The organism is Streptomyces solitudinis (genome assembly GCF_036323765.1).
Lineage (GTDB): Bacteria > Actinomycetota > Actinomycetes > Streptomycetales > Streptomycetaceae > Streptomyces.
This window is the reverse complement of the sequence record NZ_JAZDCW010000002.1, coordinates 229615-460300: the sequence shown is the minus strand read 5'-3', so window position 1 is coordinate 460300 and position 230686 is coordinate 229615. Positions and strand designations below refer to the sequence as shown.

At 73.9% G+C, this 230686-nt stretch carries 197 protein-coding genes and 3 tRNA genes (2 of these 200 running past the window's edge); 143 read left to right on the top strand and 57 right to left on the bottom strand.

All coding sequences use genetic code 11. The annotated features are described in order from the left end of the window. Window positions 1-391, top strand: the 3' end of a protein-coding gene (locus V1J52_RS05715; RefSeq protein ID WP_330138484.1) for a dipeptidase. It extends 1019 nt beyond the left edge of the window; the window shows 391 of its 1410 coding nt (coding positions 1020-1410); its start codon lies off the left edge, out of view; the stop codon is at window positions 389-391. A 52-nt stretch (window positions 392-443) separates the two neighbouring features. Further along, window positions 444-1376 (top strand): NAD(+) diphosphatase, encoded by a 933-nt coding sequence (gene nudC / locus V1J52_RS05710; RefSeq protein ID WP_330138483.1) that lies wholly within the window; start codon window positions 444-446, stop codon window positions 1374-1376. Window positions 1377-1458: 82 nt separating this feature from the next. On the opposite strand, the gene V1J52_RS05705 is transcribed toward nudC, so the two are convergent. Then, window positions 1459-1716 (bottom strand): glutaredoxin domain-containing protein, encoded by a 258-nt coding sequence (locus V1J52_RS05705; RefSeq protein WP_330138482.1) that lies wholly within the window; start codon window positions 1714-1716, stop codon window positions 1459-1461. A gap of 210 nt (window positions 1717-1926) precedes the next feature. Here V1J52_RS05705 and V1J52_RS05700 point away from each other — a divergent pair, with 210 nt between their 5' ends. The 4 genes from V1J52_RS05700 to V1J52_RS05685 all read left to right on the top strand — a co-directional run bounded on the left by V1J52_RS05700 (window position 1927) and on the right by V1J52_RS05685 (window position 5412). Further along, window positions 1927-4122 (top strand): ATP-dependent DNA helicase UvrD2, encoded by a 2196-nt coding sequence (locus tag V1J52_RS05700; protein ID WP_330138481.1) that lies wholly within the window; start codon window positions 1927-1929, stop codon window positions 4120-4122. A gap of 214 nt (window positions 4123-4336) precedes the next feature. Then, window positions 4337-4624, top strand: a complete 288-nt coding sequence (locus V1J52_RS05695) for a hypothetical protein (RefSeq protein WP_330138480.1) — start codon at window positions 4337-4339, stop codon at window positions 4622-4624. 123 nt (window positions 4625-4747) lie between these two features. Beyond that, entirely contained in the window at window positions 4748-5107 is a 360-nt protein-coding gene (locus V1J52_RS05690; protein WP_330138479.1) for a WhiB family transcriptional regulator, read from the top strand. Beyond that, window positions 5104-5412: a putative WhiB-interacting protein gene (locus tag V1J52_RS05685; protein WP_330138478.1), complete on the top strand. Its 309-nt coding sequence runs from the start codon at window positions 5104-5106 to the stop codon at window positions 5410-5412. The genes V1J52_RS05690 and V1J52_RS05685 overlap by 4 nt, the downstream gene beginning before the upstream one ends. A 104-nt stretch (window positions 5413-5516) precedes the next feature. On the opposite strand, the gene V1J52_RS05680 is transcribed toward V1J52_RS05685, so the two are convergent. Further along, window positions 5517-6884: an ABC1 kinase family protein gene (locus tag V1J52_RS05680; RefSeq protein ID WP_330138477.1), complete on the bottom strand. Its 1368-nt coding sequence runs from the start codon at window positions 6882-6884 to the stop codon at window positions 5517-5519. A gap of 32 nt (window positions 6885-6916) precedes the next feature. After that, complete coding sequence (locus tag V1J52_RS05675; RefSeq protein WP_330138476.1) at window positions 6917-8059, bottom strand: ThiF family adenylyltransferase; 1143 nt, start codon at window positions 8057-8059, stop codon at window positions 6917-6919. A gap of 197 nt (window positions 8060-8256) precedes the next feature. Between V1J52_RS05675 and V1J52_RS05670 the strand changes: the two genes are divergently transcribed. Continuing rightward, a complete protein-coding gene (locus tag V1J52_RS05670; RefSeq protein WP_443075719.1) occupies window positions 8257-8844 on the top strand; it encodes a M48 metallopeptidase family protein in 588 nt (195 codons plus the stop codon). A 34-nt stretch (window positions 8845-8878) separates the two neighbouring features. Here V1J52_RS05670 and V1J52_RS05665 read toward each other — a convergent pair whose 3' ends face one another. Next, entirely contained in the window at window positions 8879-9406 is a 528-nt protein-coding gene (locus V1J52_RS05665; RefSeq protein WP_330138475.1) for an NUDIX hydrolase, read from the bottom strand. Next, complete coding sequence (locus V1J52_RS05660) at window positions 9403-10851, bottom strand: zinc-dependent metalloprotease (RefSeq protein ID WP_330138474.1); 1449 nt, start codon at window positions 10849-10851, stop codon at window positions 9403-9405. Before V1J52_RS05660 ends, V1J52_RS05665 begins: the two co-directional genes overlap by 4 nt. 168 nt (window positions 10852-11019) lie before the next feature. On the opposite strand from V1J52_RS05660, the gene V1J52_RS05655 reads away from it, so the two are divergent. The 4 genes from V1J52_RS05655 (at window position 11020) to V1J52_RS05640 (ending at window position 14227) form a co-directional block, all read left to right on the top strand. Then, entirely contained in the window at window positions 11020-12138 is a 1119-nt protein-coding gene (locus tag V1J52_RS05655; protein ID WP_330138473.1) for an NAD-dependent epimerase/dehydratase family protein, read from the top strand. Window positions 12139-12259: 121 nt separating this feature from the next. Beyond that, window positions 12260-12730 carry a molybdenum cofactor biosynthesis protein MoaE gene (locus V1J52_RS05650; RefSeq protein WP_330138472.1) on the top strand — a complete coding sequence of 157 codons (471 nt, stop codon included), beginning with the start codon at window positions 12260-12262 and terminating at the stop codon, window positions 12728-12730. A gap of 131 nt (window positions 12731-12861) precedes the next feature. Further along, window positions 12862-13119: a hypothetical protein gene (locus V1J52_RS05645; RefSeq protein ID WP_330138471.1), complete on the top strand. Its 258-nt coding sequence runs from the start codon at window positions 12862-12864 to the stop codon at window positions 13117-13119. Window positions 13120-13129: 10 nt separating this feature from the next. Continuing rightward, window positions 13130-14227, top strand: a complete 1098-nt coding sequence (locus V1J52_RS05640) for a YlbL family protein (protein WP_330138470.1) — start codon at window positions 13130-13132, stop codon at window positions 14225-14227. A gap of 120 nt (window positions 14228-14347) precedes the next feature. Here V1J52_RS05640 and V1J52_RS05635 read toward each other — a convergent pair whose 3' ends face one another. Next, window positions 14348-14911: a PPA1309 family protein gene (locus V1J52_RS05635; RefSeq protein ID WP_330138469.1), complete on the bottom strand. Its 564-nt coding sequence runs from the start codon at window positions 14909-14911 to the stop codon at window positions 14348-14350. Window positions 14912-15042: 131 nt separating this feature from the next. Here V1J52_RS05635 and V1J52_RS05630 point away from each other — a divergent pair, with 131 nt between their 5' ends. The 4 genes from V1J52_RS05630 to V1J52_RS05615 all read left to right on the top strand — a co-directional run bounded on the left by V1J52_RS05630 (window position 15043) and on the right by V1J52_RS05615 (window position 20285). After that, complete coding sequence (locus V1J52_RS05630; protein WP_330138840.1) at window positions 15043-17937, top strand: UPF0182 family membrane protein; 2895 nt, start codon at window positions 15043-15045, stop codon at window positions 17935-17937. Window positions 17938-17979: 42 nt separating this feature from the next. Further along, window positions 17980-18053: transfer RNA gene (locus V1J52_RS05625), tRNA-Met, on the top strand. Window positions 18054-18263: 210 nt separating this feature from the next. Then, the gene (locus V1J52_RS05620) at window positions 18264-20147 is read left to right on the top strand and encodes a tetratricopeptide repeat protein (RefSeq protein ID WP_330138468.1); all 1884 of its coding nucleotides are present in this window, start codon (window positions 18264-18266) and stop codon (window positions 20145-20147) included. 64 nt (window positions 20148-20211) lie between these two features. Continuing rightward, window positions 20212-20285 (top strand) — tRNA-Met (locus tag V1J52_RS05615). Window positions 20286-20463: 178 nt separating this feature from the next. Here the strand turns inward: V1J52_RS05615 and V1J52_RS05610 are convergent. Continuing rightward, window positions 20464-20880, bottom strand: a complete 417-nt coding sequence (locus tag V1J52_RS05610; protein WP_330138467.1) for a Fur family transcriptional regulator — start codon at window positions 20878-20880, stop codon at window positions 20464-20466. Window positions 20881-21036: 156 nt separating this feature from the next. On the opposite strand from V1J52_RS05610, the gene V1J52_RS05605 reads away from it, so the two are divergent. Beyond that, window positions 21037-22503: a catalase gene (locus tag V1J52_RS05605; RefSeq protein ID WP_330138465.1), complete on the top strand. Its 1467-nt coding sequence runs from the start codon at window positions 21037-21039 to the stop codon at window positions 22501-22503. Between the two features lie 173 nt (window positions 22504-22676). Here the strand turns inward: V1J52_RS05605 and V1J52_RS05600 are convergent, their stop codons facing one another. Together V1J52_RS05600 and hisN are read right to left on the bottom strand one after the other, a co-directional pair. After that, window positions 22677-23099, bottom strand: a complete 423-nt coding sequence (locus V1J52_RS05600) for a CBS domain-containing protein (RefSeq protein WP_330138464.1) — start codon at window positions 23097-23099, stop codon at window positions 22677-22679. 177 nt (window positions 23100-23276) lie between these two features. Next, entirely contained in the window at window positions 23277-24074 is a 798-nt protein-coding gene (hisN, locus tag V1J52_RS05595; RefSeq protein WP_330138463.1) for a histidinol-phosphatase, read from the bottom strand. A 197-nt stretch (window positions 24075-24271) separates the two neighbouring features. On the opposite strand from hisN, the gene V1J52_RS05590 reads away from it, so the two are divergent. Beyond that, the gene (locus V1J52_RS05590; protein WP_330138462.1) at window positions 24272-24925 is read left to right on the top strand and encodes a TetR/AcrR family transcriptional regulator; all 654 of its coding nucleotides are present in this window, start codon (window positions 24272-24274) and stop codon (window positions 24923-24925) included. Between the two features lie 61 nt (window positions 24926-24986). Here the strand turns inward: V1J52_RS05590 and rsgA are convergent, their stop codons facing one another. The 3 genes from rsgA to V1J52_RS05575 form a co-directional block, all read right to left on the bottom strand. Further along, window positions 24987-25979: a ribosome small subunit-dependent GTPase A gene (gene rsgA, locus V1J52_RS05585; RefSeq protein WP_330138461.1), complete on the bottom strand. Its 993-nt coding sequence runs from the start codon at window positions 25977-25979 to the stop codon at window positions 24987-24989. A 10-nt stretch (window positions 25980-25989) separates the two neighbouring features. Continuing rightward, the gene (aroA, locus tag V1J52_RS05580) at window positions 25990-27303 is read right to left on the bottom strand and encodes a 3-phosphoshikimate 1-carboxyvinyltransferase (protein WP_330138460.1); all 1314 of its coding nucleotides are present in this window, start codon (window positions 27301-27303) and stop codon (window positions 25990-25992) included. A gap of 156 nt (window positions 27304-27459) precedes the next feature. Beyond that, the gene (locus V1J52_RS05575) at window positions 27460-28173 is read right to left on the bottom strand and encodes a M50 family metallopeptidase (protein ID WP_330138459.1); all 714 of its coding nucleotides are present in this window, start codon (window positions 28171-28173) and stop codon (window positions 27460-27462) included. A gap of 174 nt (window positions 28174-28347) precedes the next feature. On the opposite strand from V1J52_RS05575, the gene V1J52_RS05570 reads away from it, so the two are divergent. From V1J52_RS05570 to V1J52_RS05540, 7 genes are all read left to right on the top strand, one after another. Next, window positions 28348-29166 (top strand): SOS response-associated peptidase, encoded by an 819-nt coding sequence (locus V1J52_RS05570; RefSeq protein ID WP_330138458.1) that lies wholly within the window; start codon window positions 28348-28350, stop codon window positions 29164-29166. A gap of 20 nt (window positions 29167-29186) precedes the next feature. Next, window positions 29187-29867, top strand: a complete 681-nt coding sequence (locus V1J52_RS05565; protein ID WP_330138457.1) for an alpha/beta hydrolase family protein — start codon at window positions 29187-29189, stop codon at window positions 29865-29867. A 256-nt stretch (window positions 29868-30123) separates the two neighbouring features. Further along, window positions 30124-30807 (top strand): sigma-70 family RNA polymerase sigma factor, encoded by a 684-nt coding sequence (locus tag V1J52_RS05560; protein ID WP_443075738.1) that lies wholly within the window; start codon window positions 30124-30126, stop codon window positions 30805-30807. After that, window positions 30804-31187: a mycothiol system anti-sigma-R factor gene (gene rsrA / locus V1J52_RS05555; protein WP_330138456.1), complete on the top strand. Its 384-nt coding sequence runs from the start codon at window positions 30804-30806 to the stop codon at window positions 31185-31187. The genes V1J52_RS05560 and rsrA overlap by 4 nt, the downstream gene beginning before the upstream one ends. A gap of 251 nt (window positions 31188-31438) precedes the next feature. Then, entirely contained in the window at window positions 31439-32452 is a 1014-nt protein-coding gene (locus V1J52_RS05550) for a tetratricopeptide repeat protein (protein WP_330138455.1), read from the top strand. A gap of 76 nt (window positions 32453-32528) precedes the next feature. Then, a complete protein-coding gene (def, locus tag V1J52_RS05545; protein WP_330138454.1) occupies window positions 32529-33179 on the top strand; it encodes a peptide deformylase in 651 nt (216 codons plus the stop codon). A 153-nt stretch (window positions 33180-33332) separates the two neighbouring features. Beyond that, complete coding sequence (locus tag V1J52_RS05540; protein WP_330138453.1) at window positions 33333-34070, top strand: D-Ala-D-Ala carboxypeptidase family metallohydrolase; 738 nt, start codon at window positions 33333-33335, stop codon at window positions 34068-34070. Here V1J52_RS05540 and V1J52_RS05535 read toward each other — a convergent pair. From V1J52_RS05535 to V1J52_RS05520, 4 genes are all read right to left on the bottom strand, one after another. Further along, window positions 33970-34614 (bottom strand): GNAT family N-acetyltransferase, encoded by a 645-nt coding sequence (locus V1J52_RS05535; RefSeq protein ID WP_330138452.1) that lies wholly within the window; start codon window positions 34612-34614, stop codon window positions 33970-33972. The two genes, V1J52_RS05540 and V1J52_RS05535, sit on opposite strands and share 101 nt — an antisense overlap. A 92-nt stretch (window positions 34615-34706) precedes the next feature. Continuing rightward, window positions 34707-34913, bottom strand: coding sequence for a YbdD/YjiX family protein (locus V1J52_RS05530; RefSeq protein ID WP_330138451.1), 207 nt, complete (start codon window positions 34911-34913; stop codon window positions 34707-34709). After that, the gene (locus V1J52_RS05525) at window positions 34910-37120 is read right to left on the bottom strand and encodes a carbon starvation CstA family protein (RefSeq protein ID WP_330138450.1); all 2211 of its coding nucleotides are present in this window, start codon (window positions 37118-37120) and stop codon (window positions 34910-34912) included. The genes V1J52_RS05530 and V1J52_RS05525 overlap by 4 nt, the downstream gene beginning before the upstream one ends. Window positions 37121-37521: 401 nt before the next feature. Next, window positions 37522-38280 (bottom strand): GntR family transcriptional regulator, encoded by a 759-nt coding sequence (locus tag V1J52_RS05520; protein ID WP_330138838.1) that lies wholly within the window; start codon window positions 38278-38280, stop codon window positions 37522-37524. 366 nt (window positions 38281-38646) lie between these two features. Here V1J52_RS05520 and V1J52_RS05515 point away from each other — a divergent pair, with 366 nt between their 5' ends. The 5 genes from V1J52_RS05515 (at window position 38647) to V1J52_RS05495 (ending at window position 45530) form a co-directional block, all read left to right on the top strand. Then, complete coding sequence (locus tag V1J52_RS05515; protein WP_330138449.1) at window positions 38647-39942, top strand: extracellular solute-binding protein; 1296 nt, start codon at window positions 38647-38649, stop codon at window positions 39940-39942. A gap of 94 nt (window positions 39943-40036) precedes the next feature. Continuing rightward, window positions 40037-41035: a carbohydrate ABC transporter permease gene (locus tag V1J52_RS05510; RefSeq protein ID WP_330138448.1), complete on the top strand. Its 999-nt coding sequence runs from the start codon at window positions 40037-40039 to the stop codon at window positions 41033-41035. 131 nt (window positions 41036-41166) lie between these two features. Then, window positions 41167-41946 carry a carbohydrate ABC transporter permease gene (locus V1J52_RS05505; RefSeq protein ID WP_330138837.1) on the top strand — a complete coding sequence of 260 codons (780 nt, stop codon included), beginning with the start codon at window positions 41167-41169 and terminating at the stop codon, window positions 41944-41946. 4 nt (window positions 41947-41950) lie between these two features. Then, window positions 41951-43495 carry a glycoside hydrolase family 3 protein gene (locus tag V1J52_RS05500; protein ID WP_330138447.1) on the top strand — a complete coding sequence of 515 codons (1545 nt, stop codon included), beginning with the start codon at window positions 41951-41953 and terminating at the stop codon, window positions 43493-43495. 538 nt (window positions 43496-44033) lie between these two features. Beyond that, the gene (locus V1J52_RS05495; RefSeq protein WP_330138446.1) at window positions 44034-45530 is read left to right on the top strand and encodes a histidine kinase N-terminal domain-containing protein; all 1497 of its coding nucleotides are present in this window, start codon (window positions 44034-44036) and stop codon (window positions 45528-45530) included. A 119-nt stretch (window positions 45531-45649) separates the two neighbouring features. On the opposite strand, the gene V1J52_RS05490 is transcribed toward V1J52_RS05495, so the two are convergent. Next, entirely contained in the window at window positions 45650-45907 is a 258-nt protein-coding gene (locus V1J52_RS05490; protein ID WP_191211014.1) for a WhiB family transcriptional regulator, read from the bottom strand. Between the two features lie 318 nt (window positions 45908-46225). Then, window positions 46226-47194 carry a diacylglycerol/lipid kinase family protein gene (locus tag V1J52_RS05485; protein WP_330138445.1) on the bottom strand — a complete coding sequence of 323 codons (969 nt, stop codon included), beginning with the start codon at window positions 47192-47194 and terminating at the stop codon, window positions 46226-46228. 92 nt (window positions 47195-47286) lie between these two features. Here V1J52_RS05485 and V1J52_RS05480 point away from each other — a divergent pair, with 92 nt between their 5' ends. Continuing rightward, window positions 47287-47745, top strand: coding sequence for a hypothetical protein (locus V1J52_RS05480; RefSeq protein WP_330138444.1), 459 nt, complete (start codon window positions 47287-47289; stop codon window positions 47743-47745). 21 nt (window positions 47746-47766) lie between these two features. On the opposite strand, the gene V1J52_RS05475 is transcribed toward V1J52_RS05480, so the two are convergent. The 5 genes from V1J52_RS05475 to V1J52_RS05455 all read right to left on the bottom strand — a co-directional run bounded on the left by V1J52_RS05475 (window position 47767) and on the right by V1J52_RS05455 (window position 51516). Then, complete coding sequence (locus V1J52_RS05475) at window positions 47767-48903, bottom strand: RNA polymerase sigma factor SigF (RefSeq protein ID WP_443075737.1); 1137 nt, start codon at window positions 48901-48903, stop codon at window positions 47767-47769. Beyond that, the gene (locus V1J52_RS05470) at window positions 48792-49199 is read right to left on the bottom strand and encodes an ATP-binding protein (protein ID WP_330138443.1); all 408 of its coding nucleotides are present in this window, start codon (window positions 49197-49199) and stop codon (window positions 48792-48794) included. Before V1J52_RS05470 ends, V1J52_RS05475 begins: the two co-directional genes overlap by 112 nt. Before the next feature lie 236 nt (window positions 49200-49435). Next, window positions 49436-49948, bottom strand: a complete 513-nt coding sequence (locus tag V1J52_RS05465) for a GNAT family N-acetyltransferase (protein WP_330138442.1) — start codon at window positions 49946-49948, stop codon at window positions 49436-49438. Between the two features lie 10 nt (window positions 49949-49958). Continuing rightward, window positions 49959-50828: a 1-aminocyclopropane-1-carboxylate deaminase/D-cysteine desulfhydrase gene (locus V1J52_RS05460; RefSeq protein WP_330138835.1), complete on the bottom strand. Its 870-nt coding sequence runs from the start codon at window positions 50826-50828 to the stop codon at window positions 49959-49961. 97 nt (window positions 50829-50925) lie between these two features. Next, window positions 50926-51516, bottom strand: a complete 591-nt coding sequence (locus V1J52_RS05455) for an N-acetylmuramoyl-L-alanine amidase (protein ID WP_330138441.1) — start codon at window positions 51514-51516, stop codon at window positions 50926-50928. 138 nt (window positions 51517-51654) lie between these two features. Here V1J52_RS05455 and V1J52_RS05450 point away from each other — a divergent pair, with 138 nt between their 5' ends. Then, window positions 51655-52821 (top strand): methyltransferase, encoded by a 1167-nt coding sequence (locus tag V1J52_RS05450; protein ID WP_330138440.1) that lies wholly within the window; start codon window positions 51655-51657, stop codon window positions 52819-52821. On the opposite strand, the gene V1J52_RS05445 is transcribed toward V1J52_RS05450, so the two are convergent. Then, a complete protein-coding gene (locus tag V1J52_RS05445) occupies window positions 52787-53272 on the bottom strand; it encodes an NUDIX domain-containing protein (RefSeq protein ID WP_330138439.1) in 486 nt (161 codons plus the stop codon). The two genes, V1J52_RS05450 and V1J52_RS05445, sit on opposite strands and share 35 nt — an antisense overlap. A gap of 133 nt (window positions 53273-53405) precedes the next feature. Next, on the bottom strand, window positions 53406-54122 hold the full coding sequence (gene snpA, locus V1J52_RS05440; protein ID WP_330138438.1) for a snapalysin: 717 nt from the start codon (window positions 54120-54122) through the stop codon (window positions 53406-53408). Window positions 54123-54352: 230 nt separating this feature from the next. On the opposite strand from snpA, the gene V1J52_RS05435 reads away from it, so the two are divergent. Together V1J52_RS05435 and V1J52_RS05430 are read left to right on the top strand one after the other, a co-directional pair. Further along, on the top strand, window positions 54353-55303 hold the full coding sequence (locus tag V1J52_RS05435) for a LysR family transcriptional regulator (protein ID WP_330138834.1): 951 nt from the start codon (window positions 54353-54355) through the stop codon (window positions 55301-55303). Between the two features lie 142 nt (window positions 55304-55445). After that, window positions 55446-56666, top strand: a complete 1221-nt coding sequence (locus V1J52_RS05430; RefSeq protein WP_330138437.1) for a S8 family peptidase — start codon at window positions 55446-55448, stop codon at window positions 56664-56666. 217 nt (window positions 56667-56883) lie between these two features. Here the strand turns inward: V1J52_RS05430 and sodN are convergent, their stop codons facing one another. Continuing rightward, entirely contained in the window at window positions 56884-57279 is a 396-nt protein-coding gene (sodN, locus tag V1J52_RS05425) for a superoxide dismutase, Ni (protein ID WP_330138436.1), read from the bottom strand. Window positions 57280-57424: 145 nt separating this feature from the next. Here sodN and sodX point away from each other — a divergent pair, with 145 nt between their 5' ends. Next, window positions 57425-57805 carry a nickel-type superoxide dismutase maturation protease gene (gene sodX, locus V1J52_RS05420; protein WP_330138435.1) on the top strand — a complete coding sequence of 127 codons (381 nt, stop codon included), beginning with the start codon at window positions 57425-57427 and terminating at the stop codon, window positions 57803-57805. Here sodX and V1J52_RS05415 read toward each other — a convergent pair. Beyond that, window positions 57727-58338, bottom strand: a complete 612-nt coding sequence (locus V1J52_RS05415) for a CGNR zinc finger domain-containing protein (RefSeq protein ID WP_330138434.1) — start codon at window positions 58336-58338, stop codon at window positions 57727-57729. The genes sodX and V1J52_RS05415 overlap by 79 nt on opposite strands. 91 nt (window positions 58339-58429) lie before the next feature. Between V1J52_RS05415 and V1J52_RS05410 the strand changes: the two genes are divergently transcribed. Next, window positions 58430-59203, top strand: a complete 774-nt coding sequence (locus tag V1J52_RS05410; RefSeq protein ID WP_330138433.1) for a class I SAM-dependent methyltransferase — start codon at window positions 58430-58432, stop codon at window positions 59201-59203. 73 nt (window positions 59204-59276) lie between these two features. Here the strand turns inward: V1J52_RS05410 and V1J52_RS05405 are convergent, their stop codons facing one another. Then, complete coding sequence (locus V1J52_RS05405) at window positions 59277-60473, bottom strand: NAD(P)-dependent malic enzyme (protein WP_330138432.1); 1197 nt, start codon at window positions 60471-60473, stop codon at window positions 59277-59279. Window positions 60474-61022: 549 nt separating this feature from the next. Here V1J52_RS05405 and V1J52_RS05400 point away from each other — a divergent pair. The 4 genes from V1J52_RS05400 (at window position 61023) to V1J52_RS05385 (ending at window position 64928) form a co-directional block, all read left to right on the top strand. Continuing rightward, window positions 61023-61976, top strand: a complete 954-nt coding sequence (locus V1J52_RS05400) for an ABC transporter substrate-binding protein (RefSeq protein ID WP_330138431.1) — start codon at window positions 61023-61025, stop codon at window positions 61974-61976. Between the two features lie 45 nt (window positions 61977-62021). Next, the gene (locus tag V1J52_RS05395; RefSeq protein ID WP_443075718.1) at window positions 62022-63059 is read left to right on the top strand and encodes an amino acid ABC transporter permease; all 1038 of its coding nucleotides are present in this window, start codon (window positions 62022-62024) and stop codon (window positions 63057-63059) included. Beyond that, on the top strand, window positions 63056-63832 hold the full coding sequence (locus V1J52_RS05390; RefSeq protein ID WP_330138430.1) for an amino acid ABC transporter ATP-binding protein: 777 nt from the start codon (window positions 63056-63058) through the stop codon (window positions 63830-63832). The genes V1J52_RS05395 and V1J52_RS05390 overlap by 4 nt, the downstream gene beginning before the upstream one ends. A 133-nt stretch (window positions 63833-63965) precedes the next feature. After that, window positions 63966-64928 carry a zinc-binding dehydrogenase gene (locus V1J52_RS05385; protein ID WP_330138429.1) on the top strand — a complete coding sequence of 321 codons (963 nt, stop codon included), beginning with the start codon at window positions 63966-63968 and terminating at the stop codon, window positions 64926-64928. Between the two features lie 102 nt (window positions 64929-65030). Here the strand turns inward: V1J52_RS05385 and V1J52_RS05380 are convergent, their stop codons facing one another. The 3 genes from V1J52_RS05380 to V1J52_RS05370 all read right to left on the bottom strand — a co-directional run bounded on the left by V1J52_RS05380 (window position 65031) and on the right by V1J52_RS05370 (window position 67277). Further along, on the bottom strand, window positions 65031-66026 hold the full coding sequence (locus V1J52_RS05380) for a PadR family transcriptional regulator (RefSeq protein WP_330138428.1): 996 nt from the start codon (window positions 66024-66026) through the stop codon (window positions 65031-65033). A gap of 1 nt (window position 66027) precedes the next feature. Continuing rightward, window positions 66028-66915: a DUF4097 family beta strand repeat-containing protein gene (locus V1J52_RS05375; protein WP_330138427.1), complete on the bottom strand. Its 888-nt coding sequence runs from the start codon at window positions 66913-66915 to the stop codon at window positions 66028-66030. Between the two features lie 182 nt (window positions 66916-67097). Then, window positions 67098-67277: a DUF6104 family protein gene (locus V1J52_RS05370; protein WP_330138426.1), complete on the bottom strand. Its 180-nt coding sequence runs from the start codon at window positions 67275-67277 to the stop codon at window positions 67098-67100. 125 nt (window positions 67278-67402) lie between these two features. On the opposite strand from V1J52_RS05370, the gene V1J52_RS05365 reads away from it, so the two are divergent. From V1J52_RS05365 to fxsT, 7 genes are all read left to right on the top strand, one after another. Continuing rightward, window positions 67403-67876, top strand: coding sequence for a CU044_2847 family protein (locus tag V1J52_RS05365; protein ID WP_330138425.1), 474 nt, complete (start codon window positions 67403-67405; stop codon window positions 67874-67876). After that, window positions 67873-69945 carry a VMAP-C domain-containing protein gene (locus tag V1J52_RS05360; RefSeq protein ID WP_330138424.1) on the top strand — a complete coding sequence of 691 codons (2073 nt, stop codon included), beginning with the start codon at window positions 67873-67875 and terminating at the stop codon, window positions 69943-69945. Before V1J52_RS05365 ends, V1J52_RS05360 begins: the two co-directional genes overlap by 4 nt. Window positions 69946-70054: 109 nt before the next feature. Beyond that, a complete protein-coding gene (locus tag V1J52_RS05355) occupies window positions 70055-71200 on the top strand; it encodes an AAA family ATPase (RefSeq protein WP_330138423.1) in 1146 nt (381 codons plus the stop codon). 6 nt (window positions 71201-71206) lie between these two features. Beyond that, window positions 71207-74479 carry an SAV_2336 N-terminal domain-related protein gene (locus tag V1J52_RS05350; protein WP_330138422.1) on the top strand — a complete coding sequence of 1091 codons (3273 nt, stop codon included), beginning with the start codon at window positions 71207-71209 and terminating at the stop codon, window positions 74477-74479. Between the two features lie 214 nt (window positions 74480-74693). After that, window positions 74694-74903 carry a hypothetical protein gene (locus tag V1J52_RS05345; RefSeq protein WP_330138421.1) on the top strand — a complete coding sequence of 70 codons (210 nt, stop codon included), beginning with the start codon at window positions 74694-74696 and terminating at the stop codon, window positions 74901-74903. 60 nt (window positions 74904-74963) lie between these two features. Continuing rightward, the gene (locus tag V1J52_RS05340) at window positions 74964-76298 is read left to right on the top strand and encodes an aKG-HExxH-type peptide beta-hydroxylase (protein ID WP_330138420.1); all 1335 of its coding nucleotides are present in this window, start codon (window positions 74964-74966) and stop codon (window positions 76296-76298) included. Between the two features lie 90 nt (window positions 76299-76388). Continuing rightward, entirely contained in the window at window positions 76389-79409 is a 3021-nt protein-coding gene (gene fxsT / locus V1J52_RS05335; protein ID WP_330138419.1) for an FxSxx-COOH system tetratricopeptide repeat protein, read from the top strand. A 109-nt stretch (window positions 79410-79518) separates the two neighbouring features. On the opposite strand, the gene V1J52_RS05330 is transcribed toward fxsT, so the two are convergent. The 3 genes from V1J52_RS05330 to V1J52_RS05320 form a co-directional block, all read right to left on the bottom strand. Beyond that, window positions 79519-83406 carry a multifunctional oxoglutarate decarboxylase/oxoglutarate dehydrogenase thiamine pyrophosphate-binding subunit/dihydrolipoyllysine-residue succinyltransferase subunit gene (locus V1J52_RS05330; protein ID WP_330138418.1) on the bottom strand — a complete coding sequence of 1296 codons (3888 nt, stop codon included), beginning with the start codon at window positions 83404-83406 and terminating at the stop codon, window positions 79519-79521. A gap of 293 nt (window positions 83407-83699) precedes the next feature. Beyond that, window positions 83700-84776: a HAMP domain-containing sensor histidine kinase gene (locus tag V1J52_RS05325; protein WP_330138417.1), complete on the bottom strand. Its 1077-nt coding sequence runs from the start codon at window positions 84774-84776 to the stop codon at window positions 83700-83702. A gap of 9 nt (window positions 84777-84785) precedes the next feature. Continuing rightward, window positions 84786-85553, bottom strand: a complete 768-nt coding sequence (locus V1J52_RS05320) for a response regulator transcription factor (RefSeq protein ID WP_330138416.1) — start codon at window positions 85551-85553, stop codon at window positions 84786-84788. 408 nt (window positions 85554-85961) lie between these two features. Here V1J52_RS05320 and V1J52_RS05315 point away from each other — a divergent pair, with 408 nt between their 5' ends. The 3 genes from V1J52_RS05315 (at window position 85962) to V1J52_RS05305 (ending at window position 90035) form a co-directional block, all read left to right on the top strand. Further along, complete coding sequence (locus V1J52_RS05315; RefSeq protein ID WP_330138415.1) at window positions 85962-86732, top strand: rhomboid-like protein; 771 nt, start codon at window positions 85962-85964, stop codon at window positions 86730-86732. Between the two features lie 218 nt (window positions 86733-86950). Beyond that, window positions 86951-89419, top strand: a complete 2469-nt coding sequence (lon, locus tag V1J52_RS05310) for an endopeptidase La (protein ID WP_330138414.1) — start codon at window positions 86951-86953, stop codon at window positions 89417-89419. Window positions 89420-89609: 190 nt separating this feature from the next. Next, window positions 89610-90035: a MarR family winged helix-turn-helix transcriptional regulator gene (locus tag V1J52_RS05305; RefSeq protein WP_330138832.1), complete on the top strand. Its 426-nt coding sequence runs from the start codon at window positions 89610-89612 to the stop codon at window positions 90033-90035. Window positions 90036-90119: 84 nt separating this feature from the next. On the opposite strand, the gene V1J52_RS05300 is transcribed toward V1J52_RS05305, so the two are convergent. Further along, window positions 90120-90917, bottom strand: a complete 798-nt coding sequence (locus V1J52_RS05300) for a hypothetical protein (RefSeq protein ID WP_330138413.1) — start codon at window positions 90915-90917, stop codon at window positions 90120-90122. Window positions 90918-91266: 349 nt separating this feature from the next. Between V1J52_RS05300 and V1J52_RS05295 the strand changes: the two genes are divergently transcribed. The 5 genes from V1J52_RS05295 (at window position 91267) to V1J52_RS05275 (ending at window position 96957) form a co-directional block, all read left to right on the top strand. Beyond that, window positions 91267-94032, top strand: a complete 2766-nt coding sequence (locus tag V1J52_RS05295) for a sensor histidine kinase (protein WP_330138412.1) — start codon at window positions 91267-91269, stop codon at window positions 94030-94032. Beyond that, complete coding sequence (locus V1J52_RS05290) at window positions 94029-94508, top strand: roadblock/LC7 domain-containing protein (RefSeq protein ID WP_330138411.1); 480 nt, start codon at window positions 94029-94031, stop codon at window positions 94506-94508. The genes V1J52_RS05295 and V1J52_RS05290 overlap by 4 nt, the downstream gene beginning before the upstream one ends. Then, window positions 94505-94930: a DUF742 domain-containing protein gene (locus V1J52_RS05285; protein ID WP_330138410.1), complete on the top strand. Its 426-nt coding sequence runs from the start codon at window positions 94505-94507 to the stop codon at window positions 94928-94930. The genes V1J52_RS05290 and V1J52_RS05285 overlap by 4 nt, the downstream gene beginning before the upstream one ends. Before the next feature lie 106 nt (window positions 94931-95036). Continuing rightward, window positions 95037-95660, top strand: a complete 624-nt coding sequence (locus V1J52_RS05280) for a GTP-binding protein (protein ID WP_330138409.1) — start codon at window positions 95037-95039, stop codon at window positions 95658-95660. A gap of 64 nt (window positions 95661-95724) precedes the next feature. Next, entirely contained in the window at window positions 95725-96957 is a 1233-nt protein-coding gene (locus V1J52_RS05275; protein ID WP_330138408.1) for a styrene monooxygenase/indole monooxygenase family protein, read from the top strand. On the opposite strand, the gene V1J52_RS05270 is transcribed toward V1J52_RS05275, so the two are convergent. The 4 genes from V1J52_RS05270 to V1J52_RS05255 form a co-directional block, all read right to left on the bottom strand. Then, complete coding sequence (locus tag V1J52_RS05270; protein ID WP_330138407.1) at window positions 96947-98254, bottom strand: C40 family peptidase; 1308 nt, start codon at window positions 98252-98254, stop codon at window positions 96947-96949. The two genes, V1J52_RS05275 and V1J52_RS05270, sit on opposite strands and share 11 nt — an antisense overlap. 147 nt (window positions 98255-98401) lie before the next feature. Then, window positions 98402-98662, bottom strand: coding sequence for a DUF8847 domain-containing protein (locus V1J52_RS05265; RefSeq protein ID WP_330138406.1), 261 nt, complete (start codon window positions 98660-98662; stop codon window positions 98402-98404). Between the two features lie 33 nt (window positions 98663-98695). Next, window positions 98696-99409, bottom strand: a complete 714-nt coding sequence (locus V1J52_RS05260; RefSeq protein WP_330138405.1) for a TetR/AcrR family transcriptional regulator — start codon at window positions 99407-99409, stop codon at window positions 98696-98698. A gap of 125 nt (window positions 99410-99534) precedes the next feature. Then, window positions 99535-100476: an AurF N-oxygenase family protein gene (locus tag V1J52_RS05255; RefSeq protein WP_330138404.1), complete on the bottom strand. Its 942-nt coding sequence runs from the start codon at window positions 100474-100476 to the stop codon at window positions 99535-99537. Window positions 100477-100676: 200 nt separating this feature from the next. On the opposite strand from V1J52_RS05255, the gene V1J52_RS05250 reads away from it, so the two are divergent. Both V1J52_RS05250 and V1J52_RS05245 read left to right on the top strand, forming a co-directional pair. Further along, the gene (locus V1J52_RS05250; RefSeq protein WP_330138403.1) at window positions 100677-101783 is read left to right on the top strand and encodes a ferritin-like domain-containing protein; all 1107 of its coding nucleotides are present in this window, start codon (window positions 100677-100679) and stop codon (window positions 101781-101783) included. Between the two features lie 99 nt (window positions 101784-101882). Then, a tRNA-Arg gene (locus V1J52_RS05245) sits at window positions 101883-101954 on the top strand. Between the two features lie 396 nt (window positions 101955-102350). On the opposite strand, the gene V1J52_RS05240 is transcribed toward V1J52_RS05245, so the two are convergent. After that, window positions 102351-104045, bottom strand: a complete 1695-nt coding sequence (locus V1J52_RS05240; RefSeq protein WP_330138402.1) for a TIGR04141 family sporadically distributed protein — start codon at window positions 104043-104045, stop codon at window positions 102351-102353. A 187-nt stretch (window positions 104046-104232) separates the two neighbouring features. Here V1J52_RS05240 and V1J52_RS05235 point away from each other — a divergent pair, with 187 nt between their 5' ends. The 6 genes from V1J52_RS05235 (at window position 104233) to V1J52_RS05210 (ending at window position 114848) form a co-directional block, all read left to right on the top strand. Then, window positions 104233-106353: an N-6 DNA methylase gene (locus V1J52_RS05235; protein WP_330138401.1), complete on the top strand. Its 2121-nt coding sequence runs from the start codon at window positions 104233-104235 to the stop codon at window positions 106351-106353. Window positions 106354-106431: 78 nt separating this feature from the next. Continuing rightward, window positions 106432-108498, top strand: a complete 2067-nt coding sequence (locus V1J52_RS05230; protein ID WP_330138400.1) for a type I restriction-modification system subunit M — start codon at window positions 106432-106434, stop codon at window positions 108496-108498. Between the two features lie 92 nt (window positions 108499-108590). Continuing rightward, entirely contained in the window at window positions 108591-109778 is a 1188-nt protein-coding gene (locus tag V1J52_RS05225) for a restriction endonuclease subunit S (protein WP_330138831.1), read from the top strand. A 7-nt stretch (window positions 109779-109785) separates the two neighbouring features. Then, window positions 109786-111030: an AAA family ATPase gene (locus V1J52_RS05220; protein ID WP_330138399.1), complete on the top strand. Its 1245-nt coding sequence runs from the start codon at window positions 109786-109788 to the stop codon at window positions 111028-111030. Further along, the gene (locus V1J52_RS05215; protein WP_330138398.1) at window positions 111027-111641 is read left to right on the top strand and encodes a DUF4276 family protein; all 615 of its coding nucleotides are present in this window, start codon (window positions 111027-111029) and stop codon (window positions 111639-111641) included. Before V1J52_RS05220 ends, V1J52_RS05215 begins: the two co-directional genes overlap by 4 nt. Before the next feature lie 6 nt (window positions 111642-111647). After that, on the top strand, window positions 111648-114848 hold the full coding sequence (locus tag V1J52_RS05210; RefSeq protein WP_330138397.1) for a type I restriction endonuclease subunit R: 3201 nt from the start codon (window positions 111648-111650) through the stop codon (window positions 114846-114848). 45 nt (window positions 114849-114893) lie between these two features. Here V1J52_RS05210 and V1J52_RS05205 read toward each other — a convergent pair whose 3' ends face one another. Then, on the bottom strand, window positions 114894-115307 hold the full coding sequence (locus tag V1J52_RS05205) for an ATP-binding protein (protein ID WP_330138396.1): 414 nt from the start codon (window positions 115305-115307) through the stop codon (window positions 114894-114896). Between the two features lie 251 nt (window positions 115308-115558). Here V1J52_RS05205 and V1J52_RS05200 point away from each other — a divergent pair, with 251 nt between their 5' ends. The 3 genes from V1J52_RS05200 to V1J52_RS05190 all read left to right on the top strand — a co-directional run bounded on the left by V1J52_RS05200 (window position 115559) and on the right by V1J52_RS05190 (window position 118381). Beyond that, on the top strand, window positions 115559-116410 hold the full coding sequence (locus V1J52_RS05200; RefSeq protein WP_330138395.1) for a helix-turn-helix domain-containing protein: 852 nt from the start codon (window positions 115559-115561) through the stop codon (window positions 116408-116410). Window positions 116411-116421: 11 nt separating this feature from the next. After that, window positions 116422-116613, top strand: coding sequence for a hypothetical protein (locus V1J52_RS05195; RefSeq protein ID WP_330138394.1), 192 nt, complete (start codon window positions 116422-116424; stop codon window positions 116611-116613). A gap of 79 nt (window positions 116614-116692) precedes the next feature. Beyond that, entirely contained in the window at window positions 116693-118381 is a 1689-nt protein-coding gene (locus V1J52_RS05190) for a serine/threonine-protein kinase (protein WP_330138393.1), read from the top strand. Here the strand turns inward: V1J52_RS05190 and V1J52_RS05185 are convergent. Beyond that, window positions 118342-120453: an AIPR family protein gene (locus V1J52_RS05185; protein ID WP_330138392.1), complete on the bottom strand. Its 2112-nt coding sequence runs from the start codon at window positions 120451-120453 to the stop codon at window positions 118342-118344. The genes V1J52_RS05190 and V1J52_RS05185 overlap by 40 nt on opposite strands. A gap of 1298 nt (window positions 120454-121751) precedes the next feature. Between V1J52_RS05185 and V1J52_RS05180 the strand changes: the two genes are divergently transcribed. The 23 genes from V1J52_RS05180 (at window position 121752) to argB (ending at window position 152771) form a co-directional block, all read left to right on the top strand. Further along, the gene (locus V1J52_RS05180; RefSeq protein WP_330138391.1) at window positions 121752-122015 is read left to right on the top strand and encodes a CopG family transcriptional regulator; all 264 of its coding nucleotides are present in this window, start codon (window positions 121752-121754) and stop codon (window positions 122013-122015) included. Continuing rightward, window positions 122012-122425 carry a PIN domain-containing protein gene (locus tag V1J52_RS05175; RefSeq protein ID WP_330138390.1) on the top strand — a complete coding sequence of 138 codons (414 nt, stop codon included), beginning with the start codon at window positions 122012-122014 and terminating at the stop codon, window positions 122423-122425. The genes V1J52_RS05180 and V1J52_RS05175 overlap by 4 nt, the downstream gene beginning before the upstream one ends. A gap of 393 nt (window positions 122426-122818) precedes the next feature. Continuing rightward, entirely contained in the window at window positions 122819-123574 is a 756-nt protein-coding gene (locus V1J52_RS05170; protein ID WP_330138830.1) for a (5-formylfuran-3-yl)methyl phosphate synthase, read from the top strand. Window positions 123575-123579: 5 nt separating this feature from the next. After that, a complete protein-coding gene (locus tag V1J52_RS05165) occupies window positions 123580-124983 on the top strand; it encodes an aldehyde dehydrogenase family protein (RefSeq protein WP_330138389.1) in 1404 nt (467 codons plus the stop codon). 2 nt (window positions 124984-124985) lie between these two features. Then, on the top strand, window positions 124986-126089 hold the full coding sequence (locus tag V1J52_RS05160) for an NAD(P)-dependent alcohol dehydrogenase (protein WP_330138388.1): 1104 nt from the start codon (window positions 124986-124988) through the stop codon (window positions 126087-126089). An 80-nt stretch (window positions 126090-126169) separates the two neighbouring features. Continuing rightward, window positions 126170-127078 carry a class I SAM-dependent methyltransferase gene (locus tag V1J52_RS05155; RefSeq protein ID WP_330138387.1) on the top strand — a complete coding sequence of 303 codons (909 nt, stop codon included), beginning with the start codon at window positions 126170-126172 and terminating at the stop codon, window positions 127076-127078. 674 nt (window positions 127079-127752) lie between these two features. Beyond that, window positions 127753-128349: a hypothetical protein gene (locus V1J52_RS05150; protein WP_330138386.1), complete on the top strand. Its 597-nt coding sequence runs from the start codon at window positions 127753-127755 to the stop codon at window positions 128347-128349. A gap of 330 nt (window positions 128350-128679) precedes the next feature. Further along, window positions 128680-128955, top strand: coding sequence for a hypothetical protein (locus tag V1J52_RS05145; protein WP_330138385.1), 276 nt, complete (start codon window positions 128680-128682; stop codon window positions 128953-128955). Between the two features lie 92 nt (window positions 128956-129047). Then, on the top strand, window positions 129048-129767 hold the full coding sequence (locus V1J52_RS05140) for an MBL fold metallo-hydrolase (RefSeq protein ID WP_330138384.1): 720 nt from the start codon (window positions 129048-129050) through the stop codon (window positions 129765-129767). A 280-nt stretch (window positions 129768-130047) separates the two neighbouring features. Next, the gene (locus V1J52_RS05135; RefSeq protein WP_330138383.1) at window positions 130048-130839 is read left to right on the top strand and encodes a 2,3-dihydro-2,3-dihydroxybenzoate dehydrogenase; all 792 of its coding nucleotides are present in this window, start codon (window positions 130048-130050) and stop codon (window positions 130837-130839) included. Window positions 130840-130855: 16 nt separating this feature from the next. Next, entirely contained in the window at window positions 130856-132052 is a 1197-nt protein-coding gene (locus V1J52_RS05130; RefSeq protein WP_330138382.1) for an isochorismate synthase, read from the top strand. Then, window positions 132049-133665, top strand: coding sequence for a (2,3-dihydroxybenzoyl)adenylate synthase (locus V1J52_RS05125; RefSeq protein ID WP_330138381.1), 1617 nt, complete (start codon window positions 132049-132051; stop codon window positions 133663-133665). Before V1J52_RS05130 ends, V1J52_RS05125 begins: the two co-directional genes overlap by 4 nt. A 5-nt stretch (window positions 133666-133670) precedes the next feature. Next, window positions 133671-134339 (top strand): isochorismatase family protein, encoded by a 669-nt coding sequence (locus V1J52_RS05120; protein ID WP_330138829.1) that lies wholly within the window; start codon window positions 133671-133673, stop codon window positions 134337-134339. Beyond that, window positions 134336-134578, top strand: coding sequence for a phosphopantetheine-binding protein (locus tag V1J52_RS05115; RefSeq protein ID WP_330138380.1), 243 nt, complete (start codon window positions 134336-134338; stop codon window positions 134576-134578). The genes V1J52_RS05120 and V1J52_RS05115 overlap by 4 nt, the downstream gene beginning before the upstream one ends. Then, window positions 134575-135423, top strand: a complete 849-nt coding sequence (locus V1J52_RS05110; protein WP_330138379.1) for a siderophore-interacting protein — start codon at window positions 134575-134577, stop codon at window positions 135421-135423. The genes V1J52_RS05115 and V1J52_RS05110 overlap by 4 nt, the downstream gene beginning before the upstream one ends. A 212-nt stretch (window positions 135424-135635) precedes the next feature. After that, window positions 135636-136649, top strand: a complete 1014-nt coding sequence (locus V1J52_RS05105) for an ABC transporter substrate-binding protein (protein ID WP_330138378.1) — start codon at window positions 135636-135638, stop codon at window positions 136647-136649. Continuing rightward, window positions 136646-137695 carry a FecCD family ABC transporter permease gene (locus V1J52_RS05100; RefSeq protein WP_443075716.1) on the top strand — a complete coding sequence of 350 codons (1050 nt, stop codon included), beginning with the start codon at window positions 136646-136648 and terminating at the stop codon, window positions 137693-137695. Before V1J52_RS05105 ends, V1J52_RS05100 begins: the two co-directional genes overlap by 4 nt. Beyond that, window positions 137692-138687, top strand: coding sequence for a FecCD family ABC transporter permease (locus tag V1J52_RS05095; RefSeq protein WP_330138377.1), 996 nt, complete (start codon window positions 137692-137694; stop codon window positions 138685-138687). The genes V1J52_RS05100 and V1J52_RS05095 overlap by 4 nt, the downstream gene beginning before the upstream one ends. Beyond that, on the top strand, window positions 138684-139469 hold the full coding sequence (locus V1J52_RS05090) for an ABC transporter ATP-binding protein (protein WP_330138376.1): 786 nt from the start codon (window positions 138684-138686) through the stop codon (window positions 139467-139469). The genes V1J52_RS05095 and V1J52_RS05090 overlap by 4 nt, the downstream gene beginning before the upstream one ends. Before the next feature lies 1 nt (window position 139470). Further along, window positions 139471-149439 carry a non-ribosomal peptide synthetase gene (locus tag V1J52_RS05085; protein ID WP_330138375.1) on the top strand — a complete coding sequence of 3323 codons (9969 nt, stop codon included), beginning with the start codon at window positions 139471-139473 and terminating at the stop codon, window positions 149437-149439. Beyond that, the gene (locus V1J52_RS05080; protein ID WP_330138374.1) at window positions 149436-150836 is read left to right on the top strand and encodes an MDR family MFS transporter; all 1401 of its coding nucleotides are present in this window, start codon (window positions 149436-149438) and stop codon (window positions 150834-150836) included. The genes V1J52_RS05085 and V1J52_RS05080 overlap by 4 nt, the downstream gene beginning before the upstream one ends. Next, window positions 150836-151843, top strand: a complete 1008-nt coding sequence (locus V1J52_RS05075; protein ID WP_330138373.1) for a 3-deoxy-7-phosphoheptulonate synthase — start codon at window positions 150836-150838, stop codon at window positions 151841-151843. The genes V1J52_RS05080 and V1J52_RS05075 overlap by 1 nt, the downstream gene beginning before the upstream one ends. Before the next feature lie 136 nt (window positions 151844-151979). After that, complete coding sequence (gene argB, locus V1J52_RS05070) at window positions 151980-152771, top strand: acetylglutamate kinase (protein WP_443075736.1); 792 nt, start codon at window positions 151980-151982, stop codon at window positions 152769-152771. Window positions 152772-152822: 51 nt separating this feature from the next. Here the strand turns inward: argB and V1J52_RS05065 are convergent, their stop codons facing one another. From V1J52_RS05065 to V1J52_RS05055, 3 genes are all read right to left on the bottom strand, one after another. Beyond that, window positions 152823-153347, bottom strand: coding sequence for a GNAT family N-acetyltransferase (locus V1J52_RS05065; protein WP_443075715.1), 525 nt, complete (start codon window positions 153345-153347; stop codon window positions 152823-152825). 69 nt (window positions 153348-153416) lie between these two features. After that, complete coding sequence (locus V1J52_RS05060; RefSeq protein WP_330138371.1) at window positions 153417-153626, bottom strand: MbtH family protein; 210 nt, start codon at window positions 153624-153626, stop codon at window positions 153417-153419. 115 nt (window positions 153627-153741) lie between these two features. Continuing rightward, on the bottom strand, window positions 153742-155094 hold the full coding sequence (locus V1J52_RS05055; protein WP_330138370.1) for a lysine N(6)-hydroxylase/L-ornithine N(5)-oxygenase family protein: 1353 nt from the start codon (window positions 155092-155094) through the stop codon (window positions 153742-153744). A 254-nt stretch (window positions 155095-155348) separates the two neighbouring features. On the opposite strand from V1J52_RS05055, the gene V1J52_RS05050 reads away from it, so the two are divergent. The 4 genes from V1J52_RS05050 to V1J52_RS05035 all read left to right on the top strand — a co-directional run bounded on the left by V1J52_RS05050 (window position 155349) and on the right by V1J52_RS05035 (window position 159244). Continuing rightward, window positions 155349-156296 carry a methionyl-tRNA formyltransferase gene (locus V1J52_RS05050; RefSeq protein ID WP_330138369.1) on the top strand — a complete coding sequence of 316 codons (948 nt, stop codon included), beginning with the start codon at window positions 155349-155351 and terminating at the stop codon, window positions 156294-156296. A gap of 269 nt (window positions 156297-156565) precedes the next feature. After that, the gene (locus V1J52_RS05045; RefSeq protein ID WP_330138368.1) at window positions 156566-157606 is read left to right on the top strand and encodes a LacI family DNA-binding transcriptional regulator; all 1041 of its coding nucleotides are present in this window, start codon (window positions 156566-156568) and stop codon (window positions 157604-157606) included. A gap of 205 nt (window positions 157607-157811) precedes the next feature. After that, entirely contained in the window at window positions 157812-158678 is an 867-nt protein-coding gene (locus V1J52_RS05040; RefSeq protein ID WP_330138367.1) for an AraC family transcriptional regulator, read from the top strand. 176 nt (window positions 158679-158854) lie between these two features. Further along, window positions 158855-159244: a DUF4280 domain-containing protein gene (locus V1J52_RS05035; RefSeq protein WP_330138366.1), complete on the top strand. Its 390-nt coding sequence runs from the start codon at window positions 158855-158857 to the stop codon at window positions 159242-159244. Window positions 159245-159253: 9 nt separating this feature from the next. Here V1J52_RS05035 and V1J52_RS05030 read toward each other — a convergent pair whose 3' ends face one another. Next, window positions 159254-160624 (bottom strand): COG1470 family protein, encoded by a 1371-nt coding sequence (locus V1J52_RS05030; protein ID WP_330138365.1) that lies wholly within the window; start codon window positions 160622-160624, stop codon window positions 159254-159256. A 311-nt stretch (window positions 160625-160935) separates the two neighbouring features. Here V1J52_RS05030 and V1J52_RS05025 point away from each other — a divergent pair, with 311 nt between their 5' ends. The 18 genes from V1J52_RS05025 (at window position 160936) to V1J52_RS04940 (ending at window position 183286) form a co-directional block, all read left to right on the top strand. Beyond that, a complete protein-coding gene (locus V1J52_RS05025; RefSeq protein WP_330138364.1) occupies window positions 160936-161559 on the top strand; it encodes a response regulator transcription factor in 624 nt (207 codons plus the stop codon). A 165-nt stretch (window positions 161560-161724) separates the two neighbouring features. Beyond that, entirely contained in the window at window positions 161725-164949 is a 3225-nt protein-coding gene (locus V1J52_RS05020; protein ID WP_330138363.1) for a hypothetical protein, read from the top strand. Between the two features lie 58 nt (window positions 164950-165007). Continuing rightward, entirely contained in the window at window positions 165008-165805 is a 798-nt protein-coding gene (locus V1J52_RS05015; RefSeq protein WP_330138362.1) for a Pvc16 family protein, read from the top strand. 125 nt (window positions 165806-165930) lie between these two features. Then, window positions 165931-168093, top strand: a complete 2163-nt coding sequence (locus V1J52_RS05010; protein WP_330138826.1) for an ATP-binding protein — start codon at window positions 165931-165933, stop codon at window positions 168091-168093. A 136-nt stretch (window positions 168094-168229) separates the two neighbouring features. Then, a complete protein-coding gene (locus V1J52_RS05005) occupies window positions 168230-169816 on the top strand; it encodes a phage tail sheath family protein (protein ID WP_330138360.1) in 1587 nt (528 codons plus the stop codon). A 239-nt stretch (window positions 169817-170055) separates the two neighbouring features. Continuing rightward, entirely contained in the window at window positions 170056-170502 is a 447-nt protein-coding gene (locus V1J52_RS05000; protein WP_330138359.1) for a phage tail protein, read from the top strand. Beyond that, window positions 170502-170987, top strand: coding sequence for a hypothetical protein (locus V1J52_RS04995; protein WP_330138358.1), 486 nt, complete (start codon window positions 170502-170504; stop codon window positions 170985-170987). The genes V1J52_RS05000 and V1J52_RS04995 overlap by 1 nt, the downstream gene beginning before the upstream one ends. Further along, window positions 170984-171139: a DUF6760 family protein gene (locus tag V1J52_RS04990; RefSeq protein WP_330138357.1), complete on the top strand. Its 156-nt coding sequence runs from the start codon at window positions 170984-170986 to the stop codon at window positions 171137-171139. The genes V1J52_RS04995 and V1J52_RS04990 overlap by 4 nt, the downstream gene beginning before the upstream one ends. 788 nt (window positions 171140-171927) lie before the next feature. Continuing rightward, on the top strand, window positions 171928-172143 hold the full coding sequence (locus V1J52_RS04985) for a hypothetical protein (protein ID WP_330138356.1): 216 nt from the start codon (window positions 171928-171930) through the stop codon (window positions 172141-172143). A 1877-nt stretch (window positions 172144-174020) separates the two neighbouring features. Then, a complete protein-coding gene (locus tag V1J52_RS04980; RefSeq protein WP_330138355.1) occupies window positions 174021-174476 on the top strand; it encodes a hypothetical protein in 456 nt (151 codons plus the stop codon). A 96-nt stretch (window positions 174477-174572) separates the two neighbouring features. Further along, window positions 174573-174995, top strand: coding sequence for a phage tail protein (locus V1J52_RS04975; protein WP_330138354.1), 423 nt, complete (start codon window positions 174573-174575; stop codon window positions 174993-174995). Window positions 174996-175126: 131 nt separating this feature from the next. Continuing rightward, the gene (locus V1J52_RS04970) at window positions 175127-175900 is read left to right on the top strand and encodes a CIS tube protein (RefSeq protein WP_330138353.1); all 774 of its coding nucleotides are present in this window, start codon (window positions 175127-175129) and stop codon (window positions 175898-175900) included. A 6-nt stretch (window positions 175901-175906) separates the two neighbouring features. Continuing rightward, window positions 175907-177694 carry a VgrG-related protein gene (locus V1J52_RS04965; protein ID WP_330138352.1) on the top strand — a complete coding sequence of 596 codons (1788 nt, stop codon included), beginning with the start codon at window positions 175907-175909 and terminating at the stop codon, window positions 177692-177694. After that, entirely contained in the window at window positions 177694-178185 is a 492-nt protein-coding gene (locus V1J52_RS04960) for a GPW/gp25 family protein (RefSeq protein ID WP_330138351.1), read from the top strand. Before V1J52_RS04965 ends, V1J52_RS04960 begins: the two co-directional genes overlap by 1 nt. Next, window positions 178185-180140, top strand: a complete 1956-nt coding sequence (locus V1J52_RS04955) for a putative baseplate assembly protein (RefSeq protein ID WP_330138350.1) — start codon at window positions 178185-178187, stop codon at window positions 180138-180140. The genes V1J52_RS04960 and V1J52_RS04955 overlap by 1 nt, the downstream gene beginning before the upstream one ends. After that, window positions 180137-180733 carry a phage tail protein gene (locus V1J52_RS04950; protein WP_330138349.1) on the top strand — a complete coding sequence of 199 codons (597 nt, stop codon included), beginning with the start codon at window positions 180137-180139 and terminating at the stop codon, window positions 180731-180733. The genes V1J52_RS04955 and V1J52_RS04950 overlap by 4 nt, the downstream gene beginning before the upstream one ends. A 666-nt stretch (window positions 180734-181399) precedes the next feature. Further along, entirely contained in the window at window positions 181400-182149 is a 750-nt protein-coding gene (locus tag V1J52_RS04945; protein ID WP_330138348.1) for an NADase-type glycan-binding domain-containing protein, read from the top strand. A gap of 195 nt (window positions 182150-182344) precedes the next feature. Next, a complete protein-coding gene (locus tag V1J52_RS04940; RefSeq protein WP_330138347.1) occupies window positions 182345-183286 on the top strand; it encodes an AfsR/SARP family transcriptional regulator in 942 nt (313 codons plus the stop codon). A gap of 68 nt (window positions 183287-183354) precedes the next feature. On the opposite strand, the gene V1J52_RS04935 is transcribed toward V1J52_RS04940, so the two are convergent. Further along, entirely contained in the window at window positions 183355-184779 is a 1425-nt protein-coding gene (locus V1J52_RS04935; RefSeq protein ID WP_330138346.1) for a helix-turn-helix domain-containing protein, read from the bottom strand. A gap of 106 nt (window positions 184780-184885) precedes the next feature. Here V1J52_RS04935 and V1J52_RS04930 point away from each other — a divergent pair, with 106 nt between their 5' ends. After that, complete coding sequence (locus tag V1J52_RS04930; protein WP_330138345.1) at window positions 184886-186604, top strand: helix-turn-helix domain-containing protein; 1719 nt, start codon at window positions 184886-184888, stop codon at window positions 186602-186604. Between the two features lie 66 nt (window positions 186605-186670). Here V1J52_RS04930 and V1J52_RS04925 read toward each other — a convergent pair whose 3' ends face one another. Both V1J52_RS04925 and V1J52_RS04920 read right to left on the bottom strand, forming a co-directional pair. Further along, a complete protein-coding gene (locus V1J52_RS04925) occupies window positions 186671-187582 on the bottom strand; it encodes a hypothetical protein (protein WP_330138344.1) in 912 nt (303 codons plus the stop codon). A gap of 4 nt (window positions 187583-187586) precedes the next feature. Then, a complete protein-coding gene (locus tag V1J52_RS04920) occupies window positions 187587-188108 on the bottom strand; it encodes a hypothetical protein (protein ID WP_330138343.1) in 522 nt (173 codons plus the stop codon). A 224-nt stretch (window positions 188109-188332) separates the two neighbouring features. Here V1J52_RS04920 and V1J52_RS04915 point away from each other — a divergent pair, with 224 nt between their 5' ends. Then, window positions 188333-188647: a response regulator transcription factor gene (locus V1J52_RS04915; protein ID WP_330138342.1), complete on the top strand. Its 315-nt coding sequence runs from the start codon at window positions 188333-188335 to the stop codon at window positions 188645-188647. 120 nt (window positions 188648-188767) lie between these two features. Here the strand turns inward: V1J52_RS04915 and V1J52_RS04910 are convergent, their stop codons facing one another. From V1J52_RS04910 to V1J52_RS04900, 3 genes are all read right to left on the bottom strand, one after another. After that, window positions 188768-189982, bottom strand: a complete 1215-nt coding sequence (locus V1J52_RS04910; RefSeq protein ID WP_330138825.1) for an ABC transporter permease — start codon at window positions 189980-189982, stop codon at window positions 188768-188770. A 161-nt stretch (window positions 189983-190143) separates the two neighbouring features. Further along, window positions 190144-190884, bottom strand: a complete 741-nt coding sequence (locus V1J52_RS04905; protein ID WP_330138341.1) for an ABC transporter ATP-binding protein — start codon at window positions 190882-190884, stop codon at window positions 190144-190146. After that, window positions 190881-192269 carry a peptidoglycan-binding protein gene (locus tag V1J52_RS04900; protein ID WP_330138340.1) on the bottom strand — a complete coding sequence of 463 codons (1389 nt, stop codon included), beginning with the start codon at window positions 192267-192269 and terminating at the stop codon, window positions 190881-190883. Before V1J52_RS04900 ends, V1J52_RS04905 begins: the two co-directional genes overlap by 4 nt. Window positions 192270-192470: 201 nt before the next feature. On the opposite strand from V1J52_RS04900, the gene V1J52_RS04895 reads away from it, so the two are divergent. Beyond that, window positions 192471-193316, top strand: a complete 846-nt coding sequence (locus V1J52_RS04895; RefSeq protein ID WP_330138339.1) for a patatin-like phospholipase family protein — start codon at window positions 192471-192473, stop codon at window positions 193314-193316. Between the two features lie 250 nt (window positions 193317-193566). Here V1J52_RS04895 and V1J52_RS04890 read toward each other — a convergent pair whose 3' ends face one another. Next, window positions 193567-193953, bottom strand: coding sequence for a hypothetical protein (locus V1J52_RS04890; protein ID WP_330138338.1), 387 nt, complete (start codon window positions 193951-193953; stop codon window positions 193567-193569). A 24-nt stretch (window positions 193954-193977) separates the two neighbouring features. Next, entirely contained in the window at window positions 193978-194400 is a 423-nt protein-coding gene (locus tag V1J52_RS04885) for a hypothetical protein (protein ID WP_330138337.1), read from the bottom strand. A 193-nt stretch (window positions 194401-194593) separates the two neighbouring features. On the opposite strand from V1J52_RS04885, the gene V1J52_RS04880 reads away from it, so the two are divergent. From V1J52_RS04880 to V1J52_RS04740, 29 genes are all read left to right on the top strand, one after another. Then, the gene (locus tag V1J52_RS04880) at window positions 194594-195025 is read left to right on the top strand and encodes an SH3 domain-containing protein (protein ID WP_330138336.1); all 432 of its coding nucleotides are present in this window, start codon (window positions 194594-194596) and stop codon (window positions 195023-195025) included. A 191-nt stretch (window positions 195026-195216) separates the two neighbouring features. Further along, a complete protein-coding gene (locus V1J52_RS04875) occupies window positions 195217-198411 on the top strand; it encodes an AfsR/SARP family transcriptional regulator (protein ID WP_330138335.1) in 3195 nt (1064 codons plus the stop codon). 128 nt (window positions 198412-198539) lie between these two features. Next, window positions 198540-199193, top strand: a complete 654-nt coding sequence (locus tag V1J52_RS04870) for a M15 family metallopeptidase (protein ID WP_330138334.1) — start codon at window positions 198540-198542, stop codon at window positions 199191-199193. Window positions 199194-199232: 39 nt separating this feature from the next. Then, window positions 199233-199859, top strand: coding sequence for an RNA polymerase sigma factor (locus V1J52_RS04865; RefSeq protein ID WP_330138333.1), 627 nt, complete (start codon window positions 199233-199235; stop codon window positions 199857-199859). A 109-nt stretch (window positions 199860-199968) separates the two neighbouring features. Continuing rightward, window positions 199969-200898: an NlpC/P60 family protein gene (locus tag V1J52_RS04860; RefSeq protein ID WP_330138332.1), complete on the top strand. Its 930-nt coding sequence runs from the start codon at window positions 199969-199971 to the stop codon at window positions 200896-200898. 122 nt (window positions 200899-201020) lie between these two features. Beyond that, entirely contained in the window at window positions 201021-201803 is a 783-nt protein-coding gene (locus V1J52_RS04855) for a M23 family metallopeptidase (RefSeq protein WP_330138331.1), read from the top strand. A 125-nt stretch (window positions 201804-201928) separates the two neighbouring features. Further along, complete coding sequence (locus V1J52_RS04850; protein WP_330138330.1) at window positions 201929-202405, top strand: response regulator; 477 nt, start codon at window positions 201929-201931, stop codon at window positions 202403-202405. Between the two features lie 49 nt (window positions 202406-202454). After that, a complete protein-coding gene (locus V1J52_RS04845) occupies window positions 202455-203285 on the top strand; it encodes a DALR anticodon-binding domain-containing protein (protein ID WP_330138329.1) in 831 nt (276 codons plus the stop codon). A 17-nt stretch (window positions 203286-203302) separates the two neighbouring features. Beyond that, complete coding sequence (gene lysA / locus V1J52_RS04840) at window positions 203303-204694, top strand: diaminopimelate decarboxylase (protein ID WP_330138328.1); 1392 nt, start codon at window positions 203303-203305, stop codon at window positions 204692-204694. Window positions 204695-204866: 172 nt separating this feature from the next. Beyond that, window positions 204867-206168, top strand: coding sequence for a homoserine dehydrogenase (locus tag V1J52_RS04835; RefSeq protein ID WP_330138327.1), 1302 nt, complete (start codon window positions 204867-204869; stop codon window positions 206166-206168). Window positions 206169-206173: 5 nt separating this feature from the next. Continuing rightward, window positions 206174-207271 (top strand): threonine synthase, encoded by a 1098-nt coding sequence (gene thrC / locus V1J52_RS04830; protein WP_330138326.1) that lies wholly within the window; start codon window positions 206174-206176, stop codon window positions 207269-207271. Window positions 207272-207550: 279 nt separating this feature from the next. After that, window positions 207551-208591, top strand: a complete 1041-nt coding sequence (thrB, locus tag V1J52_RS04825) for a homoserine kinase (protein WP_330138325.1) — start codon at window positions 207551-207553, stop codon at window positions 208589-208591. Window positions 208592-208947: 356 nt separating this feature from the next. After that, window positions 208948-210999 carry a transcription termination factor Rho gene (rho, locus tag V1J52_RS04820; RefSeq protein ID WP_330138324.1) on the top strand — a complete coding sequence of 684 codons (2052 nt, stop codon included), beginning with the start codon at window positions 208948-208950 and terminating at the stop codon, window positions 210997-210999. A 248-nt stretch (window positions 211000-211247) separates the two neighbouring features. Next, window positions 211248-211466: a 50S ribosomal protein L31 gene (gene rpmE, locus V1J52_RS04815; protein ID WP_330138323.1), complete on the top strand. Its 219-nt coding sequence runs from the start codon at window positions 211248-211250 to the stop codon at window positions 211464-211466. Between the two features lie 130 nt (window positions 211467-211596). Next, on the top strand, window positions 211597-212667 hold the full coding sequence (gene prfA, locus V1J52_RS04810; protein WP_330138322.1) for a peptide chain release factor 1: 1071 nt from the start codon (window positions 211597-211599) through the stop codon (window positions 212665-212667). 29 nt (window positions 212668-212696) lie between these two features. Beyond that, entirely contained in the window at window positions 212697-213578 is an 882-nt protein-coding gene (prmC, locus tag V1J52_RS04805) for a peptide chain release factor N(5)-glutamine methyltransferase (protein ID WP_330138321.1), read from the top strand. Continuing rightward, entirely contained in the window at window positions 213579-214226 is a 648-nt protein-coding gene (locus V1J52_RS04800) for an L-threonylcarbamoyladenylate synthase (protein WP_330138320.1), read from the top strand. After that, on the top strand, window positions 214223-214876 hold the full coding sequence (locus tag V1J52_RS04795) for an arsenate reductase/protein-tyrosine-phosphatase family protein (RefSeq protein ID WP_330138319.1): 654 nt from the start codon (window positions 214223-214225) through the stop codon (window positions 214874-214876). The genes V1J52_RS04800 and V1J52_RS04795 overlap by 4 nt, the downstream gene beginning before the upstream one ends. Window positions 214877-214968: 92 nt before the next feature. Then, window positions 214969-216330 (top strand): MraY family glycosyltransferase, encoded by a 1362-nt coding sequence (locus V1J52_RS04790; RefSeq protein WP_330138318.1) that lies wholly within the window; start codon window positions 214969-214971, stop codon window positions 216328-216330. Between the two features lie 228 nt (window positions 216331-216558). Beyond that, complete coding sequence (locus V1J52_RS04785) at window positions 216559-216990, top strand: Cg1360 family ATP-synthase-associated protein (RefSeq protein ID WP_330138317.1); 432 nt, start codon at window positions 216559-216561, stop codon at window positions 216988-216990. A 264-nt stretch (window positions 216991-217254) separates the two neighbouring features. Continuing rightward, entirely contained in the window at window positions 217255-218064 is an 810-nt protein-coding gene (gene atpB / locus V1J52_RS04780) for a F0F1 ATP synthase subunit A (protein WP_330138316.1), read from the top strand. Between the two features lie 84 nt (window positions 218065-218148). Further along, complete coding sequence (gene atpE / locus V1J52_RS04775; RefSeq protein WP_330138315.1) at window positions 218149-218382, top strand: ATP synthase F0 subunit C; 234 nt, start codon at window positions 218149-218151, stop codon at window positions 218380-218382. A 37-nt stretch (window positions 218383-218419) separates the two neighbouring features. Further along, window positions 218420-218962, top strand: a complete 543-nt coding sequence (locus tag V1J52_RS04770) for a F0F1 ATP synthase subunit B (RefSeq protein ID WP_330138314.1) — start codon at window positions 218420-218422, stop codon at window positions 218960-218962. Further along, complete coding sequence (locus V1J52_RS04765; RefSeq protein WP_330138313.1) at window positions 218959-219783, top strand: F0F1 ATP synthase subunit delta; 825 nt, start codon at window positions 218959-218961, stop codon at window positions 219781-219783. The genes V1J52_RS04770 and V1J52_RS04765 overlap by 4 nt, the downstream gene beginning before the upstream one ends. Before the next feature lie 93 nt (window positions 219784-219876). Continuing rightward, window positions 219877-221448: a F0F1 ATP synthase subunit alpha gene (atpA, locus tag V1J52_RS04760; protein ID WP_330138312.1), complete on the top strand. Its 1572-nt coding sequence runs from the start codon at window positions 219877-219879 to the stop codon at window positions 221446-221448. Between the two features lie 2 nt (window positions 221449-221450). Then, window positions 221451-222368, top strand: a complete 918-nt coding sequence (locus V1J52_RS04755; protein WP_330138311.1) for a F0F1 ATP synthase subunit gamma — start codon at window positions 221451-221453, stop codon at window positions 222366-222368. Between the two features lie 2 nt (window positions 222369-222370). After that, window positions 222371-223813: a F0F1 ATP synthase subunit beta gene (gene atpD, locus V1J52_RS04750; protein ID WP_330138310.1), complete on the top strand. Its 1443-nt coding sequence runs from the start codon at window positions 222371-222373 to the stop codon at window positions 223811-223813. Between the two features lie 91 nt (window positions 223814-223904). Next, a complete protein-coding gene (locus V1J52_RS04745; protein WP_330138309.1) occupies window positions 223905-224288 on the top strand; it encodes a F0F1 ATP synthase subunit epsilon in 384 nt (127 codons plus the stop codon). Between the two features lie 135 nt (window positions 224289-224423). Next, window positions 224424-224876, top strand: a complete 453-nt coding sequence (locus tag V1J52_RS04740; RefSeq protein WP_330138308.1) for a DUF2550 domain-containing protein — start codon at window positions 224424-224426, stop codon at window positions 224874-224876. A gap of 134 nt (window positions 224877-225010) precedes the next feature. Here the strand turns inward: V1J52_RS04740 and V1J52_RS04735 are convergent, their stop codons facing one another. After that, window positions 225011-226843, bottom strand: coding sequence for a glycosyl hydrolase family 18 protein (locus V1J52_RS04735; protein ID WP_330138307.1), 1833 nt, complete (start codon window positions 226841-226843; stop codon window positions 225011-225013). A gap of 226 nt (window positions 226844-227069) precedes the next feature. Continuing rightward, window positions 227070-228626: a glycosyl hydrolase family 18 protein gene (locus tag V1J52_RS04730; RefSeq protein ID WP_330138824.1), complete on the bottom strand. Its 1557-nt coding sequence runs from the start codon at window positions 228624-228626 to the stop codon at window positions 227070-227072. A 423-nt stretch (window positions 228627-229049) separates the two neighbouring features. Here V1J52_RS04730 and V1J52_RS04725 point away from each other — a divergent pair, with 423 nt between their 5' ends. Beyond that, window positions 229050-230228 carry a helix-turn-helix domain-containing protein gene (locus V1J52_RS04725; RefSeq protein ID WP_330138306.1) on the top strand — a complete coding sequence of 393 codons (1179 nt, stop codon included), beginning with the start codon at window positions 229050-229052 and terminating at the stop codon, window positions 230226-230228. A 241-nt stretch (window positions 230229-230469) separates the two neighbouring features. On the opposite strand, the gene V1J52_RS04720 is transcribed toward V1J52_RS04725, so the two are convergent. Next, window positions 230470-230686: the 3' end of a response regulator transcription factor gene (locus V1J52_RS04720; RefSeq protein WP_330138305.1), read on the bottom strand. It continues 446 nt past the right edge of the window; only the last 217 of its 663 coding nucleotides appear in the window; the start codon falls outside the window, past its right edge; it ends in the stop codon at window positions 230470-230472.

Sequence of the window (230686 nt, the reverse complement as noted above, 5' to 3'; positions counted from 1 at the left end):
TCAGGACCCGGCCCGCGTCCAGCAGGCCGTGCGCGCGTGGGCCGCAGACCGGCTCCCGGACGGCATCCGGCACGAGATCACCTTCTGGGGCGCGACGCGGCCGTGCCTCACGCCGCTGGACCACCCCGCGCTCCGCTCCGTCGTACGGTCGATGGAGCGCGCCTTCGGGCAGCCCGTCCGCTACACCCGGGAGGGCGGCTCCGGGCCCGCGGCGGATCTCCAGGACGTACTGGGCGCGCCGGTGCTCTTCCTCGGCATCTCCGTGCCGTCCGACGGCTGGCACGCGCCGAACGAGAAGGTCGAGGTGCCGCTGCTGAGCAGGGGAGCCGAGGCCGCCGCCTACCTGTGGGAGGACCTGGCCGAGCAGTGGGGCCCCGCCGCCCGCGGCTGACCGCCCGCAGCCGACCGCACGTGCAGACGACGAGCAGGAGCGATACGACGCCGTGACCACCTGGACCGAGCAGGACGCCGGGCGTCCGATCACCCTCACCGGCGACGGCGGCATCGACCGCGACGCGCACCACCGCCTGGACGAGGCGTGGCTGGCCGCCGCCTGGAGCCATCCGAGCACGCGCTGCTTCGTCGTCTCCGGCGGGCAGGCCCTGGTGCTCGACACCGACGACGGCCGCACCGAGCTGGTCACCACGCCGACCTTCGACGCCCCGATCACCGAGGCGCACCGCTACTTCCTGGGCACCGACGCGGAGGGCGTGCGCTACTTCGCCCTCCAGAAGGACTCCCTGCCCGGCCGCATGGACGACCTGGCCCGGCCGGCCGGACTGCGCGAGGCCGGCGCGCTCCTCGGCGAGCGGGACAGCGCCCTGCTGGTGCACGCGATCGCGCTGGAGAACTGGCAGCGCATGCACCGCTTCTGCTCCCGCTGCGGCGAGCGCACCGTCATCGCGGCCGCGGGGCACGTCCGCCGCTGCCCCGCCTGCGGGGCCGAGCACTACCCGCGGACCGACCCGGCCGTGATCATGCTGGTGACGGACGCCGACGACCGCTGCCTGCTCGGCCGCCAGGTGCACTGGCCGGAGGGCCGCTTCTCGACGCTCGCCGGTTTCGTGGAACCGGGCGAGTCACTGGAGAACGCGGTGGTCCGCGAGGTCGCGGAGGAGGCGGGCCTGGTCGTCGGCGAGGTGTCCTACGTGGGCAGCCAGCCCTGGCCGTTCCCGTCCAGCCTGATGCTCGGCTTCACGGCCCGCGCCACGGGCACCGACATCCGGGTGGACGGTGAGGAGATCGGGGAGGCCCGCTGGTTCTCCCGCGACGAGCTGCGGACCGCCTTCGAGTCGGGCCAGGTGCTGCCGCCCGGCGGCATCTCCATCGCCGCCCGGCTGATCGAGCGCTGGTACGGCGGGCCGCTCCCGGACTGAGACGCGGGCCCCGGCGCGCGCTCCCCGCGGCGGCAGCCGCCCGGCCCGCCCGGCCCGCCTGGCTGGCCGGGCGGTGAGCCGGTCAGGCGCCGAGGGCCTGCTTCACCTGGGCGAGGCTGGGGTTCGTCATGACGACCGGCTCGCCGCCGGCGGCCGGCACGATCTGGAGCGTCGGAACCGTCTGGTTCCCGCCGTTGGCCTTCTCCACGAAGGCGGCCGACTCCGGGTCGTGCTCGATGTTGACCTCGGTGTAGGCGATCCCCTCGCGGTCCATCTGGCCCTTCAGGCGGCGGCAGTAGCCGCACCAGGTGGTGCTGTACATCGTCACGGTTCCCGCCATGGGGCTCGTGCTCCTTCACGTCGTCCGCTGTGCGCGTCGTCCGCGCCGGGCTCCTCGGTTCGGAGCCCTCGACCCCCGACAACGCGGGACCGGGCGCCGGGATTCCCGGGAGACCGGCAAGACGGCCGGTACGACACGCCGGTATGACAAGAGGGTCACTCCTGTGGACGGCCGTCCCCTCCGCCCCAGCGGACCTGGCAGCATGGCGGGGTGACAGCAGCGACGCACTCCCAGCGGCCTTCGCAGCTCGCGCGTCCGCCCGAGACGGCCGACGCGGTGCTGGAAGGGCTCGACCCCGAACAGCGCGAGGTGGCGACGGCCCTGCACGGGCCCGTGTGCGTGCTGGCCGGAGCGGGCACGGGCAAGACGCGGGCCATCACCCACCGCATCGCCTACGGGGTGCGCTCCGGCGTCCTGCCGCCGGCCGGGGTGCTGGCCGTCACCTTCACCAACCGGGCGGCGGGCGAGATGCGCGGGCGGCTCCGGCAGCTCGGCGCGGAAGGCGTGCAGGCCCGCACGTTCCACTCGGCGGCGCTGCGCCAGCTCCAGTTCTTCTGGCCGCGCGCGGTCGGGGGCGAGCTGCCCCGGCTGGTGGACCGCAAGGCCGCGCTCGTCGGCGAGGCCGCGGGGCGCACCCGCGTCCGGCTGGACCGCTCCGAGCTGCGCGACGTCACCAGCGAGATCGAGTGGGCCAAGGTCACCCAGACCGTTCCCGAGGACTACCCCGGCGCCGTGGCCGCCGCCGGCCGCGTGGCCCCGCGGGACGCGGCCGAGACGGCGGGCGTCTACGCCGCCTACGAACAGCTCAAACGGGAACGCGGCCTCATCGACTTCGAGGACGTGCTGCTCCTGACGGTCGGCATCCTCCAGGAGCGCGCCGACATCGCCGAGCAGATCCGCGGCCAGTACCAGCACTTCGTCGTGGACGAGTACCAGGACGTCAGCCCGCTCCAGCAGCGCCTGCTGGACCTGTGGCTCGGCGAGCGGGACTCCCTGTGCGTCGTCGGGGACGCCGCGCAGACGATCTACTCCTTCACCGGCGCCACCTGCGACCACCTGCTCGACTTCCGCACCCGCCACCCCCGGGCGACGGTCGTGCGGCTGGTGCGCGACTACCGTTCGACGCCGCAGGTCGTCCACCTCGCCAACAAGCTGCTCACCCAGGCCACGGGGCGGGCCGCCGAGCACCGTCTCGAACTGCTCTCGCAGCGCGAGGCCGGTCCCGAACCGGGCTACGCCGAGCACCCCGACGAGCCCACCGAGGCCGAGGACACGGCCCGCCGCATCCGCCAGCTCCTGGAGTCCGGGGTCCCCGCCGGGCAGATCGCGGTGCTCTACCGGATGAACGCCCAGTCCGAGGTCTACGAGCAGGCGCTCGCCGACGCCGGGGTGCCCTACCAGCTGCGCGGCGCCGAGCGGTTCTTCGAGCGCCCCGAGGTGCGCGACGCCGGGGTGGCGCTGCGCGGAGCCGCCCACGCGGGCGGCAACGACCCGCTGCTGTCCGGGGTGGGCGGTCTGGCGGCCCAGGTCCGCACGGTGCTCGGCGCCCGGGGCTGGCCGGCCGAACCGCCGGCCGGTTCCGGAGCGGTCCGGGACCGCTGGGAGTCGCTGGCGGCCCTGGTGCGCCTGGCGGAGGACATGGCCCGCGCCCGGCCCGCCGCCACGCTGGCGGACTTCGTCACGGAGCTGGCGCAGCGGGCGAACGCCCAGCACGCCCCCACCGTCGAAGGCGTCACCCTGGCCTCGCTGCATTCCGCCAAGGGCCTGGAGTGGGACGCCGTCTTCCTGGTGGGCCTGTGCGAGGGCGTGCTGCCGATCAGCCACGCCAGGACGCCCGCCCAGGTCGAGGAGGAGCGTCGGCTGCTCTACGTCGGCGTCACCCGTGCCCGGCGTCACCTGACGCTCTCCTGGTCGCTCTCCCGCACTCCGGGGGGCCGGCCCACCCGCGTGCCCACGCGGTTCCTGGACGGCCTGCGGTCCGGTTCCGCGCCGGGCGGCGCCGGTGCCGCCCGGACCCCCCGGGGCGGCGTGGAGCGCGGCGGCCCGGCCCGTCCGGCGCGGCGCCGCACACTGGTGCGCTGCCGGGTCTGTGGCCGGGCGCTGACCGACGCGGGCGAGATCAAGCTGATGCGCTGCGAGGACTGCCCGTCCGAGCTGGACGAGGAGCTGTACGAGCGGCTGCTCGCCTGGCGCGCCGACGAGGCCCGCCGCACGGGCCAGCCCGACTACTGCGTCTTCACCGACAAGACGCTGATGGCCATCGCCGAGGCCGTGCCGGACGACGAGGCGCAGTTGCGCACCATCGCCGGCGTCACCAGCCGCAAGGTGCGCGGCTTCGGGGCGGCCGTGCTCGCCCTGTGCGCGGGCGGGGAACTGCCCGGCCCGGCGGCCGAGGAGCCGGAATGAACGGCTCCGCACAGCCCGTCTGGAAGGCCAGACGAGACCGGCGGGAACTCGCCGCAAAAATAGTTTGCGCCCGCCGCTGAAAGCCCCATAGCCTTCCGGACATGGAGAGGGCGGGGGCTTCCTTGCTCCAGCTTTTCCATGCTGTACTCATCCCTGAACACATCGGGCCCGGCTCCGGCCGGTCCCACCGAGACGCCGAGAGGAGGCGAGACCAGTGATTGGCATCTTCACCAACACCCCTGGCAACACGAACATGACCGACCGCTCGGTCGTTGCCACCTGCCTGCTCGGCTCCCGTCTCAGGGGCACCGGTGTGTCCGGAGGCCCGGTCAGTGATGAGCGACCGATCCAGGCACCCGCAGTAGCAGCGGAGGCACAGGCGCAGGCCTATGCCTTTACCGCGGCGGCAGTGGGTGCCGGCGCCGGGCGCCAGACGGAAACGAAGAAGCAGCACACGATGTGGGCCTTCCGTGGGCTCGAACCCTGGAGAGATCCAGCCTGATCGCGCGATCAGGTCGGCACCTTCCAGGGCCGCGGAACCCACACCGGGATCCGCGGCCCTTCTGTTTGCCCTGGGCAGCCCGGTCACCCGCCGGACCGACAACGACAGACGAGGAAGTCACCCGTGCAGACACAGACGCACACCCTGTCACCGCGAACCGACCTGAACCCGCCTGATCCCACGGAGGACCCGTTGACCCCCCTGACCACGCTCACCGAGCTGGACGACGCCATCGACCGGCTCGGTGTCGCCGTGCCGTGCCGCAGCTACGACCCCGAGGTCTTCTTCGCCGAGGCCCCCGCCGACGTGGAGTACGCCAAGTCGCTGTGCCAGACCTGCCCGCTGCGCGATGCCTGCCTCGCCGGCGCCAAGGACCGGCGCGAGCCCTGGGGCGTCTGGGGCGGCGAACTCTTCGTACAGGGCGTCGTCGTGCCCCGGAAGCGGCCGCGTGGCCGCCCGCGCAAGAACCCGGTCGCGGCATGAACGTCCACGGCACCATCGACCGTCCGTCGGCGCACGGACCCACGAAGCAGGCCCCGATGAGCACCTCACTCTTCACCGCACCCGACCGCAGCCGGTCCGAACGGACCGTCACGCCCCGGAACAGGACCCGAGACATGCAACTCCTGCCAGAAACACTGAGCCGAACACGAATGCAGGAGCACCTGCGGGAGGCCGAGTCCGAACGGCTCGCCCTGCGGCTCCTCGCCGCCCGACGGATGCAGCGCAAGGCCGAACGTGCCTCGCTGCGCGCCCGCCGGGCGCTCGCCATGGCCGTCATGCACTGACGCGCCCGGCGCCGCGGGGCCACCGAGCCGGTGCCCGCGGCGCCCTCACCGAATCCAGCGACCGGAGCCGGGGCCCTGCGGCCCCGGCTCCGCCGTGTTCCAGGTCAGGCGGAACTGCCGGCCACCTGGGCCGGGCTCTCCCGCTCCGTCGCTTCCTCCTCCTCGGGGAGGAAGCCGGGCAGCCAGTCGGCCAGCTCGTCGCCGAGCCGCACACGGGCACCGAGCTGGCACAGCACCCCGATCGTGCTGAGGGTGACCCGGTGGATCAGCAGGTAGGAGGGCGGCAGGTTCAGCTGCCTGCCGAGCTGGTGGGCCAAAGAGCGCGGGTCGGCGATCCGCGCGGCCTGCTCCCGCATCCAGTCGCGGGAGAACGCGAACTCCTCCACCCGCGCCGGTTCGATGATCGGCGCCAGGTAGTCGAGCACCGCGTCCGGCTCCAGCTCGATGTCCGGCTTGACGAAACCCTCCTCGCACAGCAGCCGGTAGACGCCCTCGGCCTCGTCGGCCAGCACCATGCGCAGCGCCCGGCCGATCGGCTCCGGCAGGCCCTCCGGCAGCCGGTCCACGGTGCCGAAGTCCATGACACCCAGCCGTCCGTCCGCCAGCAGCCGGAAGTTGCCCGGATGCGGATCGGCGTGCAGCAGCCCCGTCCGGGCCGTTCCGGCGAACAGGAACCGCGCGAGCCGCTGCCCCGCCGCGTCCCGTTCGGCCTGTCCGCCCTCGCGGATCACCGCGGCCAGGGGCGTACCCTCCAGCCACTCGGTGACGAGCACCCGCTCGCACTGGTGCACCACCTCCGGCACCCGCACGTCCGGATCGTCGGCGAACTCGGCGGCGTAGGCGCGCTGCGCCTCCGCCTCCAGCCCGTAGTCCAGCTCCTCGGAGACGCGCTCCCGCAGCTCGGTGATCAGCGGCTTGACGTCCATGCCCGGTATCAGCGGCCCGAGCACGCGGGCGAAGCGGCCCAGTTGGGCCAGGTCGGACAGGAGGGCGTCCCCCGCGCCGGGGTACTGCACCTTCACCGCCACCTCGCGGCCGTCGTGCCACACCGCCCGGTGCACCTGGCCTATCGAGGCCGCGGCGGCGGGCTTGTCGGAGAACTCCGCGAACAGCTCGCGCCAGTCCCCCCCGAGCTGCTCGCAGAGCACGGCGTGCACCGTCCTGGCCGGCATCGGGGGCGCGGCGTCCTGGAGCTTGGTGAGCGCCGCCCGGTAGGGGCCCGCCATCTCCTCCGGCAGCGCGGACTCGAAGACCGACAGGGCCTGCCCGAACTTCATGGCACCGCCCTTGAGGGAGCCGAGCGTGGCGAACAGCTGCTCGGCGGTGCGCTTCTGCAACTCGTCCGCGATCGCCTCGGCCGGACGGCCTCCGATGCGCTTGCCGAGGCCGAGGGCCGTCCGTCCCGCGAAACCCAGAGGGAGAGCGGCCAGCTTGGCCGTGCGGGTGACGGCCTTACGGGGAAGATCGGACATGCACCCCTCCAAGTCGCGGACAGCTCGGGCTGCTAAGACGTCGTGGCCACCTGCGGCGCGCCCCCGGCTCGGGGCCGAGGCCCGCCCTGAGGGCCGGCGGCGCCGCAGGGACACTCGCTATACGGTCGCACAGCCTCCTCCTCCTGCCGTAGTCCGGGCAGTACATAGCTGGTGCGCACTCCGGGGACCGCCGCGCCGTCCCCGTCCAGCAGGCTCAGCGCGCACGACGCCGCAGCCCCCGCGACGACCGCCGCGAGCGCCGTGTCGCAGGCGGGCACACCGGTGCGCCGGGCATGCCGCCACTGGCCGACCACCAGCGGCCACGGCGGCTCCCGCACCGCCCGTTCCAGCAGCAGGCACTCGGCGCACGCCGACACACCCGGCAGCACCAGCGGTCCGACGAATCCCGTGGCCTCCACCACTCCGGCGTACAGATGGGGCAGGCCGGCGGCGACCACCTCGCGGGCGGCCTCCGGGTCCGGCGCGTAGGCCGCGAGACCGTCGCGCGGCGCGAAGACGACGAGATCGAGGCCGCCGCCCTCGCGGCGCCCCGCTGCGCACGGCGCCCGCGACGGTGCGGCGGGCCGGGGCGCCCGCGACCAGGGAGCCGCCCGCCGCACCACCTTCCGCAGCGCCGAGGCCCGCCGCTCGCCCGCCTGGTCGGCACCGGCCCCGCCGGGCGCCGCGTCCCAGGCGGTGACGCAGCCGCCGTCCACCACGTCGACCTGGCCCACCCCGGCCGCGGAGAGCAGCCCGGCCAGGGTGCCCCCGACCCGTCCGCCGCCGCGCACCTGCACCCGGGCGCCGCGGCGGGCGGCCAGCCTGCGCAGGGCCGCGCCGGGACCGGGGTGCAGCACCGACAGGGAGGCCAGATCCGGCCGCAGCCGGTCTCCCACGTGTGCGGCGGCCGAGCGTTCCGCGGTGGCGTCGTCCAGCAGTCCGGCCGCCTCCAGCCGCTCCACCAACCGGTCGGCCGTGCGCGGCTCCAGCCCGATCGCACCGGCCGCCTCCCTGAGCTGCCCCAGACTGCGGGTGCCGTCGAGCAGGTCGAGGAAGCTGCCGGTGGCGGTGTCCACCGGGCTCAGCACGACCGCGTGCGCGGGCGTCACCCCGTACTGCACCGTCTGGCGGTCCCGCCAGCTCCTCCGCAGCACCGGCTTGATCATCGGATGCATGTGTGCCCCCTCGGTGTGTTCGGCGCGGCCTCACGAAGCCGCCCGGCCCGCTCTCGCGGACCCGACGACGTCAGCATGCTCCGATCCCCGAAACGGTGCGCCGAGTTGTCCACAGGCAGGGGCAGATCATCGTAGGAGTCAGCCGACCTGGGCATACGCCCTCGGCAGCGCACACCCGGTGCCGGTAACGTCGGGGCGTGCCCGCCGACCCACTGGACAGCGCCCCGCCCGGCGCTCCCTCCCCGCCCGAGCCCCGACCCGGCCACGGTCCCGTCGAGGTGCGCCGCAGCACGCGCCGCCGCCGCACCGTCAGCGCCTACCGGGACGCGGGGCGCACCGTCGTGCTCATCCCGGCCCGGATGTCGGCGGCCGACGAGGAGCGCTGGGTGGCCCGCATGCTCGACCGGCTCGCGGCGCAGGAGAGCCGCCGCACCCCGGTCGACGGGGAGCTGGCCCGGCGGGCCGCGCGGCTCTCCGAGCAGTACCTGGAGGGGCGGGCCAGGCCCGCCTCCGTGCGCTGGGTCACCAACCAGCACACCCGCTGGGGCTCGTGCACGCCGGCCGAGGGCAGCATCCGGCTCTCCCACCGGTTGCAGGGCATGCCCGAGTACGTGCTGGACTACGTCCTGCTGCACGAGCTGGCGCACCTGCTGGTGCCCGGGCACGGCAGCGCGTTCTGGCGGTTGCTGGAGACCTACCCGCGCACCGAGCGGGCGCGCGGGTTCCTGGAGGGCGTCGCCTCGGCCGGACGGCTGCCGCAGGCCCGCCCGCCCGGCGACGGATGAGCCCCCGGCACACCCGCCGCTTCGGCCCGCGGCGCTACAGCAGCGCGCGGGCTCGTTCGGCGAGCCGGACGACGGACGCGTCGGCCACCTCGGGCAGTTCCGCGTGCCCGAACCAGCGCAGATCGAGCGACTCCTCACTGATCGCCGCCACCGCGTCCGCCGGAGCGAGCGCGACGTACTGGACGTCCAGGTGCCAGGCGCACGGCGTCAGGTGGCGGTCCAGGCGCACCGGGCCGCCCGGGAGCAGGGTGAGGTCCGGAATACCGGATTCCTCGACGGCCTCGCGCAGGGCGGCCTCGGCGAGGCCGGTGTCCTGCGCCTCGCAGTGCCCGCCCATCTGGAGCCACCGGCGCATCTTGCGGTGCAGGGTGAGCAGCACGCGCTCCCCGCCGTCCTCGACGACGAGGGCGCTGCCCGTCAGGTGCCCGGCCGTGCAGGAGCGCCACATGGCGTCCGGGTACTCGGCCAGGTGGTCGAGGTAGGCCCGGCGCAGGGCGTCCTGCCCGCCGTCGGGCGCGGCCCAGGCGCCGAGCACCCGGGCCGCGTCGCGGTGCAGCGTCACCGGCCGCCGTCTCCCGGACCGCCGGGCGCTTCGCCTTCCGAGCCCTCCCCGCGGCCGTCCTCGCGCGGCCCGGCGTCCCCGGTGCCCCCGGCGGCGTCACCGAGTATCTTGTCCAGCTCCGAGAAGTCCAGCTGCTCGCGGTGCACGAAGCCGTCCGGGTCGTCCAGGTCGGCCGCGGTGGGCAGCATGTCGGGGTGGGACCACAGGCCGTCGCGGCCCTCGGTGCCCCGGGCGTCGGCCAGCGAGGCCCACAGCCGGGAGGCGTCGCGCAGCCGCCGGGGCCGCAGCTCCAGGCCGATCAGCGTGGCGAAGGTCTGCTCGGCCGGGCCGCCGGTCGCCCGGCGGCGGCGCAGCGTCTCGCGCAGTGCGTCGGCCGCGGGCAGGTGCGGCTGGGCGGCGGCGTGCACGACGGCGTCCACCCACCCCTCCACGAGGGCGAGCGCCGTCTCCAGCCGGGCCAGGGCCGCCTTCTGCTCCGGGGTGTCCTCCGGCTGGAACATGCCCTGCTGGAGCTTCTCCTGGAGTTCCTCGGGACGGCTCGGGTCGAGCTGCCCGACGACGTCCTCCAGCTTGGCGGTGTCCACCGTGATCCCGCGGGCGTAGCCCTCCACCGCGCCGAACAGGTGCGAGCGCAGCCACGGCACGTGGGCGAACAGCCGCTGGTGCGCGGCCTCGCGCAGCGCCAGGTAGAGCCGCACCTCCTCCTGCGGCACGCCGAGCCCGTCACCGAACGCGGTGATGTTGCGCGGCAGCAGCGCGGCCCGGCCCGTCGGCCCCAGCGGCAGCCCGACGTCCGAGGAGCCCACGACCTCGCCCGCGAGCACACCGAGGGCCTGGCCGATCTGGGTGCCGAACATCGCGCCGCCCATCGAGCGCATCATGCCGAGCAGCGGCCCGGCCATGGCCTGCATCTCCTCGGGGAGGACGTCGCCCATGGCTGCCCCGACGCGTTCCGCGACCGGGTCCACCAGCTCCTTCCACACCGGCAGCGTCGCCTCGACCCACTCGGCGCGGCTCCAGGCCACCGCCGATCCCGAACCGGAGGGCAGCGAGGTGGCGCCGTCCAGCCACAGGTCCGCCAGCCGCAGCGCCTCCTGCACCTGGGCGCGCTCCTGCGGGCCGACGCTCGCGTCCTTGGAGCCGTCGGGGGCGCCCTGCGCCACCGTCTGCCGGGCGATGTCCTTGGCCATGTCCCAGTTGACCGGGCCGCCCTCGTAGCTGAGCATCTGGCCGAGCCGCTGGAAGGCGGCGCCCAGGTCGTTCGGGTCCATCCCGCCGGGGCCGCCGCCCAGCGAGCCGAACATCGCGGCCAGCGGGTTGTCCGCCCCCGGGCCGCCCGCGCCGCCGAAACCGAACGGGTCTCCGGCTCCGCCCTTCTTCCGGCCGTCGTCGCCGTCCTCCGGCTCCTCCTGCGGAAGGCCGAATCCGAATGGGGTGTCACTCACGGGATTTCCTCGGCTCTGTCGGTCGGACTGGGTCGGACGGGTGCGTCGGTCGGGTGGCTTCCCACGGGCGGCTCCGCCTCCGGGGCGGCCGCTCCCTCCAGCCTAGACACCTGTCAGGCAGGATGGGGGCCTGCGCCCCGTACCGAAGACAACCACTGGAGCAGCCCGGTGAGTTCCCCCGAGCCGAACGTTCGCGCAGCGCGAAACGGCGCTGCCGGTCCTGTCGTGGCCGTCACCGGCGCGGCCGGCGGGGTGGGTGGCGTCGGTGCGCTGCTCACCGCCCGGCTCGCCGCCTCACCGGAGACCGGGCAGGTCATCGCCCTGGACGAGCGGCGCGGTGAGACCGACGGCGCCGTGTGGCACACCCTCGACGTGCGTGACCCGGAGCTGGCCCGCCGGCTGCGCCCGGACGGCGAGCCGGCCGACGTCGTCGTCCACCTCGCGCTCGACCTCGACCTGGAGTCGGACGCCGCCGCCCGCACGGCCTACAACGTGCGCGGCACGCAGACGGTGCTGACCGCCGCGGCAGCCGCCGGGGTGCGCCGCGTCGTGCTGTGCACCTCGGCGATGGTCTACGGGGCGCTCCAGGACAACGACGTGCCGCTCGCCGAGGACGCCGAGCTGCGGGCGACCGCGGAGGCCACCGGCGTCGGCGACCTGCTGGAGATCGAGCGGCTGGCCGAGCGGGCGCCGCGGGCCCACCCGGGCCTGGAGGTGACCGTGGTGCGTCCCGCCGTGCTGGTGGGCGGCACCGACACCGCGCTCACCCGCTACTTCGAGTCGCCGCGCCTGCTCGTCGTCGCCGGATCGCGGCCCTGCTGGCAGTTCTGCCACGTCGAGGACCTGGTGAGCGCCCTGGAGTACGCCGCCCTGGGGAAGGTGTCCGGTGAGCTGGTGGTCGCGTGCGACGGCTGGCTGGAGCAGGAGGAGGTCGAGGAACTGTCCGGCATCCGCCGCATGGAGCTGCCCTCGGCCGTCGCCCTCGGCGCCGCGTCACGGCTGCACCGCCTCGGGCTCACGCCGTCCCCGGCCGGGGACCTGGCCTACACCATGTACCCGTGGGTGGTCAGCGGCTCCCGGCTGCACGACGCGGGCTGGCGGCCGCTGTGGACGAACGAGGAGGTCCTGGCCGAGCTGCTGGACGAGGTGGCGGGCCGCCACACCGTCGCCGGACGGCGGCTGGGCCGCAAGGACGCCGCCACCACGCTGGGCGCGGCGGGGGCGACCGTCGCGCTGGTGGGCACCGCGGCCCTGGTGCGCCGGGCCAGGAGGCGGCGCGGCCGGTGACCGGCGGCCCGGGGGCGTCCCCGGCCGGCTGCCGGGAGCCCGGCGGTCCGCCGCGGGCTGTTCCGCCCGCACTGTGGAAGCCGGTTTCCGCAATCGTGCGCGTTAGGGCAGCATGAGGCACATGGCTCAGACCCAACACAACCCCGGCCACCCCGGCGAGCGGGCCGCCGCCGAGCCGATCCGGCTGCTGGACGTCCGGGACGCCCCGCTCTCCCTGGACGAGGTCTTCCGGGCAGTGGGGGACGAGGCCGCGGGCGGCACCGCCCTCTTCGTCGGCACCGTGCGCGACCACGACGGCGGCGCCGACGTCGCCCGGCTGGGCTACTCCGCGCACCCGTCCGTCCTGGCCGAGCTGCGGCGCGTCGCGGAGCGGGTCGCGGCCGACTTCCCCGTGCGCGCCCTCGCGGCCGTCCACCGCGTCGGAGACCTGGCGGTGGGCGACCTGGCCGTCGTCGTCGCCGTCTCCTGCCCGCACCGGGCCGAGGCGTTCGCCGCCTGCCGCCGCCTGATCGACGACCTCAAGCACGAGGTGCCGATCTGGAAGCACCAGACGTTCGCCGACGGCACCGAGGAGTGGGTCGGCGCCTGCTGAGCCCGTCGCCCGGCCGGCCCCCGGAGCTCCGCGCTCCGGTTGCGGGCCCCGGGGAGCCCGCCGACGGTTGAGGTCACCGAGACGATACGCACCGGCCGCCGTGCCCGGCGGCCGGTAACAGGGAGGTACGCATGGCGTCGCTGGTCTGGCTGCTCATACCCCTGGGGGCCGCGGTCACCGCGGGGCTGTGGGCCGTGTGGGCCGCACGGCAGACGGTGGAGCGCGGCGCGAGCGACGCGGCGGGCGTCGCCGGGTATGACGCGTTCCGCACCGCGATGGAGCGGTCGGCGGCCGAGCGGTACCGCACCGCGCCGCCCGCGGCTGCGGCGCCGGTCAGCGCCCCACCAACGGACCGTCCCGGGAGGCCGGCTGAGGGGGCCGTCCCGTAGGGTCGTGGCCATGTCGCGCCGACACGCCACCATCCTGGCATCCACGCTCCTCCTCATAGGGATGCTCTGTGCGGTGGCGCTGGTGCGGGTGCCCTACTCCGAACTGTCGCCGGGACCGACGGTCAACACGCTCGGTGAGTACGACGGGGACCCGGTGCTCAGCATCGAGGGGCGCGAGACGTACCCGACCTCCGGGCACCTCAACATGACCACGGTCCGCGTGACGAGCGCGGACTACCGCATGACCCTCGGCGAGGCGCTCTACAGCTGGCTGGCGGACGACGCCGCCGTCGTGCCGCACGACTCCCTCTACCCGGACGGCACCACCGCCGAGGAGGCGGAGGAGGAGAACGCCGAGGAGTTCTCCCAGTCCCAGCAGAGCGCGAAGGTCGCGGCGCTGGCGGAACTCGGCATCCCGGTGCCCACCCGGACGGTCGTCTCGGCCGTCGTCAAGGACAGCCCGGCGGAGGGCACCCTCCGCGCCGGGGACGTGATCAAGGCCGTGGACGGCACGCCGGTGCGCGAGCCCGCCGATGTCGCCCGGCTGGTCACCGAGCACGAGCCCGGCGAGGACGTCGTGTTCACGGTCGTACCGGCCAAGGCCGCGGAGGCCGCCGAGAAGGCCGGTGAGGACCCGCTCACCGCCGGCACCCGCGAGGTCACCGTCGCCACCGCGCCCGCCGAGGACGACCAGCGGGCCATCGTCGGCATCCAGGCCGGAACGGCGCACACCTTCCCGTTCGACATCGACATCAAGCTCGCCGACGTGGGCGGACCGAGCGCCGGGCTGATGTTCGCGCTCGGCATCGTCGACAAGCTGACCGACGAGGAGCTGACCGGCGGCACGTTCGTCGCGGGCACCGGCACGATCGACGGCGAGGGCGAGGTCGGACCGATCGGCGGCGTCACCATGAAGACCCGCGCGGCCGCCGCCGCGGGCGCCCGGTACTTCCTCACCCCGGAGGAGAACTGCGCGACGGCCGCGAAGGAACGGCCCGACGGCCTGACGCTGGTCGAGGTCGGCACTATGGACGACGCGCTGGAAGCCCTGCGGGACATCCGCGAGGACGACACCGAGTCCCTTCCCCTCTGCACGGCCGCGGACTGACCCCGGCGGCGGAGCGGCCCGCACCGCACCGGTACCGCCCCGCACCGGCCGCCGTCACGGACGGCGCCCCGCCCCGGCCCGTCCCGCCGTGCGGGACGCCCCGGCGCGGGGCCGCGCCGCTCAGCCGGTGAACGTCGCCGCGAGCGCCTCGGCCAGCCCCGGCACCAGATCGCTGCCCGTCAGCACCTCGCTGGCGGCGTCCTTCTCGCGCAGCCGCAGCGCCGACTCCCGCGCGCCGTCCCGCAGCACGCCGACCGTCATCCGCACCTCCTGCCGGTCCGGGTGCCGGGCCACCCACGCGGACAGCTCCTCGGGGGAGAGCCCGGTCGGCAGCGAGTCCTCGGCCGAGGGGGGCAGCATCAGCCGCTCCAGGGTCAGCGCGCAGCCGGTGACGGCGTCCGGCCAGGCGATGGTGCCGAGGAACTCGTCCAGCGGCAGCCCGGCGGGCAGCTCGTCTTGTTCGATGGGGGTCAGCGCGCCGCCGGCCGGGCCGCCGTCGTCGGCCAGCCCGAGCTGGCCGGCCAGCTCGGGCTCCTGCGTCCGCAGCTCGTCGGTGTCGACCAGCGCGAACAGCCGCACGGGCTGGTCCCAGCCGAGGCCGGCGGTGTACTCGTCGATTTCGAGGACGGCGCGGGTCAGTGGGGAGGAGGCCAGGGGCGTGCCGTCAAGGGGGAGGTTGCTCATGCCCATATCGTGCCTTCTGCGACCCCGGAAACGGGAACCGGGTAAAGCTTCGTTAAGTTGACTACGTGAGCCCTGCGGTGCGGGGCCGCCCCATCCACTGCGATTTCGAGGTGCGCACCTTGGCTTTCCAGATGCCGGACCGGGGCTCAGGAGGTCCCTCCGGGCCACGGATCAGAGTCGGCCAGCCGTCCAGACGCGCCAAGACGCTGTTGCTGACAGCGGGCGTACTGGCAGTGCTGGCCATGCTTTTCGTCATGTTCGCCGGGTTCTGGACCGACTGGCTCTGGTACCGGTCGGTGAACTTCACCACCGTCTTCACCACGACGCTGTGGACGAAGGCCGTACTGTTCGCGGTCTTCGGCCTGCTCATGGCGCTGGCCGTCGGGTTCAACGTCTGGCTGGCCCACCGGCTGCGTCCGCCGCTGAGCGCGATGTCGCTGGAGCAGCAGAGCCTCGACCGCTACCGCATGGGCATCGCGCCGTACAAGAAGTGGCTGCTGCTGGGCGTCACCGCGCTCATCGGCCTCATCGGCGGCGCCTCGGCCTCGGGGCAGTGGCGGACCTGGCTGATGTGGGTGAACGGGACGTCCTTCGGCCAGACGGACGCGCAGTTCGGCAAGGACATCTCGTTCTTCGCCTTCGACCTGCCCTTCTACCGCTTCCTGCTGAGCTTCGGCTTCGGGGCGACCGTCCTGTCGCTGATCGCCGCCGCGCTCGTGCACTACCTCTACGGCGGGCTGCGGGTGACGACGCCCGGCGCGCGCGCCACCTCCCAGGCCACCGGTCATCTCTCGGTGCTGCTGGGCGTCTTCGTCGCCCTCAAGGCCGTGGCGTACTGGCTCGACCGCTACGGGCTCGCGGTGAAGTCCAGCGACATCCGCGGGCAGGACGACTGGACGGGGCTGCGCTTCACCGACGCCAACGCCTACCTCCCGGCGAAGACGATCCTCTTCTTCATCGCCGGCATCTGCGCCCTGTTGTTCTTCACGGCCCTGTGGCGGCGCACCTGGCAGCTCCCGATGATCGGCCTGGGGCTGCTGGTCCTGTCGGCCATCCTCATCGGCGGCCTGTACCCGGCGCTCGTGGAGCGGTTCCAGGTCCAGCCGAACCAGCAGGCCAAGGAGTCGCCGTACATCGCCAAGAACATCGAGGCGACCCGGCAGGCGTACGGCATCGACGACGCGGACATCTCCTCCTTCGAGGGAGCGGCCACCGAGGACGAGGAGGTGGAGCTGACCGACGAGGAGAGCCGCGAGCTGCGGGACGCGGTGAGCGAGGCGGCGAGCATCCGCCTGCTGGACCCGAACGTGGTCTCGCCCGCCTTCCGGCAGTCCCAGCAGATCCGCGGGTACTACACGTTCCCCGACAACCTCGACGTGGACCGCTACGAGAACGCCGACGGCGAGGAGCAGGACACCGTCATCGGTCTGCGCGAGATCAACATCGGCGGCGTCCCCGAGCGCAACTGGATCAACGACCACTTCAAGTACACCCACGGCTTCGGCGTGGTCTCCGCGCTGGGCACCCAGGTGGACTACGAGGAGGGCGGCGGCACCCCGGTCTACACCGAGAGCGACCTGCCCCCGAAGGGCACGCTGGGCGAGTACCAGCCGCGCGTCTACTACGGCGAGCAGACGACGATGTACTCCATCGTCGGCGGTCCCCAGCAGGAGCTGGACTACGTGTCCAACGACGAGGAGAAGCTGTACACCTACGAGGGGAACAGCGGCGTCGCGCTGTCGGGCACCCTGAGCCGGGCCGCCTACGCCCTGGCCTTCGGCGAGCCGAAGATCCTGTACTCGGGCGCCATCGGCGAGGGTTCGCGCATCCTGTACAACCGCACGCCCAAGGAGCGGGTCGAGGCCGTCGCCCCCTGGCTGACCATCGACGGCGACCCCTACCCGGCGGTCGTCGAGGGCAAGATCCAGTGGATCGTGGACGCCTACACGACGTCCAACGGCTACCCCTACTCCTCGCGCACCACGCTCGGTGACACCACGCAGGACGCGCTGACCGACGGCCAGCGCGCGGTACTGGCCCAGCAGGACCAGGTCAACTACATCCGCAACTCGGTCAAGGCGACCGTGGACGCGTACAGCGGCGAGGTGAAGCTCTACGAGTGGGACACCAACGACCCGGTGCTCAAGACCTGGATGAAGGCGTTCCCCGACACCGTCGAGCCGCGCAGCGCGATCAGCGACGACCTGCTGGACCACCTGCGCTACCCGCAGGACCTCTTCAAGGTCCAGCGGGAGCTGCTGACGCGCTACCACGTCACCGACCCGGGGCAGTTCTACAGTGGCAGTGAGCGCTGGCAGATCCCGGTCGACCCGACGCGCGACGGCGAGGAGCCGGTCCCGCCGTACTACCTGAGCCTGCGGATGCCGGGCGAGGCGGAGAAGTCGTTCTCGCTCACCACCACGTTCAACCCGAACAACCGCGAGACGCTGGGCGCGTTCATGGCGGTGGAGTCGGACGCCATGAGCGACGACTACGGCACGATCCGCATCCTGAGCCTGCCGGCGAGCAGTTCGGTGGCCGGTCCGCAGCAGGTGCAGAGCCGGTTCAACTCCGATACGCAGATCGCCGAGTCGATCAACATCCTCGAAAGAGGTGACTCGGAGGTCGAGTACGGCAACCTGCTCACCATCCCGATGGACGACGGCATGCTCTACGTCGAGCCGCTGTACGTCCGGGGCGCCAACACCAACTACCCGCGCATGCGGAAGGTGCTGGCCGTCTACGGCGGGGAGATCGCCTACAAGGACACGCTGGAGGAGGCCCTCGACACCGTCTTCCAGGTGAACACCGAGGGTGAGCCGCCCGCCGATCAGCCGGAGGAGCCACCGGCCGACGAGCCGGAGGACCCCCCGGCCGACGAGCCGCAGGAGCCGGAGACGCCCGGGGACCTCCCGGCGCTGCGGGACGCCCTGGAGGACGCCCAGGAGGCCCTGGAGACGTTGCAGGACGCCCTGCGCCGCGCCGGGGAAGCCCAGCAGGGTGACGGGGGTGGCGGAGGAGGGTGAACGAGGCCGCTCCGCGCCGTGGTAGAGTTGTGAACACAACGGCGCGGGGTGGAGCAGCTCGGTAGCTCGCTGGGCTCATAACCCAGAGGTCGCAGGTTCAAATCCTGTCCCCGCTACTGCACGAGAAGGGCCCGGAGTCTCAGACTCCGGGCCCTTCTCGCTGTGCGTTCCTCCTCGGTTCCCCGACCGGTGTCCTCACCCGGAATCGTCACCCGGAAGAAGTACCGGAGTTTGAGGCCCCATCATGTCGGGAAGTCGACAAAGCGCCGAAGTGACCTCACGGGCTGCGGTATACCAGGTGTACCCGGGTTGCAGGTGGTGCGACGATGGACCTTATGGGGGAAATGGCAACGCTTGACGATGCAGAAGGCGTGAGGTTCTCGTACGACCGAAGAAGAGCGCCGGAGACGATCGTTCCCGGCCGCGCCGAGGTCACGCACGAGCGGTCCGCGACGAACGGGGCTCTCCGCCGCGCGGCGGCGCAGCCGGGGGAGGGGAAGGGCGACCCGGGGCGGCTGAGCGCCCTGGGCGCCTCGCTGCTGCGCCGGGGCGACGCGGAGGCGGCCGAGCCGTACCTGCGCGCCGCCGCGGGCGCGGGGGACCGGGCCGCCGCCAACAATCTGGGGGTCCTGCTGCACCAGGGCGGCCGCGCCGCCGAGGCCGCCGAGTGGTGGCGCACGGCGGCCGTGGCCGGCTCCGCCGCCGCGGCGCACGCCCTCGGCCGGTACCACCGCGAGCAGGGCGACGAGACGGCGGCTGGCTACTGGCTGCGGCAGTCCGCCGAGGCCGGACACACCCTGGGCGCCTACGCGCTGGCCGACCTGCTGGACCACCGGGGCGAGGACGGCGCCGCCCAGTGGTTCCGCGCGGCGGCCGAGGGCGGCCACCGGGAGGCGGCCTACCGCGTGGGCCTGCTGGCCCTGCGCGCCGCCCGCCCGACCTCCGCCCGGGAGGCCGAGCGCTGGTTCCGCCAGGCCGCGGCGCGCGGGCACCGGCGTGCCGCGCTGCGCCTGGCCACCTTGCTGGAGGAGCGCGGTGAGCTGCGCGAGGCCGGACGCTGGTACCTGATCGCCGCCAACGAGGGCGAGCCGCAGGCCGCCTGCGCGCTGGGCTTCCTGCTGCGCGACGCGGGCAACGACGAGGCTGCGGAGGACTGGTGGCGCCGGGCCGCGCTGGGCGGTGACGGCAACGCCGCCAACGCGCTCGGCGCGCTCCACGCGGACCGGGGCGAGCGGCAGAGCGCCGAGCGCTGGTACCGGGCGGCCCTGGACGCGGGCGACGTGAACGGCGCGTTCAACCTGGGCCTGCTCTGCGCGGGCCAGGGCCGGGACGCGCAGGCCGAGCAGTGGTACCGCAAGGCCGCCTACGCCGGGCACACCGAGGCGGCGAACGCCCTGGCCGTGCTGCTGCTCCAGCGCGGCGACGCCCAGGGAGCGGAGCCGTGGTTCTCCAAGGCGGCCGAGGGCGGCAGCGTGGACGCCGCGTTCAACCTCGGCATCCTGCACGCGGGCCGGGGGGAGGAAGCCGCCGCGTTGCAGTGGTACCGGCAGGCGGCCGAGGCCGGGCACGCGGAGGCCGCGCTCCAGGTGGGCAGCGCCCTCCTCCGTGACGGCGCGGAGGACGCCGCGGAGCGCACCCTGCGCCGGGCCGCCGAGTGCGGCAGCGTCGAGGGCGCGTTCCGGCTGGCCGCGCTCCTGGAGCGGCGCTCCGCCGGCGCCCCGCCGCAGGCGCCGGACGCGCTGGACGCGGCGGCGGACGCGGGGGAGGAGCTGTGCGGCCCCGATGGGGCGGGTGGTGACGGGCCGGGCGGGCGTCCCGAGTACGAGGACTGGTACGAGACGGCGGCACGGGCGGGGCACCGCCGCGCCCAGGTGCGGGTCGGCATGTGCGCGGTCGCCCGGGGCGAGGTGGTCGAGGCCGCCCACTGGTACCGCCAGGCGGCCGAGGCGGGCAGCGGCAACGGCGCGTTCAACCTGGGCCTGCTGCTGGCCCGGGAGGGCGCGGAGCCCGAGGCGGCGCTGTGGTGGCAGCGGGCGGCGGAGGCGGGGCACGGCCGGGCCGCGCTGCGCCTGGCGCTGCTCGCGGCCCGGCGCAACGAGCTGGCCGAGGGACGGCACTGGTGCGGGCGCGCGATGGAGCTGGGGCCCGCGGAGGTGGCCGGGCGCGCGGCCCGGCTGAAGGACGCCCTGCACGCGGAGCTGACGGCCTGAGCGGGGGCCGCCGAACCGATTTGCACTGCACGTCGCGGGGTGGTTAGAGTAGGGATCACAACGACGCGGGGTGGAGCAGCTCGGTAGCTCGCTGGGCTCATAACCCAGAGGTCGCAGGTTCAAATCCTGTCCCCGCTACTGTAGGCCGAAGGCCCGGAACCGATCAGGTTCCGGGCCTTCGGTGCGTGTGGAACCGTGTGCGGACGCAACGGCGGTCGGGCGGCGGGCGCCCGGGGCCGGGCGCGAGGAGCCCGGGGCCGGGCGCCCCTCACGGCGGGGAAGGCCGAAGCGTGGAGGGGGCGGGGCCCGCGCGCCGTCAGGACGTGGTGCAGTCCGGGCACAGGCCCCGGTAGATGACGGTGGCCTCGGAGACGGCGAAGCCGTACCGCTCGCCCTCGGGCAGCGCGTGCAGCGGGTCGCCGGAGGGGTGGACGTCGCGCATGGTGCCGCACCCCGAGCACACCAGGTGCTGGTGCGTGTGGTGGGCGTTCGGGTCGTACCGCTTCGCGCGGCCGTCCGTGTTGACCTCGATGATCTCGCCGAGCGCCACCAGTTCGCTCAGCGTGTTGTAGACCGTCGCACGGGCGATCTCGGGGAGCCGCGCCGTCGCGCGGGCATGGACCTCGTCGGCGGTGTAGTGCACGTGGTCACCGTCGAGGACCTCGGCGACGACGCGCCGCTGCGCGGTCATCCGCCAGCCGCGGTCGCGCAGGCGTTCCAGAAGGTCGCTCATTGATCCCACCCATCGTTCAGGTACGGCCAGCTTACAGCGGGCCGTCCCTGGCCGGACTGTGTACGGTTTTCATCTCTATCTTGACTTGGACAGAGTCTAATGTAGGCTCGGCTCCGGCGACAGGCCACGGGACAGGACACAGTGCAGGAGGCGTAAGTGACTGCTCAGAGCGAGACCACCGGTCCGCTGACCACGGAATCCGGGGCTCCGGTCGCGGACAACCAGAACAGCCAGACCGCGGGCGTGGGCGGCCCCGTCCTCATCCAGGACCAGCTCCTGCTGGAGAAGCTCGCGCACTTCAACCGGGAGCGCATCCCGGAGCGCGTGGTGCACGCCCGCGGCGCGGGTGCCTACGGCACCTTCACCGTGACCGGCGACATCGCGCAGTACACGCGGGCGAACTTCCTCAGCGAGATCGGCAAGGAGACCGAGGTCTTCCTGCGCTTCTCCACCGTGGCGGGCAACCTGGGCGCGGCGGACGCGGTGCGCGACCCGCGTGGCTTCGCGGTGAAGTTCTACACCGAGGAGGGCAACTACGACCTCGTCGGCAACAACACCCCGGTGTTCTTCATCAGGGACGCCATCAAGTTCCCCGACTTCATCCACACCCAGAAGCGCGACCCGTACACCGGCTCGCAGGAGGCGGACAACGTCTGGGACTTCTGGGGCCTGTCGCCCGAGTCCACCCACCAGGTGACCTGGCTGTTCGGCGACCGCGGCATCCCCGCCACGTACCGCCACATGGACGGCTTCGGCTCGCACACCTTCCAGTGGACGAACGAGGCCGGCGAGGCCTTCTGGGTCAAGTACCACTTCAAGACCGACCAGGGCATCAAGTGCCTCACCCAGGACGAGGCCGACCTGCTCGCGGGCAAGGACCCGGACAGCCACCAGCGCGACCTGCGGGAGTCCATCGAGCGCGGCGACTACCCGAGCTGGACGGTCTACGTCCAGATCATGCCCGTGGCCGAGGCGGCGAACTACCGCTTCAACCCCTTCGACCTGACGAAGGTCTGGCCGCACGGCGACTACCCGCGCATCGAGATCGGCAAGCTGGAGCTCAACCGCAACCCGCAGAACGTCTTCGCCGAGGTCGAGCAGTCGATCTTCTCCCCGCACCACTTCGTGCCGGGCATCGGCCCCTCGCCCGACAAGATGCTCCAGGGCCGCCTGTTCGCCTACGGGGACGCGCACCGCTACCGCGTCGGCATCAACGCCGACCACCTGCCGGTGAACCGTCCGCACGCCACCGAGGCCCGTTCGCACGGCCGGGACGGCCTGATGTACGACGGCCGGCACGCCGGGGCCAAGAACTACGAGCCGAACAGCTTCGGCGGCCCCGCCGAGACCGGCCGCGCGCTGTGGGAGCCGCAGCCGGTCACCGGTGTCACCGGTGACCACGAGACGCCGCTGCACGCCGAGGACGACGACTTCGTCCAGGCGGGCAACCTCTACCGGCTGATGACGGAGCCGGAGAAGGAGCGTCTGGTCGGCAACCTCGCGGGGTTCATCGCCAAGGTCTCGCGCGACGACATCGCGCAGCGGGCCATCGAGAACTTCCGCAAGGCGGACGAGGACTACGGCAAGCGGCTCGACGCCGCCGTCGCGGCCCTGCGCGGCTGAGGCAGCCGCCCCCGACCGCGGCAGACGGCCGACGGGCCGTGGTCAAGGCCCTGCGCGGGCCGTCGCCGTCTGCCGCAAAGGCCCGGAGGGGCCGGACGCCACTGGGCTCCGGCCCCTCCGGCGCGTCCGGCCACGGCGGGCCCGGCCCCCTCGGGCCCGGCCGCGGCCGGACGTCAGGCCGGTACCGCGCCCGTGCGTGCGGCGGGCACCGGGGCGGCCGCCGCCGTCCAGCAGCGCATCACGTCGCGTACGGAGACGATGCCGACGGGCTCGTCGCCGTCCAGGACGACGAGATGGCGGAAGCCGCCGCGCGTCATGGCGCAGGCGGCCTCCGCCAGCGTCCAGTGCGGGGCGGCGAAGACGACGTCGGTGGTGGTGTGGGCGTGTGCGCTCTCCCGGTCCGGGTCCTGCCCGGCGCCCAGGGAGTTCAGGATGTCGCGCTCGGTCAGTATGCCGACGCCGCTGGTCTCCGGGTCGAGGACCACGGCCGCGCCGACCCGGCGCGCCGCCATGAGGCAGGCGGCCTGGCGCAGGGTGTGGGCGGGACCGATGGTGAGGACCATCGTCGTCATGGCGTCGCGGACGAGGGTGGGCATGGTCGGGTGCCACCTCCTGGAGGAGCCGGGCCGCGGTAACGAGAACCGCTTCACAAGCTCACAAGCGAGTGGACCCTCATCGTCACACGGTCGCCGCACGCCGACAAGGGCGCGCGTGCACCGTGTCGTGTCCCGCCGACGCGCCCCGCTCCTCCGTACGCGCGGGAGCGCCCCGGCTCAGGTGCCGAGGTAGTGCAGCAGGTCCTGGTGGAGCAGACCGTTGGAGGCCGCCGCGTCCCCGCTGTGCGGCCCCTCCCGCCCGTCGAGGCCGCTGAAGGCGCCGCCCGCCTCCTGCACGATGATCGCGTTCGCCGCCATGTCCCACAGCGACAGCTCCGGCTCCGCGCACAGGTCCACCGACCCCTCGGCGACCATCATGTAGGGCCAGAAGTCGCCGTAGGCCCGGGTGCGCCACACGTTGCGGGTCAGATCCAGGAAACCGCCGAGCCGGCCGCGTTCCTCCCAGCCGGACAGGGAGGAGTACGCGAACGAGGCGTCCCGAAGCCGGGCCACCCGGGAGACCTGCATCCGGGAGGCCGAGGAGAGGCTGCGGCCGGTGTAGGCGCCGCCGCCCAGCGCCGCCCACCAGCGGCGGTTCAGCGCGGGGGCGGACACCAGGCCGACGACGGGCCGGTCCCCGCCGTCCTCGCCCCGCTCCATGAGCGCGATCAGCGTGGCCCACACGGGTACGCCGCGCACGTAGTTCTTGGTGCCGTCGATCGGGTCGATCACCCAGCGCCGCGGCCCCGAGCCCTCGGTCCCGAACTCCTCGCCGAGCACGGCGTCCCGGGGCCTGGCGCGTTGCAGCGACGTCCTGACCAGTTCCTCGGCGGCCTTGTCGGCCTCGCTGACGGGAGTCATGTCGGGCTTCGTCTCGACCTTGAGATCGAGCGCCTTGAACCGCTCCATGGTGGCCGCGTCGGCGGTGTCGGCCAGCACGTGGGCGAGGCGCAGGTCATCGTGGTAGTCCGGCATGATCGAACAGTATCCAGTGGGCAGCCGCCCGGCCACACGGCCGGGCCGTACGGGGCCTGCCGGGTACGGCCGGTGAACTGGCGGTGCACGGTGTCTTGACAGCCCGCGGCCCCCCGTCAATCCTGTGCACCGCACATCCGCCGTACACCCCGCCGCCGGGCTGCCGCCGCTCGCCGCCGGGCTCCGGGAGGAAGAGCATGCCGAGCGCCCGTGAGTCCCTGCTGAGCGCTGCGCGGGCAGCGCTCACGCACCAGCCGTGGACCACGGTGCGCATGGTGGAGGTCGCCGCGGCGGCCGGAGTGTCGCGGCAGACCCTCTACAACGAGTTCAGCTCGAAGGAGGGCCTCGGCACCGCGCTCGTCAAGCGGCAGATGGAGGCGTTCGTGACCGGGGCGGCCGACGAGGTGGCCGCGGCCCGCCGCAGCGGCGGCGACCCGGGAGTGTGCTGCGCGGCGGTGGCGGTGTGGATGCTGTGCCGCGCGCGGGAGGAACCGCTGGTGCGGGCCGCTCTCACCGGCTGCTGGAACTCCCGGCTGCCGCTGCCGGACGCTGCCGCACCCGAGGAACTGGTCGAACGGCTGCGCGACGGAACGCTGGCCGCCCTGCGTGCCGCGCCCCTGCCCGGAGCCGCCGGGGAGGGCGCGGCGGACGCCGGGCCGCCCGGCACCGGGCAGGTGGCCGGCGGACGCCGGCCGGGAGCCGGGCTGCACCGGGCCTGGGAGACGGGGCTGCGGCTCGCGCTGTCCTACGTGATCGCCCCGCCCGGAGAGCCGGAGGCCCCGGCACGGGTGGCGGACGCCGTCACCGCGCTCCTCACCCACGGGCCCGCCGGGGACGGCCGGCCCCGCTGACGGCGGCGGGCCCGCGCCGCCTCCGGCCGGACGCCGCCGCCGGGTCAGCCGTCATCAGCCGTCAGTCGTCCTCGTGGCGTTCGCGGCTGGCCAGCAGGCGGCGCAGGGAGTACAGCCGCGCCGGGTCGGCGTGGCCCGCGGCGACCCACGCGTCCAGCGCGCAGTCCGGTTCGTCGTGACCGCACGCGCGCGGGCACCCCGTGGTGCCCGGCAGCAGGTCGGGGAAGGCGTTGATGACGCGGGCCGGGTCCACGTGGTGCAGCCCGAAGGAGCGCACCCCGGGGGTGTCGATGACCCAGCCGTCCCCGTCGGGCAGCGGCAGGGCCAGGGCGGAGGTCGTCGTGTGCCGGCCCCGCCCGGTGATGGCGTTGACGTGCCCGGTGGCCCTGGCCCGGTCGGGCACCAGCGCGTTGACCAGGGTCGTCTTGCCCACCCCGGAGTGGCCGACGAACACGGTGATCCGGCCGCCCAGCAGCGCCCGCACGGCGGCCACCGGCTCGTCGTGCCGGGCCGCCACCGTACGGATGCCCAGCGGCGCGTAGGCGTCCAGCAGCGGTGCGGCCGGGGCCAGGTCCGCCTTGGTGAGGACGAGCAGCGGCTCCAGGCCCGCGTCGTACGCGGCGACCAGGCACCGGTCGATCAGCCGCGGCCGCGGCTCCGGGTCGGCCACGGCGGTGACGATGGCGAGCTGGTCGGCGTTGGCGACGACGACGCGCTCGTGCGGATCGTCGTCGTCGGCCGTGCGGCGCAGCGTGGACACGCGCTCCTCGACGCGGACGATGCGCGCCAGGGTGTCCTTCTCGCCGGTCAGGTCGCCGACGACGGCCACCCGGTCGCCGACGACCACGCCCTTGCGGCCCAGCTCCCGGGCCTTCATCGCGGTGATCGTCCGGCCCTCGACCAAGGTGGTGATGCGGCCCCGGTCCACGGTGAGCACGAACCCCGCCACCGCGTCCTCGTGCTTGGGACGGGTGCGGGTGCGCGGCCGGCTGCCCCGGCGTCCTGGGCGTACCCGGATGTCGTCCTCGTCGGTGTGCTTGCCGTAGCGGCGCATCCCGGCGCCCTCAGGCGGCCTTGCCGAGCATGGTCCGCCACAGGCCGGGGAAGTCGGGCAGCGTCTTGCCGGTGGTCGCCACGTTCTCCACCTCGACGCCCGGCACGACAAGCCCCAGCAGCGCGCCCGCGGTGGCCAGCCGGTGGTCGTCGTAGGTGTGGAAGACGCCGCCGCGCAGCGGACGCGGCCGGATGACCAGCCCGTCGGCGGTCTCGGTGACGTCGCCGCCCAGGCCGTTGATCTCCCGGGTGAGCGCGGCCAGCCGGTCCGTCTCGTGCAGCCGCAGGTGGGCCACGCCGCGCAGCACCGACTCGGAGCCGGCGAGGGCGGCGACGGCCGCGATGCCCGGCGTCAGCTCGCCCACGTCGCCCAGGTCCACGTCGATGCCGTGGACCTTGTCGCCGCCGGTGAGCGTCAGCCCGCGCTCGTCCAGCTCGCAGCTGCCGCCCATGGCGGTGAAGATGTCCCGCAGCGCGTCACCCGGCTGGGTGGTCTGCCGCGGCCAGTCCCGGATGGTGACGCGGCCGCCGGTCACCAGGGCGGCGGCCAGGAACGGCTGGGCGTTCGACAGGTCGGGCTCCACCGTCACGTCGCGGCCGAGCAGCGCGCCGGGCGCCACCCGCCACACGTTCGCCTCGCCGCCCGCCTCGGGGGTGTCCACCCGCGCGCCCGCGGCGCGCAGCATGTCCACCGTCATCCGGATGTGGGGCAGGGACGGCAGGGTGGCCCCGGTGTGCCGGACCTCCACGCCCTGGTTGAACCGGGCGCCGGACAGCAGCAGCGCGCTGACGAACTGGCTGGAGGACGACGCGTCCACCCGCACCGGGCCGCCGGTGAGCGAGCCGCCGCCGTGCACCGTCATGGGCAGCGCGCCGCGGCCGTCGTCGTCGATCCGGGCGCCGAGCGTGCGCAGCGCGTCGATGACGCCGTGCAGCGGCCGCTCGTAGGAGCGGGGATCGCCGTCGAAGCGGACGGGGCCGTCGGCGAGCGCGGCCACCGGCGGCAGGAACCGCATCACCGTCCCGGCGTTGCCCACGTCCACCGTCGCCGGGCCGTGCAGGCCCGCGGGGATGACGCGCCACGCCTCGCCGGTGCCGTCGGGGCCGACGCCCTCCTCGATGCCCACGCCCATCGTCCGCAGCGCCTCGGCCATCAGGACGGTGTCGCGGGAGCGCAGCGGACGGCGCACCCAGCCGGGCTCGGCGGCGAGCGCGGCCAGCACCAGCGCGCGGTTGGTCACCGACTTGGAGCCGGGCACGGTGACGGTCGCGTCGACGGGGCCGGACGCGGGCGGCGCCGGCCAGAGAGCAGCGGTGGCGGTCATGACGCTCACTCTAGTGCGTCCCGTGTCGCTCGGAATGTGACCGAATGGCGGAGGACCCGGTCGGTAACACACCGGAAACACGCACCCGCCCGGACGGGTGACCACGTCCGCCGGGGCGGCGTCCCGGCGTCCCCCGCAGGGGTCACGGGCCGGGGGTCACAGGCCCAGCAGCCGGCTCCCGCCGCCGACGAGCGCGACCAGCGCGACGGCGTGGAACAGCAGCAGCCAGCCCGCCGGAGGCACGTTGGTGAGCCGGTGCAGCTGGTCGGCGTCGGAGTCCGGCGCACCGCCCCCGCGCCGCTTGGCCTGGAGTTCGAACACCGGCCGCACCCCGCCCAGCAGCAGGAACCACACCGCGGCGTAGGCGAACAGCGCCTGCACCTCGGCGGCCGTCAGCCAGGAGACGAGGATGAACACCGTGCCCGTCACCACCACGGTGAGCACGCCGTAGGCGTTGCGCACCATCACCAGGAGGGCCAGCAGCAGCACCGTCGCGCCCCACAGCAGCGCCGTGATGCGCCCGGCGGACAGGAGCCACGCGCCGCCCAGGCCCAGCAGGGAGGGCGCCGTGTAGCCCGCGGCGGCGGTGAGCACCATGCCGATGCCGGTGGGACGGCCCCGGGAGACGGTCAGCCCGGAGGTGTCCGAGTGCAGGCGGATGCCTTCGAGGGTGCGTCCGGTCAGCAGCGCCATGAGCGCGTGGCCGCCCTCGTGCGCGATGGTCACCGCGCCCCGCGCCACCCGCCACGACGTGCCGAAGCCCACCACGGCCAGCGCCACCAGCCCGGTTGCGGCCACCAGCCACAGGCCGGGGCCCGGCTGGGTGCCGGTCACCCGGTCCCACATGTCCGCGAGGTCGTCGATGCCCATGGGCTCATCCTCCCTGCCGCTGCCCTCCCCGCCGTCCGCCCCGCGCGGACGCACGGCGGAACGACGTGTGAGGTGGGCCACGGCAGCCGGGCCGGGCCGCCCGCGACGGCCGCCCCACGCCCCGGGCCGGCGCACCCTCCCGCCTCGGGAGGGCGGCGTGGCAGGGTGGCACTCATGTGCGGACGGTATGCGGCGAGCCGGAGCCCCGAGGACCTGGTGGGGCTCTTCGATGTGACCCTGTGGGAGCCCGAGGAGACGCTGGCCCCGGACTGGAACGTGGCCCCGACCAAGGACGTCCACGCGGTGCTGGAGCGGCCGGTCAGAGGAGCGGACGACCAGCGGCCCGTGCGGCAGCTGCGGGCGCTGCGGTGGGGCCTGGTCCCGTCCTGGGCCAAGTCGCCCGACGTGGGCGTGAAGATGATCAACGCCCGGGCGGAGACGGTGCACGAGAAGTCCGCCTACCGCAGGCCCTTCGCCGCCCGCCGCTGCCTGCTGCCCGCCGACGGCTACTACGAGTGGGTCACGGGGAAGCAGGAGCTGGACCTGGAGCAGCGCGGCCGCCGGAAGCGGCCCCGCAAGCAGCCCTACTTCGTCACCCCGGCCGACGGCTCGGTGATGGCACTGGCCGGTCTCTACGAGTTCTGGCGGGACGGGACCCGGCCCGACGACGACCCGCGCGCCTGGTGGGCGACCTGCACCGTCATCACCACCGAGGCCGAGACGGGTCCGCTGCCGGGCGCGGACGGCGGCGAGGGCCCGCGGTCGCTCGCGGACATCCACCCGAGGATGCCGGTGGCCCTCCCGCCGGACCGCTGGGACGCCTGGCTGGACCCGGCCCGCACCGACCCGGCGGAGCTGCGGGAACTGCTGGGCGGGCTGCCCACCGGACGCCACCGGGCCTACCCGGTGCCGACCGACGTCAGCAACGTCCGCAACAACGCCCCGGAGCTGGTGCGGGAGCTGCCGGCCCCGGAGGTGGGCACGCTCTTCTAGGGCCTTGCTGTAATGGCGCCATGACCAGGAACCCCTCCGGCCCCTCCGGCCCGCCCGGTCCGTCCGTCCCGCAGGCGCGGACCGTCGCGACGCCCGCCGGGGACGCCCGGATCACCTGGCACCGCGCCCGGCGGGAGCGGCGCGTGCTGGCCCTCGGCCACGGCGCGGGCGGCGGCATCGAGGCGCGGGACCTGCGGGCCCTGGCGGCGGCGCTGCCGGAGCACGGCGTCACCGTCGCCCTCGTCGAGCAGCCCTGGCGGGTGGCAGGGAAGAAGGTGGCGCCCGCGCCGAGGACGCTGGATGCCGCGTGGCGGGCGCTGTGGCCGGAACTGGCCGCCGGGGGAGTCCCGGTGCTCGCGGGGGGCCGCAGCGCGGGGGCCCGGGTGGCGTGCCGCACCGCGGCGGAGCTGGGGGCCGCCGGGGTCGTCGCGCTGTCCTTCCCGCTGCACCCGCCGGGCCGCCCCGAACGCTCGCGGGCCGCCGAGCTGACGGAGGCGGGCGTGCCCACCCTCGTCGTCCAGGGCGGCGCCGACCCGTTCGGGCGGCCCGCGGAGTTCCCCGGGCTGCCCGCGGGCGGCGCACTGGTGGAGGTCCCGCACGCCGACCACGGCTTCGCCGTGCCCAGGCGCGCGGGACTCACGGAGGCCGACGTGGCCCGGCTCGTCACCGGGGCCGTCAGCGGGTGGCTCGACCGGGAATGAACCGGGGGACGGCCCTGTTGTGACGACTGCCGGCACCACCTGCCGACGATCAGCGCCACGACGAGAGGGAGCCGCCCCCATGGGTTCAGTCGCTTGCCCGCAGCGTCCCCGGGCCACGGACGTGGACTGGGCCACGCTCGCGCTGGCCGGTGATCCCGCGAGGATTCAGCCGGCGGTTCGCGTGGAACGCCACAGAGGTCGTCTATTCTCCGGTTCCAGCGAGTCCGTGACCGGTCTCGCGGCCGCGATGGAGGAGGTGGGTCCGGTCACCGGTACCGAGGAGGATACGCAGCGCGCACCGCAGGAGACGGACGCCGAGCGCAACGCACGCTTCGAACGCGACGCCCTCGGCTTCCTGGACCAGATGTACTCCGCGGCGCTGCGCATGACGCGCAACCCCGCCGACGCGGAGGACCTGGTGCAGGAGACGTACGCGAAGGCGTACGGGTCCTTCCACCAGTTCCGCGAGGGCACGAACCTCAAGGCGTGGCTCTACCGCATCCTGACGAACACGTTCATCAACTCCTACCGCAAGAAGCAGCGCGAACCGCAGCGCAGCGCGGCGGAGGAGATCGAGGACTGGCAGCTCGCGCGCGCCGAGTCGCACATGTCCACCGGGCTGCGCTCGGCGGAGTCGCAGGCGCTCGACCACCTGCCCGACTCCGACGTGAAGGAGGCGCTCCAGGCCATCCCCGAGGAGTTCCGCATCGCGGTGTACCTCGCGGACGTCGAGGGGTTCGCCTACAAGGAGATCGCGGACATCATGAGCACGCCCATCGGCACCGTGATGTCCCGGCTCCACCGCGGCCGGCGCCAGTTGCGCGGCATGCTGGAGGACTACGCCCGCGAGCGCGGACTCGTCCCCGCGGGGGCGGCGGCGGGCCCGGCCGGCGCCGGACGGTACGACGACGCGCACGACCGGAAGGGCTCGGACTCATGAGCTGTGGCGATCCGCACGAGACGGACTGCTCCGAGGTCCTGGACCACCTCTACGAGTACCTCGACCAGGAGATGCCCGAAGCCGACCGGGGCAAGCTGGCCGAGCACTTCGACGAGTGCTCGCCCTGTCTGGAGAAGTACGGCCTGGAACAGGCGGTGAAGAAGCTCGTCAAGCGCTGCTGCGGCCACGACGACGTCCCGGCCGACCTGCGGTCGAAGGTCATGGGCCGGATCGACCTGATCCGGGCCGGCGAGGCCGTCCCCGGCCAGGCCGTTCTGGACACCTCCGGCTACGCCCACGGGACCGCCCCGGGCGCCACGGCCGAGGACGAGGAGGGCGGCTCCGGTTCCGCCTCCGCAGCCCGCCGCACCATCCTCTGACGCCCCTCCTGCCCCGGGCGAACCCCGCCATGTCGCGCGCGCCGGGTGCCTGACGCAAGCTGGCCCTGTACCGGCCGCGTCAACCACGCAGAAGGTGCGGCCCTCGGGTAATTGAGCAGCCCTCCGAGCGGGCATGGTTGGATGCGGGAGCACAACGCCGGGAGCCCCGGGGCCACCGCTGAGCGGAGCCACCGGGACGACCGGCCGGGCACGGCACCACCATCGACAGGCGGGAATCAGGCGGGTTCATCGTGAGGATCTTCGGCAGGACACGGTACCGGCCGTCCACCGACTGGCGGCTGGCCACCGACCGCGCGTTCACCCTGATCGGCGACGGCCGCTACGAGGACGCCGGTGAGCTGCTGACCCGGGCTGCGGACCTGGAGCCGTGGCTGGCGGAGTCCTGGTTCAACCTGGCCCTGCTGCACAAGTTCCGGCACGACTGGGAGCAGGCCCGCGCCGCCGGGCTGCGCGCCGTCGCGCTGCTCGACCGGGCCGTCGGCGCCCCGGACTGGTGGAACGTCGGCATAGCCGCGACGGCGTTGCAGGACTGGCCGCTGGCGCGCCGGGCCTGGCAGGCGTACGGGCTGAAGGTGCCGACCGACTCCCTGGACGCGGGCGGGCTGGGGGAGCCGACCGGCATGGAGCTGGGCAGCGCGGCGGTGCGGCTCTCGCCCGAGGGGGAGTCCGAGGTCGTCTGGGGGCGCCGGCTGGACCCGGCCCGGATAGCCGTGCAGTCCATCCCGCTGCCCTCCTCCGGCCGCCGCTGGGGGGAGGTCGTCCTGCACGACGGCGTCCCGCACGGCGAGCGCACCCTGACCGGCGGGGGCCGCCCGTCGGCCTTCCCGGTCTTCGACGAGATAGAGCTGTGGGCGCCCTCACCGGTGCCCACCTGGGTCGTCCTGCTGGAGGCGGCCACCGAGGCGGACCGGGAGGCCCTCGAACAGCTGGCCGCAGAGGCGGGGTTCGCCGCGGAGGACTGGTCCTCGTCCGTCCGGCTGCTGTGCCGTTCCTGCTCGGAGTCGCGGATGCCCAGTGACGAGGGCGACGGCTCCGCGCCCCGGCACGATCCGCACGACCACAGCGAACCCGGCCATCCGGGGCCGCTGGGGCACATGACGGCGGGCGGCCCTGGCGAGGTGTGGACACCGGAGCGCGAATGCGGTCTGGCGGCCCCGGCCTCCCTGGTGCGCGGGCTGCTGGACGGCTGGGTCGCCGACAGTCCGGACACCCGCGAGTGGCGGGATCTGGAGGAGGTCTGCTGATCGCGCCGCGGCGCCCCTTCGCGCCCCGTACCCTGTAGGGCGGAACAGCCCGGCAGTGAGGAAGGCGTACGGCGTCATGGCCCAGCAGCAGGAGACCCGTTCGGAACCGTCCGGCGAGGAGCAGGATGGTTCCGGGTACGTGGTCGACAGCGAGGACTGCGAGGCCCGCGAGCGCGCCCACCGCGAGCGCGGCACCGCCCGTCCGATCACCACGGTCGGCAATCCGGTGCTGCACCGGGAGTGCCAGGACGTCACCGAGTTCGACGACGGCCTCGCCGCGCTGATCGACGACATGTTCGCCTCGCAGCGCGCGGCCGAGGGCGTCGGGCTCGCGGCCAACCAGATCGGCGTGGACCTGAAGGTCTTCGTCTACGACTGCCCCGACGACGACGGCGTGCGCCACGTGGGCGTGGTGTGCAACCCGGTGCTGGAGGAGCTGCCCGCGGAGCGCCGCGTCCTGGACGACAGCAACGAGGGGTGTCTGTCCGTGCCCGGCGCCTACGCCGAGCTGGCCCGCCCCGACCACGCGGTGGTCACCGGGCAGGACGCCGAGGGCAGGGCCATCAGGGTGCGCGGCACCGGTTACTTCGCCCGCTGCCTCCAGCACGAGACCGACCACCTGTACGGGCGGCTGTACATCGACCGGCTCTCCAAGCGGGAACGCAAGGACGTCCTGCGGCAGATGGCCGAGTCCACCCCGCGCTACGAGACCGTGCCCAACGACTGAGGCGGCGGCGCCTGCCCGCGGCGCGCGGCCCGCCGGGCCAGGGCCGCGGGCGGGCGTCCGGGTGCGCTGCGGGGGCTTTCGTCAAAGGACCGTCCTCTGGCATTCCCCGGGTGTTGTTGACGCGTCCAGGCGGCTCGGCCACGCTCTTGGACCATGCGTAGACGAGTGGCCAGAAGCCTCCTTGCATTTGTCATGTTCGCGGCAGCCGTGCTCACCGGCACCGTCGCCTCCGCGGGCCCGGCGTACGCCGACGCCTGCTACACCTGGAACCGCACCCTCTCCCAGGGCGCGTCCGGTTCCGACGTCAGGGAACTCCAGATCCGCGTCGCCGGTTACCCCGGGTACGGCGCCGTCCTGGCCATCGACGGCCGGTACGGTCCCGCCACGGCGGCCGCCGTCCGGCGCTTCCAGTCCGCCTACGGCCTCGCCGCCGACGGCGTCGCGGGACCCCAGACCTTCAGCAAGATCTACGCGCTGCAGGAAGCGGACTGCTCCCCGGCGCACTTCGACTTCGCGGAACTCAACCGCTGCAACTCCACCTGGGGCGGCGGCAACGTCAGCGCCGCCACGGCGCGGGAGAACGCCAAGCGCACCATGTGGAAGCTGGAGGCGCTGCGGCACGCCCTGAACGACCAGTCCATCCGCGTCACCAGCGGTTTCCGTTCCAAGGCGTGCAACAGCGCGGTCGGCGGCTCGACCAACAGCCGCCACCTCTACGGTGACGCGGCCGACCTCGGCGCCGGCCCGCACTCGCTGTGCACCCTCGCCCGGCAGGCCCGCAACCACGGGTTCAACGGCATCCTCGGCCCGGGCTACTCGGGCCACAACGACCACACCCACCTGGACCACCGGTCCAGCCGGTTCTGGTCGGCCCCGAGCTGCGGCGTCTGACACCGCCACGCGCAGGCGGGCCGGGCGGGGAACAGCCCCCGCCCGGCCCGCGGTCGCGCTGCCGCGCGGTCAGCCGGTCAGCTGGCGGGCGAACGTCCACAGCGTCACCGGGCAGCGGCTCCCAGTCCCGTTCCGGGGTCCTGACGAAGCCGAGCCGGGTGTGGAGCCGGTGCGCGGCGTGCGTGCCCGGGGCGCGGGAGAGCACCAGCGCCTCTCCCGCGCCCCGGCCCCGCCCCTCCGGACGGACGGCCAGCATCCGGAACTGGCCCTCGCCGGGCCCCGCCAGATCCGCGAACGGGCCGCCCTCGGCGACGAACGCCACCGCGCCCAGCAGCTCGCCGGTGCGGCCGTCCGCCGTCACCAGCACCTCGGTGTGCGCGGCACGCCGCCGCGCGTCGCGCAGCTCGGCCGGACAGGGGTCGGCCTCGCCGAAGTCGAGCAGCCCGTCGCCCAGGTACGCCTCGGCGGTCAGCTCCCCGATGTCGTCCAGTTCCCCGGGGCGCGCCGCCCGTACGGTCAGGTCCGTCGGGCCAGTGTGCGACACGCCGCGGGCATCCCGCCGCCGGTCTCCCCGGGTACACGGCCGGGCCGCCGCCCGGCGGGGGCGGCGGCCCGGCACGTGCCCGGTGACGCGTCTCAGCAGCAGCGGAACCCTTCGCGCGGGTCCGCCTCCCTGGCGTCCGTGCGCCACCGCTCGAACGCGCGGCGGGTGGGCACGGGGGCGCCGGGGTCGTGGGCGCGGACGTGGGCGACGTAGCGGTCGTAGGCGGCCTCACCGGTCAGCTCGCGCCAGTACCAGCGCAGCCGCGCCGCGGCTCCGGCCAGCCGTGCCGCCGCCGTCACGACCGGTCCCGCGACGTCGCCGGCTCCTCGGTTCCGGCCGCGCCCACGGCGGCCAGTTCGGCCTTCTCCTCCTTCGTCGGGAACAGCCCGGCGGGTGCGACGAGGGTGGACCGTTCGTAGGGCGCCTCGTGCAGCTTCACCGTCTCCGGTGCCCGGATGGCCTTGAAGCAGACGCGGCCCGCGTCGAGGATGACGATGATGATCAGCAGCGCGAAGAGCGCGGCGAGGACGCCGTCCACCGTCGAGTTGGTGACGATCGTGCGCATCTCGTCCATGTTGGTCGCGGGGGCGATGATCTCACCGGCCTCGATGCCGTCCTGGTAGACCGAGCGCTGCTCGAAGAAGCCGACGCGGGGGTCGCTGGAAAAGATCTTCTGCCAGCTCGCGGTGAGGGTGACGGCGACGTCCCAGATGAGCGGGACGCCTGTCACCCAGGCCCACTTCAGCCTTCCGGACTTGACCAGCAACGTGGTGCACACCGCGAGGGCGACGGCGGCGAGCAACTGGTTGGCGATGCCGAAGAGCGGGAACAGCTGGTTGATGCCGCCGAGTGGGTCGTGGACGCCCACCCACAGGAAGTAGCCCCAGCCGCCGACGACCAGGGCGCTGGTGATCCACACGCCCGGCTTCCAGCTGACCTGCCGGAACGGCTTGTAGACGTTGCCGAGGGTGTCCTGGAGCATGAACCGGCCCACGCGGGTGCCCGCGTCCACCGTGGTGAGGATGAACAGGGCTTCGAACATGATCGCGAAGTGGTACCAGAACGCCTTGAGCGCGGCACCGCCGATCACGGCGGAGAAGATCTCGGACATGCCGAGGGCGAAGGTCGGCGCACCGCCGGTGCGGGAGAGCAGGCTCTCCTCCTCGACGGCCGCCGCTGCGGCCGTCAGCTGCTCGGGCGAGATGGCGAAGCCCCATCCGGACACCGTCTCCGCCGCCGACTGGACCGTGGTGCCGATGGCGCCGCTGGGGGAGTTGACCGCGAAGAAGAGGCCCGGGTCGATGATGCAGGCGGTGATCATCGCCATGATGGCGACGAAGGACTCGGTCAGCATCGCGCCGTAGCCGACCATCCGGACCTGCGTCTCCTTCTGGATCATCTTCGGCGTCGTGCCCGAGGAGACCAGGGCGTGGAAACCGGAGAGCGCGCCGCAGGCGATGGTGATGAAGACGAAGGGGAACAGCGAACCGGCGAAGACCGGGCCGTCACCACGCGAGGCGAAGTCGGTGACTGCGGGCATCTTCAGCGTGGGCAGGGCGATCACCACACCGAGCGCCAGCAGCACGATCGTGCCCACCTTCATGAAGGTGGACAGGTAGTCGCGCGGCGCGAGGAGCATCCACACCGGCAGCACCGAGGCGAAGAAGCCGTAGACGACCATCCAGATGACGAGCGTCCCCGGCTCCAGCGTGAAGAAGTCGGCCCACGACGACTCGGCGACCCAGCCGCCGGCGACGATGGCGAGCAGCAGCAGCGAGACGCCGACCAGCGACACCTCGGTGACCCGCCCCGGCCGCAGCACCCGCAGGTAGACGCCCATGAACAGGGCGATGGGGATCGTCATGGCGATGGAGAAGACGCCCCAGGGGGAGTGGGCGAGCGCGTTGACGATCACCAGGGCCAGCACGGCGAGCAGGATGATCATGATGGCGAAGACGGCGACGAGGGCCGCCACACCGCCGAACGGGCCGATCTCGTCCCGGGCCATCTGGCCGAGGGAGCGGCCGTTGCGCCGGGTGGAGAAGAACAGCGTCACCATGTCCTGCACGGCACCGGCGAAGATGACGCCGACGATGATCCAGATCGTGCCGGGCAGGTAGCCCATCTGGGCGGCCAGCACCGGGCCGACCAGCGGACCGGCACCCGCCACCGCGGCGAAGTGGTGGCCGAAGAGCACGCGCCGGTCGGTGGGGTGGAAGTCCACCCCGTTGTCCAGCCGTTCGGCGGGGGTGGCACGCGTCTTGTCCAGGCGCAGGACCCGGTGCGCGATGAAGCGGGAGTAGAAGCGGTAACCGATCGCGTAGGACCCGAGCGCAGCGGCGACCATCCACGCGGCCGACACCTCCTCCCCGCGGGAGAGCGCGAGCACCGCCCAGCCGACGGCTCCCACGAGGGCCACCGCCGTCCACCCGGCGATGGCCTTCGGCGACGGACTGCCGCGTCCCGGGGCGCCCCGGCTGGTGGAGGGTGTTGCCGGCTCGGTCATCTGCGGCTCCGTTCCTGACCTTGATCCTTCGACAATGCGGAGGAAATCTAGGTCAGCTGTGGCGGAGCCGTCACTAGGTGCGCTCGTGGGCGGGACGATGAACGGTCGTTATGTGCGCCGAGCGGTCCCTTTGTGCCCCGGTTTCCGAGCCGGCGGGGACCGTGCGGTGACCGCCGGGTGGGGGGCCCGGCGCGGCCGGACCCGCTGGTGGCGGGGCGTGCCGGGGGCGCACGGGGGGCGCACGGAGGCGCGGAGCCTCCCTGCGTGCGCAGGCGCAGGAGCCGTACGGGGGCCTGCTCTGGACGTGCCCGCTCCGGACGTGCCCGCTCCGGACGTGCCCGCGCCGGGGCGCGCCTACTGCGGCAGCGCCTGCTGCGGCCGTGCCCCGTGCGCCGCGTCGCTCACTGCTGGGGCCGCCGCAGGCGGGCGACGAACTTGTACCGGTCCCCCCGGTAGACCGAGCACACCCACTCGACCGGCTCGCCGTCCTTGTCGAAGGAGTGCCGGGAGAGCATGAGCATCGGCAGGCCCACGTCCGTGCCCAGCAGACCGGCCTCGCGCGGGGAGGCGAGGGAGGTCTCGATGGTCTCCTCGGCCTCCGCGAGGTGGACGTCGTAGACCTCGGACAGCGCGGTGTAGAGAGAGGTGTACTTGACCAGGCTGCGCCGCAGCGCCGGGAAGCGCTTCTGCGAGAGGTGCGTCGTCTCGATGGCCATCGGCTCCCCGCTCGCCAGCCGCAGCCGTTCGATGCGCAGCGCCCGCCCGCCCGCGGGGACGTCGAGCAGTCCGGCCAGCCGGTCGTCGGCGGTGATGTAGCCGATGTCCAGGAGCTGCGAGGTCGGCTCCAGGCCCTGCGCCCGCATGTCCTCGGTGTAGGAGGTGAGCTGGAGCGCCTGCGAGACCTTGGGCTTGGCGACGAAGGTGCCCTTGCCCTGGATGCGCTCCAGCCGCCCCTCGACGACCAGTTCCTGGAGCGCCTGCCGCACCGTCGTGCGGGAGGTGTCGAACTCCGTGGCGAGCGTGCGCTCCGGCGGCACGGGCGTGCCGGGGGGCATGGTTTCGGTCATCTCCAGCAGATGCCGTTTGAGGCGGTAGTACTTGGGGATGCGGGCGGTGCGCGTCGCGCCGTTGCCCGGGGCCGCGCCCTCCGCGGTACCCATCCGTCCCGCCCCGCCGAGCCCGCCGGTCCCCTCGACGGCGGTCACCGCGGGGGACGTGGCGGCGCCCACCGCACGTCGTCCCGGCTCCTGTCGTCCTGCTGCCGTCACCGGCTTCCTCCGACTCCGTATGTAAGCGGCTCACATCGTGGCACGGCCCCGGCCGCGAGCGGCCGCCACCCGACCCAGGTGTCGTTCCGGTAACGGACCGGACTGCCCTTCTTATACACCCTTGACACCCCTATAGGTCTAGGCCAAGCTGCGGGCACTGGTCTAAACCATTAAAGACCAATCCCAGTCCCACGGGCACTACTTCGTCGTATGTCTTCGCGGTGGGCGGGAGGTTTCTGCATCCCCGAGGAGGGTGACGTGAAGCGCAAGCTCACAGCGGCCATCGGCGTCGCGGCCATGATGGGACTCGCGGCATGTGGTTCGGAGGGGGGCGGCAACGCCTCCCAGGACCCCCAGGAGCGCAGCGAGACGCTCACCGTGTGGCTGATGAACGACGCGGAGAGCACCTGGCCCGAACTGGTCAAGGACGTCAACGCCCAGTTCAAGGAGAAGTACCCCAACGTCACGGTCAAGGTCCAGTACCAGCAGTGGGGTGACAAGGCCAAGAAGCTCGACACCGCCCTCGGTGGCAGCAAATTCCCCGACGTCGTCGAACTCGGCAACACCGAGACGATGACGTACATCCTCAACGGCGCCCTCGCCGAGGTGGACGAGTCGAAGTACGAGAATACCGACACCTGGATCCAGGGCCTGCGGGACACCTGCACCTTCGAAGGCAAGCTCTACTGCGTTCCTTACTACGCGGGTGCCCGGGTCGCCATTCTCAACACCGAGATGTTCGAGAAGGCCACCGGCTCCAAGGAGCTGCCGCAGACCGAGGACGAGCTGAAGGACGCCCTGGCCAAGCTCGGTGACGAGTACGGCGACGACCCGGCGTTCTCCCCCCTCTACCTCCCCGGCAAGTACTGGTACGCGGCGATGTCCTACGTCGCGGCCTACGGCGGCCAGATCGCCGAGTACGACGAGGGCAAGGGCGAGTGGAAGGCCACGCTCAGCACCCCGGAGGCCCAGAAGGGCCTGGAGCACTTCGCCGACCTGGTCAACACGTACAACAACGCGGACAAGACCAAGGACGAGCAGGACCACGCCAACGTCATGGCGAACGAGAAGACCGCGCTCATCTACGGCAACGGCTGGGAGGCCGGCTCCGTGGTCGAGGGCGAGACCGGCAACCCGGAGCTGGAGGGCAAGATCGCCACGGCCGGCATGCCCGGCCCCAACGGCGAGGCCCTGCCGTCCTTCATCGGCGGCTCCGACCTCGCGGTGATCGAGAAGTCCGAGGTCAAGGACCTGGGCGAAGAGTGGATCTCGCTCTTCACCAGTGAGAAGTCCATGGAGGTGCTCGCCTCCAAGAACATCCTGCCGAACAACACCAAGCAGCTCGAACCGCTCAAGGACAACCCGGAGACCGCGCCCATCGCCAACGCGGTGCCGGACGCCTGGTTCACCCCGATCGCCCCGGGCTGGACGTCGATCGAGAAGGAGCTGATCCTTCCGAACATGCTGCTGGACATCATCAAGGGCACCCCGGTGGCCGAGGCCACCAAGAAGGCCGACCAGCAGATCGACGAACTGATCAACAACGAGGCCTGATCCGACGGGGCCATGCGTACCCGGGCGGGGACCAAGGACGGGTCCCCGCCCGGTGCGCCCATGTGGTGACGAGAACGAACGGAAGGCCGGTGACGTGACTGCCGCCGACACGAAATCCCCCGACCCGCCGGTGACGAGCCCCCGGCAGCCGGAGGAACACGGCATCAAGCCGACCAGGGAGCCGCTGCGCCCCAGCAAGAAGAACTCCGGCTCGGCCCTGCCGTACCTGCTCATAGGCCCGGCGATCGTCGCCATCGCCGCCGTCTTCGCCTGGCCGCTGGTCAAGACGGTGATCATGTCCTTCCAGGACATGGGACGGCGGGAGCTGTGGACGGGCGCCACGCCGCCGTGGGTGGGCTTCGAACAGTTCACCAACATCCTCACGGACCCGCAGTTCTGGGACGTCACCTGGCGGACCGTCGCCTTCATGGTGGTGTGCGTGTTCGTGACGATGGCGGCCGGACTGGGCACCGCCCTGCTGATGCAGCGGCTGTCCACCTGGGTGCGGCTGCTGCTCACCGGCGCGCTGGTGGCCGCCTGGTCCATGCCGCTGCTGGTGTCCACCTCCATCTTCCGGTGGCTGTCGGACTCCGACTACGGCGTCGTCAACAGCACGCTCAGCAAGCTCCCTGGCATCGACTTCCAGGGCCACAACTGGTTCATCGACCCCAAACAGGGGTTCATGATCATCGCTGCGGTCGTCATCTGGGGCGCGGTGCCGTTCGTCACCGTCACGCTGTACGCGGCGCTCATGCAGGTGCCCAAGGAGCTGGAGGAGGCGGCGCAGCTCGACGGCGCGGGCGCGTTCGGCGTCTTCCGCAACGTCGTCTTCCCCGTCATCAAGCCCGTCTTCCAGATGGTCGCCACGCTGTCGGTGATCTGGGACTTCAACGTCTTCGGCCAGGTCTTCCTGATGCGCGGCAACAAGCCGGAGCCGGAGTACGAGCTGCTGGGCATCTACTCCTTCCAGAAGGCGTTCGTCAGCTCCTCGTTCAGCCAGGGCACGGCGATCGCGCTGATCACCGTGCTGCTGCTCTCCGGGGTGGCCGTGTACTACCTGCGCCAGCTCCTCAAGACGGGAGAAGTCGAGTGACGACCTCCGCCCCCACCACGGCGCCGAAAGCCGTTCCCGGCGCGCCGGCCGACCCCGCCGCCCGGCCGCGGCAGGAACTGCGTCCGGACCGCAAGAAGCACCGGCTGGGCTACAACGTCCTCGGCCTGATCATGTTCCTGATCATGGCCTTCCCCGTGTACTGGCTCCTCCTCAGCTCGCTGCGGCCCAACCACGAGATCCGCAGCTACGACCAGTCGCTGCTGCCCACCTCCATCACGTTCGACAACTTCGTCCGCGCCACGGAGACGGGCTTCTTCTGGACGGCCGTCCAGAGCAGCCTGATCATCTGCGTCACCTCGGTGCTCGGGGCGATGCTCATCGGCACCATCGCCGCGCTCGCCATCGGCCGGTTCAACTTCGTCGGCCGCAAGGCATTCATGATGGTGCTGATCCTCGTGCAGCTCCTGCCGCCGACGGCCATGCTCATCCCCATCTACGTGCAGCTCAACGCCATGGGCGCGCTGAACGAGTACTGGGGCGTCATCGTCGTCTACCTGGTGTCGGTGCTGCCGTTCACCACCTGGATGATCCGCGGCTTCGTGGTGAACGTCCCCAGGGAGCTGGAGGAGTCCGCCATGGTGGACGGCTGCACCCGGATGGGTGCCTTCGCCCGGGTGATCCTGCCGCTGCTCGCACCGGGGCTCGCCGCCGCGTCGATCTTCGCGCTGATCACCGCGTGGAACGAGTACCTGTTCGCGTACATCCTCATGCAGGACAACGACAAGTACACCCTCAACGTGTGGCTGATGAACTTCACCACTGACCGGGGAACCGACTACGGGGCCTTGATGGCCGGGTCCGTGATGGTCGCCATCCCCGTGGTCATCTTCTTCATGATCGTGCAGAAGAAAATGGCGGCCGGGCTGACCTCCGGCGCGGTGAAGGGATAGCTCCATGACCATCCTCGCTCGTGAGACGGACACCCTGACCCGGGACGCCCTCGCGGTGCTCCAGCCCGGCTTCACCGGGACGAGGGCGCCGCAGTGGCTGCTGCGGCAGCTCGCGGACGGGCTGACGGCCGTCGGCCTGTTCGGGCGCAACATCACCTCGCCGGAGCAACTGGCCCAGCTCACCGCGGAGCTGCGCGCGGTGCGCCCCGACGTCCTCGTCGCCATCGACGAGGAGGGCGGCGACGTCACCCGGCTCGAAGTGCGCACCGGGTCCTCCTTCCCCGGCAACCTCGCGCTGGGCGCCGTCGACGACCCGGACCTCACCCGGGGCGTCGCCCACGAGCTGGGCCGGCGGCTCGCCGCCTGCGGGGTGAACCTGAACTGGGCTCCCTCCGCGGACGTCAACTCCAACCCCGGCAACCCCGTCATCGGCGTCCGCTCCTTCGGCGCCGAACCCGGCCTCGTGGCCCGGCACACCGCCGCCTACGTCGAGGGGATGCAGGCCGCGGGTGTGGCCGCGTGCACCAAGCACTTCCCCGGGCACGGCGACACCAGCGTCGACTCCCACCACGCCCTGCCCCGCATCGACGTGGACGCCGAGACGCTGTGGGCGCGCGAGCTCGTCCCGTTCCGCGCCGCGGTGGCCGCGGGCAGCAAGGTCGTCATGAGCGCCCACATCCTGCTGCCCGCGCTGGACCCGGAGCTGCCGGCGACGCTCAGCCCGTCCGTGCTCACCGGCCTGCTGCGCGCACCCGCCGCGCAGGGCGGACTCGGCTTCGACGGGTTGATCGTCACCGACGCGGTGGAGATGAGCGCGATCGCCGACACCCACGGCATCGAGCGCGGCACCGTCCTGGCCCTGGCCGCCGGTGCGGACGCCATCTGCGTGGGCGGCGGACTGGCCGACGAGGAGACCGTCCTGCGGCTGCGGGAGGCCCTGGTGCGGGCCGTGCGCGACGGCGACCTGCCCGAGGAGCGGCTCGCCGAGGCCGCCGCCCGGGTACGGACGCTCGCCCACTGGACGGCGCAGCAGGCGCGCGGGTCCCGGCAGCAGGGGAGCGCGCCCGCCCCGGAGATCGGCCTGGAGGCCGCTCGCCGGGCGCTGCGCGTCACCGCGGCGCAGCCCTGGCAGGCGCCCGCCGAGCCGCCCCACGTGGCGGAGTTCGCGCCGGTGTCCAACATCGCCGTGGGCGACGAGACCCCGTGGGGCCTCGGTGCGGAGCTGGACCGCCTGCTTCCCGGCACCACCACGTGTGCGTGGCGCCGGGCGGAGGCGGAGCGGGCCGGTACGGAGGCACTGGTGGCGGACGTCCTGGGCGCCGCCGGGGACCGCAAGGTCGTCGCGGTCGTCCGCGACGTCCACCGGCACCCGTGGATGGCGGACGTGCTGGACGCCCTGCTCGCCGCCCGGCCCGACACGGTCGTCGTCGAGATGGGCGTGCCGCAGGCACCGCCGGCCGGGGCGCTGCACATCGTGACGCACGGCGCGGCCCGCGTCTGCGGCCGGGCCGCCGCCGAGGTCATCGCCGGTGGTGCCACCGGCGTCTGACCCGCGTTCCCGCGCCCCGGCGGGGGTCGTCCGACCTCCCGCCGGGGCGCGGAGCCGTGCGCGTCCCAGCAGCGCGCCGCCCGTCGCGTGCACGCTTCGGCGCCCTGCGGGCGGAGCTGGAGGCGGTGGCGGCCACGGCGACGCGTGCGTGGCCGGGGTGTGAGGAGCCGGGGGCGACGGCTAGGCGGCGGTGTGCAGCCGCGCGTACGACTTCAGAACGCACTTCGGGCCGCGGCGCTCGGGCGGGACCCTCAACCCACCCGGCACCGCAGCCCGGAGCGACCGGAGACCCAGGCGCAGTCAGGGCAGAGAGCGCCGGGATCTCGCTCCACCCTCCTGTGCGGGGAGGGCGGAAGTCTGCTGTGATCGTACTGCGGTCCATTGTGGACTAGACCATTCGTCTTGTCCATCCCCCGTCCATTCCCTGAACGGACTCGGGGCCGCGCGACGGCTGCCGCTGTCGATTCTTGCGCACAACGGCCCCGGGGGACAGGGCCGGGACGCGATCCGTGCCCGTTAGGCTCGCCTGGTGCCCTCCATGAACGATCTCGTCCGCCAGCACACCGCCCTCGGGGAGTCCGACCTCGAGTGGCTGCACCTGCTGGTGTCCGAGTGGCAGCTCCTGTCGGACCTCTCCTTCGCGGACCTCGTGCTGTGGGTGCCGACCCGGGACGGCACCCGGTACGTCTCCATCGCCCAGATGCGCCCCAACACCGGTCCCACCTCCTACCAGGACGACATGGTCGGCCACCTGGTCCCGAGGGGGCGCCGGCCGCTGCTGGACGCGGCGCTCGACGAGGGCCGCATCGTCCGGGAGGGCGATCCGGAGTGGCGCGAGGAGGTGCCGGTGCGCGTCGAGTCGATCCCGGTGCGCCGCGAGGGCCGGGTCCTCGGGGTGATCGCCCGCAACACGAACCTGCTGACCGTGCGCACGCCGAGCCGCCTGGAACTCACCTACCTGCAGAGCGCATCGGACCTGGCCCAGATGATCGCCGCGGGCGCGTTCCCCTTCCCCGGGCAGCAGGTGGACATGGACGCCTCCCCCCGGGTGGGTGACGGGCTGATCCGGCTGGACGCCGAGGGGTACGTGCAGTACGCGAGCCCCAACGCCCTCTCCGCGTACCACCGGCTCGGACTCGCCGCCGACCTGGTGGGCCTGCACCTGGGACGGACGACGGCGGAACTGGCCCCGTCGCGGGGCCCGGTGGACGAGTCGCTGGCCAGGCTGGCGAGCGGCTGGGCGCCCCGGGAGGCGGAGATCGAGGGCGGTGAGTGCGTGGTGCAGCTCCGTGCGATCCCGCTCAAACCCAGGGACACCCGCATCGGTTCGCTGGTCCTGCTCCGCGACGTCACCGAGCTGCGGCGCAGGGAGCGCGAACTGATCACCAAGGACGCGACGATCCGCGAGATCCACCACCGGGTGAAGAACAACCTCCAGACGGTGGCCGCGCTGCTGCGGCTGCAGGCCCGCCGCATCGGGGCGGCCGGGGACAGCAGCGCGCGGGAGGCGCTGGAGGAGGCGGTGCGGCGGGTCGGTTCGATCGCCATCGTGCACGAGACGCTGTCGCAGAACCTGGACGAGCGGGTCGATTTCGACGAGATCGCCGACCGGGTGCTCGCGATGGTCGCGGAGATCGCCCCGGGCAAGGTGACGGGCCGCCGCACCGGACGGTTCGGCATCCTGCCCGCCGAGGTCGCCACCCCGCTGTCCATGGTCCTCACCGAGGTGCTCCAGAACGCGCTGGAACACGGTTACGGCCCGGGGGAGCAGGGCTCGGTGGAGGTCGGGGCCGTCCGCAGCGTGGCGGAGGGCGGGGGAGCGCCGCGGGGCGCGACCCGGCTGCTGGTCACCGTCCAGGACGACGGGAAGGGGCTGGCGGAGGACTTCGACGTCCGCACCTCGGGCAACCTCGGACTCCAGATCGTCCGGACGCTCGTGGAGGGCGAACTGGGCGGGGTGTTCACCATGGCGCCCGCCGCCGGGCGCGGCACCCTGGTCCGGTTCGACCTGCCGGTGCCGCCGGAAAAGCGCTGAGCCCCGGGCCGTCCGGAGGATTCCGGGCGGCCCGGGGCTCGGGCGGCGTGGTGCGTGCTAGCGGTGCGTTGCCGGCACTGCGTGCTGCGGCTCGGGGCAGCGGATGACCCTACCGGGCGTCAGGCGGTCGCCTTACGCGCGCGGTTGCGGGCGGCGCGGCGCTTCATCGCGCGACGCTCGTCCTCGCTGAGGCCACCCCAGACGCCGGAGTCCTGACCGGACTCCAGGGCCCACTGCAGGCACTGCTCCTGAACGGGGCAGCGGCGGCAGACGGCCTTGGCTTCCTCGATCTGCAGCAGCGCAGGACCGGTGTTGCCGATGGGGAAGAAGAGCTCGGGGTCTTCCTCGCGGCAAACGGCGTTGTGACGCCAGTCCATGGCTGCTCCATCTCCTACGCGTGGTGGTACGTGGCTTGTGAATGTGAACGCTTTCACGAATCCCCCGACAAGGGAAGGCTCGACCAGCAAATGTGATGCGGGTCCCAGAGACCGATGAGGAGGGGGTTCGGGCGGTATCGGGAGCCCCTCGAAGGGCTGTCCCAACCGCCACGAAGAGACTCGCAAACCTCGGCTGCGGATACAACCCCTTCCGGAAAGTTTTTTTTGATTCCTTGGTGTCGCTTGGCTCACAGCCGTACTTCTAGGGGGTGGAGCCTGGTCTAAACGTTCGAGTAGAAGGACTTTTTGGCGTTCGACTTACACAATCACACGCAGTGCACGCCGAACGCCTGTGAAGCTGACGCTCGTACGGAGTCCCAGGTGGTCACCGTCCAGCTGAAACGGCAGCGGCACCTGCGAATGCAAGGTGAAGGCCGTCACGTCGTGCAGCGACACGGCGTGCTTCCCCCGCGGCCCCCGCTCCGGCGACGACGTCAGAAGCTGGGTGCCGTAACGGGTCACCGCCGCCGACGAGAGCCGGGCGAGTCCGAGCACGTCGAGCGCCGTGTCGAAGGAGGCTTCGGGCGCCGCGTAGACCGGTTTGTTGCCAAGGAACGTCCAAGGAGCCGTGTTGCACACTATGGACGCCGCCAAACCTGTGACCGGTTCCTCGTCCGCGCGTTCCAGCGTGATCGTGCCGTGTCTGCGGTGCGGATCACCGACGAGCTGCCGCAGCACCTGGCGCAGGTACAGGGCGTGCGTCGAGCGCTTCCCCAGTTCCCGCTGCTGCTCCACCCGGCCGACGACACCCGCGTCGAAGCCGAGCCCGGCGCAGAAGGTGAACCAGCGCGGCGGGACCTCGGCGTCGTCGGTGCCCGGCGTCCCCGCGGCGAGCCCCAGGCCGACCGTGCGGCTGCTGCCCGCCTCCAGCGCGCCGAGCAGCGCCCCCGTCGCCTCCACGGCGTCGTTGGGCAGCCCGAGGGCGCGGGCGAAGACGTTCGTGGAGCCACCCGGCACCACGGCCAGCCGGGGGAGGTCCTCCGGGTCGGGGCCGCCGTGCAGCAGCCCGTTGACGACCTCGTTCACCGTCCCGTCGCCGCCGAGCGCGATCACCAGCTCCGTCTCGCCGCCCTCGGCCGCCTGCCGGGCCAGCTCCCGGGCGTGCCCGCGGTGCTCGGTGCCGACGACCTCCAGCTTGAGGTCGCTCGCCAGGGCGTGGGCCAGGACGTCACGGGTGCGCGCGCTGGTGGTGGTTGCCTTGGGGTTGACCACGAGAAGTGCGCGCATGCTGTGCAGGTTACCGACTGGACGGGGGGTCCCGGCGTCCGCCCGCGCCCTCGGCCGCCGGTGCGCGACGGGCGCCGGGCTACGCTGGCGGGGTGAGGACTGACGACACCGAGCCCATCGCCGGCGCCGGACCGGACACCGACTCCGCCGGGGCCCGCCCGGCCCGGCTCGCCGTGGCCGCCGCGCTGGTCGCCCTGGAGGGCGTCGCGCTGGCGGGGGTCGCGGTGGGGATGCTCGTGATGCTGGCGTCCGGCGCTCCGGACAGTGCCGTGCAGGCCGTCACCGGTGCGCTCACCGTGCTCGCGCTGGCCGTGCTGCCGTTTGCCACGGCGCGCGGGCTGTGGCGGCTGCGCCGCTGGAGCCGCAGCCCGGCGATCTTCACCCAGCTCCTGGCACTGCCGGTGGGGTGGCAGATGGCCTCCAGCACCGGGTTCTGGGTGCCCGGTGGGCTGGCCCTGGCGGCCGTGGCCGTCGCCGTCCTGGTCTGTCTGTTCCACGCGCGTTCCGCCGAGGCCCTCGGCGTCGGCACGGGCGGCCCGCGCGGCGCCTGAACCGCGCGGGGCGGGCGAGCCCTACTCCTCCACCAGGAGCTTGTCCCGGAGCTGGGCCAGCGTGCGGGCCAGCAGCCGGGAGACGTGCATCTGCGAGATGCCGACCTCCTGCGCGATCTGCGACTGGGTCATGTTCCCGAAGAACCGCAGCAGCAGGATCTTCTTCTCCCGCGGCGGAAGCTGCTCCAGCAGCGGCTTGAGCGACTCGCGGTACTCCACGCCCTCCAGGGCGTCGTCCTCCGCGCCGAGCGTCTCGGCGACGGCCGGCGACTCGTCGTCGGTGTCCGGGACGTCGAGGGAGAGCGTGCTGTAGGCGTTGGCGGATTCCAGGCCCTCCAGCACGTCCTCCTCGGAGATGGCCAGCCGCTCGGCCAGCTCGTGCACCGTCGGGGCGCGGCCGTGCTGCTGGGACAGCTCCGCCGTCGCGGTGGACAGCGACAGCCGCAGCTCCTGGAGCCGCCGGGGCACCCGTACCGCCCAGCCCTTGTCGCGGAAGTGCCGTTTGATCTCGCCGACGACGGTCGGGGTCGCGTAGGTGGAGAACTCCACGCCCCGCTCGGGGTCGAACCGGTCCACCGACTTGATGAGCCCGATGGTGGCGACCTGCGTCAGGTCGTCCAGCGGCTCACCCCGGTTGCGGAAGCGGCGGGCCAGGTGCTCGACCAGCGGCAGGTGCATCCGCACGAGCGCGTTGCGCAGCTCCGCGCGCTCCGGTGAGCCTTCGGGCAGGCCGCGCAGCTCGACGAAGAGCGTCCGGGCGCCCGTGCGGTCCACGGCCCCCGGCGCGCCGCCCGGCGGGCGGGCGGCGCCGTTGCCGTCTGCGGCGCCGTTCGGTCTGCCCTCGGCGGTGTGCTGTTCCGGCTGCTCGTTCATGACCTCCGTCCGGGTGCCCTGCTCCGTTCGCTGGCCTGGGTCGGCCGGATGCGGCCGTGCGTGCTGTTCCGGGATCGCCGTATCCGCCGCCATGTCATGACGGCCGACCGGCGCGTCGTGCTCCAGGTCGTTCATACCGGCCCCCTCATCCCGGGCCGGCCCGGTGGCATCGGTCACGATGCCCCGGGGCCGGCGCCGCGCTTCTTGTGCAGGCTGATGCTGACCGTGCGGTCCTCGGCGACCGCCGAGTCCACTTCGCCCGCCAGCGCCGAGAGCACCGTCCAGGCAAAGGTGTCGCGCTCGGGGGCGCGACCGTCCGTCGTGGGCGCCGAGACGGTCACTCTGAGTGAGTCACCGACCAGGGTGAAGACGCAACTGAGCACACTGCCCGGCACCGCTTGCTGGAGCAGGATCGCGCACGCCTCGTCGACGGCGATGCGAAGATCCTCGATCTCGTCGAGGGTGAAGTCCAAGCGGGCCGCGAGACCGGCGGTGGCCGTCCGCAGCACCGACAGATAGGCACCCGCCGCGGGCAGCCGGACCTCGACGAAGTCCTTCTCCCCACCTACGATCTGGGACACCCTCACCTCCAAGGTGACGCAAACTGGTTGAGCTGCCACGGCCGCCGGGCCGGTACTCTGGTGGTCAGAGGGAGCCGGGCTGGCGCGAGCAGATGGTCCGCCTGCGACGCTACCGCGATCCGTGGCATGCTGTCCCCCGGATGGAGTCGCGCCGCCCCATACCGTGAACGTCACCCATCGTAAACACATGGGTACTGTCCGTGGCTAGAGGTGTGGCGGTATCAATTCCGCGAATATTACGCTGCGTTGCTCTTCGCCCCGCTGAGACCGGTCTTCCCGGCCTCCTCCGCGAGCGCCCGCAGGGGCTCCCCGGCGAGACGGTAGACCGTCCACCCGCTCATGGGCTCGGCGCCCAGGGAGCGGTAGAAGCCGATCGAGGGCTCGTTCCAGTCCAGCACGGACCACTCGAAGCGCTCGTAGCCGCGCTCCCGGCAGATCCCCGCCAGCGCCGCCAGCAGGGCCCGGCCGTGGCCCGCGCCGCGCGCGGACGGACGCACGTACAGGTCCTCCAGGTAGACGCCGTGGGTACCGGTCCAGGTGGAGAAGTTCCGGAACCACAGGGCGAAGCCCAGCGGCTCGCCGCCGTCCTCGGCGAGCAGCGCGAACGCGGCCGGGTGGGCGCCGAAGAGCGCCTCGTGGAGCTGTTCCTCGGTGGCCCTCGCGTGGTCGGCTGCGCGCTCGTACTCCGCGAGCTCGCGGATCATGTCCCGGATGACGGGGACGTCTGCGGGGGTGGCGGCTCGGATCATGGGGGAGAGGTTAGCCGGTGACGACGGCGGCGATCGTCGTGCCCGGGGGGAAGGCGCCCTCCTCGGCGAGGACGGCCAGCCCGAACAGCAGCTTCGCCACGTACACCCGGTCCAGCGCGAGGCCGTGGCGCTGCTCGAAGGCGCGGGCGAACCGTTCGAGGGCGGGTGTGGTGCGGGCGTAACCGCCGCAGTGGAAACGCTCCTCCAGCCGCCAGGTGCCCGCCGGCCCGCCGAACGCGTCCCGCTGCAACCGCCGGACCTCGTCCGCGAGGAAGCTCCCCCGGAGTACGGGAATGCCCAGCGCGGGCGGCCCCGCGGCCGCCAGGCCCGCGAGCGTGCCGCCGGTGCCGCAGGCGACCGCCGCCAGGTCCGCCGTGCCGCGCAGTTCCCGGCCCAGCGCCGCACAGCCCCGTACCGCGTGGGCGTTGCTGCCGCCCTCGGGCACGAGGAAGAAGGGGCCGAAGCGCTCGCGCAGGCCGTCCGTGTACTCCGGCTCCGCGCGGCGCCGGTACTCGGCGCGGGAGACGAAGTGGAGCCGCATCCCGTCCGCCCGGCAGCGGGCGAGGGAGTCGTTGAGCGGCCGGTGGGCCAGTTCGTCGCCGCGCACCACACCGACGGTGCGCAGGCCCAGCAGCCGTCCCGCCGCGGCGGTGGCCCGCAGGTGGTTGGAGTAGGCGCCGCCGAAGGTGAGCAGCGTGTCGTGGCCGGCCTCGGCGGCCGCCGCGAGGTTGGGCACCAGTTTGCGCCACTTGTTGCCCGGCAGCGCCGGGTGGAGGAGGTCGTCACGCTTGAGGAGCAGCCGCAGGCCCCGCCGGGTGAAGCGTTCGTCCCCGCACTCCGTGAGCGGCGAGGGCAGCCGGGCGGCCAGCGGCCCGGGCACGGCTGGTGGGCGCGTGCCGGGTGCGGCGGGCCGCCGGTGGGGGGTGGCGGGAGGCGGGGCCGGCTGGGGTCCTGGCTGGGGTTCCACGGATCGATTCTCAGGCCAGGAGCTTCCTGACGCGCTCCCGCAGGGAGTCCATCGAGAAGCCGCGCGGATCGATCTTGTGGTGCGTCCACTCCAGGTGGCCGATCACGGACCACTCGTTCCAGCCGTGGTGGCGGCACACCGCCGCCGCGGCCCGGGCGATGGCGTCCATCTGCGCCTCGGGCCAGGGGTCGCGCCCGTCCCCCATGTTCTCGCACTCGAAGCCGTAGAAGCGGGTGTTGCCGTCGGTGTTCCTTTCGTTCGGTGAGGGGGTGCGCCGTTCCGCGATGACCGCGCGCAGCACATCGTCGTCCCCGAGGCCCGCGTGGTTGGCCCGCCCGTGGCCGACCAGGTGGACCCGGCCGTCCTTGGTGATGACGCCGTGGCACAGCGGCCCCGGCAGGCCCGCGTAGCCCCTGCGGCACAGTTCGACGGTCTTCCGGGCGCCGTTCGTCACGGTGTGGTGGATCATCACACCGTGCACCGGCCCCCAGCGCCCCACATGATTGCGATGGTGATTGCGCCAGTCGCCCACTTCCTCGACCCGGCAGCCTTCATTCCGGAGAGCGGACAGCAGGGCGCTGGCGGTGATAGGTGTCGCCATAAGGCACCCTTACCCTGGGTGGCAGATCAACTACCATTAGTGGTATTACCGTTCGATGCATTCGCGTACGGTCGTCGCGCGGTGCGCGCGGGCACACGCCCGGCGTGGGTCCGGCGCGCACCTGGATACAGTCGTCGCATGGACGTCCTCCCCCTCGGCCCCTCCGCCCCCGTGCTGCGCTGGCGCTCGGAGTCGGCGGCACCCGTGCCGGACCGGGTGGTGGAGGCCGACGACTCGATGCGCGCCGACACCGCCTTCCGGCTCGCCTGCGAGGGCACGGCCCTGCTGTGGCGCGGCGACTTCCAGGGTGCGCGGCAACTGCTCACGGCGCTCGGGCGGCGCGCCGACCGGGCCCCGCGCCGCCGTGCGCGGCCGGCCCCCGGTGCCACCGCCGCGCCCACGCCGTACCAGGCGTTCCACCGGCACCGGCAGGCCCAGGGCCGCCGGGCCCGCCTCCTCGGCATGCTCCTGGTCCCGGTGGACCCCGGGTACGTGGTGCCGCTGCGCCGGGCGCCGGACGTAGCTGCCGCCTGCACCGAGGCGTACGGGCCCTGGGAGGACGCCGGGCACGGCGGCGCGGCCGACGGCCTCGCGGTGTCGCTGCGGGAACTGCTGGGAGTGATCGGCGCCCACGAGTGGCGGCGCAAGGGCGTGCCCGTGCCCGCGCTCGGTGGCGACCGCGTCCATCCCTATTACGGCGTCTTCTCCCCGGTGCGCGGCGAGTACGTGGACCTCGTCGCCCGCGCGCCGCTGCCCGCCGACCAGACGCTCGCCGTCGACGTCGGCACGGGCACCGGCGTGCTGGCCGCCGTCCTCGCCCGGCGCGGCGTCGCCCGGGTGGTGGCCACCGACCAGGACCCGCGGGCGCTGGACTGCGCCCGCGACAACACCACCCGGCTCGGCCTCACCGGCCGCGTCGAGGTGGTGGCGGCCGACCTCTTCCCGCCCGTCCGCGCACCGCTGGTCGTGTGCAACCCGCCCTGGCTGCCCGCGAAGGTGACGTCACCGGTGGAGCACGCCGTCTACGACCCGGGCAGCCGCATGCTGCGCGGCTTCCTGGCCGGACTGCCCGGCGCGCTGGCCCCCGGCGGGGAGGGCTGGCTGCTGCTGTCCGACCTCGCCGAGCACCTCGGCCTGCGCTCCCGGGCCGAGCTGCTGGAGCTCGTGGCGCAGGCCGGGCTCACGGTGCTGGACCGGCTGGACACCCGTCCCGCGCACCCCCGCGCCAGCGACGCCGGCGACCCGCTCCACGCGGCGCGGGCGGCCGAGGTCACCTCGCTGTGGCGGCTGGCTCCCAGCCGGTGAGCAGCACGGCGTGCTCACCGGCGCGGTAGCGGGCGAGGGCCTCGGCCGCCTGCGGCAACGCGTCGTCCGGCACCGCGTCCAGCGGCGTCCAGCACACCTCGGAGTGCTTCTCCGGCTCGGCGTTGACCAGCTCCCCCGACCACGCCCGCGCCGCGAAGACGACGGTCAGATAGCCGGCGGAGGACTCGGCGCTGCGCGCCCCGTGCACCACGTGCGCCAGCCGCAGCTCGTCCTCGGCCACCACCAGCCCCGTCTCCTCGCGCAGTTCGCGCACCGCCGTCGCGGTCACGGGCTCGCCCGGGTCGTTCTTGCCCACCGGCAGGTCCCAGCGGCCGCGGGCGAACTTCGCGCGGGGGCCGCGGCGCAGCAGCACGACGCGGTCGGTCGCCGGGTCGTGGACGATGACGGCCGCGGCGAGCAGGCGCATGGACGCGGTGGCGGACGGAAGCACGGCGCTCTCCTTCGTGCCGGTGGCGGACGGGGCCAGCCTCCCATCCGCCACCGGCGCGGCGCCATGCCCGCCCACTCCCCGGTGGACGGGCACGGCGCGGGGACGTTCCGCGTGGTCCTGGCGCGTACGCCGGTCAGCGGACCTTGACGGCGGTCTCCTTCTCGAAGGCGGACAGGGCGCGGGCCCACAGCGAGTCGACCCGGCTGGCCTCGGTCCGGTTCGGGTACGCGTTCGTGCAGGACGGGCCGGGGCCGCCGCCCGACATCAGCTCGCTGCACGGCCCGCTGTAGCGGTCCGGCAGGCCGAGCACGTGCCCGGTCTCGTGGGAGGTGACGCGGGTGGAGTCGTAGACCTGGTTCTGCCGGTAGTCGAGGAAGATGTAGCCGTTGCCGCGCCCGTCGGTGTAGGCGTAGGAGCCGCGCGAGCTGTTGCCCTCGCGGTAGGTGAAGTCGGCGTTGCTCCCCTCGCGCAGCTGGACGCTGCTGACGGAGGAGTTCCATATCTGCGTCGATCTGGCGATCTGGGTGCGGAAGCTCGGGGCCCTGCTGGCGTCGTAGGTGACGGTGACGGCCTGGGCGCCGGGGCTCTGGGCGTGCTTCTCCAGCGCGGAGTCCATCACGGCCTCGAAGAAGGCGCGGGACTGCGCCTCCTGCACCGCGCCGGCGGCTCCGGCCGGTGCGCCCTGCGAGCCGCCGGAGCCGGGGGCGAACGCCGCCGTGGCGGCGCCCGGGGTGTCCTCGGCGGCGGGTGCCGCGGGAGCCGCCGAGACGGTCGTCGCGGGCACGGCGGCGAGGCTCGCCGCCAGCCCGAGGCCGAGCGTGGCCGACAGCGCTGTCCTGAGGTGCTTCATGGGGGGTGTCCCTTCTCCGGGACCCGGCCCGCTGCCGTGCTGTGGGGTGGCGGCAGGGCGGCGTCCCGATGCATCGCGGTCCCGGAGATTGTCGGGTGCATGGCGACCCGGGGGCACGATGTCAGCACGCCATAGGGCGGCCCTATGGGGCCGTCCGCCGCGCACCGCGCCCGCCCGCCGCTCTGGTGGGCCCCCGGCGCCGCGGCTATCCTCCCGGCGTGGAGCTGGAAGTGAGGCACCTGCGCGCGCTGTGTGCCATCGCCGACGCGGGCAGCGTGCGTGCGGCTGCCCGTCAACTCGGCGTGACACAGCCGTCGTTGACGACCCAGCTACGCCGCATCGAGAACACGCTCGGCGGCCGGTTGTTCGTCCGGGAACGCACCGGGAGCAGGCCCACCGCGCTCGGACGCACCGTACTGAGCCGGGCCAGGCCGCTGGTCGCCGAGCTGGGCGCGCTCGTCGCCGAGGCACGGGACGCCGCGGTGCACTGCGGCGAGCCGCGGCTGCGGATCGGCAGCACCGGCACCACCGGCACCCGGGCCGTCGTGAGCTGGCTGCGGCGGCTGCACGCCCGCTACCCGGACACCGACACCACCATCCACATCGACGCCTCCGCCAACGCACTGCTGCGCATGGTCGCCGAGGGCCAGCTCGACGCCGTCTTCGTGCACGAGGTGGACGGCTGCCCCCTGCGCGTCCCGCCGGGCGTCGAGCAGCGCGTCGTGGTCGAGCGGGAGCCGCAGTTCGTCGCCGTCCCCGTCGGCCACCCCGCCGCCCGGCGCCCCGTCCTGCGCCTGACGGACCTGGCCGGGGACCGCTGGATGGTCGATCCCAGCGCGGACGGCGAGTGGGACGGCCTGCGCCGCGTCCTGACCGCCGCCGGACTCAACCCCCGCGTCGTGCTCGGCGACTACCTGACGGCCGCGGAACTCGTCACGGCCGGAGAGGTCGTCATCCCCTGCCAGCCCACCGCGCGCCCCCGGCCAGGCATGGTCATCCGGCCGCTGCGCGGGGACCCGCTGACCGTCCGGCTGCTCCTGGCCTCCCGGCCCGGTTCCCCGCCCGGCACCGACGCGGAGGCGATCTTCGACGACCTGCGCGCCGCGTACGCCGAGATCGCCCGCGGCAGCGCCGCCTACCACGCGTGGCTGCGCCGCCACGCCAGCCCCCTGGCCGTCTGAGCGCACCGCGGCGTTCCCCGTACGGGTGAACTTCCTCAAGGGTAGGGCGTGTCGCCGACGATGAATAAGGGAACGGCCGTTGGACGCGTCAGCGACACCCGCGCCCGTCGGGCCGTGACCCCCGTCCTGAAAGAGACCGCACATGTCCCGATTCCTGACGCGGCGTCTGGCCGTGCTCCTGGCCACCCTCCTGCTACCCGCACCGCTGGCCCTGGCGGCCGAGCCCGGCGGCGGCGTCCCCGAGCCGGAGCGCCCCGCGCTCGCCCCGCTGCACCGCTCGCCCGCCGCCATCCCCGGCCAGTACCTCGTCACCCTGCGTCCCGGCCACCGCCCGGCCGAGGTGGCGAAGGCCCTCGGCGCCAAGCCCCAGTTCGTCTACGAATCCGCCCTCGTGGGCTTCGCCGCGCCCCTCACCGAGCACCAGATCACGGCGGTCCGCCGGCTGGCCGGGGTCTCCGCCGTCGAAGAGGACGCGATGGTCCAGGTCAGCGCCGCCGTACCCACGGCCGCCCCGGCGGTCCCGGCGGTCCCGGCCGCTCCGGCCGAGAGCTGGGGCCTGGACCGCATCGACCAGCGTGAACTCCCGCTCGACGGGGACTTCACGGTCCAGGGCACGGGCGAGGGCGTCAACGTCTACATCATGGACACCGGCATCGACTTCACCCACGAGGAGTTCGGCGGCCGGGCCGTGCCGGGCTTCGACGCCGTCGGAGACGGCCGTGCCGGAGCCGACTGCAACGGGCACGGCACCCACGTCGCGGGTACCGCCGGCGGCAGCACCCACGGCGTCGCCCGCGAAGCCACGCTCGTGAGCCTGCGCGTCCTCGACTGCGAGGGCAGGGGCAGCGTCGGCAGCATCCTCGCGGGCTTCGACTGGGCGGTCCGAAACGCGCAGCAGCCGGCCGTGCTGAACGCCTCACTCGGCGGCTCGCGCTCCGAAGTGCTCAACTTCGCCGCCAGCGCGGTGGCGCGCTCGGGCGTGCTGCCCGTCGCCGCCGCCGGCAACGAGTCCAGTGACGCCTGCGGCGTCTCACCGGCCAGCGCCGAACGGGCCATGACCGTCGCCGCCTCGACCCGCACCGACACCGAGGCCGACTTCAGCAACTACGGGGAGTGCGTGGACCTCTACGCACCCGGGAAGGACATCACCTCGGCCAGGCTCGGCGGCGGCTTCGTGACGCTGTCCGGCACCTCGATGGCGGCCCCGCACGTCTCCGGGACGGCCGCGCTGTACCTGGAGACGCGGGGCGGCGCCCCCGCGCGGGCCGTCGAGCGGTGGCTGACCGGCACCACCACCCGGGGCACGCTCACCGACCTCGGCCCCGGCTCCCCCAACGCCCTGCTCTACACCGGGAACCTGTAACCGGCCGGCCGCTGGAACGGCATCGTGGACCGGCGTCCCCACGCCCGCCGGGCACCGGGCGCCCACTGAGCCGCGAGGACCGGCCACACCGGCACCCGCCCGCCCCGCCGCCGGACACGGCGGCGGGGCGGGCGGGTCGCACACGACGTCCCTCGAACGCGCGGAGGCCCCTGACCGGCGGATCGGGAAGACCGCCGGCCAGGGGCCTGGGCCCGGGTCAGGCCTTCTTGGTCTCCCAGAAGATCTTGTCGATCTGGGCGATGTGGTCCAGCGCCTTCTGGCCGGTGGCCGGGTCGGTGGAGCCCTTGGCGGCCGAGAGGGCCTTCAGGGTGTCGTTGACCAGCTGGTGCAGCTCCGGGTACTTCTCGAAGTGCGGCGGCTTGAAGTAGTCGCTCCACAGCACGGAGACGTGGTGCTTGGCGAGCTCGGCGCGCTCCTCCTTGATGACGGTCGCGCGTGCCCGGTAGTGCGGGTCCTCGTTGGCCTGGTACTTCTCCTGAATGGCCTTGACGGACTCGGCTTCGATCCGGGCCTGGGCCGGGTCGTAGACACCGCAGGGAAGGTCGCAGTGGGCGCTGACCTTCACCGTCGGGGCGAACAGGCGGGAAAGCATAGAGCTGGGCCTCCTCGTGATCGTCTTCTCACGTGCGAGATTACTCCCTGCGGGAAGGCTTTTCTCGCGTGGCCCCACGGGATTAGGGCGAAAGTCCGAGTGCGGCGGCGGGGCCCTTGGACGATGGACCGGAGGGACGGCTGAGGTGCTGGGGCGGATCGGGCTGGCCGAGGTCTACAACCCGTCGATGCTGCCGACGCTCCGGCCGGGGGACCGGCTGGTGCTGCGGTACGGGGTGCCGGTGCGTCCCGGCCACGTGGTGGTGGTGCGCCACCCGTTCCAGCACGACCTGCTGATCGTCAAGCGTGTCGTCGGACGCCGGGCGGGCGGCTGGTGGGTGCGGGGCGACAATCCGCGGGTGTGCAACGACAGCCGGGAGTTCGGCGTCGTGCCCGACGAGCTGGTGGTGGCCAGGGCGGTGCTGCGGCTGCGGCCGCCCGCGCGTGCTCAGCGGTCGCCCGGCGCCGCGGCGGGCTGGGCACTGTCGGCCGTCCGGCCGCTCTCCAGGCGTTTGCGGGCCCGGTAGGCGGCGACGTTCGCACGGGTGGCGCAGCGGTCGGAGCAGTAGCGCCGTGAGCGGTTCGTCGAGGTGTCCAGGTAGGCGTTGCGGCAGGGGGCGGCCTGGCAGATGCCGAGGCGGTCGACGCCGAGGTCGGTGAGGCTGAACGCGAGGCCCATGGCGGCGATGGCGGCGTAGCCGGCGCCCGCGCTGGCGGCGTTCTCGGCCAGGTGCATGTGCCACTTCGGGCTGCCCTGTTCGTCGCGGAACTCGTGCCCGGCGATCTGCGGGCTGCACGGGTACTCCATCAGCAGCGCGTTCAGCAGGTCCACGGCCCGTACCTCGTCGCCCTCGGCGGCGGCGGAGAAGACGGCGCGCAGCCGGGTCCGTACGGCGCGCAGCCGGGTGACGTCGGTGTCCGTGGCGCGCCGGGCGGCCTGCCTGCTCGGGCCGAACAGCTCGCGCACCGCCTCCACGGAGGTGAGGGCGTCCTCGCCGCGGGCGGGCTCCTCGGTGTTGACGAGCCGCACGGCGAAGTCCGCGTAATAGGTCAGTTCCACTTGTGGTCCTTACGGCTCGGGGGATAGGGTGCCGGTCGGGAGAGGTAAGGGCCGATTGCGGTCCCAGCCTATTACGTACGGGAGGGTGACGATGACCGAGACCGCCGCGCACGTGGACTGGCGGGCCTGGCAGCGCAGCTGGGACCGGCAGCAGGAGTGGTACCTGCCCGACCGTGAGGAGCGGTTCGGCGCGATGCTGGACACCGTGGAGGCGCTGACCGGCCCCCGGCCGCGCGTCCTGGACCTGGCCTGCGGCACCGGCAGCATCTCCGACCGGGTGCTGGCCCGCTTCCCCGGCGCCGCGTGCACGGGCGTGGACCTGGACCCGGCCCTGCTCACCATCGCCCGCGGCCACTTCGCGGACGACGAGCGGGCGCGCTTCGTCACCGCCGACCTGCGCGACGCCCACTGGACGCGGCTGCTGCCGCACGACGGTTACGACGCCGTGCTCACCGCCACCGCGCTGCACTGGCTGCACACGGACGAACTAGCCGCGCTCTACCGGCAGCTGGCCGGCGTGCTGCGGCCGGGCGGGGTCTTCGCCAACGCCGACCGCATGCCCGACCCGGAAACGCCCCGCATCAACGCCGCCCTCCACGCCCACGAGAAGGCCCGCCAGGAGCGGGACAAGGCGGCCGGGGCCCAGGACTGGGCGGACTGGTGGGCGGCCGCCGCGGCGGAACCGGTGCTGGCCGAGGCCGTCGCCGAGCGGCACCGCCTCTTCGGCGACCCCGCGTCCGACCACAGCGACGGTGAGATGCAGTCCCCGGCGTGGCACGTGCGGGCGCTGCGGGAGGCCGGTTTCGCCGAGGCGCGCGTCGTGTGGGCCTCGCGCCACGACGCGATGGCCGTCGGGCTGCGCTGAGCCGCGACGGGGTGAGGAGCATCCGGCGCGGCGGTGCGGAACCGGTCCGCACCGCCGCGCCGGACGGCCACCGTCAGCGGCGGGCGACGCCCTCCAGCCGGGCGGCGGCCGCGACGGCCGCGGTGACGGCCGGCGCCACCCGCTCGTCGAACGGTGAGGGGATGACCTTGTCCGCGCTCAGCTCGTCGGCCACCACGGCGGCCAGCGCCTCGGCGGCGGCGAGCTTCATGCCCTCGGTGATGCTGGTCGCGCGCACCTGCATGGCACCGGCGAAGATGCCGGGGAAGGCCAGCACGTTGTTGATCTGGTTGGGGTAGTCGCTGCGCCCGGTGGCGACGACGGCGGCGTACCTGCGGGCGACGTCCGGGTGGATCTCGGGCGTCGGGTTGGCCATGGCGAAGATGAACGCGTCCTTCGCCATCCTGGCCACCGCGGACTCGGGGACGGTGCCGCCGCTGACGCCGATGAAGACGTCCGCGCCGTCCATCGCCACCTCCAGCGAGCCGGTGAGTCCCGTCCGGTTGGAGAAGTCCGCCAGGTCGCGCTTGACGTCGTTGAGGTCCTGCCGGTCCCGGGAGACGATGCCCTTGCGGTCGCAGACGGTGACGTCGCCGACGCCCGTCTCCAGGAGGATGCGGGCGATGGCCACACCCGCGGCGCCCGCCCCGGAGATGACCGCGCGCAGGCTCTCCAGCGGCCGCCCGGTGAGCCGGGCCGCGTTGCGCAGGGCGGCCAGGGTGACGATCGCGGTGCCGTGCTGGTCGTCGTGGAAGACCGGGATGTCCAGCCGCTCCTTGAGCCGCCGCTCGATCTCGAAGCAGCGGGGCGCGGAGATGTCCTCCAGGTTGACCCCGCCGAAGGACGGCGCGAGCCGCACGACGGTGTCCACGATCTCGTCCGGGTCCTTGGTGTCCAGCGCGATCGGCACCGCGTCGACGCCGCCGAACTGCTTGAAGAGGATGGCCTTGCCCTCCATCACCGGCAGGGACGCCTCGGGGCCGATGTCCCCGAGTCCCAGCACGGCGCTGCCGTCCGTCACGACGGCGACGACCTGCGACTTCCACGTGTAGTCGTGCACGAGTTCCGGCTGTTCCGCGATCGCGCTGCACACCTTGGCGACGCCCGGTGTGTAGGCGAGGGACAGGTCGGCGGCGTCCCGGACCGGGACGGTAGCCCGCACTGCCATCTTGCCGCCGCGGTGCAGCGCGAAAGCCGGATCGATCGCGTCTTCGGCCAGCTCGCTCTGCGGATTGACGATCTCCGCTGCCACTTTTGACCCCTTATTCCTGATATATGCCGAGGGTACCGCTGCCTGGTCGAGGCGCGGGGCGGAACCGCGTCCGCGTCCTGGCTGGTGGATGGCCACCGCCAGGGGGAGGAGCGGACGCCGGGCGCGCCGCACACGCGCCCTGGTCCCCGGGTGAGGGGTGTGACAGCCCTTTGTACCGGATGAGGGCTACCGGTACGAGTCGCTTACGGCACCGACTGGTACCCGGAGGAAGTCCGGGTGACCCGCGGGTGGGGCAAGTACGCAGATTTCACCTGATGAGCCGGTGACAGCACGGCTCGAAACGGACATGTCCGCCAGCATGGCCACCGCTTCGTGAGGAAGCTCACCCTGCGGTAAATCCTCCACGGGTGTCCGATCCTGAACGGACAATGTTCGGTCTTCGACCTCTGTTATCCGATTTTGACATCGGCCGGTCCCTACGGCCCCCTGTCCGGATGGCAAGATTTCCCCCATTACGCAGGGTCGCGCCGCTCGAAGGTGCGTGCCGCGTCCGTCGGACACCCCCTCACCTCCCTGGAGGACTCCACCATGACCGCTCGTATCACCCGCCGTCCGTCCGCGCGCCGTCGTCTCGCCGCGGCCGGAGCCATCGCGGTCACGGGTGCCCTGCTGCTCAGCGCCTGCGGTGACCAGACCGACGGTGCCAAGAGCGGCTCCGAGGGCGAGGAGAAGAAGGACGCGACGGCCTCCACCGCCCCCCTCTTCGACCAGCTCCCCAAGGACATCCAGGACAAGGGCGTCATCACCGTCGGTTCCGACATCGCCTACGCGCCGATCGAGTTCATGGACGAGAACAACGAGATCGCCGGCGTCGACCCGGACCTCGCCGAGGCCATCGGCAAGGAACTCGGCGTCGAGATGAAGTTCGAGAACGCCACCTTCGACCAGCTCGTCCTCGGCATGAACAACGGCCGCTACGACATCGTGATGTCGGCGATGACCGACACCAAGGAGCGCCAGCAGGGCGCCAGCGAGGACGCCAAGGGCGGCGCCGACTTCGTCGACTACTTCAAGGCCGGCTCGGCCATCCTGGTCGCCAAGGGCAACCCGGAGAAGATCCAGTCCCTGGACGACCTGTGCGGCAAGACCGTCGCCGCCCAGCGCGGCACGGCCAACGAGGACCTCATCAAGGAGCAGCAGAAGAAGTGCGACGAGGAGATCGACGCCTTCATCGCTGACAAGGACACGGACTCGATCACCCAGCTCCAGACCGACCGCGCCGACGCCGTCATCACCGACTACCCGGTGGCCCTGTACAACGAGCTGACCGCCGGTGACGGCGAGCTCTTCGAGGTCGTCGGCGAGCAGATCGACGCGGCCCCCTACGGCATCGCGGTCAGCAAGAAGAACACCGAGCTGCGCGACGCCGTCCAGAAGGCCGTCCAGGCGATCATCGACAACGGCGAGTACGCCAAGGTGCTGGAAGAGTGGAAGGCCGAGGCCGGCGCCATCGAGGAAGCCACCGTCAACGCCGGCCAGTGAGCCGTCCGCGGCCGTCCATCCCCACCCAGCTGAGGCAACACTTCTGTGAGCGAACCACACGACAAGCCGAGCGGGTCCGACCGGGCCGACCAGCTCAAGAAGGCTGACAACCCGGCCGGCGGCACCCCGCCGGCCCCGACCGGCGGACCCACCGCCACCGCGGTGGACGACGGCGAGCGCCCCGTCCCGCCCGGGGCCATCAGGGCCATCCCCGTGCGCCACTACGGCCGCTGGGCCGGCGCCGCCTGCGTGGTCGCGCTGCTGGCGCTGCTGGTGCTGGCCTTCGTCAACGGCCAGATCGACTGGGGCGTCGTCGGCGAGTACATGCTCGACGGCACGTTCTTCACCGGGGCTTTGAACACCCTGCTGATCACCGTGCTGTCGATGCTGCTCGGCGTCGTCCTCGGCTCGGTGCTGGCGGTGATGCGGCTGTCGAGGAACCCGGTGCTCTCCGGCGTCGCCTGGGGTTACATCTGGTTCTTCCGCGGCACCCCCGTCCTGGTGCAGCTCTTCTTGTGGTTCAACCTGGCGCTCGTCTTCGAGACGGTCGACCTGGGCCCGATCTACAAGAACGAGATGAACGACGTCATGACGCCGTTCCTCGCCGCGCTGCTGGCCCTCGGGCTCAACGAGGCCGCCTACATGGCCGAGATCACCCGGGCCGGCATCCAGTCGGTCGACCACGGCCAGACGGAGGCCGCGCAGGCGCTCGGCATGAACGGCACCAGGACGATGTGGCGCATCGTGATGCCGCAGGCCATGCGGGTGATCATCCCGCCGACCGGCAACGAGTTCATCAACATGCTCAAGACCTCGTCGCTGGCCTTCGCCATCAGCTTCCAGGAGCTGTTCCTGGCCAGCCGCAACATCGGTTCCCGGACGCTGGCGGTCATGGAGATGCTGATCGTCGTCTCCGTGTGGTACCTGGCGCTGACCACCGTCTTCAGCATCGGCCAGTACTACCTGGAGCGGCACTTCTCCAAGGGCGCCGACCGCCAGCTCCCGCCCACGCCGCTCCAGCGGATCAAGGCGCAGCTCACCTCCTTCCGCACCCCGAGCCAGGTGGGAGGCACCACCGTATGAGCAGCGAGAACGCCCAGCCGATGGTGAAGGCGGAGCAGGTCCACAAGTCATTCGGGCACGTGGAGGTGCTCAAGGGCATCGACCTGGAGGTGGCGCCGAAGGAGGTCTTCTGCCTCGTGGGGCCGTCCGGCTCGGGCAAGTCGACCTTCCTGCGGTGCATCAACCACCTGGAGAAGATCAACGCCGGCCGGCTGTACGTGGACGGGCAGCTCGTGGGCTACCGCCAGAAGGGCGACCTGCTCTACGAACTGCGCGAGCGGGAGGTCGCCGCCCAGCGCCGGGACATCGGCATGGTCTTCCAGCGGTTCAACCTCTTCCCGCACATGACGGCCGTGCAGAACGTCATGGAGGCGCCGGTCCAGGTCAAGGGCGAGCCGAAAGCCGTCGCCTACCAGCGGGCGGCCGCGCTCCTGGACCGCGTCGGGCTCGGCGACCGCATGGGGAACTACCCCGCGCAGCTCTCCGGCGGACAGCAGCAGCGCGTCGCCATCGCGCGGGCGCTGGCGATGGAGCCCAAGCTGATGCTGTTCGACGAACCCACCTCGGCGCTCGACCCGGAGCTGGTCGGCGAGGTGCTGGACGTCATGCGGGACCTGGCCGAGGACGGCATGACGATGATCGTCGTCACGCACGAGATGGGCTTCGCCCGCGAGGTGGGCGACTCGCTCGTCTTCATGGACGACGGCGTGGTCGTCGAGGCGGGCCACCCGCGCGACGTGCTGGGCAACCCGCAGCACGAGCGCACCAAGTCCTTCCTCTCCAAGGTGCTCTGAGGCACCCGGCCCACGGCGGCAGGCGGGGGCGGTACGGACGCCGGGCGTCCGTACCGCCCCCGCCCGTGTGCGCGGCGCGTGTCACAGCGGCGGGCGGTTCCGTGCGGAGGGGCGGCGGCGTAGCTTGAGGATCATGTTTGCTGCGTATGCCGCCCGTATGGACCGGGAACAGCCGCTCAACGGCCTGGAGCTGGGGGAACGCCCCGCCCCGGATGTGCCGCCCGGCTGGACGACCGTCGACGTCAAGGCCGCCTCGCTCAACCACCACGACCTGTGGACCCTGCGGGGCGTCGGGCTCGGCGAGGAGGCGCTGCCCATGATCCTGGGCTGCGACGCCGCCGGGACCGACGCCGACGGCAACGAGGTCGTCGTCTACCCGGTCATCGGGCTGACCGGGCACGGGGTGGGGCCGCGCGAGCCGCGCACCATCCTCACCGAGAAGTACCAGGGCACCTTCGCCGAGCAGGTCGCGGTGCCGCAGTGGAACGTGCTGCCCAAGCCCGAACAGCTCTCCTTCGAGGAGGCGGCCTGCCTCTCGACGGCCTGGCTGACGGCCTACCGCATGCTGTTCACGAAGGCGGCCGTGCGGCCGGGGGACAGCGTCCTCGTGCAGGGCGCGGGCGGCGGCGTGGCGACGGCGGCGATCGTCCTCGGCGCGGCGGCCGGACTGCGCGTCTTCGCCACCAGCCGGGACGAGGCCAAGCGGCGCCGGGCGGTGGAGCTGGGCGCCGAGGGCGCCTTCGAGCCCGGCGCACGTCTGCCGCACCGGGTGGACGCGGTGATCGAGACGGTCGGTGCCGCGACCTGGTCCCACTCGGTGAAGTCGCTCAAGTCCGGGGGCGCCCTGGTGATCTCCGGCACGACGAGCGGCACCAACCCGCCGTCCGCCGAGCTGAACCGCGTCTTCTTCCTGGAGCTGCGGGTGCTCGGCTCCACCATGGGCACCAAGGAGGAGCTGGCCGGGCTGCTGGACTTCTGCGCGGCCAAGGGGGTGCGGCCGGTCATCGACTCCACGCTGCCGCTGGACCGCGCCCGCGAGGGCTTCGAGAAGATGGCGTCGGGCGGCCTCTTCGGGAAGGTCGTGCTCACGGTGTGACCGGCGGCGTGCCCCGGACGGCGGCACCGGCGTACGCGGACCACGTCTGCGGGAAGGCGCCGGCCTGAGCGGCGCGGGTGGTGAGCCGCCCGCGCCCGCGCGTCAGGCCGGGGGGCGCAGGGTCGCGCCGATGTGGGCGGCGGCCGTCGACAGGTGGCGCCGCACCTCGCGCAACTGCTCGGAGCTGACCCCGTGGTCGCGGGCGGCGTCGCGGACGTCGTCCCGGAAGCGGTCCAGCAGGTGCCGCAGCGCCCGCGCGGGGTCCTCGTCGGCCCTCTCGTCCGGCTCCGCCGCCCAGTCCGGCACGCCGGGCTCCTCCCGGGCGCTGTCCCCGGCGTCCTGCGCCGCGGCCCCGGGGTCGCGGCCGGGGCCGGACGGGGACGGCCAGGGAGAGGTCCTGGCGGTCATGCGGCCGAGCGCGCCGAGTTCGCGGGACAGCTCCGAGACGCCCTCGCGGACCGCGCCCTGCCAGTCGCCGCTCTGGGCGCGCGCGGTGACCTGCTCCTGCACCTGGCGGGCGATCCTGCGGACCTCCTCCTGCGCGACGCGCTGCGCCTCCTGGCGGGCCCGGCGCGCCTCCTCCTGTGCGGCGCGGCTCTGCTGCCTGGCCCGGCGGGTCTCCGCCTTCGCCCGGCGGGCCTGCTCCTGCCACTGGCGTCCGGCCTCCCGCCAGGGGTCGTTCCCGCCGCCCGGCTCGCCCCCGGCGGTGCCGCGGGTGTGCTGCGCGGCCTCGCGCAGTTCGCGGCGCAGGTCGCTGGCGGAGCCCCGGACGTCGTCCCGGATCTCGGCGGCCAGCGCCGTGAGCGAGGCGTGGATCTCCTGCTCCAGTTCGGCGAGTTCCTCCGCGCGGTCGGCCAGTTCGGCCCGGCCGCGGCCGGTGATGGAGTACACCTTCCTGCCGCCCTCGGTGGTGTGGCTGACCAGCCCCTCGGCCTCCAGCTTGGCGAGCCTCGGGTACACCGTTCCGGCGGAGGGCGCGTACAGGCCCTCGAAGCGCTCCTCCAGCAGGCGGATCACCTCGTAGCCGTGGCGGGGGGCCTCGTCGAGGAGCTTGAGCAGGTACAGGCGCAGCCTGCCGTGGGCGAAGACGGGGGGCATGTCAGGCGTCCTTCACGAAGGTGGGGGCGTGCGCGGTGCCGGTGCGGGCCGGCGGGCGCCGCAGCAGCGCGATGCCGCCGGAGACGGTGGTGGCCTTCAGCCGCCCGTGTCCGGTACCGAGCGTTCCGGTGAGCCGGCGGGCGCCCCAGTGGCCGTCCGTCCGGAGGCCGTCGAAGGCGCTGGAGAGCGTGCCGGCGGTGGTGTGCGCCTCGACCTCGGCGTCCGGCTGCCCAGGGAGCCGGACGGCGATCTCGCCGGAGACGCTGGTCAGGCTCAGGTCGGTGGGGGTCGCGTCCCCGCCGCCGGGGCCGTCTCCGGCGAGGTCGAGGAGCAGGTCGCCGTTCACCGTGTCGGCCTTCACCGCGGCGGCGCCGTCGAGCACGGTGAGGTTCCCGGAGACGGAGTGGAAGGCCAGTTCGCCGCTCAGCCCCTGCGCCTCGACACCGCCGGAGACGGTGTGTGCGCGGACCCGGCCGCCGAGGCCGGTGAGCGTGGTCTCGCCGGTGATGCCGCGGATCTCCGTGCCGCCGGTGACGCCGGAGACGACGGTGCCCGCGCCGATCGCCCCGACCTTCACCACGGCCGTGGCCGGGACCGCGAGGGTGACGTCGGCGCTGCGCCGCCACCCGGTTCCGTCCAGCAGCTTGAGGAAGCCCTGCCAGGGGATGTCGTCGTAGGCGACGGTGAGCGTGCCGTCCTGGTGCACGACCCGCAGCGGCGGGCCCTCGATCGCCGACACCTCCAGACGGGCCCGCCCGTCCGCGGCCCGCGCGTCGGTGCCGACGACGTTGACCGCGCCGCCGACGACGCGGACCTCCAGGCGGGACACGGGCGCGTCGATGGTGAGCTGCTGCGGTGAGGTGATCCACCACTCCGACCGGCTGGACACCGTGGGCCTCCCGGGGCGATACGGCTGGACGTCACGAGACGACGCAACATATCGCGTCTCTGCTATTGACGATACATCGCGTTTGCCGGGGGTCAACCCGTCGCCCGGGCGTGAGCGGCCGCGTCAGCGCGGCCGGGCCGCCGCCGGCGGCGCGCCGCGCCGTGCGCCGGTGCGCGCGCGGCTCACTCGTCGTCCTCGTCGTCCAGCCGGGCGAGCCAGGTCGCCAGCCGCTCGACCGGCACCTCGAAGTCCGGGTTCAGATCCACGAACGTGCGCAACTGCTCGGCCAGCCACCCGAGGGTGACCTCCTCCTCGCCGCGCCGGTCCGCCAGCTCCTCGATGCCACGGTCGGTGAAGTACAACGTGCTCTCCGTCGGGGTGGGTCGTTTACCGGCAGCATAAGCCCGTGGCGGCGGGACCCCTCGCGCCCGCCGGGCGGCCCCGTTAGCCTGCTGCTCCACGATTCGGGGGGCTCGGGGGTGCACACGTGAGCGAGGGCATCACGCGGCTGCGCCTGGACGACGGGACCGTCGTCTGGGCCCGCGTCAGCGAACCGCAGGAGCTGCGCGCGGCGGGGGCGCCGCCGCCGGGCGGCGGCTACCAGGACTCCGCGCTCGGCGGCCGGACCGCCGCGCTGGCCTCCGGGCTCGCCGACACCGTGCGCGGCGTCGTGCAGTCCCTGCGGATGGGCATGACGGCCGCCGCGCCGGACGAGGTGACGGTCGAGTTCGGCCTCGAGATCGCCGCCCAGTCGGGACAGTTGGTCAGCCTCCTGGCGAACGCGCAGGGCAACGCGTCCATCAACGTGACGCTGACCTGGTCGGAACGCGGGGCCGCGGACGGCCCAGGCACCGGCGGGCCGCCGCCCCCGGGGCCGTCCGTCCCTCCCGCCCCCGCGGAGCCGCCCGCGCCCACCGGGCCACCGCAGCCGCCCGCGCCCCCGGCCCCCTCCGCTCCGTGAGCCCCCTGGACGCGCTCGTGCGCAGGGCCGTGGTACGCATCTCCGCGCCCGGTGGCGGGTATGAGGCGCCCAGCGACCGGTTCTGGGGCAGCGGCTTCTTCATCGCCCCCACCTGGGTTCTGACGTGTGCTCATGTCGTCGCGTGCGGAGGTGGCGGGGTGTGGTCCTCACCGGACGCCGTCGGCGTCTCCTGGCCCGGGGGGCGGGCCACCGGCACCGTCGAGCTGGCCCGGCCCGTGCCCGGTCCGCCCGGCGCGGGCCGCACCACCTGGCCCGCGCCCGACCTCGCCCTCGTGCACGTGCCGGAGGCCACCGACGTGGAGTGCGTGTGGCTCAGCGACCGCCCGGCCTTCGAGGGGGCCCGGGTCGTGCTGCACGGCTGGTCCCTGGAGACCGGCACCCGCGGCTACCGCCCGGCCGCCGGACAGGTCACCGGCCGGGACGGGCCGCTGCTCCTGCTGCGCGGCGAGCGGCCGGTGGCCGGCACCTCCGGCGGTCCGCTGGTGGACGCCGTGCGCGGTGAGGTCATCGGCGTGTGCAAGGCCCGCGACGCCTCGGACCCGACGGCCGGGATCGCCGTCCCCGTCACCGCGCTGCACGCCCTGCGCGACGTGGCGGGCGGCGCCTCGGTGACGGACACGGTGCTGGCCGCCCACGACCGGCACCACCTCGCGCGGCACCGGGCGCTCGGCCCGGACCCGTCGTGGACCGACGCGCAGGCCGAGCTGCGCCGCGAGCGCCCCGGCGGGCTGGAACCGGCCGCCCGCACGCACCTGCTGGGCCGCCTGGCCGCGCTCACCCCGCCGGCCACGCCGGGCGAGGTGGCCGCGCTGGTGGACGCCGCGCGGCGGCGCACCCTCCAGGGCCGCTACCGCGAGGGGCTGGAGGAGCCGGTGCCGCACACCTGGCGGGAGGGCGTCGGGCTGCTGTACGGGCGGGACGGGCCGCGCGAGCTGATGGGAGTCGTGCTGTACGCGGCCGAGGTCACCGCCCTCGTCCGGGCCCGGGGCCACGTCGCGGACACCGGGCCGCTGTGCGAACTCAGGGCCTGGATACGGCAGACGGCCGAGCCGCTGATCGACATACGCGAGGAGATACGCGACATCATCGACATCCGGCGGGAGGTCCGCGAGATCCTGGGCGGCCGGGAGCCGGCCGCCACCGGACCGGGTGCGCGGGCGCGCGCCGCCGTCCGGGTGCTCATCCGCCCGAGCGGTTACGGGGACCGCCACCCCTGGGAGATCAAGCTCGTCTTCGACGGCGACGGCCGCGGCGGGCACACCGGTGTCACCGCCTTCGACGGCGACGACACCGGCGTCCGCCGCGCCGGGCTGCGCGAGGCGCTGCACGGGCCGCTGGCCGCCGCGCTGAACCAGTGCGACGTGGGCGGGCAGCTCGCCGCCGTCGAGTTCGTCGTACCGCGCGACCTGTTCGACGAGCCCTTCGACACGTGGCAGCTCGCCCCGCGCGGCACCGCCGAGGGCGGCACCAACCCGCACGGGCTGCCGCTCGGCCAGCGCCGCGTCGTGGCCGTACGGGACCTGCTGCGCACGACCGTCGGCCCCACCCAGGAGTGGCGGCGGCGCTGGCGCGGGACGAGCAGCGGGCCCCTGGCGGCGATACCGCTGCGGGCGGGTCTCGCCGAGCACGGCCACGACGGGCCGCGCGGCGAGGGGTGGCCCGCCGCCTACGACCGGCTCTCCAACGCCGAGCCGCCGAGCGTGCCCGTCTTCTGCGGCCCGGCCGGCAGCGGGGACGGGGCCGCCGCCATGGACGCGGCCCTGGCCGCCGGGCACCCGGTGGTCATCTGGCGCAGCCGCGCCAGCGGGCACACGGACTGCGCCGAGTTCCACCGCCAGGCCGAGGAGTTCGTCGGCCAGGTGCGCACCGCCGAGCAACTGCACGGGCCCCTGCGCAGCCTGCGCATCCGCACCGGCGATCCGGAGCAGCCGGACCCGAAGGCGGCGTGGGGCCGGTCCGTCGCCCTGCTCTACGACCCGCCCGACCAGCCCGCCGAGGACACCGCCACCGTGCACGAGCCCTACCCCGCTCCCGGGACGACGTGGTGAGCGGGCGGGCCGAACTGCCCCCAGGAGGAGGAACCGTGTGCCGCGAAGGGTCACCAGGCGGGGCCGTGCGGAGTACCGTCGTCCATCCGAGGCCGTGAGGAGGCCGTCCGTGAGTGACTGGCGCATCTACCGGGGTGCGGGGCTGCCGCACGACGGCATCCGGCGGCTGCCCCCGCCGCCGCCCTGGCGCGACTTCGCCGCCGACGGCTCGGACCCGGCCACCGGGCCGGAACCGGGAGCCGGGCCGGAACCGGAGGCGGGACCCGGACCGGACACGCCCGGCGGGCCGGAGGCGGACCCGGAGGCCGGGGCGGAGGCGTCCGGCGGCGCGGCGCCCGGCGGGGCCGGGGGCACGGACCCGAGCGCGGCGCGCCGGCTCGGCGTGCGGCGCAGGCTGGTGGAGCACCACCACCCGCGCCCCGAGGAGGTCGAGGCCGTCAACGCCGCGCTCTACCTGCGCAGGCCGCTCCTGGTCACCGGCAACCCCGGCACCGGCAAGTCCACCCTGGCGCACGCCGTCGCCTACGAACTGGGCCTGGGCCGGGTGCTGCGCTGGCCCATCGTCAGCCGCACCACCCTGCTGGACGGCCTCTACCGCTACGACGCCATCGGCCGCCTCCAGGACGTCCAGCTCGACCGGGCCACCGGGGCGCCGCCGGAGGCGGCGGGCGAGGAGCCGCGCTCCATCGGCTCCTACGTCCGCCTCGGGCCGCTGGGCACCGCGCTGCTGCCCTCGGCCCGCCCCCGGGTGCTGCTCGTCGACGAGCTGGACAAGGGCGACCTGGACCTGCCCAACGACCTGCTCAACGCCCTGGAGGAGGGCGAGTTCACCATCCCCGAGCTGGAGCGCGTCGCCGACCGCGAACCGGTCGTGCGGGTGCTGACGGACGACGGCCGGCGCGCCGAGGTGGCCGGCGGCCGGGTGCGCTGCACCACGTTCCCGTTCATCGTGCTGACCTCGAACGGGGAACGGGACTTCCCGCCCGCGCTGCTGCGCCGCTGCATCCAGCTGGAGCTGGCTGCGCCGGGCGAGGAGCAGCTCGTCGCCATGGTCACCGCCCACCTCGGCGGTGAGGCGGCGCTGGCGGGGGAGGACCTGATCCAGCGCTTCCTCAGCCGCGACCCGGGCACCGTCATCGCCGCCGACCAGCTCCTGAACGCCCTCTACCTCACCCAGCACACCGCCCGCGCCGAACGCGTCACCCGGGACCGCCTCGCCGAGATCCTCATGCAACCGCTCGACCGGCCGAGGTGATCGGCCGTGTTCCCACCCCCGCACGACCGGCGGCTGCGGGAGCTGGTCGCCCGCATGCACGCCGCCGGGCTCGACCCCACCGCGGAGGAGGTCGCCGACGCGCTGTGGCTGGCCCGCTGGACGGCGCCCGCGAGGGACGGCGCGGGGGAGCCCCGGCCCGCCGGGCACGGGGACGCACCTGCGGCGGGGGAGGGCGGCGACGGCCCGCGGGGCTCCGGCGCTGCGGGAGCGGGGGGCGCGGGGCGCTCGTCCGCGCCGCCCGGGGACGGCCGGGCGGGGGACGCGGGCGACCGCCGTCCGGCTGAGGTCTCCCCGCCCGTCTCGCTCTACGCCCCCGGCGGCCCGGCGGGCGGGCAGCGGCCCCCCGCGGACGGCCCCGCGCCCGGGAGCGGGACGGGCGACGCCGGGCCCGGCGCCCGGACGCCCGGCGCCTTCCCCGTGCGGGCCCCGGCCGCCGCCGCCCTGCCCGGCCTGCTCGACCTGCAACGCGCCCTGCACCCGCTGCGCGGCTACCGGCCGCGCGCCGCGTCCGGCCGCCGCGGACTGGACGAGGACGCCACCGCCGACCTGAGCGCCCGCGCCGGGACGCTGCGCCCCGTCCTCCGCCCCGTCGAGCGCGGGGACATCGACATGCAGCTCCTCCTGGACGCCTCCCCCTCGATGGTCGTCTGGGAGCGCATGTTCGAGGAGCTGCGGCAGGTCTGCGAGCAGATCGGTGTCTTCCGCGACGTGCAGGCCCACTACCTGCACCGGGACGACGACGGCACCCCGCTCATCGGCACCGCCGCCCGCGGCGGTGCGCCGATGCGGCTGCGCGCCGCCGGGCAGTTCCGCGACCCGACGGGCCGCCGCCTCACCCTCGTCGTCAGCGACTGCGTCGGGCCGCTGTGGCGGGCGGGCACGGCGCAGCGGCTGCTGCACCGGTGGGCGGGGACCTCGCCCGTCGCCCTCGTCCAGCCGCTGCCGCCCCGGCTGTGGCACCGCACGGCCCTGCCCGCCGCCACCGGGGTGCTCACGCGCCGCCCCGCCGGGGGGCCGCTCGGCTTCCGGGCCGACGGTTACGGGCCGGGCGGGCGCCGCGGGCCGGGCGCGCGGCCCGTTCCGGTGCTGTCGCCCACGGCCCCGGCCCTCGGCACCTGGGCCCGGCTGCTGTCCGGTTCGGGTCCGGGCGCCGCGCGGGGCGCCGCCGTCTGGCTGAGCGCCGACCACCCGCCCGTCCCGGGGCCCGGCCCGCACCGCACGCCCCGCGACCCCGCGGAGCTGCTGCGGGCCTTCACCGCCGGGGCCTCGCCCGGCGCCCGGCGGCTGGCCGCGCACCTGGCCGCCGCCCCCACCGCGCTGCCGGTCATGCAGCTCGTCCAGCGCGCCCTGCTGCCCGACACCGGTCCGATGGAACTGGCCGAGGTGCTGCTCGGCGGCCTGCTGTGGCAAGTGCCGGGGCCCGCCGCGGCCGCCGCGCACGGACTCGGCGCGGGTCCGCACTACCGCTTCGCCGACGGCGTGCGGGAGATCCTGCTGGAGTCCCTGGGCCAGGACGCCGCCGCGATGGTGCTCGGCCACTGCTCGGACCTGGTCGCCCAGCACTTCGGCAAGGGCGCCCGCAACTTCCCCGCGCTGGCCGTCGCCCGGCTCACCGACGCCTCCGGCGGTCCGTCCCGCACCTGGCGGGGCGCGGGCGGGCGGGCGGTGGCGGACGTGGACGGTACGGAGACGGCGGAGGCCGCCGAGTCCCCCGAGTCGGCGCTGTTCGCCGAGGTCCCGGCCCGCGTCGTGCGCTGGTTCCAGCCCGCGCCGTCCGGCGACGACGCGTCCGGACCGGTCGGCAAGGCGGAGTCGCTGCTGCGGGAGTGGCACCAGCAGCGCGATCCGGCGCTGCTCACCGAGGCGGCCGCCTACGCCGAGGAGGCCGTCACCGAGGCGGCGGAGGCGGCCCGGGGCGCCGCCCTCGCGGCGGACCCGCACGACGGCGCCGCCGACGGGGCGCGCGCCCTCCTCGTCCTCGGCCGCGTCCTGCTCGCCCGCGCCGGTACGGCCGCCGTGCGGCGCGATCCCACCGCCCGCGCCGTGGCGCTGGACCGTGCCCTCGCCGTGCTCGCCGACGCCGCCGCGCGGGCCACCCCCGGCAGCCCGTGGCACGCCCGCGCCGCGCTGGAGCTGGCCGCCGCCCACTACGCGGACTGGCACGCCCGGGGCGGCACCCGCCGCCTCGACGCCGCCGAGGGCGTCCTGCGCGCCCTGGACCCCGGTGGCCTGGGCCCCGACGAGCGCCGCACCCGCCACCTGCGGCTGGGACGGGTGCTGCTGGCCCGCGCGTCGGCCGAAGCCGACATCCGGACGCGGTCGGGCGCCGCCGACGAGGCGGCCGACGAGCTGCGGGCCGCCTGCGAGCAGTCGGAGGCGGCCGAGGTGGCGGCGGAACTGCGGGCCGGCGCGTTGCTGGACCTCGCCGCCGCGCTGCGGCTGCGCGGCGGGCGTGCCGTGGAGGCGCTCGGGGTGCTGGACCGCGCCGACGCACTGGCCGGGGACGCCCCGGCGCTGCGCGAGCGGCTGCTGCTCACCCGGGCCCGGGTCCTGGCCGACGCGGGGCGCGCGCCGGAGACCGACGCCGCCTACGACCGCGTCGCGGACCTCGCGCCCCGCGACAGCCTCCGGCGCTGCGAGGTCCTCGCGGAGTGGGGCGCGCACCTGCTGGAGCGGGCCGGGAACCCCGCGGCGTCCCCGGAGACCGTCGGGCGTGCCGAGGGCGTGCTGCGCGAGGCGTTCGCCACCGTGCCGGGCCGCCACCCCCTCTTCGTCCGGCTGCAACTCCTGCTCGGCCGGGCCCTGCTGCTGCGGTACCGGCGCGAGGGCTTCCCGCCCGACCGCTACGAGGGCGTCCACCTGCTCGGCCAGGCCGCGCGCCGGGGGCCGGACGCGGAGCTGCGGGCGGCGGCCTGGCTGGAGCTGGGCGCGGCCCACCTGGGGGAGGGGGACGGCGGCGGACCGCAGGACGCGGCGGCCCGGGGCGCGCCGCTGGCCGAGGCGGCGTCCGCCTACCGGGCCGCGCTGGAGGAGGCCCGGCGGGCGGCCGGGGAGGGCGCCCCCTCGGTGGCGGCGGCCCGCGCGCTGCACGGCCGGGGCGCGGTGCTGGACGCGACGGGACGTTCCGCCGCCGCGCAGGACGCCTACCGGGCGGCGGCCGACGAGTGGCGCCGGCTGGTCGCCCACCTGGCCCCCGTGCCGTGGGACGAGGTCGAGGCGACCCGGCTGCGCGTCGCCGGGCAGCCGCCACAGCGGTGACGCCCCGGGCCGTCCGCCGGCGGCCGTCCGCGCACCCGTACCCGGAGCGGTCCCGGGCGCGCGGCCGGGTCCGTGCGCTCCCGGGCTGCTCCGGCCTGCCCCGGCACGCCCCGGCCGAAGCACTCCGCACGGGTTTCCCTCTGGTGCGGCACGGGAAGAACCGTGCAGCCGTTCGATCTGTCCCCGATGGGGGTGGCGGGGAGGAGAACCCAGGGTGGCCAAGGACCCGAAGGCGGTGTCGGCAGACGAAGCGGCGGGGGCCGGGCCGGTCCCGGACCTCAGCGGGATCGGGCTCTCCGCCCTGCGCGGACTGCGCGACGCCCGCCTCGCGGCGCAGGTCGACGCGGTGCTGGCCGGGCCGGACGCGCTCATCGAGACGTGGTTCACCGGCCCCGGCCCCGAGCCGCCCCCGCGGCGCCGCTGATGTCCGGCACGGATCCGGTGCCCCGGCGCCCTCGCGGCGGGGCGTGAGAGGAGGGCCGCCGTGGACACGTCCGCAGCCCGGGCCGCCACCCGCATCCCGGCGCCCGCACTGGCCCGGCTGGCGACCACCCGGCCCGTCCCGGCGGACCTCGCGCTGCTCCGGAGGGGCCTGGAGGACCGCAGGCTGGTCCTGCTGAAGGCCCTGCTCACCCGGGTCGAGCGGCGCCCCGGCGCCGTCCCCGGTACCGCCCGCCGCACCTTCGAGACCCACTGGGCGCTGCTGGCCCGCGCCGAACGGGACGACCCGCCGGCGGCCCGCGCCGCGCTGGCGTACCCGGTCGTGGGCGCCCGGCTCGCCGCCGCGCTCGGCGCCCCCGACGGGCCGCCGCTGGCCGAGGCGCTGGACGCCTTCGGCGCGGTGGCCGCCGCCGTGGCCCTGCGCACCGGCACCCGCTTCGAGGCCGGGCTGCCCGCGCCGGGCGGCGTGCTGCACCTGCCCGGCATCGGCGCGCTGGACACCGGCGCCGACCGGCTCCACCTCACCGCGGGCGCCCGGACGGCGCGGGCCGGGCCCAGCGCGCGGCGCACCCGCACCGTCCTGTGGCGCCTGCCCGAAGCGGCGCGGACGGGCGGCCCCCCGGGCGCCGGATGGGCCGGGACGGTCCCCGGCTGGCGGCCGCTGCGCCGGCTGCCGGGCACCGGAGCCCGGCTGGAGGACCTGGACCCCTACCGCGTGCCGCCCGGCGGGGTGGGCCGGGCCGCGGGCCCGCCCCGGGCGGCCGCCGGGCGCACCGGCGGCCCGCTGCGCCCGTGGGCGCCCCGCTGGCGGGCGGCGCTCGCGCTGCTGCGCGGCGCCGACCCGCGCCGGGCGGCCGAGGTCGCCGCGCTGCTCGGGGCCGTCGTCCCGCTCGACGGCGGCACCGGCCCGGCAGGGGACGCGCCGCAGGTCAGCGCCACGGTGCGGGCCGCGCCCTGCGCCGTGCTGACGACCTGGCCGCACTCGGCCGCCGACCTCGCGGCCGTCCTCGTCCACGAACTCCACCACACCAAGCTGGAGGTCGTGCACGACCTGGCCCCGCTGCACCGCGCGGCGACCGACGCCGTGCACACGGTGGCCTGGCGGGCCGACCCGCGCCCGCTGGGCGGCGTCCTCCAGGGCACCTACGCCCACCTGGCGCTCGTCGACCTGTGGCAGCGGCTCGCCCGGCGGCCGGGCGCCTCCGCCGGTTTCCGCGGGGCCGCCGGCGCCCGGCGGGACGCCTACTGGGAGCAGGTGGCCGCCGCGCTGCCGATTCTCCGCGACTGCGGGGAACTGACGGACGCCGGACGGCAGTTCACGATAGGCATGGAGGAGTACCACCGCAGACTGGGCAGGACGGCCCGTCCGGCCGGATGATCCGGCGGTGACGAAGACGTGACGTGCAGTAACATCCTTTCGCGTCACTCAGCGGGATGGCGCGGTCCGACGCAACGAGGGAGCGTGCGCATGGCCGCACAGCGGCAGGCCGCCGAGGGCGGCGCGGGAGAGCACCGCAGTGAGCACTTCGTCATCGTCTTCCCCGGCTACAACCGGCCCTGGGCGGCGTGGATCGCCCGGCGCCTGGAGGTCCGCGGGCACACCGTCACCCTGCACCGCTGGAACCCGCCGCGCGACGAACCGCTGGAGCACGCCTTCGAGGACCTCCTCCTGTCAGGCGGCCGGGTCGTGCTCGTCCTCAGCGACTGGTTCTTCCAGCTCGGGCCGCGCCGCGAGGGCGAGTGGAACGACGTGCTGCGCGGCTTCCTGCACCGCAACGCCAACCGGTTCGCCGCCGTCACCCTGACCAACCGCCCGCTGCCGCCCGCCACCGCCGCCCTCCAGCCGGTGGACCTGTGGGCCATCGGCGCGGAGGAGGCCGAGTGGCGGCTGCTGACCCGCCTCGGGCTCCCCCCGGACGGGCCGGTGCGCGAACGCGCCGGGAGCACGTCCCGCTACCCCAACGATCCGCCCGTCGTGTGGGGCGAGGTGCCGCTGCGCAACGCGCGGTTCACCGGGCGCGACGACCTGCTGCTCGACCTCCAGCAGCGGCTGGGCGACGCCCGGCCGGGCACCGCCGTGTGCGCCCTGGTCGGCATGTCCGGCATCGGCAAGACGCAGCTCGCCGCCGAGTACGCCCACCGCTTCGGCCCCGACTACGACGTGGTGTGGTGGGTGCCCGCCGACCTGCGCGGCACCCTGCGCGAACGGTACGGCGAACTCGCCCCCGAACTCGGCCTGGTCAGCGGCTCCGAACCGGGCGAGCGCATCCGCGTGCTGCGCGAGGCCCTGCGCCGCGGCGAACCGCACGGACGCTGGCTGCTCGTCTTCGACGGGTGGGACGAGCTGGAGGGCGCCGACGCGCTGCTGCCGCACGGCCCCGGCCACGTCCTGGTCACCTCCCGCAACCGCGACTGGGGCCGCACCACCGACGTCGTGGACGTCCCCGGATTCGCCCGGCACGAGTCCACCGCCTACCTGCTGCGCCGCGCCCCGCACGTCACGGCGGACGAGGCCGAGCAGGTCGCCGCCGAGTACCGGGACGTGCCGCTGTCCCTGGCGCAGGCGGCGGCCCTGCTGGGCGAGTCCCGCATGCCGGTGGCCGAGTACCTGCGCATGGTCCGCGACGGAACGGCCGGCCATCCCGGCCGCCCCGGGCTGGAGGGCTTCTCGGAGTCGTCCCTCACCTCGTGGGCCATCATGATCAACCGGCTGCGGGCCGCCCAGCCGCAGGCCGTCGAACTGCTCACCCTGGCCACCTGCTTCGCCCCGGGACGCATCCCCATCGGCCTCGTCCACGGCATCCCGCAGGCCGAACTCCCCGAGGGCCTGGCGTGGATCGCCACCGACCCGGCCGGGTGGACGCGGGCCGTGGACGCCCTGGTGACCTACTCCGTTCTCACCCGCGACTCCCGGGTCTCGGCCGCCGCGGCGGGCAAGGGCGATCCGGGCCCCGGCCACGAGACCATCCACATGCACCGGCTGGTGCACAGCATCCTCCTGCGGCTCACCGCGCCGGAGGAACGCGACTCCTACCGCCGCGTCGTGCGCCGGCTGCTCGCCGAGGCCGACCCGGGGCAGCCGCTGGAGGCCGCCCACTGGCCGCGCTACGCCGAACTGCTGCCGCACCTGGAGCCGTCGGGCGCCCTGACCAGCACCAACACGCGCGTGCAGAACACCGTGCTGAACTGCCTGCGCTACTGCCTGCGCGGCGGCGAGTTCGAACTCGGCGGCGAACTGGCCGAGCGGGTGCGCGAGCACTGGTCGGAGTTCCTCGCGCCGGACGCCAAACCCATGCTGGACCTCACCACCCAGCAGGGCAGCATCCTGCGCAGCAGCGGCCGGTTCCAGACCGCCCACGCCCTGGACCGCGCCCTGCTGGAACGGCTGCGCGAGGCCCAGCCGGGCGACGAGCACGCCCTGATGACGGCCAGCAACTGCCTCGCCCAGGACCTGCACTACCTCGGCCACTACGCCGAGGCCCACCAGATGCAGCGCGAGGTGCTGCGGAGCGCCATGCGGCTGCTGGGCCCCGACGACTACACCACCTTGTCCAACCGCCACAACGTCGCGCTCGCCCTGCGCCAGCTCGGCCGCTACGCCGACGCCTACGAGATGGACGTGGAGACGCTGCGCCGCCGCGAGGCGCTGCTGCGCGCCCGGCACGCCGCCACGCTGTTCTCCGGCACCGCGTGCGCCCGCGACCTGCGCCTCATGGGCCGCTACCGGGACGCGCTGGCCCGCCAGGAGCTGGGCATGCGGCTGCACGTGCAGGTGCTGGGCGCCCAGCACCCGCAGACGCTGGGGGCCCGCCACAACCTCGTCATGTGCGAGCGGCGCGCCGGCAGTCCCCACCAGGAGGTCGGCCGCGTCATGGCCAGCCTGCTGGAGCAGTTCCAGCAGGTCTACGGGCGCGGCCACTACCAGACGGCCGTCTTCCTCACCGACTACGGCAACTACCTGCGCGAGCACGGCGACCTCGGGCGGGCGCGCGCGCTGACCGAGGAGGCGGCGGCCGTGTTCACCACGGTGCTGGGCGCCGCCCACCCCATCACCACCGGCATGATGGCCAACACCGGGCTCGTCCTCCAGGCCGCGGGGGACCGCTCCGGCGCCATGGGACTGTTCGAGGCCGCCTACGCGGGCCTGTCCGCCACCCTCGGCCCCGACCACCCCTGGGCGCTCTGCTGCGCCCTCAACGCCGCCCGGGGCCGCTACTTCAACGACCGCTTCGAGGACGCGGCCGAGCTGAGCCGCGACACGCTGCGCCGCACCCGGCACGCCCTGGGCGAGGACCACCCGATGACGCTCACCGCCCAGACGGCGCTCGCCGCCGACCTGCGCTCCCTGCGCGAGCGGGCGGAGGCCGACAAGCAGGAGGAGGACGCGCTCCAGCGGCTCACCCGCACCCTGGGCGCCCAGCACCCGCACACCCTGTCCGCCCGCCAGCGGGTCCGTCCCTCCTGGGACTTCGAGGCCCACATGGGCTGAGGACGCCCCCGGGCACGGCCGAGGGCCGGCGCCTCCTTCGCGGGAGGCGCCGGCCCTCGGCCGTGTGCCGGAGGCGGCCGGACGCGTCACCGCGCCGGCCGCCGAGGGCTCAGAGGTCGAAGACCTCGTTGACCAGCTCCTGCTGCTCCTGCTGGTGCCGCTTGGGCGAGCCGACCGCCGGGGAGGACGACGACGGACGCGACACCCGGCGCAGCCGGTCCGCGTTCGGCACCGGCTCCGAACCGATGATCAGGTCCAGGTGGTCCACCAGGTTGAGCGCGATGAACGGCCACGCGCCCTGGTTGGCCGGCTCCTCCTGCGCCCACAGGAACTTCGCCGCGCCGCTGAACTTGGCCATCTGGTCCTGGATCTCCTTGCCGGGCAGCGGGTACAGCCGCTCCAGCCGGATGATCGCGGTGTCCTTCAGGCCGCGCTTGGCCCGCTCGGCCTCCAGGTCGTAGTACACCTTGCCGGAGCAGAAGACGACCTTGCGGACCTGCGCCGGGTCCATCTCGCCGGACTCCACCAGGGTGTCCCCGATGACGGGCCGGAAGCCACCGGTGGTGAACTCCTCCATCCTGGACGCCGCCGCCTTCAGCCGCAGCATCGACTTCGGGGTGAAGACGACCAGCGGCTTGTGGTGCGGGTTGTGCACCTGCCAGCGCAGCAGGTGGAAGTAGTTCGCGGGCGAGGTGGGCGCCGCCACCGTCATGCTGTTCTGCGCGCACAGCGCGAGGAACCGCTCGATGCGGGCCGAGGAGTGGTCGGGGCCCTGGCCCTCGTAGCCGTGCGGCAGGAGCAGGACGACGCCGGAGTTCTGGTTCCACTTCTGCTCGGCGGAGGTGATGAACTCGTCCACGATCGTCTGCGCGCCGTTGACGAAGTCGCCGAACTGGGCCTCCCACATCACCAGCGCCTCGGGGCGGGCGAGCGAGTAGCCGTACTCGAAGCCCATCGCCGCGAACTCGCTCAGCAGCGAGTCGTAGACGTTGTAGCGGGCCTGGTCGTCGCTCAGGTACAGCAGCGGCGTGAAGTCGTCGCCGGTGTTCTGGTCGATGAGCACGGCGTGCCGCTGGCCGAAGGTGCCGCGGCGGGAGTCCTGCCCGGCGAGCCGGACCGGGGTGCCCTCCATCAGCAGCGAGCCGATGGCGATCGTCTCGCCCATGCCCCAGTCGATCGTGCCGTCCTCGACCATCGCCGCGCGCCGCTGGAGCTGCGGCAGCAGCCGCGGGTGCACGGAGATGCGGTCGGGGACGTTGACCTGGGACTCGGCGATCCGCTTGACGACCTCCTGGCTGACGGCGGTGTCCAGCGCGACCGGGAACTCGGGCTTGGGCGCCGGCACCTCGGCCGGGCCCGGCGTCCCGCTGGCCTCGCGGACCTCGGTGAACACCTTCTCCAGCTGGCCCTGGAAGTCCTGGAGGGCCTGCTCGGCCTCCTCCATGGTGATGTCACCCCGGCCGATCAGCGACTCGGTGTAGAGCTTGCGCACCGAGCGCTTCTTGTCGATCAGGTTGTACATGCGCGGCTGCGTGAACGACGGGTTGTCGGTCTCGTTGTGGCCGCGGCGGCGGTAGCAGACGAGGTCGATGACGACGTCCTTGTTGAACGCCTGGCGGAACTCGAAGGCGAGCCGTCCGACGCGGACGACGGCCTCCGGGTCGTCGCCGTTCACGTGGAAGATCGGGGCCTCGATCATCCGCGCCACATCGGTGCAGTACATCGAGGAGCGGGCCGCCTCGGGCGCCGCGGTGAAACCGACCTGGTTGTTGATGACGATGTGCACGGTGCCGCCGGTGCGGTAACCGCGCAGCTGGGACATGTTGAGCGTCTCGGCCACGACGCCCTGCCCGGCGAAGGCCGCGTCACCGTGGAGCTGGACGGGCAGGACGGTGAAGTCCGTGCCGCCCTTGCCGATGATGTCCTGCTTGGCGCGGGCGACGCCCTCCACGACCGGGTCCACGGCCTCCAGGTGCGAGGGGTTGGCCGTCAGGGAGACCTTGATCTCCTCGCCGTCCAGGCCGGTGAAGATGCCCTCGGCGCCCAGGTGGTACTTCACGTCGCCGGAGCCGTGCATCGACTTCGGGTCGAGGTTGCCCTCGAACTCGCGGAAGATCTGCGCGTAGGACTTGCCGACGATGTTGGCCAGCACGTTGAGGCGGCCGCGGTGCGGCATGCCCATGACGACCTCGTCCAGGCGCGACTCGGCCGCCGAGTCGATCACCGCGTCGAGCAGCGGGATGACGGACTCGCCGCCCTCCAGCGAGAACCGCTTCTGGCCGACGTACTTGGTCTGGAGGAACGTCTCGAACGCCTCGGCCGCGTTGAGCCGCCGCAGGATGCGCAGCTGCTCCTCGCGCTCGGGCGAGGTGTGCGGGCGCTCGACGCGGTCCTGGATCCAGCGGCGCTGCTTGGGGTCCTGGATGTGCATGTACTCGATGCCGGTGGTGCGGCAGTACGAGTCGCGCAGGACGCCCAGGATCTCCCGCAGCTTGAGCATGGACTTGCCCGCGAAGCCGCCGACGGCGAACTCGCGCTCCAGGTCCCACAGGGTCAGCCCGTGCGAGGCGATGTCCAGGTCGGGGTGCTTGCGCTGCTTGTACTCCAGCGGGTCGGTGTCGGCCATGACGTGGCCGCGCACCCGGTAGGAGTGGATCAGGTCGAAGACGCGCGCGGCCTTGGTGACCTCGTCGTCGTGGGAGACGTCGATGTCCTGGTTCCAGCGCACCGGCTCGTAGGGGATGCGCAGCGCCTCGAAGACCTCGTCGTAGAAGCCGTTCTCGCCCAGCAGGAGCTGGTGCATCTGGCGCAGGAACTCGCCGGAGGCGGCACCCTGGATGACGCGGTGGTCGTAGGTGGAGGTCAGCGTCATCACCTTGGAGACGCCGAGGCGGTTCAGGGTGTCCTGGGAGGCCCCCTGGAACTCCGCCGGGTACTCCATCGCGCCGACGCCCACGATCAGGCCCTGGCCCGGCATGAGGCGGGGCACCGAGTGGACGGTGCCGATGCCGCCGGGGTTGGTCAGGGAGGCGGTGACGCCGGAGAAGTCGTCCATCGTCAGCTTGCCGTTGCGGGCGCGGCGCACGATGTCCTCGTACGCCTGCCAGAACTCGAAGAAGCTGAGCGTCTCGGCCTTCTTGATGGCGGCGACGACGAGCTGGCGGTCCCCGTTGGGCTTCACCAGGTCGATGGCCAGGCCCAGGTTGACGTGGTCGGGCTTGACCAGGGTCGGCTTGCCGTCCTTCTCGGTGAACGAGTGGTTCATCGAGGGCATCGCCTTCAGCGCCTGCACCATGGCGTAGCCGATGAGGTGCGTGAAGGACACCTTGCCGCCGCGGGCGCGCTTGAGGTGGTTGTTGATGACGATGCGGTTGTCGAACAGCAGCTTCACCGGGACGGCGCGGACGGACGTGGCCGTCGGCAGCTCCAGCGAGGCGTTCATGTTCCTGGCCACGGCGGCGCCCGGACCGCGCAGGGGCACGTACTCGGGGCCGGTCTCCTGCTCGTCGGCGGCCGGCTCGCTGGGGGGCTGCTCCTTGGGCGTGGCCTGCGTCGCGGGCCTGGCCTGCGGCTTGGGCGCGGCCTGCTGAGCGGGCTTGTCCTGCTCGGCGGGCCTGGCCTGCCCGGCCCGGGGCTCCGGGGCCGGCTGGGGCGCGGCCTGCTGCGGCTTCGCCCGGGCGGGCTCGGGGCGCGGCGCCGCGGCGGCCCGGGGCTGCTGCGGGGCGTCGGGCTGCCCGGAGGCGGCGGGCGCGGCCTTCGCCGGCGCGGGCGCCGGTGCGCCCTCGGGCGCCTGGGAGCCCTCGTCCGTCGTCTTGCCCGGCTTGTAGTCGGCGAAGAAATCCCACCAGGCCCGGTCGACCGATTCGGGGTCCTGGAGGTACTGCTGGTAGATCTCGTCGACGAGCCACTCGTTGGCGCCAAAACCGGCGACGGGACTCTTCCCTTGCCCGTCCTGGTCGGTCGAGATGCTCGAGGTCTTCGGGGACTGTGACGACACGGCGGCAACCGCCCTCTTCCGCTTCACATGGTGGTGGACAGCGGAAATAAAGGCTACGCCTCCGACGCGCTCCGGTGCAGTCCGGACCGGCCGCACGTCGCGCACGTCACATCCGGGCCTGTGTTTCGGCACTCAGTTTGGCGGGAAACACCCATGGTTCCGCTTGGTTCGGGTAGGCGTCAGCGGGGCTGTGGCGCCCGGTTGCCACAGCCTTTCGAGGGCTTCACCGCAAGGCACGGCCTTCACGCCGGTGACGGCGGGGCCGCCACGGTTCCCCTGCTGTCGACCCTACGTCAATCCGGTAGTCGCCCGAGGCCCGGAAGGGTGACGACCATCCGGCACCCGCGGGTGGATTCGGCGACCCTGATCCGCCCGCCGTGCAGGTCCACCGCCCAGCGCGCGATGGCCAGCCCCAGCCCGGTGCCGCCGTCCTGCCCCGCGTCCGCGGCCGCCGCCCGTCCGAAGCGCTCGAAGACGCGGTCGCGGTCCGGCTCCGGGATGCCGGGCCCCTCGTCCTGCACCTCCAGCTCCAGCCCGTCGGGCTGGGCGCCCGGCCGCGCCGAGACGGTGACCCGGCCGTGCGGCGGGCTGTGCTTGACGGCGTTGTCGATGAGGTTCGCCACCACCTGGTGCAGCCGCTCGGCGTCCGCGTGGGCCGTCAGCTCCGGCGGCGAGACGTCAAGGGCCAGGTGCACGTCCGTGCGGGAGTGCCCCTGGCCCTTGCTCATGTTGGCCTCCTTGAGCACGTTCGCCAGGTACGGCCACACCTCGAACCGCCTGGTGTGCAGCGGCACCACGCCGTGGTCGAGCCGGGAGAGGTCCAGGAGGTGCTCCACCAGGCCGCCGAGCCGCTCCGTCTGCCGCAGCGCGGTGCGCATCGTCTCCGGGTCGGCCCGCGAGACGCCGTCCACCACGTTCTCCAGCACCGCGCGCAGCGCCGCGATGGGGGTGCGCAGCTCGTGCGAGACGTTGGCCACCAGCTCCTTGCGGTGCCGGTCGGCGGCCTCCAGGTCGGCCGCCATGCGGTTGAACGTCGCCCCCAGCTCGCCCAGCTCGTCGCGCCGGTCGAACAGCACCCGGCGCCCGTAGTCGCCGCGCGCCATCGCCCGCGCCGCCTGGGTCATCTCGTCCAGCGGCGCCACCAGCCCGTGCGCGACGAACTGCGTGATGAGGAGCGAGGCGATCACCGCGAAGACGGCGATCACCCGCAGCTCGATCGCGGCGTTCACGGCGACGATGATCAGGAACGTGGTGATCGCCACCGAGACGATCACCAGCGCGCCCAGCGCCGCCTTGACCGACCGGTAGGGGTCCACGGGGCGCAGGGAGGCCCAGATCCGCCCCCGCAGTGAGGTCCGCTCCTTGGCCACGGCCGCGCCTCAGGCGCTGTCGGCGGCCGGAGCCGGGGACTCCAGCGCGTAGCCGACCCCGTGCACGGTGCGGATGCGCTCGGCGCCGATCTTGCGGCGCAGCGCCTTGATGTGGCTGTCGACTGTGCGGGTGCCGGAGGCGTCCGTCCAGTCCCACACCTCCGCGAGGAGCTGTTCGCGCGACAGGACGGCCCGGGGCGAGCCCGCCAGGCACACCAGGAGGTCGAACTCGGTCGGCGTCAGGTGGACGTCGCGGCCGGTGACGCGGACCCGGCGCTGCGCGTGGTCGATTTCCAGTTCGCCCAGGCGCAGCGAGCCGGACGGCGGCGCGGAGGCCGCCTGGGCGGCCCGCTCCACGCGGCGCAGCAGGACGTGCACGCGCGCGGCCAGCTCCCGCATGGAGAACGGCTTGGTCATGTAGTCGTCCGCGCCCACGCCGAGACCGACGAGCATGTCCGTCTCGTCGTCCCTGGCGGTCAGCATCAGGACCGGCACGGGACGCCTGGCCTGCACCCTGCGGCACACCTCCAGGCCGTCGTACCCGGGCAGCATCACGTCCAGGACGAGCAGCTCGGGGTGCCAGCTCTCGGCGGCGGCCACCGCTGCGGGGCCGTCGGCGGCGGTCTGCACGGCGAACCCCTCGGCGCGCAGCCGGGCGGCGATCGCCTCCACGATCGTGGGGTCGTCCTCGACGACGAGAATCCGGCGCTGCGCGCCGGGGGTGGCCGCCGCCGCGCCCGTGCCGCCCTGGTCCCGGACCGTGTTCCTGTACTCCATACGCCCGCCCTGCCCCTGTGCCCGGCCACTGCCTGTGTGGCAGCAGCGTAAGGGGAGGGCGCGGGCCCGGCCATGGCCGGGCCCGGACCGGGCGCCGGGGGCTGAACGACGCGTTCCGCGGCGGGCGCGGGACGGCGCGCACGGGCCCGGCGGCCCGCTTCCCGGGCGCGTCACCGCGCCCGCGCGCCGGCGGGCGCGGTGACGTACGCTGGCATGCTCTCCGGCTGGTTGACAGGGGTGGCCCCGACCACTGACATTGACGGTGCCCAGGGCGTGTGCCGGACGTCTGTGCGGGCACGATCCCCAGTCGGCCCGCGCGCGGCGCGGGACCCGGTGCGCCGGGTGAGGAACGCGGGCGTGGCCGAGCGGAGCGGGGTGAGGCCACCCGTACACGGAAGGAGCCGGGCCATGCGGACGACAGCACGTGCGGCGGCGCGCGTCCAGCGCGCGGCGGGTCCGGGCCGGGCCGTGCCGCACGGAGCCGGCGGGGCGGGCCCGGCGGGGCCCGGCGAGCCTCCGCACCTGCCTCCGCACGTCCACCTGCTGCGGCTGCTTCCGACGCCCAAGGGCACCCCCTTCACGTTCTGCTACCTGCTGCTCCTGGCCGTCACCACCGTGCTCACCGAGATCGGCGACCCGGCCGCGGTGAGCCGCTGGCTCGCCGGGTCGAGCACGGATGTGCAGAACCTGGCCAAGGAGCCGCTGTTCGTCCTCGTGGCGAGCGCGCTGATCTACCAGGGCGCGCTGCTGTCGCCCTACGTCCTCGGCTTCGTGCTCGCGCTGACGGGTCTCGAACGCCGCGTCGGCGGCTGGCGCACGGCGGTCGTCTTCGTCGCCGGGCACGTGCTGGCCACGCTCGCCACCCAGCTCACGGTGGCGGCGGCCGTGGCCCTGGAACACCTGCCGGAGTCCTCGCTGACGCGGTTGCAGTACGGCATCACCTGCGGCGTGCTGGCGTGCGCCGGAGCGCTGGCCGGGGTGCTGCGGGTGGTGTGGGCGCGCTGGCTGCTGCTCGCCGCCGTGACCACGGTGGTCGTCGCGGAGCTCGTCTCGCTCACCGACCCGGTGACCGACTGGAGCCACCTGCTGGCCCTCCTCACCGGTATCGCGCTGTGGCCGCCGCTGCGCCGCTACCAGCGCACCGGCTCGGCCGCGCATCCGCGCCCCGCCGTTCCCTGACGCACGCCGCACGACGTCCCCCGCCTCCGCGGGCCGCGCCCGCCTCCCCAGGCCGCGCCCGCCTCCGCACTGGCGGGTGCGCACGGGTGCACAGCTTCGGCAACTGATCGCTCTCAGCGAACGGCGCGGAGCCCCGGGAACAACTCCCCGCGCCCCGGCATTGAACCCGGCACGTAGTTGAGTCCAACTAACTCAAGTTGCTTGTCGAGGGAGATGTCATGGCTTTGTCGCAGGACACGCTCACGCTGCCCGTGGTGCCGCTCGACGACGAAGTGGTGCTCCCCGGCATGGTCGTCCCGCTGGACCTGACGGAGTCCGAGGTGCGCGCCGCCGTCGAGGCCGCGCAGTCCGCGGTGGCTCCCGGGGGCGGCAAGCCGCGGGTGCTGCTCGTGCCACGGGTGGACGGCCGGTACGCGTCGGTCGGCGTGCTGGGCCGGGTGGAACAGGTCGGCCGGCTCGCCGACGGCGATCCGGGCGCCCTCATCCGGGGGCTGGGCCGCGTCCGCATCGGGGCGGGCACCTCCGGGCCCGGCGCCGCCCTGTGGGTGGCCGGCACCGAGATCGCCGAGGAGGTCCCCGAGCCGCTGCCCGGCGCGGTCGCCGAACTGGCCGAGAAGTACAAGGCGCTCACCACGAGCTGGCTGCGCAAGCGCGGCGCCTGGCAGGTGGTGGACCGGGTGCAGCAGATCGACGGCGTCGCGGCGCTGGCGGACAACGCCGGGTACTCGCCGTTCCTCACCGTCGACCAGCGCGTGCGGCTGCTGGAGACCACCGACCCGGTCGAGCGGCTGAGGCTCGCCGTCTCCTGGCTGAGCGACCACCTCGCGGAGGAGGAGGTCGCGGAGTCCATCGCCAAGGACGTCCAGGACGGCGTGGACCGGCAGCAGCGGGAGTTCCTGCTGCGCCGCCAGCTCGACGCCGTCCGCAAGGAGCTGTCCGAGCTGACCGGCGACGGCGAGGAGGGCGGCGAGGACTACCGTGCCCGCATCGCGGCCGCCCGCCTCCCCGAGGACGTGCGCAAGGCCGCGGAGAAGGAGGCCGACAAGCTGGAACGCGCCTCCGACCAGAGCCCCGAGAGCGGCTGGCTGCGCACCTGGCTGGACACCGTGCTCGAACTGCCGTGGAACGAGCGCACCGAGGACTCCTACGACATCCCGGCCGCCCGTGCCGTGCTGGACGCCGACCACGCGGGCCTGGACGACGTCAAGGACCGCATCACCGAGTACCTGGCCGTCCGCAGCCGCCGCGCCGCCCGCGGCGCCGCCGGTGGCCCGGCCGGTGGGCCCGCCGGTGCCGGCGCCGGTGAGGCCGGGGACGGGACCGGGGACGGGCGCAGGCAGGCGGGCGGGGCCGTGCTGGCCCTCGTCGGTCCGCCCGGCGTCGGCAAGACGTCCCTGGGCGAGAGCGTCGCCCGCGCGATGGGCCGGAAGTTCGTCCGCGTCGCGCTCGGCGGCGTCCGGGACGAGGCGGAGATCCGCGGCCACCGGCGCACCTACGTCGGCGCGCTGCCCGGCCGGATCGTCCGGGCGGTCAAGGAGGCCGGGTCGATGAACCCGGTCGTGCTGCTGGACGAGATCGACAAGGTCGGCTCCGACTTCCGGGGCGACCCCTCGGCGGCGCTCCTCGAAGTGCTGGACCCGGCGCAGAACCACACCTTCCGCGACCACTACCTCGAAGTCGAACTCGACCTGTCCGACGTCGTCTTCCTGGCCACCGCGAACGTGCTGGAGGCCATCCCGCAGCCGCTGCTCGACCGCATGGACCTGGTGCGCCTGGACGGCTACACCGAGGACGAGAAGGTCACCATCGCCCGCGACCACCTGCTGCCCCGGCAGCGGGAGCTGGCCGGACTCGACGCGCGGGAGGTCACCGTCACCGAGGACGCCCTGCGCAAGCTGGCGGGCGAGTACACCCGCGAGGCCGGGGTGCGGTCCCTGGAGCGGCACCTGGCACGGCTGCTGCGCAAGGTCGTCGCCCGCGCCGAACTGGGCGAGGAGCGGCTGCCGGTCACCGTGTCCGCCGACGGGCTGCGGTCCCTGCTCGGACGTCCGCACCACACGCCCGAGGCCGCACAGGACCCGTCCGGGCGCCGCACGGCGGTGCCCGGCGTGGCGACCGGACTCGCGGTCACCGGCGCCGGCGGCGACGTCCTCTACGTCGAGGCGTCGCTGGCGGACCCGGAGACCGGCGGCGCGGGCCTCACGCTCACCGGCCAGCTCGGCGACGTCATGAAGGAGTCCGGCCAGATCGCGCTGTCCTACCTGCGCTCGCGGGGCGCGGAGCTGGAGCTGCCGGTCGGCGACCTCAAGGAGCGGGGCGTCCACCTGCACGTCCCGGCGGGCGCCGTGCCCAAGGACGGGCCCAGCGCGGGCGTCACCATGATCACCGCGCTCGCCTCGCTGCTCGGCGGGCGCCAGGTGCGGCCCGACGTGGCGATGACCGGCGAGGTATCGCTGACCGGCCGGGTGCTCCCCATCGGCGGCGTCAAGCAGAAGCTGCTGGCCGCACACCGCGCGGGGATCACCACCGTGATCATCCCCGGGCGCAACGAACCGGACCTGGACGACGTGCCCGAGGAGGTGCTGGCGGACCTGAGCGTGCACCCGGTCTCGGACGTCCGCGCGGTGCTGGACCTCGCCCTGGCCCCCGCGACCGCGGACACCCGCACGCTGCCGCTGGCCGCCTGAGCCGCGCGGTCCCGCCCGCCCCCGCCGTCGGGGCCGCGCACCCGCCGCCCCGTTCCCCGGCCCTCCCGCCGGGGGGCGGGGCGGCCCCCTGCCCGCTGCGCGATACTGGTCGGCACCGGTCCGGGCCGCGGACCGGGGGACCGACCGCCGAAGGAGTGCTGACGTGCACGACGACGGGCCCGCCCCCGAGATGCTGGACCTCGAACGCGAGCTGTCCGTCTTCCTGCGCCGGGCCCGGGCGTCCTCCGGTGAGATCGCCCGCGCGGTCCACCCCGACCTGGAGCCCGCCGCGTACGGGCTCATGCTGCGCCTGGAGGACACCGGTCCGCAGCGCGCCACCGACCTCGCCGCCTACTTCGGTGTCGGGAAGGCCACCATGAGCCGCCAGCTCCGCGCCCTGGAGACGCTCGGCCTGCTCACCCGCGCCCCCGATCCGGCCGACGGCCGGGCCTGGCTGGTGCGGCTCACCGACGAGGGCCGCCGGCGGTTCGCCCGGGTGCGCGGCGCCCGGCGCGAGCGGTACGTGGCCCAGCTCGCCGCCTGGGACCGCGCGGAGATCGCGGAACTGGCCCGCCTGCTGCACCGACTCAACGCGCCGGACCTCCCCGAGCACTGACGCGGCGTCGGCGGGCGGCCCGGTGCGGGCGGGCCCCCGGGTGCGGGCGGGCCCCTGTACGGGCGGCCCGGTGCGGGCGGGCCGTCAGAACTCCACGAGGGCCGCCGTCGCGTCGTCGCTCGTCTTGCCCCGCGGGTACGCCGTGCCGGACGGGTCGGCGGCCTCCGCGTCCCGCACCCGGCCGATGAGCGCCTCGGGGCCCTCCGCGCGCAGCACCGCGTACAGCCCGGCCCAGTCGCCCAGCCCGAAGACCTCGGTCCAGCGGGACGCCCCGTCCGTCAGCGCGGCCAGCGACCGCACCGCGGCCCGCGGCGTCGTGCCGGTGACGGCCAGTTCCGCGACGGCCGGATCGGCGGCGGCGGTGTGGAACCCGCCCTCGGCGTTGCGCAGCGCCTCGATCCGCGCGACCCGCTCGGCGCGCGGCAGTTCCCGCACGGCCGGCCGCAGCGCGTCCAGCCGGTCGTCCAGCACCGGCGTGACCGCGCCGGACGGCGAGACCAGCAGCAGGACCGAGTCCGACAGCACCAGGTGCTCCACCGCCTCCTCGTCCCACCGCGCCGCGACGACGGTTGCCTGGGGCGTCCGGACGTGAGAAAGGTCACAGGTCGACCGGTGTGCCGCGGCGGTACGGGCCACCGCCTCCGCCAGGCACTGTGTCAGCGTCATATCCCGCCGCGAAGCGGACAGTTCGAGCAGCGCGGCACCCAGCCGGGCGGTGTACCAGGGCACGCCGTGCACACACCCGTCGTCACCGGGCGGCGGCGTGACACCGTCCAGGACGACCAGCGCACCGCCCGTCCCGGAACGGTGTGAGGTCGTCGAAACCCAGTCCTCGTTGGGGACGCCGGGGGTACCCGGACGGGTGGCCGTCTGTACGCGCATGGGGTCAGTCTGCCGGGGAGGCGTCCGGACGGCCGCACCCGCCCCGGCCACCGGTGCGGCGGGCCGTTTCACCCGGAATCACCCCCTCCGCGAAGCTGCGGGCGCGCATCCTGCCACGGCCCGGCGGACCTTTCCAACCCCCGGGCTCCCGCGAGGTACGGCCCGCGTGCGCACCGGAGTTGTTCCGCCACTCCTGAGTGATGTTCACTCCTTCGAGTGGTGCGGCAGAGGAAGACCGACCGCCCCGAACCGGCACTGGAACAGTCGGGTGCCGTCACGGTGGCGCGGCCGGTCCTTGCCGCACCGTAGGAGTCGCCGACCGGGCAGCCCCCGGAAGGTGGTAAGGAGAATGCGAGCGCGGGTGGGCGAGAAGCGACTTCGAGGCAGCCGTCACAGCGGGCAGGACACCGCGACCGCCGCCTCCCCCGCGGGTTCCCCGCGCCGCCGGGCCAAGGTACGCAACCGGCTGCTGGCCTCGGTCGCCCTGTGCACCGTCGCCGTCCTGGGAGCCGGAGCGCCCAGCGTCGTCACGGGCACCGCCGACGTGGCCGAGTCCCAGGACCTGGTGGAGCGGGCCGACACCGCGCGGCGCGCCGTCTCCCTGGCCCACGCCCTCGCCGACGAGCGGGACGACACCGTCCGCACCCTCGCCGCCCCCGGCGCGACGCCCGCCCCGGACGCCGCCCAGCGCACCCGCGTCGACCGCAAGGCCGCCGAGCTGCGCCCCGTCCTGCCCGCGCCGGTGCGCCTGCTCCTCGACCGCCTGCCCCGGCTGCGCCAGCAGGCGGACGCGGCCGGCGGCGGCACCGAGGACGCGCACGCCGCGTACTCCGGCTACACCGGCCTCGTCCAGGCGCTCGGCTCCCTCGCCGAGGACACCGCCCGCGCCCTGCCCGCCCGCGCCGCCGGGACGCCCGCCCCCGGCGAGAACGGGCCGGGCACGGGCGGGACCGCCCACGCCCTGCCCTACCTCGGCCGCGCCGTGGAGCACGCCTCCGCCACCCGGGGCCTCCTGCTCGGGGTGCTGGCCTCCGGGAACGGCGACACCCGGCTGGCGCAGGCCGCCCAGCTCGCCCGCACCCGCGAGGAGGCGGCGCTCGCCGACTTCGAGCGGCTCGCCCCCGAGCGCACCCGCGAGTCCTACGGCAGCACCGTCAACGGGACCGACGTCACCGCCGCCGAACGCCACCTCGACGCACTCGCCGACGCGCCCCGGCTGGACGCCGGGGAACTCGCCACCGCCGCGGACGACGTCGCCGCCACCCTCACCGCCCGCATCGACCGCATGCGCGGTGTGCAGTCCGCACTGGCCGGGGCGGAACTCGCCCGGCTCGAACAGCTGCGCGACGACGACGTCACCGCGCTCCAGCTCCGCATCGCCCTCCTCGGCGCTGCGCTGCTCCTGGTGGTGGGCGCCAGCGTGCACGCCGCCCGCTCGATGGCCCGTCCGCTGGCCGCCGTGCGGCGCGGCGCGCGGCGCGTGGCCGCGGACCCGCTCGTCGAGCAGCCGGTCGCCTGGAACGGCCGCGACGACGAGTTCGCCGACGTCGTGCGGGCCGTCAACGCCCTGCGCGAGGCCGCCGCGGCGGCGGGGGAGCGGGCCGGACGGGCCGAGGCCGACGCCACCGAGCGCGCCGCGGCCCGGGACCGGCTGGCCGCCGAGTGCGAACGCCTCCGCGCCGAGCAGACCGCGCTGGGCCGGGAGATCGAGGGCGTCAACGACGCCGTGCACGGCACCTTCGTCCAGCTCGCGCGGCGCAGCCTCGGCCTGATCGAGCGGCAGCTCGCGCTCATCGAGTCGATGGAGGAGAAGGAGGCCGAGCCGGAGCGGCTCGCCACCCTCTTCAAGCTCGACCACATGGCCACCCGCATGCGCCGCCACGGCGAGAACCTGCTGCTGCTCACGGGGGCCGAGCACGCCACCGGCCACCACCCGCAGCCGGTGCCGCTGCTGGACGTGCTGCGCGCGGCGGTCAGCGAGATCGAGCGCTACGAGCGGGTGGACCTGACGTCGCTGCCGCCGCACGCCCAGGTCGCCGGTTTCGCGGCGGACGACGTGAGCCACCTCGTCGCCGAACTCCTCGACAACGCCACCGCGTTCTCCCCGCCCAACGCCGAGGTCCAGCTCTCGGGCTGGATGCTGGAGAACGGCGAGGTCATGCTCTCCGTCCAGGACGAGGGCATCGGCGTGACCGCCGACCGGCTGGCCGAGCTGAACGAACGCCTCGGTGAGCCCGGTGCGCAGACACCGCCCTCGCCGGAGCGGCCGGACGCGCTCGGGCTCGGACTGTACGTCGTCGCGCGGCTCGCCGCCCGGCACGGCATCCGCGTCCAGCTGCGCCCGCAGCGGCAGGGCGGCGTGGCGGCCGTCGCGGTCCTGCCGCGCGCGCTGCTGCCCGACCGCCCGGCGCCGGGCGCGGGCGCGGGCGGCGACGTGGCAGCCGGGTCCGCACCCGGACTGCCCGGGTCGGTGGCCGAGGCCAACTCCAACGTGCTCCCGACGCGAGGGGGCCGCCACGCCGCCCCCCGTCCCGCTCCGGCCGCGGCCCCGGAACCCGCGGTGGCCCCGGAACCCGCGCTGGCTGGGGAGCCGGTGCCCCCGGCCGCCCCGTCCGCCGCCGGGGCCCCGACCGGACCGGCCCCGACCGGACCGGCCCCGACCGGACCGGCCCTGCCCGGCCCCGTGCGGCCGTCGGGGCCGGACGAGCACGGCCGGACGCCCGACGCCGTCCCGGCACCGCGTGCCGCACCGGCCCCCGCTCCGGCGTCCGGCCAGGGCGACGCGGCCGGTGCCGCGCCGCGGCGGCTGACCGACAAGGGGCTGCCCAAGCGCACCCCGCACATCACCGCCCCCACGGCCGGGGACGACGAGCGGCGCCCGGCGCGTGACCGGGTCTCGCACGCCGACGAACTGCGCAAACGGCTCGGCGGGTTCCAGCGCGGTGCCCGCGAGGGGCTGCGCGAGGCGGCGGCCCGGATCGCCGCCGACGTCCCGCCCGGCACCGAGGCGGGCACCGACGCCAACGCCGGCGCCGATCCCGGCGCCGGCCAGGACGAGCACGGACACCGGACGGGGGCGGACGACATGGGTGGCACCGAGGAGGCACGTCAGTGAACGCGTCCACCACCACGCACGCGTCGAGCAGCGAGGCCGACAACCTGCGCTGGCTGCTCGCCAACCTGGTCGAGGAGGTGCCCGGCATCCGCTCGGTCGCCGTCGTCTCCTCCGACGGCCTGCTGCTGCTGTCCTCCGACCCGGCGCAGACCGCCGGCCCGGAGGACACCGGCCAGGGACCGAGAGGATCGAGCGCCGACCTCGCCACGATCGTCTCCGGCCTCGGCTCGCTGACCACGGGCGCGGCCAAGCTCATGGAGGGCGGCCGGGTCCGGCAGACGATGGTCGCCATGGACGAGGGCAGCATGTTCGTCATGGCCATCAGCGACGGCTCGCTGCTCGGCGTGCACGCCGCCCCGGACAGCGACATGAACGACATCGGCTACCACATGGCCCTCTTCGTGGGCCGGGCCGGGCACGTCCTCACCCCCGAACTCCGCACCGAGCTGCGCAAGTCGATGGAGGGGGAACAGTGACGTCGCACTCCCCGCTGCCCCAGCGCGCGACCGAGAACCGCAAGCCCGCCCGTGTGCGCCCCTACTCGCTCACCGGCGGCCGCACCCGCTTCGGCCACGTGCTCCTGGTGGAGACCTTCGTGGCCGCCGTTCCCGCCCTGGAGGGCCCCGAGGCGCCGCCCGAGCTGCCGCCGCTGGGCCGCGCCGGACTGCGCGACCGGGTCATGCCCGAGATGCGCGCCATCATCGAGCTGTGCCGCCGCATGCGGACCGTGGCCGAGATCGCCGCGCTGCTGCGGATGCCGCTCGGCGTGGTGCGGGTCCTCCTCAGCGACCTGGCCGACCAGGGGCGCATCCGCGTCTACGGAACCGGGCGGGAGACGACCGGACGCCCCGACCGCGCACTACTGGAAAGGGTGCTGGGTGGACTTCGCAGGCTCTGACACCGAAACCACCGGAACCACCGGAACCACCGGAACCACTGCCATCACCGGAACCACCGGAACCACCGGAACCACCGAGACGACCGCACACGCCGCACCCACCGCGATGAGCGCGCCCCCCGCGCCTGCCCCCGTCGCCGAGCCCGCGGAAACGCTCCAGGACTGGCAGAAGGACACCACCCGGGCACCGATCGCCACCAAGATCGTCGTCGCGGGCGGCTTCGGCGTGGGCAAGACGACCTTCGTCGGCTCCGTCTCCGAGATCGAACCCCTCACCACCGAGGCTGTGATGACCCAGGCCAGCGAGGACACCGACGACCTCGCGGCCACCCCGGAGAAGACCACGACCACCGTCGCCATGGACTTCGGCCGCATCACCCTCGACGCCGGCCTCGTGCTCTACCTCTTCGGCACGCCGGGCCAGCAGCGCTTCTGGTTCATGTGGGACGACCTCGTGCGCGGCGCGATCGGCGCCGTCGTCATGGCCGACACCCGGCGCCTGGAGGACTGCTTCCCCGCGCTCGACTACTTCGAGAGCTGCGGCCTGCCGTACGTCGTCGCGGTGAACCACTTCGAGGGCAGCGAGCGCTACGAGCCCGAGGACGTCCGCGAGGCCCTGTCGATATCCGCCGGCGTCCCGGTGATCATCATGGACGCGCGCCGCACACCGAGCGTCGTCGCGTCCCTGTCGGCCCTCGTGGGCCACGCGGTCGAGCTGACGCCCGCCTGACGCCGCCCGGCCCAGGCATCCCACGTCCCGCACGCCGGCGCACGAGTTACGAGGAGAGTCCCCCATGCGCAGAATACTCATCGTGGGAGCCGGCCAGTCCGGGCTCCAGCTCGCGCTCGGCCTGCAGGCCCAGGGCTACGACGTCACGGTCATGTCCAACCGCACGGCCGACGAGATCCGCGGCGGGCGGGTCATGTCCACGCAGTGCATGTTCGACCAGGCCCTCCAGCACGAGCGCGACACCCAGATCAACTTCTGGGAGAACCAGGCCCCCCGCATCGAGGGCCTGGGCGTCTCCGTCGCCGCCCCCGACAGCTCCCGCGCGATCGACTGGCTGGGCCGTCTGGACGGCTACGCCCAGTCCGTCGACCAGCGGCTGAAGATGGCCGGCTGGATGGAGACCTTCGCCCAGCGCGGCGGACAGCTCGTCATCCACGGCGCCGCCGTCTCCGACCTGGACTACTTCGCCCGCACCTACGACCTCGTGCTCGTCTCCGCGGGCAAGGGGGAACTGGTGTCGATGTTCGCCCGGGACGCCGCCCGCTCCCCGTACGACGCCCCGCAGCGCGCCCTCGCCGTCTCCTACGTGCACGGCCTCGGCCCCCGCCCCGAGCACCCCGGCACCGAGGCGGTGCGCTGCAACCTGGTGCCCGGCGTCGGCGAGCTGTTCGTCATGCCGAGCCTCACGCTCTCCGGCCGGTGCGACATCCTGTTCTGGGAGGGCGTCCCCGGCGGCCCGCTGGACGTCTTCCGGGGCATCAAGGACCCGGCCGAGCACCTGGCGGTCACCCTGGAGCTGATGGCGACGTACACGCCCTGGGAGCACGCGCGGGCCGGGCACGTGGAGCTGACGGACGCGGGCGGCACGCTCGCCGGACGCTACGCCCCCACCGTCCGCAAGCCCGTCGGACGGCTGCCGGGCGGCGGGGCGGTGCTCGGCGTCGCGGACGTCGTCGTGGCCAACGACCCCGTCACCGGGCAGGGCTCCAACTCGGCGTCCAAGTGCGCCGCCGCCTACCTCGCCGCCATCGTCGAGCGCGGTGACCAGCCGTTCGACGAGGCGTGGATGCAGTCCGCCTTCGACCGCTACTGGAACACCGCACAGCACGTCACCAAGTGGACGAACGCGATGCTGGCACCGCCGCCCGAGCACGTGCTGAAGCTGATCGGCGCCGGCGGCGGACTCCAGCCCGTCGCCGACCGGTTCGCCAACGGCTTCAACGACCCGGCCGACTTCGAGGAGTGGTTCTACGAGCCGGAGAAGGCGGAGGCCTACCTGGCCTCCGTCACCGGCTGACGGTTCCCGGACCGGCCGCTGCGGGCGGCGACGCCCGGCCGTACCCCGCGTCGTCGCCGTCCGCCGCCCCCGCCGGCAGCGGCGGGGGCGCGTAGCGGGTCAGGGGGCGCGCGTCCGGGTCGGGGCGCACCGCCCCCAGCAGCGGGTTCGCGGCGATCGGCGACACCTTCACGGCGGCGCCGGGCCGCGGCGCCTGCACCACCTTGGCGTCCCCCACGTACAGGGCGACGTGCGTGGCGTCGTCGAAGTACAGCACCAGGTCACCCGGGCGCAGGTCGGCCAGGCCGACGCGCGGCAGCCTGCGCCACTGCTCCTGGCTGGTGCGCGGGATGACGCGGTCCGCCCGCGCCCAGGCGTGGGACGTCAGCCCCGAGCAGTCGAAGGCCGCGGGCCCCTCCGCTCCCCACCGGTAGGGCTTGCCGACCTGCGCCAGCGCCGTGCGCACCGCCCGCGCGCCCGGCGCCGACGGCGCGCGTTCCGGGTCCAGCTCGCCGCGCGCCAGCAGCGCGCGCTGGGCACGCTCCGTCTGCGCGCTCTCCAGCCGCCGGACGGCGTCCAGCTCGGCCTCGCTCAGCGACGCCAGCAGCCCCGCGACGGCGTCCAGCCGCTCCCGCACCGCGTCCCGCTGCCGCTCCCGCCGCTCGGCCAGCTCGCGCTGCCGGTCCAGGGCGCGCCGGGCGTGCCCGGCGGTGCTGTCCAGCAGCCGTTCGCCGTCCGAGACCCGGCGCACGGTCGCCGCCTGGCCGCTGACGGCGCGGGCGAGCAGGTGGCGCCGGTCGAACGCCTCCTGCGGATCGCGGCTGAGCAGCAGCCGCAGGTAGGGGGTGAGCCCGAGCGTGCCCCGGTACTGCTCCCGCGCGAGCCGCCCCGCCGTGCGCCGCTCGGCCGCGAGCCGTTCCCGGGCGCCGTCCAGCCGCCCCTGCAGCCGGTCCACCTCGGCCTGCTGGAGGCGCAGGGCCTCGTCCGCGGCGTTGTAGGCGTCCGTCGCGGCCCCGGCCTGCCGGTAGACGGTGCGCAGCTCGGCCAGCAGCTCGCCGACCGGCCGCGCGGCTCCGCCCGGCGCACCGTCGGGCGGTGCGTGGGCCGGGGCGCCGCCGGGCGGTGTGCCGTCGGGCGGGGCGTCGTCGGCCGGTGCGCCCGGCGGCACGGCGGGGGGCCGGTCGTCCCGGCCCGCCCCCGGCGCGTCCGGAGCGGCGCCCGCGGGGAAGGCCAGCGGACCGGGCGGCACGGCGAGGGCGAGCGCCACCACGGCCGCCGCACCCGCGCGCCGGGCCCCTCGTCTCAGCGTCGCTGACACCACATCACCTCCGGGCACCAGAGGAGGGGACGGGAGCCGCGAGCGGGCATATTGTCAGTGCGGTTGTGGGCCAGGCAGCCGCGCAACACCACCCGTGCGGGTGGCGCGGGACGGCACGGGCCAGGGGCCGGGCAGGGCTCCGGGCGGTCAGGAGCGCCTGCGCCAGGGCCACCGAGGGCCGCCCCGCCGCCCCTCGGGATCGTGGACGTACCGCCAGCCGCGCGGCATCCCCAGCCGCGACACCGCGGCGGCCTCCAGCCGGTACACGTGGACGGTCGGCGGGCCACCCGCCGGATCGGGCACCGGGATCTCGTACCGCCCCGGCGGCCTGCCCGTCACCCCCAGCAGCACGTCCAGGACCCGCCCGTCCATCGGACCGCCCACGAACACCGTCTCTTCGCTTCTCATACCGGCAGTGTCACCCGGGCCGCGCGCCCGCCGTCACAGCAGGTGCGCCGCCCCGGCCACGACGGGGACGACCCGGCGGGCCAGCTCCCCCACCGGGCCCTCCCGCACCTCCTGCCCGAGCGCCCGCGCCGCCACCTCGGCGCACTGGGCGTCCCGCGCCGCGGTGGCGGTGAGCTGCGCGGTGAACTGGTCCACCAGCCAGTCGCGCAGCTCGTCCAGCGGCGGCTGTTTGCCCTCGTCCAGCCAGATCAGCGAGGCCGCCTCCACGGCGGAGATCCAGGTGCGCACCATCAACCGCAGCCGGGGGCCCGGCTCGTCGACCTCCAGGTGCAGCAGGATCTGCTCGGCCGCCACCCGGCGCACCTCGTCCACGATGGCCGTCGTCCGGGACGTCTGCACCACGCTGCCGCCCGCCAGCAGCGCGGTGAAGCCCGCGTCGTGCTCGTCCACGAAGGCCAGGTAGCGGTCGAGCACCCGCAGCAGCCGGCCGGAGAGGGCACCGGCGGGCGGTTCGTGGAAGCACCCCTCCAGCAGGTCGGCGGCGCCGCGCAGCGCCGCCTCGTACAACTGCTGCTTGCCACCGGGAAAGTAGCGGTAGACCAGCGGCCGGGACACGCCCGCCGCACCCGCCACGTCGTCCAGCGAGACCTCCTCGGGCGGCCGGTGGGCGAACAGCCCGAGCGCCGCCCCGATCAACTGGCTCCGGCGTTGCTCCACGCTCAGCCGTCGGTACGCGGGGGCGGTCATACCGGGCAGCGTAACGGGCGCGGGCCCGCCCGGCACCGGTCGGGGCGGCGCCCCCGTACGGCGGCGGGGGCGGGCCCGCGCGGGGCCGGGGCCCGCCCCCGCCGCGACGCCCCGGGGCGCCGCGCTCAGGCCAGCAGCCCGGAGCTGCGCCACAGCTTGCGGCCCACGCCGCGCAGCACGCCGATCTCGTCCAGGAAGTCCGTCAGCCGCTTCGCCCCCGACTGCATGACCTCCCGGCGGTGGCCGCTGGCCTTCACCTGGGCGACGGCCTCCCGCTTGTCCAGGCCCACCTGCGCGTACACGTCCGGGTTGACGAAGGCGATCGAGAACACGCGGGCCGCCTCGCCGCAGCTCAGCCGGGTCAGCTCCTGCTCCCAGCGCGGCGCCGTCACCATCTGGCGGCGCAGCTCCTCGCGGGCGTACCGCACGTGCCGCGCCTCCTCGACGACGTGGATGCGCGTGACGCCGCGCACCAGCGGCTGCACCCGCTCGTCGGGGAAGGTGAGCCGCTGCATCCAGTCGAGGATCTCCTCGCCCAGCAGGGTGCACGCGAACGAACCGGGCGTGGTGGAGACCGTCTTCAGGATGCGGGCCATGTTGTGGTACAGCGGCCGGACCGGGTACGCGGGCGCCCCGCCGCGCTGGATCATGCGGGCGAACATCATCGAGTGGCGGCACTCGTCCGCTATCTCGGTGAGCGCGTAGCGGACGTGGTTGCTGGTGATCGACTTGTCGTAGATGTGCCGCACCAGGAGCTGCATGAGGATGATCTCGAACCAGACGCCGAGCGAGGCGAGCGAGGCGGCCTCGTGCCGGGCCAGGTCCATGCGCTGCTCCTGCGACATGCGCTTCCACAAGGGGGTGTCGTAGAGCGAGACCAGCTCCGGCGGCCAGAACCACTTGCCCTCCTCAAGGGGCGCGTCCCAGTCCAGCTCCTCGTCGGGGTCGAAGGAGTGCTTGCGGGAGGATTCGAGCAGGCGCTCGGCGACCTGCTCGCGGTCCTTGAGGAGACCGAGGGCGTCGCGCAGCAGTGCCTGCTCGTCCGCGAGGTCGGGGGCTGTCGTCATGGGGGAGTGCACCTCACTGCGTCTGGGTTACCAGCGGTCACATCGGCCTTCCCCTTATGAGACTGCCTGTCAGCAAGGACGTCAATCCCTTCGAGTGAACTTGTTGACTGTGCGGTAACACACGTGTGAGCCTGCCAACGGTCCCCGCACCGGCCGCACATGACGGTCCACGGGCGCATACGCGCAGCCAGGAGGCATCGATGCCGACGCACGACCTGTACGCGAACAAGCCGGACGACCCCCGGTGGCAGGTGCCCGCCACCGGCTCAGCCCGCTTCAGCTGGGAGTACGACGAGGGCCGCGACCGGCTCCTCGCCCTCTACCAGAAGGGCAAGGACAAGCAGTGGGACGGAGCCCTGCGCATCGACTGGGACCAGGAGGTCGACCCCTACGACCCCCTCGGCATCCCCGACGAGGCCCTGCCCCTCCACGGCACCCCGCACTGGGACCGGATGAACGACAGGGACAGGGCGGAGCTGCGCCGGCACTACGCCTCCTGGCAGTTCAGCCAGTTCCTCCACGGCGAACAGGGCGCGATGGTCTGCGCGGCCCGCATCGTCGAATCCGTCCCCGACCTGGACGCCAAGTTCTACTCGGCCACCCAGACCATGGACGAGGCCCGGCACGCCGAGATCTACTCGCGCTTCCTGCACGAGAAGATCGGCATGCTCTACCCGATCAACGACAACCTCCAGTCGCTGCTGGGCGACACCCTGCGCGACTCCCGCTGGGACATGCCCTACCTCGGCATGCAGGTCCTCATCGAAGGGCTCGCCCTCGCCGCCTTCGGCATGCTCCGCGACACCACCAGCAAGCCGCTCCCCAAGCAGATCCTCGCCTACGTCATGCAGGACGAGGCCCGGCACGTCGCCTTCGGCCGCATGGCCCTGCGCGACTACTACCGCCAGCTCACCGAGGCCGAGCTGCGCGAACGCGAGGACTTCGTCATCGAGGGCTGCTACCTCATGCGCGACCGCCTCAAGGGCGTCGAGGTCCTGGAGAACTTCGGCGTCCCCGCCCACCTCGCCGACGCCTACAGCGAGCAGTCCGAGTACCTGAGCCTGTTCCGCAAGCTCCTGTTCAGCCGCATCGTCCCCTGCGTCAAGGACATCGGCCTGTGGGGCGAACGCCTCCAGCGCGCCTACCTCGACATGGGCGTCTTCGACCTGGGCGACGCCAACCTCGACCTCCTCATGAGCCAGGACGAGGAGATCGCCGAGAAGCTCGACGCCGAACGCTTCGCCGCCGAGGAGGCCGCCCGCACCGCGGAGGTCGCCGACGCCATCGCCCAGGGCACCACCGACTGATCCGCCCGCCCCGCACCACCCCGCACCGCTCCGGAAGCCGTTCCAGACCACCCATCCCGAGCTGGTAAGGTTCTACTCGTCGCCGCGATCAGCGGCATCGCCCCCGTAGCTCAGGGGATAGAGCAACGGCCTCCGGAGCCGTGTGCGCAGGTTCGAATCCTGCCGGGGGCACCTCTAGGTCAGCAGGTCAAATCAAGGCTCTGACCAGGGCAGGTGCCCAGAAGAACAGGCGGTGCTCAGTCACACTGAGCACCGCCTGTTCTCATTGGTTCTCAGTAGCCGCGACACACCTCCGACACGCCTACCAGCCATCCCCCTCCGTTTCCAGCGCAGCAATGATCTTGCGGTTCGCGGCTTCCTCGTGCCCGTCCACGCACCCGTGATAGCGGCGGTGAATCACCTCCGGGGAATTCCCCACCCCCCCCGGGCCACCTCAGCGTTCAACCACCGCGTGATGCACGCGTGCCGCAGGTCGAATGGACGCCCGGCCCAACGGCGACGGGTAGGGCGAGTTCTCGTGCTTCCTCCCAGCCACTCCAGTATGTCGAGGACCATGAGGTGCCTCCGCTACGCGGCCAGGTGGCGGATTCCCGTCCGGCTCGCAGGCACCGCCGTGGCCTGGATCCCGATGACCTCGACGGCGACGCCCCACGCCTCAAGCATCCTGGCCGTCTGCACGAGGGTGACCTGGGAGAACGGGAACAGCGTGTCAGCGGTGAGCTCGGTCCCGCCCTTCAACAGGATCGCGAACACGACCTTCGACGGCCGGAATCCGTCCGGCAAGGCCTGGCCGGGCCTCGCCGCGGCCACCTTCCGGGCGAACTCCTCCACGGCCTCCGGCGAGTGCAGCAGGGTCTGAACGGCGACCACGGCCTGACCGAACAGGTGGCTCAGCGCGTCGGAGCCCTTGGCCCGCTTCACCATGACCAGGACGTTGTCCGGGCTCAGCAGGTCGCAGATCTCCACGCCGTTGCCCCGGTGCAGCGCGGTCCGGACGTTGTCACGGTCGAAGCAGGCATACCCGGGCCGCAGGTCGGGCACCGACTCGTTGTAGTCCCGCTCTTTGTCCCCGAGCGCCCAGGCCGGAAGGTCGACCGAGGGCGAGCCGGTGACGAGCCGCTCCACGTGCGAACGGATCGCCTCCAGGTACGCCTCACCGATCTCGTACCACTGCCCGTCCAACAGGGAGAACCGGCGGGCACCGAGCGTCACCTCCGCCTCGATCCACCGCAGCAGACCGGACGTCCAGACGACGTCACCCTTCTCCGCCCGGGTGTGCGCGTAGAGGGTGACGGTGCCGTCCCGGAGTGCGGCGAAGCGCGTTCCCGCCCTCTGGACGCGGGCCCGGTCGAGGACGTACTCCAGGCTGAAGTCATCGGTGAGGCGCGCCTCCAGGCTGTGCACCTTGGTGGCGAATGCCTGGGCGGTTCCGTAGTCGTCCCAGTGATCGGACGGCACGGCGGCTGCGATACGTCCGTCCGGTTCCTCTCCCAGCATGTCGTCGAGCTGCTCCTCCAGTCGCGTGACGAGGCCAGCGTCCTTGACCGGGACGATGTGTTCCACGAACTCCAATTCCGGAGCCGGGGCCTCGTCCCGGAGGACACGGGTGATGGCCTTGATGTCCGATACCAGGGCGCCTGCATCGATGCCGAGCCGCATCCGCAGCCCGGTTCCGCCTTCGACGCTGGAGATCTTCGTAGGGTCGTCCTGCGTGATGGTCAGCTCAAGCCCGTCCAGCCGACCGCCCAGCCGCCGCACGATCTGCGCGTGCTCCTGGACACCCAGGCTCCAGACCGGAGCGCCGCCGGGCACGAGGGTGATGTCGGTCCGGCCGCCGCCCGGAGTATGGGAGACCATGTCCCGGATCTGGGCGGGGTTCACCCGGCGGATCACGAAACTCAGCCCGAACCGCCGATCCTTGACGTGGTCGGGCACCAGGCGGAAGCCCTGGTCGTAGCCGATGGCGTACACCTCACCGTCGACCGCGAGCATCAGCAGCCCGGCCGACCGGTTCACCGGCCGCGACACCTCGCAGCCGGTCGTGCGGGTGAGCTCGCCGCACCAGCTCGCGACCGGCTGCTCGAAGCTGCCGGCGACCAGCAGGGCCGGGACTCCCAACCGCTCCTCCGGGAAGTGCAGTTCCGCGTCGACGGCTTCGAGCCGCGCCGGTTCGAGGACGTCGAACATCGCGTCGACCGTGGGGGCGACACCCGCGAGCCGGTACAAGGTGCGCTTGGAGGTGGCGGAGGTGCCAGGTGCCATGGCGCCGCTCCATTCTGAGGTGTTGAGGGCAGAGGGAAGCCCGGGAGCCGCAGGACAGCCGGAGAGTCCCGGTGAAAGCACCACCAGTAGAGCGGTCACTGAAAGCGGTGTCAAATACTTCACGACGGACGGGGGTCGGTATAGACTGGAGCCCGTCGAACACACCCCACATCACCGGCAGGAGCCCATGAACCAGCAGGCCAGTGGACTCGTGACCGCCGCCGACATCTCCCGGCTGGCCGGGGTCACCCGTGCCACGGTGAGCAACTGGCGCCGTCGGCATCCTGACTTCCCCGCCCCGGTGGGAGGCACGGACACCAGCCCGACCTACGACCTCGGCGCCGTACGTGCCTGGCTCTCCGCCCGTGGCCAACTCCCCCAGGACACTCCGGCGGACGAACTGCGCACCGCGCTGCGCACCCGCTCCGGCGACGGCGAACCGGCCCTGCGCCTACTCCCCGCGGTACTCGCGGCCGCCCGGCTGGACCGGGGAGAACGCGAGGCCCTTCCCCTGCTGGGGGACGACGCGCTGCTGCGGTGGTTCCGGTCGGCCGCGGACTCCGCAGGGGGCGACATGCCGGGAATCAAGGGCTTCGCATACGGCGCCGACGTGACCGGACCACTCAGGGCCCTGGTGCGATGTGTCTCCACGGAGGGCGCCGAGGCCGCGACGGACGTCCTGGCCGAACGTTTGCAGGAGACGGCGGGGGGCTCCGGCACCTACGTCACGCCGCGCCCCTTGGCGGACCTCATGGCCCAGCTCCTGACTGACGGTGCGAACGCCTTTCCCGCGAGCGTCCTCGACCCCGCGTGCGGCACCGGATCGCTGCTGGCCGCGGCGGCGTCCGCGGGTGCGACCGAACTGCACGGCCAGGACATCCAGGCCGCCCAGGCCGCCCAGGCCGCCGTGCGGATCCGGCTGGGCACCCCCGAAGCGGCGGTCTCCGTACGCACGGGGGACAGCCTGCGCGCCGACGCCTTCCAAGGTCTCACCGCGGACGCCGTCCTGTGCAATCCGCCGTACGGCGTCCGTGACTGGGGGCACGGGGATCTGGTGTACGACCAGCGCTGGGCCTACGGCGTGCCGCCCAGGGGCGAGCCGGAACTCGCCTGGGTCCAGCACTCCCTGGCCCACCTCGCGCCCCGCGGCCGTGCCGTACTCCTCATGCCGCCCGCCGTCGCGGAGCGCACCGCCGGCCGGCTTGTCCGTGCCCAGCTCGTACGCGACGGAGCCCTGCGCGCTGTCGTCTCGCTCCCTCAGGGCGCGGCCACCCCGCTCCACATCGGCCTGCACCTGTGGGTGCTCGAACAGCCCGATCCGCAGGTCGAGCCCCCCGGAACGGTGCTGCTCGTCGACGCGGCCACCGGGGAACGAGGTCTCGACTGGGCCGCCGTCAACGAGACCGTGCTGCCAGCGTGGCGGCGGTACCTCGCCGACCAGGACGGCTTCACAGGAGATCAGGGCATCGCCGGAGCCGTACCGGTCCCCGGCCTCCTCACCGAGGCCGTGGACCTCACCCCGGCCCGCCACATCCGGACCACTTCCCGGCAAGCCCTGCGCCCCGCCGTGCTGGCCCGGCAGGCGTCGGAGCTGTACGACCGGCTACAGCAAGCCGCGAGGGACCTGACGGGCCTCAGCACCGACGACGGCTGGCCACCGGCCGATGACCGCCCCCGCGACTGGCGCACCGCGACGGTCGCGGACCTTCTGCGCGGCGGAGCTCTCGACGTGCTGCGCACCGCGCCCCCGGGCCGCCGGACCCGCAGCGGCCAACCGCAGCCCGAGCCCGAGCCGGAGCCCGGCGGACGACCGGCGCTCACGGCCGCCGACGTCATGGAGAACCGCCCTGCCTCCGGCACCGGAGCGGACCTCCCCTCCGGCATCGCTCCCCCTTCGCTCCAGGAAGACGACGTGCTGCTCACAGAGATCATCCCGGCGGGGCGTACCGTCATGGCCAGGGTCGTCAAGCCGGACGAGGCAGGTTGCGCCCTCGGGCCCCGCCTGCTGCTCTTCCGCCCGGACCGGCGTCGGCTCGACCCCTGGTTCCTGGCCGGGTTCCTCGCCGCGGAGGAGAACGTCAACGCCGCGGCCACCGGCACATCCGTCGTCCGGGTGGACCCCCGACGCCTGCGCGTCCCCCTGCTCCCCCTCGCCGAACAGCAGCGCTACGGCGCCGCCTTCCGGCGCCTGCACGAGCTGCGCACCGCCGCCCGCCGCGCCGACCGGGCCGCCGAGGACGTCACGCTCCTCCTCGGCGCCGGACTCACCGGCGGCGCGCTGTTGCCGCACGGTCACGGAACGGCGTAAGACCTGCGGCCGGGCACCGCGAGCGGCCAGACTTGACATACCCGTCCCGCTGGGACGGCGGACACCGGAAGGACTCCGTTGAACAGCAGTAAGCACACGGAACTGGCGAACCACGCGTGGTCGGTCGCCGACCTCCTGCGCGGCGACTACAAGCAGTCCGACTACGGCAAGGTGATCCTGCCGTTCACCGTGCTGCGGCGCCTGGAGTGCGTCCTCGCCCCGACCAAGGACAAGGTCCTGGAAGCCGCCGACCGCCTCCGGGGCCAGGACATCAACCCCGACCGCTTCCTGCGCAAGGCGTCCGGCCACAGCTTCTACAACACCAGCACCTACACGCTGAAGGCCATCGCGGGCGACCCCTCGCACGCGGCGAAGTACCTCAACGAGTACTACGGCGCATTCTCCCCGAACGCGCGGGAAGTCCTGGAGCGGTACGACTTCGCCCAGCAGATCAGGCGGCTGGACACGGCGAACCTGCTGTACCAGGTGGTCGGACGGTTCGCCGACCTGGACCTGCGGCCGGTGAAGAGGGACGAGGACGGCAACGTCGTGCTCGGCGAGGACGGCAGGCCCGTCGAGATCGTCACCAACCACCAGATGGGCTACATCTTCGAGGAGCTGATCCGGCGCTTCGCCGAGCAGTCCAACGAGACGGCCGGTGAGCACTTCACGCCCCGGGAGGTCATCCGGCTGATGGTCAGCCTGCTCGTCGCGCCGGACAGCGAGGCGCTGGCCCTGCCGGGCACCGTCCGCACGGTCATGGACCCGGCCTGCGGCACCGGCGGCATGCTCAGCGCGGCCGAGGAGCACATCACGGCCCTCAACCCGGACGCCACGGTCAAGGTCTTCGGCCAGGAACTCAACGCCGAGTCCTGGGCCATCTGCCGGTCGGACATGATGATCAAGGGCCAGGACCCGGAGAACATAAAGTTCGGCAACTCCTTCAGCCAGGATGGCCACGACGGCGCTACCTTCGACTACCTGCTGGCCAACCCGCCGTTCGGCGTGGAGTGGAAGAAGGTCAAGGACATCGTCGAGGACGAACACGAGCGCCTTGGTGAAAGTGGGCGGTTCGGAGCCGGCCTGCCGCGCATCAACGACGGCTCGCTGCTCTTCCTCCAGCACATGACCGCGAAGATGAAGCCGGTGGACGCCTCGGGGGCGGGCGGCAGCCGGATCGCCATCGTCTTCAACGGCTCCCCGCTGTTCACGGGCGCGGCAGAGTCGGGTGAGTCCAGAATCCGTCAGTGGATCCTGGAGAACGACTGGCTGGAGGGCATCGTCGCCCTGCCCGACCAGCTCTTCTACAACACCGGTATCTCCACGTACTTCTGGGTGCTGAGCAACCGCAAGGCCAGGGACCGGCGCGGCAAGGTCATCCTGCTAGACGCGCGCGACTACTGGCGCAAGATGCGCAAATCACTCGGCGACAAGCGCAAGGAGCTGGGCGAGGGGCACATCTCCGAAATCACGCGGCTCTACACGGAGGCGCTGGCCATCGTCGACGCGGCGGAGAAGGGCGGCGGTCACGACCTGGCCGACCGGGCCGGGAAGATCAAGGTCTTCCGCAACGAGGACTTCGGGTATCGCCGGATCACCGTCGAACGCCCGTTGAAGCTCCGCTTCGAGGTGACGGAGGAGACGCTGACCGCCATCACCGCCTCCAAACCGATCGCCCGGGCCACGGACGCCGAGGAGTTCGCGGCGGCGCTGCGTCCGCTGGTCGGCAAGTCCTGGGCGACGAAGTCCGACGCGTGGATCGACCTCAAGGACGCGGTCGTCGCGGCCGGCCTGCTGTGGCCGAAGGGTGCGCCGTTCGGCAAGGCCCTGCGGGAGGCGGTCGGTATCCGTGACCCGGAGGGTGAGGTCCAGCGCATCAAGGCCGAACCGGAGCCGGACTCGGAGCTGCGGGACTACGAAAACGTCCCGCTGGACGAGGACGTGGAGGAGTACCTGCGCCGCGAAGTGCTGCCACACGTCCCGGACGCGTGGATCGACCACAACAAGACCAAGATCGGGTACGAGATCCCGTTCACTCGGCATTTCTATACATACAAACCGCCTCGGCCGCTGGCGGAGATCGACGCAGAGCTGAAGGCTCTGGAGGGCGAGATCCAGGCGCTACTGGGTGAGGTGACAGAGTGACCGCCGTGCGTCTGCGGCACCTCGCTGACGTCAATCCATTGACACCGGATTTCGATCGCCTTGCGAACGAGGAGGAGCTCACTTTCCTCCCCATGGAAGCTGTATGGCCTGGGCAGAGGCTAGATACTTCACGGCGCCGGACCAAGGCATCCGTTGCTACTGGCTATACACGTTTCCAGGACGGCGACGTACTTGTGCCAAAGATTACGCCTACATTCGAGGCTGGGCGGGCCGTACTGATTAACGGCCTCCACCGAGGCGTAGGCGCCGGGAGTACGGAACTCCACGTAATCCGCCCCGGGGCGCTCATCGACCCGCGATTCCTCCTGTACGTGGTAAACACACACAGCTTCCTTAAAAAGGGGGAGGCGGAGATGTACGGCGTTGCAGGACAGCGGCGCGTACCGGACACCTTTCTTCGTGACCTGCCGGTAGACTTGCCGACACTAGAGGAACAGCGCCGCATCGCTGATTTCCTTGACGCCGAAGTCTCCCGCATCGACGGACTAATCGATGTGCAAAATCGCCTCCGAGGACGTCTTTTCGAGCGCCGAGCAACAGGAGTAATGTCAGCGGTGGCGGATACGGAGAGAAAAGACCGCCGCCCCTCAACCCTCGCCTGGTTGGAGACAATTCCAGTCGATTGGCAAGAAGTAAGGGTAGGCCTACTGGCTCGAATGGGAAGCGGGCATACTCCGAGCCGCTCCCGCCCGGAGTGGTGGACTGACTGCAGAATCCCATGGATCACCACTGGGGAGGTAAAACAAGTACGCGACGACCGGCGCGAGGATCTGCTCGGAACGAGGGAGAAGATTAGCGAGCTCGGCCTGGCGAACTCGGCCGCGGAGCTGCACCCTGCTGGCACCGTTGTCCTCTGCCGCACGGCTTCTGCTGGGTATTCGGCTGTCATGGGCACCGTTATGGCCACGAGTCAGGATTTCGTGACGTGGACATGTGGCCCTCGACTAGATCCGTACTACCTCTTGTGGTGCCTACGTGCGATGCGTGCTGATCTACTTGGCCGCTTGGCCATGGGCTCCACCCATAAAACAATCTATGTGCCAGACCTTCAGATGCTACGTATTCCTCTCCCTTCGCTAGATGAGCAACGGAAAATCGTTAAGCGAATCCGGGAGCAAAACGCAAAGATCGACCGTCTTTCAGACACTGTTGTACGTCAGAGCTCGCTCCTTGCTGAACGGCGCCGAGCGCTGATCACCGCTGCCGTCACCGGCCAGATCGACGTGTCCACTGCCAGCGGACGGGGGATCGAGGAATGATCGCGCCATGAGTTCAGCCGCGCCGCGCAGTCCGGCACCGTTCATCTCCCGTGTCCGTATCGACAACTACAAGTCCATCGCGCACTGCGACGTGACTCTCGGCCGGTTCACCGTGCTGCTCGGCCTGAACGCCGCAGGCAAGTCCAACTTCCTGGATGCTTTGCGCTTCGTCCGAGACGCGCTGGTGAACGGCCCGGTCGAGGCCGTGTCAGCGCGCGGCGGATGGGAGGAGGTGCTGCGCCGGGTCCCGGAGCCGTCGGCCTCCTGCACGATCGGTCTGGAATTCCACCTCCCGGCCATCACCGATGAGGCGAAGCCCTGGGCAGGGCAGTACGAAGTCACCCTCGCCCCGCCGACCGCCTCCGAGGCGGGCCGCGACACGGGACCTGGTGTTCGCGTTCAGCGGGAGTTGTGCGAGATGTTTCCCGTGGGGGACGAGAGTCAGGCGGACACCGAGCGCTTCCTGACGCGCGACCGTAATAAGGGGAGGGGGCGTCCCAAGAGACACCTGCGCCTTTCGCAACTGAGCGAGGGCGAGCCGTTCGGGGAACTCAACGCGGCTCTCTCGGAGATGTTCTTTTACAGCCCTGACCTGGCCAAGCTCCGCAAGGCCAGCCCCAACACGCCGACGGCCGGAGCCTTGCGCGAGGACGGCGGCGAACTCGGCCCGGCCCTGGCCGTGCTCGGAGAACAGGAGCGTCAACGCGTCTCGCAGTATCTCGGTGTGATCGTGCCCGGTGTCGTGGAGGCCGGTCCCACCGACCCCTCGGCCGACTACATCGCGGCGCGGATCAGCTTCGCCACCGACGGCGAAACCGAACCGCACGTTTTCCGCGCCGAGTCCATGTCGGAAGGGACCATTCGTGCCATCGGCCTGCTGACCGCGCTCTTCCAGCCCGACGCCCGCGAGGGTTTTATGCCTCTCATCGCCGTCGAGGAGCCCGAGCTGGCGCTGCACCCGCTCGCGGCTGGGGCCCTTTACGACGCGCTGACGGAAGCCAGCGAGCACGTGCAGGTCCTGGCCACCACGCAAAGTGCGGAGCTGTTCGACCGCAAGGAGGCCGACCTGTCCGCTATCCGCGTGGTCGCTGCCGAACACGGGGTGACGGTGATCGGCGAAGTGGACCCGGTGAGCCGGTCGATTGTCGCCGACGGCCTGGCGACCACGGCCGAACTGCTGCGCTCCGACCAACTGCGACCGTTCGTCGGCCCCCCAGCTCAGCCGGACGAGCAGCCGGAGGGTGAGGAGTGAACCACCCGAGGGTCACGATCGCCTCCGTCGTCGAAGGCGAGGGCGAGATCAGCGCGCTGCCCGTCCTCCTGCGGCGACTGATGCATGAGGCGCAGATCTGGGACGCGGACATCCGGCCGCCCTTCCTGGTCGACCGCGGCCGACTCGTCCGGCCGGGCGGTCTGGAAGCCGCCGTGGAGGCCCAGGCGAGGCGCGTACCCGCCGACCACCCGGGCGGCATCCTGGCCGTGATCGATGCCGACGACGACTGCCCGGCCAGCCTCGGGCCTTCGCTGCTGGCCCGTGCCGTGGCCGCCCGCCCGGACCGCCGGACGGCCGTCGTGCTGGCGAACCGGGAGTTCGAGGCGTGGTTCCTCGCCTCAGCCTCCTCCCTCGGCGGCCGGGCGGGGCTCGCCGAGCCCCTGGAGGTTCCGGCCAACAGTGAGACGTTACGTGACTGCAAGGGCTGGCTGACCCATCACCGGCGCGGCGGAGGGCGGTACCGCCCCCGCGTGGACCAGGCGGCCCTGACCGAAGGCATGGATTTCAGCCTTGCCCGCGCCAACTCGCCCTCATTCGCCAAGTTCTGCCGCGACATCACGTATTTGGTCACCGGAAAGCGGGGGGAATAGCCGCTCATGCCCATCCATGACGAAGCAGCCTTCGGGAACGCCATAGTCGCCGCTCTGCTGCGGCGCGGCTGGCGGGAGGGGAACCGGCGGGACTACCGTCCCCGCCTCGGTCTGGACACAGCCCAGCTCTTCGAGTTCATCGGCAGGACCCAGGCCGACGACTGGAACAAGCTGATCGGCTTCTACGGCGGGGACCCCGACACCGCACAGGCCGGGTTCGCCCAGCGCGTGGACCAGGTCATGGCGACCGGTGGTGTGCTGGACGTGCTCCGCAAGGGCGTGAAGGACCACGGTGTCCTGATCAGGCTCGCGTACTTCAAGCCGTCGCTCGTCGCGTCGGACACGGTGCTGGACGACTACCGGGCGAACCGGCTGACCTTCGTCAAGGAGCTGGAGTACGCCGCCAAGCAGGCGGACCGGGGCAAGCGCCTCGACCTCACCCTCTTCCTGAACGGCGTCCCGCTGGCCACGGCCGAGCTGAAGAACGCCCTGACGCGCCAGGGGGTGGAGGCCGCCAAGGATCAGTACCGCACCGACCGCGACCCCACCGAACTGATCTTCGCGCGGCGCGTGATCGCGAACTTCGCCGTCGACACGGATTTGGTGTTCGTCGCCCCGGAGCTGCGGGGCAGGGCGACCCGGTTCCTGCCGTTCAACACCGGGTCGGAGGGCCCGGGGAAGCCCGGCGGTGCGGGGAACCCGGCGCCCACGGTCCCCGGGACGTACGCCACCTCGTATCTGTGGGAGCAGATCTGGGAGCGGGACACCTGGCTGGACCTGATCGAGCGGTTCGTGCACCTCAGCAAGGAGAAGGGCCCGGACGGGCGGACCCGCAGGAAGCTGATCTTCCCGCGCTACCACCAGTGGGACATCGTCAAGAAGCTCGCCGACCACGCCGCCCGGCACGGCGCCGGTCACAACTACCTGGGCATGGCCTCCGCCGGTTCCGGCAAGTCGAACACCATCGGCTGGCTGGCACACCGCCTGTCGTCGCTGCACACGCCCACCGATCCGGCCGCTATCGACCCGGATGCCCTGGCCGCCGGGCTCAGGCCCGGCGTGCCCGTCTTCGACAAGGTCGTGATCATCACCGACCGCCGCAACCTCGACGCCCAGCTCCGGGAGACGGTCGGCAGCTTCGAGAAGACCGCCGGTCTGGTCGTGAAGATCGACGAGAAGCACGGCGCGAAGTCCGACCAGCTCGCCAGGGCGCTGTCCCGCGAGACCGGGAAGATCATCACCGTCACGCTGCACACCTTCCCGGCCCTCATCGACTACCTGCGCCGCAACCCCACGGAGATCCGGGGCCACAACTTCGCCATCATCGTGGACGAGGCGCACTCCTCGCAGTCCGGTGACGCAGCCACCGCCGTCCGCGCGGCGCTGCGCGACCTGGGCCTGGACTCGGACTCCGACGAGGCCGGGGCGACCGAGCTGGCGGCGGCAGCCACCACCGAAGCCGGGCTCATCCGCAAGGCCGCCCAGCGCGGCAAGGCCTCGAACCTCTCCTACTTCGCGTTCACGGCCACGCCCAAGGCCAAGACCCTCGAACTCTTCGGCGCCTTGGAGAGCGTGGGCGGCAAGCCAGCGTACGTCCCCTTCCACACGTACTCGATGCGCCAGGCCATCGAGGAGGGCTTCATCCTCGACCCCCTGCACAACTACGTCACCTACAACACGTACTGGAAGCTGGTGAACAGGAACCCGGACGAGCGCGAGGTGGACCCCGCCAAGGCGAACCCGCTGCTCGCCCGGTACGCGCTCACGCACGATTCCACGGTGACGCAGCAGGCACAGGTGATCGTCGAGCACTTCCGCACGCACACCGCCGGTCGGCTCGGCGGGCGCGCCAAGGCCATGGTGGTGACGGCCTCCCGGCACAGTGCCGTGCAGATGGCCCGGGCGATCAGGAAGTACATCGACGACCGGGCGTACGCCGACCCCGGCGTCCTGGTCGCGTTCTCCGGCAGTCTGCCGTACGACGGCGAGGAGACGACCGAGCCGAAGGAGAACGGCGGCCTGGCCGAATCCGCGCTGCCGAAGGCGTTCGCGTACACGCGCAAGGACGACAAGGCCGTGCGCACCGGAGGGAAGGCGACACAGCGCGAGTACCGCGTCCTGGTCGTTGCCGAGAAGTACCAGACCGGCTTCGACCAGCCGCTGCTCACCACGATGTACGTGAACAAGAAGCTCGCGGGCATCAGCGCCGTCCAGACCCTCTCCCGCCTGAACCGCACCGCCGACCGCAAGTCGCGGGCGGACCTGGCCGTACTGGACTTCGTCAACGACGCCGAGGACATCAAGGAGTCCTTCCGCCCGTACTTCGAGGAGGCGAACACCCTCCCATCCGACCCCAACCTCCTCTACACCGCGCAGAGCCACGTCATGCGGCCCGACATCCTCGTGGAAGAGGAGATGCGGGACTTCGCCGACGCCTGCCTGGCGGCCGAGGAGAAGGCGGCTGGCTCCGCGACCCGCTGGGAGAAGTTGCACGCGGAGCTGTACCGGCACCTCGGCCCGGCCGTCAGGCGGTTCACCGAGCTGCTGGACCGCAGGGACGAGGCGGGCGACCCGGACGAGGACGCCCGCGAAACCGCCGAGCAGTTCCGTGCTGACCTCAACGACTACGTACGGAAGTACGGCTTCCTCTCGCAGATCGTGCCCTACCGCGACGCCGACCTCGAACGCCTCTACCTCTACGGCCGCCACCTCCTCAACCGCCTGCCGCGACGCGGAGACGGCGGCGTGGACATAGGGGACGTCGACCTCAGTCACCTGCGCATCCAGAAGACCGGCGAGCACGACCTCACGCTGACCGCCGAGGGGGCGGCGGAGCTGCGTGGCTTTGGCGAGGGCGGGGGCGGTCCCAAGGAGCAGGAGAAGTCGCCGCTGTCCGAGCTGATCGAGAGGTTCAATGACAAGTTCGGCACCGACTTCACCGAGCAGGACGTGATCACTCCGTTCTCCGAGGCGACGGCGGACCCGAAGGTCCGCGCCGCCGCCGTCAACGACGAGGAGAACTTCGGGCTCGTCTTCGACGAGGTCTTCGAGGACAAGATGGCCGAGCACATCGACACCGTCGCCGACATGGGACGCCAGTACTTCAGCCATGACGACAGCTTCAAGCAGTCGCTCAACCAGAGCGCGCGCCGCGCCGCCTGGCGGATGATCCGCAGGGAGGAGCACATCGACGACGAGGCGGCCTGACTCGCCCGGCCTTCCGCGCCCGTCCCCGCCGACCGCTCCACCGGGTCAACCGCCCCGGCGGAGCGAAAGCCCCGCGACCACGGACGTTCCGCGCGTGGGACGTGGCCGGACGGTCCAGGCGGTGGCGAGGGTGTCGACGAGGAGCAGGCCCCGGCCGCTCTCGGAGTCCGCGTCCGGGCGGGTCAGCACCGGTCGGCCCGCGCCCGGATCGGAGACGGCGAGCCAGTAGTGCCCGTCGGCCGGCCACAGGACGAGTTCGATCAGCTCCCCGGCCTTCCGGCGGGTGCCGTGGCAGACGGCGTTGGTGACCAGCTCGGAGGTCAGCAGGCCGAGGTCGTCGCCGAGCCGCTGCCGCAGGGCCTGCGGCAGCGATGCGGTGACGGCGTGCCGGGCCCGTCGTACGGAGGCGGGGCGGGCGGGAAAGCGCCAGTGGGCGGGTACGAGGGGGATCTCGGGCATGACGAACTCCTTTGCTCGATCAGGGGTTTGAGATTTCCGGTGGCCTGCCGCCCTGGTCGCGGGCACGCCCGCGCCAGGGCAGGCGGGCATGCTCGCGCGGTGCGCTTCCGGTGTTGCGATGTGTAGCGTGTGCGATACCAACGGTAGGGTAGTGGGGGCCATATTTGCCACGTGCTTCGCAATAATGGCCTCGAAGTGGTGAACCTGGTCTCACGTTGCAGAAGAGGCACGTGCGGCACGGAAGGAATGGCATGCCACCAAGGACGGTCCTCACCCAACGCCAGAAGCGTCTGGGAAGTGAGTTGCGCAGGATGCGCACCGCGGCTGGTATGTCCGCGGAGCACGCCGCAGGGCTCCTCGGCGTCGACCGAAGCAGGATCTCCAACATGGAGTCCGGGTTACGCGGGATCAGCGTCGAGCGGTTGCGTACGCTCGCCTGCGCCTGCGACTGCGCCGACGAGGAGTACGTCAACGCCTTGGCCGAGATGGCGGAGCCGAGCGAAGCAGGGTGGTGGGAGCGCTACCGGGGCAGCTTGCCTCAAGGTCTGCTGGACATCTCCGAAACTGAGGACAGCGCGGTACGCCTACGAGGCGCGAACACCGTGCACGTCCCGGGGCTGCTCCAGACATCGGAGCACGCCATGGTCATCTTCCGCGCCGTCATCCCACAGCTTCCCGAACACGAGGTCGCTCTCCGGCTCGCTCACCGCTCCGAGCGCCAGAAGGTGATCACCGGCGCCAATCCGACCCCGTACGTGGCGGTGATACACGAGGCAGCCCTCCGTATGCAGTTCGGCGGGCGAGACGTTGCCCAGGCGCAGTTGGAGTACCTGCTGGATGTCTCCGAGCGGGATAACGTCACCGTACTCGTCCTTCCCTTCAGCCACGGCTCCTTCCCTGGAGCAGGGCACACAGTCGTCTACACCGAAGGGCCTGTGCGGCAGCTCGATACCGTGCAGGTGGACAACTCTCACGGACCTGTCTTCCTGCACGCCGACGACCAACTCGCGAAATACCGGGCACAGCTCGACCTGTTGGAGGACTTGGCACTCTCCGTCGAAAAGTCCCGGGACTTCATCCGCCAGATCGCTCGACAGCTATGAGGAGAAGCCAGATGGCTGACATCACTTGGGAAGCGCCGCTCTGCGGCGAGGGCAGCTCCTGCTTCCGCCTGGGCACCGACGCTGACGGCAATGGCTACATAGCCGTCAACGGTCAGGAGGACCACTACCTCACCGACTCCCTCGACGCCCTGCGCACCCTCATCACCGACATCAAGGCAGGCAAGGCCGACCACCTCCTGTAGAACCCGCCGCGCGCGCCGCCGCCACTCGGTACCGTGTACGGCAGTCGGCTGGCGGGGCATCAGTACTGTGGGGGCGCGCGTGGCGCAGGCGGGGAGGATCGGCGAGCAGGGCCGCTACGAACTGATCGAGGAGATCGAGTCCGGCGGTATGGGCACGGTCTGGCGGGGTTATGACACCGTCCTGGACCGGGAGATCGCGGTCAAGCTCATCCGGCCCGACGTCGTCACGTCGCCCGCGCAGGCCCAGGAGTTCTCCCGCCGCTTCGAGCGAGAGGCGCGCGTCACCGCACGGATCGGACATCACGGGGTGCCGCAGGTGTTCGACGCGGTGCTGGACGAGGCGTCGTACGACCGGCTGTACCTGGTGATGGAGTACGTACGCGGATTCTCCCTGCGCAAGGTGCTCACGCGTGCGGAAGAAGGAGCGGCTGAGGGGCTCCCGGTGAGCTGGGCCGCGTCGATCGCCGCGCAGATCTGCACGGTGCTGTCGTACGCCCACGCCATCCCGGTCGTGCACCGGGACCTGAAGCCGGACAACGTCCTCATCGCTGCGGACGGCACGGTCAAGGTGCTGGACTTCGGCATCGCCAAGCTGTTGCGCACGGACGTCACCCGGCTCACGGCCACTGGGAGCCTGATCGGCACCAGCCGCTACATGTCACCCGAGCAGATCGACGACGCGCAGATCACGCCGCTCAGCGACCTCTACGCGCTCGGCTGCGTGCTGCACGAGCTCGTGGCCGGGCAACCCGTCTTCAGCGGCGACAGCGAGTACCAGTTCCTGCGCCAGCACATGGACGTGCCGCCGAAGCCGCTGCGCACCCTGCGGCCCGAGGTGCCGGAGGGTCTGGAGGCGCTGACCCTGGAACTGCTGGCCAAGGTGCCCGAGCAGCGGCCGGCCGACGCGTACGAAGTGTACGAGCGCCTGTCGCCGCACCTCCCGCAACCGGGGTCGGCGGCTGTCCCGGTGTTCTTCGCCGACGGCGGGGACTGCCCTTCCGCGGTTCCCGACCCGACGGTGGTCTACCGGCAGCCCAACGCACCGCTGCGCCGGACGTCGGCGCCCGCGGCCCCGCCCGAGCCGGTGGCTCCCGGACCGGTCCCGCGGGGCGCCGACACCGCGCTGCGGGACGCCGTCCGAGACGCCTACGCCCGGTCCGCGGACCTCGCGGAAGGGGGACGGTACGCCCAGGCCGCGGACGTCCTCAAGGCGGTGATCGCCACGGCGGCCACCGCCCTCGGCGCACACAACCCCCGTGTGCTCGCCCTGCGGCGGCAGCGTGCGGCGGTCCTCATGGCCGGCGAGGACTACCGGCGTGCCCTGCCCGAGTTCGACGCGCTGGCCGCCGTCTACACCCGTACGGCGGGCCCGGCCGGCGAGAGCGCGCTGGAGTGCCGTCGGCACGCCGCCTACTGCCGGGCCAACCTCGGTCAGGCCACCGCCGCCATGCGGGAGTTCCAGGAGGTCCTGAAGGTCGTTTCCGGCGCGACCGGAGAGGGCTCCGAGACCGCTCTCGACCTGCGCCGCAGCATCGGCATCCTCCTTGTCTCAGAAGGCCGCCGCACCGAGGCCGAGGGGGTTCTCGACGCCCTTCACGAGGACATGTGCGTACTCCTCGGCGAGGACGACGAGGAGACCCGCGAAATCGCCGCTCTCCTCGCCCGGCTGCGCGGCCCGGACGGGTCACGCCCCCCACTGACGTCCGGCCCTCGCAGTGCCACAGGCCGTCAGGCTTCCTCTCCGTCCTCTTCGTCGTCCTCGCTGTGAATGCGCTGAGCCAGGTTCCACAGGCTCCGGCCGTCCGGCTGGCCCCAGCGAGCCGTTCCCTGGTTGGACACGGGCCGTTCATCCCAGCCGGCGTCCTCCCATATCCTTGACACCAACCCAGACGGTGAGTACCGCTGCTCGTCGTAGGCCCACAGGATCGGCTTGGTCCGGTGGTTGACCCAAGTGGCCTGGCGTCGTCTCTCGTCCTCGGCGAGCCACTCCTCCGTGGCCTCACGCTCGGGCTCGTTGAGCGCCACGTACCGCAGAGGCGTTCCGTCCTTGAGGACACGGCGGTCGACCAGGAGCGGCACGGTGTTCGGGCGACGCTTCTTCCGCTCCTTCGCGGGAGGTGCGGGAACGCCGACGCCGTCGGCCAGGTCGGCAAGAACCTGCTTAGCGAGCTCCCGGCACGTCTCCGCGGTTTGGAAGGCGGTCCGAATCTGGGAACGCGGCCCGTAGCGAGTGACGAGCTGGTGCGTCAGCCGACGCACCAGCTCCGGCACGAGGGCGGGGATCTTCTCCAGGATCTCGCTGTCCCAGTCGAAGTCGGGGTCGTCGATGCTCGTGGGACCGAGGTGCTGGAAGACCAGGTGAGTGACGAGGAGACCACCGTGCTCCGCGGTCGCCGCCTCGCGGCTGTTCCGCCCGCTGCCCAGTTCGTAGACCGCGCTGCGCACCGCGCGCAGTGTGAGCACGGAGCGCCACACCTTCTGCGGCGAGGGTTCGCGTTTGAACAGCAGGGTGTGACTGCCGGTGGACCCCTGCTCCCAGAGGTTCTCCGTGGAACTCGCGGCCCGGGCGGCCTGTTCGGCGTCCGGGTACAGGCAGGCCAGGGCGAGGGCGAGTTCGTCCAGTGAACAGCCGGTCTCCGGGGCGGCCAGCTCACCTCGTTTGATCACGTACTGCTTGCGCAGTTCGGCACGGAGATTGGCCTTGATCGCCTGGTGCACGGGCTCCAGCGCGATGTGGTCGCGCTGCTCGATGGCGTTCTGCCGGTTCGCCGCCTGCGAGACCTGTACGCCGAACTCCCGGTCCTCACGCGTGTTCACGACCTTGATGCTCAGGGTGGCGTTGGCCGCTGCCTCGCCGTCGTCGTGCATGGCCCTGGCGACCGCCCGTACCGTCTGAGCGCCGTTGACGATGCTCGCCCCGGTGACTTCAAGAGTGGTCGGCCTGCTCCGCGGTGCCTTGGCACTCTCGTGATGCGTCTTGAGCTCGTCGCAGATCATGGTGATGCCGTTGTTCAGGTACCAGAACCTGGTGGGGTCGGAGGTGAGGGTCTGGCCGATCTCCACATTGGTGACGGTGGTCCCGAGCGGGGCCCGGAGATTCTGCTCGAACAGGCCGGTCCCGTGCGTCTCGTACCACCCGGCGACGCTCTCAGCGGAGACGGTGCCCTGATATGCCTCAAGCGGTCCTTTCTGCTGGTACCAGTCGTCCAGGCGTACGTGCAGACGGATTGCCTCCGGCCGGAGATCCGCGTGGACCTGCTCGTGGAAATCGGCGGCGAACAGCACCTCGACACCCAGGCGTGCGCCGTACCGGTTGAACTCGTCGCGAGCGTTGTCGAGGACCTCGCGTGCCGGCGGGGAAGGCTCCGCGGTACCCATCAGCGCGATGACAAGGGTTGTTTTCCCCTTGATGAGGAGCGTCCTCGCCTCCAGCGCGAGATCTGCGGCACGCTGGTTGAACTGGTCGTACAGCTCGTTCTCGATCCGGTTCAGACCGTCCACCATCGCCTTCGCCGCGTCGACGTCGAAGGTCGCCGTGCCCTTGTCGCTCCACTTCGCCTGGACGAGCAGAACCTGTCCGCTCTCGGGCAGGGGGGCGATGGCATCGAGCCCCTGGTCCGCAATGCCGTCCGTCACGAACCGGGCCGCCTCGGCCACACCGCACTTGCCCACGCGCCGTACCGCGAGGGCCGCAAGAGCACGGGAGAGAAAGCGCTGTTCGTAATGGCCCCCTCGGAAGTGGGCGATGTCGCTGTCGTCTATCATCCCGTCGAACGTCTCGTGCAGCTGCTCGCGTACCTGTGTGACCTGGCGAGGCGTATCCGCCCCCGAGGTGGCCATGATTGGTTGCCTTCTTTCTGGTGATGTCATGCGATGCCCTGAGTTCGCGTCCCGATCCCTGAGCCGTTACCGCGCGGCCGACTGCTGAAGTCGACGACCACCAGAGCGACACCGACCGTTTCGACGGTGGCCCCTACCCAGTCCAAGGCCACTTCGGTGGGCACGTCACGCGCACCGAACCAGCCGTCGCGCACCAGCCGGGCGAAGTCGGTCGGTACAAGGTGGCGGGTGAGTGCGTCGACAGGAGGACCTGAAGGCCGGCCTCCGCCGCGGACGAGACCACCGCTGCGATCTGGCCGTAGGGCTAGATCGCGTCGGGGCTCGTCCGGTGCAGAGCAGCGGTGAAGGGCACGTGGTCGTGAATGCGGAGAATTGGTGTAGTCGGCATCGAGGAGACGAAGTAAATCTTTGCCAGGGCGCAGAATCGCCAGCCGCAGCGGTTGCGCCGAAGACGGGAAATCTGCCCGCCTTGGTCGTGCGAATGCCATTGACTCCCGCCCCCGAACCGCCTGCCGCCACACCGAGCCAGGCTCCGAGGATGGTAGCGCGCCAGCTCCGAACCTCCGGTTCGCGTGTCCCCTGCTCTCGCCGCTTCGGTCGGCTCCGTCACGCTCTCGCCCAGTCCGTCAGAAGCCAAGCCGACCCCGCGCCAAACCGCCAGCCATGGAGTGGACGTCGTTCCGCATGGTCATCGAGCCGATCACTGAGGCCTTCGGCCGCCTCGCCGCGGCCCCTCCTCGGCGATGCCGGTCATCGACGCCGCCGGACACCGGCGCGATATCCTCCTGGTCGACATCGGCGCGCTGGACGGCGAGGACTCGTCCACCGTTGGCCTGACATGAGCCAGGGCCCCGGGTCAATGGGGGCGACGTGGACACAGCCCCGGGTAGCCGACAGGGGCAGGATTGACGCTGACCGGCGCACAGAGCGCGACTTCCTTCACGGGTAGGCGCCTTCATCGCAACGAGGTGTATGCGGGATGACCGGGTTGTATCCCGCCAGATAGCCCGATGATATGCGAAACCGTCTGAGAACTATGCTCCTTCCGGAGCTGTGTGCGCAGGTTCGTATACCTGTCGGGGCACTTCCCGTTGAGGCTCTGACCAGTGGTAACGCCGGTCAGGGTCTTATCTGTGCGTGCCAAACACACACGCCCTACTCGCCTGAGAACTCTATCCCTCATGGCGCTGATCAGACGTTCTCTGTGGCCGGGCGGACGAGCAGCGGTCGGCGTCGCGGTGGTCCTCACTGCGCTAGCCGCACTCGTCATGGGGAGGATCAGGGGTAGGATAAGTGGCATGAGTGAGCCTACCGGCAAGTACTCGATCACCATGCCGCGCGACATCGCCGAAGCCGCCAAGGCCCGCAGCGGCCCCTCCGGATTGTCCGCTTACGTCGCCGCAGCCGTCGCCCGGCAGATCGAGCGGGACAACCTCAACGAACTCATCACGGTCGCAGAGGCCGAACACGGCCCCGTCACCGAGGACGAGATCCAGTCTCTGCGTGACCAACTCCACCGCGCCCGAGCGGAACAACTCCAAGGCGGGGCGAACGCTGCGTGACGCCCTCCCCGGCCGTCCCCGGTGGCACCCTGGTCCTCGACAGCGAAGGGCTGGCCAAGGCCGTCCTGCGCGACCGCACCGTCACCGGCTGGCTCGCCCTCGCACGTGCCGACGACCTTCGGGTGATCACTTCCGCAGCCACCCTCGTGGAAGTCATCCATCCCCGGATCAACCGCCCGGCCCTGGAGTGGACCCTCTCCCGCCTCGTCGTCGAACCGGTCACCGAGCCCATCGCCCGTCATGCCGCCGCCCTCCTCGCCGAGGCCGGCCTGCACGGCCACAAGCACTCCATCGACGCCATGCTCGGTGCCACAGCGCTGGCCGCGCCCGGTCCGGTGACAGTCCTCACCTCAGACCCTGAGGATCTCGGCGCCCTGTGCGGCTCTCGCGTCACCGTCATCAAGGTGTGAGCCGCGCTGCGCACGGGCTCATCCTGCCGTGCGCGCTCCCGCATCGCGTGCGGTGGGCGGGGCAGCTCCCGGGCACGCGTCGCGGGCCGAGCCCTCCTGCGTGGGCCACTCCGACGCGGTGCGTGATCCGCCGGGGCCACGACCGTCGCGGGAGCCGCCGCCGTCACGACCCAGCGCGGGCGGCGGCGCCGTGGTCCCTGTGCCACCGCCGGAGTGAACCGGTGTGACCGGTGCGCCGGGGGCGCGGGCCGCGCCACGGAAGTGACCCGGGCGGCGTGGCGCGCTCCCTGCCGGTGGCCGTCAGGCGCTCATACGGTGTGCGGACCGCACGTGATCCAGGCGACTCCGCGCACCTGCCGACGGCAGGTGGTCACGCGGTGGAAGGAACGCACGGTGCTGCTGCTCATCTCTCCGGACAGTGTCGCGGAAGCCCTCGACTGCGCGAAGGCCGCGGAACACCTCGACATCGTCGACGTCAAGAAGCCCGACGAGGGCTCGCTCGGCGCGAACTACCCGTGGGTCATCAGGGAGATCCGCGACGCGGTCCCGGCGGACAAGCCGGTGTCCGCGACCGTGGGAGACGTGCCGTACAAGCCGGGCACGGTGGCGCAGGCAGCGCTCGGTGCGGCCGTCTCCGGAGCCACGTACATCAAGGTCGGCCTCTACGGATGCACGACTCCCGACCAGGCCGTCGAGGTCATGCGGGGGGCCGTCCGGGCCGTGAAGGACCACCGGCCGGACGCGCTGGTCGTCGCCTCGGGGTACGCCGACGCCCACCGGATCGGCTGCGTCAACCCGCTGGCGCTGCCCGACATCGCCCGCCGCTCCGGCTGTGACGCGGCCATGCTCGACACCGCGGTCAAGGACGGGACGCGGCTGTTCGACCACGTGCCGCCCGACGTGTGCGCGGAGTTCGTCCGGCTGGCTCACGACGCCGGTCTGCTCGCCGCCCTGGCGGGCAGCGTCACGGCGGGGGACCTCGGCGCGCTGACCCGCATCGGCACGGACATCGTCGGAGTGCGCGGGGCGGTCTGCGAAGGGGGCGACCGCACCGCCGGACGCATCCGGCCGCACCTGGTGGCCGCGTTCCGGGCGGAGATGGAGCGGCACGCCCGCGAGCACGCCGCCGCCGTCGCCACCGCGAACTGACCCTGATGCCGACAGGCCGGCCCCGACGCCGTCCCGGGTCCCGAACAGGGTGCTTCGCCGTTCTCGATCCGGCGACGGGCGAGGTCTTCGACGAGGCTCCCGACCAGCGGCCTAAGGCGTTGGACGCCGTCGTCGAGCGGGCCCACGCGTCCTGGCGCGGCTGGCGGGCCGACGCCCCCGCCCGCACCGCGGCACTGCTCGCGGCCGCCGACGCCGCGGAGGCGGCCGGGGCGGACCTCGCCACCCTCCTCACCCGGGAGCAGGGCAAACCCCTGTCCGAGTCGCACGCCGAGGTCGCCCGCGTGGCGGCCCGGCTGCGCTACTTCGCCACGCTGCACCCGGGCCCGCAGCCGCTCACGGACGGCCGCCCGGTCCGCAGCGAGGTCCGCTGGCGGCCACTCGGGCCCGTCGCCGCGATCGTCCCGTGGAACTTCCCCCTCCAGCTCGCGTCGGCGAAGTTCGCGCCCGCGCTCGCCGCGGGCAACACGGTGGTGCTGAAGCCCTCCCCGTTCACGCCCCTGGCCACCCGGATGCTGGGGTCCGTCCTGTCCGCCGCCCTTCCCGAGGGCGTGCTGACGATCGTCACCGGCCGTGAACCCCTCGGCGCCCGCCTCGCCTCCCACCCGGGCGTCCGGCACGTGACCTTCACCGGGTCCGTCCGCACCGGACGGACCGTCGCGGCGGGCGCGGCGGCCTCCCTCGCCCGGGTCACCCTGGAGCTGGGCGGCAACGACGCCGCCGTCCTGCTGGACGACGTGGACGTGGAGCGGATCGCGGACCGGCTGTTCTGGGCGGCGTTCCGCAACTGCGGACAGGTCTGCGTGGCGGTCAAGCGCGTCTACGCTCCGGCGCGGCTCCACTCCCAGGTGGTCGAGGCGCTCGCGCACCGCGCGAGGACCGCCGTCGTCGGCTCCGGGCTCGACCCGCTCTCGCAGCTGGGACCGGTGAACAACGCGCCGCAACTGGCGCGGGTGGAGCGCTGCACGGCGCGGGCACTGGCAGACGGGGCCCGGGCCGCCGCCGGCGGCCACCGGCTGGACGGGCCGGGCTACTTCTTCGCCCCGACGGTCCTGACGGACGTTCCGCCCGGCAGTCCGGTGGTGACCGGGGAACAGTTCGGCCCGGTCCTGCCGGTGCTGCCGTACGAGAGCCTCGACGAGGCGGTCGAGGCGGCCAACGCCACCGGCTACGGACTCGGTGGCTCGGTGTGGGGCACCGACCTGGACCGGGCCGGTGCGGTGGCCGACCGGCTGGAGTGCGGAACGGTGTGGATCAACCACCACGGCGAGCTGTCCCTCGCCCAGCCCTTCGCGGGCACCAAGGAGAGCGGCGTCGGCGTCGCGGGCGGGCCGTGGAGTCTCTACGGGAACCTCAGGCCGTTCGTCGTGCACCGACCGGAGGAGGCGTGACGGTGAGGTTCAGCGCGGCGGTGCTGCGCTCCTACGAGGCCCGGTTCGCCGTCGAGGAGGTGGTCCTGAACGCGGGGCCGGCCGACGGCGAGGTCCTGGTCGAGATCGCGGGCTGCGGGATGTGCCGGACGGATCTCGCCGTCCGGCACTCGCAGGGCCGCTCCCCGCTGCCGGCGGTGCTCGGTCACGAGGGGGCCGGCGTCGTGGTGGAGACGGGCGGTCCGGACACCGGCCTGAGCGTCGGCGACCACGTGGTGCTGAGCTTCGACTCCTGCGGACACTGCCCGAACTGCCGGGCGGCGGCGCCCGCCTCCTGTGACTCCTTCGCCTCGCTCAACCTCTTCGGAGGGCGGAAGGAGAACGCGGCACGGTTCACCGACGCGGCCGGGGGCGCACTTGCCCCGCGGTGGTTCGGCCAGTCGTCGTTCGCCGAGTACGCGCTGGTCTCCGCCCGCAACGCCGTCCGGGTCGACCCCTCGCTGCCCATCGCGCTGCTCGGCCCGCTCGGCTGCTCCCTCCTCACGGGCGCCGGAGCGGTGTTCAACTCCTTCGGAGCCGGCCCCGGTGACACCTTCGCGGTCTTCGGCGCGGGAGCGGTGGGCCTGGCGGCGGTGATGGCGGCCCTCGCCGCCGGAGCGGTGGCCGTGGCCGTCGACCGGCACCCCGGGCGGCTTGCCCTCGCCGAGCGGCTCGGCGCCCTCCCGCTGCACGCCGCCTCGGCCCGGCTGCCCGACCGCGTCCGGCGGCTGACCGGCGGCGGCGCGCGGTACGCCCTGGACACCACCGGCTCCGCCCCGCTGATCAACGACGCGCTCCGGTCCTTGCGCCCGGCCGGCCACCTCGGCCTGGTGGCCCGGCTGCGCACCGCGCTGCCGCTCGAACCGGGAACGCTGGACCGGAGCCGGAGGATCTCCCACATCTGCGAGGGGGACGCGGTGCCGGCGCTGCTGGTCCCCCGCCTGACCGCGCTGTGGCAGGCCCAGCGGTTCCCCTTCGACCTGCTGGTCCGCACGTACCCGCTCGCCGACGTCAACGAGGCCGAGAGCGACTGCACGGCGGGCCGCGTGGTCAAACCCGTCCTGGTTCCGCAGAGGAGGGGCCGGTGAGCGGGGCGCACGACGCCGCGGCCCGTCCGGCCGACCGCCGTCCGGCGGACGGCCGCGCACACCGAGCCGAGGGAGGACACATGGCCTATACGGCACGCCAGGAACCCGCCGGGGGAGGCGTGGAAGGGGGCGTCGGCCTGACCGCCCTCCTGGTCGCCGCCGCACGGGCGATCGAGACCCACCGCCCCGACAGCCTGGCACGGGACGCCTACGCGGAGCACTTCGTGCGCGCCGCACCGGCGTCCGCGGACTGGCCCATCCGCACGAGCCAGGTGCCGGACGGGGACACGGACCCGCTGTGGGGGCGGTTCGCGCGCTACTTCGGTCTGCGGACGCGGGTCCTCGACGACTTCCTCCTGCGGTCCGCGCACGCGGGGGGCGCCCGTCAGGTGGTGCTGCTCGGCGCGGGGCTGGACACACGGGCGTTCCGCCTCCCCTGGCCCGCGGGCTGTGTGGTCTTCGAGATCGACAGGGACGGCGTGCTGGCGTTCAAGCACGCGGTGCTCGACGGGCTGTCGGCCACGCCGGGGGCCGCGCGCGTGCCGGTCCCCGTCGACCTGCGCGCCGACTGGGCCGGCGCGCTGGCCGACGCCGGTTTCGACCCGGCCGCACCGACCGCCTGGCTGGCCGAGGGGCTGCTGTTCTACCTGCCGCCGGCCGCGGAGACGTACCTCGTCGACACGGTGCGCCGGCTGAGCGCGCCGGGAAGCTCCCTGGCGTTCGAGGTGAAGCTGGAGAAGGACCTGCTGGCGTACCGCGACAGCCCGATCTACACCTCGACGAAGCACCAGCTCGGCATCGACCTGCTCAGCCTGTTCGACCGGGGGCCGCGGCCCGACTCGGCCGGTGGCCTGGCGGGCGCGGGCTGGTCCACGTCCGTGCGCACCCCCTTCGACTTCACCCGCCTGCACGGACGCGGCCCGCTGCCCGAGCGGAACGACGCGCTGGCGGGCAACCGGTGGGTGTTCGCGGACCGGCCCGGGGCGTGACGCCGCCCGCGTGCGGTCACACCGGCTGGGCGGCCGTGAGCGCGCGGACGCGGTCGCTCCGCCGGCGGTGAGCGGACCGGCCGGACGGCGGCGCGGGGCGCCCCCGGCTGCCGTGGGCCGGCGCCGCGCGGCGAGCCGGGGTGCGGGGCACCCGCCCTCGCCGGTCACGCCACCGTCTACCGGCCCCATGACATGTACGTCGGCATCCGGCCGGCCGCCCTGACGGCGTTCGCCAGCGGTATCACGTGCATGCCCGACTTCTCCCACAACTCCCGCACCACCGCGCACTTCGACGCCGCCGCGAAGAGCTGATGCGTCGATCATGCACAGCGCCACTGACAATGACGCTACCTGTGTGCGCCAGACCCCACGCGACCAGGATTTTCACCGAAGGCCCCAGTTCACGAGTGGCCCGCCCCGCGCGGTAGCGGGACGAGAAGGTGCCTGCGTTTCCCCGTCCGCTGCCGGGGGCCCCGGCTCCCGCACATGCGCGCGGAGCACCCTGTCACGTGGCGGCGGGCAGGGAGGCTATGCGACGTGGCGGAATGAAGGTTCCGTATCGAACTGTCGTCCGTAGTCCACCCCGAACCAGTGAACCACCCGTTCGGACTACAACCGCAATGTGTGGCGCTGTGTCTCAACTAGGCGCCCCCCGCCCCTACTTGCGGAGAGACATGAGCCACCAGCAGTACCCGCCGCACCCGCAACACCAGCAGTACCCGCAGCAGCAGCCCTACCCCTACGCGCCTCCGCCGCCGAAGAAGAACACCGGCAAGGTCATCGGGTTCAGCTGTCTCGGCGTCGTCGTCGCGTTCATCATCATCGGTGTCATCGGCGCCGCGGTCAGTGGCGGCGATGGCGACAACAGCTCCTACGAGCCCGACTCGCCCGCCGCTGCGGCCAAGGACAAGCCCGCCGGCGGCGACGAGTCCGACGACAAGGCCAAGCCCGAGGGCGGCTCCGAGGCCAAGGCGGAGGAGAAGCCGGAGCTGTCCCAGGCCGCACAGTTCAAAGCGTGTGTCGCCGACAACGGCACGGAGACCGAGAAGGCCGCAGTGAAGCACGTCACCAAGGTCACCGGTACCGACGAACGCAACGACATCCTCGACGCGGCCGAGGTGTTCACCGACTACGAAGGCGACATGTTCAGCGCCGACAGCGCCTCGGGCAAGCTCATCGCGTCGGCGTTCGCCTCCTGCTACGAGTCGGACAACGGCCTCGTCACCGTCTACAACACGAACGGTGAAATCCTCTCCAACGGCAACTACTGACCCTCCCCTTGCCCCGCCCGGCCGCTCCGGGCGGGGCGCCTCCGTGGAACTGGCCGGTCGCCGCCGACACCCAGAACCTGTGTGGGGTCGCCGCGTGATGCGGAGACGGGCGAGCGCTCCGGCAGGCGCACGCTTCTCCCGCGACGGAGCCCGCAGCGCGAGGTGGCCGAGAGAGACGTCCCGAGCCGCGCACCGGCATCCAGGCGACGCGGCGCCGTCGGCTCGCGCTCCCGGTGCACCTGATGCGGCCGGTGGCCGTTCCGAGGGCTCAACCGCTTCCTCACCGCCCTGGCCGGCGGACGGCTGCTGACCCCCGCCACCCTTGCCGCCATGCGCACCACCGTCACGGTTCCGCAGGACCACGGTCACCCCGCGGGCACCCGAAGCGGCCTGGGACTGTTCTCCATCCCGCTGTCCTGCGGCGGTCGTTACCTCGGACACGGGGGAACCGGTTTCGGATACGTCGTCCAGACCGCCACCACGACGGACGGCCGACGCACCGTCACCGTCTCAGCCCACAGCCGACCGGCCGACCCCGGCACGGCGGCCCGCCAGAACGAGGCCCTGCGCGAGCTGACCGACCACGCCCTCTGCCACGCCGCGTGAGCGGTCCGGCGCCCTCACCGCTCACAGGGCGCGTCATCCGCCGTCAGTGCAAGGCGGCCGGACGCTCCTTCACCGGCCGTTAGCGTCAGGCCATGAATTTCCTCCAGATCGCCCCTGCGGTATGGCAGTTGTCCTTCCCGGTCGGGCACGTCCACGTCGTGCGCTTGCCGGACGGGTACGCCCTGGTCGATACCGGCGTGCCGGGTTCCGCTCCTGCGGTCCTGGACGCGCTGGAGCGGCTCGGCGGCCGTCCCCGCGACCTGCGGCAGATCGTCCTGACCCACTCCCACGTCGACCACATGGGCTCGGCCGCGGACCTCGTCGCGGCCACCGGTGCCGCCCTCGTCGCCGGTGCGCTCGACGCCCCGTTCATCAGCGGCACCGCTCCCGAGCCGCAGCCGGTGTTCACCGGCCCGGAACGCGTGCTGCGCGAACAGGTCATGGCCGGGTCCGCCGAGGCGGGCATGCCTGCGGCGCCGCCCGTGCCCGTGGACGTCGAGCTGTACGACGGCGGCACCCTGGACGGCTGGGCCGAGCCCGTCCGCGTCCTGCACGTGCCGGGCCACACCCCGGGGAGTATCGCGCTGCATCTCCCTGCCAGCGGCGTGCTGTTCCCCGGGGACACCATCGCCACCGTGGGGGACCGGGCGGTCCTCGGTCCGTTCAACGTGGACCGGAAGGAGGCCGTCGCCTCCTTCCGGCGGCTCGCCGCGCTGGAGGTGGAGACGGTGTGCGTGCCCCACGGGCAGCCGCTGACCAGGGACGCGGGCGCGGTGCTCCGGGCCGCCGCACCGGAGGGCGACTGGGTGTGAAACGCGGCCACCGGGCGCTTCCACGAGGGGCTTCCTGACGTAGCGGTCCGCGCGGGCGATGACGCAGCCGGCGGCGTCCCGGCCGCATCCCTGCGCGGGAGCCGACGCCGCCGGGGGTGCGCTGGGCCGCGGCGTGCCGCGCGAGGACCGCGTTCCGCGCGCCGGTCTGACCCCGGGTCAGGCGGCGCGGGCGCGGGCGGGTGTGGCAGGGAAGGGGCGCTTGCCACGGGTCCGCGCGCCTGGTTAGGTTAGGCTAACCTGACCTGATGAGGGGGAGCGCATGCTGGCCCGGAACACGGGGGTCGCGGGCTCGGTGGCGCTGGTCACCGGGGCGGCCAGAGGAATCGGTGCCGCCGTGGTCGACGGGCTGGTCCGCGAGGGCGCCACCGTCGCCGCCGTCGACATCGACGCGGACGGCCTGGCGGAGGTCGCCGGCCGCTCCAAGGGGCGGGTCGTGCCCTTCACCGCCGACGTGGCGGACGCCGACGCGGTCGCGGACGTCGTCGGGACCACCGAGCGCGACCTCGGGCCGCTGGGCATCGGGGTGTCCGTGGCGGGCGTGCTGCGTCCGGGCCCGCTGTGCGAGACCAGTGACGCCGACTGGGCGGACACCTTCTCCGTCAACACCACGGGCCCGTTCGTCGTCCTGCGCGCGCTGGCCCGCCGGATGGTGCCCCGCGGCCGCGGCTCCCTGGTGACCGTCGCGTCCAACGCGGCGGGCGTCCCCCGCGCCGGCATGGGGGCGTACGCCGCGTCCAAGGCCGCGTCCGCCATGCTCACCCGCTGCTTCGGCCTGGAACTGGCCGCGCACGGCATCCGGTGCAACGTGGTCTCGCCCGGCTCGACCGACACCGCGATGCAGCGGCAGCTGTGGACGGGCGAGGACGACCGGGCCGACCGGGACCGGGTCATCGCCGGTGCCCCCGAGCAGTTCCGGGTGGGCATACCGCTGGGCCGCATCGCCGAGCCCGCCGAGATCGCCGACGCGGTCCTGTTCCTGGTCTCCGACCGCGCCCGGCACATCACCATGCAGAACCTGTTCGTCGACGGCGGCGCGGCCCTGCGTGCCTGAGAGAGGAATCGCTGACGTGTCCATACCCGCGCTGGTGCGCCCCAGCCCCGTACACCGGGCGGCCGACCTGCTGGCCGCCTACCTGCCCGGCTCCTTCTACTTCTCCTCACCACGGGGAACGCTGCTCGCCGACGGCGTGCACACCCGGGTCCGGCCCGGGAGCGGGGCGCAGGCCCCGGCCGCAGCCGGGGCCCTGGAGGCGGCCGCGACGGCCGGGGTGGCCGAACCCCTGGTGGCCGGGGCCGTCGGGTTCCGCCCGGAGGCGGCGGCCGGTCTCGTGGTGCCCGCCGTGGTGCGGCGGGCGGGCGCCGCGACAGGGGTGCGGGCCCCCGCGGCGGAGTCCGGGACGGTGTGGACGGCCACGCCGCGTCCCGAGCCCGCGCGGTACGCCGACGCCGTCCGCCGGGCGCTGGAGCTGATCGGGGACGGTGAGCTGCGCAAGGTCGTGCTGGCCCGCTGCCTGGAGCTCTCCGCCGACACCCCGGTGTGGGTGCCCGCGCTGCTGGCCCGGCTGGTGCGGGCGGACCCGTCCGCCTACGCCTTCGCCGCCGACGTCACCGCGCCCGGCGACCCCGCCCCGCGCACGCTGGTCGGGGCCAGTCCGGAACTGCTCGTCTCCCGCCGGGGCGCGACCGTGGTGGCCAACCCGCTCGCCGGGTCGGCGCCCCGGTCGGGCGACGCGGCGCTCGACCGCGAGCGGATCGCGGGGCTGCGCGCGTCGGCCAAGGACCTCGGCGAACACGCGCACACCGCCGCCCAGGTGGCGGAGGTCCTGGGCCGGTTCTGCGTGGACCTGGAGGTGCCCGCGGGGCCCGAGGTGATCGGCACGCCGACGATGTGGCACCTGTCCACCCGGATCACCGGGCGGCTGGCCGACCCGGCCGACCCGGCGTGCTCCGCGCTGGGGCTCGCCGAGGCGCTGCACCCCACACCCGCGGTGTGCGGCGTGCCCGAGGCGGGGGCGCTGTCGGCCATCGAGGCGCTGGAGCCGGAGGACCGCGGCTACTACGCGGGGATGGTCGGCTGGAGCGGCCTGGACGGGGACGGCGAGTGGGCGGTGACGATCCGCAGCGCCGAGGTGTGCGACCGCACGGTGCGCCTGTTCGCCGGTGCCGGGGTCGTCGCGGGCTCCGACCCCGCGGCCGAACTCGCCGAGACGAGCGCCAAGTTCCGCACGCTGCTGAGTGCCCTGGACGTGGCGGACGCGGCGTGAGCGCCGCGCACGTGCCCTGGCCGCCGAAGACCGCCGCGCGCTACCGGGCCGCCGGTCACTGGCGCGGGCAGACCTTCGGGGCGCTGCTGACGTCGCGGGCGGCCGCGTACGCCGGCCGGACGGCCGTCGTCGGCGGGGAGATCCGGGACATCCGGTGGAGCTTCGCCGAGCTGGACGAGCGCGCCCACCGGATCGCGGCGGGCCTGGCCGACGCAGGGCTGCGGCCCGGCGAGCGGGTCGTGCTGCAACTGCCCAACGTCCCGCAGTTCCTCCCGGTGGTGTTCGGGATGTGGCGCGCGGGCGTGCTGCCGGTGTTCGCGCTGCCCGCCCACCGGCACAGCGAGCTGCGGCACTTCGCCGCGCACAGCGAGGCCGCCGCCGTCATCACCACGGGCGTGCACGAGCGGCACGACCACGCCGCGACCGCCCGCGCCGTCGCCCGTGAGGTGGCCTCCGTGCGGCGGGTGCTGGTGCTCGGCTCGCAGGAGTTCACCGACCTGGCCGCGACGGCGCCGCGCGAGCTGCCCGACCCCGACCCGGAGGGCGTGGCGTTCCTCCAGCTCTCCGGCGGGAGCACCGGGCTGCCGAAGCTCATCCCGCGCACCCACGACGACTACCTCTACAGCGTCCGTGAGAGCGCCCGCATCTGCGGGCTGCGCCCGGACAGCGTCTACCTGGCGGCGCTTCCCGTGTCGCACAACTACCCGCTCAGCTCGCCGGGGGTGCTGGGCGCGCTGCACGCGGGCGCGGCCACCGTCATGGCACCGCGCCCGGACGCGGACACCGCGTTCCGGCTGATCGAGTCCGAACGGGTGACGATCACCGGTGTGGTGCCGCCGCTGGCCGCCGCGTGGGCGTCGGCGGCGGAGCGCACCGGGCGCGACCTGTCCTCCCTGGAGGTCCTGCTGGTAGGCGGGGCCAAGTGCGGGCGGGAGCTGGCCGAACGGATCGGTCCGGCGCTCGGCTGCCGGTTGCAGCAGGTGTTCGGGATGGCCGAGGGCCTGGTCTGCTACACCCGGCTGGACGACCCCGAGGAGACGGTGCTCGGCACCCAGGGCCGCCCCCTGTCGCCCGACGACGAGATCCGCGTCGTCGACCCGGAGACCGGCTCGGACGTGGCACCGGGGGAGACGGGCGTCCTGCTGACCCGGGGCCCCTACACGATCCGCGGCTACTACCGGGCACCGGAGCACAACGCCACCGCGTTCACCCCGGACGGCTTCTACCGGACCGGTGACCTGGTGCGCCGCACACCGTCCGGGGACCTGGAAGTGGTCGGCCGGGCCAAGGAGCAGATCAACCGGGGCGGGGAGAAGGTCGCGGCCGAGGAGGTCGAGAACCACCTGATGGCCCACCCGGGCGTGCTGGACGCCGCCGTCGTCGCGGTGCCCGACCCCTACCTCGGCGAGCGGACCTGCGCCTACGTCGTGCCCGCGGCGGGGGAGCCCCCGGCCGCCGCGGAGCTGCGCGCGTTCGTGCGCGGGCGCGGGGTGGCCGCGTTCAAGGTGCCGGACCTCGTCCGCGTCGTGGAGCGGTTCCCGGTGACCGGCGTCGGCAAGACCAACAAGCGCGAGCTGAGGGCGGCTCTGGCCGCGCTCGCGCGGAAGGAGTGATGCGTGTGTCCCTGCCCGAGATCCGGCCCTACCCGCTGCCCGGGGCCGCCGAGCTGCCCGCGGGACGGGTGGGGTGGCGGCCCGATCCGGCCCGCGCGGCCCTGCTCGTCCACGACATGCAGCGCTACTTCCTGGCGCCGTACGCCGGGGCGCCGGTACCCGAGGTGACGGCGAACACCGCGCGGCTGGCCGGCACGGCCCGCGAGCGGGGGATTCCGGTGTTCTACACCGCCCAGCCGGGGCGGCAGGACCCGGCGGACCGGGGGCTGCTCACCGAGTTCTGGGGCGACGGCATCGGCGCGGTCATCGACGCCGACCCCCGGGCCGCGGACATCGTGGACGCGCTCGCCCCGGCCGGCTCCGACACCGTGCTCACCAAGTGGCGCTACAGCGCGTTCCAGCGCAGCACCTTCGCCGAGCAGCTCGCCGCCCTGGGCCGGGACCAGCTGCTGATCACCGGCGTCTACGCGCACATCGGCTGCCAGACCACGGCCGTCGAGGCGTTCATGCGCGACGTCCAGCCGTTCCTGGTGGCCGACGCGGTCGCCGACTTCTCCCGCGGACACCACGACCGGACCTGCGCCTACGTCGCCCAGCGCTGCGGCGTCGTCACCACCACCGCCGACGCGCTGGCCGCGCTGTCGGCGCCGACCCCCGCCGGAGCCGTCCGATGAGCCAGGCACTGTCCCCCGAACGCGTCCGCGCCGACGTCGCGGAGCTGCTGGACTGCGATCCCGCCGAACTCGCGCCGGATGAGAACCTGTTCGACCGCGGCCTGGACTCGGTGCGGATCATGACCCTGGTCGAGCGCTGGCGCGCCGCAGGCGTCGGCACGCTGGAGTTCCCCGACCTGGCCGAGCAGCCCGAGCTGGCGCACTGGACGGCGCTCCTGACGGGCGGTGGGGCGGCATGACGCGGACCGACCACCGGCACCGGCACCTGGCGCGGATCGCGGAGGTCAGGGCGGGCCGCAGCGCAGAGAAGGTGGGCTACCCGATCGGCATCCGCAAGACCGAGGTCGTGCGCACCGCCGTCGTCGGCGGCCTGCTGCGGGTGACCCTCGGCGGGCCCGGTACCGAGGGGTTCGAGGCGCACGCCCCGGACGAGCACGTGAAGCTGCTCTTCCCCTCCCCGGACGGCTCGCTGCCCCTCCCCGAGCCGGACGGGACGATGCTGCGCTGGCCCCGGCCGATGCCCGTCTCGCGGGAGTACACCGTGCGCCGCTTCGACCCGGTGGCGGGGGAGATCGACATCGACGTCGCCCCGCACGACGGCGGCCTCGCCTCAACGTGGGCGCGGACCGTCCGGCCGGGAGCCGTGGTGCACGTCGCGGGACCGCCCGGCGGGCTGATCGTCCCGCACGCCTACGACCGCTACCTCCTGGCGGGCGACCTCACGGCGCTGCCCGCGATCGCGCGCCGGCTGGAGGAGCTGCCCGGAAACGCCCGGGGCTGGGCGTTCGTCGAAGTCGCGGACGCCACGCAGGAGATGGAGCTGTCCGCGCCGGAGGGCTTCGAGGTGCGCTGGCTGCACCGCGGCGACCGCCCGGCGGGCACCGGCGGCGCGCTGGCGCGGGCGGTGACCGCGGTGACCGTGCCCGAGGGGGAGCGGGTGTACGTGTGGGCGGCCGGGGAGGCGGGGCAGGTCAAACCGCTGCGGCGCTGGGTCCGCGACGAGCTGCGGCTGGACAGGGCCGACCAGGACATCACCGGTTACTGGAAGCGCGGCGTCGCGGACTTCGACGAGGACGGCCACTGACGGTCGCCGACGCCCGCTGACGGTTACTCATATCCGCGGAGTCCGACGCCTTTCGCGTCGCCCGCCGCCGCCCGCCGCAGCCCGGTTCCGCCCGGTCCGGGCTGCGGTGGACGCCCGGCCCCGTGCGGGTGTTCCACCAGGGAGGACATCAAGTAAGGTAAGCCTTACCTAATTAGTAAGGGTCAGCCTTACTCAGCAAGGAGGAACTCCGCATGTCCATACGCAGATCCTCGGGCCTGGTCGGCGCCCTGGCGCTGGCCCTGGCCCTGACCGGGTGCGGCGCGTCGTCGGACGCCGGGACGGAAGCGGCCGCGAAGGACGGGGCCGCGACGGACGCGACCCGCGTGTTCACCGCGGACAACGGCGACATCACCATCCCCGCCGACCCGCAGCGCGTGGTGGCCACCGGCTACGCCGTGCCCGCCCTGATCGAGGCCGACGCACCGCTGGTCGGCATCTCGTCGTGGCAGCGCGGGGAGCCGATGATGAGCGAGGAGGACCTGGCCACCTACAAGGAACTCGCCAAGGTGGCGGGCGAGCAGGCGGCCGAGACCAACTACGAGGCCGTCGCCGAGGTCGAACCCGACCTCATCGTCATCGGCGTGCCCGCGCCCGTCCTCGGCGACATCGACGTCGAGCGACTGGAGTCCATCGCCCCGGTCGTGGCGATCGGCCCGACCGTGCCGTCCGCCTGGCGCGACCTGTCGCGCCGGCAGGCCGACGCCGCCGGCGCGCTGGAGCGGTTCGACGCCGCGCAGGCCGAGTACGAGGGCAAGGCCGCCGAACTGGCCGCCAAGTACGAGGACGTGCTGCCGCAGCTCAAGATGGGCCACGTCGGCGCCTACGGCGAGGCCGCCAAGGGCACCTTCCAGCGCGAGTTCAGCGGCTCGTGGGGCACCAACATCGCCGAGGACGTCGGCGCGGCGTACTACGGCGAGGTCAAGGAGCCCGGCCCCGGTTCGAGCGCGGTCAGCGAGTACCCGTCCATCGAGGAGCTTCCGGCCTCGCTCGGTGAGGCCGACGCCATCACCTACACGGTGAACGCCGACGGCAGCGTCCCCGAGGCGGTGCAGTACGTCCTGGACTCGCCGCTGTGGAAGAACCTGCCCGCCGTCAAGGCCGGTCTGACCTTCCCCCTCCGCTACACCGAGGCCGCGACCTACGGGCAGGGCATGACGACCCTCGACGCGATCGACACCGCGTTCGCCCCGCTGCTGGACCGGTGAGCGCCGCCGGCCACGCGCCCGGAACGGCCGGGACGCCCGGAACGGCCGGGACGGCCGGGACGCGGCGAACCGCGCAGCAGGCGGTCTGGCTCGGCGGCGGGCTGGTGCTGCTGGCGGCGGTCGCCGTCCTCAGCATCGGCGTCGGCGCCCACGCCGTCCCGCCCGCCGAGGTCGTACGGGCCCTGGTGGACTTCCGCGGCACCGACGACCACGTCATCGTGCGGAACGTCCGGGCGCCCCGCGCGCTGCTGGCCGTCGCGGTGGGCGCCGCACTGGCCGTGGCCGGCGCGCTGATCCAGACCCTCGCCCGCAACCCCCTGGCCGAGCCCGGCATCCTCGGGGTCACCGCGGGCGCGGGGTTCGCCATCACCGTCGGCTCGGCGCTCGGCCTGGCCGCCGGGCCGCCGGGCCAGCTGGCCTCCGCCGTCGTCGGCGCGGTGCTCGCGGCGCTGCTGGTCGCCGCGGTCGGACGGCGCTCGCCGCTGCGGCTGGTCCTGGCCGGGGTGGCGCTGACCGCGGTGCTGAACGGCGTCGCCCTGGGCATGCGGCTGGTCCTGCCCGACGTCTTCGACGTGTACCGGTTCTGGTCGGTCGGATCGCTGGCGGCCCAGGAACAGGCGCCGCTGGCCCTGCCGCTGACCGCCATCGTCACCTGCCTGCTCGGCGCGCTGCTGCTGAGCCGCGCGCTGAACGCCCTGACGCTGGGCGAGAGCGTCGCGCACACGCTGGGTGCGCCGGTCGCCCGGACGCGGGCCGCCGCGCTCGTGCTGATCACCGTGCTCAGCGGGGCGGCGACGGCGGTGGCCGGGCCGATCCTGTTCGTCGGACTGATCGTGCCGCACCTGGTCCGCAGGCCCGCCGGGGGCTCGGTGCCGTGGCTGCTGCTGTACGCGATGGTGCTGGGCCCGGTGCTGCTGCTGGTGGCCGACGTCGGGTCGCGGGTGCTGCTGCCCACCGGCGAGGTGCCGGTGGCCATCGTGACGGCGTTCCTCGGCGGCCCGGTGCTGATCTGGGCCGTCCGCCGGTACGGGGCGGGGTCGCTGTGAACGTGCTCGGAGTGCGCGCCGAACGCCGCGTGGTGGTGCTCGCGGCGGTCCTGGTCGCCCTGACGCTCTGCCTCGGCCTGGCCGGGCTGTGCTACGGCGCGTCCTGGTCGAGCCCCGGCGAGGTGCTCGCCGCGCTGAGCGGAGCGGAACCCTCCGTGGTGATCTCGCAGTGGCGGCTGCCGCGCGTGCTGGCCGGGACCGTCTTCGGTGCCGCGCTCGGCGTGGCCGGGGCGGTCTTCCAGAACCTCACCCGGAACCCGATGGGCAGCCCGGACGTGATCGGCCTCGACGCGGGCGCCTACACCGGCGCGCTGTTCGCCCTCACCGTGCTGTCGGGCACCTCCGCGCAGCTGGCCACCGGCTCGGTGCTCGGCGGGCTGCTCGTCGCGGCCGTCATCTACCTGCTCTCGGCCGACCGCGGCTTCTCGGGGCTGCGGCTGGTGGTGATCGGCATCGCGGTCAACGCGATGATGACGGCCGTCAACTCGTGGATCGTGCTGCGCGCCGAACTGGAGGTGGCCATCGCCGCCGTCGGCTGGAGCGCGGGTTCGCTCAACGGCGTGGACTGGGCCGACCTGTACATCCCGTTCTGCGTCATCGCCGTGCTGCTCACCGCCATGAGCACGGGGGCGCACGCCATGCACCAGACGTCACTGGGCGACGCGGTCGCGGTGACCACCGGGGTCGGGCTGAACCGGCTGCGGCTGCTGATGGTGCTCGTCGGCGTCGGCTGCACGGCCACGGTGACCGCGGTGGCCGGACCGATCGCGTTCATCGCCCTGGCCGCGCCGCAGATCGGCCGCAGGCTCGCGGGCGCGGCCGGTGTGCCGCTGCTCCCGGCCGCGCTGACCGGGGCCGTCCTGCTCCAGGGCGCCGACCTGCTCGCCCAGATGCTGCTGGCGCCCGCCGCGCTGCCGGTCGGTGTGGTGAGCACCGCGATCGGCGGCTGCTACCTGATCTGGCTGCTGACCAAGGAGGTGAGGCGAGCGTGACCGCACGCCTGACGGCGCGGGAGATCACCCTGCGCTACGGCGACCGGGTGGTCTCCACCCGGCTCAGCCTCGATGTCCCCGACGGCGCGTTCACCGCCATCGTCGGCCCCAACGCCTGCGGGAAGTCGACCCTGCTGCGCGCGCTGGTGCGGCTGCTGCGCCCCGACGCCGGGCGGGTGGAGCTCGACGGCCGCGAGGTCGGCGGCTACCCGGACAAGGCCCTGGCCAAGCTGCTCGGCTTCCTGCCTCAGGACCCGCTGGCCCCCGACGGCATCCGGGTGCGGCAACTGGTGAGCCGGGGACGGTTCCCGCACCAGTCGCTGCTCGCCGTGTGGTCCCCGCACGACGAGGAGGCCGTCGCCGGGGCGATGGCCGCCGCCGGCGTCGCGGACCTGGCCGCCCGGCCGGTGCTGGAGCTGTCCGGCGGGCAGCGGCAGCGGGTGTGGATGGCCATGGTGCTCGCCCAGCGGACGCCCTACCTGCTGCTGGACGAACCGACGTCCTTCCTCGACATCACCCACCAGTACCAGCTGCTCGGCCTGCTGGCCAGGCTGCGCGACGAGGGCCGCACGGTCGTCGCCGTCCTGCACGACATCAACCAGGCGTGCCGGTTCGCCGACCACCTGGTCGCCATGAAGGACGGCCGGGTGGTCGCCGAGGGCGCCCCCGCCGAGATCGTGGACGCCGCGCTGATCAAGGACGTGTTCGAACTGCCGAGCGTCATCGTCCCCGACCCGGTGACGGACACGCCGATGGTCGTCCCCACACTTCAAGGAGAGTGAGTTGAACACCGCAACGGTGTCCACGGACGGAATGCTCGCCCTGACCAGCGCCCAGCTGGGCATCTGGAACGCGCAGCGCCTCGAACCCGACTCGCCGTACTACCTGGTCGGCGACGTGGTGGAGATATCCGGCGACGAGCCGGTCGACGCCGGGGCGCTGGCCGAGGCCGTCCGCGCGACCACCGAGGAGGCCGAGACGCTGCGGCTGCGGGTGTACGACACCCCGTCCGGGCCGCGCCAGGCGGTCAGCGACGAGCCCGTGCCCCGGCCCGAGGTGGCCGACGTCAGCGGCGAGGCCGACCCCGTGGCCGCGGCCCACGCGCTCGTCGACGCAGAGCGGGCGCGGGTGGCGCAGGCGTGCCGGGGGATGACCGGCCGGCCCCTGTACGCGCGCACCGTCATCCGGCTGTCCGACCGCGAGGTCTGGTACACCCAGCTCGGCCACCACCTGGTCTTCGACGGCTACACCGCCGCGATGCTCGCCCGCCGCACCGCCGCCCGCTACACCGCGCTGGTGCGCGGCACCGAGCCGCCGAAGCCGACGTTCGGCACGTTCGCCGGTCTCGTCGCCGCCGACCGGGCCTACCGGGACAGCGACCGGTTCGCCGAGGACCGCGCGTACTGGGTGGACCGGTTCACCCCGCTGCCCGACCTCGGCGACGCGGACACCGCCGCCGGACCGCCCGAGCACACCCTGACCGCCCGCGCCGTCGTCACCCCGGACGAGACGGCCCGCCTGCGCGCCTTCGCCGACCGGGAGGGCGTCACCTGGGGCGAGGCGCTGATCGCCTGCTACGCCGCGTTCCTGCACCGCGTCCTCGGCCGCTGCGACGTGGTGTTCGCGCTGCCGCTGATGTGCCGCGCGGGCTCGGCCGAGCTGCGCACCCCGGGCATGGCGGTCAACGTGCTGCCCCTGCGGGTGACGGTGGAGGCCGGGGACCGGCTCGGGGACCTGAGCCGACGCGTCGCCGCCGCCATGCGCGAGATGCGCGACCACCAGCGCTACCGCGGCGAGGACCTGCCGCGCGACCTCGGCGTGCCCGGCGCGGGCGCGCTGCTGCACGGCCGGGGCATCAACCTCAAGGCGTTCGACCTGGCGATCGACTTCGCCGGGGCCACCGGCGTGCTGCGCAACGTCGCGGGCGGACCGCCGGAGGACATGGGCCTCAGCGTCCTGCCGACCCGCGACGGCGGGCTGCTGCTCGGCTTCGAGGTCGACGCCCGGACGGGCGACCAGGCCGCCGTCGACGGCAGGCTGAGCGGCCTGCGGACCCTGCTGGCCGGGCTGACCGACGGCCTGCCCGTGGGACGGATCGCCCTGGCGAAGGACACCGGCCGGCTGCTCGCCGACTGGTCGCCGCCGGCCCTGCCCGGCACACCGCCGGACGTGCCGGCCGCGTTCGACGCCATGGCCGCCGCCCACCCCGGGCGCACCGCCCTGGTGTGCGGCGGGGAGCGGCTGACCGCGGCGGAACTGGCCGGCCGGGTGCACCGGCTGGCCCGCGCGCTGCGGGCGAGGGGCATCGGTGCCGACGACGTCGTGGCGCTGGCCCTGCCCCGCTCGGCCGGCCTCGTGACCGCCCTGCTGGCGGTCCTCGACGCGGGCGCCGCGTTCCTGCCCCTGGACACCGCGTACCCGCCCGGGCGGCTGCGCGACCTGACGGACGACGCCCGCCCCGCGCTGGTGCTGACCGACAGCACGGTCGACGGACTGCCGTGGGAGACCCTGCTCGCGGAGGCGGCCGGGCTCTCCTGCGCACCGCTGAAGGCGGACGAACTGTCCGCGCCCCGCCACCCCGACCACCTCGCCTACGTAATCCACACCTCCGGATCGACCGGACGCCCCAAGGGCGTGCTCGGCAGGGCGGGCGGGCTCGCGGCCCTGCTGCACCACCAGCGCTCCACGGTCGTCGCGGAGGCCGAGGGCGCCGCGGGCAGGCCGCTGCGCGCCGCCCACACCTACTCCTTCGCCTTCGACTCCGCCTTCGAGCACCTGGTGTGGCTGCTGTGCGGGCATGAACTGCACGTCTACGACGCCGGGACGGCCCGCGACGCCGACGCCCTGCTCGCCGCGTTCGCCCGCGACGGCATCGACGTCGTCGACACCACGCCGTCGATGGCCGCACCGCTGCTCGACGGCGGCCTGCTGGACCTGCGGCCGACGCTGCTGGTCCTCGGCGGGGAGGCCGTGCCGCCCGCGCTGTGGCGGCGGATCGCCGGTTCGCAGGTCACCGCGCGCAACGTGTACGGGCCGACCGAGGCGTCCGTGGACAGCACCACCGCGCGCATCACCGGTGACGAACCGGTCATCGGCCACCCGCTCGCGGGCACCCGCACCTACGTCCTGGACAGCGCCCTGCAACCGGTGCCGCACGGCACGGCGGGCGAGCTGTACCTGGCCGGGCCGCACCTGGCCCGCGGCTACCTCGGCAGGCCCGGGGCCACCGCCGAGCGGTTCGTCGCCGACCCGTTCGGCGCGCCGGGGGAGCGGATGTACCGCACCGGCGACCTGGCCCGCTGGGTGCCCGGACGCGGCCTGTCCTACCTCGGCCGCGGCGACGGGCAGGTCAAGGTGCGCGGCCACCGGGTGGAGACGGGCGAGGTCGAGGCCGCGCTCGGCGCGGTGCCCGGCGTCACCGCGGCCGCCGCCGTCCTGCGCTCCTCCCGGCTGGCCGGGTACGTCGTGTCCGCCTCCGTCACCGGGGACGCGGTGCGCGCCCACCTCGCCGAGCGGCTGCCCGAGCACATGGTGCCCGCGACGGTGGTGGTGCTGGACGCGCTGCCGCTCACGCCCAACAGCAAGCTCGACCGCGCCGCCCTGCCCGCGCCCGCCGCCGCCGGCGGCGGGCGGGAGCCCGGAACCGAGCGGGAACGGCTGCTGTGCGCGGCCCTCGCCGAGGTCTTCGAACTCGAACGCGTCAGCGTGGACGACGACTTCTTCGCCCTCGGCGGGGACAGCATCACCGCGATCACCGTCAGCAGCAGGCTGCGGGCCAGCGGCCTCGGACTGCGGCCCCGGGACCTGCTGGCCCGCCGCAGCTTCGCCGCCCTGGCCGCCGCGGCCACAGCGCTCAAGGAGGCCGACGAGCCGGCCGACGACCCGGTGGGCCCGGTGCCCGCGCCGCCCATCGTGCGCGCCCTGCTCGACCCACACCCGGACGTGGACGCCGTCGCCTCGTACGCGCAGTGGACCGCCCTGCACGTCGGCGCGCTGGCCCACGCCGACCTGGCCACGGGCGTGCAGGCCCTGCTCGACCGGCACGACGCGCTGCGGCTGCGGGCGGACGGCGACGGCCTGGAGGTCCTGCCCAGGGGCACGGTGCGGGCCGTCGTCGAAGAGACCCGCGAGGCGGACGTCACGGCGCTCGCCGAGCGGCTGGCGGGGGAACTCGACCCGCGCTCCGGCGACCTGCTGCGAGCGGCCCTGGTGCGCACCCGCGCCGGGGAGGCGGACCGGCTCGTCCTCGTCGCGCACCACCTCGCCGTGGACGGCGTGTCCTGGCGGGTCCTGCTGCCCGACCTGCACACGGCCTGCACCGGCGGCACCCTCACGGCCGGCGGCACGTCCTGGCGTCGGCACGCGCTGCTCCTCGCCGAGCAGGGGGAGTCGGGCGCCTTCCGGGGGGAACTGAGCCACTGGCACACCGCGCTGGAGACCGCGTCCCGGCTGGGCGCCCGGCCGCTGGACCCGAGCCGGGACACCGCCGCCACCGCGCACCGCTCCGTCACCGTCGCCTCCCCCGAGGTCACCGAGGCGCTGCTCACGACGCTGCCCGCAGCCTACCGGGCCGGCGTCGACGAGGTGCTCCTCGCCGCGCTCGTGCTCACGCTGCGCGAGCGGGACGCGTCCGGCGGCGCGGTGACCGTCACGATGGAGGGCCACGGCCGCGAACACCTCGACCTGTCCGGCACGGTCGGCTGGTTCACCAGCGAGTACCCGGTCCGCGTCCCCGCCGCCGGGGACGTGCGGCAGGTGCTGCGCGCGGCCAAGGAGGCCAAGCGCGGCGTTCCCGGCGGCGGCCTCGGCTACGGTGTCCTGCGCCACCTCGACCCGGTGGCCGGTGCCCGGCTGAGGGCCCTGCCGCCGCCGGACGTGCTGCTGAACTACCTGGGCCGGTTCACCCCGCCGCCCGGCACCGGCTGGCGCCTGCCGGAACGCGACGCCTTCTCGGTGACCGAACCCGGCGCCAAGGCCCTCGAACAGGTGCTGGCCCTCAACTGCTTCGTCCACGAGGAGGACGCGCCCCGGCTCGCCGTCGAGTGGACGGCCGCGGCGGAGGTGCTCGGCCGCGAGGCCGTGGCGGCGCTCCAGCGCGCCTGGACCGCGGCGCTGGAGACGCTGGCCGGGCACGCGCGCAGCGCCCCCGGCGGGCTCACCCCCAGCGACCTGCCGCTCGTCGCCCTCGACCAGGCCGCCATCGACGCCCTGGAGACGGCCGGCCGCGTCGCCGACGTCCTGCCCGCCACCCCGCTCCAGGTCGGGCTGTCCTTCCACACCCTGCTCCGCGACGACCACGACACCGACGTCTACGCCGTCCAGGCCGTGACGACCCTGGTCGGCGAGCTGGACGCGGACCGGATGGCGAAGGCCGCCCGGGAACTCCTGCGCCGCCACCCCGCCCTGCGCGTGTACCTGGCCCAGACCGGGGACGACGTGGTGCAGGTCGTCCCCGACGACGTCACGCTCGAATGGCGGCGGGACGACCGGTTCGCCGAGGCCGCCCAGGACGAACTGCGGCGCCCGTTCGACCCGGCGAGGCCGCCGCTGATCCGCTTCCTGCTCTCCCGCGTCGGCCCCGCCGAGCACAGACTCGTGATCACCAACCACCACGCGCTGCTCGACGGCTGGTCGATGCCGCTGGTCGGCCGCGCCCTGCTGGCCCTCTACGCCGAACTGGGCGGCGGCCCCGCCGCACCGGCCGCCCCGCCGCTGCCGGAGTACTTCCGCTGGCTCGCCGCCCGGGACCGGGACGCGTCACTGGCCGCGTGGCGGGAGGCGCTGGCCGGAGTCGACGACGCGACGCGGCTGGCGCCCGCGAGCGCCGGGAGCGGCGTCGAACGGCCCGGCCGCGTGCGCGTGGACCTGGGCCGGGAGTTCAGCGACCGGCTGCGCGCGTTCGCCCGCGAGCGCGGCGTCACCCTGTCCACCGTGTTCCAGACGGCCTGGGGCCTGCTGCTGGGCAGGCTCACCGGACGCCGCGACGTCGTGTTCGGCTGCCCGGTCTCGGGACGGCCCGCCGAGGTCCCCGGCGTCGCGGCGATGATCGGCCAGCTCGGCACCACGATCCCGGTACGGGTGAGGCACACCCAGGACGAGCGCGTGCACGACCTGCTGGCGCGCGTGCACGCCGAGAGCGCCGCCCTGGCCGAGCACCACCACGTCGGCCTGCCCGGGATCCAGCGCGCGGCCGGCCTCGGCGAACTCTTCGACACGATGCTGGTGATGGAGAACTTCCCGCTCTCCAGCCGGAAGCACACCCCGCTCGCCCCCGGGCTCGACCTCGCCCGGGTGGACATCACCGACGCCACGCACTACGCGCTGACCGTCGTCGTGGTCCCCGACGACGCGATCACGGTCGGCCTCGGCTACCAGCCGCGCGCCTTCACCGAGACGGCCGTGCGCGACATCGGCCGCTGGCTGCACCACCTCCTGCGGGAGATCACCGGCGACCCGCGGCGGCCCGCCCTCGCGCTGCCCCTGCTCGACGGGGACGAGCGGGACCGGATGCTGCGCACCGGCGCCGGAGCCGCACCCGCCCGCACCCGTGGCCACTGGCTGGAGGAGTTCGCCGCCTGGGTGCGCCGCAAGCCCGACGCCGAGGCGCTGGTCTGCCGCGACCGCAGCCTCAGCTACGCCGAACTGGACCGCCGCGCCAACCGGCTCGCCCACGCGCTGATCGCGCGCGGGGTCCGGCCCCAGGACCCGGTCGCGGTGCTCCTCGGCCGCGACGTCGAGATGACGGTGGCGCTGTTCGGCGTGGCCAAGGCGGGTGCGGTGTACGTGCCGATGGACGCGGACCACCCGCGCGAGCGGCTGGCGTACATGCTCGACGACATCGCCCCGGCCGCCGCCGTCACGACCGGCGCCGCGCTGCCCGCCGGAGGCGGCGTCCCGGTGCTGCGGCTGGACGACCCGGCCACGCTCGCCTCCGCACCGGACACCGACCCGGCCGGCGCGCGCGCCGCGCTCACCGAGGACGCGCTCGCCTACGTCATCTACACCTCCGGCACCACCGGCAGGCCCAAGGGCGTCGGCGTCACCCACCGCGGCGTGCCCGACCTCATCGCGCTCCAGGAGGACGTCGTCGGCGTCACCGAGCACGACCGGTACCTGCACTTCGCGTCGACCGGCTTCGACGTCGCGTTCTGGCAGACGATGGTGCCGCTGCTGTCCGGCGGCACGTCCGTGATCGCGCCCGAGGAGGTGCGCGTCCCCGGCGACGAACTGCTCGACTACATCGCCGAGCACCGGGTGACCGGGGTGAACCTGCTGCCGTCGTTCCTGGCCGCCATGCCCGACGACCGCACGGTCGGCCCCGACGTGTTCTTCGTCGTCGGCGCCGAACGCCTCGACCCGGAGCTGGCACGGCGCTGGGGAGAGGGCCGCAGGGCGCTGTTCAACGCCTACGGCCCCACCGAGGCCACCGTCAACGCCGTGACGTGGCGCTACGACCCCGACGACGGCGGGCCGCTGCCGATCGGCCGCCCCGACCCCAACGTCCGCGCCTACGTCCTGGACGGCGGGCTCCAGCCCGTCGGCACCGGCGTGACCGGTGAGCTGTACCTCGGCGGTCCCAGCCTGGCCCGCGGCTACGTCGGCCGCCCCGGGCTGACCGCCGCGGCGTTCGTGGCCGACCCGTTCGGGCCGCCGGGCGAGCGCATGTACCGCACCGGCGACCTGGTGCGGTGGCGGCCGGACGGGCAGCTCGTGTTCCTCGGCCGCGCCGACCACCAGGTCAAGATCCGCGGCTTCCGGGTCGAGCTGGGCGAGATCGAGACGACCCTGACCCGCCACCCGGGCGTGCGGGCCTGCGCCGTCGTCGTGCGGGAGGGCAGGCTCGTCGGCTACGTCATCCCCGCCGACGGCGCGGAGCCCGACCTCGCGGACGTCCGCGCCCACCTGGCCGCCGCCCTGCCCGACCACATGGTGCCGACCGTCTTCGTGCCGATCGACCGCCTGCCGCTGGGCCCCGGCGGGAAGCTGGACGCCGCCGCCCTGCCCGCCCCCGGGCCCCAGGCCGCCGCGCGGCGGGAACCCGCCACCCGGGCCGAGGCCGTGCTGCTCGGCGTGCTCCGGGACGTCCTGGGCACCGACGCCATCGGCCCCGACGACGACTTCTTCGCCATCGGCGGGGACAGCATCGTGTCGCTCCAGGTGGTGTCCCGGTCCCGGCGCCTGGGGCTCGGCCTGAGCGCGCGGGACGTCTTCGACGGGGGGACGGTCGCCGGGATCGCCGCGCGGGCCCGCGCCCTCGGCGCGGACGCCGCCCCGGCGGTCGGGGACGCGCCGCTGACCCCGGTCATGCGGGACCTGCTGCGCCGCGCGGGAGACGCCGCCGACGGGTTCTGCCAGTGGGTGGAGGTCTGCGTCCCGCCGGGCGGCGACGAGGGGACCTGGCGGGCCGTCATCGACGCCGTCCTGGCCCGCCACGACGTGCTGCGCGCGCACCTGGCCGACGACGTGCTGCGCATCCCGCCGCCCGGCGCCGTGACGGCGGCCGACGTGCTCACCCGGGTACCGGCGGCGGCCGACCCGCGCGCCCAGGCCGACGCCGAGACCGCCGCGGCCCGCGCCGCGATCAACCCGCGCACCGGTCCGCTGCTGCGCGCGGTGTGGCTGGACGCCGGTCCCGGACGGCCGGGCAGGCTCATCCTGGTCGCCCACCACCTCGTCGTCGACGGGGTGTCCTGGCGGGTCCTGCTGGACGACGTCGAACACGCCCACGGCGGCGGCACGCTGACCCGGCACGGCCAGTCGTTCCTCGGCTGGGCGCGCTCGCTGCGCGACGCCGACCGGCGGGACGAACTCCCGCACTGGCGGCGGACGAGCGCCACACCGGCGCTCACCGGGCCGCTCGACCCCGCCCGGGACACCGCGGCCACCGCGGCGCACCACGAGATCCGGCTCGACGCCGCCTCGACCCGCGCCCTTACCACGACCCTGCCCACCGCCTACCGCACCACGCCGGACGCGGTGCTCCTCGCCGCGCTCGCCCAGGCGGTGCGGGCCTGGCGCGGGACGCCGGAACTGCTCGTCGCGCTGGAGAGCCACGGCCGCCCCTCCCGGGTCGACCTGTCCCAGACCGTCGGCTGGTTCACCGCCGTCCACCCCGTGCGGCTCGACACGGGCGACGACCCGGAGGCCGTCCGGGAGCGGCTGCGCGCCCAGGGCGACGGCCTGGGCTACGGCATCCTCACCACCGCGGGCCTCCTGGAGCCCGTGCACCCGGAGGTCGCCTGGAACTACCTCGGGCGGTTCCCCGGCGCCCCGGCCGGGGAGACGCCGTGGCAGGCGCCGCCGGACGCCGACCCGCTCGGCTCGGGCGGCACCGACGCGCTGCCCCTGCCGTACAGCCTCATGGTCAACGCCCTGGTGCGCGACGACACGCTCGGGGTCCGCCTCACGTGGCCCTCGGCGCTGTTCACCGCCGCCGACATCGAAGAACTGGCCGGGCACCTGCGCGCCGCGCTACTGCGCACCGCCGCCGCGCCGGAGGCCAGGGCGCTCGACCACGGCCGCCCCGTCGCCGAGGTGCAGCCGCTCACCCCGCTCCAGGAGGTGATGCTGCGGCACTCGCGCACCGAGCGCCCCGACCCCTACACCGTGCAGTCGGTGTTCTCCCTCGCCGGTCCGCTCGACGCCGGGGCCCTGCACGCCGCGGGCGGCGACCTGCTGGAGCGCCACCCCAACCTGGGCGCCGTCTTCCCCGCCGGCCTGGCGGTGATCCCGCAGGCACCCCGGCCGGACTGCCGCGTGACGGACGGACCGGCCGACGAGGTGCTGGCGGCCGACCTGGCCGAACCGTTCGACCTGGCCGAGGGCCCGCTGCTGCGCCTGACCGTGGTCCGGCACGGACCCGAGCGCGCCGACCTGGTCCTGACCAGCCATCACGTGCTCACCGACGGCTGGTCGGCCCCGCGCGTCCTCACCGAACTGTTCGCCCTCTACACCGCGCGCGTCCGCGGCGAGGCCCCGGACCTGCCCGCCCCCGTGCCGTTCGCCGGCTACCTGCGCTGGCGCGCCGAGCACGAGCCCGACCTCGGCGCCTGGGCCGCCGAACTCGACGGCCTGCCCGAAGGGGACTACCTGGGCGGCGGCGAAATCGGCCCCGCCTGGCAGGAGCCCGCCGTCCTCACGTTCGACGCGGCGCTGGTCACGAGCCTGGGCCGCCTCGCCGCCCAGCGCGGCCTGACCCGCAACACGCTGGTGCAGGGCGCGTGGGCGGTGCTGCTCGCCCGGCGCTCCGGCCGCACGGACGTCTGCTTCGGCGCCATGGTCGCCTGCCGCCCGCCGGAGCTGGAGGGCGTGGAGGAGATCATCGGGCTGCTGGCCAACACCGTGCCCGTCCGGGCACGGCTCTCGGGCACCCTCGCCGACACGCTGGCCGACCTCCAGGCCCGGCAGCGGGCCCTGGTCGAGCACCACCACGCCGCCCTGCCCGACCTGGAGCGGATCACCGGACGGCGCAGGCTGTTCGACAGCCTCGTGGTGTTCGAGAACTACCCGGTCGACCCCGAGCGCCTCCGCGCGCCCGCCCCCGGGCTCACGGTCGTCGGGACCCGGTTCCGCGAGGCCACCCACCACCCGGTGACGCTCACGGTCATGCCGGACGGTGACGGGTGGACCGGCGTGCTCGCCCACCGGGCCGGGGTGGACACCTCCGGGCTCGCCGCGGAACTGCTCGCCCTGCTCCGCGACCTGGGCCGCTACCTCGACGAGGACGTGCGCGGCCTCCTGGAGCCCCGGTGAGCGGGCCGGCCGCGCCGCCGGCCGAACGGGTGGACGGGCCGCTGCTGCGGATCGCGTTCATCCTGGTCCTGGGCACCTTCATGGCCACGGTGGACGCCACCATCGTCAGCGTCGGCATCGACACCCTGGCCGACGAGTTCGGCTCCTCCGTCGCCGGGATCCAGTGGGTCACCACCGCCTACCTGCTGGCCGTCGTCACCGCCGTGCCCGCGTCCGGCTGGCTGGCCGACCGGTTCGGCGGACGGCGGACGTGGCTGGTCGCCGTGGCCGTGTTCCTGCTCGGCTCGGTGCTGTGCGCGCTGGCCTGGTCGGCGACCAGCCTCATCGTGTTCCGGGTGGTGCAGGGCCTCGGCGGCGGACTGCTGCCCCCCACCGGGCAGGCCCTGCTGGCCCGCATCGCCGGTCCGGGCCGCACCGGACGGGTCATCAGCGTCGTCGCGGTCGTGCCGCTGCTGTCGCCGGTGCTCGGCCCGCTGGCCGGGGGCTCCATCCTCGGCGTGGCGCCGTGGCCGTGGCTGTTCCTGGTCAACCTGCCGGTCGGCGCGGCGGCCATCTGGCTCGCCCGCCGCCACGTGCCCGTGGTGCCGCCCTCGGCGCGGCGCACCGCCTTCGACGTCCGGGGAGCCGCGCTGCTCTCACCCGGCCTGGCCGTGCTCGTGCTCGGGCTGACCGAGGTGGCGCACGGCCGTCACCTCACGGCCGCGATCGGCGTGACGGCGGGCCTGGCGATGCTGGCGGGGTTCACCGCGCACGGGCTGCGCACCCGCCGCGCCCCGCTGATCGACCCGCGGCTGTTCGGACGGCCGCCCTTCGGCGCCGCCGCCGTCGCGCTGCTCGTCCTGGGCGCGTCGGTGTTCGGCACGACGTTCCTGCTTCCGCTGTACTTCCAGTCCGGCCGCGGCCTGTCGGCCTGGGAGGCCGGGCTGCTGCTCGCCCCGCAGGGGCTCGGCGCCGCGGCCGGGTCGGTGCTCGTCAACCGCACCATCGACAAGGTCGCGCCCCGGACGCTGGTCGTCACCGGCATCGCGCTCATCCTCGCGGGCACCGTCCCGTTCACCCAGCTCGGCCACACCCCGCCGGACGCCGTCCTCGCCTCGGCGCTCGCGGTGCGCGGCGTGGGCATGGCCATGATCGGCGCGCCCGTGATGAACATCGTCTACAGCCGCATCGAACCCGAGCACCTGCCCCGCGCGTCCGGAGCGCTGAGCCTCCTCAACACCGTCGGCGGATCGGTCGGCACCGCGGCCCTCGCCGTGGTCCTCCAGGACCGGCTGACCGCCCGGGGCCCGGACGTCCCCCAGGCGTTCGCCGACACCTTCTGGTGGGTGCTCGGCTTCTGCCTGGTCGCCGCCGCCGGAGCCACGAGGCTGCCCCGAACCCACGCGAGGAAGCCGTGATGCGCCCACTGCCCACCCCGGCCGACCTCACCGCGGCCCACCCGCTGCCCCCGGCGGCGGCGCGGGCCGTCGCCACGCACCGCGAGACCGTCGCCGCCGTCCTGGCCCGCCGGGACCCGCGCCTGCTCGTGGTCGTCGGCCCCTGCTCGGTGCACGACCCGGCCGCCGCCCTGGAGTACGCGGACCTCCTGGCCGCCGCCGCCCGGCGGCTGGCCGACGACCTCGTCGTCGTGCTCCGCGCCTACCTGGAGAAGCCCCGCACCGTCACCGGGTGGACCGGCCTGCTGGCCGCCCCCGGGCTGGACGACCAGGGCGACCTGGCCGCCGGGCTCCGCCTCGGCCGGTCCTTCCTGACCAGGGCCGCCGCGACGGGCCTGCCCCTGGCCTACGAGTTCGTCGACCCGGCGCTCGCCCCGTACGTGAGCGACACGGTCGCGTGGGGCGCCGTCGGCGCCCGGACCGTCGCCAGCCAGCCCCACCGGCACCTGGCCTCCTGGCTGCCCATGCCGGTGGGCATGAAGAACTGCGTCTCCGGCGGCCTGGACACCGCCGTCGCCGCCGTCCGGGCCGCCGCCCACCCGCACACCCTCGCCGTCACCGCGCCCGACGGCCGCCTCACCGCCGCGCGCAGCACCGGCAACCCCGACGCGCACCTGGTCCTGCGCGGCGGCCCGGCCCCCAACTACGACCGGGCGGGCGTCGCGCGGGCCCGCGCGGCCCTCACGGCGGCCGGGCTGCCCGGGAGCGTCGTCGTCGACGCGTCCCACGGCAACAGCGGCAAGGACCACAACCGCCAGCCGGCCGTCGTCGCCGACCTGGCCGGGCAGATCGCCGACGGCGACCGGGACCTGGCGGGCGTCATGATCGAGTCCTACCTGTCCGACGGCAGGCAGGACCCCGGAGCCGGACCGCTCCGCCCCGACCTCAGCGTCACCGACGCCTGCCTGGGCTGGTCCCGCACCGCCCCGCTGCTCGACGCCCTGGCCCTGGCCGCCCGCCGCCGCTAGCCGCCGCGCACCGGAAGGGACGGAGAGGATGACGGGAGCGACCGAGCGGGCCCGGGCGGGCCGCCCGGCCGGGGACGTCGGGCGCGGGCACGCGCCCGGGGGGCGGACGGTCGTCGTCAAGTTCGGCGGCAACGCCATGGTCGACGAGGGCCTGAAGCGCACGTTCGCCGCGGACGTGGTGCGGCTGCGGCGCGCGGGCCTGCGCCCGGTCGTCGTGCACGGCGGCGGACCCCAGATCAGCGCGCTGCTCGACCGGCTCGGCCTGGAGGTCCGCTTCGCGGCGGGGCTGCGGGTGACGACCCCGGAGGTCATGGACGTCGCCCGGATGGTGCTGACGGGCCGCGTACAGCGCGAACTGGTGGGGGCGCTGAACCGGCACGGCCCGCTCGCGGTGGGGCTGACGGGCGAGGACGCGCACACCATGACCGCCGTGCGGCGGCCGGCCTGGGTGGACGGCGAGCCGGTGGACATCGGGCTGGTCGGCGACGTCGTCGAGGTGAACCCGGACGCCGTGCGGGCCCTGCTGGAACAGGGCCGTGTCCCGGTGGTCTCGCCCGTCGCACGCGGGCGGGACGGCGAGGTCTACAACGTCAACGCCGATCTCGCGGCGGCGGCGCTGGCGGGCGCCCTCGGCGCCGCGAAGCTGGTGATGCTCACCGACGTCGCGGGGCTGTACGCGGACTGGCCGCACGGCGGCGAGGTCATCGGGCGCCTGACGGCCGGTGAGCTGGAGAAGCTGCTGCCGGATCTGACGAGCGGGATGCTGCCCAAGATGGAGGGCTGCCTGCGGGCCCTGCGCGCGGGCGTGCGCTCGGCGCACGTGCTGGACGGACGGGTGCCGCACGCGGTGCTGCGCGGTCTCTTCGCCACCGGGAACCGGGGAGCGGGGACCACCGTCGTCCCGGACGGGGCCGGACCCGGCGGGTGAGCCAGGGCGGCGTCCGGGGGCGGCACCCCGTCCGGGGCGGACGCCGCTCGCTCACACCCCGCGGGCGAGCACCCGCGCGCCGCGGCGCGGGTCCAGGGCACCGGCCCAGGCCGCCGGGGCGAGACGCGCGCAGGCCGGGGCGAAGCCGTGGCGGAGGAAGAGGCCGCCCCCGCCGGTCGTCGCGGTGAACAGGGTGGACAGCGACCGTCCGGCCGCCTCGTCCAGCGCCGCGCGCAGCAGCAGGGCGCCCACCCCGCGGCCCTGCCGGTGCGCCGCGACGCAGAAGTTGTACAGGACGCCGACGTCCCCGCCGCCGCTGCCGGGTTCGGCGGGATGGACGCCCAGGCCCAGGCAGCCGTCGAGGGAACCGTCCGGGGCGTCCACGACCAGGAAGTCCGACGCGTCCGCGGCGTAGCGGGCGAGGGGGCGCTCCCGCAGCGCCCCGGAGCGTGCGAACGGCCCGGACAGCGCCTTGAGCGCGACGGCGTCCGCGCGCCGCGCGCCGCGCGGACGCGGCCCGGCGGGCGCGGCGGTGTGCGGCGGCAGGGCGCCGGGGCGCGGGACTGCCAGGGTCACGGTTCTTCCCTCCTCACCCGGCCGGGACGGTCCGGCACCCGGCGCGGGCGGCTCCGCCGCACCGCCCGCTCAGCCCTGACGGCGGACCAGGCTCGCGGGCCGCAGGTCACTCCAGTGCGTCTCGACGAACTCCAGGCACGCGTCGCGGGTGTCCTCGCCGAAGACGGTGCGCCACCCGGCCGGTACCGCGGCGAAGGAGGGCCACACCGAGTGCTGGTTCTCGTCGTTGACCAGGACCAGGAAGCGGCCCTGGGGGTCCTCGAACGGGTTGGTGGCCATGCGTCGTCACTCCTCGTGGACGTCGTGGTGAACAGCCCTCGCTGTTCCGGACCGGCCGCCGCCGTGCGCGGCGGCTCCGGCGGCTCCCGCGGTTCCCGCGGCCTTCGGTGGCGCCCTAGCGGGCCGAGGCGACCCCGTCGGCGACCGGCTCCGCCGTGCCGACCGCGGCCCTCCGGCCGCGGTCGACGACCGAGGCCAGGATCTCGCCGACGCGGACGGCCGTGTTGGACAGCAGGGACGACGTGATGCCGTGGGTGTGCTCGGTGCCGCCCTGGAGGTAGACGCCGCAGCGCAGTGCGGGGTCGGCGGCGACGCGGTAGTCGCGTTCGACGCGGACCCGGCCCAGGTCGTCGCGGTGGCAGCGGTCCGCGACCGGGCCGAGCAGGCCGAGCGGATCGGCGGGGTGGTAGCCGGTGGCGAAGACGACGACGTCCGCGTCCAGCCGGGTCTCCCCGCCGGTGACCAGGGACGTGACGGTGGCGCTCACCCTGCCGCCCGCCTCCGTCACGGCCGTCACCCGGGAGACGTTGAGGAAGCGCAGCCGCTCGGTGCCCAGCACCTTCTCCCGGTACGCCTCCCGGTACAGCTCGTCGATCAGGTCGATGTCGACCACGGAGTAGTTGGTGTTGCCGTGGTAGTCCATCAGCTTGCGCTTGACGGCGTCGGGGGCCGAGAAGTAGTCGTCGACCGCGGCGGGGTCGAAGATGCGGTTGGCGAAGCTGCTGTCGTCGGAGGGGCTGTAGCCGTAGCGGGCGAAGACGGCGCAGACCTCGGCGCCGGGGAAGCGGCGGTGCAGGTAGGCGACGTTCTCGGCGGCGCTCTGGCCGGCCCCGACCACGACGAAGCGGGACGGGCGGCTGCCTTCCAGGCCGTCCACCTTGGCCAGCAGGTCGGAGGTGTGCCAGACGCGGTCCGTGCGCTCGACGCCCTCCGGCATCCGCGGCCGCAGTCCCGTGCCGAGCACGAGGTTGCGGGCCCGGTGGACCACGGCCTCCGCGCCTGAGCGGACCGTCACGTCCAGGTACTCGACGGCTCCGTCACGTTCGACGGGCTCGACGGCGATGACCTCGTGTCCGTAGGAGACCTGGTCGTCCACCTTCGCGGCGGCCCATTCGAGGTAGTCGTGGAACTCGGCGCGCAGGGGGAACAGGTTCTTCTGGTTGAGGAAGTCGACCAGCCGCCCCCGGCTCTGGAGGTAGCACAGGAAGCTGAACTCGCTCGCGGGGTTCCGCAGCGTCACCAGGTCCTTGAGGAAGGACACCTGCATGGTCGCGTCGTCGATCAGCATGCCGCGGTGCCAGCCGAAGCGCGGCTGCCGTTCGAAGAAGTGGGAGGTGACCGCCTCCCGCCTGCCGACGCGAGCGTTGTGCTCGCTGAGCGCTATGGCCATGGCCACGTTGGACGGCCCGAAGCCGATGCCTATGAGGTCGTGGATCAACGGTGCGTCGCCAGGAAGAACCTGTGACATGTCACTCCCATCGTGCGGGACGGCCGCCTGTCAGGCGTGGGAAAGAGAGCGCCCAGGGCACACCGGTGGCGAGCGGCGGCCGAGCAGAACTTAGGTGAGGCTAACCTGATTTGACTGCCCTGTCGACGCCACATAGGGCGCGAGCGGTCACGAGAAGGGGCAAAGTGCCCGCGAATCCGAGGGCTCGTTGCCCCACTTAGGTAAGCCTTGCTTTACTGGCGGCCCGTTCGCCGCTCTCCCGAGGAGGAACCTTCATGCGGGTCGTCATGTTCGGCTATCAGACCTGGGGCCACCGCACCCTCCAGGCGCTCCTGGACTCCGAGCACGACGTGGTGACGGTGGTGACCCACCCGAAGAGCGAGCACGCCTACGAGAAGATCTGGAGCGACTCCGTCGCCGACCTGGCCGAGGCGCACGGCGTCCCCGTCGTCATCCGCGACCGGCCCGACGACGAGGAGCTGTTCCAGCTCCTCAAGGACGCCGACCCGGACATCATCGTGGCCAACAACTGGCGCACCTGGATACCCCCGCGCGTCTACACCCTCCCCCGCCACGGGACGCTGAACGTCCACGACTCGCTGCTCCCCGAGTACGCCGGGTTCTCCCCGCTGATCTGGGCGCTCATCAACGGCGAACCGGAGGTCGGCGTCAGCGCGCACATGATGGACGAGGAACTCGACGCAGGGGACATCGTCCTCCAGCGGGCGGTCGCCGTCGGGCCGACGGACACGGCCACCGACCTGTTCCACAAGACCGTCGACCTCATCGCCCCCGTCACACTCGGGGCGCTCGGCCTCATCGCCGCCGGGCAGACGGAGTTCACCCCCCAGGACCGCTCCCGGGCCACCTTCTTCCACAAGCGCGCCGAGGAGGACATCCGGATCGACTGGAACTGGCCCGCCGAGGATCTCGGACGCCTGATCCGCGCCCAGTCCGCCCCGTACCCGGCCGCGTTCACCTTCCACCGGGGCAGGCGCCTCGACGTGCTCTCCGCCGTCGTGTCCCAGGGCCGCTACGGCGGCACCCCCGGCCGCGTCTTCTACCGCGAGGGCGACGGCGTGGTCATCGTCGCCGGGGCCGACGCCCGCACCGGCCGCAACCACGGCCTCGCCATCACCCGCGTCCGGACGGACGACGGCCGCGAGATGCCCGCGACCGACTACTTCACCACCATGGGCGGCTACCTCACCAGCCGCCCCTGACGCCGGTTGGCCACCTCCAGGCACGCGCCGCCTTCGTTGCCGCTGCGGCTGCTCCTGAACCGGGCGAGCGGCGTGGATTCCCCGGGGCTCGTCATTCCGCCCGCTCCCTCTCGATCAGTTCCTCAGTGCGCTTCCCGTCCGGGGAATGCCGTCTCCCGCCCGCGGGCGGGCCCGCCGGTGCCGCCGTCCGGCCGGGCCGCGCGCGGGGTCCCGGGGTGCCGTTCTGGAGAGCGCTCACCCGGGGACGGGGGCGGCTATAGGGTGCGGGTATGGGGAGACGGGTGCCGACGCTGGAGGACGTGGCGCGGGAGGCCGGGGTCTCGCGGGCCACTGTCTCGCGGGTCATCAACGGGGTGCGGAACGTCGACGCCGCGATCCAGGACGTCGTGCGGCAGGCGGTCGAGCGGACCGGGTACACGCCGAACCGGGCCGCGCGTGCGCTGGTCACGCGGCGGGCCGAGACGATCGCCCTGGTGGTCTCCGGGGCCGGGGACGCGGCCGAGAGCGAGCAGAACGCCTTCGCGGGGCGGGTGCTGGCGGACCCCTTCTTCGGGCGCGTGGTCAGCGGCGTCGTGGGGTTCCTGCGGCCGCGCTCGATGTACCCGGTGCTGATGTTCGCCGAGTCCGACGTGGCCAGGAAGCAGGTGCTGACGTACCTGCGGCAGGGGAGCGCGGACGGCGCGCTGGTCGTCTCCACGGAAGCCGGGGACCCGCTGCCGGGCATGCTCGCCGAGGCGGGCCTGCCGTGCGTGCTGTTCGCGCGGCCCGCGCTCCCGGCGCCGGTCAGCCACGTCGACCTCGCGCACCGGGACGGGGCGCGGCTGGCCGCCGGGCACCTGCTGGCCCGGGGGTGCCGCCGGATCGCCACGGTGACCGGCCCGCTGGAGGTACCGGCCGGGCGGGAGCGGCTGGAGGGGTTCCGGGCGGCGCTGGCGGAGCACGGGCTGACGCGGGTCCCGGTCGTCGAGGGCGGCTTCACCTTCGACAGCGGGGCGGCTGCGGCGGTCCGGCTGCTCGCGGAACACCCGGACGTCGACGGGCTGTTCGTGGCGAACGACCTGATGGCGCAGGGCGCCTGCCAGGTGCTGCGGGAGCAGGGGAGGCGGGTGCCCCAGGACGTGGCGGTGGTCGGTTTCGACGACTCCAGCGCGGCGCTCGCCTGCCGTCCGCCGCTGACGACGGTGCGGCAGCCGGTGGAGGAGATGGCGGCCACGATGGCGCGCCTCCTCCAGGAGCACATCGAGGGCACGCGCACCGAACCGGCGTCCGTGGTCTTCGCCCCGGAACTGGTGGTGCGCGAGTCGGCCTAGGGGCGGCGGGGCGCGCGGGCGGCGGACCCGGGTCCCCCGCCCGCGGACCCGGACCCGCCTGGGGCCCGTGCCGCGGGCCCGGCCCCGCCCGTCTCCCGCCCCCTTCCGTGCCCGGACCGACCGGACCGGGCACGGAAGGTCGGGTGCGGCGGACCCGCCCGTGCCTAGCGTGGGGGAGCAACAGGGAAGGGAAGGGGCCGGGAGCATGCTGGAGCGGCTGAACGAGGCGATGGAGCACGTCGAGCGCCACCTCGGCGAGCGGATCGAGGCGGCCGAGCTGGCGCGCATCGCCGTCACGTCCGAGTACCACTTCCGGCGGATGTTCTCCGCGCTGGCGGGCATCCCGCTGTCGGAGTACGTCCGCCGGCGGCGGCTCACCGTCGCGGGCGCCGAGGTGCTCGCCGGGCAGCGGACGCTGCTCGACATCGCGGTGCGCCACGGGTACGGCTCGGCGGAGACGTTCGCACGCGCGTTCCGCGCCGTGCACGGCGTCGGTCCGGGCGAGGCCCGGCGCACCGGGGCCGCACTGCGCTCCCAGCCCCGCATGTCCTTCCGCCTCATCGTCGAAGGGAGCGGCACCATGCGGTACCGAGTGGTGGAGAAGGAGGGGTTCCACCTCGTGGGCAGGAAGGCACGGGTCCCCCTCGTGCACGAGGGGATGAACCCGGCGATCGTCGCGTTCGTCCGCGGCATCGGCCAGGAGACCGTGCGGCGCATCGAGGCGCTGAACGACCAGGAGCCGCACGGCATCGTCAACGTCAGCGACAACGTCGCCGACCCGGGCACCGAGGGCAGCGAACTGGACTACTACCACGGCGTGGTGACCGGCGCCCCGGTGCCCGACGACCTGGACGCCCTGGCCGTCGAAGCCGGGACGTGGGCGGTCTTCGAGAACGAGGGCGAGTTCCCGGTGGCGATCCAGTACCTGTGGCGGGACGTGTTCACGCAGTGGTTCCCCTCCAACCCCTACCGCAGCAGGCCGGGCCCGGAGATGGTGCACGCCCGCGTGTCCCCGGACGGGACGCGGGCGGACGCGCAGCTGTGGATTCCGGTGGAGCGCGTCGAGCGGTAGCCGGGCGCCGCGCCGGGACGGGCGGCCGGTCCCGGCGCGCGGGCGCGGTGCCCGCGGCGCTGCCCGGACGGCCCTTGCCGCCCGCCGCCGGGACCCGTAGTCGTTGACCGGACATCCGGACGGCGGCGCGGACACCGCCGTCCGCGCACCGGTACCGGCCACCAGGGGGTCACGCTGTGGGAACGCTCGTCGTCGCGGGGGCGGTGCTCCGGTGCTCGCTGGGGCTCACCCCGGCCGCCCTCGTCGTGCCGCCCCGGAACGTCACCGCTTCCGGGCGTCCGGTCGCCACCGTCCAGGACATGAGGCCCGTGGTGAACCTCGCGTCCTTCGGCCTGTGCACCAGCCCGGCCAATCCCGCCGTGGCCACGGCCACCGCGGCGGCGGCCGGGGTACCGACCCCGGCCCCGTGCGTCCCCGCCGTCACCACGCCGTGGACGCCCGGGTCGCCGAGCGTGCGGGTGGGCCGGGTGCCCGCCCTCACCGCCGCCTCCACCTGCCTGTGCCGGTGGGCGGGCGTGGTCGGCGTGGTGGACGCGGGCCAGCGGACGACCCGGGTCGCGGGCTGACGGAACCGGTCAGCGGGGCGTGCCCGACGGGGACGCCCCGGCGACGTTCACCGTGAGGCCGTTGACGAACAGCGACGTGTCGCAGGCCGTGGGCGCCGGGGCGTCCGGCGGGCTGCCCGGCCTGCGGCAGGTCACCGACAGCACGATGCTGCTCCCCGGCGGCGCCTCGACGGGCGTCACCCAGTGGTTGTCGTGGTTGCGGAAGTTCTCCAGCGCCAGCGACGTGACCGTCCGGTCGTTGATGGACACCCGCAGGGTGCCGGTGTCGCCCTGCGGGGCGTTGGCGACGATGTCGGTGATCAGCAGCAACTGGTCATCGGGCACCCGGAAGACGGCCGCTTCGCTCTGTCCGGGCGCCACACTCGCCTCCAGCACGGTGGCGAACTCCTGCGAGGTGCCCGGCGCCCCTCCGGTGCCACCGGAGCCGCGGGTTCCGCCGGGGCCCTGGGCACCGCCGGGGCCGCCCGGAGCGCCGCCGTCCGCCTGCCCGCCGTCCGTCCCGCCGGAGCCGTCCGCTCCGCCCGGCTCCCCGCCGCCCCCGCCCGTCGCGCCGGGCGCCGCGCCGTCCGCGGGCGGCGCCGACGGCAGGGCCGAGGCGTTCGACGCCTCCTCCACCGCGGCGTCGGCCTGCTCCCGGGCCGCCGAGCGGACCGTGGGCAGCACCAGCGCGAACCAGAGCGCGACCAGCACCAGCAGCAGCGCGAGCAGGGCCAGCAGCCAGGCGGGCAGCAGCGGCTGCTGGATGAACGTCCCGCTGGGCACGGCCGGGTTCTCGTCGCCCTCCCGCCGCAGCCGCACCGCGAAGGGGTGCTCCACGGGCCTGCCGAACCACACCGGCCGCCGCGCCCGCACGACGAGGTCGAGGAAGGTCTCCTCGCCAGGCTGGAGGGTGAGCGTCTCGGCGGAGAGGGTGTGCCCGACGTCCTCGGTCGTCTCCTCCAGGGCGAGCGCCAGCGTGAGCGGGGCGTTGCCGAGGTTGGCGACGCGGAGCTGGAAGCGGGCCCGCAGCCGCCGCTTGCGCTGGTGCGGGAGCACCTCCGCGTCCAGTTCGTGGAAGGGCAGCACCTCGACGCTGCCCTCGGGCACCACGACCGCGTCGGGCCGTTCGGCGGGCAGCACCCGGACCGCGTACGGGAGCACCCCGGCGTGGACCTCGGCGGAGCGCGGCGGCCGGAAGGCGACGACCGCGGTGCCCTCGGTGCCCGGGTACAGCGACAGCGTCCCGGGTTCCACGGCGGCCCACTGCGCGCTCTGCCCGACGACGGTGAGCCGGTAGGACTCGACGATGTCCCCGCTGTTGCGGACGCGCAGTTCGACGCGCTGCTCATCGCCCGGGGCGACGGACACGGAGGACGGCTCCACATGGGCGGTAGTGCTCATGGCGGCCGACTCTAGGGAACCGGCCGACGGGGCGCAGGGCCGGAAAGGGAACCACTTCGGGCAGATTCGCAGCCTGTTAGGTCGGCGTTAGGTCTGTGGAAGGAGCCGTTCCGCACACTGGGCGCACCGGCTCCCCGGTGGCCCACCGCCCGTGCGGCGGCGGCTTGTTGCCGCCGTCCGGGGACCGCACTCCGCCCTCCCGTGACCACTTTCGCCGCCCGGACGCCGCCGGACGCCGCCGCCCGGCGGCCGCCCCCGGCCGGGCGCCTCCCGCCGCCGTGCCCCGCCCCCGCCTACCCCGAAGGACCGCCGTGGAACGCGTTTCCGTCCAGGTTCACGCCGACGACCCGATCTCGCAGTCGGGCGTCGTCAGCCAGCTGCGCACCGCACCGGAGCTGCGCGTCCTCGACGCGGCACAGCACGACCAGGCCGCCGTGCTCCTCGTCGTGACCGACAGCGTGGACGAGCGGACCGTCGCGCTGCTGCACCGGCTGCGCCGCACTACCGCCTCCGCGCTGGTGCTCGTCGTCTCCCGGGTGGACGACGCGGGGCTGGCCACCGCCGTCGAGTGCGGCGTGGTCGGGCTGCTGCGGCGCCGCGACGCCACCCCGGCCCAGCTCACCAAGGCGATCGTCTCGGCCGCGCGCGGCGAGGGCAGCATGCCCGCCGACCTGCTGGGACGGCTGCTGGAGCAGATGGGGCGCCTCCAGCGCCAGGTCCTGGACCCGCGCGGCATCTCGTTCTCCGGTCTGGACGCCCGGGAGATCGAGGTACTGAAACTGGTCGCCGAGGGGTACAGCACCCGGGAGATCGCCGAGCACCTCGCCTACTCCGAACGCACCGTCAAGAACGTCCTGCACGACATCACCAGCCGGCTCCAGCTCCGCAACCGCTCGCACGCCGTGGCCTACGCCCTGCGCGAGGGCCTGATCTGAGCAGCCGCGCGCCGCACCGGCCGGGCGGCCGGTGCCCGATGGGGCAGCGGCCGCTTCCCCCTGTCCCGTCCCGACGGCCGGGACGCGCGGGCCCCCGGCACCGAGGATGGGCCGGGAACCGAACCACGGGCGGGCGCCGCCGTCTGACTGATGGGATGCGAGCTGGTGCTTCCACTCCACCGCGGTCCGGGCGGCAGGCTGTCCGCCCTCGCCCTGACGCTGCTGCTCATCGTCACGGGCACCGTCGCCCTCCAACTGCGCGACGCCGCACCCGCCAGCGCGAGCCCGGACGGCACCGCCGCCCCGGGCCGCATCGCCTACGGCGGCACCCTGCACCGCAGCATCGGCGTCCTGGACCCCGGTGACACCGGGCACAGCGCGCCCCTCTTCCCCGGCGGACCGCAGCACCACGACGACGAGGTCTCCGCGCGCGCAGACGCCGTCGTGTGGACGAGCCTGCGCGACTCGGCGCGCCCGCAGGTGTACCTCCAGCGGGGCGACGGCCCGCCCGTCCGGCTCACCGACGACGCCGAGGGCGTGCGGCACCCGGTGCTGTCGCCCGACGGCACCCGGGTGGCCTTCGCGGCCTCCACGGGCCGCGCGGACGGCGGCCGGGACATCTGGGTCACCGGCACCGGCGGAAACGGCGACGGCACGCGGCGGCTGACCGACGGGCTGGGCGAGAACACCTGGCCCACCTGGTCACCGGACGGCGGCCGGATCGCGTTCAGCGGGCAGCGCACCGCCGACGGCGGCTGGCAGATCTACCGCGTGCCCAGCGCGGGCGGCGCGATCGTGCAGCTCACCGACGACGCCATCGACGAGGAGGCCGCCCGCACCGAGGTCATCGGCAACACCCAGCCGTCCTGGGACCCCGACCCGGCGCACGACCGCATCCTGTTCACCTGCCACCACCCCAGCCGGTACGGCGACGAGCCGGCGCGGCTGAAGTGGATCCCGGCCGGCGGTTCGCTCGGCGGCACCGGCACCGAACTGCTGCCCGGCCAGGACTCGCGGCAGGGCACCTGGTCGCCGGACGGCACCGCCGTCGCGTTCGTCAGCCACACCCCGCCCGGCGGCTACCCGGCCGCCGACACGCTGGACCGCGTCTTCACCGTCGCGGTGGACGCCTCGGGCACCGCGGGCCCCCGGGAACTGCGGCTGGAGGAGAACCGGCTCGTCGCCACCCCCGCCTGGCACACCCCGCCCGGCGGTGCCACCCGGCTGCTCGTCACCCGCACCAGCGCGGGCACCGCCGACACCATGAACCTGATGGACGTGCGGCCGGACGGCTCCGACCCCCGCGACCTCCAGGTGCCCCTGCGCCACCTGGGCCAGGACCGGAGCTACGGCTACGACCTCACCGACGTGAGCCAGCAGTACTCACCGGACGGCCGCTCCCTCGCGTTCACCCGTGTGGACTACGAGGACGGCTTCCGCCGCAGCCGGGTGTGGATCGCCGGGGCGGACGGCTCCGACCCCCGGCCGCTGCCCGACCACACCGCCCTGGACACCACCAGCACCGGCTTCCCCGCCTGGTCGCCCGACGGCACCCGGATCGCGCTGACCCGGTCCTGCCTGCCCTGCCGCCCCGGCGGACAGATCGCGGTCGTCGAGGTGGCCACCGGGCGCCAGATCCACGAGGTGCCCTCCACGCTCACGCAGTCCGACAGCGAGGCCGCCTACTCCGGGGACGGCGCGACGCTCCTCTTCACCCGCCAGGACCTGTCCCGCGAGGGCGTCCACACCCGGCTGTGGGCGGCATCGGCCGCCGACGGCAGCGGGCAGCGGGACTTCACCGCGGTGGACGACCCGCAGGGCACCCGCACCCGTGACAGCCACCCGGCGTACACGCCCGACGGCACCGCGCTCGCGCTCGTCGCCGGGGGGCGCCTCACGCTGCTCGGCGCGGACGGCACCGGGCCGCGCCCCGTGCCCGACCCGCAGGGCCTGTGCGGGCCCGGCAGCGCGGCGGCGGGCCACTGCGCCGACCCGGCCTGGTCGCCCGACGGCTCCCGGCTCGTCGCGGGCAGCCGCACGGACGCCGCCGCCACCGTCTACGACCCGCACGACGTCCGCCACCACCTCGCCGTCGTGGACCGGGCCACCGGCGCCGCCACGCGCATCACGGGCGCGGCCTTCCGCGGCGCCCCGGGCGACGACGGCCAGCAGGTCGCACCGACCTGGCAGCACACCTCCGACCTGGGCACCGAGCTGCTGACGCCGCCGGAGCCGGTCACCGTCGGCGGCACCGGCACCTTCACCCTGACCGTCACCAACCGGGGCCCGGCGACGGTGCCCGGAGCCGAGCTGGTCATCACCGTCCCCGAAGGGCTGCGGCCCGCGACCGCCCGCCCCGGCACCGGCACCTGCGCGGCGGACCTGCGGTGCGCCCTCGGCACCCTGGTGCCCGGGCAGGCCGTCCCCGTCGAGGTGACCGTGCCCGGCACCGCGCCCGGGACCTTCCCCGTCGGCTGGACGGTCACCGGGACGCTGCCCGACCCCGACCCGTCCGACAACGAGGGCCGCGTGGAGGTGGCCGTCGTCGAGCCGGAGCCCGAGCCCACCCCGACCCCCACGCCCAGCCCCACGCCGAGCGCGCCGCCGCAGCCGTCGCCCGGCCCGGAACCCGAGCCCTCACCCACCCCGCCGCCCGCGGACCCGCCCCGGCCCGGCCCGGTGCCGCCCGCCCCGGCGCCCCCGCCCGGCGACAGCAGGCCGGACGCCGGACCGGGGCTGCGGATCACGCTCACCCCGGACCCCGCGTACGCCGGCGGACGGCTGACGGCGTCCTACCGGCTGACCAACGGCGGCGGACGCCAGGCGACCGGCCTGCGCGTCCAGCTCACCCTGCCGCGCGGCGTGCCCGTCACCCGCCGCCCGGCCGGGTGCGACGCCGCGCTGCGCTGCCCGGTCGCCGACCTGGCCCCCGGGGCGTCCGCCGAGGTCCGCGTCGTCCTGACGCCGCGCGCCGCGGGCCTCCTGCGGTTCTCCGGCCGGCTCACCACCACCGGAACCGACACCACCGGGGCCGACAACACCGCCCGCCGGTCCGTGCGGGTGCTCCAGCCGCGCATCGTGGCCGTGCCGCCCATCGGCGCCCCCGGGTTCGTCACGATCGTGCGGGGCGAGGACTTCCCGCCCGGTGTGCCGGTACGGCTGAGCTGGGACCCGGGCATCACCGCCGCCGCCCGGCCGGTCGTCCCGGCCGCCGACGGCACGTTCGCCGGGCAGCTGCTGATCCTGCCCAACGACGCGCTCGGTCCCCGCGAGATCACGGCCGCCGACGCCCGCAGCGCCGGAGCCGTCCGCTTCTCCCCGGTCACCACGCCGTTCCTGGTGGTGGACCGGACACCGGACCCGCCGCTGTTCGACAGCCGGAACTTCTGATGCCGCGCCCGGGTCTTCCGACGCCACCGCAGGGACGTCCGCGAGGAGGCGGCACCGCGTGATCCACGAGGTCGACGAAACCCTTCAGGGGCTGCTCACCGACGAGGTGCTGGGCGGCACCGGCGTGGAGGTCGTCTTCGAGGCGCCCACGAAGGAGTGGGCGGCGCGGCGCAACGCGCCCACCATCAACCTCTTCCTGTACGACATCCGCGAGTCCGTCCCGCACCGGCAGCAGGGCCGGGTGCCCGAGTACGGCCCGGACGGGAGCACCGTCGCGCACCACGGGCCGCCGCGCTGGTTCCTGCTGTCCTACCTCGTCACCGCCTGGACCAAGCGGCCGCAGGACGAGCACCGGCTGCTGTCCGTCCTGCTGGCGGGGCTCGCGGGCCGCACCGCGCTGCCCGGCGACCGGCTGACCGGCTCACTCGCCGCGCTCGGCCTCGCCGTCCCCTGCACCATCGCCCTGCCGCCGGGGGAGGGGCGGGCGCTGGCCGACGTGTGGAGCGCGCTCGGCGGGGAGCTGAAGCCGTCGCTGGACCTCGTCATCACCGCCCCGCTGGCTGCGGCCCGGCAGTCCGCCGCCCCGCCGGTGACGGACGCGCTGCTGCTGCGGACGGTGGACCGGGCCGCAGCCGCGGGCCCGGAGGGAACGCCGCAGCGCGACGAGGTGCGGCGCCCCCGCTACGGGGACGGACCGGAGGACGGGACACCGGGCGCGGGGGCGGACGGTGGCGGGGCGGCGGGCGCCCCGGGCGCCGAGGACGGCGCCCCGGGCCGCGCGGCGGTACCCGTGGGCGTGCGCCGGGCGCGCGGCGAGGCCGCACGCCGCGTACCGCGCGGACCGGTGCGCCGGTGACCGCCGCCACCCGCGGCCGGGCGGGACGCGACCGGGGCGCGGAGGCGGACCCGCGCGCGGGCACGGCCGCCGTCGCGCAGCCCCGCACGGGTGACGGCCCGGAGCCGGGCGACGCGTCGGCGGGGCTGCGCCACCTGACGGCCCGGCTGCGGCTCGTCGAACAGCGGGTCCGGCGCGCCGTCGCGGCGCGCCGGAGCACGGACCCCCAGCCGGACGACCCGCTGCGCGGGCTGTACCTGACCGCGGAGGCCGTGGACCGCGTCCTGGCCGCCCCACCGGCCGGACCGGCGGCCGGCGGCGCGGACGGCGCACCCGCTGACACGGACGCCTGGGCGCGGGCGGAGACCGAGGCGGCGGCGCGGGCCGAGGCCGAGGCGGACGAGGCCGAGGCGGACGGGGCGCACCTGCCGCTGCGCGTCCTCATACGCAACTTCCAGCTGTCCGGCCTCGATGTCGGACTCCTGCTGGCCGCCCTCCTCCCGGACGCCGACAGCCGCTTCGAGCGGCTGTACGGCTACCTGAACGACGACGTCACCCGGCGCCGGGCCTCCGCCGGGCTGGCCCTGGAACTGGTCGGCGCGGGACCGCTGCACGCCGCCGCACGGGCCCGGCTCGCGCCCGGCTCGCCGCTCGTCGGCCAGGGACTGCTCCTGGTCGAGGACACCGACCGGCCCTTCCTCACCCGTTCGCTGCGGGTACCCGACCGGGTGACCGCGCACCTGCTCGGCGACGGCACGGCCGACGCCCGGCTGGACGGGCTGCTCACCCCCCTCGGCGCCCACCCGCCGGCGTTCCCGGGCGGGCCACCGCAGGCCGCCGCGCCGGGCCGGGCCGCCGGGCCGCCCTCATGGCAGGCGGAAGGACTCGGGAACGCGCTGCGCGCGGGCGTCCGGCTGGTCTACGTGCGCGAACAGCCGGGCGGTTCGGCGTCCGCGCTGGCCGCCGCCGCGCTGGCCGCCGCAGGCCGTCCCGCCCTCGGACTCGACCTCACGGCGCTGGCCGCCGCGGCCGAACCCGGGACGCTGCTGCGCGTCCTGGCCCGGGAGGCCCGGCTGCTGGGCGCGGGCGTGGTGGCCGCCCCCGTCGACGCCCTCACCGGGAGGGACGGCGCGGGAACGCCGGAGCGGCTGCTGCGCGCGCTCGCCGCGCTGCCCGTGCCCGTGCTGCTCACCGGGCGCTGCGGCTGGGACCCGCAGTGGGCGGGGGACAGCCCGCTCCAGCTCACGGCCCCCCAGCTCGCCGTCCTCGAACGGGGCGCGCTGTGGCGGGAGGCGCTGGACGGCGCCGCGACGGCGCCCGGCGTCGATCCGGACGCGGCGCTGGCGCCCTTCGTGCTCAGCCCCGACCAGGTCCGCAGGGCTGCCCGCGCCGCCCGTCGGCAGGCGCTGCTGGAGACGGCGGGACCGGTCGCGGAGCACCACCTGCGGGCCGGGGTCCGGGCGCAGAACGCCGCGGGGCTGGAGCGGCTCGCGCGCCGCGTGGAGCCCGCCGTCGGCTGGGACGACCTCGTTCTCCCCGGGCACACCACGGCGCAGCTCGGTGAGCTGGCCCTGCGCGCCCGGCACCGGGACCGGGTGCTGGGCCAGTGGCGGATGCGCCCGGGCGGCGGCCGGGGGCGCGGCGTCATGGCGCTGTTCGCCGGGGACTCGGGGACGGGCAAGACCATGTCCGCCGAGGTCGTCGCCGCCGACCTCGGCCTCGACCTCTACGTCGTCGACCTGTCCTCGGTCGTGGACAAGTACGTCGGCGAGACGGAGAAGAACCTCGAACGCATCTTCACCGAGGCCGCCGGGGTCAACGGCGTGCTGCTGTTCGACGAGGCGGACGCCGTCTTCGGCAAGCGCTCGGAGGTCAGCGACGCCCGCGACCGGTACGCCAACATGGAGAGCGCCTACCTGCTCCAGCGGATGGAGTCCTTCGACGGCATCGCGGTGCTGACCACCAACCTGCGGGCCAACCTCGACGAGGCGTTCACCCGCCGGCTCGACGTCATCGTGGACTTCCCCGTGCCCGACGCCGTCCAGCGCCGCGCCCTGTGGGACCGCTGCCTGGGTCCGGCCGTGCCGCGCGGGGCGGGCCTGGACCTCGACTTCTGCGCCCGGTTCGAGCTGGCGGGCGGCTCGATCCGGGCCTGCGCGGTGACCGCCGCCTACCTGGCCGCGGAGGCGGGCCGGGCCCTGTGCACCGGCGATCTGGTGACGGCGGTGCAGCGCGAGTACCGCAAGCTCGGACGGCTCGTCCTGGCCAGCGAGTTCGCCCCGTACCCGACCGGTCCCCAGGCCGGGTGACGCGGGCGCGGCGGGACCGGTGCCCCATCGGGCACTCCCGGCTGCCCCCGCCCGGTGCCCCGCAGCCGTTTCGCCCGGCACGCGCGTGCGCGAGGCTGCGGAGCGGACCGGATCGTCCCGGGAAGAGGGAGCAGCAATGCCGTCGTATCTGTCGCCTGGCGTCTACGTGGAGGAGGCGCCGAGCGGTCCCCGCCCGATCGAGTCGGTCGGGACCTCCGTCGCCGCCTTCGTGGGCTTCGCCGAGAAGGGCCCCTTCCACGCGCCGACGCTGGTGACGAACTGGAGCCAGTTCGTCCAGACCTTCGGCGACTTCGTCGACGGCTCCTACCTCGCCCACTCCGTCTACGGCTTCTTCGCCAACGGCGGCGGCATCGCCTACGTCGTCCGGGTCGGCGACCGCGCGGGCGGTGCGGACGACCCGGAAGGCGGCGGCACCGGCGGCAAGGCGGGCGGGAACCGGGCCAGGGAGCTGCCCGCCGGGGAACCGGTGGCGCTGGGCACCTTCAAGGTCGCCGCACGGCCGGGCTCGGGCGCGGACCTCACCGTCGAGGTGGCCGACCCGGAGGGGGACAACCCGCCGGACGACCGCTTCACGCTCGTCGTCAGCCAGGGCGGCAAACAGGCCGAGCGGTTCGACGTCTCGGCGAAGAAGAGCGCCAAGAACTACGTGGTCGCGCAGGTGCGGGACAACTCCGCGCTCGTCCAGGTCACCGAGGGCGCCGCCGCGAGCGCGCTGGCCAGGCCGCAGAAGCAGACCGTCGCGCTGCCCGCCGCCGCTCCGGCCCCCGGCGCGGGCGGGACGCTGCCCGCGGTCGCCGGCCCGCAGGAGTACATCGGTGACGCCGACGCCCGCACCGGGTTCGGCGCGCTGGAGGCCATTGACGAGATCACCATGCTCGCCGTGCCCGACCTGATGGCCGCCTACCAGCAGGGCCTGATCGACGCGGAGGGCGTGAAGACCGTCCAGCTCGCCATGATCGCGCACTGCGAGCTGATGGGGGACCGGCTGGCCGTGCTCGACCCGATGCCGGAGATGACGCCCCGGCAGGTGCGGGAGTGGCGTCTGGAGGGGGCGGGCTACGACTCCAAGTACGCGGCCCTCTACTACCCGTGGGTCAAGGTGTTCGACCCGTCCACCGGGCAGAACCGCTTCATGCCGCCGAGCGGCCACGTCCTCGGCGTCTGGTCGCGCAACGACACCGAACGCGGCGTGCACAAGGCACCGGCGAACGAGGTCGTGCGCGGGGCCGTCGAGCTCCAGACGAACGTCACCAAGGGCGAGCAGGACCTGCTCAACCCGATCGGCGTCAACTGCATCCGGGCGTTCCCCGGGCGCGGCATCCGCATCTGGGGCGCCCGCACCCTCTCCTCGGACCCGGCCTGGAAGTACGTCAACGTCCGGCGCCTGTTCAACTACCTGGAGGAGTCCGTCCTGCTGGGCACCCAGTGGGTCGTCTTCGAGCCCAACGACGCGTACCTGTGGAGCACGATCCGCCGCAACATCTCGGCGTTCCTGATGGAGGAGTGGCGCCGCGGCGCGCTGTTCGGGGCGACGGCAGCGGAGGCGTACTACGTCAAGTGCGACGCGGAGACCAACACCCCGCAGAGCATCGACTCCGGCCAGGTGATCTGCGAGATCGGCGTCTGCCCGGTGAAGCCCGCCGAGTTCGTGATCTTCCGGCTGGCCCAGTTCTCCGACAGCACGAGCCTCGTCAACGAGTGAGCTCCGTACGGCCTGCCGGACGCGGCCGGCGGGGACGTGTCCGGCCGGTCCCGGCCCGCCGTCCACCGGCACGCTCCCGGGCGTCGTTCCCCGTTCTCGCCCCCCGTTCTCGCTCCCCCAGGTCACCTGGCGGGGCGGTCCCCCTCCTCAGCACTCACCCGGTAACCCAGGACCCGGCAGCCAGGTGCCCGGCACCCGGCACCCGGCGCCCGCACGGCGCGGAAAGGCGGTAGCAGCACATGGCCCAGGAGAGCGGTGACACGCTTGCCACCCACACATTCAAGGTCCAGCTCGGCGGCATCCAGGTGGAGACCGTCCAGGAGATCAGCGGGCTGTCCATGGAACTGGACAGCATCGACGTCGTCCAGGTCACCCAGCAGGGCCAGTTGCTGATCCGGAAGCTCCCCGGCGCCCGCAAGGGCGGCGAGGTCACCATCACCCGGGGCATGGACCAGGCCAGCAACTTCACCCAGTGGATCAAGGAGACCTTCGAGCGGGGTGACGTCGACGCGGCCCGGCAGCAGCTCAGCATCATCTTCACCGACGCCAAGGGCGGCCAGGACCGGACGATCAACCTCAAGAACGCCTGGGCGCAGAAGTGGGAGGGGCCGGGGCTCAAGGCCGGGGACGGCCAGCCGGCGACGGAGAAGGTCACCATCGTCTTCGAGGACATCGAGTTCAACTGATGCGACGTACCGCTTCCGGTGCCGCGCCCGGCAGCCACGCCGGTACCGGCACCGCCCCGGACCCCTTCCACGGCGAACCGGCGGGACCTCCGGCGGCGGCCCCGCCGCCGGAGCGCATCCAGACCGAGTTCGAGTTCGAGCTGCCGCGCGGCTACGTGGACGAGTCCGGCACCGTCCACCGGCGTGGCGCGATGCGGCTCGCCACCGCGCGCGACGAACTGCTGCCCCTGGCCGACCTGCGGGTGAAGGAGAACCCGGCCTACCTGTCGGTGGTGCTGCTGGGGCTGGTCATCACCCGGATCGGCACGGTCACCGACGTGCACGGCGGTGTGGTGGAGAAGCTGTTCGCCTCGGACCTGGCCTTCCTCCAGGACTTCTACCGGCGCGTCAACGCGGAGGGCCACACGCGGGCGGCGGTCACCTGCCCGGACTGCGCGTCGTCCTTCGAGGTCGACCTGGCGGGTGGGCGCCTGGGGGAATCGTGACGTACGCGACCGACCGGCTCTACGAGGAGGCCGCGTACATCGCCTACCACTTCCACTGGCCGCAGGAGCAGATCCTCGGCCTCACCCACGCGGAACGGGTCCGGTGGGTGCGGGAGATCGCCCGCATCAACACACGCATCAACGAGGGGTGAGTGACGGAACGTGGCACTGCGGCACCGCCTGCGCGCCCTCACCGGCCTGCGTCCGGGCCGGGGGAGGCACCCGGAACGTGCGGAGGCCGAACCCGGCGGTGTGACGCCGGGCGGATCCGGCGAGGCCGGTGGGGCTGGAGAGGCTGGAGGGGCCGCCGTGCCCGTGCCCGTGTCCCCGGGCGGGCCGTGGGACGGCGGGTGGCGGGCCGTACCGCCGTTGCAGCGCGCCGTCACGGACCAGCTCTCCGTGGCGGACCCGCTCGGTTTCCGGAACCGGCTGCCCAGCCACCGGTCACCGGCGTTCCACACGGAACTCGGGCACCTCGTGGACCCGATGGCCCCCTCGGGGCTGGTGCACGCCGTCGCCCGGCCCGCCGCCGCCCCGCCGGTGCAGCGCGCCGCGCGTGCGGAACTGACCCACCGCCGCCCCGGGACGGAACCGGAGGTGTCGGCTGCGGAGGTTCCGGCCGCGGGGGCGTCAGCTCCGGGGGCACCGGCCGCGCAGGAGCCGGCGCCAGGATCGCCGGCCGCGGCGGGCGGCGGTTCGCCCCGGGACGCCGTCGCGGCGCCGGGACCGGCGGCCTCCACCGCGGCGCCGCCACGCCTCGCGGTGCGCCGCACCCCGCTCGCCGGAACCGGCGGGCCGCCCCGGCCGTCCCGGGGCCCGCTGACCGTCGCCAGGTCGGCGGTGGAACCGGCGCGCAGGCTCCCGGCGCTGGCGCCCGACCGCACCGTCACCGGCCGCGGCGCCACCGGGGCCGGGGAGCGGCGCGGTGGCGCCGCGGCCGGTGAGGCCGGTGCTGGTGCCGCTGGCGGTGCTGGTGCTACGGGACGTGGAGCCGGTGGCCGTGGTGGTGACGGTGCCCTTGGCGCTGGCGGAGCCGGCGGGCCCGGTGGTGCCGCATCTGGGACGGGGGCCGGAGCTGGAACGGGTGCTGCGACTGGGCTCGGTGCTGGTGCTGACGTTGGAACGGGCGCTGGGACAGGCGCTGGGAGTGGGCTGAACGCTGGTGCTGGTGCTGGTGCTGGTGCTGGTGCTGGAGCCGGGGACGGTGGCCGGGCGCGGGTCGCGCCGGGCCGGACGGAGGAGGGGGCCGGGCCGCTGCTGCGGAGCCGGGACACCGCGACGCCCCGGGTGGGACTCGGCGCGCCGCTGCCGGGCCTGCCCGTCACCGCCGGACCGCCCGGTGCCCGAGGCCCCTCCGCGACGGCCGGGACCCCCGTGCCCCGGGCCGCCGGCGCCCCGGCGCCCGGCACGGCTGCCGGGACCGCTGCGGCGGCCGGTCCCGGCGGTGCCCGGCCCGCGGAACCGGGCGGCGGGCGGGACGCCGCTGCCGGGCGCGTCGCCCCGCTGCTGCCCGGAACCGGTACGGCCGCAGTGCCCGGGCCGCCGGTGGTCCAGCGCGCCGCGGAGCCGGGCGCCGCACGACGGGTACCGGAACCGCCCGGCCCGCTGGCCCGGGCCGGACGCAGCGGCGGAACGGGGCGGCCGGGGCTGGGGGAACCGCTGACGGCGCCGCGACCGGGCCCGCCCGGCTCGGCCCCGCCGCGCGGCCACGCCCCCGGAACCGGCGCGTCGGACACCCCGGAACCGGCCGCGCCCCGCCGCGCCCCGGTGCCCCTGCGCGCTGCGGACGGGGGCGCTGCGGACGGGGGCACGGCGGAGGTGCGGAAGCTGCTGACGGCCCGTCCTCTGCGACCCCTGCTCCACCCGGACGGCCTGCCGGGCGCGGCACCGGTGAGCCGCCGGGCCGCCCCGGTCGTCGTCCCGCTGCGCCGCAGCCGGACCGGGGACGCGGACACGCCAGGGCGTCCGGCGGACGGTCCGGAACCGGCCGCAGCGCAGTCGCCCGGGTCCGCCGGGTCCGCCGCGCCCGCAGCCGGGGAGAGGCGTCCGGGCGTACTCCGCCGCGCCCTGCGCCGGGACGTCCCGCGCCGGGACGAGCCCGCCACCGGACGCACGACGCGGCGCAGGCCCGTTCCGCCCGAACCGGCGGCCCCGGCACCGGCCCGCCCGGTTCCCGCCGCGCAGCGCCGCCCGGGCCCGGCCCGCCCGGTTCCGCCCGGGGGCGGCCCGGAACCGGCCGCCCCCGGCTCCGCCACGCCCCCGGCCACCGGCGGTTCCGCCGTACCCCCGGCCGCCCCCGGTTCCACCACGCCCCCGGCCACCGGCGGTTCCGCCACGCCCCCGGCCCGTCCGGCACCCCCGGCCGTCCCCGGTTCCGCCGTGCAGCGCCTCTCCGCACCGCCCGGTTCCGCGCCCCGGACGCCGCTCCCCCCGGCCGCACCGCCCGTCCCCGGTTCCGTCCCGCCGCGCTCCGGTTCCGCCGCGCCCCCGGCCGTCCCCGGTTCCGCCCGGCCCCCGGCTCCCCGGACCCGCCCCGCCACCCCCGGTTCCACGCCCCCGGCCGCCCCCGGTTCCGCCCCGCCCCGCCCCGGTCCGCCCGTCGCCCGCCCCGCCGCGCCGCCGGTTCCTCCGCCGCCCTCCGGTGCCCCCGGTCCCGTCGCCCCCACCCCCGCGCCGGTGACGTCTGCGCCTCCGGCCACGCCTGCGCCTCCGGTCATCCCCGCGCCGGTCACGTCTGCGCCTCCGGTCACCCCCGCGCGTCCGGACGCATCCGTGCAGCGCGCCGCGTCCGGGCCGCCCCGGACCGCCGCGCCGAGTCCGCCCGGTCCGCCTCCGGTCACAGCGCTCCCCGCCCTCACGCCGATCCGGTCCGCACGCCCGGCGTCCGTCGCGGACGGCCCGGCGTCCGCCCCCGCCGCACGTCCCGCTCGGGCCGCAGCCGCCCCCGCGCCGTCCGCCACACCCAGCACCTCCGGCCCCAGCGCCCCCGTACGCGGCACCCCCGGGCCCGGCGCGACCGGTCCCGGCACCCCGGTGCAGCGGCTCGCCGAGCCCAGGCCCGCAGCGCGTCCGCCGGCCGTCGTGGTGCGGAACGGCTCCGCCACCGGCCCGGCCGCGTCCGACGGCGCCCGGTACGCCACCGGTTCACCGGCCACGGGAGCCGCCGTCCAGCGCGCGGTGCCCGGTGCCGCACCGCCGCGGTCACCCGGAGCGCCGGGCTCACCCGGTACCCGTGCCTCGGCCACCGGTCCCGCCACGGCCCCGGCCGCCGCCTCCGGCCCGGCCGCCACGAACACGTCCGCCGCCACCGCCACCGGCGCCGCCGCCGCCCCCGCACAGCTCGACGGCGAGGAGATCCTGCGCCACCTGGAGCGCCGTCACATCGACGTGCTCGCCCACCGGCTGGCCGGTCCGCTGGGCCGACTGCTCCGCGCGGAGATGCGGCTCGGCCGCGAACGTTCCGGACGGCTCCTGGACGGTGGACGGTGAGCCCCGCCCGGGCGCGCCGCCGCCCGTCCCGCACCACCCCGGTGAGCGGCCCCGTCCCGGGTAGCCAGACCACCACCAGGACGGAGACACCACGCCATGCAGCTCACGGACCCCGGGACGAGCGTCCACTTCCGGTTGCAGATCGACGGCATCGACCTGGGAGCGTTCAACACCTGCACCGGCCTGAGCGTCCAGGTCGAGACCGAGCAGCGGGTGGAGGGCGGCAACAACGACTTCGTCTGGCAGCTCCCGTCCCGGATCACCTACCCGGCGGTCACCCTCACACGTCCGCTCACGCCCGACTCGGCCAAGGTGACCCGCTTCCTGGCCTCCCTGCCGCAGCAGGTCAGGCGGGGGACGGCCCAGATCACCGCGCTGCGCCCGAACCTCGCCAAGACCATCGTCGAGTGGTCCCTGCGGGACGTCGTGGTGGTCGGCTGGACCGGACCGTCGTTCGATCCGAGCCGCTCGGAGGTGGCGACCGAGAGCATCGAGCTGGCCCACCACGGCTTCCTCTGATCCGCCCGGCGAGCGGTGCGGCCGGACCGGGCAGGCGTCCGGTCCGTCCGGGCAGGCGGCCGGTCCGGCCGCACCGGCCGCGGCAGCCAGCGCCAGACCCCGACACGACGAGCAGCAGGAGGAACCGCACGATGGCCACTCGGGCACGTGCCACGCTCACGGCGTACGAGCCCCCCAAGAAGCCGGGCAGGCCGCCCGGCGGGATGCTGGGGTCGCCGGTGTCGTTCCAGTTCAACCCGAACACGCTGACCCTCGTCAAGGGAGCGCAGTGGATCCGGCACCGCGCCAGGAGCGCCACCCAGGTGGGCGTGCCCGAGTTCACCGGATCACTGCCGCGCCGCCTCACCGTGGAACTGTTCCTCGACGCCACCGCCACCCACGACACCAGCGTCCAGAAGGGCGTCGAGACGCTGCTCGGCTGGTGCGTGCCCACCGCGCGGAGCATCGCGGCCAAGGCGTCCTCGGCGCCCCGGGTGAAGTTCACCTGGGGGTCGTTCGACAGCGTGTCCTTCTTCGGCTACCTGGAGGAGGTCAACGCCACCTACTCGCTCTTCGACACCGACGGCACGCCGCTGCGGGCGACGTGCGGCATCCAGCTCACCGAGGCCGGTGACCCGACGCCCCGCCAGAACCCCACCTCCGGTTCCCCGACGACACGCCGCACGCACCGGCTCGTCGTGGGCGACTCCCTGGAGATGCTCGCCTACCAGGAGTACGGCGACGCGACCGCCTGGCGGGTCATCGCGGAGGCCAACGGCATCGACGACCCGCTGCGGCTGCGTCCCGGCACGGAACTCCTCGTCCCGTCCGCCGACGAACTCCCCGCGCCCGGCGCCCACACCCGTCCGGCCGCGGTGCCCTCGCCCCACGGCGCCGCTGCCGCCCCCGCGACCGGGATGAGGTGAGGCCCGATGGCCACCGGAGAGAACACCAACACCTTCCTCATCCAGGCCCCCGGCCCGCTGCCCCCGCCGTGGGACGCGATGCCGGTCCGCGTGGACGTCGAGGAGAGCAACGCCCTGCCCGCCGTGGCGCAACTGCGCTTCATGGACCCGGAGCGGACGCTGCTGGAGGACACCGGCATCAGGATCGGCACCCCCCTGGAGGTGAAGGTCAAGCCCGGGGACGGGTCCGGCGTCCTCCCGCTGTTCACCGGCGAGGTGGTGTCCATGGAGGTCGAGTACGACGGCGAGGGCAGCTTCACCACCGTGCGGGCGATGGACGCCTCCCACCGTCTTCAGCGCGGCCGCAAGGTGACGGGCTTCGTCAGCCGCAAGGCGTCTGACATCGCCCGTGAGGTGGCGCTGGCCGCGGGCGTCCCGGTGGGCCGGATCGACGCGACCGCCACGACGTACCCGCTGCGCTCCCAGGCCAACGTGACGGACTGGGAGTTCCTCACCGCGCTCGCCCGGGAGAACGACCGCGAGATGGGCGTGCGGGACGGCGCGTTCTTCTTCCGCGCGCCGGTGCCCGCCGCCTCCGCCCCCGGGCCGTCCGCCGCCGTGGAGGACATGCCCGTCGGCATCAAGGTCGGCGAGAACGCGCTCTTCGTCCGCTCGGCGGTCACCTCGGTCAACCAGACGTCCACGGTCACGGTGCGCGGCTGGGACGTGAAGCGCAAGAAGGCCCTGCGCGCCCAGCAGAAGGTGAAGGCGGGCGACGGCCTGCGGATCGGCGTCGACCCGCCGCGGGCCGTCGCGCCGTACGAGCGAGCCAAGCCCTCCGACACCCTCATCGCCGACTACCCGTACCGGACCGACGCCGAGGTCAAGGCGGTGTCCACCGCGATGGCCGCCGACCTGGCCGACGCCGTCGCCGACCTGGAGATCGGCGTCCTGGGCAACCCGCTGCTGCGCGCGGGCACCCCGGTCCTGCTGGACGGCGCGGGCACGCCGTTCGACGGCAAGTACACCGTCACGGCCAGCAGGCACACCGACCAGCCGGGAACCGGCTACGAGACGTGGGTGACCGTCAGCGCCCGCCAGGACCGCACCGCCTACGGCCTCGCGGCGGGAGCCTCCGCCCCGGCGCGCGTCCCGCGCGTCCCCGGCGTCGCCATCGGTGTCGTCACCGACGTCAAGGCACCGCGCGAGCTGCGCAACCAGGGCTGGGTGCGGCTGAAGCTGCCCTGGCTGTCGGACGACTCCGGACGGGACCGCGCCTACGTCACCGACTGGGTGCGCACTGTCCAGCTCGGCGGCGCGGGCGGTGGCGGGGTGTTCAGCCCCGAGGTGGACGACGAGGTCCTCGTCGCCTTCGAGCAGGGCATGCTGGACCGCCCGTACGTGATCGGCGGGCTCTACAACGGCGTCGACAAGCCCACCTCGGACCGGCTCGCGCTGGTGGACGGCAGCAGCGGCAAGGTCAACCGGCGCTCGTTCGCCTCCCGGGGCGGGCAGCGGATCGAGCTGCTGGACGCCGTTCCCGGACCCTCCGGCGTCCGGCTGCGCACCGAGCGGGACAAGCTCGTGGTGCACCTGGACCAGCAGAACACGGAGATCACCGTGCGCAGCGACGGCACGGTGTCCATCTCCGCCAGCCGCGAGGTCACCGTAACCGGCCGGGGCATCACGCTCGACGCCGGAGGCGGTGAGCTGAAGCTGACCGGCCGGTCGGTGTCGGTGGACGCACGGGCCGGGCTGGAACTGAACGGCGGCGCGAGCTGCTCGGTGAACGCGAGAATCGTGGAGATCAACTGATGGCCGGGCAGTTCATCGGCGCGGGCTGGGCCTTCCCCCTGCGCACCAGCGCCACCGGGGGCATCGGGCTCGTCTCCGGCGACCGGGAGATCACCGAGTCCATCCGGCTGATCCTGGCCACGGCGCCGGGGGAGCGCCCCATGCGTCCGGAGTTCGGCTGCGGCGTGCACGACTACGTCTTCGCCCCGGCCGACGAGAACACGGCCGGAGCGCTCGCCTACGAGGTCCGCCGGGCGCTGGACCGCTGGGAGCCGCGCATCGAGGTCACCGAGGTGGACGTGGTCCTCGACCGCCAGGAGCACGGCACCCTCTACATCGACGTCCGCTACGTCCACCGCGGCACCAACGACCCGCGCAACCTGGTGTTCCCGTTCTACGTGATCCCCTCGCACGACATGCCCGAGCCCGGAGCACCCGCGCCCGCCCCGGGGACGCCCGTGCCCGGCGCCGGGGCGGCGGGCGGCCCGTACGTCCAGGAGAGTGTCCGCTGATGGCCCTGCCCGCCCCGCACCTGGACGACCGCCGCTTCCAGCAACTCGTCGACGACGCCAAGCGGTTCGTGCAGCAGCGCTGCCCCGAGTGGACCGACCACAACGTCTCCGACCCGGGTGTCACCCTGATCGAGGCGTTCGCCCACATGACCGATCAGCTCCTCTACCGGCTCAACCGGGTGCCGGACAAGAGCTACCTCGCCTTCCTCGACCTCGTCGGCGTCACCCTGTTCCCGCCCACGCCCGCCGGGACGCGGCAGACCTTCTGGCTCTCCGCCCCGCAGTCCGCACCGGTGGTGATCCACGAGGGCACCGAGGTCGCCACCGACCGCACCGAGAACGAGGAGGCCCGCGTCTTCGCCACCACGGCCGACCTGACCGTGCGGCCCTGCGCGTTCACCCACCTCCTCACCCAGGCTGAGGGCGGGCGTCCCGCGGAACACACCGACCACGCCCTGCACGGCCAGGACGTGCCCTGCTTCGGCACGGACCCGTCCCCGGCCCCCGGCGACAGCATGCTGATCGGGCTGTCGGACGCCGTCCCGCACTGCGCCGTCGTCCTGCGGCTCGACAGCAGCGTCGAGGGCGTCGGCGTGGACCCGCGCCAGCCCCCGCTGCGCTGGGAGGCGTACGACGGCTCCGCATGGCAGCCCTGCGAGGTGGACGAGGACAGCACCGGCGGGCTCAACCGGCCCGGCGACGTGGTGCTGCACGTGCCCGGCGGGCACGCTCCGGCCGCGATCGCCGGACGCCGCGCGGGGTGGCTGCGCTGCCGGGTGGTCGCGGCCGAACCCGGCCAGCCGTTCTACTCCGCCTCGCCCACCGTCCGGGGCGCCGAGGCGTTCACCATCGGCGGCACCACGGAGGTGCTGCACGCCGAGACCGTGGACGGCGAGACCATCGGCACGTCCGAGGGCACGCCGGGCCAGCGGTTCGCGGTCAGCAGGCCGCCCGTCCTGTCCGCCGCCGGTCCCTTCGTCGTGGAGACCTCCGACGGCGGCGGCTGGCAGGAGTGGAGCCGCGTCGAGACCTTCGGCGCCTCCTCGCCCGACGACCGCCACATCCGCCTGGACCCGACCACCGGCGAGGTCGCGTTCGGCCCGGCCGTGCGGGAACGCGACGGTTCGCTGCGCCGCTACGGCGCCGCACCGCCCAAGGGCGCGCGCGTCCGGGTGCGCCGCTACCGCACCGGCGGCGGACGCGGCGGCAACGTCGCCCGGGGGACGCTGACGGTGCTGCGCACCTCCATCCCGTACGTGTCGCGGGTGGAGAACCGCGAGGCGGCGTCGGGCGGCGTGGACGGGGAGTCCGTGGAGGGCGCCAAGCTGCGCGCCCCGCTCCAGCTCCGCGCCCAGGACCGGGCCGTGACGGCCGCCGACTACGAGCTGCTCGCCCGGCAGGCCGCGCCCTCGGCGGCCCGCATCCGCTGCGTGCCCGCCGGGGACGGCGCCGAGGCGGGCGGCGTGCGGGTGCTCGTGGTGCCCGAGGTGGTGGCCGACTCCGGGCACCGGCTGCGGTTCGAACAGCTCGTCCCGCCCGACGAGATGCTCGCCGCCATCACCGGCCACCTCGACGCCCGCAGGCCCGTCGGCGCCCGGCTGCTCGTCCAGCCGCCCTCCTACCAGGGCGTCACCGTGGCCGCCCGGATCGTCGCCGTGCCCGGGGCTCCGGCCGGACAGGTGCGGGAACGGGCCCTGGACGCGCTCTACCGCCACCTCAACCCGGTCACCGGCGGGCCCGGCGGCGACGGCTGGCCCTTCGGGCGGCCCGTCCAGACGGGAGAGGCCCACGCCGTGCTCCAGAACGTCCCCGGGGTGGAACTCGTCGAGGACGTGCGCATCTTCTCGGCGAACCCGCTCACCGGTGAGCGCGACGACGTCGGCGACCGGATCGACCTGGAACGCAACGCGCTCGTCTTCTCCTACGAGCACCAGGTCCGGGTGGAGGAGCGGTGACAGACTCCGCCCCCGGCCCGCTGGGCGGCCCGCCCTCCCGGCGGTACGGCGTCGAGGACCTGCCCTCGCCGCACCCCTTCGGCGAACGGCTGCCGGGCCCCTTCGCCGAGGACGCCTTCGCCCAGCGCTTCGTCTCCGCCTTCGACGCCGTCCTGGCGCCCGCGCTCGCCGTGCTGGACTGTCTGGACGCGTACTGGGACCCCGAGCTGGCGCCCGACGACTTCCTGGCCTGGCTCGCGGGCTGGGTCGCCGCCGGCGCCGGTGCCGACCCGGGGCGGCCGCTGCCCGCACGCCGCAGGGCGGTGGCCCGCGCGACCGAGCTGCACCGGATGCGCGGGACGGCGCGGGGGCTGGCCGACCTCGTCCGCGAGTCCTTCGGCGTGGCGGCCGAGGTGACCGACAGCGGCGGGGCCGCGTGGTCGGCGGCGCCCGGCGGCGAGCTGCCGGGAACCGCCGAGCCGTGGGTGCGGGTGCGGGTCCGCACCGACGACCCGGACGCGCTGCCCCGGCACCGGCTGGAACTGCTGGTCGAGGCCAACCGCCCGGCCCACGTGCCGTGCACGGTGGACGTCGTCGGGCCGGACGAGGGCTGAGCCCGCCCCACGGCACGGGCGGCACGCGGACCAGCGGAAGCGGAACAGCGGAGGAACGGAAGGGTGACCGGGGTGGCGACTTGCGAGCAGTGCGACGCGCGGGTGGGTGACGGGGACGCCTTCTGCGGCGTGTGCGGAGCCTTCCTCGACTGGGCGGCCCCGGCGCCCGCCGCCCCGGCTGCGGAACCGGCTGCGGCTGCGGAACCGGAACCGGCTGCGGAACCGGTGCCGCCCGCGACCCCGGAACCGGCCCCGCCCGCGCCCGGATCCGGCCCTGGTCCCGGTTCCGGCGCCGCCCCGCCGCAACCCGGCCCCGGACCCGCGCCCGAGCCGGAACCCGTGCCCGCGCCGGAACCGGAACCCGCTCCCGGACCGGAACCCGCCCCTGCCCCCAAACCGGCTCCCGGACCGGAACCCGCCCCCGTCCCCAAACCGGCTCCCGGACCGGAACCCGCCCCCGAACCGGCGTCCGGGTCCGGGGACGCCGCTGATGCGGCGCGGGCGGCCGCGCTGCTGGCACCGGCGCCGACCGGCACCCCCCGCCCCCGGTCCCAGCCCCGCGAGGACGACCGGCCACCGGCGCGGGGCGCGGGCCGGGGCGGGCCGCCGTCGGCGGTCCGGCCGGTCGCGGTGCAGCCGGGTCGTGCGGCGGCCCGCCGTCCCGAAGTGCGCGCGGTCGTCGACGACTACACCGGTTCCCCGGACGACGTGACCTGTTCCGCGTGCGGCGCGGCGAACCCGGCCCAGCGCTCGTTCTGCCGCCGCTGCGGCGTGCCGCTGGCCGAGCGCGCCGCCGGTCCGCAGCTTCCGTGGTGGCGGCGCTGGCGCCGGAACCGGAACCGCAGGCGCGGGCCCGGAGGCCGTCTGCGGCGGCTGCTCGGCTGGCTGGCGCTGTTCCTCGCGCTGGCGGCGCTCGTCTGGGCGGCCACCGCCTACGGTCCGGGGGTCGTGAGCACGCTGCGGGACCGGTTCACCAAGCCCACGTCCGTCCGTCCCGAGTCGGTGCGGGCGTCCGGCGCCGCGTCCGGCCACCCGGCCGAGTCGGCGGTGGACGGCACCTGGAACACGTTCTGGGCCCCGGCGTCCGGCGAGGACGCGACCGGTCAGTGGTTCGAGGCGTCCTTCCAGAAGCCCTTCCGGCTCACGGACCTCGTCTTCCACTCCGGCAGCTCCGACCGGGCCGACGCGTACCTGCGGCAGGCGCGCCCGGGATCGCTGACCGTCACCGCCTGGGACGACGACGGCCGCAAGACGGCCGAGCGCACCCTCGTCCTCAAGGACGAACCCGGTGAGCAGGCCCACCGCCTGACGATGACGGACGTCTCCCGGCTCCGCCTGACCGTCCGCTCCGTGCACGGGCAGGGGCCCTCCCGGCTCGTGGCCCTGGGCGAGGTGGAGTTCTTCCGCCGCTCCTGAACTCCACGAACTCTGCTACCACTTCTGCCTCGTCCGGGAGTCGGCCGCGATGGTGTGCTGGGAGGGTCCGCGACCGCGGGTCCCGACCAGGGCCAGGGCCGTCGCGGTCCGGGGGCGTGGCATGGGCCGGGTGGGCCCGCGCGTGAGGGGAGCGGCGCTGTGTACACGAGTCGTGCGGATGCTGGGCCGGGAGGCGTGCCCGAGGGCGGGCACGGGCTGCCGGAGGTGGAGAAGCTGCTGGCGCGGGCGGCGGTGCTGCTGCGGCCCTACGTCACCGAGACCACGGACCCCCCGCCGGAGCACCTCCCGCCCCCGGGCGCCCTCCCCCCGGCCTCCCTCTCCCCGGGCGCCGCTGCCGCACCCGCCGTTCCGGTGGTGCAGATCCGCTGCTTCGGCGGCCTCCGCGTCGCGGTACGCGGCACGCCGGTGAACTGTGGGACGGTCCGGCCGAAGGTGCGCAGCCTGCTGCGCGTCCTCGCGCTGCACGCGGGCACGCCCGTTCACCGCGACGTGCTCCTCGACGCGCTGTGGCCGGACCTGCCGCACGAGTCCGGCGTGCGCAACCTCCAGGTGACGGTGTCGCGGCTGCGCGTCCTGCTGGAGCCCGGGACGCGCCGGGGCGGGGCGACGCTGCTGACCCGCGACGAGCACTCCTACGGCCTGGCGCTCGGCCGCTGGTTCACCTCCGACGTGCGGGAGTTCGACCGGCACGCGGCGTCCTGCCCGCAGCCGGGCCGCGAGGCGGGCGGCGACCCGGAGCGGCAGGCCGTGGCGCTGCGCGCCGCGCTGCGCTGGTACGGCGGGGACCTGCTGCCCGAGGAGGGCGCCGCCGACTGGGTGGTGGAGGCGCGCGGACGCCTGCGCGGCCGGGCCGCCCGCCTGTACTCGGCGCTCGCCGGGTGCGAACTGCGGCTCGGCCGGGCCCACGCGTCGTGGACGGCCGCCGAGCAGGCACTCGCGCTCGACCCGTACCTGGACGAGGCGTGGCGGACGCTGGTGGCCGCCAGGGAACGCGGCGGGGACGCCGCAGGCGCGGCGAACTCCCGCCGCGCGTACGCCCGCACCCTGCGCTCGCTCGGCGTGCCGCCGGAACCGGCCGGCACCGGCGCCCCGTCCCGGTCCGGGACGGGCGGCTGACCAGCGCACCCGCGCCGGTCCCCGACGGACCCGGGGCGCCCGCCCGGACGCGGGCGCGCCCGGGTGGTTCAGCGGCGCCGGGACGAGTCGCCCGCGCCGGGCCAGGCACCCGCCAGTTCCAGCGCGTACAGCCGCGCCGGTCCGGGCAGCCGCCAGCACCCCGGAGCCGACGGCTCCAGCAGGTGCACGGCGGCCAGCGCGGACAGGGCCGCGCCCGCGACGTCACCGGTCACCCCGAGCAGCCGGGCCACCGCCTCGGCGGTCACCGTGTCGATCCCCGAGGTACCGAGCGCGCGGAAGACCAGCGCCGGGTCCACGGCGTCCACCCGTGACGGGAGGGGCAGCCCGAGGTAGGCGCACCGCAGGTTCTCCCGCACCGACATGTCCCCGGCCACCAGCGCGTCCAGACAGCTCCACTCCTGCGTCAGCCGTTTGAGCACGGCGGCGATGCTCCACCCGGGACGCCGGGAGAGCCGCCCGGCGGTCACCCGCAGGACGAGGGGCGAACCGGCGCAGAAGTCCACCAGGGCGGCTGCGGCCTCCGGCTCCGCCGCCACCCGCCCCGGGCCCGCGAGCCGGGCGAACAGCTCGGCGGCCTCCGCGTGCGGGAGGGGGGCCAGCCGCAGCTCCGCGGCGCCGGGCTCCGGCCCGGCGTCCCGGTGCCTGCTGGTGAGCAGGACCGCGCACGTCCGCCCGCCCGGCAGCAGGGCCCGCACCCCGGCGGCGCCCGGCGCGTCGTCCAGGACGACCAGCAGCCGCCGCCCGGCCGTCGCCCGCCGGTACAGCGCGGTCCGGGCGGCCAGATCCGGCGGAACGGACCCGTCCGGTACGCCCAGAGCGCGCAGCAGCCGCGCGAGCAGCGCCTCGGTGTCCAGCGGGGCTCCCCGGCTCGCCCGCAGGTCGAGGTAGAGCTGCCCGTCGGGGAAGTGCTCCCGCAGGCGGTGCGCGGTGTGCAGGGCGAGCGCCGTCTTGCCGAGCCCGCCCTGCCCCGTGACGACCGCGATGCCGCCGCCCGCGCGCCGGGCGGGCGGTTCGCCGGGGCGGGCGGCCGCGTCGTGGAGCAGCCGGTCGCCGAGCACGGCCGCCTCGGCGACACGCCCGGTGAAGTGCGGAGGGGACGGCGGGAGTTGCGCGGGGACGGGCGCCGCGGGTGGCCCGTCCGCCCGGACACGGGCCCGGTCCCGCCGGGCTTCGGCGACCGTGGCGAGGAAACGCTCCCGGGCCGCGCCGCTCAGGGACAGCACCCGGGCCAGGGAGGCCGCGGAGCGCTGCTGGGGAACGCGTACCCGTCCCGCCTCCAGGTCCCGGACGGCCCGGACGCTCAGCCCGGCCGCCTCGGCCAGCGCCTCCTGGCTCAGGCCCGTCTCGGCCCGGTGGGCCGCCAGCAGGTCCGCCAGCGTGCCGCGCGATGCCGCGGGTCCGGCCGGGGACCCTTCGCCGACCAGCCCGTGGACACCAGTGCGTGACCGCCCGTACACGCTTTGCTGATGCACGAAAGGTAGTATATAAAAGCCGAAAGGGCAGCCGGGGAACGCTTGTTGAGGTAACAGCACTCGTGGGGGAGGGCCGGACCCGGGTTCCGACGACCACGTGGCGGCCATGGCGAACGACCACTCCCCGGCCTGTTTCGGATTCGGACACCTGCTGGTGCGCAGCCGTCGTACGGCGGGTCTCACCCAGCGCGAACTGGCCGCGGCCTCGGGGGTCAGCGTCCGCTCGGTCAGCGCGCTGGAGAGCGGCCGCAGCCGCGGCCCGCACCGGGCGACCGTCGATGCGCTCGCGGACGCCCTCGGCGCCACGGCGCAGCTCCGGGAGGAACTGCACCGCGCGGCGGCCCGGGGCCGCGCCGCCCGGCGCCGCGCGGCGGACCCCGGCCCGGGACCGCCCGGAGCGCGGTGGCCGCAGCCCTGGCCGCCGCGTGCCGCGCCCCACCGGCCCGCCCCTCCCGCCTTCCCCGCACCGCCGAGGGACTTCACCGGACGGGAGAGGGAACTGGCGCTGCTGCGCCCGCTCGCCGCGGCCGCCGCCGCGGGCACCACCGGCACCGCCGTCGTCGTCACCGTCTCGGGACAGCCGGGCCTGGGGAAGACCGCGCTCGCGCTCCAGGCCGCGCACCTGTGCGCCGGGCACTTCCCCGACGGACTCCTCCACCTCGACCTGGGCGGCGCCGGGACACGGCCGGTGCCGCCGAAGGAAGCCCTCGCCCGGCTGCTGGCGGCCCTGGGCGTTCCCGCCTCCCACGTCCCGGCCGGTGCCGGGGAGCGCGGCGACCTCTACCGGTCGCTGGTCCACGGCCGCGGGCTCCTGCTGCTGCTCGACAACGCGGCCGACGAGGGGCAGGTGCGGCCCCTGCTCCCCGGCGGCCCGCGCTGCCTCGCCCTGGTGACCAGCCGGCGCACCCTCGCCGGTCTGGAGAGCACCGCACGCGTCCAGCCGGACGTCCTCACCCCGGCCGAGTCCGTGGAACTGCTCGCCAGGACGGCGGGCGGCACGACGGTGGCCGCCGAACCGGACGCGGCCGGGGAACTGGCCCGCCTCTGCGGCCACCTGCCCCTCGCGCTGCGGATCGCCGGCAGCCGCCTCGCCTGCGCCGCCGAACGGCTGGACCCGGCACCCGCGCGGCGGCTCGCCGGACTGCTGCGCAGCAAGGAGTGCAGGCTGGACGGGCTGGGGTTCGGGGACCAGCACGTCCGCACCGCCTTCCAGCTCTCCTACCGGCAGCTCGGTACCGAGGTCCGCCGGCTGTTCCGGCTGCTGACGCTGGTGCCCGGCCCGGACTTCGGGCCCGAACTCGCCGCGTCACTGGCCGGGCTGCCGCCCGGCCGCGCGGGGGCGGTCCTCGACGAACTGGTCGACGCCGGGATGCTGGAGCCCGCTCCGGCCGCGTTCCGCTACCGCTTCCACGACCTGGTGCGGATCTTCGCGTCCGAGGTGCTCGTGCTGGAGGACGGGCACGCCGGACGGACGGCGGCCGAGGCGCGGCTGACGGAGTCGCTGCTGCGCCGCGCCACCGCCGCGGGCCGCCGCGCCGCGCCCGCGACCGGGGAGGCGGGCCCCGACGCCGGTTTCCCCGGCGGGCCGGACGACGCCCTCAGCTGGCTGGACACGGAGTTCCCCAACTGGACGGCGGCCACCCGGCGGGCCGCTGCCGCGGGCCTGCACCGGGAGGTGGCCGGTGTCGCGGAGGCGGTGTTCCGCGTTCCGGCGCTGCGCCACCACGACCACTGGTGGACGGAGCTGGCCGCCCTCGCCGCGCAGGCCGCCCGCGCACTCGGCGACGGCCCGCACACCAGCGGGGAGGACCGCCGGGCGGGCTGACACCCCGCCAGGCCGCCGGGCCGGGCCGCGCGGGCACCGGGCCCGGGCGTGCGCCGGGCCGCGCGGTCAGCCGTTGATCTTGGCGGCCTTCTTGAGGACGGCCTCGTTGGCCTTCCACTCCTCGTCCAGGGCGAGCTGGTTCTCCTCGATGCGGCGCTTCTGCACCTGCGTCTCGGCGGTGAACCAGGTCCGCACCAGATCGCTCGTCTCCTTGCACTTCACGTCGGTGACGGCCAGGGACAGCTCCTCGCGGGACGGCTGCTCGGCGCCCAGCGCCTTACCGAGCAGGTTCGGCGTCTTGTAGGGGTGCTCGACGGTGTAGCCGTTCTGCTTCATGCACGCCGACCAGCGCCCCAGCGCCGCGCGCACCTCCGGACGCTTCTGCGACTCCTCCAGGCTGGCGAACTCCACCTGCCCGGCCAGGGTGTAGTCGTAGTGCCCGAGCTTGCGCTGGGACTCCCCGAGGCAGCCCCCCTCGGGGACCGGCTCACCCTGGTAGCGCCCGCCGCTGACCGACGGGCCCCCGCCGCGGAACACCGCTTCCTCGGCGCCCTGCCCCGGCTCCCACACCGGCGGCTCGCCCGGGTCGTCGGGCAGGTGGTAGCCGAACTCGGCGGCCACCTCGGGATCGGTGATGCCGTAGCGGCGCTGCATGTTGGCGTCGTTGTAACCGGGCAGCGGGTACAGGCCCGGCTCCGGCGGGTCGAAGGCGAAGCCGAACCGGCCCATGCACGACTTCCACAGGCTCTGCCGGGCCCGTTCCCAGGCCACGCTGTCCGGGTAGGACACGAGGTACTGCTCGATGGGCAGCACCATGCCCTTGGCCAGCCCCTCCTCGGGGACGGGCGCGGGCCAGGCGTCCTCGTTGACCGAGGGTGCCGGGTCCGGGGAGGCCCAGGGCGGGCCGCCCCCGGAACCGCACCCGGCCAGCGTCATCAGCACGGCCGCCGCGGCGACCGGACGTATGGCTTTCCTCATCGGCTCACAGTCGCTTGTGCGACGCGTTCTCGTTCTTGAGCGAGGACTTCAGGTTGCTGGCCGGCCAGTAGCTGCCGCAGCCCGCGGGGAACGTCTCGTAGGTGCCCTGGTATCCGGAATTGTAGTAGATGCGGTTGCTCACACCGCATTCGTTGTTCGCAGCGGAGGCGGCGTTGTTCTTGATGCCCAGGCCGCTGCCGCTGGCCATGTCGCAGCCGGTGTGGTTCGGGAGCTGGCCGCCGCGGTAGACGTAGCGCACGAGAACAGCGCCGTTGGGTGAATAGCCGTAGTGGTCCGGAATGCTCTTGTTGGCGACGAAGCAGGCGCTGTAGGAGTAGCCCGTGGTCGCCCCGTGGCTGTTGTAGTAGATTTCGAAGCAGTACCTGTTGTTCGCGGAGCTGCAGGCGTCGCTCTCGTAGCTGGTCGGAACGGCGGACGCCGAGGGCACCGTCATCAGCAGCGCCGCTGCGGACGTGGCAGCCGCGAGGGCGGACCGGGTCAGGTTGCGCGTGCTCGTTCGCCGCATTTCGGCTCCTTGGTGCGGTATTCAGCGTGCGGTGTATTCCTGACCCGCACGGCAGGGCAGGAAAACATTAGAAGACCGCGCCTCCCGGCTCCAGTGTATGACGCAATCCCGCCAGCTCCCCTTTGATGTGTCCGACTTGCCCGCTATGTAAATACCGTTGCAACTGCGTGCAGTGCTCAGCTATGGTCTGGACCAGTTTTCTGATGTGACCTCGGGCGGGGGAAATGACCATTTCACCGAAGACCGACGAAATCGACCTGCGCATTTTGAGCCTGCTGTGCGACGGACTGAGCGACGCGGCGGTGGGGCGCCGTCTGGGAATCGGTCACCGCACCGTGCAGCGCCGGGTGGGCCGCATGATGACCGTGCTCGGCGTCTCCGGACGCGTCGCCCTGGGAGCCAAGGCGGAACGCCTCGGCTGGTTCGACGTGGCAGCCGCACGCCCGGGGGCCGCGGCCCGCCCGTGCGTCCCGGCCGGGTCCGCCCGCGCCGTCCTGTCGGCCGCGTCCGCCTCCCCGGCGCCGTCCGCGGCGTCGTAGGCGCGCATCACGCCCGCACCGACTCGCGGGGCGCGCCGCACGCCGCCACACCGTCGCGCGGCGTGCGGCAGGACCCGTTCCGCGGCCGGACTCCGGGCCGGACGCGAAGCCCGGCCCGGCTCACCTCCGCAGCGCTTCGGCCGGCTGGATGCGGCTGGCGCGCCAGGCCGGGTAGAGACCGGCGACCACTCCGGTCAGCAGCCCGACGACGGGAGCCGCCGCGACCGTGTCCGGGTGGATCACCGGCGTCCAGTCGCGCAGGGCCGAGACGGCGACGACCGTCAGGGTGCCCAGTGAGGTGCCCACCAGGCCGCCGAGCGCACCCAGCGCCGCCGACTCGGCGAGGAACTGCACGGTGATGTGCCGCCCCCGGGCCCCCAGCGCCCGGCGCAGCCCGATCTCCCCCGTGCGCTCCAGCACGGCCACCAGCGTCGTGTTCGCGATGCCGACCGTGCCGATGATCAGGCAGATGCCCGCGAGCAGCAGGAAGAGCTGGTCCAGGTCAGCGGTGACGTTGCCGCGCAGCGTCTTCGGGTCCGGCGGCGGGATGGCCTTGAACCGGTCCGGGTGTGCGGGGTCCAGCGCGAGCGCCGCCTCGGCCGCGATCTGCGGGGCGGCGCCCAGCCGGGTGGAGACGAGCATCCGCGCCCGCTCCCCGCGCTGCGGGCCGCCCCACACGCGCTCGGCGGTGCCCCGCGGCACGACGACCGACAGCAGCAGGTCCGGCTTGCGGTCCACGTCGTCCAGCACGCCGACCACCGTGAAGGCCGTCCCGCCGATGAAGACCGCAGGCCGCGTCTCCAGCGTCGAGATGCCCAGCCGCGCGGCCAGGCCGCCGCTGACGACGGCGACGTGTTCACCGCGCTCGTCGTGGAACGCGTCGAAGACACGGCCGTGACTGAGGTGCGGACCGGCCGCCAGGAGCACACCGGGGGAGGCGGCGACGATCTGCGTCTCCTCACCCCCGGCGCCGTCACCCACGGGAGCGGCCGTGACGCCGGGCGCGCCGCCGGGGGTGACCTGCCAGTAGACGCCCGCGTGCTCGGCGCCGTTCAGCCGCTCGATCCGCTCGGCGGCGTCGTCCGGGAACGAGTTGGTGACGAACTCGGCGTCGTCGCCCCCGGTGTCCTCGATGGTCACCTCGGTGGCCGTCAGCGTGTTGAACCGGGAGTCGATCTGCGAGGACGCCGTCGAGGTCAGACCGAGGACCGCCACGAAGGTGCCCACTCCGAGAACCGTGCCCAGCGCCGTCAGCACCGACCGCCCCGGCCGTTGCAGGACACCGGCCAGCGCCTCGCTCACCAGATCCCGCAGGGCGAGGCGGGACCGCGGCACCGCACGGGCGCCGCGCCGGGCGCGGCGGCCGCGCGCCCGGCGCCCGGAGGCGCGAGCGGAAGCGCCGCGGGCGGGCCCGGGAGCGGCGGGCGCGGGGCCGGTGGGTTCCGGGGCCGTGGACCCCGGGGCGGTGGGCTGCGGGGCGGTGGGTTCGCCGGTGGTCACGCGGCCACCGCCGGCTGCTCGGTGAGGACGCCGTCGCGGATGCGCACCGTCCGGCGGCCACGGGCGGCGACTGCCGGGTCGTGGGTGATGACCAGAACCGTCATGCCGTCCCCGTGCAGCTCGTCCAGCAGGGCGAGCACCGACTCGGCGGTCACCGTGTCCAGGTTGCCGGTCAGTTCGTCGCAGAGCAGGAGCGCGGGGCGCGCCACCAGGGCCCGGGCGATGGCCACGCGCTGCCGTTCCCCGCCCGACAGGTGCGGCGGGGACGCGTCGGTCCGGTGGGCGAGGCCCACCCGCTCCAGCGCCTCCCGGGCCCGCGCCCGCCGCTGCCGCCGGGGGACCGCCTGGTTGTAGACGGTGGCCAGCGCCACGTTCTCCAGCGCCGTGCGGTGCGGCAGCAGGTGGAAGGACTGGAAGACGAAACCGATGCGGTGGCCGCGCAGCGCGGTCCGCTGCCGGTCCGGGACGGCGGTGGTGTCGGTGCCGTTCAGCCGGTAGGTCCCGGCGGTGGGCACGTCGAGCAGACCGAGGATGTTCAGCAGCGTGGACTTGCCCGAGCCCGACGGCCCCACGATGGTCACGTACTCGCCGGCGCGCACGGTGAGCGTGCAGGGCCTCAGCGCCTCGACCGGCGGCGGACCCGGGTAGGTCAGGCCCGCGCCGCGCAACTCGATGACGGGCGGTGCACCGGCACCGCCGCTCCCGACGGCGCCGACGGTGGCCGGGCCGCCGGTCACCGGGCCGTCCCGGGTCCGGGCGCGGGGTCCGCCGGGTGTCCGGCACCGTCCGGAGCGGGGACGGGTGCGGCAGCGCCGGGGGAGACGCCGACGATCACCTGGTCGTCCGCGCGCAGCTCTCCGTCCCCCACCGGCGTGACCTCCACGTACCCGTCACCGGAGATGCCGGGCCGGACCTCGACGCGCCGCTGCCGCCCCCCGGCCTCCCGCACCGTGACCGACGTCCGCGAGTCCGCGCCCGCCGACACCGCGGACAACGGCACGACCAGCACCTTCCCCGTCGACGAGGCGGCCTGGACCGTCAGCCGCACGTTCTCGTGCGCCAGCTCCGCGGGCAGCGCCTTGTCCGGTTCCACCACGAACGCGTAACCGGCACCGCCCTGCGTCAGCGCCGCCCCGGCACCCTCCTCGGACGGCTGCTCGCCGGGCACGGTGAGCTGCGCGGCCACCGAGGCGACCGTGCCCGTCGCTGTCCTGCCCGTCGTCTCGGAGAACAGCTCCACCTTCTGGCCCTTGCGGACGAGGCCCTTCTCGTGGGCGCCGAGCGTGCCCTCGACCACCAGCTCGCCCGCCGACAGCGTGAGCAGTCTCTCCCCGGCCGGGCCGCCGACCCGGGCGTTCAGCGCGTCCACCCGGGCCGGGAAGCCGGGCAGGTAGACGAGTTCGGACGTCGGCACCATCGGCCCCGCCGCCCGCCGCGCGGCGGCCAGCGCCTCCCGGGCGGCACCGAGGTCCTCGGCGGCACGGGTGCGGCCGGTGCCCGGTGCCGCGTCCTCCACGGCGCGTTCCGCGTCCCGGACCGCCCGCTCGGCGTCGCGCACGCGCTGCTCGCCGTCCGGCTCCGCGGACACCGGGTCGTACCCGAGCGCCGCGTACAGCGCCCGCACCGCGCTCGTCGTGCCCTCGCCGTAGGTGCCGGGGGTGTCGGCGGCCGTGCCGAACCCCACCCCGGCCAGCGCCTCCTGGAGCTGCCGGACGTCGTCGCCCTGCGCCCCGGGCTTCAGGTCCCGGTAGACGGGCAGGGTGCCGCGCAGCGCGAAGACCGGCCGCCCCGACACCTCCAGCAGTACGGTGGCGGGCTCCACCGCGCCACCGGCTTCCGCCATGATCTTGGTGACGACCGCGAGGCCCGCCTCCGCTCCGGCCGGTCCGGCGGGAGCGACGTCGACCGTGTGCCCGGAGGTCACCTGGCCGCGCGTCACCACCGTGTCGGTCAGCACCCGGTGCTCGACCGGGGCCGTCAGCGTGTCGGGTGCGGGCGGGCCCACGTCCGCGGCGGCCTGCTGCGGCGACTTGATGACACTGCCCGCGCTCACGCCCACCCCGGTGAGCACCACCGCGCCCACGACGACGGCGATCGCGGCGTGACGACGTCTGCGAAGCACCTGCAACCCCGTGATCTCGTCCGAGCCTCGAAAGGGGCGGCCCCGGCGCGACGGCTGCCGGTCCTGCCCCGGTCGGGCACACTCTAGGGGCGGCGCCCCCGCCCGCCGCCTGCGCAAACACCCGGAACGCCGGTGCAATCCGGCATTTCGCCGTGGCGGGTTTACGTCACCCGGCGCGGCCCGGACCGAGGGAGGACGCACGTGGAGGGCTCGGCACTGGTACTCGGCGGAGGCGGACTGACCGGGATCGGCTGGGAGGCGGGCCTCCTCGCCGGACTGGCCGGGGCGGGCGTGGACCTGACGACCGCCGACCACGTCATCGGCACCTCCGCGGGCTCCGTCGTCGGAGCCCAGTTCACCTCGGGCGCGTGCACCCCGGACGAGCTGTACGAACGGCAGCTCGTGGACCCCGCGGGCGAGACGTTCGCCCGGCTGGGGCCCGCCGTGCTCACGCGCTGGGCGCTGGCCGCCCTGCGCTCGCGGGACCCCCGACGCTTCCGCGCGCGGCTGGGGCGTATGGCGCTGGACGCGCCCACGCCGCCGGAGGCCGAACGGCGCGCCGTCATCGCCGGACGGCTGCTCTCGCACCGCTGGCCCGGCCGCCCCGCGCTCCACGTGACCGCCGTGGACGCCCGCACCGGCGAGTTCCGCGCCTTCGGCGCGGCGAGCGGCGTGGACGTCGTGGACGCCGTGACCGCGAGCTGCGCCGTGCCCGGGGTGTGGCCGCCCGCCACCATCGCCGGACGCCGCTGGATCGACGGAGGAGTGCGCTCCGGCGCCAACGCCGACCTGGCGCGTGGCTGCGCGCGAGTGGTCATCCTCGCCCCGATGGCCGGGGGAGCCGGGCCGCTGGTCTCCGTGCGGGCCCAGGCCGAACGGCTGGCGGCCGACGGCGCCCGGGTCGCGGTCGTCACCCCGGACGCCGCGTCCCGCGCCGCGTTCGGCCGCAACATGCTGGACCCGGCCCGCCGGGCCGCCGCCGCCCGCGCCGGACGGGCCCAGGCAGCCGCGCACGCCCGGGCGGTGGCCGCCGTCTGGCACGGCTGAGTCACTCGTCACCACCCGGCCCCGGTTCGGCTTTCCCCGGCCGAGGGCGGCACTCGGTGGCCGGGCGGCTGGGATGGCACATGGCGACCCCGTACGTGACGGCACTCCCGCCCGGACCGGGCGCGAGTGGGCAGCTCGCGGCGGCCGTCCCGTTGCGGTCCCCGGCTGTTGCACCGGGGGAGACGCACTCCGGCCCGTTCAGCCCCTGACCCGGTCGGCGGGCCGGTGGGCGCCCCTCCTGCGGTGGCCGTCACGGGCCGTAGCACTGCGGGACACCGGGCAGCCAGTCGTCGGGATGCTTGATGTAGTAGCTCGCCATGAACCCCTCGAACCCGCGTGTGCGGTTCTCCGCGAACACCCAGTTCGGGTTGGTGCCGACGTGCTCCCCGCGCGTCTGGCAGACCACGGCGAGCTGGTCGCCGGGCTGCGACTGACCCCGGACCGTGGGGCAGTTGGCGGGCGAGGGGTGCTCCGGACACGCCATGCTGCCGGGCACGCCGGTGCGCGCGTTCACGTTCGTGGCCCAGGTGGTGAAGAGGGGGTACCGCGGGCCGTCGGCGGCCTGCGCCGGGGCCGGTGCCAGGGCACCCAGGGTGGCGACGGCGCACAGGACCAGCAGGGCCGGGGACTTCATCATGCGCACTCCTGTCGTGCGGCTGCCTCAGGGGCAGCTGTCGGGCCCGGGGATGCCGGGGATGCCGCTGTTGTTGGAGCCGCCCCTGACGTAGACGGCGCTGACCCAGCCACTGCCACGGCCGGTGAGGATGTGCACCCAGTAGCGGTTCTCGTACTGGCCGTCGCGGACGTATCCGCCGAGCGCCTGGCAGTAGGCGCCCACCTGCTCCCGGCTGACCTGGAAACCGACGGGCTGGCAACGGCTGCTGACCTCGGGGCAGGAGCGGACGTTCACGTTCGACGCCCAGATGTCCACGCAGTAGGCGTAGCGGCAGTCGGCGGCGGCCGTGCCGGTGGGCGCCGCCGAAGCGGCCTGGGCTGCCTGGGCGGTGGGAGCGGTGAGGAAGGCCAGCAGACCGGTGGCGGCTGCGGCCAGTATCGCGCTGGCTCGGCGGATGCGGGGCGTCATGCGTGCCTCTTCTCTCGGGAAGGTCCGGGCGCGCTCGGGGCGTCCGGGCGACTGCATGCGAAGGACGGATGCGGACGGACTCTCGTATGAGTCGGCACCGATTTCTGTTCGGGGTCATACGAGGACGCCCCGCCACCCGTCCCCTCGACAGAACGCGCGGGCTGCCCGGCCCGCGGAGGGAAGGGGAGACCTCATGGCAGCAATCCGTGCGGCGGGCGCCGTCCGCCGCCGTCTGCGCGCGACGGTGGGCGTCGCGGGTGCCGCGGTGGCCGCGGTCACGCTTATGCCGCAGCCCGCGGCAGCCCACCCCCCGTCCGCGACCGCCCACATCTGGGCCACCGACGTGCGCGTGCGCAACTGCCAGAGCACGAGCTGCGACCTCGCCACGCAGGAGCGGCTCAGCCGGGTGACCGTCAAGGCGTACTGCCAGCTCGACGCGGGAGAGCGGGGCCGGGTGACCGACGGCCGGTACACCAACACCTACTGGGTGCAGGTCATCACCCCCGGCAAGCGGCTGGGCTGGGTCTCCGCCGTCTACGTGAGCGGGGGCAGCAACAACGGCCCGGTGCCCGGCGTCCCGGTGGACAGCCTCAACGACCCGACGATCGACTGCGAGTACATCTGACCGCTTCCGAAGGGGCGTTCGCCTGACCGCCTTCCCTCCCGTGCTTCGTGCCCCAGGCCGGTCGCCGTCACCCGTTTGGCGGCCGGTCGATCAGGCATGCGGCGGGTAAGGTTCCCTCGTAGCTGTGGTACCGCCGCTGCGGCCCGCCGTGACCAGGCAGCCGCGACGCGCGGCTACGAGGGCGGGGAACGATGTTCGAGGTGCGGCTGCTTGGCCCGGTCGAGGTGTGGAGCGAAGGCCGGCGTGTGCCGCTGGGCGGGCCGAAACCCACCGCACTGCTGGCCGCGCTCCTGGTGCACCGGCGGCAGTTGCTGTCCACCGACCGGCTCGTGGATCTGGTGTGGGCGAGCGCCGCTCCGGCGACGGCGGAGGCGCTGGTGGCCTCGTACGTCTCGGCGCTGCGCAAATGCCTGGCGCCCACCGGGCGCGCTGGCGCCATCCGTACCCGCTCCCCCGGGTACGCCGCCGAGTTCCCGTGCGAGGACGTGGACGCCTACCGCTTCGAGGAGGCGCTCGCGGCAGGCCGCCGTGCCGTGGTGCAGGGGCGCCACGCCGAGGCGGTGGAGATCCTGCGGGAGGCGGTGGGCCTGTGGCGCGGTCACGAGGCCCTGGAGGGGCTCGGCCAGTCCTTCGCACGCATCGAGGGCGGACGTCTGGCCGAACTCCGGCTCAAGGCTGTGGAGGAGCGCTTCGCGCTGGAGCTGACCCTCGGCCGGGACGCCGAACTGGTGGCTGAGCTGATGGCGCACGTGGCGGCCAGTCCGCTGCGGGAGCGGCCGCGCGGGCAGCTGATGACGGCCCTGCACCGCACGGGCCGCACTCCGGAGGCGCTGCGGGTCTACCGGGAGGGCCGCGACCGGCTGCGCGAGGATCTCGGCATCGAACCGGGCCCCGAGCTCCAGGCCCTGCACCAGGCCGTCCTCGCCGGGACGCTGCCCTCCGCCGTCCCCGCCCAGAAGACGGCTGCCGCCCCCGTCCGGCAGCGAGAACCGGCCCCCGCCAGTGCGCCGCGCCGCACCGGTGCCACGGGGCCGCAGTCCGTGCCCGGCCCCGCCGCAGGGCCGGGCCGGGCGCTCCCCGACGCCCGGTCAGGGGAGGGCACCCCGGCCGCGCCCGGCAGCCACCAGGCGGCGAGGGCCGCTCCGGTGCCCGCGCAACTCCCTCCGGACATCGCGGACTTCGTCGGCCGCGCCTGTGAGAGCGCCTGGATTCTGCGGCTCTTCGGCGAGGCGCCCGGCGCCGGCCGGACCGCGCCGCCCATCGGTGTGCTCTCCGGGAGATCGGGGGTCGGCAAGTCCGCGCTGGCCGTGCACGTCGGGCACCGCCTCGCCGACCGGTTCCCCGACGGACGGCTGTTCCTGGACATGCGCGGCTCCAACACGCAGCCGGTGGCGCCCGCCGAGGCGCTCCACCGGCTGCTGCGGTCCTGCGGCGCCGATCCCGCGGCCCTGCCCGCCACCGAGGAGGAGCTGGTCGGCCTGTACCGCTCCCTGGTGGTGGGCCGCCGCATGCTGCTCATCCTGGACAACGCCGTGAACGAGGCGCAGGTGCGCCCGCTGCTGCCGCCAGGGCCGGGCTGCGGCGTGCTGGTCACCAGCCGCAGCCGCCTGGTCGCCCTGGCCGGTTCCGCGCACCTGGACCTGGCGCCGCCCTGTGAGGACGAAGCCGTGGCCCTGCTCGGCCGGGTCGCCGGGGACGCCCGCACGGCCGCCGAGCCGCAGTGGGCCGCGGAGATCGTCGCCCTGTGCGGCCGGCTCCCGCTGGCCGTCCGCATCGCGGGGGCCCGGCTGGCCGCCCGGCCGCACTGGACGGCCGCCCGGCTGGCCGGCCGGCTGCGCGACGAACGCCGCAGGCTGGACGAGCTGCGGGCCGGTGATCTCGAACTGCGCACCAGCCTCGAACTCGGGTACGCCGAGCTTCGGGGGCCGGACCGCCGAGCCCTGCGCCGTCTCGCGCTGCTGCAACTCCCCGACTTCCCGGCCTGGATCGCCGCGCCGCTGCTCGACGTCACCACGCGGGAGGCGGAGGACGCCGTCGAGCGCCTGGGCGACCAGCACTTCCTGGAGCTGGCCGGTGACGATCCGACCGGCCAGATGCGGTACCGCATCCCCGAACTGGCCCGCGAGCACGCCGCGGAACGCTGCCGGATCGAGGAGCCGGTGAGCGAGCGCGAGGCCGCCGTGCTCCGCACGGTCACCTGCTGGCTCGCGCTGGCGCGGCAGGCCGCGGCGCGCGGGCCCGGCGGCGTCCTGCGGCTGCTGCCGGGCCCGCCGGTGGAGTGGCCGCTGGACGAGGAGACGCGGAGCCTGCTGCTCGCCCGGCCGGCCGACTGGTTCGCTGCCGAGCAGCTGAGTCTCCTGGCAGCCGTCGCCTACTGCGCGGAGCACGGCCTCGCCGCCCAGGCCAGCGCCCTGGCCGGGGCGCTCAGTGCGGGGTCGGCGGCCCTGTACAACGCCTTCGACGCGTGGTCCGTCTCCCACAGCACGGCCCTCGACGCCGCCCGCCGGGACGACGACCGCGAGAGCGAGGCCCAACTGCTGTGCGGGCTCGGCCAGCTGCGCTACGAGCAGGACGAGATGGAGGAGTCCTACAGCTACTACCGGCAGGCCCTCGCCCTGTTCGACGCCTTCGGGGACGTCCGCGGCCGGGCCACGGCGCTGGCCGGCATGGGCACCGCCCGCCGGGAGCAGGCCCGCTATCCGCAGGCGCTGGAACTGCTGGAGGAGGCCCGCGGTCTCTTCGCACGGCTCGGTGACGTGGCGGCGCGGGCACACGTGCTCAGCGGCCTCGGCTACGTGCACCGCGAACAGGGCCGCGACGACGAGGCGTTCGCGGCCCTGTACGAGGCCATGGCGGACTACCGCGCCGAGGACGACCGGCACGGGGCGGCGCTCGCCCTGCGCTCCCTGGCCCTGGTGCACCGGGCCCGGGGCGAACTGGCCCACGCCGAACTGATGCTGCGGTCCGCCCTGCGGACGTTCGAGGACCTGGACGACGCCTTCGGCGCCATGTACGCGAAACAGGCGCTGGCGAAGGTGCTGCTGCGGGACGGCCGGCTCCCCCCGGCGCAGACCCACCTGCACGCGTGCCTGCGGACGGTACGGGAGCGCGACGACCGGTTCGGGCAGGCGCTGGTGCTGCGCACACTGGGGGAGTGGCACCTCGCCGCCGGACACCTGGAGGAGGCCGACCGGCACCTGTACGAGGCGCTGGCGCTCTGGAAGGCGCTCCGCCTGCCGCTGTGGCAGGCCCGGACACTGCGGGACCTGGGGGCCGTGGCAAGCGCACGCGGTGAGGAGGACGGGGCGGAAGGGTTCTGGCGGGCGGCGCACGAGGTGTTCCGCTCCGTGGGCAGCAGGGAGGCCCACGAGCCACCGCCACGCTAGCCGCGGTGTCCGCCGGGGCCACGGTGTCCACCATCCCGCCCGCCGGGAGGGCGGGCCTGGGACGGGGGTGGAGCGGCTCTGCAGAGGATCTGCAGAAGAAATGCAACCACCGGGCCCACGCTGGTCCTGTGCCCGACATCATCCTGCTCTCCGATCCCCGCGTGGCCGCCGTGCCCGTCGCCGAGTGCGACGAGCCCCTGGTGGACCTGCGCACCGTCACCCGGCTGCGGGTGGACGAACGCCAGGCCGACGGCACCGGCGCCTTCGCCCACCTGCGCGCCGGCGCCGTCGAACGGCTGCTGGCCGCGCAGGAGCGGCTCCCGGCCGGAGTGCGCTTCCTCGTCGTGGAGGGCTACCGGCCGCCCAGCCTTCAGCGGCGGTACTTCGAGCAGTACCTCGGCACCCTGCGGCAGGCCCGGCCCGGGGAGCCCCCGGAGCGCCTGCGGGCGCTCGCCAGCGCCTACATATCCCCGCCCGAGGTCGCGCCCCACGTGACCGGGGGCGCGGTGGACCTGACGCTGTGCACCGAGGAAGGGGAGGAACTGCCGCTCGGTACCGAGGTGAACGCCACCCCGGAGGAGAGCGGCGGAGCCTGCCGCACGGCAGCACCGACCAGCCCCGAGGCCCGCCGCAACCGGGCACTCATGGACGAAGCCCTCGGCGCCCAGGGCTTCGTCAACTACCCCACCGAGTGGTGGCACTGGTCCTTCGGTGACCGGTACTGGGCGCTGCTCGGCCAGGAGCCCGCCGCGGCCTACGGGCCCGTGTCCGACGGCGGGTGACCGGTTCCACGCACAGGAGTACGCACAAGGGGGAAGTACGTGAACGGCACCACCCGCATGACCGAGAGCGAGTTCGACGAAGCGTTCGCCGCGGTCATGCCCCGGCTCCGCCACCGGCTGCTGACGGTGACGGGCAACCCGTACGACGCGGACGACCTGGTGCAGGAGACGTACCTGCGCCTGTCCGCACGGGTCCGCGCCTCGCGGCTGACCCGGCCGGAAGCGCCCTACGCCTACGCGGTCACCGCCGCGGTCAACCTGCTGCGCGACAGCTGGCGCAGCCCCGCCCACCGTGAACGCTGCACCGACCAGCTGCCCGACCGCGGCTGGGACGGCGGTGTCGCGGCGTGCGAGTGGCAGCTCACCCTCCAGGCGCTGCTGGACCGCCTGACGCCCAAGGAGGCGGCGGCGGTCATCCTCATCGACGTACACGGCATGTCGCACGACGCGGCGGCGCAGCGGCTGGGCACCCACCGGGGCAGCGTGCAGCGCAACCGGCAGCGCGCGCTGGCCAAGCTCCGCACGGCACTCGGCGCGAAGAACGGGACGAGCGGTCATACGAGGCGCCGTTCACTTCCGTCCCTCCAGCGAGGGCCGCTCCGGGCTGACCGGCCGGCCCCCACCCGACGCCCCCACCCGACGAGCCCGTCCGGGGCCGGTTCCTGACCCGGACCCGCCCCGGCCGACCCCTCACCGGCCCGCCAGCGATCCGATCACCGACGAAACGATCAGCAACGACCCGGTCAAGCCAGCGCACCGAACCTCAGGGGGAACCATGCACCGCCCGTCCCGGAGTCTCACCACCCTCACGCCCACCCTGCCCGCAGCGCCACTCGCCCGAGCCGGTGCCGGGTTCCTCCTGGCCGCCGCGCTCAGCGTCGCGGGCACCGGCCTGGCCACCGCCACGCCCCTGCCCTCGGCCGCGTCCGCCCAGACGGCCGCCGCCCAGTGCCAGCCCCTCCAGAGCGGCGCGTCCCAGCAGGCGGAAGCCATCGTGCGGGCCGCCTGCTCGCAGCTTGGCGTGCCCTACTCCTGGGGCGGCGGCAGCATCCACGGCCCCACCTACGGGCAGGACTACCCCGGCGGCGGTCCCGGCGGCAACGACAGCCAGGTCAAGGGCTTCGACTGCTCGCACCTGGTGCAGTACGCCGCCTGGCAGGGCGCCCGCATCCTGCTGCCCGAAGGCTCCTGGAACCAGGCCCAGTGGAGCGGGGCGGTCGCCCGGTTCGGCCGCTCCCAGGGCACCGCGCCACTGCTCCCGGGCGATCTCCTCTTCTGGGGCAAGGACCCCCGCAACCTCGGCTCCGTGCACCACATCGCCGTCTACCTGGGCAACGGCAAGATGGTCGAGGCCCGCGAATCCGGCACCAGGATCATGGTCAGCGACGTGCGCCTCAACGCCGAGTACGCCGGGGCGCTGCGTCTGACGGACTCCGACACCCCGCCGGACGAAGGCGGCCAGCGCTTCACCACCTGGGGTACGGGTGTGCGGGTGCGTGCGGAGGCCCGGCTGAACGCGAGCACCGTGCACACGCTGGCTGGTCCGACGGCGGTGCGGGTGACGTGTCAGAAGCGGGGTGATCTGGTGCGGGCCGAGGGTTACGAGAACGACGCCTGGTCCTACCTGCCGGACTTCGGCGGTTACATCTCGAACATCTACATCGACCACTCGGCCGCCTGGCTCCCGGGCGTCCGCACCTGCTGACCGCCCGGCGGGGCCGCCTCCACGGCACACCGGCGGCCCCGCCCCGGACACCGGCTGGCCGGTGCTCCTCCGTCTTCCCGGCCCGCTCCGCCACTCACTCACCCTCTGAGAGGAACCGTTTCATGCTTGCAATCCGCCGTGGCCGCGCCGCACTGATCGCGGCCCTGGCCACCGCCATGCTGCCCCTGACCGCCGTCACCGCCCAGGCGAACACCGCCGTACCGGCCGCGGCACCGGCCGCGGCGCTTGCCTACGCCGGGTCCTGCCCCGCCGCGGGACGCGTCAGCCAGGGCTTCCACGGTGGCCACGAGGGCGTGGACATCGCCAACGTCAAGGGCACCCCGATCTACGCCGTGGGCCCCGGCACCGTGATCCACTCGGGCGCTGCGAGCGGCTACGGGCAGTCCATCCGCATCCGGCACGACGACGGCACGGTCACCGAGTACGGGCACATGTACAGCCGTCTCGTCGGTGCCAACGTGCGCGTCTCCGGCGGGCAGAAGATCGCCCTCATGGGCTCCGAGGGCCAGTCCACCGGCCCGCACCTGCACTTCGAGGTGCAGCCCAACACCTCGACACGGACGGGTATCGACCCCATCCGCTACCTCGCCGACCGCGGCGTCAGCCTGCCGTGCACCCCGGGCGGCGGCGGGGGCCAGACGAACTTCACCACCTGGGGTACGGGTGTGCGGGTGCGTGCGGAGGCCCGGCTGAACGCGAGCGTCGTCCGCACGCTGGCTGGTCCGACGGCGGTGCGGGTGACGTGTCAGAAGCGGGGTGATCTGGTGCGGGCCGAGGGTTACGAGAACGACGCCTGGTCCTACCTGCCGGACTTCGGCGGTTACATCTCGAACATCTACATCGACCACTCGGCCGCCTGGCTCCCGGGCGTCCGCACCTGCTGACCGCCCAGCCCACGGCGCGGCGGGGCTGCGGAACCCCTCGGTTCCCCAGCCCCGCCGCCACCCCGGCCGGGGGAAACGGGGGAAAAGCCGGACGGGCCGCGCGGCCCGCCCCTACGCTGGGACGCGTGGCAGGCACATCCGGCCGGGTGCTCGTCGTGGATGACTGCGCGGCGATCCGGCAGCTGATCAGGGTCAATCTCGAACTGGAAGGCTTCGAGGTGGTGACCGCGGCCGACGGTGCCGAGTGCCTCGAAGTCGTGCACCACGTGCGCCCTGACGTCGTCACGCTGGACGTGACCATGCCCCGCCTGGACGGCCTGCGCACGGCCGAGCGGCTGCGCACGGACCCGCGCACCCGGCACATCCCGGTCGCCATCGTCAGCGGCTGCGCCCAGCTCGGAGCCGGGCGGGGCGTGGACGCCTTCCTCGCCAAGCCCTTCGAGCCCGCCGAACTGGTCCGTCTGATGCGTCGCCTGCGCCACGGCGGCACCCCCGGCGCTCCCGTCGCCCCGGCCTCCGTCGCCTCCGCTTCCGGCGCACCGCCCGCCACCCCGTCGCCCTCCGTGCCCGGCACCGCCGAATCCGTGGTCAGGCGTCCCTGAGAGTGGGACGGATTCGCCCGTGCGGCGTCCGGCTCCTTACGCTTGGCCCGTGACCCCAGCCCAGCTCTCGCGCACCGTGCGGCTCGCCCTGCGCGACGCCGTGGCCGCCGGGCAGCTGCCCGAGCCGGCCGGGCTGCCCGACCGCGTGACCCTGCGCCGGCCGCCGCGCGGTGACGCCGACTACGCGTCGAACCTGGCGCTCCGGCTGGCCCCGCTGATGGACCGCCCGGCGCCGCGGATCGCCGCCGTCCTGCGGGACCGCCTCAGCGCCGATCCCGGCATCGACCGGGTGGAGGTGGCGGGAGCCGGTTTCCTCAACATCACCGTGGGAGCCGGGGCCCGCACCGCCGTCGTGCGCGAACTGCTCGCCCGCCCCCGTCCCGCCGCGCCTGCGGAGGACCCTGCGGCCGACGCCGCCCGGTGGTCCGCCGTCACGGGCACGCCGGTGACGTACGAACGGCGCGTGAGCAGTCCGCTGTTCCAGGTGCAGTACGCGCACGCCCGGGCGCGGTCCCTGGTGCGGAACGCCGCCGACCTCGGCCTGCGTCCCGAGCCCGGACCGGGCACGGCACCGGCCGAGGAGACCCTGACGGCCCTCCTCGCGGAGACCGCCCGCCGCGCCGACGCACTCGGCCAGGCCGCGCGCCCGCACCAGGCCGCACGTCCGAGCCGCGCCGTGACCCCGGCGGCCCTCGCCCGGCTGCTCCAGCAGACGGCGGCGGCCTTCTTCGACGTCCACGACGCCCACCCGCCGCTGCCCCGCGGAGACGAGAAACCCACGGCCGCCCACCGCGCCCGGCTGGCCCTCGCCGAGGCCACCGGGGTGGTGCTGGCCGGCGGCCTGTCCCAGCTCGGCATCAGCGCACCGGACCACCTCTGAGGGGATCAGAGACAGACATGAGCCGTTCCGCCCACCCCGCAGGCCCCCGCCACGCCGACGTCCTGCCCGAGGGCCACCACGCCCCCCCGCCCGCCGACCTGAACACCATCGACGCCCGCGTCTGGTCGCGGACGGCCGCCCGCGACGAGCAGGGTGTGCTGACCGTCGGCGGGCTGCGCGTCACGGATCTCGCCGAGGAGTTCGGCACCCCCGCCTACCTCCTGGACGAGGCCGACTTCCGTGCCCGGTGCCGCGCCTGGAACCAGGCGTTCGGCCCGGACGCCGACGTCTTCTACGCCGGCAAGGCGTTCCTGTGCCGCGCCGTGGTGCGCTGGCTGCACGAGGAGGGCCTGGGGCTGGACGTGTGCTCCGAAGGCGAGCTGGCGACCGCCCTGGCGGCGGGGATGCCCGCCGAGCGGATCGCCCTGCACGGCAACAACAAGTCCACGCGCGAACTGCGCCGGGCGATCGAGGCCGGGGTCGGCCGCATCGTGCTGGACTCCTTCCAGGAGATCGCCCGCGTCGCCCACCTCGCCCAGCAGCTCGGCCGCCGCCAGCGGGTGCAGATCCGCGTGACGGTCGGCGTGGAGGCGCACACCCACGAGTTCATCGCGACCGCCCACGAGGACCAGAAGTTCGGCATCCCCCTGGCCGGGGGCCAGGCCGCCGAAGCCGTCCGCCGCGCCCTGAAGCTCGACGGGCTCGAACTGACCGGCATCCACTCCCACATCGGGTCGCAGATCTTCGACACCTCCGGATTCGAGGTCGCCGCCCACCGGGTCGTCGGCCTGCTCAGGGACGTCCGCGACGAGCACGGCGTGGAGCTGCCCGAGATCGATCTCGGCGGCGGCCTCGGCATCGCCTACACCGCCGACGACGACCCCAGGGAGCCGCAGGACATCGCCAAGTCGCTGCACGAGATCGTCACCCGCGAGTGCGAGCTGGCCGGGCTGGCCGTGCCGCGGCTGTCGGTCGAGCCGGGCCGGGCCATCGCCGGTCCGACGACCTGCACGCTCTACGAGGTCGGCACGGTCAAGCCGCTGCCGCGGCTGCGCACCTACGTCAGTGTCGACGGCGGCATGTCCGACAACATCCGCACCGCGCTGTACGACGCCGAGTACTCCGTCTCCCTCGTCTCGCGCAGCTCCACGGCCGAGCCGATGCTCAGCCGGGTGGTGGGCAAGCACTGCGAGAGCGGCGACATCGTCGTCCGGGACGCCTTCCTGCCCGCCGACGCGGCGCCCGGGGACCTCCTCGCGGTTCCGGCCACCGGCGCCTACTGCCGTTCGATGGCCAGCAACTACAACCACGCGCTGCGCCCGCCGGTCGTGGCGGTCGCGGACGGAGTGGCCCGGGTCATCGTCCGCCGGGAGACGGAGGAGGACCTGCTGCGGCTGGACGTCGGCTGACCCGGCCCGCACCGCGCGGGGAGGCCGTGCACGGCCGTTCACAGGCCGGGAGCGATATTTCACATACTGGACTCCGTAGGGGTTCGGTGGACCGGTGCGTGAGACTTGAGGCACCGAAACCGACAGGGATTCAAGGAATCCGCGGAATCCGAGACCCGGGAGACGAGGTCAGATGATGCGTACGCGTCCGCTGAGGGTGGCGCTGCTGGGCTGTGGAGTGGTCGGCTCCGAGGTGGCGCGCCTGATGACGACGCACGCGGACGACCTCGCCGCGCGGATCGGCGCCCCGGTGGAGCTGGCGGGGATCGCGGTGCGCCGGCCGGGGCGGGTCCGCGAGGGCGTCCCGGAGCACCTGATCACCACGGACGCGGAAGCTCTGGTGAAACAGCCGGACGTGGACGTCGTCGTGGAGGTCATCGGCGGCATCGAACCGGCCCGCGGCCTCATCATGACGGCCCTGGAGCACGGGGCGAGCGTCGTCTCGGCCAACAAGGCGCTGCTGGCCGAGGACGGACCGGCCCTGCACGAGGCCGCCGACAAGCACGGCGCCGACCTGTACTACGAGGCCGCTGTCGCCGGGGCGATCCCGCTGGTCAGGCCGTTGCGTGAGTCGCTGGCCGGGGACAAGGTCAACCGGGTGCTCGGCATCGTCAACGGGACCACCAACTTCATCCTGGACCGCATGGACACCAGCGGCGCCGGGTACGCCGAGGCGCTGGACGAGGCGACGGCGCTCGGGTACGCGGAGGCCGACCCGACCGCCGACATCGAGGGCTTCGACGCCGCCGCGAAGGCGGCCATCCTCGCCGGGATCGCCTTCCACACCCGCGTCGGGCTGGACGACGTGCACCGCGAGGGCATCACGGACGTCAGCGCGTCCGACATCGCCTCCGCACGCCGCATGGGCTGCACGGTGAAGCTGCTGGCCATCTGCGAGCGGGCCGCCGACGGACGTTCGGTCACCGCGCGGGTGCACCCGGCGATGATCCCGCTCAGCCACCCGCTGGCCTCGGTCCGCGAGGCGTACAACGCCGTCTTCGTCGAGGCGGAGGCCGCCGGGCGGCTGATGTTCTACGGGCCGGGGGCCGGGGGCTCCCCGACGGCCTCGGCCGTCCTCGGCGACCTCGTGGCCGTCTGCCGCAACAAGACCGGTGGCGGACGCGGCCCCGGCGAGTCGGCGTACGCGCAGCTTCCGGTGAGCCCGATGGGCGACGTCGTCACCCGCTACCACATCAGCCTGGACGTGGCCGACAAGTCCGGTGTCCTGGCCCAGTGCGCGCTGGTCTTCGCCGAGCACGGCGTCTCCATCGACACCGTCCGGCAGCAGGGCAAGGAGGGCGTGGCCGGGGACGCGTCGCTGGTCGTCGTCACCCACCAGGCGACCGACGCCGCGCTGAGCGCGACCGTCGAGGCGCTGCGCAGCCTTGACACCGTCCACGGTGTCGCGAGCATCATGCGGGTCGAAGGGGAATGAGGAAGATGTCCGCAACCGACAACGCCGCCGGGGCCGTCCGCCCGGCCACCCACCAGTGGCGCGGCATCATCGAGGAGTACCGCGACCGCCTGCCGGTCAGCGGCTCCACTCCGGTGGTCAGCCTGCGCGAGGGCGGCACGCCGCTGGTCCCCGCGCAGGTGCTCTCCGAGCGCACCGGCTGCGAGGTGTACCTCAAGGTCGAGGGCGCCAACCCCACCGGCTCCTTCAAGGACCGCGGGATGACGATGGCGATCTCCCGGGCCAAGGAGGAGGGGGCCAAGGCCGTCATCTGCGCGTCCACCGGCAACACCTCCGCCTCGGCGGCCGCCTACGCGGTGCGGGCCAGGATGGTGTGCGCCGTCCTGGTGCCGCAGGGCAAGATCGCGCTCGGCAAGATGGGCCAGGCGCTCGTGCACGGCGCGAAGATCCTCCAGGTGGACGGCAACTTCGACGACTGTCTCGACCTCGCGCGCGGCCTGTCCGACAACTACCCGGTGTCGCTGGTGAACTCGGTGAACCCGGTGCGCATCGAAGGGCAGAAGACGGCCGCCTTCGAGATCGTCGACATGCTGGGCGACGCGCCGGACCTGCACGTCCTGCCGGTCGGCAACGCGGGGAACATCACCGCCTACTGGCGGGGATACCGGGAGTACGCGGCCGACGGCCCCGCGTCCCGCTCCCCGCGCATGTGGGGCTTCCAGGCGTCGGGTTCCGCGCCGATCGTGCGCGGTGAGCCGGTGAAGGACCCGCACACCATCGCCACCGCGATCCGCATCGGCAACCCGGCGTCCTGGGAGAGCGCCGAGCAGGCCAGGGACGAGTCCGGGGGCCTCATCGACGAGGTGACCGACCGCCAGATCCTCGCCGCCTACCGGCTGTTGTCCGCGCAGGAGGGCGTCTTCGTGGAGCCCGCTTCGGCGGCGTCCGTGGCCGGGCTGCTGAAGGCCGCCGAGCAGGGCAAGGTGGACCGGGGGCAGCGCATCGTCTGCACGGTCACCGGCAACGGCCTCAAGGACCCCGACTGGGCCGTGGCCGGGGCCCCGCAGCCGGTCACCGTCCCGGTCGACGCCGCCGCGGCGGCCGCCCGCCTCGGCCTGGCCTGAGACGGACGCCCCGCGCGGGCGGGCGCCCGGAGCGAAGGAGCACAGGGCGGTGTGCGACACGCATCGTGCGCCTCCTGTGCGCCCTATGTCGCCACAGAACCTTCCTTCGATAGGCTAGGAGCAGCCTCCGCCCAGCGCGCACGCATGTGCCGCGGGCCTGTACCGCGTTCCCTGCGGGAGCCGCCCACAGCGGCGTCCGCGCGGGCCGGGTTCCGGTATCCCGCGCTCGCCGGTATCCGGGGCACTGCTCACCCACCAACCAAGGAGAGTCATCGAGCGATGGCCGGTCCAGCGTTCCGCGCCGCCGCCGTCCGGGTGCGGGTGCCCGCCACCAGCGCCAACCTCGGGCCCGGCTTCGACGCCCTCGGCCTGTCCCTGGGGCTGTACGACGACGTGGTGGTCCGCGTCGCCGACTCCGGGCTGCACATCGACATCGCGGGCGAGGGGGCGCAGACGGTCCCCCGTGACGAGCGCCACCTCCTCGTCCGGTCGCTGCGCACCGCGTTCGACCTGCTCGGGGGGCAGCCGCGCGGCCTGGAGATCGTGTGCGCCAACCGCATCCCGCACGGCCGCGGCCTCGGCTCGTCCTCGGCGGCGATCTGCGCCGGAATCGTCGCCGCCCGCGCGGTGACCACCGGCGGCCCCGAGAGGCTCGACGACACCGCGCTGCTCGAACTGGCCACCGAGATCGAGGGCCACCCCGACAACGTCGCCGCCTGCCTGCTCGGCGGCTTCACCCTGGCCTGGACGGAGGGCGGCGCCGCGCGCGCCATCCGGATGGACCCGGCACCCGCCGTCGTCCCCGTCGTGTTCGTGCCCGGCAAGCCGATCCTGACGGAGACGGCCCGCGGGCTGCTCCCGCGCACCGTGCCGCACGTGGACGCCGCCGCCAACGCGGGCCGCGCCGCGCTGCTGGTGGAAGCGCTGACCCGGCGCCCCGAACTGCTGCTGTCCGCCACGGAGGACCGCCTCCACCAGGAGTACCGCGCACCGGCGATGGCCGGCAGCGTGGACCTGGTCAACCGGCTGCGCGCCGAGGGCGTGCCGGCCGTCATCTCCGGGGCCGGTCCCACGGTGCTCGCCCTCGCCCAGGACGGCCCGGACGGCACCGTGGAGGCGGCCGAGAAGATCGCCAGGGCCACCGGCGCGGGGTGGACGGCGAACCGGCTGCCACTGGATCTGTCGGGGGCCGCGGTCCTGCCGCTCACCGACACGGCCGGAGCCGCGGGAGGCGCGGACGGGGCCGTCGGCACCCCCGCCACCAGCGGCGCGTCCGCCGACGTCACCGGCGCGGCCCCCGGCACCGGCCGGGAGCAGTGAACACGATTGCCGGTCTGGGAGAGGGGGAATGTTTGAAAGACCCGGTAGTGTTAACCTCAAGTCTGCACCCGCAGCCGACGTGGTGCGATGCACAGCGCCCCCTTCCGGGGCCACCCCCTCTTCCGGGAGCCTCCCACACTGTCCGAGCACTTTGCCGAGCAGTGCCGAGCCTGCCCCGGAACCGGCGCGAACGACGCAGGTCACCCTGCCGCGCCAGTCGATGAACTGATTCCTCCGCCGTACGCACAGGCGGGACCACCGCCCCGGCACGGTCCGCGAACCCAGGGCCGCAGCCGGACAGCACAACCGGTCGCCGAGCCAGACAGGCCGACGTCCGCTCCAGGGAAGGACCCTTCGTGAGCGACACCACCGATCTGATGGGCGTGAACGCCGACGCGCCTGCCACGGACGCCTCTGCCGCGCCTGCCTCCGGTGCTCCCTCGGGCACTGCCGGGCGGCGGCGCCGTTCCGGCACCGGCCTTGAGGGCATGGTCCTGGCGGAGCTACAGCAGGTCGCGTCCGGCCTCGGCATCAGGGGCACGGCGCGTATGCGCAAGAGCCAGCTGATCGAGGTCATCCGGGAGAAGCAGGCCGAAGGCGGCTCGGGCTCCCCGAGCGCCGCCGCGGGCGACGGCGAGGCCGCGAAGTCCGCCGACAAGCCCAAGCGCCGCTCCACCTCCCGCGCCCGCACGGGCGAGGCCGCAGCCGGCGGCGAGACGGCCGGCGAGGGCCAGCCGTCCCAGGCGTCCCAGACGTCCCAGCAGCAGATCGACATCCCCGGGCAGCCCGTGAGCGACGAGCCGGGCGCGGGGCGCCGCGGCAAGGGCGAGGCACCGGCCGCCGACACGCAGACCGCCGACGCCAGGAACGGCGCCGAGCGCGGCCAGGCCAAGGCCGAGGCCGCGGCGGACACCGCCGAGGGCAGGAACAAGCAGCAGGACGCCAAGGCCGACGGCGCCGGGCAGTCCCAGCAGGACGGCAAGAACAGCGACGCCAAGCAGGGTCAGCAGGACCGGCCGTCCAAGCGCGACCGCCAGCGCGACCGCCGCAAGGGCGGCGACGGCGGCGGCAAGAGCGACGGCAACCAGGGCCAGCAGCAGGGCGGTCAGGGCGGTCAGGGTTCGGGACGGCAGAACCGCGACGCCCGGGACAACCGCGACGACGACGACTTCGACGGCGGCCGCCGGGGCCGCCGCGGCCGGTACCGCGACCGCCGGGGCCGCCGCAACAACCGCGAGGAGCAGTTCGAGCCGCAGATCGCCGAGGACGACGTCCTGATCCCGGTCGCCGGCATCCTCGACATCCTCGACAACTACGCGTTCGTGCGCACCTCCGGCTACCTGCCGGGCCCCAACGACGTGTACGTCTCCCTGGCGCAGGTCCGCAAGAACGGGCTGCGCAAGGGCGACCACGTCACCGGGGCCGTCCGCCAGCCCCGCGAGGGCGAGCGCCGCGAGAAGTTCAACGCCCTCGTGCGGCTGGACTCGGTGAACGGCATGGCGCCCGAATCGGGCCGCGGCCGCGCCGACTTCAGCAAGCTCACCCCGCTGTACCCGCAGGAGCGGCTGCGGCTGGAGCACGACCCGGGCTCCCTGACCACCCGGATCATCGACCTCGTCTCGCCCATCGGCAAGGGGCAGCGCGGTCTGATCGTCGCCCCGCCGAAGACCGGCAAGACGATGATCATGCAGGCGGTGGCCAACGCCATCACCCGCAACAACCCCGAGTGCCACCTGATGGTCGTCCTCGTCGACGAGCGTCCCGAAGAGGTCACCGACATGCAGCGGTCGGTCAAGGGCGAGGTCATCTCCTCCACCTTCGACCGCCCCGCCGAGGACCACACCACGGTCGCCGAACTGGCCATCGAGCGCGCCAAGCGCCTCGTGGAGCTGGGCCACGACGTCGTCGTGCTGCTGGACTCCATCACCCGCCTGGGCCGCGCCTACAACCTGGCAGCCCCGGCGTCCGGCCGCATCCTGTCCGGTGGTGTGGATTCCACGGCGCTCTACCCGCCGAAGAAGTTCTTCGGCGCCGCCCGCAACATCGAGGACGGCGGCTCGCTGACCATCCTGGCCACCGCGCTGGTCGAGACCGGCTCGCGGATGGACGAGGTGATCTTCGAGGAGTTCAAGGGCACCGGCAACATGGAGCTGAAGCTCGACCGGAAGCTCTCGGACAAGCGGATCTTCCCGGCGGTGGACGTGGACGCGTCCGGCACCCGCAAGGAGGAGATCCTGATGGGCAGCGACGAGCTGGCCATCGTCTGGAAGCTGCGCCGGGTGCTGCACGCCCTCGACCAGCAGCAGGCGATCGAGCTGCTGCTGGACAAGATGAAGCAGACCAAGTCGAACGCCGAGTTCCTCATGCAGATCCAGAAGACGACACCGGCCCCCGGCAACGGCGACTGACCGGCTCCCGCACCCCGCCTCCCGTCCGGTGCCGCGGAGCGCACGGCCGACGCGGCCCGCGCCCCGCGGCACCGGACGGGCGCGTCCAAGGGCGGGCCCGCGCGCCGTCCGCGCCCTGGAACAAGGGGCGGGGCCGGCGCGTTTTGAAGGTACGGCCCACCTGATGGCAGACTGGACCGTCGGCCCCGGTTCACGCCGAACGCATCCCGCGCGGCGACCCGGCGCCCTCCCGATCACTAGGAGACACCGTGAAGCGCGACATCCACCCGGAGTACGTCGAGACCCAGGTCAGCTGCACCTGTGGCGCGTCGTTCACCACCCGTAGCACCGTCAACGACGGCACCATCCGTGCCGACGTCTGCTCCGAGTGCCACCCCTTCTACACCGGCAAGCAGAAGATCCTCGACACCGGTGGCCGCGTGGCCCGCTTCGAGGCCCGCTTCGGCAAGAAGGCCGGGACCAAGTAGCGACCCTCAGCGCCGGTCCCCGTACCCGCCGCCCAGGCGGTGCGGGACCGGCGCTTTGTCGTCGCCACGCGCGGTGCCGCACCGGGGCCCCAGCGCGGTCCACCCCTTCGTCTTCCAGTGAGGAACCCCGATGTTCGAGGCGGTCGAGGAACTCATCGGCGAACACGCCGACCTCGAAAGGCGGCTCGCCGACCCGGCCATCCACGCCGACCAGGCCGGCGCGCGCAGGCTGAACAAGCGCTACGCCGAGCTGACCCCCATCGTCGGCGCCTACCGGGCCTGGAAGAGCACCGGCGAGGACATCGAGACGGCCCGCGAGCTGTCCGCCGACGATCCGGACTTCGCCGGTGAGGTCAAGGAGCTGGAGGCCCGCCGCGAGGAGCTGACCGACCGGCTGCGCCTGCTCCTCGTGCCGCGCGACCCCAGCGACGACAAGGACGTCATCCTGGAGATCAAGGCCGGTGAGGGCGGCGACGAGTCCGCCCTGTTCGCCGGCGACCTGCTGCGCATGTACCTGCGCTACGCCGAGCGGCAGGGCTGGAAGACGGAGCTGATCGAGGCCACCGAGTCCGACCTCGGCGGCTACAAGGACGTGCAGGTGGCCGTCAAGGCCAAGACGAACGCCGAGCCGGGCCAGGGCGTGTGGGCGCGCCTGAAGTACGAGGGCGGGGTGCACCGCGTGCAGCGGGTGCCCGCCACCGAGTCGCAGGGCCGCATCCACACCTCCGCCGCCGGCGTCCTGGTGCTGCCCGAGGCCGAGGACGTGGACGTGGAGGTCGGCCCGAACGACCTGCGCATCGACGTCTACCGCTCCTCGGGGCCCGGCGGGCAGTCCGTGAACACCACCGACTCGGCCGTGCGCATCACCCACCTGCCCACCGGCATCGTCGTCTCCTGCCAGAACGAGAAGAGCCAGCTCCAGAACAAGGAGCAGGCGCTGCGCATCCTGCGCGCCCGGCTGCTGGCCGCGGCGCAGGAGGAGGCCGAGCGGGAGGCGTCCGACGCGCGCCGCAGCCAGGTCCGCACGGTGGACCGCTCCGAGCGGGTGCGCACCTACAACTACCCGGAGAACCGGATCTCCGACCACCGCGTCGGATTCAAGGCGTACAACCTGGACCAGGTACTCGACGGCGAGCTGGACGCCGTCGTCCAGGCGTGCGTCGACGCCGACTCCGCGGCCAAGCTGGCCGCGGCGAGCTGACGCACACAGGGCACGGGTGAGGAACAGCGATGCAGCAGTCCCCCGGGGGGCGGACCCCCTATCCGCGCAGCGTCCTGCTGGCGGAGGTCGCCCAGGCCACCCAGCGGCTGGCCGACGCGGGCGTGCCCTCGCCGCGCTTCGACGCCGAGGAGCTGGCCGGGTACGTCCACGGCGTCAGGCGCGGTGAGCTGCACCTGGTCGCCGACGCCGACTTCGACGCCCGCTACTGGGAGGCCGTCGCCCGCCGCGAGGCCCGCGAACCGCTCCAGCACATCACCGGGCGGGCCTTCTTCCGCTACCTGGAGCTCCAGGTGGGCCGCGGGGTGTTCGTGCCCCGCCCGGAGACGGAGTCCGTCGTCGGCTGGGCGATAGACGCGGTGCGCGCGATGGACGTCGCCGAGCCGCTGATCGTCGACCTGTGCACCGGCTCGGGTGCCATCGCGCTGGCCCTCGCACAGGAGGTGCCCCGCTCGCGGGTGCACGCAGTCGAGCTGGACGAGGGCGCCCTGCACTGGGCACGCCGGAACGTCGAGGGGTCGCGGGTGCGGCTGCACCACGCGGACGCCCGCACGGCCCTGCCCGAGCTGGACGGCCAGGTGGATCTGGTGATCTCCAACCCGCCCTACATCCCGCTCACCGAGTGGGAGCACGTCGCGCCCGAGGCCCGCGACCACGACCCGGAGCTGGCCCTGTTCTCCGGCGAGGACGGCCTGGAGCTGATCCGCGGCCTGGAGCGCGCCGCGCACCGGCTGCTGCGCCCCGGCGGGCTGGTCGTCGTGGAGCACGCCGACACCCAGGGCGGCCAGGTGCCGTGGATCTTCACCGAGGACCGGGGCTGGGCCGACGCCGCCGACCACCCCGACCTCAACAACCGACCCCGATTCGCCACAGCCCGCAGGGAGGTGCCGTAAATGGCACGGCGCTACGACTGCTCCGACGCGACCGACCGCCGTAACGGGCTGCGCGAGGCGGCCTCCGCCGTCCGACGCGGCGAACTGGTCGTCCTGCCCACCGACACGGTCTACGGTGTGGGCGCGGACGCCTTCAGCCCGGAGGCCGTCGCCGATCTGCTGGAGGCCAAGGGCCGCGGGCGGAACATGCCGTCCCCGGTGCTGGTCGGCTCCCCGAACACCCTGCACGGGCTCGTCACCGACTTCTCCGAGGCGGCCTGGGAGCTGGTGGACGCCTTCTGGCCGGGTGCCCTGACGCTGGTGGCCCGCCACCAGCCGTCCCTGACGTGGAACCTCGGTGACACGCAGGGCACCGTGGCCGTCCGGATGCCGCTGCACCCGGTGGCCATCGAGCTGCTCACCGAGATGGGCCCCATGGCCGTCTCCTCGGCGAACCTCACCGGCCACCCGGCGCCGCAGGACTGTGACAGCGCGCAGCGGATGCTGGGGGACTCCGTCGCCGTCTACCTCGACGGCGGCCCCACGCAGGACAACGTGCCCTCCTCGATCGTGGACGTCACCGGACGGGTGCCCGTCCTGCTGCGTGCCGGGGCCATCAGCGCCGAGGAGCTGCGCAAGGTGGTACCCGATCTAGAGGAGGCCAGTTGACCTCGCCCGAAGGGCGTGGCATACCGGTCTTCCCCCCGGCCGACCCGCCCTTCCGCATCCTCCACGTCTCCACCGGCAACGTCTGCCGCTCGCCCATCACCGAGCGGCTCACCCGGCACGCTCTGGCGGCGCGGCTCGACGGCGGGCGGGTGGACGGGCTGGTCGTCGAGAGCGCGGGCACCTGGGGCCACGAGGGCGCCCCGATGGAGGAGCACGCGGCCACCGTGCTGGCCGACTACGGAGCCGACCCGGGCGGTTTCACCGGGCGGGAGCTGCTGGACGAGCACGTCATCCGCGCCGATCTGGTGCTCACCGCCACCCGTGACCACCGTGCGCAGGTGATCTCCATGGGCCATTCGGCGGGGCTGCGCACGTTCACGCTCAAGGAGTTCACCCGCCTGGTGCGGGCCATCGACGCGGCCAGCCTGCCCGACGCCGGCTCTCCCGGCGGGGTCGCGGAGCGGGCCCGCGCCCTGGTGCGGGCCGCGGCGGCCCTGCGCGGCTGGCTCCAGGCGCCCAGCGCCGAGGCGGACGAGGTGTACGACCCGTACGGGGCGCCCATCACGTACTTCCGCAGCGTGGGGGAGGAGATCAGCCTCGCGCTCGACCCGGTGGTCACCGCACTGACCGGGGTGCCCGCCCCCGCGTAGGGGTGCGGAACCAGCCACCACCCTCACCGTGTCCTAGTCTGTGGGGCCAAGACGCCTGTGGGCCACGACGCCCGAGAACTCCTGGGGAGCCCGTGCGGGAATATCTGCTGACGTTGTGCGTCACGGCCGCGGTCACCTACCTGCTGACCGGGCCGGTGCGGAAGTTCGCCATCGCGGCGGGCGCCATGCCGCAGATCCGGGCCCGCGACGTGCACCGCGAGCCGACGCCGCGGCTCGGCGGCATCGCCATGTTCGGCGGGCTGTGCGCGGGCCTGCTGGTGGCCTCCCAGCTCCTCAACATCGGCGAGGTGTTCACGGCCTCCGACGAGCCGCGCGCGCTGCTGGCCGGGGCCGCGATCATCTGGCTGCTGGGCGTGCTGGACGACAAGTGGGGCGTGGACGCCCTCGTCAAGCTCGGCGGGCAGATGATCGCCGCCGGCGTCATGGTGTGGCAGGGCCTCACGATCCTGTGGCTGCCGATCCCCGGGGTGGGCAACGTCGCGGTGACGGCGTTGCAGGGCACGCTGCTCACCGTGGCGCTGGTCGTGGTCACCATCAACGCCGTGAACTTCGTGGACGGGCTCGACGGGCTGGCCGCCGGTGTCGTCTGCATCGCGGCCATCGCGTTCTTCATGTACGCCTACCGCATCTGGTACGGCCACGGCATCCAGGAGGCGTCCCCGGCGACCCTCTTCGCGGCCATCCTCATCGGCATGTGCCTGGGTTTCCTGCCGCACAACATGCACCCCGCCCGGATCTTCATGGGCGACTCGGGGTCGATGCTCATCGGCCTGGTGCTGGCGGCCAGCGCCGTCTCCGTCACGGGCCAGGTGGACCCGGACAACATCACGGCCCACGAGGGCTCCATCCGGCAGGGCGTGCAGGCCATGGTGCCGGTCTACATGCCGCTGCTGCTGCCGCTGACGATCCTCGCGGTGCCGATGGCCGACCTCGCCCTGTCCATCCTGCGGCGCACGTGGAAGGGCCAGTCGCCGTTCGCCGCGGACCGCGGCCACCTGCACCACCGGCTGCTGGAGATCGGCCACTCGCACAGCCGCGCGGTGCTCATCATGTACTTCTGGTCGGCCCTGATCGCCTTCGGTGCCGTGGCCTTCTCGGTGCAGTCCAGCAGCCTGCTGATCGTCCTGGCCATCGTGCTGCTGAGCGCGGCCGGGCTCGTCGTCCTGCTCCTGCCGCGCTTCACCCCGCGGGTGCCCCGCTGGGCGCAGCGGGTGGTCCCGCCCCGCTACCGCCGCGTGGCGACGCAGCCGCAGGCGGAGCCGGAGCCCGGGGCGGCCGCGGGGCGGGCGGAGCAGGACGCCTCCGCAGGGGCCCGTGCGCCGGAGACGGTCGGCGCCGCCGCACGGGCGCGCGCCGCCGGGCTGCACGGGGCCACGGCGGTCAGCGAACACGACCGCGGCGCGCACCGCCGCACGATCGATTCGCGGCCCTGAGCCGTGCGTCAGCAGGGTGGAGCACATGGCCACTCCCCGGTGTGACGGCATGCACACGAACTTGGTAAAGACCTCATCAAATAGTTTGTGATACCGTTCACGAGAACCGGCGAGGAGGTCGGTGGCCTGCGTCGATAGGGCCCCGTCCGTGCGTGAGCGCCGCTCGGTTACGCTCGCCCCCGACGGTCACGTCACCGCTTTTTCCGTCCCCTTGCTGGAGCAGCACTGATGCAGTCGAACGACGCCCGGATTCTCCGCGGCGCCGCGATCCCCTCGGCGTGCGCCGGCCTGATCGGTGTCATCGTCGGTGCGGCCGTCGCCGGTGCCGAGGGTGCGCTGGGCGCGGGCCTGGGCACCGTGGTGGTGCTGGCGTTCTTCGGCGCGGGCCTCCTCGCGCTGAGCCGCATCGGCCGGCGCTGGCCGGAACTCCTCCTGGGCGCCGGATTCCTCGTCTACACGACACAGATCCTGGTGATGCTCCTCCTGCTCGCGCTGCTGCGCGACGCCACGTTCATGGACGGGCGTGTGTTCGGGTTCACCGTGCTCGGCGCCCTCCTGGTGTGGCTGGCCGCGCAGGCGTGGACGAGCACCCGTGTCAAGACCCTCTACGTCGAGCCCGCCGAGCCGCAGAAGGCCGGGCGGACGGAGCCCCGCGCATGAGTGGCCAGGTGGGCGCCGAAGGTAGGGGCGGCATAAGCGCCTCCCCGGCGGACTGCTATGGTCCGACGCCGAGAGGGTGGCGAGCAGTGAAGCGTGCGCTGTGCGGGACAGCGCTGCGTGCTCCCCGTCCCGTCTCGGGGCCGCCGAGCCCCCGCGCCGGCCGGTTCCCCTCCCGCGATACCCAGTCCAGTGCCGCTCCGTGGCCTGCGCCACGCCGACACATCGAGGTAGCCGTACCTATGCGTCCGACCGAAGGAGCTCGCGGTGAGTAGTGACCAGTTGCTCGCCTTCGAGACCGACTGCCACCTGTTCAAGGACTGTGGCTTCGAAGCCCCCAGTGTGTGGTCGTTCATCTTCGATCCGCTCTTCGTGGTCGGCGGCGTCGAGTTCAACAAGCCGATGCTGCTGGCGCTGCTCGGTACGTTCCTGATCCTGGCCTTCTTCTGGGCCGCGTTCTCCAAGCCGAAGGTCGTTCCCGGCAAGCTCCAGATGGTCGCCGAGGCCGGCTACGACTTCGTGCGCCGCGGCATCGTCCGCGAGGTGATCGGGAAGAAGGGCGAGCCCTTCGTCCCCTTCCTGGTCTCGCTGTTCTTCTTCGTGTGGATGCTGAACCTCTGGGCGCTCATCCCGCTCGCCCAGTTCCCGGTCAGCTCGGTCATCGCCTACCCGGCCGGTCTCGCCATCGTCGTGTGGGCCACCTACATGACGGTGACGTTCAAGACGAACGGGTTCGTGGGCGGCATCCGCAACCTGTGCGTCCCCGGCGGGCTGCCGAAGCCCATCTACGTCATCCTGACGCCGATCGAGTTCGTCTCGAACATCTTCGTGCGGCCGTTCACCCTCGCCGTGCGACTCTTCGCCAACATGTTCGCCGGGCACGTGCTGATCCTGATCTTCACGATCGCCACCTGGTACATGCTGGGCACCGTCCTCGGCACCGTCTACGCGTCCGCGTCCTTCGTGCTGACGATCGTGCTGACCGTCTTCGAGCTGTTCATCCAGGCTCTCCAGGCGTACGTCTTCACGGTGCTGACGGCCACCTACCTCTCCCAGGCGCTCGAAGAGGCTCACTGAGCCTGCCCGGCGCACCCAGCGAAACCCCCTGAGACGTCCGGTGGACCAACCACCCACCGGCCCACCAAGAGAAGGAACCACGCAATGTCTGCTGCTCTCGAGACCCTCGCGGCTGTTGAAGGCAACGTCGGCACGATCGGCTACGGCCTTGCCGCGATCGGCCCCGGTATCGGCGTCGGCATCATCTTCGGTAACGGTGTGCAGGCCATCGCCCGCCAGCCCGAGGCCGCCGGCCTCATCCGCCAGAACATGCTGCTCGGCTTCGCGGTCGTCGAGGCCCTGGCCCTGATCGGCTTCGTCGTCCCGTTCATCCTCTGACGACCGGGCCACAGCCGCATACGACGAAAGGTCCACCATGATGAACCTGGCTGCTACGGAGGCGCAGAACCCGCTGCTTCCGGTCTGGCCCGAGGTCGTCATCGGCCTGCTCGCCTTCGGCATCGTCTTCTTCGTCTTCGCCAAGAAGCTCCTCCCGTCCATCAACAAGGCACTGGACGAGCGCCGCGAGGCGATCGAGGGGGGCATGGAGAAGGCCGAGGCCGCGCAGGCCGAGGCCCAGCAGACGCTCGACGAGTACCGGGCGCAGCTCGCCGAGGCCCGCCACGAGGCCGCCCGGCTGCGTCAGGACGCCCAGGAGCAGGGTGCCGCGCTCATCGCCGAGATGCGCGCGGAGGGTCAGCGGCAGCGTGAGGAGATCATCGCCGCCGGTCACACCCAGATCGAGGCCGACCGCAAGCAGGCCGCCCAGGTGCTGCGCCAGGACGTGGGCACGCTCGCCACCGCCCTGGCCGGCAAGCTCGTCGGGGAGTCCCTGGAGGACCACGCCCGGCAGAGCCGCACCATCGACCGGTTCCTGGACGAGCTGGAGGCCAAGGCCGACACCGGGGCCGCCCGATGAACGGAGCAAGCCGCGAGGCCCTGGCCACCGCGCGCGGACAGCTCGACACGCTGACGGACAGCACGTCCGTCGACGCGCGGGAGCTGGCCGACGAGCTGGCCGCCGTCACCGCGCTGCTCGACCGCGAGGTGTCGCTGCGCCGGACCCTCACCGATCCGGCGCAGTCCGGCGAGGCCAAGGCGGGCCTCGCCGGCCGCCTGCTGGCCGGCCGGGTCAGCGGGGCGACCGCCGACCTGGTCACCGGCATGGTCCGGGCCCGCTGGTCGCGGCCGCGCGACCTGGTGGACGCCGTCGAGCAGCTCGCCGACAGCGCCGACCTGATCGCGGCCGACCGCGACGGCACCCTCGGTGACGTGGAGGACGAGCTGTTCCGGTTCGGCCGGATCGTCGCGTCCTCCACCGAGCTGCGCGCCGCGCTCAGCGGCAAGACCGGCGACGCGTCGGTCAAGGCCGCGCAGACGGAGCTGCTGCACCGGCTGCTCGGCGGGCGGGCCCGGCCCGCCACCGAGCGGCTCGTGGTCCGGCTGGTCGGTCAGCCGCGGGGACGTAGCCTGGAAGGGGGCCTGGAGGCCCTCTCCCGGCTGGCGGCCGAGCGCCGCGACCGGTCCGTGGCCGTCGTCACCTCCGCGGTACCGCTCACCGATGTACAGCGGCAGCGCCTCGGCGCGGCACTGACCCGCCTCTACGGACGGCAGGTGCACCTCAACCTCGACGTGGACCCGGCGGTCCTCGGCGGGATCACGGTGCGCATCGGTGACGAGGTCATCGACGGCTCCGTCGCCGCCCGCCTCGACGAGGTCGAACGGCGGATGGCCGGCTGAGCCGGCCACACCAACTCAACAAGCAGTACGTAGCGGCCCGAGTTGGGCCGTAGCAGATACATACGGGCCCAACAAGGAGAGCAGGGAACCCAGATGGCGGAGCTCACGATCCGGCCGGATGAGATCCGGGACGCGCTGGAGAACTTTGTTCAGTCGTACACGCCGGACGCGGCCTCGCGCGAAGAGGTCGGGACGGTCAGCGTTGCCGGTGACGGCATCGCGAAGGTCGAGGGTCTGCCCTCGGCCATGGCGAACGAGCTGCTGAAGTTCGAGGACGGCACCCTCGGCCTCGCCCTCAACCTTGAGGAGCGCGAGATCGGTGCCGTGGTCCTCGGCGAGTTCAGCGGCATCGAGGAGGGGCAAACGGTGCGCCGCACCGGCGAGGTCCTCTCCGTGCCGGTGGGCGAGGGCTACCTCGGCCGGGTCGTCGACCCGCTGGGCAACGCCATCGACGGCCTCGGCGAGATCGAGTCCGACGACCGCCGCGCGCTGGAGCTGCAGGCCCCCACGGTCATGCAGCGCAAGTCGGTCCACGAGCCGATGGAGACGGGCTACAAGGCCGTCGACGCCATGACCCCGGTCGGCCGCGGCCAGCGTCAGCTCATCATCGGCGACCGGCAGACCGGCAAGACGGCCCTCGCCGTTGACACGATCATCAACCAGCGCGACAACTGGCGCACCGGCGACCCGGGCAAGCAGGTCCGCTGCATCTACGTCGCCATCGGCCAGAAGGGTTCCACCATCGCGGGCGTGCGTGCCGCGCTGGAGGAGGCCGGCGCGCTGGAGTACACCACCATCGTCGCCGCCCCGGCGTCCGACCCGGCGGGCTTCAAGTACCTGGCGCCCTACACCGGCTCGGCCATCGGCCAGCACTGGATGTACCAGGGCAAGCACGTCCTGATCGTCTTCGACGACCTGTCCAAGCAGGCCGACGCCTACCGCGCCGTGTCCCTGCTGCTGCGCCGCCCGCCGGGCCGCGAGGCCTACCCGGGTGACGTCTTCTACCTGCACTCCCGGCTGCTGGAGCGCTGCGCGAAGCTCTCCGACGAGATGGGCGCGGGCTCGATGACCGGTCTGCCGATCGTCGAGACCAAGGCCAACGACGTGTCGGCGTTCATCCCGACCAACGTCATCTCCATCACCGACGGCCAGTGCTTCCTGGAGTCCGACCTGTTCAACGCGGGCCAGCGCCCGGCGCTGAACGTCGGTATCTCGGTCTCCCGTGTCGGTGGCTCGGCCCAGCACAAGGCCATGAAGCAGGTCTCCGGCCGGCTGCGCGTGGACCTGGCCCAGTTCCGCGAGCTGGAGGCGTTCGCCGCCTTCGGTTCGGACCTGGACGCCGCGTCCAAGGCGTCCCTGGAGCGGGGCCAGCGCATGGTCGAGCTGCTCAAGCAGAGCCAGTACGCGCCGTACCCGACCGAGAACCAGGTCGTCTCCATCTGGGCCGGCACCACCGGTCTGATGGACGAGGTGCCGGTGGCCGACGTCCGCCGCTTCGAGAAGGAGCTGCTGGACTACCTGCACCGTGAGCACAAGGACCTGATGACCGGCATCCGCGAGGGCGGCAAGATGTCGGACGACACGCTCGGCAAGCTCCGTGAGGTCATCGACGGCTTCAAGCGGCAGTTCGAGACCTCGGACGGCAAGCTCCTGGGCGAGGGCTGAGCATGGGTGCCCAGGTCCGGGTCTACAAACGGCGGATCAAGTCCGTCAAGGCCACCAAGAAGATCACCAAGGCGATGGAGATGATCTCCGCCTCGCGCATCGTCAAGGCGCAGCGCCAGGTGACGGCCTCCACGCCGTACGCCGACGAGCTGACCGCCGCGGTGACCGCCGTGGCGGGCGGCGGGGACGTCAAGCACCCGCTGACCACCGAGGCGGAGGCGCCGAAGCGGGCCGCGGTGCTGCTCGTCACGAGCGACCGCGGTCTGGCCGGCGGCTACTCCAGCAACGCCATCAAGGCGGCGGAGCAGCTCACGGCCCGGCTCTCCGGTGAGGGCAAGGAGGTCGACACCTACGTCATCGGACGCAAGGGCGTCGCGTACTTCAACTTCCGCGGCCGCGGGGTGAAGGAGTCGTGGACGGGCTTCAGCGACAGCCCCGCCTACGCCGACGCGAAGCGGGTCTCCGCGCCGCTCATCGAAGCCGTCGGACGGGACTCCGCCGACGGTGGGGTGGACGAGCTGTACATCGTCTTCACCGAGTTCGTCTCGATGATGACGCAGAGCCCGGTCGAGCGCCGGATGCTGCCGCTCGCCCTGGAGCCGTCGGCCGTGGAGGCGCGCGGTGACAAGCGCGTGCAGCCGCTGTACGACTTCGAGCCGTCCGCCGAGGAGGTGCTCGACGCGCTGCTGCCGCGGTACGTCGAGTCGCGGGTCTACAACGCCCTGCTGCAGGCCGCCGCCTCCGAGCACGCGGCGCGCCGCCGGGCGATGAAGTCGGCGACCGACAACGCGGAAGACCTCATCAAGTCGCTGACGCGGCTTGCCAACGCGGCCCGCCAGGCCGACATCACCCAGGAAATCAGCGAGATCGTCGGTGGTGCCAGCGCGCTGGCCGACGCTTCTGCGGGGAGTGACCGATAACTATGACCACCACTGCTCAGACGGCCGCCGCGACGGGCCGCGTCGCGCGGGTCATCGGCCCGGTCGTCGACGTGGAGTTCCCCGTCGACGCGATGCCGGAGATCTACAACGCCCTCACGGTCGAGGTCGCCGACCCGGCCGCGGCGGGCGCCACCAAGAAGCTGACGATGGAGGTCGCGCAGCACCTCGGCGAGGGCCTGGTGCGCGCCATCTCCATGCAGCCCACCGACGGTCTGGTCCGCCAGGCCCCGGTGACCGACACCGGCAACGGCATCACGGTGCCCGTCGGTGACGTCACCAAGGGCCGCGTGTTCAACACCCTCGGTGAGATCCTCAACGAGCCGGAGGCCGAGTCCGAGGTCACCGACCGCTGGCCGATCCACCGCAAGGCCCCGGCCTTCGACCAGCTCGAGTCCAAGACCGAGATGTTCGAGACCGGCCTCAAGGTCGTCGACCTGCTGACCCCGTACGTCAAGGGCGGCAAGATCGGTCTGTTCGGCGGCGCCGGCGTCGGCAAGACCGTGCTCATCCAGGAAATGATCATGCGTGTGGCGAAGCTGCACGAGGGCGTCTCCGTGTTCGCCGGTGTCGGTGAGCGCACCCGTGAGGGCAACGACCTCATCGAGGAGATGGCCGAGTCGGGCGTGCTGCCGCAGACGGCGCTGGTCTTCGGCCAGATGGACGAGCCCCCGGGCACCCGTCTGCGGGTGGCGCTGGCCGGTCTGACCATGGCGGAGTACTTCCGCGATGTGCAGAAGCAGGACGTGCTGTTCTTCATCGACAACATCTTCCGCTTCACCCAGGCCGGTTCCGAGGTCTCCACGCTGCTGGGCCGCATGCCCTCCGCGGTGGGCTACCAGCCGAACCTGGCGGACGAGATGGGTGTCCTCCAGGAGCGCATCACCTCCACCCGCGGCCACTCGATCACGTCGATGCAGGCGATCTACGTCCCCGCCGACGACCTGACCGACCCGGCCCCGGCGACGACGTTCGCGCACCTGGACGCCACGACGGTGCTCTCGCGTCCGATCTCGGAGAAGGGCATCTACCCGGCGGTGGACCCGCTGGACTCCACGTCCCGCATCCTGGACCCGCGCTACATCTCGGCGGAGCACTACGAGTGCGCCTCCCGGGTCAAGGGGATCCTCCAGAAGTACAAGGACCTCCAGGACATCATCGCCATCCTCGGCATCGACGAGCTGGGCGAGGAGGACAAGCTCACCGTCCACCGCGCCCGCCGCATCGAGCGCTTCCTGTCGCAGAACACCCACGCGGCGAAGCAGTTCACCGGCCTCGACGGCTCCGACGTGCCGCTGGACGAGTCCATCGCCGCGTTCAACGCCATCGCCGACGGTGACTACGACCACTTCCCGGAGCAGGCGTTCTTCATGTGCGGTGGCCTGGACGACCTCAAGGCCAAGGCCAAGGAGCTCGGCGTCTCCTGACGCCGGGCCCCGACGCGGCGAGGGGCGGGTCCGTCCGCCCCTCGCCGTCCGCACCCCGTATCCTTTGGAAATCCCAGTCTGAGGAGCCACTGTGGCTGAGCTGCACGTCGAGTTGGTCGCCGCCGACCGCCGGGTCTGGTCGGGTGAGGCCAGGCTGGTCGTCGCGCGCACCTCTTCGGGTGAGATCGGTGTCATGCCCGGCCACCAGCCGCTGCTCGGTGTGCTGGAGTCCGGCCCGGTCACCATCCGCACCACCGGGGAGACCGGTGACGGCACCGTGATCGCGGCGGTGCACGGCGGTTTCATCTCGTTCGCGGACGACAAGCTGTCGCTGCTGGCCGAGATCGCGGAGCTGTCGTACGAGATCGACGTCGAGCGCGCCGAGCGGGCGCTCGACCAGGCGAAGGCGGACCAGGACGCGTCGGCGGAACGACGTGCCGAGGTCCGGCTGCGGGCAGTGGCGGTCGCACGCTGAACCCGCACGCACTGCTCACTCAGCCGCGGACGGCCCCGGAGTCCTGCTCCGGGACGGTCCGCGGCTGAGCCATCATTGGAGGCGGTCCGCGCACCGCGCGCGGCACGCAGGGATTTGCGAGGAGGTCGGTGACACATGGCCCTCGCCCTGGTGCTGTGCGGAACGTTCGTGGCGCTGGTCCTGCTGGCGCTGTTCGTCTTCGGCCTGCGCCGCAGGCTGATCCAGCGCTCGGGCGGCACCTTCGACTGCAGCCTGCGCTGGGACGTGCCGAAGGACGAGTCCGAGGACCCTTCGGGCAAGGGCTGGAGCTACGGCGTCGCCCGGTACAGCGGTGACCGGGTCGAGTGGTTCCGGGTCTTCTCCTACGCTCCCCGCCCGCGCCGGATGCTTGACCGCGAGGCCGTGGAGGTGCTCCAGCGGCGCACGCCGCGCGGCGAGGAGGAGCTGGCGCTGCTGTCGGACGCGCTGGTGCTCACGTGCCTGCTGCGGGGCACCCGCGTGGAGCTGGCCATGAGCGAGGACGCGCTGACCGGGTTCCTGGCCTGGCTGGAGGCCGCGCCCCCGGGCCAGCGCGTCAACGTGGCCTGACGGGCGGGGCCCGACGGACGTGGCGTGACGGGCGGGGCCGGGGCGCCCGGCGAGGGGCGCGGACGTGCGGCTGGCCGGGGCGGCGGCGGGCGGACCGCCACCCCGGCCGTGGGGGGTGGATCAGGGGACGGGGATCACTTCAGGCCGTTGTGGATGGCCGTGATCAGTTCCCCGTTCGTGGTGTCCCCGCTCAGCTCCCAGAAGAAGGCGCCGCCGAGGCCCTGCTGCTTGGCCCAGTCCATCTTGCCGTCGATGGTGGCCGGGGTGTCGTAGCTCCACCACTGGTTCCCGCAGTGCGCGTAGGCGGTGCCGGCGATGGTGCCGGTGGCCGGGCAGCGCGCCTTGAGCACCTTGTAGTCCTCGATGCCCTGCTCGTACGCCCCCGGGGCGGGGCCGGTGGCGGTGCCGCCGGGTGCGGACTGGGTGACGCCGGTCCAGCCGCGGCCGTAGAAGCCGATGCCCAGCAGCAGCTTCTGCGCGGGGACGCCCTTGGCCTTGAGCTTGTTGATGGCGGCGGCGGAGTTGAAGCCGTCGGCCGGGATGCCGTCGTAGGCGGTGAGCGGGGAGTGCGGCGCGGTCGGTCCCTGCGCCGCCCAGGCGCCGAAGAAGTCGTACGTCATGACGTTGTACCAGTCGACGTACTGGGCCGCGCCGCCGTAGTCGGCCGCGTCGATCTTGCCGCCGCTGGAGGCGTCGGCGGTGATGGCGGCCGTCAGCAGCTCGTCACCGAACTGGGCGCGGAAGGCGCGCATCATGGTCTCCATGACCTCGGAGCCGCTGTTGTCGCACGTCAGGCCGCAGGCGTTGGGGTACTCCCAGTCGAGGTCGATGCCGTCGAACAGGCCCTCCCAGCGCGGGTCGTGCACCAGGTCGTAGCAGGACTTGGCGAAGGCCGTGGGGTTCTGCATGGCAGCGGGGAAGCCGCCGGACCAGGTCCAGCCGCCGAAGGACCACAGCACCTTGATGTGCGGGTACTTCTGCTTCAGCTTGAGGAGCTGGTTGAAGTTGCCGCGCAGGGGCTGGTCCCAGGTGTCGGCCTTGCCGTCGACGGACTGGTCCGCGGTGTAGGACTTCTCGATGGCGGCGAAGGAGTCGCCCATGGTGCACCTGCCACCCTGGACGTTGCCGAAGCTGTAGTTGATGTGGGTGAGCTTCTGCGCGGAGCCGGAGGTCACCATGTCCTTGACGTGGTAGTTGCGGCCGTAGATGCCCCACTCGGTGAAGTACCCGACGTTGAGGGCTCCGGGCGGGGGCGGGGGCTCCTCGTCGCCGCCCGTGGTGCGCACGCGCAGGGGGCTGCTGGCCGGGCCGACCTGGTCGGCGGTGTCGCGGGCGCGGACGGTGTAGGTGTACTCGGTGTCCTTGGTCAGTCCGCTGTCGGTGAAGGAGGTGCCGGTGACGGTGCCCGCCTTGGTGGTGCCGCGGTAGACGTCGTAGTTCTTGACGCCCTTGTCGTCGGTCGCGGCGGACCAGCCGAGCGTCACCGATGTCTGGCCGACCTGGGAGGCGGTGGGGGTGCCGGGAGCGGAGGGCGGGTTGTCACCGGGCCCTCCGCCGCCGGTGCAGGAGGCGCCGTTGAGGGTGCAGCCGCTCGGGCTGCCGCCGCCGGTGCCGTTGAAGCCGAAGCTGGCGGTGCCGCCGGGGGCGATGGTGGCGTTCCAGCCGCGGTCCTTGGCGGTGTAGCGGCCGCCGCTGCTGGTGACGTTGGCGTCCCAGAAGGAGCCGACGGTCGTCCCGGCGGGGAAGTCCCACTCCAGGGTCCAGCCGTTGATGGCGGTGGTGCCGGTGTTCTTGATCGTCCACTGCCCCCCGAAGCCGGTGCCCCAGTCGGAGGTCTTGGTGAACGTCGCGGTCGCGGACGTGTCGGCGGCCTGGGCCGTGCTGGCCAGTCCGGTGAGCGCCGCCAGCGGAAGGAGTAGCGCGGTGAGGACCGCGATGGTTCTGCGCCTGATGGTTCCGTGGTTCAAGACGAGCTCCTCGGTTCGTATCCGATGGAACGTGGAACCTGCGCCGCCCGATGAGAGCGCCGCCGCCTGGAGGCGGGCCTGACGTGCTCACCACAGTTCGAGTGGGAGCGTAAAGTGGTCTGGACCAACGGTCAATAGGTCTGGACCAAAGTTCGTGGGCACGAGAAAAGCCGGGGAGACGGCGGGCGGGCCGTCTCCCCGGCGGTCCGGGGCGGAGGTGCCGGGACTAGCCGTTCAGCCCCTGGTGGATGGCGGTGATCAGTTCACCGTCGGCGGTGTCGCCACTGGTCTCCCAGAAGAAGGCGCCGCCGAGGCCCTGCTGCTTGGCCCAGTCCATCTTGCCGTCGATGGTGGCCGGGGTGTCGTAGCTCCACCACTCGTTGCCGCAGTGCGCGTAGGCGGTGCCGGCGATGGTGCCGGTGACCGGGCAGCGCTCACTGATGACCTTGTAGTCCTCGATGCCGGCCTCGTGGGTGGCCGGGGCCGGGCCGGTGGCGGAGCCGCCGGGGGCGGACTGGGTGACGCCGGTCCAGCCGCGGCCGTAGAAGCCGATGCCCAGCAGCAGCTTGTCGGCCGGGACGCCCTTGGCCTTCAGCTTGTCGATGGCCGCGGCGGAGTTGAAGCCCTCGGCCGGGATGCCGTCGTACGCGGTCAGCGGGGAGTGCGGCGCCGTCGGGCCGTTCTTGTTGAACCCGCCGAAGTAGTCGTACGTCATGACGTTGTACCAGTCGATGTACTGCGCCGCGCCGCCGTAGTCGGCCGCGTCGAGCTTGCCGCCGTCCGAGCCGTCAGCGGTGATGGCCGCGGTCAGGAGCTGGTCGTCACCGAACTCGGCGCGGAAGACGCGCATCATGTCCTCAAGGACCTCAGGGCCGCTCTCGTCGCAGCTCAGGCCGCAGGCGTTGGGGTACTCCCAGTCGAGGTCGATGCCGTCGAACAGGCCCTCCCAGCGCGGGTCGTGCAGCAGGTCGTAGCAGGAGGACGCGAACGCGGCCGGGTTCTTCATGGCGTCGGTGAAGCCGCCGGACCAGGTCCAGCCGCCGAAGGACCACAGCACCTTGATGTGCGGGTACATCTCCTTCAGCTTCAGGAGCTGGTTGAAGTTGCCGCGCAGGGGCTGGTCCCAGGTGTCGGCCTTGCCGTCGACGGACTCGGCGGCGGTGTACGCCTTGTCCGTGGCAGCGTAGGCGTCACCCATGGTGCACTCGCCGCCCTGGACGTTGCCGAAGCTGTAGTTGATGTGGGTGAGCTTCTCGGCGGAGCCGGAGGTGACCAGGTCCTTGACGTGGTAGTCGCGGCCGTAGACGCCCCACTCGGTGAAGTAGCCGAGGTTGACGTACTCACCCGGCGGCGTGGGCTCCGGCTCCGGCTCGGGGTCCGGGTCGGGCTCCGGGTCCGGGTCGGGCTCGGGGTCCGGGTCCGGCTCGGGGTCCGGCTCGCCGGAGCCGTCACACGGCTGGCCGTTGATGAGGCAGCCGCTCGGGTCGCCCGCGCCGCTGCCGGAGAGGCCGAAGCTGACGCTCGCGCCCGGCGCGAGCGTGCCGTTCCAGCCCGCGTTGACGGCCGTGTAGCTGTTGCCGTCCTTGGTGACCTTGGCTTCCCAGTGGCTCCTGACACTGGTGCCGGCGGGGAAGTCCCACTCCAGCTCCCAGCCGTTCAGGGTGGTGTCGCCGGTGTTCTTGATCGTCCACTTCGCCTCGAAGCCGGTACCCCAGTCCGCGGTGCGGGCGAAGGTTGCCGTGGCTCCTTCGGCGGCCTGGGCCGAGGGGGCGAGGGCGACCATGCCGCCCAGGGGGATGAGCAGTGCCGCCGCGGCCGCGACGGCCCGGCGTGTGACGCGACGTGGGGTGTTGCGTTCCGTTCTCAAGAGCGCTCCAGAGCTGGGGCCGGCGGGGGCCGGTCCGACGGGAATCGCTGCGCCGCCCGGTGAGCGTGACCTGTGCCTGACACGCTGCTCGCAGTTGCCAAGTGACACTAAGGAGGTCTGGACCACTGGTCAATAGGTCTGGACCAGATGATGAACATGACGGAGTACCAACTGACCGCTCCGCGCCGGGCCGAAGACGCCATCGGAGGACCGGCGGCTCCGTGCCGTACCGCAGCGCTCGCGGCGCAGGCCCCTCCGCTCCCGGTGGGGCTCCAGCGTAACGTTGGGGTGTGCGTCTGAGCAGGCGTCAAGCACGGCGAGCAGGGGGTGGCACCGCCCATGACGGCGGACCGCGACGGACAGGCAGGCGGCGGGCGGGACGCGCGCGGCGGAACGGGCGGGGACGGCGCGGACCGGGGCGGCCCGCCGGCCCCGTCCGACCTCGCCGGAGAACTGCGGAGGCTGCGCGCCCGCAGCGGGCTCACGCTCGCCGCGCTCGCGCAGCGCACCAGCTACAGCAAGTCGTCCTGGGAGCGTTACCTCAACGGCAAGGCACTGCCGCCGGAACAGGCCCTGCGTGCCTTCGGACGGGCCGTCGGCGTCGACCCGGCCCGGCTGCTGGTGCTGCGCAGCCTGCTGGGCGACACCCGGCCGCAGACCCCGGCGGCGGACGGCGCACCGGGCGGCCCGCCGGCCGGAGCGCCCGCCCCCGCACCGGCGGCTGACGCGCCGCAGCGCCGGTGGTCCGCGGCGGCCGGACGCGCCGGACGCCTTCCGCGCGTGCCGCACGTGCGCGGAACCGGGCTCCTCCCGCTGCTCCTCGCCGTGGCCGGGCTGGTCGTCGGGCTCGCCGCGGGCTTCGGCCTGGCACAGGGACGCGACGGCGCGGACGGCGCGGACGAGGCCGCCGTCGGGAGCGCCGCGTCGGCCACCGGGGACGGCACCCCGCACGCCCCGGGCTGCGTCGGCTTCGAGTGCCGGGGCAAGGACCCGACCCGGCTCGGCTGCCACATCGGGGTCTGGACGGCGGCGGTGCGGGAGATCGGCGACGTCTACCTGGAGCTGCGGTACAGCCCGCAGTGCCGCGCCGCCTGGGCGCGGATCACCGAGGCGGCGGTGGGGGACACCGCCCGCGTGGCCGGGCCGGGGGGCGTGAGCCACGAGCGGTCGATCAGCTACGACCGGGACACCTACTCGCCCATGGTGGAAGCGCCCTACCCGGCGTCCGCCCGGGCCTGCGCGACGCTGGGCGAGGCGGCGGAGGTCTGCACCGCCCCGGGCGGGGCCTCACCGCTGTCCGAGGCCCCCACCGACGAGAACCGCTACCGGCCCGGCGCCCACCAGGCGGCCAGCGTCTCCGCCGGGGTGGCGGCGGCCGGTCAGCCGATCGCCGGACGCGGCACGGGCACGGCCGCCCGCCACCAGGAGAAGCCCCGGACCCTCTGGCGGTACGCCGCGGCCCACACACCACCCGGCCCCGGCAGCAGCCGCCGGGCCCCGCGGACATCTCTCACCTGACACCCCTTCGCTCGCACCGGAGTTCGCCCCGGTACGAGCGAGCATGGCCGCCGGCGGCCCGCCCGCGCACCCCCGCGCCGGCAACGTGGGACGCCTCATCAGTGGGACGGCTCTGACCTGCGGTGACGCCGCTCGTCCCAGGCGTCGCGCGGGACGGGCGCGGGACAGGCAGGACGCGCCCGGGCCGCCGTGCCGGCCTGACGTACGGGCCCGCGCCGCCCGCCCGCGGCAGGGGCCGTGCTCACCGGCCGGTGACACCCCACTCGCGGGCCCGGACGGCGGCCCGGGCGCGACTGCGCAACCCGAGCTTGCGCAGGATCCGGCTGACGTGCGTCTTCACCGTCGCCTCGGCCATGGACAGGGCCGCGGCGATCTCCGCGTTCGCCAGGCCCTCGCCGAGCAGGCCGAGCACCTCGCGCTCCCGCGCGGTGAGCGCGGCCAGCTCCGCGGGCGCGTCC

Excerpts from the sequence above, each read along its gene's own strand:
- V1J52_RS05110 (WP_330138379.1), top strand. The coding sequence starts at position 134,575 with ATGACGCGGACCGACCACCGGCACCGGCACCTGGCGCGGATCGCGGAG.
- rsgA (WP_330138461.1), bottom strand. The coding sequence starts at position 25,979 with ATGCGCCGCTACGGCAAGCACACCGACGAGGACGACATCCGGGTACGC.
- V1J52_RS05150 (WP_330138386.1), top strand. The coding sequence starts at position 127,753 with ATGAGCCACCAGCAGTACCCGCCGCACCCGCAACACCAGCAGTACCCG.
- atpE (WP_330138315.1), top strand. The coding sequence starts at position 218,149 with ATGTCTGCTGCTCTCGAGACCCTCGCGGCTGTTGAAGGCAACGTCGGC.
- V1J52_RS05430 (WP_330138437.1), top strand. The coding sequence starts at position 55,446 with ATGTCCCGATTCCTGACGCGGCGTCTGGCCGTGCTCCTGGCCACCCTC.
- V1J52_RS05280 (WP_330138409.1), top strand. The coding sequence starts at position 95,037 with ATGAGCGCGCCCCCCGCGCCTGCCCCCGTCGCCGAGCCCGCGGAAACG.
- V1J52_RS05500 (WP_330138447.1), top strand. The coding sequence starts at position 41,951 with ATGACCATCCTCGCTCGTGAGACGGACACCCTGACCCGGGACGCCCTC.
- V1J52_RS04785 (WP_330138317.1), top strand. The coding sequence starts at position 216,559 with ATGCAGTCGAACGACGCCCGGATTCTCCGCGGCGCCGCGATCCCCTCG.
- V1J52_RS04860 (WP_330138332.1), top strand. The coding sequence starts at position 199,969 with ATGCACCGCCCGTCCCGGAGTCTCACCACCCTCACGCCCACCCTGCCC.
- V1J52_RS05495 (WP_330138446.1), top strand. The coding sequence starts at position 44,034 with ATGAACGATCTCGTCCGCCAGCACACCGCCCTCGGGGAGTCCGACCTC.
- V1J52_RS05640 (WP_330138470.1), top strand. The coding sequence starts at position 13,130 with ATGTCGCGCCGACACGCCACCATCCTGGCATCCACGCTCCTCCTCATA.
- V1J52_RS04930 (WP_330138345.1), top strand. The coding sequence starts at position 184,886 with ATGGCGAACGACCACTCCCCGGCCTGTTTCGGATTCGGACACCTGCTG.
- V1J52_RS04730 (WP_330138824.1), bottom strand. The coding sequence starts at position 228,626 with ATGGTCGCCCTCGCCCCCTCGGCCCAGGCCGCCGAAGGAGCCACGGCA.
- V1J52_RS05630 (WP_330138840.1), top strand. The coding sequence starts at position 15,043 with ATGCCGGACCGGGGCTCAGGAGGTCCCTCCGGGCCACGGATCAGAGTC.
- V1J52_RS05540 (WP_330138453.1), top strand. The coding sequence starts at position 33,333 with ATGCGTAGACGAGTGGCCAGAAGCCTCCTTGCATTTGTCATGTTCGCG.
- atpD (WP_330138310.1), top strand. The coding sequence starts at position 222,371 with ATGACCACCACTGCTCAGACGGCCGCCGCGACGGGCCGCGTCGCGCGG.
- V1J52_RS04920 (WP_330138343.1), bottom strand. The coding sequence starts at position 188,108 with ATGCGGCGAACGAGCACGCGCAACCTGACCCGGTCCGCCCTCGCGGCT.
- lon (WP_330138414.1), top strand. The coding sequence starts at position 86,951 with ATGGCTTTGTCGCAGGACACGCTCACGCTGCCCGTGGTGCCGCTCGAC.
- V1J52_RS05115 (WP_330138380.1), top strand. The coding sequence starts at position 134,336 with ATGAGCCAGGCACTGTCCCCCGAACGCGTCCGCGCCGACGTCGCGGAG.
- V1J52_RS05180 (WP_330138391.1), top strand. The coding sequence starts at position 121,752 with ATGAGTGAGCCTACCGGCAAGTACTCGATCACCATGCCGCGCGACATC.
- V1J52_RS05135 (WP_330138383.1), top strand. The coding sequence starts at position 130,048 with ATGCTGGCCCGGAACACGGGGGTCGCGGGCTCGGTGGCGCTGGTCACC.
- V1J52_RS05105 (WP_330138378.1), top strand. The coding sequence starts at position 135,636 with ATGTCCATACGCAGATCCTCGGGCCTGGTCGGCGCCCTGGCGCTGGCC.
- rsrA (WP_330138456.1), top strand. The coding sequence starts at position 30,804 with ATGAGCTGTGGCGATCCGCACGAGACGGACTGCTCCGAGGTCCTGGAC.
- V1J52_RS05235 (WP_330138401.1), top strand. The coding sequence starts at position 104,233 with ATGAACCAGCAGGCCAGTGGACTCGTGACCGCCGCCGACATCTCCCGG.
- V1J52_RS05620 (WP_330138468.1), top strand. The coding sequence starts at position 18,264 with ATGGACCTTATGGGGGAAATGGCAACGCTTGACGATGCAGAAGGCGTG.
- V1J52_RS05385 (WP_330138429.1), top strand. The coding sequence starts at position 63,966 with ATGTTTGCTGCGTATGCCGCCCGTATGGACCGGGAACAGCCGCTCAAC.
- V1J52_RS05225 (WP_330138831.1), top strand. The coding sequence starts at position 108,591 with ATGGAAGCTGTATGGCCTGGGCAGAGGCTAGATACTTCACGGCGCCGG.
- V1J52_RS05195 (WP_330138394.1), top strand. The coding sequence starts at position 116,422 with ATGGCTGACATCACTTGGGAAGCGCCGCTCTGCGGCGAGGGCAGCTCC.
- def (WP_330138454.1), top strand. The coding sequence starts at position 32,529 with ATGGCCCAGCAGCAGGAGACCCGTTCGGAACCGTCCGGCGAGGAGCAG.
- V1J52_RS05465 (WP_330138442.1), bottom strand. The coding sequence starts at position 49,948 with ATGATCCGAGCCGCCACCCCCGCAGACGTCCCCGTCATCCGGGACATG.
- V1J52_RS05075 (WP_330138373.1), top strand. The coding sequence starts at position 150,836 with ATGCGCCCACTGCCCACCCCGGCCGACCTCACCGCGGCCCACCCGCTG.
- V1J52_RS05315 (WP_330138415.1), top strand. The coding sequence starts at position 85,962 with ATGCGGACGACAGCACGTGCGGCGGCGCGCGTCCAGCGCGCGGCGGGT.
- aroA (WP_330138460.1), bottom strand. The coding sequence starts at position 27,303 with ATGACCGCCACCGCTGCTCTCTGGCCGGCGCCGCCCGCGTCCGGCCCC.
- V1J52_RS04770 (WP_330138314.1), top strand. The coding sequence starts at position 218,420 with ATGATGAACCTGGCTGCTACGGAGGCGCAGAACCCGCTGCTTCCGGTC.
- V1J52_RS05570 (WP_330138458.1), top strand. The coding sequence starts at position 28,348 with ATGTGCGGACGGTATGCGGCGAGCCGGAGCCCCGAGGACCTGGTGGGG.
- V1J52_RS05305 (WP_330138832.1), top strand. The coding sequence starts at position 89,610 with ATGCTGGACCTCGAACGCGAGCTGTCCGTCTTCCTGCGCCGGGCCCGG.
- V1J52_RS04955 (WP_330138350.1), top strand. The coding sequence starts at position 178,185 with ATGGCCCTGCCCGCCCCGCACCTGGACGACCGCCGCTTCCAGCAACTC.
- V1J52_RS04855 (WP_330138331.1), top strand. The coding sequence starts at position 201,021 with ATGCTTGCAATCCGCCGTGGCCGCGCCGCACTGATCGCGGCCCTGGCC.
- V1J52_RS05610 (WP_330138467.1), bottom strand. The coding sequence starts at position 20,880 with ATGAGCGACCTTCTGGAACGCCTGCGCGACCGCGGCTGGCGGATGACC.
- V1J52_RS05525 (WP_330138450.1), bottom strand. The coding sequence starts at position 37,120 with ATGACCGAGCCGGCAACACCCTCCACCAGCCGGGGCGCCCCGGGACGC.
- prmC (WP_330138321.1), top strand. The coding sequence starts at position 212,697 with ATGCAGCAGTCCCCCGGGGGGCGGACCCCCTATCCGCGCAGCGTCCTG.
- V1J52_RS05030 (WP_330138365.1), bottom strand. The coding sequence starts at position 160,624 with ATGAGCACTACCGCCCATGTGGAGCCGTCCTCCGTGTCCGTCGCCCCG.
- fxsT (WP_330138419.1), top strand. The coding sequence starts at position 76,389 with ATGGCCGCACAGCGGCAGGCCGCCGAGGGCGGCGCGGGAGAGCACCGC.
- V1J52_RS05055 (WP_330138370.1), bottom strand. The coding sequence starts at position 155,094 with ATGTCACAGGTTCTTCCTGGCGACGCACCGTTGATCCACGACCTCATA.
- atpA (WP_330138312.1), top strand. The coding sequence starts at position 219,877 with ATGGCGGAGCTCACGATCCGGCCGGATGAGATCCGGGACGCGCTGGAG.
- V1J52_RS05220 (WP_330138399.1), top strand. The coding sequence starts at position 109,786 with ATGAGTTCAGCCGCGCCGCGCAGTCCGGCACCGTTCATCTCCCGTGTC.
- V1J52_RS05590 (WP_330138462.1), top strand. The coding sequence starts at position 24,272 with ATGCCGAGCGCCCGTGAGTCCCTGCTGAGCGCTGCGCGGGCAGCGCTC.
- V1J52_RS05140 (WP_330138384.1), top strand. The coding sequence starts at position 129,048 with ATGAATTTCCTCCAGATCGCCCCTGCGGTATGGCAGTTGTCCTTCCCG.
- V1J52_RS04885 (WP_330138337.1), bottom strand. The coding sequence starts at position 194,400 with ATGACGCCCCGCATCCGCCGAGCCAGCGCGATACTGGCCGCAGCCGCC.
- V1J52_RS05200 (WP_330138395.1), top strand. The coding sequence starts at position 115,559 with ATGCCACCAAGGACGGTCCTCACCCAACGCCAGAAGCGTCTGGGAAGT.
- V1J52_RS05145 (WP_330138385.1), top strand. The coding sequence starts at position 128,680 with ATGCGCACCACCGTCACGGTTCCGCAGGACCACGGTCACCCCGCGGGC.
- V1J52_RS05505 (WP_330138837.1), top strand. The coding sequence starts at position 41,167 with ATGTTCCTGATCATGGCCTTCCCCGTGTACTGGCTCCTCCTCAGCTCG.
- sodN (WP_330138436.1), bottom strand. The coding sequence starts at position 57,279 with ATGCTTTCCCGCCTGTTCGCCCCGACGGTGAAGGTCAGCGCCCACTGC.
- V1J52_RS04995 (WP_330138358.1), top strand. The coding sequence starts at position 170,502 with ATGCGACGTACCGCTTCCGGTGCCGCGCCCGGCAGCCACGCCGGTACC.
- V1J52_RS05275 (WP_330138408.1), top strand. The coding sequence starts at position 95,725 with ATGCGCAGAATACTCATCGTGGGAGCCGGCCAGTCCGGGCTCCAGCTC.
- V1J52_RS05705 (WP_330138482.1), bottom strand. The coding sequence starts at position 1,716 with ATGGCGGGAACCGTGACGATGTACAGCACCACCTGGTGCGGCTACTGC.
- V1J52_RS05520 (WP_330138838.1), bottom strand. The coding sequence starts at position 38,280 with ATGGGTACCGCGGAGGGCGCGGCCCCGGGCAACGGCGCGACGCGCACC.
- V1J52_RS05240 (WP_330138402.1), bottom strand. The coding sequence starts at position 104,045 with ATGGCACCTGGCACCTCCGCCACCTCCAAGCGCACCTTGTACCGGCTC.
- V1J52_RS05410 (WP_330138433.1), top strand. The coding sequence starts at position 58,430 with ATGACCGAGACCGCCGCGCACGTGGACTGGCGGGCCTGGCAGCGCAGC.
- V1J52_RS05650 (WP_330138472.1), top strand. The coding sequence starts at position 12,260 with ATGGCTCAGACCCAACACAACCCCGGCCACCCCGGCGAGCGGGCCGCC.
- V1J52_RS04925 (WP_330138344.1), bottom strand. The coding sequence starts at position 187,582 with ATGAGGAAAGCCATACGTCCGGTCGCCGCGGCGGCCGTGCTGATGACG.
- V1J52_RS04890 (WP_330138338.1), bottom strand. The coding sequence starts at position 193,953 with ATGATGAAGTCCCCGGCCCTGCTGGTCCTGTGCGCCGTCGCCACCCTG.
- V1J52_RS04765 (WP_330138313.1), top strand. The coding sequence starts at position 218,959 with ATGAACGGAGCAAGCCGCGAGGCCCTGGCCACCGCGCGCGGACAGCTC.
- V1J52_RS05185 (WP_330138392.1), bottom strand. The coding sequence starts at position 120,453 with ATGGCCACCTCGGGGGCGGATACGCCTCGCCAGGTCACACAGGTACGC.
- V1J52_RS05400 (WP_330138431.1), top strand. The coding sequence starts at position 61,023 with ATGACCGCTCGTATCACCCGCCGTCCGTCCGCGCGCCGTCGTCTCGCC.
- V1J52_RS04800 (WP_330138320.1), top strand. The coding sequence starts at position 213,579 with ATGGCACGGCGCTACGACTGCTCCGACGCGACCGACCGCCGTAACGGG.
- V1J52_RS05320 (WP_330138416.1), bottom strand. The coding sequence starts at position 85,553 with ATGGAGTACAGGAACACGGTCCGGGACCAGGGCGGCACGGGCGCGGCG.
- V1J52_RS04970 (WP_330138353.1), top strand. The coding sequence starts at position 175,127 with ATGGCCACTCGGGCACGTGCCACGCTCACGGCGTACGAGCCCCCCAAG.
- V1J52_RS04960 (WP_330138351.1), top strand. The coding sequence starts at position 177,694 with ATGGCCGGGCAGTTCATCGGCGCGGGCTGGGCCTTCCCCCTGCGCACC.
- snpA (WP_330138438.1), bottom strand. The coding sequence starts at position 54,122 with ATGAAGCACCTCAGGACAGCGCTGTCGGCCACGCTCGGCCTCGGGCTG.
- V1J52_RS04915 (WP_330138342.1), top strand. The coding sequence starts at position 188,333 with ATGACCATTTCACCGAAGACCGACGAAATCGACCTGCGCATTTTGAGC.
- hisN (WP_330138463.1), bottom strand. The coding sequence starts at position 24,074 with ATGCCGGACTACCACGATGACCTGCGCCTCGCCCACGTGCTGGCCGAC.
- thrC (WP_330138326.1), top strand. The coding sequence starts at position 206,174 with ATGTCCGCAACCGACAACGCCGCCGGGGCCGTCCGCCCGGCCACCCAC.
- V1J52_RS05050 (WP_330138369.1), top strand. The coding sequence starts at position 155,349 with ATGCGGGTCGTCATGTTCGGCTATCAGACCTGGGGCCACCGCACCCTC.
- V1J52_RS04875 (WP_330138335.1), top strand. The coding sequence starts at position 195,217 with ATGTTCGAGGTGCGGCTGCTTGGCCCGGTCGAGGTGTGGAGCGAAGGC.
- V1J52_RS05565 (WP_330138457.1), top strand. The coding sequence starts at position 29,187 with ATGACCAGGAACCCCTCCGGCCCCTCCGGCCCGCCCGGTCCGTCCGTC.
- V1J52_RS05645 (WP_330138471.1), top strand. The coding sequence starts at position 12,862 with ATGGCGTCGCTGGTCTGGCTGCTCATACCCCTGGGGGCCGCGGTCACC.
- V1J52_RS05205 (WP_330138396.1), bottom strand. The coding sequence starts at position 115,307 with ATGCCCGAGATCCCCCTCGTACCCGCCCACTGGCGCTTTCCCGCCCGC.
- V1J52_RS05485 (WP_330138445.1), bottom strand. The coding sequence starts at position 47,194 with ATGCGCGCACTTCTCGTGGTCAACCCCAAGGCAACCACCACCAGCGCG.
- V1J52_RS05575 (WP_330138459.1), bottom strand. The coding sequence starts at position 28,173 with ATGGGCATCGACGACCTCGCGGACATGTGGGACCGGGTGACCGGCACC.
- V1J52_RS05300 (WP_330138413.1), bottom strand. The coding sequence starts at position 90,917 with ATGCGCGTACAGACGGCCACCCGTCCGGGTACCCCCGGCGTCCCCAAC.
- V1J52_RS05260 (WP_330138405.1), bottom strand. The coding sequence starts at position 99,409 with ATGACCGCCCCCGCGTACCGACGGCTGAGCGTGGAGCAACGCCGGAGC.
- V1J52_RS05250 (WP_330138403.1), top strand. The coding sequence starts at position 100,677 with ATGCCGACGCACGACCTGTACGCGAACAAGCCGGACGACCCCCGGTGG.
- prfA (WP_330138322.1), top strand. The coding sequence starts at position 211,597 with ATGTTCGAGGCGGTCGAGGAACTCATCGGCGAACACGCCGACCTCGAA.
- V1J52_RS05265 (WP_330138406.1), bottom strand. The coding sequence starts at position 98,662 with ATGAGAAGCGAAGAGACGGTGTTCGTGGGCGGTCCGATGGACGGGCGG.
- lysA (WP_330138328.1), top strand. The coding sequence starts at position 203,303 with ATGAGCCGTTCCGCCCACCCCGCAGGCCCCCGCCACGCCGACGTCCTG.
- V1J52_RS05060 (WP_330138371.1), bottom strand. The coding sequence starts at position 153,626 with ATGGCCACCAACCCGTTCGAGGACCCCCAGGGCCGCTTCCTGGTCCTG.
- V1J52_RS05155 (WP_330138387.1), top strand. The coding sequence starts at position 126,170 with ATGGCCTATACGGCACGCCAGGAACCCGCCGGGGGAGGCGTGGAAGGG.
- V1J52_RS05005 (WP_330138360.1), top strand. The coding sequence starts at position 168,230 with ATGCCGTCGTATCTGTCGCCTGGCGTCTACGTGGAGGAGGCGCCGAGC.
- V1J52_RS05000 (WP_330138359.1), top strand. The coding sequence starts at position 170,056 with ATGGCCCAGGAGAGCGGTGACACGCTTGCCACCCACACATTCAAGGTC.
- V1J52_RS05380 (WP_330138428.1), bottom strand. The coding sequence starts at position 66,026 with ATGCCCCCCGTCTTCGCCCACGGCAGGCTGCGCCTGTACCTGCTCAAG.
- V1J52_RS05255 (WP_330138404.1), bottom strand. The coding sequence starts at position 100,476 with ATGACGACAGCCCCCGACCTCGCGGACGAGCAGGCACTGCTGCGCGAC.
- V1J52_RS05390 (WP_330138430.1), top strand. The coding sequence starts at position 63,056 with ATGAGCAGCGAGAACGCCCAGCCGATGGTGAAGGCGGAGCAGGTCCAC.
- V1J52_RS05045 (WP_330138368.1), top strand. The coding sequence starts at position 156,566 with ATGGGGAGACGGGTGCCGACGCTGGAGGACGTGGCGCGGGAGGCCGGG.
- V1J52_RS04975 (WP_330138354.1), top strand. The coding sequence starts at position 174,573 with ATGCAGCTCACGGACCCCGGGACGAGCGTCCACTTCCGGTTGCAGATC.
- argB (WP_443075736.1), top strand. The coding sequence starts at position 151,980 with ATGGTCGACGAGGGCCTGAAGCGCACGTTCGCCGCGGACGTGGTGCGG.
- V1J52_RS04880 (WP_330138336.1), top strand. The coding sequence starts at position 194,594 with ATGGCAGCAATCCGTGCGGCGGGCGCCGTCCGCCGCCGTCTGCGCGCG.
- V1J52_RS05635 (WP_330138469.1), bottom strand. The coding sequence starts at position 14,911 with ATGAGCAACCTCCCCCTTGACGGCACGCCCCTGGCCTCCTCCCCACTG.
- V1J52_RS04755 (WP_330138311.1), top strand. The coding sequence starts at position 221,451 with ATGGGTGCCCAGGTCCGGGTCTACAAACGGCGGATCAAGTCCGTCAAG.
- V1J52_RS05040 (WP_330138367.1), top strand. The coding sequence starts at position 157,812 with ATGCTGGAGCGGCTGAACGAGGCGATGGAGCACGTCGAGCGCCACCTC.
- V1J52_RS05455 (WP_330138441.1), bottom strand. The coding sequence starts at position 51,516 with ATGGCGACACCTATCACCGCCAGCGCCCTGCTGTCCGCTCTCCGGAAT.
- V1J52_RS05210 (WP_330138397.1), top strand. The coding sequence starts at position 111,648 with ATGCCCATCCATGACGAAGCAGCCTTCGGGAACGCCATAGTCGCCGCT.
- V1J52_RS04725 (WP_330138306.1), top strand. The coding sequence starts at position 229,050 with ATGACGGCGGACCGCGACGGACAGGCAGGCGGCGGGCGGGACGCGCGC.
- V1J52_RS05680 (WP_330138477.1), bottom strand. The coding sequence starts at position 6,884 with ATGTCCGATCTTCCCCGTAAGGCCGTCACCCGCACGGCCAAGCTGGCC.
- V1J52_RS04835 (WP_330138327.1), top strand. The coding sequence starts at position 204,867 with ATGATGCGTACGCGTCCGCTGAGGGTGGCGCTGCTGGGCTGTGGAGTG.
- V1J52_RS05295 (WP_330138412.1), top strand. The coding sequence starts at position 91,267 with ATGCGAGCGCGGGTGGGCGAGAAGCGACTTCGAGGCAGCCGTCACAGC.
- V1J52_RS05685 (WP_330138478.1), top strand. The coding sequence starts at position 5,104 with ATGAACGTCCACGGCACCATCGACCGTCCGTCGGCGCACGGACCCACG.
- V1J52_RS05675 (WP_330138476.1), bottom strand. The coding sequence starts at position 8,059 with ATGCATCCGATGATCAAGCCGGTGCTGCGGAGGAGCTGGCGGGACCGC.
- V1J52_RS04740 (WP_330138308.1), top strand. The coding sequence starts at position 224,424 with ATGGCCCTCGCCCTGGTGCTGTGCGGAACGTTCGTGGCGCTGGTCCTG.
- V1J52_RS04965 (WP_330138352.1), top strand. The coding sequence starts at position 175,907 with ATGGCCACCGGAGAGAACACCAACACCTTCCTCATCCAGGCCCCCGGC.
- V1J52_RS05165 (WP_330138389.1), top strand. The coding sequence starts at position 123,580 with ATGCCGACAGGCCGGCCCCGACGCCGTCCCGGGTCCCGAACAGGGTGC.
- V1J52_RS05600 (WP_330138464.1), bottom strand. The coding sequence starts at position 23,099 with ATGCCCACCCTCGTCCGCGACGCCATGACGACGATGGTCCTCACCATC.
- thrB (WP_330138325.1), top strand. The coding sequence starts at position 207,551 with ATGGCCGGTCCAGCGTTCCGCGCCGCCGCCGTCCGGGTGCGGGTGCCC.
- V1J52_RS05450 (WP_330138440.1), top strand. The coding sequence starts at position 51,655 with ATGGACGTCCTCCCCCTCGGCCCCTCCGCCCCCGTGCTGCGCTGGCGC.
- V1J52_RS05490 (WP_191211014.1), bottom strand. The coding sequence starts at position 45,907 with ATGGACTGGCGTCACAACGCCGTTTGCCGCGAGGAAGACCCCGAGCTC.